This window comes from Massilia hydrophila, assembly GCF_020208145.1.
Lineage (GTDB): Bacteria > Pseudomonadota > Gammaproteobacteria > Burkholderiales > Burkholderiaceae_D > Telluria > Telluria hydrophila.
Window position 1 is genome coordinate 455,470 of the sequence record NZ_JAHYBX010000001.1, and the last position, 226,353, is coordinate 681,822.

The 226,353-nt window shown below is 67.0% G+C and carries 205 protein-coding genes, 1 tRNA gene and 1 pseudogene (2 of these 207 cut by a window edge); 123 read left to right on the forward strand and 84 right to left on the reverse strand.

Annotation, left to right across the window (positions count from 1 at the left end):
• The 3 genes in view from LE190_RS02035 to LE190_RS02045 are tightly spaced (at most 27 nt apart) and all read right to left on the reverse strand, a layout consistent with a single transcriptional unit that may run on beyond the window.
• Positions 1 to 1,216, reverse strand: the 5' portion of a protein-coding gene (locus LE190_RS02035) for an efflux transporter outer membrane subunit (protein ID WP_225237154.1). It extends 215 nt beyond the left edge of the window; the window shows 1,216 of its 1,431 coding nt (coding positions 1–1,216); it begins with the start codon at positions 1,214 to 1,216; its stop codon lies off the left edge, out of view.
• 8 nt (positions 1,217 to 1,224) lie between these two features.
• A complete protein-coding gene (locus LE190_RS02040) occupies positions 1,225 to 4,383 on the reverse strand; it encodes an efflux RND transporter permease subunit (protein ID WP_225237155.1) in 3,159 nt (1,052 codons plus the stop codon).
• Positions 4,384 to 4,410: 27 nt separating this feature from the next.
• Complete coding sequence (locus LE190_RS02045) at positions 4,411 to 5,637, reverse strand: efflux RND transporter periplasmic adaptor subunit (protein ID WP_225237156.1); 1,227 nt, start codon at positions 5,635 to 5,637, stop codon at positions 4,411 to 4,413.
• A 155-nt stretch (positions 5,638 to 5,792) separates the two neighbouring features.
• On the opposite strand from LE190_RS02045, the gene LE190_RS02050 reads away from it, so the two are divergent.
• On the forward strand, positions 5,793 to 6,413 hold the full coding sequence (locus LE190_RS02050) for a TetR family transcriptional regulator (protein WP_225237157.1): 621 nt from the start codon (positions 5,793 to 5,795) through the stop codon (positions 6,411 to 6,413).
• Positions 6,414 to 6,486: 73 nt separating this feature from the next.
• On the opposite strand, the gene tal is transcribed toward LE190_RS02050, so the two are convergent.
• The 6 genes from tal to pgi form a co-directional block, all read right to left on the reverse strand.
• Positions 6,487 to 7,419: a transaldolase gene (tal, locus tag LE190_RS02055; RefSeq protein ID WP_225237158.1), complete on the reverse strand. Its 933-nt coding sequence runs from the start codon at positions 7,417 to 7,419 to the stop codon at positions 6,487 to 6,489.
• A 20-nt stretch (positions 7,420 to 7,439) separates the two neighbouring features.
• Positions 7,440 to 7,940, reverse strand: coding sequence for a free L-methionine (R)-S-oxide reductase MsrC (gene msrC, locus LE190_RS02060; RefSeq protein ID WP_225237159.1), 501 nt, complete (start codon positions 7,938 to 7,940; stop codon positions 7,440 to 7,442).
• A 67-nt stretch (positions 7,941 to 8,007) separates the two neighbouring features.
• A complete protein-coding gene (locus LE190_RS02065) occupies positions 8,008 to 8,862 on the reverse strand; it encodes an SIS domain-containing protein (RefSeq protein ID WP_224943312.1) in 855 nt (284 codons plus the stop codon).
• Between the two features lie 17 nt (positions 8,863 to 8,879).
• A complete protein-coding gene (gene zwf, locus LE190_RS02070; RefSeq protein ID WP_225237160.1) occupies positions 8,880 to 10,349 on the reverse strand; it encodes a glucose-6-phosphate dehydrogenase in 1,470 nt (489 codons plus the stop codon).
• Positions 10,350 to 10,629: 280 nt separating this feature from the next.
• A complete protein-coding gene (locus LE190_RS02075; protein WP_225237161.1) occupies positions 10,630 to 11,529 on the reverse strand; it encodes an SMP-30/gluconolactonase/LRE family protein in 900 nt (299 codons plus the stop codon).
• Positions 11,530 to 11,548: 19 nt separating this feature from the next.
• Positions 11,549 to 13,204: a glucose-6-phosphate isomerase gene (pgi, locus tag LE190_RS02080; protein ID WP_225237162.1), complete on the reverse strand. Its 1,656-nt coding sequence runs from the start codon at positions 13,202 to 13,204 to the stop codon at positions 11,549 to 11,551.
• A gap of 328 nt (positions 13,205 to 13,532) precedes the next feature.
• On the opposite strand from pgi, the gene edd reads away from it, so the two are divergent.
• The 4 genes from edd to LE190_RS02100 all read left to right on the forward strand — a co-directional run bounded on the left by edd (position 13,533) and on the right by LE190_RS02100 (position 17,237).
• Complete coding sequence (gene edd, locus LE190_RS02085; protein ID WP_225237163.1) at positions 13,533 to 15,452, forward strand: phosphogluconate dehydratase; 1,920 nt, start codon at positions 13,533 to 13,535, stop codon at positions 15,450 to 15,452.
• Positions 15,449 to 16,072: a bifunctional 4-hydroxy-2-oxoglutarate aldolase/2-dehydro-3-deoxy-phosphogluconate aldolase gene (gene eda / locus LE190_RS02090; protein ID WP_225237164.1), complete on the forward strand. Its 624-nt coding sequence runs from the start codon at positions 15,449 to 15,451 to the stop codon at positions 16,070 to 16,072. Before edd ends, eda begins: the two co-directional genes overlap by 4 nt.
• 13 nt (positions 16,073 to 16,085) lie before the next feature.
• A complete protein-coding gene (locus LE190_RS02095; RefSeq protein ID WP_225237165.1) occupies positions 16,086 to 16,643 on the forward strand; it encodes a Rhs element Vgr protein in 558 nt (185 codons plus the stop codon).
• A 246-nt stretch (positions 16,644 to 16,889) separates the two neighbouring features.
• The gene (locus LE190_RS02100) at positions 16,890 to 17,237 is read left to right on the forward strand and encodes a DUF4870 domain-containing protein (RefSeq protein ID WP_224943283.1); all 348 of its coding nucleotides are present in this window, start codon (positions 16,890 to 16,892) and stop codon (positions 17,235 to 17,237) included.
• Positions 17,238 to 17,280: 43 nt separating this feature from the next.
• On the opposite strand, the gene LE190_RS02105 is transcribed toward LE190_RS02100, so the two are convergent.
• From LE190_RS02105 to LE190_RS02130, 6 genes are read right to left on the reverse strand one after another with little or no spacing between them, the layout of a single operon-like run.
• Positions 17,281 to 18,060: a hypothetical protein gene (locus tag LE190_RS02105; protein ID WP_225237166.1), complete on the reverse strand. Its 780-nt coding sequence runs from the start codon at positions 18,058 to 18,060 to the stop codon at positions 17,281 to 17,283.
• A gap of 28 nt (positions 18,061 to 18,088) precedes the next feature.
• Positions 18,089 to 18,895 carry a hypothetical protein gene (locus LE190_RS02110; protein ID WP_225237167.1) on the reverse strand — a complete coding sequence of 269 codons (807 nt, stop codon included), beginning with the start codon at positions 18,893 to 18,895 and terminating at the stop codon, positions 18,089 to 18,091.
• Positions 18,892 to 19,371 (reverse strand): GNAT family N-acetyltransferase, encoded by a 480-nt coding sequence (locus tag LE190_RS02115; protein ID WP_225237168.1) that lies wholly within the window; start codon positions 19,369 to 19,371, stop codon positions 18,892 to 18,894. The genes LE190_RS02110 and LE190_RS02115 overlap by 4 nt, the downstream gene beginning before the upstream one ends.
• Positions 19,372 to 19,381: 10 nt before the next feature.
• Positions 19,382 to 20,605, reverse strand: a complete 1,224-nt coding sequence (locus LE190_RS02120; RefSeq protein ID WP_225237169.1) for an ABC transporter permease — start codon at positions 20,603 to 20,605, stop codon at positions 19,382 to 19,384.
• The gene (locus tag LE190_RS02125) at positions 20,602 to 21,351 is read right to left on the reverse strand and encodes an ABC transporter ATP-binding protein (RefSeq protein ID WP_369598413.1); all 750 of its coding nucleotides are present in this window, start codon (positions 21,349 to 21,351) and stop codon (positions 20,602 to 20,604) included. Before LE190_RS02125 ends, LE190_RS02120 begins: the two co-directional genes overlap by 4 nt.
• Positions 21,352 to 21,359: 8 nt before the next feature.
• Positions 21,360 to 22,598: an efflux RND transporter periplasmic adaptor subunit gene (locus tag LE190_RS02130; protein ID WP_225237170.1), complete on the reverse strand. Its 1,239-nt coding sequence runs from the start codon at positions 22,596 to 22,598 to the stop codon at positions 21,360 to 21,362.
• A gap of 167 nt (positions 22,599 to 22,765) precedes the next feature.
• On the opposite strand from LE190_RS02130, the gene rpiA reads away from it, so the two are divergent.
• A complete protein-coding gene (rpiA, locus tag LE190_RS02135; RefSeq protein ID WP_224943267.1) occupies positions 22,766 to 23,443 on the forward strand; it encodes a ribose-5-phosphate isomerase RpiA in 678 nt (225 codons plus the stop codon).
• A gap of 14 nt (positions 23,444 to 23,457) precedes the next feature.
• Positions 23,458 to 23,826 carry a hypothetical protein gene (locus tag LE190_RS02140; protein WP_225237171.1) on the forward strand — a complete coding sequence of 123 codons (369 nt, stop codon included), beginning with the start codon at positions 23,458 to 23,460 and terminating at the stop codon, positions 23,824 to 23,826.
• A 130-nt stretch (positions 23,827 to 23,956) separates the two neighbouring features.
• On the opposite strand, the gene LE190_RS02145 is transcribed toward LE190_RS02140, so the two are convergent.
• Together LE190_RS02145 and argA are read right to left on the reverse strand one after the other, a co-directional pair.
• The gene (locus LE190_RS02145; protein WP_224943249.1) at positions 23,957 to 24,232 is read right to left on the reverse strand and encodes an oxidative damage protection protein; all 276 of its coding nucleotides are present in this window, start codon (positions 24,230 to 24,232) and stop codon (positions 23,957 to 23,959) included.
• A gap of 49 nt (positions 24,233 to 24,281) precedes the next feature.
• Positions 24,282 to 25,595 carry an amino-acid N-acetyltransferase gene (argA, locus tag LE190_RS02150; protein ID WP_224943246.1) on the reverse strand — a complete coding sequence of 438 codons (1,314 nt, stop codon included), beginning with the start codon at positions 25,593 to 25,595 and terminating at the stop codon, positions 24,282 to 24,284.
• Between the two features lie 55 nt (positions 25,596 to 25,650).
• On the opposite strand from argA, the gene hrpA reads away from it, so the two are divergent.
• On the forward strand, positions 25,651 to 29,868 hold the full coding sequence (gene hrpA, locus LE190_RS02155) for an ATP-dependent RNA helicase HrpA (RefSeq protein ID WP_225237172.1): 4,218 nt from the start codon (positions 25,651 to 25,653) through the stop codon (positions 29,866 to 29,868).
• Positions 29,869 to 30,029: 161 nt separating this feature from the next.
• On the opposite strand, the gene LE190_RS02160 is transcribed toward hrpA, so the two are convergent.
• On the reverse strand, positions 30,030 to 30,617 hold the full coding sequence (locus LE190_RS02160; RefSeq protein ID WP_225237173.1) for a PRC-barrel domain-containing protein: 588 nt from the start codon (positions 30,615 to 30,617) through the stop codon (positions 30,030 to 30,032).
• Between the two features lie 216 nt (positions 30,618 to 30,833).
• On the opposite strand from LE190_RS02160, the gene LE190_RS21810 reads away from it, so the two are divergent.
• Both LE190_RS21810 and LE190_RS02165 read left to right on the forward strand, forming a co-directional pair.
• Positions 30,834 to 30,965: a hypothetical protein gene (locus LE190_RS21810; RefSeq protein WP_267875291.1), complete on the forward strand. Its 132-nt coding sequence runs from the start codon at positions 30,834 to 30,836 to the stop codon at positions 30,963 to 30,965.
• Between the two features lie 187 nt (positions 30,966 to 31,152).
• On the forward strand, positions 31,153 to 31,767 hold the full coding sequence (locus LE190_RS02165) for a TetR/AcrR family transcriptional regulator (protein ID WP_225237174.1): 615 nt from the start codon (positions 31,153 to 31,155) through the stop codon (positions 31,765 to 31,767).
• A gap of 290 nt (positions 31,768 to 32,057) precedes the next feature.
• On the opposite strand, the gene LE190_RS02170 is transcribed toward LE190_RS02165, so the two are convergent.
• From LE190_RS02170 to LE190_RS02185, 4 genes are all read right to left on the reverse strand, one after another.
• Complete coding sequence (locus LE190_RS02170; protein ID WP_225237175.1) at positions 32,058 to 34,901, reverse strand: Hsp70 family protein; 2,844 nt, start codon at positions 34,899 to 34,901, stop codon at positions 32,058 to 32,060.
• Positions 34,898 to 36,766, reverse strand: coding sequence for an Hsp70 family protein (locus tag LE190_RS02175; protein WP_225237176.1), 1,869 nt, complete (start codon positions 36,764 to 36,766; stop codon positions 34,898 to 34,900). Before LE190_RS02175 ends, LE190_RS02170 begins: the two co-directional genes overlap by 4 nt.
• Positions 36,763 to 37,347: a DUF2760 domain-containing protein gene (locus tag LE190_RS02180; RefSeq protein ID WP_225237177.1), complete on the reverse strand. Its 585-nt coding sequence runs from the start codon at positions 37,345 to 37,347 to the stop codon at positions 36,763 to 36,765. Before LE190_RS02180 ends, LE190_RS02175 begins: the two co-directional genes overlap by 4 nt.
• Positions 37,348 to 37,491: 144 nt before the next feature.
• On the reverse strand, positions 37,492 to 39,009 hold the full coding sequence (locus tag LE190_RS02185; protein WP_225237178.1) for a BCCT family transporter: 1,518 nt from the start codon (positions 39,007 to 39,009) through the stop codon (positions 37,492 to 37,494).
• A gap of 415 nt (positions 39,010 to 39,424) precedes the next feature.
• Between LE190_RS02185 and LE190_RS02190 the strand changes: the two genes are divergently transcribed.
• Positions 39,425 to 39,589 (forward strand): hypothetical protein, encoded by a 165-nt coding sequence (locus LE190_RS02190; protein ID WP_225237179.1) that lies wholly within the window; start codon positions 39,425 to 39,427, stop codon positions 39,587 to 39,589.
• 142 nt (positions 39,590 to 39,731) lie between these two features.
• On the opposite strand, the gene LE190_RS02195 is transcribed toward LE190_RS02190, so the two are convergent.
• From LE190_RS02195 to LE190_RS02205, 3 genes are all read right to left on the reverse strand, one after another.
• Positions 39,732 to 39,872, reverse strand: coding sequence for a hypothetical protein (locus LE190_RS02195; protein WP_224943215.1), 141 nt, complete (start codon positions 39,870 to 39,872; stop codon positions 39,732 to 39,734).
• Between the two features lie 76 nt (positions 39,873 to 39,948).
• A complete protein-coding gene (locus tag LE190_RS02200; RefSeq protein WP_225237180.1) occupies positions 39,949 to 40,875 on the reverse strand; it encodes a DUF2145 domain-containing protein in 927 nt (308 codons plus the stop codon).
• The gene (locus LE190_RS02205) at positions 40,875 to 41,348 is read right to left on the reverse strand and encodes a hypothetical protein (RefSeq protein ID WP_225237181.1); all 474 of its coding nucleotides are present in this window, start codon (positions 41,346 to 41,348) and stop codon (positions 40,875 to 40,877) included. Before LE190_RS02205 ends, LE190_RS02200 begins: the two co-directional genes overlap by 1 nt.
• A 285-nt stretch (positions 41,349 to 41,633) precedes the next feature.
• Between LE190_RS02205 and LE190_RS02210 the strand changes: the two genes are divergently transcribed.
• Genes LE190_RS02210 through LE190_RS02235 form a run of 6 tightly spaced genes read left to right on the forward strand, consistent with a single transcriptional unit; the run spans position 41,634 to position 46,892 of the window.
• Entirely contained in the window at positions 41,634 to 42,356 is a 723-nt protein-coding gene (locus tag LE190_RS02210) for a c-type cytochrome (protein WP_501039611.1), read from the forward strand.
• Between the two features lie 13 nt (positions 42,357 to 42,369).
• Entirely contained in the window at positions 42,370 to 43,683 is a 1,314-nt protein-coding gene (locus LE190_RS02215) for a c-type cytochrome (protein ID WP_225237182.1), read from the forward strand.
• Positions 43,684 to 43,720: 37 nt separating this feature from the next.
• On the forward strand, positions 43,721 to 43,894 hold the full coding sequence (locus LE190_RS02220; RefSeq protein ID WP_224943194.1) for a hypothetical protein: 174 nt from the start codon (positions 43,721 to 43,723) through the stop codon (positions 43,892 to 43,894).
• 1 nt (position 43,895) lies between these two features.
• Positions 43,896 to 44,483, forward strand: coding sequence for a cupredoxin domain-containing protein (locus tag LE190_RS02225; RefSeq protein WP_225237183.1), 588 nt, complete (start codon positions 43,896 to 43,898; stop codon positions 44,481 to 44,483).
• A 13-nt stretch (positions 44,484 to 44,496) separates the two neighbouring features.
• A complete protein-coding gene (locus LE190_RS02230) occupies positions 44,497 to 46,101 on the forward strand; it encodes a cbb3-type cytochrome c oxidase subunit I (protein ID WP_225238038.1) in 1,605 nt (534 codons plus the stop codon).
• Positions 46,098 to 46,892, forward strand: coding sequence for a c-type cytochrome (locus tag LE190_RS02235; protein ID WP_225237184.1), 795 nt, complete (start codon positions 46,098 to 46,100; stop codon positions 46,890 to 46,892). Before LE190_RS02230 ends, LE190_RS02235 begins: the two co-directional genes overlap by 4 nt.
• Positions 46,893 to 46,922: 30 nt before the next feature.
• Here LE190_RS02235 and LE190_RS02240 read toward each other — a convergent pair whose 3' ends face one another.
• The 3 genes from LE190_RS02240 to LE190_RS02250 form a co-directional block, all read right to left on the reverse strand.
• On the reverse strand, positions 46,923 to 47,084 hold the full coding sequence (locus tag LE190_RS02240) for a hypothetical protein (RefSeq protein WP_225237185.1): 162 nt from the start codon (positions 47,082 to 47,084) through the stop codon (positions 46,923 to 46,925).
• 87 nt (positions 47,085 to 47,171) lie between these two features.
• The gene (hepT, locus tag LE190_RS02245; protein WP_225237186.1) at positions 47,172 to 47,618 is read right to left on the reverse strand and encodes a type VII toxin-antitoxin system HepT family RNase toxin; all 447 of its coding nucleotides are present in this window, start codon (positions 47,616 to 47,618) and stop codon (positions 47,172 to 47,174) included.
• 36 nt (positions 47,619 to 47,654) lie between these two features.
• On the reverse strand, positions 47,655 to 48,893 hold the full coding sequence (locus LE190_RS02250) for a putative Na+/H+ antiporter (RefSeq protein WP_225237187.1): 1,239 nt from the start codon (positions 48,891 to 48,893) through the stop codon (positions 47,655 to 47,657).
• Positions 48,894 to 49,122: 229 nt separating this feature from the next.
• Here LE190_RS02250 and imuA point away from each other — a divergent pair, with 229 nt between their 5' ends.
• Together imuA and LE190_RS02260 are read left to right on the forward strand one after the other, a co-directional pair.
• Positions 49,123 to 49,857, forward strand: a complete 735-nt coding sequence (gene imuA / locus LE190_RS02255) for a translesion DNA synthesis-associated protein ImuA (protein ID WP_225237188.1) — start codon at positions 49,123 to 49,125, stop codon at positions 49,855 to 49,857.
• Positions 49,787 to 51,358 carry a Y-family DNA polymerase gene (locus tag LE190_RS02260; protein WP_225237189.1) on the forward strand — a complete coding sequence of 524 codons (1,572 nt, stop codon included), beginning with the start codon at positions 49,787 to 49,789 and terminating at the stop codon, positions 51,356 to 51,358. Before imuA ends, LE190_RS02260 begins: the two co-directional genes overlap by 71 nt.
• A 30-nt stretch (positions 51,359 to 51,388) precedes the next feature.
• Here LE190_RS02260 and arfB read toward each other — a convergent pair whose 3' ends face one another.
• Positions 51,389 to 51,784, reverse strand: a complete 396-nt coding sequence (arfB, locus tag LE190_RS02265; RefSeq protein ID WP_225237190.1) for an alternative ribosome rescue aminoacyl-tRNA hydrolase ArfB — start codon at positions 51,782 to 51,784, stop codon at positions 51,389 to 51,391.
• A gap of 163 nt (positions 51,785 to 51,947) precedes the next feature.
• Between arfB and LE190_RS02270 the strand changes: the two genes are divergently transcribed.
• Positions 51,948 to 54,332, forward strand: coding sequence for a sensor domain-containing protein (locus tag LE190_RS02270; RefSeq protein ID WP_225237191.1), 2,385 nt, complete (start codon positions 51,948 to 51,950; stop codon positions 54,330 to 54,332).
• Here LE190_RS02270 and LE190_RS02275 read toward each other — a convergent pair.
• Together LE190_RS02275 and LE190_RS02280 are read right to left on the reverse strand one after the other, a co-directional pair.
• A complete protein-coding gene (locus tag LE190_RS02275) occupies positions 54,329 to 55,444 on the reverse strand; it encodes a metallophosphoesterase (protein ID WP_225237192.1) in 1,116 nt (371 codons plus the stop codon). The genes LE190_RS02270 and LE190_RS02275 overlap by 4 nt on opposite strands.
• Positions 55,445 to 55,483: 39 nt before the next feature.
• A complete protein-coding gene (locus LE190_RS02280) occupies positions 55,484 to 56,176 on the reverse strand; it encodes an aspartate/glutamate racemase family protein (protein WP_225237193.1) in 693 nt (230 codons plus the stop codon).
• 219 nt (positions 56,177 to 56,395) lie between these two features.
• Between LE190_RS02280 and LE190_RS02285 the strand changes: the two genes are divergently transcribed.
• The 4 genes from LE190_RS02285 to LE190_RS02300 all read left to right on the forward strand — a co-directional run bounded on the left by LE190_RS02285 (position 56,396) and on the right by LE190_RS02300 (position 60,682).
• Positions 56,396 to 56,863, forward strand: coding sequence for an Hsp20 family protein (locus LE190_RS02285; RefSeq protein ID WP_225237194.1), 468 nt, complete (start codon positions 56,396 to 56,398; stop codon positions 56,861 to 56,863).
• 212 nt (positions 56,864 to 57,075) lie between these two features.
• Positions 57,076 to 58,599: a Do family serine endopeptidase gene (locus LE190_RS02290; protein WP_225237195.1), complete on the forward strand. Its 1,524-nt coding sequence runs from the start codon at positions 57,076 to 57,078 to the stop codon at positions 58,597 to 58,599.
• Positions 58,600 to 58,646: 47 nt separating this feature from the next.
• Positions 58,647 to 59,309 carry a response regulator gene (locus LE190_RS02295; RefSeq protein ID WP_225237196.1) on the forward strand — a complete coding sequence of 221 codons (663 nt, stop codon included), beginning with the start codon at positions 58,647 to 58,649 and terminating at the stop codon, positions 59,307 to 59,309.
• Positions 59,306 to 60,682, forward strand: a complete 1,377-nt coding sequence (locus LE190_RS02300) for an ATP-binding protein (RefSeq protein ID WP_225237197.1) — start codon at positions 59,306 to 59,308, stop codon at positions 60,680 to 60,682. Before LE190_RS02295 ends, LE190_RS02300 begins: the two co-directional genes overlap by 4 nt.
• Here the strand turns inward: LE190_RS02300 and LE190_RS02305 are convergent.
• Positions 60,671 to 63,046, reverse strand: a complete 2,376-nt coding sequence (locus LE190_RS02305; protein ID WP_225237198.1) for a PAS domain-containing protein — start codon at positions 63,044 to 63,046, stop codon at positions 60,671 to 60,673. The genes LE190_RS02300 and LE190_RS02305 overlap by 12 nt on opposite strands.
• 274 nt (positions 63,047 to 63,320) lie before the next feature.
• Between LE190_RS02305 and LE190_RS02310 the strand changes: the two are divergent.
• Positions 63,321 to 64,446, forward strand: a pseudogene (locus LE190_RS02310) (branched-chain amino acid ABC transporter substrate-binding protein).
• Between the two features lie 9 nt (positions 64,447 to 64,455).
• On the forward strand, positions 64,456 to 64,707 hold the full coding sequence (locus tag LE190_RS02315; protein WP_225237199.1) for an antitoxin Xre/MbcA/ParS toxin-binding domain-containing protein: 252 nt from the start codon (positions 64,456 to 64,458) through the stop codon (positions 64,705 to 64,707).
• Between the two features lie 103 nt (positions 64,708 to 64,810).
• On the opposite strand, the gene LE190_RS02320 is transcribed toward LE190_RS02315, so the two are convergent.
• The 7 genes from LE190_RS02320 to LE190_RS02350 form a co-directional block, all read right to left on the reverse strand.
• The gene (locus tag LE190_RS02320) at positions 64,811 to 65,011 is read right to left on the reverse strand and encodes a hypothetical protein (RefSeq protein WP_225237200.1); all 201 of its coding nucleotides are present in this window, start codon (positions 65,009 to 65,011) and stop codon (positions 64,811 to 64,813) included.
• A 120-nt stretch (positions 65,012 to 65,131) separates the two neighbouring features.
• Positions 65,132 to 66,853: a response regulator gene (locus tag LE190_RS02325; RefSeq protein WP_225237201.1), complete on the reverse strand. Its 1,722-nt coding sequence runs from the start codon at positions 66,851 to 66,853 to the stop codon at positions 65,132 to 65,134.
• Entirely contained in the window at positions 66,840 to 68,333 is a 1,494-nt protein-coding gene (locus LE190_RS02330) for an ATPase domain-containing protein (protein WP_225237202.1), read from the reverse strand. Before LE190_RS02330 ends, LE190_RS02325 begins: the two co-directional genes overlap by 14 nt.
• A gap of 188 nt (positions 68,334 to 68,521) precedes the next feature.
• Positions 68,522 to 70,963: a TonB-dependent receptor plug domain-containing protein gene (locus LE190_RS02335; RefSeq protein WP_225237203.1), complete on the reverse strand. Its 2,442-nt coding sequence runs from the start codon at positions 70,961 to 70,963 to the stop codon at positions 68,522 to 68,524.
• Positions 70,964 to 71,170: 207 nt separating this feature from the next.
• Positions 71,171 to 73,012 carry a M61 family metallopeptidase gene (locus tag LE190_RS02340; protein ID WP_225237204.1) on the reverse strand — a complete coding sequence of 614 codons (1,842 nt, stop codon included), beginning with the start codon at positions 73,010 to 73,012 and terminating at the stop codon, positions 71,171 to 71,173.
• A gap of 153 nt (positions 73,013 to 73,165) precedes the next feature.
• Positions 73,166 to 73,654, reverse strand: a complete 489-nt coding sequence (locus LE190_RS02345) for an RcnB family protein (RefSeq protein ID WP_225237205.1) — start codon at positions 73,652 to 73,654, stop codon at positions 73,166 to 73,168.
• A gap of 102 nt (positions 73,655 to 73,756) precedes the next feature.
• Complete coding sequence (locus tag LE190_RS02350; RefSeq protein WP_225237206.1) at positions 73,757 to 74,539, reverse strand: PhzF family phenazine biosynthesis protein; 783 nt, start codon at positions 74,537 to 74,539, stop codon at positions 73,757 to 73,759.
• Between the two features lie 99 nt (positions 74,540 to 74,638).
• Here LE190_RS02350 and LE190_RS02355 point away from each other — a divergent pair, with 99 nt between their 5' ends.
• From LE190_RS02355 to LE190_RS02375, 5 genes are all read left to right on the forward strand, one after another.
• Entirely contained in the window at positions 74,639 to 77,842 is a 3,204-nt protein-coding gene (locus LE190_RS02355) for an error-prone DNA polymerase (protein ID WP_225237207.1), read from the forward strand.
• A 111-nt stretch (positions 77,843 to 77,953) separates the two neighbouring features.
• Positions 77,954 to 78,784: an ABC transporter substrate-binding protein gene (locus LE190_RS02360; RefSeq protein ID WP_225237208.1), complete on the forward strand. Its 831-nt coding sequence runs from the start codon at positions 77,954 to 77,956 to the stop codon at positions 78,782 to 78,784.
• 10 nt (positions 78,785 to 78,794) lie between these two features.
• A complete protein-coding gene (locus LE190_RS02365) occupies positions 78,795 to 79,307 on the forward strand; it encodes a gluconokinase (protein ID WP_225237209.1) in 513 nt (170 codons plus the stop codon).
• 115 nt (positions 79,308 to 79,422) lie between these two features.
• Positions 79,423 to 81,027, forward strand: a complete 1,605-nt coding sequence (locus LE190_RS02370; protein WP_225237210.1) for a mucoidy inhibitor MuiA family protein — start codon at positions 79,423 to 79,425, stop codon at positions 81,025 to 81,027.
• A 123-nt stretch (positions 81,028 to 81,150) separates the two neighbouring features.
• Positions 81,151 to 81,687, forward strand: coding sequence for a cytochrome C (locus LE190_RS02375; protein WP_225237211.1), 537 nt, complete (start codon positions 81,151 to 81,153; stop codon positions 81,685 to 81,687).
• 16 nt (positions 81,688 to 81,703) lie between these two features.
• Here the strand turns inward: LE190_RS02375 and LE190_RS02380 are convergent, their stop codons facing one another.
• The 4 genes from LE190_RS02380 to LE190_RS02395 all read right to left on the reverse strand — a co-directional run bounded on the left by LE190_RS02380 (position 81,704) and on the right by LE190_RS02395 (position 88,134).
• The gene (locus tag LE190_RS02380; protein WP_225237212.1) at positions 81,704 to 84,007 is read right to left on the reverse strand and encodes a penicillin-binding protein 1A; all 2,304 of its coding nucleotides are present in this window, start codon (positions 84,005 to 84,007) and stop codon (positions 81,704 to 81,706) included.
• Between the two features lie 140 nt (positions 84,008 to 84,147).
• The gene (locus tag LE190_RS02385) at positions 84,148 to 85,752 is read right to left on the reverse strand and encodes a methyl-accepting chemotaxis protein (RefSeq protein ID WP_225237213.1); all 1,605 of its coding nucleotides are present in this window, start codon (positions 85,750 to 85,752) and stop codon (positions 84,148 to 84,150) included.
• A 155-nt stretch (positions 85,753 to 85,907) separates the two neighbouring features.
• Complete coding sequence (locus tag LE190_RS02390; protein WP_225237214.1) at positions 85,908 to 86,966, reverse strand: M48 family metallopeptidase; 1,059 nt, start codon at positions 86,964 to 86,966, stop codon at positions 85,908 to 85,910.
• Positions 86,967 to 86,973: 7 nt separating this feature from the next.
• Positions 86,974 to 88,134, reverse strand: a complete 1,161-nt coding sequence (locus LE190_RS02395) for a YjgN family protein (RefSeq protein ID WP_225237215.1) — start codon at positions 88,132 to 88,134, stop codon at positions 86,974 to 86,976.
• A 186-nt stretch (positions 88,135 to 88,320) separates the two neighbouring features.
• On the opposite strand from LE190_RS02395, the gene pyrG reads away from it, so the two are divergent.
• The 4 genes from pyrG (at position 88,321) to ftsB (ending at position 92,699) form a co-directional block, all read left to right on the forward strand.
• A complete protein-coding gene (gene pyrG, locus LE190_RS02400; protein ID WP_225237216.1) occupies positions 88,321 to 90,006 on the forward strand; it encodes a CTP synthase in 1,686 nt (561 codons plus the stop codon).
• Complete coding sequence (kdsA, locus tag LE190_RS02405; RefSeq protein ID WP_225237217.1) at positions 90,003 to 90,857, forward strand: 3-deoxy-8-phosphooctulonate synthase; 855 nt, start codon at positions 90,003 to 90,005, stop codon at positions 90,855 to 90,857. The genes pyrG and kdsA overlap by 4 nt, the downstream gene beginning before the upstream one ends.
• 150 nt (positions 90,858 to 91,007) lie before the next feature.
• Positions 91,008 to 92,294 carry a phosphopyruvate hydratase gene (gene eno / locus LE190_RS02410; RefSeq protein WP_225237218.1) on the forward strand — a complete coding sequence of 429 codons (1,287 nt, stop codon included), beginning with the start codon at positions 91,008 to 91,010 and terminating at the stop codon, positions 92,292 to 92,294.
• Positions 92,295 to 92,357: 63 nt separating this feature from the next.
• Positions 92,358 to 92,699, forward strand: a complete 342-nt coding sequence (gene ftsB, locus LE190_RS02415; RefSeq protein WP_224943093.1) for a cell division protein FtsB — start codon at positions 92,358 to 92,360, stop codon at positions 92,697 to 92,699.
• A 65-nt stretch (positions 92,700 to 92,764) separates the two neighbouring features.
• Here ftsB and LE190_RS02420 read toward each other — a convergent pair whose 3' ends face one another.
• Positions 92,765 to 93,178 (reverse strand): PAAR domain-containing protein, encoded by a 414-nt coding sequence (locus LE190_RS02420; protein ID WP_225237219.1) that lies wholly within the window; start codon positions 93,176 to 93,178, stop codon positions 92,765 to 92,767.
• 231 nt (positions 93,179 to 93,409) lie between these two features.
• Between LE190_RS02420 and LE190_RS02425 the strand changes: the two genes are divergently transcribed.
• The gene (locus tag LE190_RS02425; protein WP_225237220.1) at positions 93,410 to 93,673 is read left to right on the forward strand and encodes a hypothetical protein; all 264 of its coding nucleotides are present in this window, start codon (positions 93,410 to 93,412) and stop codon (positions 93,671 to 93,673) included.
• An 85-nt stretch (positions 93,674 to 93,758) separates the two neighbouring features.
• On the opposite strand, the gene LE190_RS02430 is transcribed toward LE190_RS02425, so the two are convergent.
• Positions 93,759 to 94,265 carry a Dps family protein gene (locus tag LE190_RS02430; RefSeq protein ID WP_224943084.1) on the reverse strand — a complete coding sequence of 169 codons (507 nt, stop codon included), beginning with the start codon at positions 94,263 to 94,265 and terminating at the stop codon, positions 93,759 to 93,761.
• A 194-nt stretch (positions 94,266 to 94,459) separates the two neighbouring features.
• Here LE190_RS02430 and LE190_RS02435 point away from each other — a divergent pair, with 194 nt between their 5' ends.
• The gene (locus LE190_RS02435; protein WP_225237221.1) at positions 94,460 to 95,191 is read left to right on the forward strand and encodes a hypothetical protein; all 732 of its coding nucleotides are present in this window, start codon (positions 94,460 to 94,462) and stop codon (positions 95,189 to 95,191) included.
• 112 nt (positions 95,192 to 95,303) lie between these two features.
• Here LE190_RS02435 and hslO read toward each other — a convergent pair whose 3' ends face one another.
• On the reverse strand, positions 95,304 to 96,269 hold the full coding sequence (hslO, locus tag LE190_RS02440; protein WP_225237222.1) for an Hsp33 family molecular chaperone HslO: 966 nt from the start codon (positions 96,267 to 96,269) through the stop codon (positions 95,304 to 95,306).
• 3 nt (positions 96,270 to 96,272) lie between these two features.
• Complete coding sequence (locus LE190_RS02445) at positions 96,273 to 96,797, reverse strand: gamma carbonic anhydrase family protein (protein ID WP_225237223.1); 525 nt, start codon at positions 96,795 to 96,797, stop codon at positions 96,273 to 96,275.
• 164 nt (positions 96,798 to 96,961) lie between these two features.
• On the opposite strand from LE190_RS02445, the gene LE190_RS02450 reads away from it, so the two are divergent.
• The 8 genes from LE190_RS02450 (at position 96,962) to bamC (ending at position 103,854) form a co-directional block, all read left to right on the forward strand.
• Positions 96,962 to 97,855 (forward strand): alpha/beta fold hydrolase, encoded by an 894-nt coding sequence (locus LE190_RS02450; protein ID WP_225237224.1) that lies wholly within the window; start codon positions 96,962 to 96,964, stop codon positions 97,853 to 97,855.
• Between the two features lie 104 nt (positions 97,856 to 97,959).
• Positions 97,960 to 98,790, forward strand: coding sequence for a 3',5'-nucleoside bisphosphate phosphatase (locus tag LE190_RS02455; protein WP_225237225.1), 831 nt, complete (start codon positions 97,960 to 97,962; stop codon positions 98,788 to 98,790).
• Positions 98,791 to 98,874: 84 nt separating this feature from the next.
• Positions 98,875 to 99,750 (forward strand): protease HtpX, encoded by an 876-nt coding sequence (htpX, locus tag LE190_RS02460; protein ID WP_225237226.1) that lies wholly within the window; start codon positions 98,875 to 98,877, stop codon positions 99,748 to 99,750.
• A 40-nt stretch (positions 99,751 to 99,790) separates the two neighbouring features.
• The gene (locus LE190_RS02465; RefSeq protein WP_225237227.1) at positions 99,791 to 100,414 is read left to right on the forward strand and encodes an L-threonylcarbamoyladenylate synthase; all 624 of its coding nucleotides are present in this window, start codon (positions 99,791 to 99,793) and stop codon (positions 100,412 to 100,414) included.
• A 75-nt stretch (positions 100,415 to 100,489) separates the two neighbouring features.
• Positions 100,490 to 101,146, forward strand: a complete 657-nt coding sequence (locus LE190_RS02470; protein ID WP_225237228.1) for a site-2 protease family protein — start codon at positions 100,490 to 100,492, stop codon at positions 101,144 to 101,146.
• Between the two features lie 3 nt (positions 101,147 to 101,149).
• Positions 101,150 to 101,719, forward strand: a complete 570-nt coding sequence (locus tag LE190_RS02475; RefSeq protein ID WP_225237229.1) for a class I SAM-dependent methyltransferase — start codon at positions 101,150 to 101,152, stop codon at positions 101,717 to 101,719.
• Between the two features lie 64 nt (positions 101,720 to 101,783).
• Positions 101,784 to 102,665: a 4-hydroxy-tetrahydrodipicolinate synthase gene (gene dapA / locus LE190_RS02480; RefSeq protein WP_224943045.1), complete on the forward strand. Its 882-nt coding sequence runs from the start codon at positions 101,784 to 101,786 to the stop codon at positions 102,663 to 102,665.
• A gap of 40 nt (positions 102,666 to 102,705) precedes the next feature.
• The gene (gene bamC, locus LE190_RS02485; protein ID WP_225237230.1) at positions 102,706 to 103,854 is read left to right on the forward strand and encodes an NlpB/DapX family lipoprotein; all 1,149 of its coding nucleotides are present in this window, start codon (positions 102,706 to 102,708) and stop codon (positions 103,852 to 103,854) included.
• A gap of 199 nt (positions 103,855 to 104,053) precedes the next feature.
• On the opposite strand, the gene LE190_RS02490 is transcribed toward bamC, so the two are convergent.
• The 3 genes from LE190_RS02490 to LE190_RS02500 form a co-directional block, all read right to left on the reverse strand.
• The gene (locus tag LE190_RS02490) at positions 104,054 to 104,326 is read right to left on the reverse strand and encodes a hypothetical protein (protein WP_225237231.1); all 273 of its coding nucleotides are present in this window, start codon (positions 104,324 to 104,326) and stop codon (positions 104,054 to 104,056) included.
• Between the two features lie 270 nt (positions 104,327 to 104,596).
• Complete coding sequence (locus LE190_RS02495; protein WP_225237232.1) at positions 104,597 to 105,076, reverse strand: DUF7931 domain-containing protein; 480 nt, start codon at positions 105,074 to 105,076, stop codon at positions 104,597 to 104,599.
• Between the two features lie 30 nt (positions 105,077 to 105,106).
• Entirely contained in the window at positions 105,107 to 106,228 is a 1,122-nt protein-coding gene (locus tag LE190_RS02500; protein ID WP_225237233.1) for a cupin domain-containing protein, read from the reverse strand.
• Positions 106,229 to 106,324: 96 nt separating this feature from the next.
• Between LE190_RS02500 and LE190_RS02505 the strand changes: the two genes are divergently transcribed.
• Complete coding sequence (locus LE190_RS02505; protein WP_224942987.1) at positions 106,325 to 106,861, forward strand: FKBP-type peptidyl-prolyl cis-trans isomerase; 537 nt, start codon at positions 106,325 to 106,327, stop codon at positions 106,859 to 106,861.
• A gap of 56 nt (positions 106,862 to 106,917) precedes the next feature.
• Here LE190_RS02505 and LE190_RS02510 read toward each other — a convergent pair whose 3' ends face one another.
• The 5 genes from LE190_RS02510 to LE190_RS02530 form a co-directional block, all read right to left on the reverse strand.
• Complete coding sequence (locus LE190_RS02510; RefSeq protein WP_225237234.1) at positions 106,918 to 107,919, reverse strand: hypothetical protein; 1,002 nt, start codon at positions 107,917 to 107,919, stop codon at positions 106,918 to 106,920.
• Positions 107,919 to 110,606 carry a DNA mismatch repair protein MutS gene (gene mutS / locus LE190_RS02515; RefSeq protein ID WP_225237235.1) on the reverse strand — a complete coding sequence of 896 codons (2,688 nt, stop codon included), beginning with the start codon at positions 110,604 to 110,606 and terminating at the stop codon, positions 107,919 to 107,921. The genes LE190_RS02510 and mutS overlap by 1 nt, the downstream gene beginning before the upstream one ends.
• Positions 110,607 to 110,767: 161 nt before the next feature.
• Entirely contained in the window at positions 110,768 to 111,595 is an 828-nt protein-coding gene (locus LE190_RS02520) for a MaoC/PaaZ C-terminal domain-containing protein (RefSeq protein ID WP_225237236.1), read from the reverse strand.
• 41 nt (positions 111,596 to 111,636) lie between these two features.
• Complete coding sequence (gene cphA / locus LE190_RS02525) at positions 111,637 to 114,207, reverse strand: cyanophycin synthetase (RefSeq protein ID WP_225237237.1); 2,571 nt, start codon at positions 114,205 to 114,207, stop codon at positions 111,637 to 111,639.
• 13 nt (positions 114,208 to 114,220) lie between these two features.
• The gene (locus tag LE190_RS02530) at positions 114,221 to 116,398 is read right to left on the reverse strand and encodes a cyanophycin synthetase (RefSeq protein ID WP_225237238.1); all 2,178 of its coding nucleotides are present in this window, start codon (positions 116,396 to 116,398) and stop codon (positions 114,221 to 114,223) included.
• 333 nt (positions 116,399 to 116,731) lie between these two features.
• On the opposite strand from LE190_RS02530, the gene LE190_RS02535 reads away from it, so the two are divergent.
• From LE190_RS02535 to LE190_RS02645, 23 genes are all read left to right on the forward strand, one after another.
• Positions 116,732 to 119,008 carry a cyanophycin metabolism-associated ABC transporter gene (locus tag LE190_RS02535; RefSeq protein WP_225237239.1) on the forward strand — a complete coding sequence of 759 codons (2,277 nt, stop codon included), beginning with the start codon at positions 116,732 to 116,734 and terminating at the stop codon, positions 119,006 to 119,008.
• Between the two features lie 14 nt (positions 119,009 to 119,022).
• Positions 119,023 to 119,490 (forward strand): cyanophycin metabolism-associated DUF1854 family protein, encoded by a 468-nt coding sequence (locus tag LE190_RS02540; RefSeq protein WP_225237240.1) that lies wholly within the window; start codon positions 119,023 to 119,025, stop codon positions 119,488 to 119,490.
• A 114-nt stretch (positions 119,491 to 119,604) separates the two neighbouring features.
• Positions 119,605 to 120,012, forward strand: coding sequence for a Rossmann-fold NAD(P)-binding domain-containing protein (locus tag LE190_RS02545; RefSeq protein WP_225237241.1), 408 nt, complete (start codon positions 119,605 to 119,607; stop codon positions 120,010 to 120,012).
• A gap of 99 nt (positions 120,013 to 120,111) precedes the next feature.
• A complete protein-coding gene (locus LE190_RS02550) occupies positions 120,112 to 120,987 on the forward strand; it encodes an alpha/beta hydrolase family protein (protein ID WP_225238039.1) in 876 nt (291 codons plus the stop codon).
• Positions 120,974 to 121,414, forward strand: a complete 441-nt coding sequence (locus tag LE190_RS02555; RefSeq protein WP_225237242.1) for a MarR family winged helix-turn-helix transcriptional regulator — start codon at positions 120,974 to 120,976, stop codon at positions 121,412 to 121,414. Before LE190_RS02550 ends, LE190_RS02555 begins: the two co-directional genes overlap by 14 nt.
• A 179-nt stretch (positions 121,415 to 121,593) precedes the next feature.
• A complete protein-coding gene (locus LE190_RS02560; RefSeq protein ID WP_225237243.1) occupies positions 121,594 to 122,130 on the forward strand; it encodes a pyridoxamine 5'-phosphate oxidase family protein in 537 nt (178 codons plus the stop codon).
• Between the two features lie 10 nt (positions 122,131 to 122,140).
• Positions 122,141 to 123,391: a glycosyltransferase gene (locus tag LE190_RS02565; RefSeq protein WP_225237244.1), complete on the forward strand. Its 1,251-nt coding sequence runs from the start codon at positions 122,141 to 122,143 to the stop codon at positions 123,389 to 123,391.
• A gap of 108 nt (positions 123,392 to 123,499) precedes the next feature.
• On the forward strand, positions 123,500 to 126,049 hold the full coding sequence (uvrA, locus tag LE190_RS02570) for an excinuclease ABC subunit UvrA (RefSeq protein ID WP_225237245.1): 2,550 nt from the start codon (positions 123,500 to 123,502) through the stop codon (positions 126,047 to 126,049).
• A gap of 133 nt (positions 126,050 to 126,182) precedes the next feature.
• Positions 126,183 to 129,677 (forward strand): response regulator, encoded by a 3,495-nt coding sequence (locus LE190_RS02575; protein WP_225237246.1) that lies wholly within the window; start codon positions 126,183 to 126,185, stop codon positions 129,675 to 129,677.
• A gap of 47 nt (positions 129,678 to 129,724) precedes the next feature.
• Positions 129,725 to 130,516: a CheR family methyltransferase gene (locus LE190_RS02580; protein WP_225238040.1), complete on the forward strand. Its 792-nt coding sequence runs from the start codon at positions 129,725 to 129,727 to the stop codon at positions 130,514 to 130,516.
• Positions 130,513 to 131,130 (forward strand): chemotaxis protein CheB, encoded by a 618-nt coding sequence (locus LE190_RS02585; protein WP_225237247.1) that lies wholly within the window; start codon positions 130,513 to 130,515, stop codon positions 131,128 to 131,130. The genes LE190_RS02580 and LE190_RS02585 overlap by 4 nt, the downstream gene beginning before the upstream one ends.
• Positions 131,127 to 132,341 carry a hybrid sensor histidine kinase/response regulator gene (locus tag LE190_RS02590; protein ID WP_225237248.1) on the forward strand — a complete coding sequence of 405 codons (1,215 nt, stop codon included), beginning with the start codon at positions 131,127 to 131,129 and terminating at the stop codon, positions 132,339 to 132,341. Before LE190_RS02585 ends, LE190_RS02590 begins: the two co-directional genes overlap by 4 nt.
• A gap of 230 nt (positions 132,342 to 132,571) precedes the next feature.
• A complete protein-coding gene (gene ahpC / locus LE190_RS02595; protein WP_224942955.1) occupies positions 132,572 to 133,135 on the forward strand; it encodes an alkyl hydroperoxide reductase subunit C in 564 nt (187 codons plus the stop codon).
• 88 nt (positions 133,136 to 133,223) lie between these two features.
• Positions 133,224 to 134,801, forward strand: a complete 1,578-nt coding sequence (ahpF, locus tag LE190_RS02600) for an alkyl hydroperoxide reductase subunit F (RefSeq protein WP_225237249.1) — start codon at positions 133,224 to 133,226, stop codon at positions 134,799 to 134,801.
• Between the two features lie 104 nt (positions 134,802 to 134,905).
• The gene (locus LE190_RS02605; RefSeq protein ID WP_225237250.1) at positions 134,906 to 135,058 is read left to right on the forward strand and encodes a hypothetical protein; all 153 of its coding nucleotides are present in this window, start codon (positions 134,906 to 134,908) and stop codon (positions 135,056 to 135,058) included.
• Positions 135,059 to 135,067: 9 nt separating this feature from the next.
• A complete protein-coding gene (locus tag LE190_RS02610; RefSeq protein ID WP_225237251.1) occupies positions 135,068 to 135,289 on the forward strand; it encodes a hypothetical protein in 222 nt (73 codons plus the stop codon).
• Positions 135,290 to 135,367: 78 nt separating this feature from the next.
• Positions 135,368 to 135,835, forward strand: a complete 468-nt coding sequence (locus LE190_RS02615) for a hypothetical protein (RefSeq protein WP_225237252.1) — start codon at positions 135,368 to 135,370, stop codon at positions 135,833 to 135,835.
• Positions 135,836 to 136,177: 342 nt separating this feature from the next.
• Complete coding sequence (locus LE190_RS02620; RefSeq protein WP_225237253.1) at positions 136,178 to 137,902, forward strand: RecQ family ATP-dependent DNA helicase; 1,725 nt, start codon at positions 136,178 to 136,180, stop codon at positions 137,900 to 137,902.
• A 16-nt stretch (positions 137,903 to 137,918) separates the two neighbouring features.
• Positions 137,919 to 139,010, forward strand: a complete 1,092-nt coding sequence (locus LE190_RS02625) for a ligase-associated DNA damage response exonuclease (protein ID WP_225237254.1) — start codon at positions 137,919 to 137,921, stop codon at positions 139,008 to 139,010.
• Positions 139,003 to 140,664 (forward strand): ATP-dependent DNA ligase, encoded by a 1,662-nt coding sequence (locus LE190_RS02630; RefSeq protein WP_225237255.1) that lies wholly within the window; start codon positions 139,003 to 139,005, stop codon positions 140,662 to 140,664. The genes LE190_RS02625 and LE190_RS02630 overlap by 8 nt, the downstream gene beginning before the upstream one ends.
• Positions 140,661 to 143,123, forward strand: a complete 2,463-nt coding sequence (locus tag LE190_RS02635; RefSeq protein ID WP_225237256.1) for a ligase-associated DNA damage response DEXH box helicase — start codon at positions 140,661 to 140,663, stop codon at positions 143,121 to 143,123. The genes LE190_RS02630 and LE190_RS02635 overlap by 4 nt, the downstream gene beginning before the upstream one ends.
• Entirely contained in the window at positions 143,120 to 143,794 is a 675-nt protein-coding gene (pdeM, locus tag LE190_RS02640; protein ID WP_225237257.1) for a ligase-associated DNA damage response endonuclease PdeM, read from the forward strand. The genes LE190_RS02635 and pdeM overlap by 4 nt, the downstream gene beginning before the upstream one ends.
• Positions 143,795 to 143,889: 95 nt before the next feature.
• A complete protein-coding gene (locus LE190_RS02645; protein WP_225237258.1) occupies positions 143,890 to 144,972 on the forward strand; it encodes a glycine zipper 2TM domain-containing protein in 1,083 nt (360 codons plus the stop codon).
• A gap of 69 nt (positions 144,973 to 145,041) precedes the next feature.
• Here the strand turns inward: LE190_RS02645 and LE190_RS02650 are convergent, their stop codons facing one another.
• The 3 genes from LE190_RS02650 to LE190_RS02660 form a co-directional block, all read right to left on the reverse strand.
• Positions 145,042 to 145,833 carry a Crp/Fnr family transcriptional regulator gene (locus LE190_RS02650; protein WP_224942915.1) on the reverse strand — a complete coding sequence of 264 codons (792 nt, stop codon included), beginning with the start codon at positions 145,831 to 145,833 and terminating at the stop codon, positions 145,042 to 145,044.
• Between the two features lie 416 nt (positions 145,834 to 146,249).
• The gene (locus LE190_RS02655) at positions 146,250 to 146,894 is read right to left on the reverse strand and encodes a response regulator (protein ID WP_225237259.1); all 645 of its coding nucleotides are present in this window, start codon (positions 146,892 to 146,894) and stop codon (positions 146,250 to 146,252) included.
• A gap of 72 nt (positions 146,895 to 146,966) precedes the next feature.
• Complete coding sequence (locus LE190_RS02660) at positions 146,967 to 147,473, reverse strand: universal stress protein (protein WP_225237260.1); 507 nt, start codon at positions 147,471 to 147,473, stop codon at positions 146,967 to 146,969.
• Between the two features lie 384 nt (positions 147,474 to 147,857).
• Here LE190_RS02660 and LE190_RS02665 point away from each other — a divergent pair, with 384 nt between their 5' ends.
• The 20 genes from LE190_RS02665 to LE190_RS02760 all read left to right on the forward strand — a co-directional run bounded on the left by LE190_RS02665 (position 147,858) and on the right by LE190_RS02760 (position 170,278).
• The gene (locus LE190_RS02665; RefSeq protein ID WP_225237261.1) at positions 147,858 to 148,694 is read left to right on the forward strand and encodes a protein phosphatase CheZ; all 837 of its coding nucleotides are present in this window, start codon (positions 147,858 to 147,860) and stop codon (positions 148,692 to 148,694) included.
• A complete protein-coding gene (locus LE190_RS02670) occupies positions 148,694 to 150,592 on the forward strand; it encodes a chemotaxis protein CheA (protein ID WP_225237262.1) in 1,899 nt (632 codons plus the stop codon). Before LE190_RS02665 ends, LE190_RS02670 begins: the two co-directional genes overlap by 1 nt.
• Before the next feature lie 388 nt (positions 150,593 to 150,980).
• Positions 150,981 to 152,381 carry a 3-isopropylmalate dehydratase large subunit gene (leuC, locus tag LE190_RS02675; RefSeq protein WP_225237263.1) on the forward strand — a complete coding sequence of 467 codons (1,401 nt, stop codon included), beginning with the start codon at positions 150,981 to 150,983 and terminating at the stop codon, positions 152,379 to 152,381.
• Positions 152,382 to 152,420: 39 nt separating this feature from the next.
• Positions 152,421 to 152,543 (forward strand): entericidin A/B family lipoprotein, encoded by a 123-nt coding sequence (locus LE190_RS02680; protein ID WP_225237264.1) that lies wholly within the window; start codon positions 152,421 to 152,423, stop codon positions 152,541 to 152,543.
• Between the two features lie 18 nt (positions 152,544 to 152,561).
• The gene (leuD, locus tag LE190_RS02685) at positions 152,562 to 153,221 is read left to right on the forward strand and encodes a 3-isopropylmalate dehydratase small subunit (protein WP_225237265.1); all 660 of its coding nucleotides are present in this window, start codon (positions 152,562 to 152,564) and stop codon (positions 153,219 to 153,221) included.
• Positions 153,218 to 154,288, forward strand: a complete 1,071-nt coding sequence (leuB, locus tag LE190_RS02690; RefSeq protein ID WP_225237266.1) for a 3-isopropylmalate dehydrogenase — start codon at positions 153,218 to 153,220, stop codon at positions 154,286 to 154,288. Before leuD ends, leuB begins: the two co-directional genes overlap by 4 nt.
• Positions 154,289 to 154,334: 46 nt before the next feature.
• Positions 154,335 to 155,465, forward strand: a complete 1,131-nt coding sequence (gene asd / locus LE190_RS02695; protein WP_225238041.1) for an aspartate-semialdehyde dehydrogenase — start codon at positions 154,335 to 154,337, stop codon at positions 155,463 to 155,465.
• A gap of 336 nt (positions 155,466 to 155,801) precedes the next feature.
• Entirely contained in the window at positions 155,802 to 158,750 is a 2,949-nt protein-coding gene (locus LE190_RS02700; protein WP_225237267.1) for a FimV/HubP family polar landmark protein, read from the forward strand.
• Positions 158,747 to 159,547, forward strand: coding sequence for a tRNA pseudouridine(38-40) synthase TruA (gene truA / locus LE190_RS02705; RefSeq protein ID WP_225237268.1), 801 nt, complete (start codon positions 158,747 to 158,749; stop codon positions 159,545 to 159,547). The genes LE190_RS02700 and truA overlap by 4 nt, the downstream gene beginning before the upstream one ends.
• The gene (locus tag LE190_RS02710; RefSeq protein ID WP_267875295.1) at positions 159,538 to 160,254 is read left to right on the forward strand and encodes a phosphoribosylanthranilate isomerase; all 717 of its coding nucleotides are present in this window, start codon (positions 159,538 to 159,540) and stop codon (positions 160,252 to 160,254) included. Before truA ends, LE190_RS02710 begins: the two co-directional genes overlap by 10 nt.
• On the forward strand, positions 160,238 to 161,479 hold the full coding sequence (trpB, locus tag LE190_RS02715) for a tryptophan synthase subunit beta (protein WP_225237270.1): 1,242 nt from the start codon (positions 160,238 to 160,240) through the stop codon (positions 161,477 to 161,479). Before LE190_RS02710 ends, trpB begins: the two co-directional genes overlap by 17 nt.
• 43 nt (positions 161,480 to 161,522) lie before the next feature.
• Positions 161,523 to 162,320 (forward strand): tryptophan synthase subunit alpha, encoded by a 798-nt coding sequence (gene trpA / locus LE190_RS02720; RefSeq protein WP_225237271.1) that lies wholly within the window; start codon positions 161,523 to 161,525, stop codon positions 162,318 to 162,320.
• Between the two features lie 138 nt (positions 162,321 to 162,458).
• A complete protein-coding gene (locus LE190_RS02725) occupies positions 162,459 to 162,725 on the forward strand; it encodes a hypothetical protein (protein WP_224942868.1) in 267 nt (88 codons plus the stop codon).
• Between the two features lie 211 nt (positions 162,726 to 162,936).
• Positions 162,937 to 163,809 carry an acetyl-CoA carboxylase, carboxyltransferase subunit beta gene (gene accD / locus LE190_RS02730; RefSeq protein ID WP_224942865.1) on the forward strand — a complete coding sequence of 291 codons (873 nt, stop codon included), beginning with the start codon at positions 162,937 to 162,939 and terminating at the stop codon, positions 163,807 to 163,809.
• Between the two features lie 81 nt (positions 163,810 to 163,890).
• Positions 163,891 to 165,189, forward strand: coding sequence for a bifunctional tetrahydrofolate synthase/dihydrofolate synthase (gene folC, locus LE190_RS02735; RefSeq protein ID WP_224942862.1), 1,299 nt, complete (start codon positions 163,891 to 163,893; stop codon positions 165,187 to 165,189).
• A 12-nt stretch (positions 165,190 to 165,201) separates the two neighbouring features.
• Positions 165,202 to 166,104, forward strand: a complete 903-nt coding sequence (locus tag LE190_RS02740; RefSeq protein WP_225237272.1) for an SPOR domain-containing protein — start codon at positions 165,202 to 165,204, stop codon at positions 166,102 to 166,104.
• 19 nt (positions 166,105 to 166,123) lie between these two features.
• Complete coding sequence (locus LE190_RS02745) at positions 166,124 to 166,612, forward strand: CvpA family protein (protein ID WP_225237273.1); 489 nt, start codon at positions 166,124 to 166,126, stop codon at positions 166,610 to 166,612.
• Positions 166,613 to 166,662: 50 nt separating this feature from the next.
• Positions 166,663 to 168,186, forward strand: a complete 1,524-nt coding sequence (gene purF / locus LE190_RS02750) for an amidophosphoribosyltransferase (RefSeq protein WP_225237274.1) — start codon at positions 166,663 to 166,665, stop codon at positions 168,184 to 168,186.
• 17 nt (positions 168,187 to 168,203) lie between these two features.
• Positions 168,204 to 169,445: a cystathionine gamma-synthase family protein gene (locus LE190_RS02755; protein WP_225237275.1), complete on the forward strand. Its 1,242-nt coding sequence runs from the start codon at positions 168,204 to 168,206 to the stop codon at positions 169,443 to 169,445.
• Positions 169,446 to 169,555: 110 nt separating this feature from the next.
• Positions 169,556 to 170,278 carry a tetratricopeptide repeat protein gene (locus LE190_RS02760; RefSeq protein WP_225237276.1) on the forward strand — a complete coding sequence of 241 codons (723 nt, stop codon included), beginning with the start codon at positions 169,556 to 169,558 and terminating at the stop codon, positions 170,276 to 170,278.
• A 48-nt stretch (positions 170,279 to 170,326) separates the two neighbouring features.
• Here the strand turns inward: LE190_RS02760 and lexA are convergent, their stop codons facing one another.
• Positions 170,327 to 170,959, reverse strand: coding sequence for a transcriptional repressor LexA (gene lexA / locus LE190_RS02765; RefSeq protein WP_225237277.1), 633 nt, complete (start codon positions 170,957 to 170,959; stop codon positions 170,327 to 170,329).
• Between the two features lie 294 nt (positions 170,960 to 171,253).
• Between lexA and rpsF the strand changes: the two genes are divergently transcribed.
• The 7 genes from rpsF to LE190_RS02800 all read left to right on the forward strand — a co-directional run bounded on the left by rpsF (position 171,254) and on the right by LE190_RS02800 (position 176,056).
• Positions 171,254 to 171,640: a 30S ribosomal protein S6 gene (gene rpsF / locus LE190_RS02770; RefSeq protein WP_020656856.1), complete on the forward strand. Its 387-nt coding sequence runs from the start codon at positions 171,254 to 171,256 to the stop codon at positions 171,638 to 171,640.
• Between the two features lie 48 nt (positions 171,641 to 171,688).
• The gene (priB, locus tag LE190_RS02775) at positions 171,689 to 171,982 is read left to right on the forward strand and encodes a primosomal replication protein N (RefSeq protein ID WP_225237278.1); all 294 of its coding nucleotides are present in this window, start codon (positions 171,689 to 171,691) and stop codon (positions 171,980 to 171,982) included.
• 43 nt (positions 171,983 to 172,025) lie between these two features.
• The gene (gene rpsR / locus LE190_RS02780; protein ID WP_027866749.1) at positions 172,026 to 172,316 is read left to right on the forward strand and encodes a 30S ribosomal protein S18; all 291 of its coding nucleotides are present in this window, start codon (positions 172,026 to 172,028) and stop codon (positions 172,314 to 172,316) included.
• Positions 172,317 to 172,353: 37 nt separating this feature from the next.
• On the forward strand, positions 172,354 to 172,806 hold the full coding sequence (gene rplI, locus LE190_RS02785) for a 50S ribosomal protein L9 (protein WP_224942846.1): 453 nt from the start codon (positions 172,354 to 172,356) through the stop codon (positions 172,804 to 172,806).
• Between the two features lie 105 nt (positions 172,807 to 172,911).
• Entirely contained in the window at positions 172,912 to 174,297 is a 1,386-nt protein-coding gene (locus LE190_RS02790; RefSeq protein WP_224942844.1) for a replicative DNA helicase, read from the forward strand.
• An 86-nt stretch (positions 174,298 to 174,383) separates the two neighbouring features.
• The gene (locus tag LE190_RS02795; protein WP_225237279.1) at positions 174,384 to 175,010 is read left to right on the forward strand and encodes a DUF47 domain-containing protein; all 627 of its coding nucleotides are present in this window, start codon (positions 174,384 to 174,386) and stop codon (positions 175,008 to 175,010) included.
• A 35-nt stretch (positions 175,011 to 175,045) separates the two neighbouring features.
• Positions 175,046 to 176,056, forward strand: a complete 1,011-nt coding sequence (locus LE190_RS02800) for an inorganic phosphate transporter (protein ID WP_225237280.1) — start codon at positions 175,046 to 175,048, stop codon at positions 176,054 to 176,056.
• Between the two features lie 113 nt (positions 176,057 to 176,169).
• On the opposite strand, the gene LE190_RS02805 is transcribed toward LE190_RS02800, so the two are convergent.
• The 3 genes from LE190_RS02805 to LE190_RS02815 all read right to left on the reverse strand — a co-directional run bounded on the left by LE190_RS02805 (position 176,170) and on the right by LE190_RS02815 (position 177,170).
• Entirely contained in the window at positions 176,170 to 176,403 is a 234-nt protein-coding gene (locus tag LE190_RS02805) for a hypothetical protein (protein ID WP_225237281.1), read from the reverse strand.
• A 53-nt stretch (positions 176,404 to 176,456) separates the two neighbouring features.
• Positions 176,457 to 176,702: a hypothetical protein gene (locus LE190_RS02810; RefSeq protein ID WP_225237282.1), complete on the reverse strand. Its 246-nt coding sequence runs from the start codon at positions 176,700 to 176,702 to the stop codon at positions 176,457 to 176,459.
• 219 nt (positions 176,703 to 176,921) lie between these two features.
• A complete protein-coding gene (locus tag LE190_RS02815; protein WP_225237283.1) occupies positions 176,922 to 177,170 on the reverse strand; it encodes a hypothetical protein in 249 nt (82 codons plus the stop codon).
• A gap of 313 nt (positions 177,171 to 177,483) precedes the next feature.
• Here LE190_RS02815 and LE190_RS02820 point away from each other — a divergent pair, with 313 nt between their 5' ends.
• Complete coding sequence (locus LE190_RS02820; RefSeq protein WP_225237284.1) at positions 177,484 to 179,136, forward strand: HD family phosphohydrolase; 1,653 nt, start codon at positions 177,484 to 177,486, stop codon at positions 179,134 to 179,136.
• Here LE190_RS02820 and LE190_RS02825 read toward each other — a convergent pair.
• From LE190_RS02825 to LE190_RS02845, 5 genes are all read right to left on the reverse strand, one after another.
• Entirely contained in the window at positions 179,133 to 179,936 is an 804-nt protein-coding gene (locus LE190_RS02825) for a hypothetical protein (protein ID WP_225237285.1), read from the reverse strand. The two genes, LE190_RS02820 and LE190_RS02825, sit on opposite strands and share 4 nt — an antisense overlap.
• A gap of 89 nt (positions 179,937 to 180,025) precedes the next feature.
• Complete coding sequence (locus tag LE190_RS02830; RefSeq protein WP_225237286.1) at positions 180,026 to 181,885, reverse strand: PhoH family protein; 1,860 nt, start codon at positions 181,883 to 181,885, stop codon at positions 180,026 to 180,028.
• A gap of 242 nt (positions 181,886 to 182,127) precedes the next feature.
• Positions 182,128 to 182,598, reverse strand: a complete 471-nt coding sequence (locus tag LE190_RS02835; protein WP_225237287.1) for a peroxiredoxin — start codon at positions 182,596 to 182,598, stop codon at positions 182,128 to 182,130.
• Positions 182,599 to 182,784: 186 nt separating this feature from the next.
• Positions 182,785 to 183,159: an SMR family transporter gene (locus LE190_RS02840; RefSeq protein WP_225237288.1), complete on the reverse strand. Its 375-nt coding sequence runs from the start codon at positions 183,157 to 183,159 to the stop codon at positions 182,785 to 182,787.
• Between the two features lie 76 nt (positions 183,160 to 183,235).
• Positions 183,236 to 183,616, reverse strand: a complete 381-nt coding sequence (locus LE190_RS02845; RefSeq protein ID WP_225237289.1) for an Mth938-like domain-containing protein — start codon at positions 183,614 to 183,616, stop codon at positions 183,236 to 183,238.
• A 193-nt stretch (positions 183,617 to 183,809) separates the two neighbouring features.
• Between LE190_RS02845 and LE190_RS02850 the strand changes: the two genes are divergently transcribed.
• The 3 genes from LE190_RS02850 to LE190_RS02860 all read left to right on the forward strand — a co-directional run bounded on the left by LE190_RS02850 (position 183,810) and on the right by LE190_RS02860 (position 189,295).
• A complete protein-coding gene (locus tag LE190_RS02850) occupies positions 183,810 to 186,530 on the forward strand; it encodes a DUF4214 domain-containing protein (RefSeq protein WP_225237290.1) in 2,721 nt (906 codons plus the stop codon).
• A 183-nt stretch (positions 186,531 to 186,713) separates the two neighbouring features.
• Entirely contained in the window at positions 186,714 to 187,940 is a 1,227-nt protein-coding gene (locus tag LE190_RS02855; protein ID WP_224942807.1) for a pyridoxal phosphate-dependent aminotransferase, read from the forward strand.
• A 35-nt stretch (positions 187,941 to 187,975) separates the two neighbouring features.
• Positions 187,976 to 189,295, forward strand: a complete 1,320-nt coding sequence (locus LE190_RS02860) for a homoserine dehydrogenase (protein ID WP_225237291.1) — start codon at positions 187,976 to 187,978, stop codon at positions 189,293 to 189,295.
• 63 nt (positions 189,296 to 189,358) lie between these two features.
• Here the strand turns inward: LE190_RS02860 and LE190_RS02865 are convergent, their stop codons facing one another.
• Positions 189,359 to 189,586, reverse strand: a complete 228-nt coding sequence (locus LE190_RS02865) for a hypothetical protein (protein WP_225237292.1) — start codon at positions 189,584 to 189,586, stop codon at positions 189,359 to 189,361.
• Between the two features lie 328 nt (positions 189,587 to 189,914).
• On the opposite strand from LE190_RS02865, the gene LE190_RS02870 reads away from it, so the two are divergent.
• Positions 189,915 to 191,801, forward strand: coding sequence for an MFS transporter (locus tag LE190_RS02870; protein ID WP_225237293.1), 1,887 nt, complete (start codon positions 189,915 to 189,917; stop codon positions 191,799 to 191,801).
• Between the two features lie 160 nt (positions 191,802 to 191,961).
• Here LE190_RS02870 and LE190_RS02875 read toward each other — a convergent pair.
• From LE190_RS02875 to LE190_RS02900, 6 genes are all read right to left on the reverse strand, one after another.
• Positions 191,962 to 192,038 (reverse strand) — tRNA-Pro (locus LE190_RS02875).
• A gap of 93 nt (positions 192,039 to 192,131) precedes the next feature.
• Positions 192,132 to 192,707 (reverse strand): D-glycero-alpha-D-manno-heptose-1,7-bisphosphate 7-phosphatase, encoded by a 576-nt coding sequence (locus LE190_RS02880; RefSeq protein ID WP_225237294.1) that lies wholly within the window; start codon positions 192,705 to 192,707, stop codon positions 192,132 to 192,134.
• Positions 192,704 to 194,026 carry a glycosyltransferase gene (locus LE190_RS02885; RefSeq protein ID WP_225237295.1) on the reverse strand — a complete coding sequence of 441 codons (1,323 nt, stop codon included), beginning with the start codon at positions 194,024 to 194,026 and terminating at the stop codon, positions 192,704 to 192,706. Before LE190_RS02885 ends, LE190_RS02880 begins: the two co-directional genes overlap by 4 nt.
• A gap of 7 nt (positions 194,027 to 194,033) precedes the next feature.
• Positions 194,034 to 195,032, reverse strand: coding sequence for a glycosyltransferase family 2 protein (locus tag LE190_RS02890; RefSeq protein WP_225237296.1), 999 nt, complete (start codon positions 195,030 to 195,032; stop codon positions 194,034 to 194,036).
• A gap of 207 nt (positions 195,033 to 195,239) precedes the next feature.
• The gene (locus tag LE190_RS02895) at positions 195,240 to 195,560 is read right to left on the reverse strand and encodes a hypothetical protein (protein WP_225237297.1); all 321 of its coding nucleotides are present in this window, start codon (positions 195,558 to 195,560) and stop codon (positions 195,240 to 195,242) included.
• A complete protein-coding gene (locus tag LE190_RS02900; RefSeq protein ID WP_225237298.1) occupies positions 195,557 to 196,234 on the reverse strand; it encodes a hypothetical protein in 678 nt (225 codons plus the stop codon). The genes LE190_RS02895 and LE190_RS02900 overlap by 4 nt, the downstream gene beginning before the upstream one ends.
• A 336-nt stretch (positions 196,235 to 196,570) precedes the next feature.
• Between LE190_RS02900 and LE190_RS02905 the strand changes: the two genes are divergently transcribed.
• The 6 genes from LE190_RS02905 (at position 196,571) to LE190_RS02930 (ending at position 201,258) form a co-directional block, all read left to right on the forward strand.
• A complete protein-coding gene (locus tag LE190_RS02905) occupies positions 196,571 to 196,879 on the forward strand; it encodes a KGG domain-containing protein (protein ID WP_225238042.1) in 309 nt (102 codons plus the stop codon).
• Between the two features lie 191 nt (positions 196,880 to 197,070).
• Positions 197,071 to 197,442, forward strand: a complete 372-nt coding sequence (locus tag LE190_RS02910) for a hypothetical protein (RefSeq protein ID WP_224942782.1) — start codon at positions 197,071 to 197,073, stop codon at positions 197,440 to 197,442.
• Between the two features lie 84 nt (positions 197,443 to 197,526).
• Entirely contained in the window at positions 197,527 to 198,648 is a 1,122-nt protein-coding gene (locus LE190_RS02915; protein ID WP_225237299.1) for a M14 family metallopeptidase, read from the forward strand.
• Between the two features lie 9 nt (positions 198,649 to 198,657).
• Positions 198,658 to 199,131 carry a CYTH domain-containing protein gene (locus LE190_RS02920; protein WP_225237300.1) on the forward strand — a complete coding sequence of 158 codons (474 nt, stop codon included), beginning with the start codon at positions 198,658 to 198,660 and terminating at the stop codon, positions 199,129 to 199,131.
• Positions 199,128 to 200,348 carry a serine hydrolase domain-containing protein gene (locus tag LE190_RS02925; protein ID WP_225237301.1) on the forward strand — a complete coding sequence of 407 codons (1,221 nt, stop codon included), beginning with the start codon at positions 199,128 to 199,130 and terminating at the stop codon, positions 200,346 to 200,348. The genes LE190_RS02920 and LE190_RS02925 overlap by 4 nt, the downstream gene beginning before the upstream one ends.
• Positions 200,349 to 200,427: 79 nt before the next feature.
• A complete protein-coding gene (locus LE190_RS02930; RefSeq protein ID WP_225237302.1) occupies positions 200,428 to 201,258 on the forward strand; it encodes a response regulator transcription factor in 831 nt (276 codons plus the stop codon).
• Between the two features lie 30 nt (positions 201,259 to 201,288).
• On the opposite strand, the gene LE190_RS02935 is transcribed toward LE190_RS02930, so the two are convergent.
• Positions 201,289 to 202,542 (reverse strand): DUF2863 family protein, encoded by a 1,254-nt coding sequence (locus LE190_RS02935; protein WP_225237303.1) that lies wholly within the window; start codon positions 202,540 to 202,542, stop codon positions 201,289 to 201,291.
• Between the two features lie 220 nt (positions 202,543 to 202,762).
• Here LE190_RS02935 and LE190_RS02940 point away from each other — a divergent pair, with 220 nt between their 5' ends.
• The 3 genes from LE190_RS02940 (at position 202,763) to LE190_RS02950 (ending at position 206,388) form a co-directional block, all read left to right on the forward strand.
• Positions 202,763 to 205,102 (forward strand): TonB-dependent receptor, encoded by a 2,340-nt coding sequence (locus tag LE190_RS02940; protein WP_225237304.1) that lies wholly within the window; start codon positions 202,763 to 202,765, stop codon positions 205,100 to 205,102.
• An 87-nt stretch (positions 205,103 to 205,189) separates the two neighbouring features.
• Positions 205,190 to 205,873 carry a Fe2+-dependent dioxygenase gene (locus LE190_RS02945; RefSeq protein ID WP_225237305.1) on the forward strand — a complete coding sequence of 228 codons (684 nt, stop codon included), beginning with the start codon at positions 205,190 to 205,192 and terminating at the stop codon, positions 205,871 to 205,873.
• On the forward strand, positions 205,870 to 206,388 hold the full coding sequence (locus LE190_RS02950; RefSeq protein WP_225237306.1) for a GNAT family N-acetyltransferase: 519 nt from the start codon (positions 205,870 to 205,872) through the stop codon (positions 206,386 to 206,388). The genes LE190_RS02945 and LE190_RS02950 overlap by 4 nt, the downstream gene beginning before the upstream one ends.
• Positions 206,389 to 206,403: 15 nt before the next feature.
• On the opposite strand, the gene LE190_RS02955 is transcribed toward LE190_RS02950, so the two are convergent.
• The 4 genes from LE190_RS02955 to budC form a co-directional block, all read right to left on the reverse strand.
• The gene (locus LE190_RS02955; RefSeq protein WP_225237307.1) at positions 206,404 to 207,696 is read right to left on the reverse strand and encodes a PQQ-dependent sugar dehydrogenase; all 1,293 of its coding nucleotides are present in this window, start codon (positions 207,694 to 207,696) and stop codon (positions 206,404 to 206,406) included.
• Positions 207,693 to 208,124, reverse strand: coding sequence for a DUF2231 domain-containing protein (locus LE190_RS02960; RefSeq protein WP_225237308.1), 432 nt, complete (start codon positions 208,122 to 208,124; stop codon positions 207,693 to 207,695). Before LE190_RS02960 ends, LE190_RS02955 begins: the two co-directional genes overlap by 4 nt.
• 136 nt (positions 208,125 to 208,260) lie before the next feature.
• On the reverse strand, positions 208,261 to 208,407 hold the full coding sequence (locus LE190_RS02965; protein ID WP_225237309.1) for a lmo0937 family membrane protein: 147 nt from the start codon (positions 208,405 to 208,407) through the stop codon (positions 208,261 to 208,263).
• Positions 208,408 to 208,538: 131 nt separating this feature from the next.
• Positions 208,539 to 209,303, reverse strand: coding sequence for a meso-2,3-butanediol dehydrogenase (budC, locus tag LE190_RS02970; protein ID WP_225237310.1), 765 nt, complete (start codon positions 209,301 to 209,303; stop codon positions 208,539 to 208,541).
• A gap of 183 nt (positions 209,304 to 209,486) precedes the next feature.
• Here budC and LE190_RS02975 point away from each other — a divergent pair, with 183 nt between their 5' ends.
• Positions 209,487 to 209,774 carry a hypothetical protein gene (locus LE190_RS02975; RefSeq protein ID WP_225237311.1) on the forward strand — a complete coding sequence of 96 codons (288 nt, stop codon included), beginning with the start codon at positions 209,487 to 209,489 and terminating at the stop codon, positions 209,772 to 209,774.
• Between the two features lie 100 nt (positions 209,775 to 209,874).
• Here LE190_RS02975 and acnA read toward each other — a convergent pair whose 3' ends face one another.
• The 4 genes from acnA to LE190_RS02995 form a co-directional block, all read right to left on the reverse strand.
• Positions 209,875 to 212,583 (reverse strand): aconitate hydratase AcnA, encoded by a 2,709-nt coding sequence (gene acnA / locus LE190_RS02980; RefSeq protein WP_225237312.1) that lies wholly within the window; start codon positions 212,581 to 212,583, stop codon positions 209,875 to 209,877.
• 80 nt (positions 212,584 to 212,663) lie between these two features.
• The gene (locus LE190_RS02985) at positions 212,664 to 213,233 is read right to left on the reverse strand and encodes a hypothetical protein (protein ID WP_225237313.1); all 570 of its coding nucleotides are present in this window, start codon (positions 213,231 to 213,233) and stop codon (positions 212,664 to 212,666) included.
• Positions 213,233 to 214,222: an HpcH/HpaI aldolase/citrate lyase family protein gene (locus LE190_RS02990; RefSeq protein ID WP_225237314.1), complete on the reverse strand. Its 990-nt coding sequence runs from the start codon at positions 214,220 to 214,222 to the stop codon at positions 213,233 to 213,235. Before LE190_RS02990 ends, LE190_RS02985 begins: the two co-directional genes overlap by 1 nt.
• Positions 214,223 to 214,329: 107 nt before the next feature.
• Complete coding sequence (locus LE190_RS02995) at positions 214,330 to 215,319, reverse strand: malate dehydrogenase (RefSeq protein ID WP_225237315.1); 990 nt, start codon at positions 215,317 to 215,319, stop codon at positions 214,330 to 214,332.
• Positions 215,320 to 215,593: 274 nt separating this feature from the next.
• Between LE190_RS02995 and LE190_RS03000 the strand changes: the two genes are divergently transcribed.
• The 8 genes from LE190_RS03000 (at position 215,594) to LE190_RS03035 (ending at position 222,353) form a co-directional block, all read left to right on the forward strand.
• Entirely contained in the window at positions 215,594 to 216,358 is a 765-nt protein-coding gene (locus LE190_RS03000; RefSeq protein WP_225237316.1) for a GntR family transcriptional regulator, read from the forward strand.
• Between the two features lie 210 nt (positions 216,359 to 216,568).
• Complete coding sequence (sdhC, locus tag LE190_RS03005) at positions 216,569 to 216,982, forward strand: succinate dehydrogenase, cytochrome b556 subunit (RefSeq protein ID WP_439847467.1); 414 nt, start codon at positions 216,569 to 216,571, stop codon at positions 216,980 to 216,982.
• A 2-nt stretch (positions 216,983 to 216,984) separates the two neighbouring features.
• Entirely contained in the window at positions 216,985 to 217,353 is a 369-nt protein-coding gene (gene sdhD, locus LE190_RS03010; protein WP_225237318.1) for a succinate dehydrogenase, hydrophobic membrane anchor protein, read from the forward strand.
• Between the two features lie 2 nt (positions 217,354 to 217,355).
• Positions 217,356 to 219,134 carry a succinate dehydrogenase flavoprotein subunit gene (sdhA, locus tag LE190_RS03015; protein ID WP_225237319.1) on the forward strand — a complete coding sequence of 593 codons (1,779 nt, stop codon included), beginning with the start codon at positions 217,356 to 217,358 and terminating at the stop codon, positions 219,132 to 219,134.
• 54 nt (positions 219,135 to 219,188) lie between these two features.
• A complete protein-coding gene (locus LE190_RS03020; protein ID WP_224942728.1) occupies positions 219,189 to 219,899 on the forward strand; it encodes a succinate dehydrogenase iron-sulfur subunit in 711 nt (236 codons plus the stop codon).
• Between the two features lie 194 nt (positions 219,900 to 220,093).
• Positions 220,094 to 220,396, forward strand: a complete 303-nt coding sequence (locus LE190_RS03025) for an FAD assembly factor SdhE (protein WP_439847456.1) — start codon at positions 220,094 to 220,096, stop codon at positions 220,394 to 220,396.
• Positions 220,397 to 220,459: 63 nt separating this feature from the next.
• On the forward strand, positions 220,460 to 221,761 hold the full coding sequence (gene gltA, locus LE190_RS03030; protein ID WP_225237321.1) for a citrate synthase: 1,302 nt from the start codon (positions 220,460 to 220,462) through the stop codon (positions 221,759 to 221,761).
• A 61-nt stretch (positions 221,762 to 221,822) separates the two neighbouring features.
• The gene (locus LE190_RS03035; protein ID WP_225237322.1) at positions 221,823 to 222,353 is read left to right on the forward strand and encodes a DinB family protein; all 531 of its coding nucleotides are present in this window, start codon (positions 221,823 to 221,825) and stop codon (positions 222,351 to 222,353) included.
• 32 nt (positions 222,354 to 222,385) lie between these two features.
• Here LE190_RS03035 and LE190_RS03040 read toward each other — a convergent pair whose 3' ends face one another.
• The gene (locus LE190_RS03040) at positions 222,386 to 222,832 is read right to left on the reverse strand and encodes a hypothetical protein (protein WP_225237323.1); all 447 of its coding nucleotides are present in this window, start codon (positions 222,830 to 222,832) and stop codon (positions 222,386 to 222,388) included.
• Positions 222,833 to 222,943: 111 nt separating this feature from the next.
• Between LE190_RS03040 and LE190_RS03045 the strand changes: the two genes are divergently transcribed.
• The 4 genes from LE190_RS03045 to LE190_RS03060 form a co-directional block, all read left to right on the forward strand.
• A complete protein-coding gene (locus LE190_RS03045; RefSeq protein WP_225237324.1) occupies positions 222,944 to 223,270 on the forward strand; it encodes a TfoX/Sxy family protein in 327 nt (108 codons plus the stop codon).
• A gap of 248 nt (positions 223,271 to 223,518) precedes the next feature.
• Positions 223,519 to 224,196 carry an aldehyde dehydrogenase iron-sulfur subunit PaoA gene (gene paoA, locus LE190_RS03050; protein ID WP_225237325.1) on the forward strand — a complete coding sequence of 226 codons (678 nt, stop codon included), beginning with the start codon at positions 223,519 to 223,521 and terminating at the stop codon, positions 224,194 to 224,196.
• A complete protein-coding gene (locus tag LE190_RS03055; RefSeq protein ID WP_225237326.1) occupies positions 224,193 to 225,155 on the forward strand; it encodes an FAD binding domain-containing protein in 963 nt (320 codons plus the stop codon). The genes paoA and LE190_RS03055 overlap by 4 nt, the downstream gene beginning before the upstream one ends.
• A gap of 15 nt (positions 225,156 to 225,170) precedes the next feature.
• Positions 225,171 to 226,353 carry the 5' portion of a xanthine dehydrogenase family protein molybdopterin-binding subunit gene (locus LE190_RS03060; protein ID WP_225237327.1) on the forward strand. The gene runs 1,076 nt beyond the window's last position, so only the first 1,183 of its 2,259 coding nucleotides appear in the window; it begins with the start codon at positions 225,171 to 225,173; the stop codon falls past the right edge of the window.

Here is a 226,353-nt window from a genome sequence, read left to right on the forward strand (position 1 = left end):
CCACCGCGCGCTGGGCGCGCAGCTGCTCGCCGAAGGTCGACTGCCCGGCCAGCGCGTCCGCCACTTCGCGGAACGCGGTCTGGACCGCGCGCTCGTACTGGGCCACGGCGATGTCGCGGCCGGCGCGGGCCGAGCCCAGCACCGCCGTGTTGCGGCCGTAGTCGAAGATCGGCAGGATGGCCTGCGGCGCGAAGCTCCAGCCGTAGGAGCCGCTCTTGAACAGGCCGGACAGCTCGCTGCTGGCGCTGCCCACGCTGCCCGTCAACGAAATGCGCGGGAAGAAGTTGGCGCGCGCGGCCCCGATGTTGGCGTTGGCTGCGATCAGCTGCTGCTCGGCGCCGCGGATGTCCGGACGGTTGACCAGCAGGCTGGATGGCAGGCCGGCTGGCAGGTCGGGCAGCTCGGTCGACGCCAGGGTGGCGCCGGCGGCGACGGTGTCCGGCACCGGGGTGCCGACCAGCAGGGTCAGGAGGTTGATGTCCTGGGCGCGCTGGCGCTGCTGCGCGGCCAGCGTGGCCAGCGCGGTTTCCACCAGCGAGCGCGCCTGCTGCAGCTCGAAGCGCGAAGCGACGCCGTTATCGAAGCGCAGCTGGGTCAGGCGCAGCGATTCCTGGCGCGTGCCCAGGGTGCGACGCGTGATGTCCAGCAGCTCGTCGTCGGCCAGCAGCTGCAGGTAGACCCTGGCCACCGACGAGACCAGGCTGATCTGCGCCGACTTGCGCGCTTCCTCGGTCGCCAGGAACTGCGCCAGCGCGGCTTCCGACAGGTTGCGCACGCGGCCGAACAGGTCCAGCTCGAAGCTTGTGACGGACAGGCCCGACTGGTAGACGCTGGCGATCGGCTGGTCTTCGCCGGTGGTCTGGCGCGAGCCGCTGATGCCCAGGCCCACCGTCGGCAGGCGATCAGCGCGCTGGATGCGGTACTGGGCGCGCGCCTGCTCGATGTTGGCGATCGAGACGCGCAGGTCACGGTTGTTGACGAGCGCCTGTTCGATCAGGCCGCGCAGGCGCGCATCGGGGAAGAAGCGCTGCCATGCGATGCCGGCCGCGGCTTCGCCCGCCACCTGGGCGGAGGGCGCGCTGGCGGCCTTCGGCAGTTCGGGGAAGGCCTGGGCCACTGGCGCCTGCGGCCGCTCGTACTTCGGCGCCAGCGACATGCAGCCCGAAAGCAGCATCGCCAGCGTGACGGCAAAGGCGGGCGGAGTCAGTTTTTTCATTGTCTGGATCATGGTTGTTTTCCTTCGACGACCGCCGCTTCGGCATGGTGCGCGTACTTGTCCTCCTGGCGCTTGCTGCCCTTGAACAGCTTGCGCACCACCACGAAGAACAGCGGCACGAACAGCACGCCCAGCGTGGAAGCCGTTATCATACCGCCCATCACGCCGGTACCGATGGCGCGTTGCGAGGCCGAACCGGCGCCGCCGGCGATCACCAGTGGCAGCACGCCGAGGATGAAGGCCATCGAGGTCATGATGATCGGGCGGAAGCGCAGGTGCGCCGCCTCGATCGCCGCTTCCATCGGCGACTTGCCCTGCGCCTGCAGGTCCTTCGCGAACTCGATGATCAGGACCGCGTTCTTCGCCGCCAGGCCGACGATGGTCACCAGGCCGATCTTGAAGTACACGTCGTTCGGGTAGCCGCGCATCATCGCCGCCAGCACCGCGCCCAGGATACCGAAAGGCACCACCAGCAGCACCGACACCGGGATCGACCAGCTTTCATACAGCGCCGCCAGGGCCAGGAAGATGGCCAGCAGCGAGAAAGCCATCAGGATGCCCATGGTGCCGCTGGAGAGCTGTTCCTCGCGCGACTGGCCGGTCCACTCGAAAGCGAAGCCGGCCGGCAGCTTGCCTGCCAGGCGCTCCATCTCGGCCAGCGCGTCGCCGGTCGAGTAGCCGGGCTTGGCGTCGCCCGAGATGCTCATCGCCGGATAGCCGTTGTAGCGCAGGGTCTGCATCGGACCGGTCACCCAGCGGGTGGTCGCGAACGCGGACAGCGGCACCGGCTGGCCCTGGACGTTGAGCGCGTTGATGCGCAGCAGGTCGTCCGGCTGCATGCGGTCCTTCGCATCGGCCTGCACCACGACACGCTGCAGGCGGCCTGCGTTCGGGAAGTCGTTCACGTAGCTCGAGCCGAGCGAGGTCGAGATCGCGGAGTTGATGGCGTCGAAGCTGACGCCCAGCGCCTGCGCCTTGTCGCGGTCGATGTCCAGGCGAACCTGCGGCGCGTCTTCCAGGCCTTCCGGACGCACGCCGGCCAGGACCGGGCTCTGCGCCGCCATGCCGAGCAGCTGGTTGCGGGCCGCCAGCAGGGCTTCGTGGCCGTTGCCGCCGCGGTCCTGCAGGCGGAAGCTGAAGCCGGTGCCGCGGCCCAGTTCCGGAATCGGCGGCGGCGACAGCGCGAAGATGAAGGCGTCGCGGATGCCTGACAGGCCGCCGATGATGCGGTTGGCCACCGACTGGGCGTCGGAACCCGCGCCCTTGCGCTCGTCCCAATCCTTCAGCGGGATGAAGGCCAGTGCCATGTTCTGGCCGGCGCCCGAGAACGAGAAGCCCAGCACGCTGACCATGTTGGCCACCTCCGGCTGCTTCATGATGAAGTTTTCGGCCACCGTCATCACTTCGTTGGTGCGTTCCAGCGTCGCGCCCGGCGGCAGCTGGATGTTGGCGATGACGTAGCCCTGGTCTTCGTTCGGCAGGAAGGAATTCGGCATGCGGGTGAAGAACAGCGCCACCAGGCCGCAGACCAGTACGAAGGCCACCAGCCCGCGCCCGGCGTTGCGGATCAGCTTGCCGACCCAGCCTTCATAGCCCTTGGCGGTGGCGCCGAACTTGCGGTTGAACCAGCCGAAGAAGCCACGCTTGTCGTGGTGGTGGCCGGCCGCGACCGGTTTCAGGAAGTGCGCGCACAGCGCCGGCGTCAGGGACAGCGCCAGGAAGGCCGAGAAGGCGATCGACGACACCATGACGACGGAGAACTGGCGGTAGATATTGCCGACCGCGCCGCCGAAGAAGGCCAGCGGCACGAACACCGACATCAGGACCACGGTCACGCCGACGATGGCGCCGGAGATCTGGCCCATGGCCTTGCGCGTCGCTTCGAGCGGGGGCAGGCCTTCCTCGGACATGATGCGCTCGACGTTCTCGACCACCACGATGGCGTCGTCGACCACGATACCGATCACGAGCACCATGCCGAACATGGTCAGCACGTTGATCGAGTAGCCCAGCGCCAGCAGCGTGCCGAGTGAACCGAGCAGGGCGACCGGCACCACGATGGTCGGGATGATCGTGTAGCGGAAGTTCTGCAGGAACAGGTACATCACCAGGAACACCAGCACCAGCGCCTCGACCAGGGTATGCAGCACCTGCTCGATCGAGATGTCGATGAACTTCGAACTGTCGAACGGCACGGTGGCTTTCACGCCGGCCGGGAAGAACTTCGACAGTTCATCCATGCGCTCGCGCACCAGGCGCGCCGTCTCCAGCGCATTGCCCGACGGCGCCAGCTGCACGCCGATACCGGTGGACGGCCTGCCGTTCAGGCGTGCCGAGGTGCCATAGCCCTGGGCGCCGATCTCGATGCGCGCCACGTCCTTCAGTCGCACGGCCGAGCCGTCCGGGTTCGCGCGCAGCACGATGTTGCCGAACTGTTCGACGGTGGAGAGCTGGCCGGTGACGACCACGGTCGCGGTGATTTCCTGGCCCTGCGCCAGCGGCAGTTCGCCGATGGTGCCGGAGGCCACCTGGGCGTTCTGGCTGCGGATCGCGTTGTTGACATCGCTAGGGCTCAGGCGGAAGCCCACCAGCTTGGCCGGGTCGATCCAGACCCGCATGGCGCGCTCGGTACCGAACAGCTGCGCGGTGCCGACGCCCTTGATGCGCTGGATTTCAGGCAGCACCGTGCGCGAGGCGTAGTCGCCCAGCGCGATCGGATCCCACTTCGGATCGTCCGACGAGAGGATGGTAAACAGCAGGAAGTTCGCGCGCACCTTGTCGACGCGCACGCCCTGCTGGTTCACCGCCGCCGGCAGGCGCGGGGCCGCGCGCGACAGGCGGTTCTGGACATCCACCTGGGCCAGCTCCGGATCGGTGCCGGTTTCAAAGGTGAGGGTGATCGAGCCGCTGCCGTTGGCGGTGCTGCTCGATTCCATGTAGACGAGGCCTGGCGAACCGTTCATCTCGCGTTCGATGACGGAGATGACCGAGTCTTCCAGGGTTTGTGCCGAGGCGCCCGGATAGGCGGCATTGATCACGATCGATGGCGGCGCCACGTTCGGATACTGGGCGACCGGCAGCTGGGTGATCGAGACCGCGCCGATCACCATGATGAACAGCGCGATCACCCAGGCGAAAATAGGGCGGTCAATGAAGAAACGTGCCATGAATTAGTCCTGTTCTTTCCTGACCGCTCAGTTGCCCGCCGGGGCGGCGGCCGGAGCTGCAGCCGGTGCCGCGCCGGCCTTGCCCGCAGCCTGCCATGGCACGGCCTTGACCGGGGTGCCTGGCGGCAGCATCTGCAGCTTCTGGAAGCCATCGACCATCACGCGTTCGCCTTCCTTCAGGCCTTCGGTGACGATCCAGTTCGAGCCCTGCTGCGAGGCGATCTTGACGGTGCGTGGAGTCGGCTTGTTGTCCGCGCCGACCACCATCAGGGTGTCGCCCTGCGGGCCGCCGCGGGTGACGGCCTGCTGCGGCACCACGATGCCGTTCGGCAGCTGGGCCTGGGCCAGGCGCACGCGCACGTACTGGCCCGGCAGCAGGCTGTTGTCCGCATTCGGGACCGTGGCGCGCAGGGTCACCTGTCCGGTGCCCGGATCGACCGTGATGTCGGAGAACTGCAGGCTGCCCTTGGCGGCCAGCTCGGTACCGTCGTCGAGGATCACGCTGACCGGCGCATCCTTGACGTTGCCGCCGGCCTGCTTGCGCAGGCGCTGCAGTTCGCTGGCTGACTGGGTGATGTTCAGGTACATCGGGTTGGTCTGCTGGATCACTGCCATCTCGGTGGCCTGGGCGCTCGAGACCAGCGCGCCTTCGGTCACCAGCGCGCGGCCGATGCGGCCCGAGATCGGGGCGTACACGTTGGCGTAGCTGGAATTGATCTGGGCGATGCGCACCTGGGCGCGGGCCGCCGCGACGGCCGCTTCGGCCTGCTTCTGGGCGGCCACGGCATTGGTGTATTCCTGCTTGCTGATGGCATTCGCTTCGACCAGCGGCTTGTAGCGCTCGGCCTGGGCGGTGGCCTGGTTCAGGGTCGCCACCGCGCTGCCGACGTCGGCCTGGGCCGCCGCGAGGCGTGCCTGGTAGGGCGCCGGGTCGATCTGGAACAGGGACTGGCCCTGCTTGACCTCGCTGCCTTCGGTAAACAGGCGCTTGAGCACCACGCCATCCACGCGCGCGCGCACCTGTGAGGTGCGGACCGGCTCGGCACGCGCCGGCAGTTCGGTCAGCAGCGCAACCGGTTCATACTTGGTGGTGATGACGCCGACTTCCGGCGCCGGCATGGCGCCGCCGGCGCCAGCGGCCGGGGCGCCGTCTTTCTTGCCGCAGCCCGACAGTAGCGCGAGCGCGACCAGCGTGCCGGCGGCGATCCGGCTGAGTGAAGGGGTCCTGGTCAGGGAGGATGGGTCTGAGCGCATTTACGTATGCTTCCTTCTCGTTGTTGTTTCGACATCCTGCGCAGCTTCCGGAAGCGTACGCGAAATGCCACTGGCTTTTACGAATAGTTTTATATACTATCACGGCTGTATGTTTATTGCTGGAGCACCCCCTCAAATGGGAGGGCAGTCAAAAAATGGCACGTAAAACCAAGGCGGAAGCTGCTGTGACCCGCGACAGCATCCTGGACGCTGCTGAAAGATTGTTCGCCGAACAAGGCGTATCACGCACGACTTTACAGCATATTGCAACTGCGGCGGGCGTGACGCGCGGTGCGATCTACTGGCATTTCCTGGACAAGGGCGCGCTGTTCAACGCCATGTTCGACCGTGCCAAGATGCCGATGGACGAGGCGATGCAGGTGCTGGACAACCAGCGCGACGTCAAGGATCCCCTGTTGTGCCTGCGCGACGACATGATGACGGTGCTGCGCATCGTGGTCGAGGACGAGAAGGCGCGCCGCGTGTTCGAGATCGCCACGCTGAAGACCGAATTCATCGACGAAGTCGATTCGGTGCGCGCGCGACGACGCGAGTCGATCGCCCTGTGGCAGGAGCGAATGGAAGGACACCTGCAACAGGCCCAGGAAAAAGGCATGCTGCGCCCGGGAACCAGCACGCTGGCAGCGGCGCAGGGCGGCTGGATCCTGGTCGATGGCCTGATCCGCAACTGGATCTTCGAGCCCACGCTGTTCGACCTGATGGCGCTGGGCGGGACGGTGATCGATACCTACCTGGCGGGCCTGCGGGCAAGCTGAGGAACGCCTGCCACGGTGGGCGGATTTTTCCGCCCACCCTACAAAAAACGCGCCTTCGAGGCGCGTTTTCTTTTTACTTCAGCATTTCCTCGATCATCTTCTTCAGCTTGATCGAATCCGCCACGAAGGCGCGGATCCCTTCGGCCAGCTTCTCGGTGGCCATCGCATCCTCGTTGAGCATGAAGCGGAAGTTCTTCTCGTCCACCGCGATCTTGGCGATGTCGGCATTCGCATCAGCCACCAGCTTGCGCTCGACCGGCGCGTCGCTGTCGGCCAGCTTCTGCAGCAGGTCAGGCGAGATGGTGAGCAGGTCGCAGCCGCTGAGCTCCAGGATCTGCGAGGTGTTGCGGAAGCTCGCACCCATGACTTCGGTGTCGTAGCCGAACTTGCGGTAGTACTGGTAGATGCGCTTGACCGACTGCACGCCTGGATCGTCGGCGCCGGTATAGTCGGTGCCGGTCGACTTCTTGTACCAGTCGTAGATGCGGCCGACGAATGGCGAGATCAGCTGTACGCCCGCCTCGGCGCAGGCCACGGCCTGGCACAGCGAGAACAGCAGGGTCAGGTTGCAGCGGATGCCTTCCTTCTCCAGGATCTCGGCGGCACGGATGCCTTCCCAGGTCGAGGCGATCTTGATCAGGACGCGCTCGCGCGCCACGCCGTTCTTTTCGTACAGGGCGATCAGCTCGCGGCCCTTGGCGACGGTGGCTTCGGTATCGAACGACAGGGCGGCGTCGATCTCGGTCGAGACGCGGCCCGGCACGTATTTCAGGATCTCGACGCCAAAGGCGATCAGGAGGCTGTCGACGATGGCCTCGGTCGAGGCACCGTTGGCCTCGGCGACGGCTTTTTCCAGCAGCGGACGGTATTCCGGCTTTTGCACGGCCTTCAGGATCAGCGACGGGTTGGTGGTCGCATCCTGCGGCGCGTAGGCCTTGATCGACTGGAAGTCGCCGGTGTCGGCGACGACGGTGGTGTACTGCTTGAGCTGTTCGAGTTGGTTCATTTGGGAGCCAGGTAGGAAAGTCAGGAGAAATCGGTGCCATCCATGAAGGCGGCCAGCATGCGCTCCAGGCCTTCACGGTCTTCATCCGAAAAACGGTCGGGCGAAGGGCTGTCGATGTCGAACACGCCGAGCACTTCGCCATCCTTGACCAGCGGGATCACGATTTCCGAATTCGAGGCCGAATCGCAGGCGATGTGGCCCGGGAAGGCGTGCACGTCGGGCACCACGATGGTCTTGCGCTCGGCAGCGCTGGCGCCGCACACGCCGCGCCCGAAGGGAATGCGGGCGCAGGCCGGCTTGCCCTGGAAGGGGCCGACCAGCAGGTCCTGGCCGTCGCCCTTGCGCGCCGGGACGGTGAAATAGAAGCCGGCCCAGTTCAGGTCGGCCAGGGTGTCGTAGACGAGGGCGGAGAACTGGGCGGCGTTCGCCATCAGGTTGCGTTCGCCTTCGAGGACGCTCTCGACCTGGCGCTCCAGCAGGGCGTAGTCGGGACGGGAGCTGCGTTCAGGATTGATGTGCATTGGCGTGGCCCGTGGTGCGATGGAAACCGGATATTTTACACCTGTGGCGGATTTGCTTCGCGCCGCTTCAGCCGATGAAGGAATCGAACTGCATGTCGAACTCCTGCAGCGCCTTCTGCGCGTTCTGCATCTTCTTGCGGAACTCCGGCCCGCGCCGCAGCGCCAGGCCGACCGCCAGCACGTCGATCACGACCAGGTAGGCCAGGCGCGCCGAGATCGGCGTATACGGGTCGATCGCGAACACCAGGTCGATCGGGATGAACAGCGTGGCCACTTCCGCCAGCGGGGTTCCCGAAGGCGCCAGCACGATCACGTCGGCCCCGCCGCGCCGCGCCAGCTTGGCCGAGCGGGTCAGGGACGGGTTGTTGCCGCGCTGCGAGATCGCCACCACCGCGTCGCCCTCGCGCAGCAGCGCCGCCGCGATCGAGTGGATGGCCGGGTCGGCATAGGCCACGGTCGGCACGCCCGAGCGGAAGAACTTGTGCTGGGCATCGGCGGCAACGAAGCCCGACGAGCCCTGGCCGTAGAACTCGATCTTGTTGGCGCGCGACAGGATGTCGAGCGCCTTCTGGATCAGTTCCGGCTTCAGGTTGTTGCGCAGGTCGAGCAGGGTATTGATCGAGCGGCTGCAGATCTTGTTCACCAGGTCGGCCGCCAGGTCGTCCGGCGCCGGCTGCTCGTTCGCGCCCGGCAGCGCCAGCGCCAGGCCCTGCGCCAGTTTCAGCTTGAACTCGTGCCAGCCGTCGTAGCCGAGGGTGCGGCAGAAGCGCACCACGGTCGGCTCCGACACCTGCGCGCTTTTCGCCAGCGCCGTGATGTTCTGGCTGACCGTGTTGGCGGGTGCGGCCAGCACCGCGAGCGCCACCTTGCGCTCGGATTTCGAGAGCGAGTCGAGCTGGGTGCGGATGGAATCGAGCAGCATGGGCGCTCCGTCAGGAATCAGTCTTCGGGCAGCGCTTCTTCGCGCCACTGCAGGCCATCGCGCCCGATCAGGGCGCTCGCGGCGGCGGGGCCCCAGGTGCCGGAGGTGTAGGGCAGCGGCGCGCTGTCGTTCTGCTCCCAGTATTCGAGGATGGGCTCGACCCATTCCCAGGCCGCTTCCAGTTCGTCGCCGCGCATGAACAGGGTCAGCTGGCCACGTAGCACATCGACCAGCAGGCGCTCGTAGGCTTCCATGCGCGGGCTGGTGAACTGCTCGCGGAAGTCGAGTTCGAGCTCGGCCTGCTTCAGGCGCATCGAGTCGCCCGGGGTCTTGGCCATCAGGTTCATCGACAGGCCTTCGTCGGGCTGCAGGCGGATCACCAGGCTGTTCGGCTGGAAGCTCGAGGTCGGCTGCTTGAAGATCGAATGCGGGATGGGCTTGAAGCGCACCACGATCTCGGCCAGGCGGTCGGCCATGCGCTTGCCGGTGCGCAGGTAGAAGGGCACGCCGGCCCAGCGCCAGGTGTCGATCTCGGCCTTCATGGCGACGAAGGTTTCCGTCCTCGAGCCTTTCGGCGCGTCCGGTTCGTCGCGGTAGCCCGGCACCGCCTGGCCGTCGATGTGGCCGGAGCGGTACTGGCCGCGCACGATGTTCTGCGCCAGCGTGGTGGGTGTGAAACGCTTCAGCGAGCGCAGCACCTGCAGCTTGGCGTCGCGCACCGCGTCCGGCGCGATCGAGGTTGGCGGCTCCATCGCCACGATGCACAGCAGCTGCAGCAGGTGGTTCTGCAGCATGTCGCGCAGGGCGCCCGAGGTGTCGTAGTAGCCGAGGCGGTTGCCGACCCCGATCTTCTCGGCGATGGTGATCTGCACGTCGGAGATCCACTCGCGGCGCCACAGCGGCTCGAACAGGATGTTCCCGAAGCGCAGGGCCAGCAGGTTCTGCACGGTCTCCTTGCCCAGGTAGTGGTCGATCCGGTAGATCTGCGACTCGGCGAAGACCTTGCCGACGTCGAGGTTGATCTGGCGCGCCGAGGCCAGGTCGCGGCCGAGCGGCTTTTCCAGCACCACGCGCGAGTTCGGCGTGGCCAGGCCGGTCCTGGCCAGGTTGTCGCAGATGGTGGCGAACAGGTGCGGCGGCGTGGCCAGGTAGTAGACCCGGGTCAGCGCCGCGTCCTGGCGCAGCGCCTCGGCCAGCGGGCCGAAGCTGGCGGCGTCGGTGGCGTCCAGCGCCACGTAGACGATGCGTTGCAGGAAGCGCGCCCAGGTGGCGTCGGCCGGCGTTTCCTTGATGTGCGGCTTCGAGTTCTTCTCGACGAAGCGCAGGAACTCCTCCTGCGAGAACGCATCGCGGCCGACGCAGACGATGCGGGCGGTGGCGGGCAGGTCGTCGCAGACGTCGCGCGCATACATCGCGGGGAGCAGCTTGCGCATCGCAAGGTCGCCGCTGCCGCCAAAGAAAACGAGGTCGAAATCGGAAAGGGCCATGGAAGTACCGGAACTGGATGAATAGCTGATTGTGTAAATTTACTACACCGATAGCTGCTTAGCAAGAAAATCTACTACGTAACATGGGCGTAGGGTGAGCGGCTCCTCCCGCAACGCCGAGGGACCCGCCGCTTTGCGCCGCCCACGCGGTGATTGCTAACGGCAAGATCATCCGGCACGCGAGCGGAGCCGTCGCGTATCGCCGCGTGGGCGGCATTCGCGCCGCAGCCATGCACGCCATGCGGGTGTAGCCGCCCACCCTACGTGGCGGGCACGCCCTTCAGCGGTGCAGGTACTCCGGCTCTTCCCGCCCCGCCACGTCAACCCTGATCGACAGCAGCTTGCCGCTGAGCGGGTAGCGCGCCAGTTCCTCGGCCGGGCGGCCATGGCTGGCGCTGGTGATATAGAGCGTGCGCAGGTCGGGGCCGCCGAAGGCGACCGAGGTCGGGCAGCGTACCGGCAGCGCGATCTCGCGCAGTACGGCGCCGTCGGGCGCCAGGCGCAGCACCCGGCCGCCTTCGAACATCGCGACCCAGTAGGCGCCTTCGCTGTCGACGGTGGCGCCATCCGGGCGGCCGCCGTAGTCGGGCGCGCTCTTGTCGGCGGCAAAGGTCTTGATCGTGCGCCTGTCGCCATGCGTGCCGGTGGCGGGGTCGTAGTCGTAGCAGTCGATCCGGTGCGAGGTGGTATCCGCATGGAACATGGTGCGCCCGTCGGGGCTCCAGGCCAGGCCGTTCGAGTTGGTCATGCCGCCCTGCCAGGCGCGCCGCAACTGGCCGCGTTCGAGCACGTACATCTCGGCCAGCGCCTGGTCGCGTGGTTCGTACATGGTGCCCACCCAGAAGCGCCCGGCCGGATCGACGCGGCCGTCGTTGAAGCGCACGATGCGGGTGTCGTAGGGCGCGTCGGCGATCGGGGTTTCCTTGCCGCTGGTCGTGTTCAGGCAGATCAGGCCAGTGCGCAGCGAGACCACCAGGTTGTTGTCGCCGTCGACCGCCAGGGCCGAGGGCTCGGAACCCATCTTCCAGCTCGAATACTTGCCGCTGGCCGGGTGCACGCGGTGCACGCTGCGGCCGTTGATGTCCACCCAGTACAGCGCCGACTCGACTTCGTGCCAGGTCGCCGCTTCGCCGACCAGCATCGGCGCCTCATGCACCACTTCGAATTTATCCGTTGCCATGTAATAGAAAAGGTAAGGTTCAGAACGCGGCCCTGGCGCGGGCGATCAGGCCGTTGGTGGAGCTGTCGTGCAGGTCCGGCTGGGGCTCGCCCGCCAGCTCGGCCTCGATTTTCTTCGCCAGCACCTTGCCCAGTTCGACGCCCCACTGGTCGAAGCTGTTGAGGTTCCAGAGTACGCCCTGCACGAAGGTCTTGTGCTCGTACAGCGCGATCAGGGCGCCCAGGGTGGGCGGGGTCAGGCGCTCCATCAGGATCGTGTTGCTCGGGCGGTTGCCGGGGAAGGTCTTGTGCGGCGCCAGGCGTTCCACTTCTTCCGGCGGCAGGCCCTGCGCCTGCAGGTCGGTGCGTACCTCGTCGATCGTCTTGCCCTTCATGAAGGCTTCCGACTGGGCGAAGCAGTTGGCCAGCAGGGCGCTGTGATGCTGTTCCATTTCGTGCGCCGGGCGCAGCGCGGCGATGAAGTCGATCGGGGTCAGGTCGGTGCCCTGGTGCAGCAGCTGGAAATAGGCGTGCTGGCCGTTGGTGCCCGGTTCGCCCCAGATGGCCGGGCAGGTCGGGGTGTCGACCGGATCGCCGTCGCGCGTGACCGACTTGCCGTTGCTCTCCATGTCGAGCTGTTGCAGGTAGGCCGGGAAGCGGTTCAGGTCCTGGTGGTAGGGCGCGATCGTGACCGAATGCGCGTCCAGGAACTCGCGGTTCCAGAAGCCGACCAGGGCCAGGATCATCGGCATGTTCTCCTCGATGGGCGCGTTGCGGAAGTGCTGGTCCATCTCGTGGGCGCCGGCCAGGAAGTCGGAAAAATAGCCGAAGCCCACCGCCAGCGCGACCGGCAGGCCGATCGCCGACCAGACTGAGTAGCGGCCGCCCACCCAGTCCCAGAACGGGAACATGTTGGCCGGGTCGATGCCGAAGGACTTGATCGCTTCCACATTGGTCGATACCGCCACGAAATGCTTCGCCAGCGCGGCATCGGCCGACTCGGCCGGCACCCGCTCGAGGAACCAGCGGCGCGCGGTCTGCGCGTTCATCATGGTCTCGGCGGTGGTGAAGGTCTTCGAGGCCACGATGAACAGCGTGGTTTCCGGATCCACCTGCGACAGGGTGGCATCCATGTCGTGGCCGTCGACGTTGGACACGAAATGCAGCGCCAGGCGCGGATGGGCGTAGTGGCGCAGCGCCAGCACCACCATCTTCGGCCCCAGGTCGGAGCCGCCGATGCCGATGTTGACGACGTCCGTGATCGGCTTGCCGGTATGGCCCAGCCATTCGCCGCCGCGTACCGCGTCGGTGAAGCTGCGGATGCGGTCGAGCACCGCGTGCACCTCGGCGTCGACGTCCTGGCCGTCGAGCACCAGGGTGCTGCCGCGCGGAGCGCGCAGGGCGGTGTGCAGGACGGCGCGGTTTTCGGTGTTGTTGATGCGTTCGCCGGCGAACATGGCGTCGCGCTGGCGCTCCACGCCGCGCTCGCGCGCCAGCGCCGCCAGCAGTTCAAGCGTGCGCCCGTCGAGGCGATTTTTTGAATAGTCTAGGAACAGCCCCGCAGCTTCGCAGGAGAAGCGCTCGAAGCGCTGCGGATCGGCGGCAAACAGCTTGCGCATCTCCCAGTCTTCGGCCTCGAGGGCGTGGTTTTCGAGGGCCTGGAAGCTGGCGGTACTGGTCAGGGAAGGCTGGCGCATAAGAAGGTGTCGATGAGCGATGCCGATGGCACAATGTTGTCAATAGCAGATTAGCGAATAATACAGGAAGACACCGTAAATTCACTACACAAAGATCCGCGCACCGCTTCCTGGATAGGGTAGGGTGGGCAGGTTCCTGCCCACGCGGTCGACCGGCGCGAGCGAATGGTGCAACGCAGCCGCATAGCCAGCGGTAGTTGACCGCGTGGGCGGGAAACCCGCCCACCCTACGGTCGGGCCGACGATTCGATCAAAAGCCGGCGCCTTGACTGCATCCCTGTCCAATCTGTAGTAAAATTTCAGATACAAAATTCAAGAAGGAACGATCATGGCGCTCCACCCCGTAGTCGAACAGGTAACGAACCGGATCATCCAGCGCAGCCGCGCCTCGCGCGCGGCCTATCTCGCGCACCTGGAAGCCGCCCGCGTGCAGGGCGTGCAGCGCGGTTCCCTGTCCTGCACCAACCTGGCCCACGGCTTCGCCGCCTTCCCGGCCAACGACAAGCTCAAGCTGAAGGAATACAAGAAGCCTTCGGTGGCGATCGTCTCGTCGTACAACGACATGCTGTCGGCGCACCAGCCGTTCGAGACCTATCCGCAGCTGATCAAGGACGCCGTGCGCGAAGTCGATGCCGTGGCCCAGTTCGCGGGCGGCGTGCCCGCCATGTGCGACGGCGTCACGCAGGGGCAGCCGGGCATGGAACTGTCGCTGTTCTCGCGCGACACGATCGCGATGGCGACCGCGGTCGCGATGTCGCACAACATGTTCGATGCCGCCCTCTACCTGGGCATCTGCGACAAGATCGTGCCGGGCCTCTTGATCGGCGCGCTGCACTTCGGCCACATCCCGGGCATTTTCGTGCCGGGCGGCCCGATGACCACCGGGATCTCGAACAAGGAAAAGGCGGCCATCCGCCAGCGCTATGCCAAGGGTGAGGCTACCCGCGAGGAACTGCTCGAAGGCGAATCGAAGTCCTACCACGGCGCCGGCACCTGCACCTTCTACGGCACCGCCAACAGCAACCAGATGCTGATGGAGATGATGGGCCTGCACCTGCCGGGCGCCGCCTTCATCACTCCGGGCACGCCGCTGCGCGACGCGCTCACGCGCGCGGCCTCGCGCCAGGCGGTGAAGATCTCGCAGCAGGGTGGCCAATACATGCCGATCGGCCGCATTGTCGACGAAAAGAGCATCGTCAACGCCATCGTGGCGCTGCACGCGACCGGCGGCTCGACCAACCACACCCTGCACCTGGTGGCGATCGCGCGCGCGGCCGGCATCGTGATCGACTGGAACGACTTCGACGCCTTGTCGAAGGTCGTGCCCTCGCTGACCCGGATCTATCCGAACGGGGAAGCGGACGTGAACCATTTCCAGGCCGCCGGCGGCCCCGGCTTCGTCATCCGCGAACTGCTCGACGCCGGCCTGGCGCACGAGGATGTCAACACCATCCTCGGCCACGGCCTGCGCGCCCATTGCCAGGAACCCTTCTTGGGCGCGGACGGCAAGGTCGTGTGGCGCGACGCGCCTACGACATCGGGCGACGAAGCCGTCCTGCGCCCGGCCGCCAATCCTTTCGCCAACAACGGCGGCATGGTGCTGGTGCAGGGCAACCTGGGGCGCGCGGTGATGAAGATCTCGGCGGTGAAGCCGGAATACCACGTGATCGAAGCGCCGGCCATTACCTTCGACTCGCAGGAAGACTTCATGGAGCGCTACAAGGCCGGCGCGCTGGAACGCGACTTCGTAGCCGTGATCCGCTTCCAGGGCCCGCGTGCGAACGGCATGCCGGAACTGCATGCGCTCACCCCGGCGCTGTCGAACCTGCAGGATGCCGGCTACAAGGTGGCGATGGTGACCGACGGCCGCATGTCGGGCGCGTCCGGCAAGGTACCGGCCGCGATCCACGTCTCGCCCGAGATCCTGGCCGGCGGCCCGCTCGGCCTGGTCCGCGACGGCGACATCATCCGCGTCGATGCCAGCAATGGCACGCTGGAGGCACTGGTGACCGACACGGTCTGGGCGGCGCGCCGCATGGCCAGCGCCGACCTGTCGACGAGCCACATCGGCATGGGCCGCGAACTGTTCGCCATGTTCCGCAACCATGCCAGCCCGGCGGAGGAGGGTGCCGCGAGCTTCCCGCTGCCGTCGCCGATCGATACCACGGTGCCGCTGCACGAAGGCGCGCATGTGGAAGAGGGCCAGCCCGGCTCGGACGAAGACTTTCTTTTCAGGACGCAAAAATGACTTTACTTGAGATCATGCGCTCGGCGAGCGTCATCCCCGTCATCGCCATCGACGACCCGGCCCATGCGGTGCCGCTGGCCCGCGCCCTGGTCGCGGGCGGCATCCGGGTGCTGGAGGTGACGCTGCGCACGGAGCACGGCCTGCAGGCGATCCGCGACATGAGCGGCGTCGAAGGCGCCATCGTCGGCGTCGGCACCCTGACCCAGGCCCACGAATTCGCGGCGGCGCGCGATGCGGGCGCCGTGTTCGGCGTCTCGCCCGGCCTGACCCCGGCCATGATCGAGGCCGCGAAAACCAGCGGGCTGCCCTTGCTGCCGGGCGTAATGACCCCGTCCGAGGTGATGGCCGCGCGCGAGCACGGCTTCAGGCAGTTGAAGCTGTTCCCGGCGGTGCCGGCGGGCGGCGTCGGCATGCTCAATGCGATCGCCGGCCCGCTGCCCGACGTCACCTTCTGCCCGACCGGCGGCATCTCGATCGAGAGCGCGCCGAAGTTCCTGGCCTGCAAGAACGTGGCCTGCGTGGGCGGCTCCTGGCTGACGCCGAAGGACCTGATCGCCAACGGCGACTGGGCCGGCATCACCGCGCTGGCCAAGGCCGCCTCCGCGCTGCGCGCCGCCTGAGCGGCACCGTATCATGCTGCGCGCGCGATCCCGTCCTTTGACCGAGGCCGAGATCGCACTGGCGTCGCAGCTGTTCCGTGACGCCATCGACTACCGGCGCGTGCGCGTCCATGGGCGGCGCTACCTGCCGTTCCAGCCGAAGAACTGCTGCATGACGCCCAACGGCAGCATGTACTTCCACCATTCCTGCTTCCTGCCCGACTATACCCGCGGCGACCCCGGCGCGATCCACTGGTTCATGCACGAGCTGGTGCACGTGTGGCAGCACCAGCTCGGCTATCCGGTACGCCTGCGCGGCGCGATCCGCTTCGGCCTTCGGTATGCCTACGCCCTGCACGCGGGCGCCCGGCTTGCCGACTACAACATGGAAGCGCAGGGCGACCTGCTGGCCGATTACTTCGTACTGAAATTCCTGCGCAAGCCGGACGCCATGCGCCAGGAACAGCATCGCGGCAGCCTGGCGCTGTACGAAGCCGTGCTCGCCGGTTTCCTGGCCGACCCTTCCGATCCGCGCAGCCTGCCCAGCGGCCCGGCCGCCTGGCTGGCCCGCCCGCGCAGGATCGCCGCCTGAATCCTGGGCAAGACGCGCCAGCATGGCCGTTGCGCTATCGACGGGGATCAAGGCGGTGACCGCCCATCATGCAACACTCTGCTCGCCCGACACGCAGCGGCGCAGCCAGGAGCCAGCGCGTCCGAAGGGACATCTTTTATTGATAGACATTGCAAAGTATCAATATTATGATGACTTTCAGGAACGCTACCCGGCTGACCATCCCTCACATCCCTACCATCACCTCGCTGAAAACGGAGAACAAGAATGCAGAACACGGAAGCGGTCGGCACCTACGCCGGCGACAAGACACTGGCCATCCTGGTGCACCTGAGCGGTATTTTCTTTGGCTGGGTCGTGCCCCTGGTGCTGTACCTGATCAAGAAGGACGATAGCGACCGCTTCACGGCCGAGAATGCGCGCGAAGCCCTCAACTACCAGATCACGGTGATGTTCCTGTACATCGGCTGCGCCGTGCTGTCCATCGTCCTGATCGGCATCTTCCTGATCTGGGTTGTCATGCTGGCCAACCTGGCACTGTGCATCGTCGCCGCCGTCAAGGCCAGCAATGGCGTGAGCTACCGCTATCCGATGACCCTGCGCCTGGTGAATTGAGTGTCCACGGGCCGGCCCCAGGCGCGTGGGGCTGGCCGCTTTCCTAGATGCCGCTGCCGTTCAGCGTCACGATACTGAGCGGGCCGATGAAGGCGATGCCGGCGGCGCCGTCGCGCGCCACCCGCGCGTCGTACCTCAGCACCTGGCACTTGCCCTCGGCCCGAGTCGCGGCAGCCTGTCCGCCGACCTCGATGCGTCCGCCATCGGCCAGGAAGCAGGCCCTGAGCCCGGTGTAGTCGATGGCGCGCACCTCTTCCAGTCCCCGGTGGTAGAAGGGGATCTTGCGCTGCACCGACCTGACCTGCTCGATCGCCTTGCCGAAATCGGCATACGACAGCCCCTGCGCGGCATCCGTCTTCAGCTTCCATTCGAGCGCGATGCGCCCCTCGCGGGTCGGCGTATTGAACATCAGCGTCGCGTTTTCCTGCGCCGCCTGGCGCAGTTCGGGCAGCACGAAATAGCCGCCGCGCGTGACCGGAATGACCTGGTCCACCGATTCGCCGACGATGGCCACGGCCCAGGTCTTCGGCTGGAACTCGTCATAGGCCGGACCCTTGTCGCTGGCAAAATTGACGCGCAGGCGAAGCTCCACCACGCGCTGGCCAAGCGGCATCAGCGACTGCAGGAAGCTCTGGATCTGGAAAAAGCTCTTGTAGGGCAGGTCGCCCGGGTTGGTCTTGCGGTGGACCTTGACCGCAGGGATTTCCCGCGGGCCCGTTGCCGCTGCCTCCTGGGCCGCTGCTCCGGCGCTCGCCAGGGCCAGCGCGGCCGCCAGGGCCGGTGCGCACAGGCCGCGGCGCGCGACGCATTGTATGCTGCTCATCCTTGCTTTCTCCTTTTTTGAGTCCGCTTTAGCGAACGGTTTCATGCAGGGTCACCGTGTCGAGCGGTCCGACGAAGGCGATCCTCGCCTGGCCGGCCTTCGCGATGGCGGGATCGAAGCGCAGCACGCTGCAGGCGCCGACATTGGTCGTCGGCGCCGGCTGGCCATCGATCTCGATGCGGCCACCTCCTGGATGAAAACAGGCTTTCAGTCCGTCGAAGCGGGCAAGGCGCTCGTCGCGCAGGTTGATCCGGTAAAGCGGGATGTTCTTCTGGACGAACGCGACTTCGTCGAAGGCTTTCGCGAAGTCGGCATAGGCCAGCGTCTGTCCCGGGGCAACCCGGAACTTCCAGGCGACCTGCATGTAGTCCTTGCGGGTCTGCGCATTGAACATGATGGTCGCCCCTTCGTTCGCCGCCTGCGGCAGTTCGGGCAGCAGGAAGTAGCCGCCGCGCTCGACCGCCACCGGATGGTCGAAGGTGTCGCCGACGATGGCCACCGCCCAGGTATCCGGCAGGTAGGCATCGCGCTCGGCTTCGCCCAGCCCGGTGAACGACAGCCGCAGCCGCAGGTCGAGCACGCGCGGCTCGGGTGGCAGGTAGGACTGCAGGTGCCGGATGGATTGCAGGAAGCCGGCGTAGGGCAGGTCCCCCGGATTCCTGACCCGGTTGATCGTGACGGGCGCCAGCTCCGTGAGCGCGTCCTTGCCGGCCGGTCCGGTTCCACCCGCGTCCGCGCCGCCCGGCAGGCAGGCCGCCAGCACGGCCAGCCTGGCCAGCAGGGCGGGGCGGATGCGGGGGCGCGTGGAAGGCGACATGGCGAGCGGCCGGTTCATGCGCGCAAGCCGGCGCGGCGCGATGTGGACGCGCCGGCGGACTGCCCATGCCGGTCGAGCCGGTAGGCGATCTCGCGCCCGTCCCCGGCGATCCTGGCCCATCCCTGGGCCGCGTAGAAGCCGTCGGCCCGGGTTCCGGGCCCGGTGCCCAGCGTGATGTGTTCGTGGCCTAGATCGAACAGCCACGCGACCGCCCGCGCCAGCAAGGCTTTTCCCAGGCCCTGCCCTTCGTAAGACGGGCTGACGAACAGCGCCCAGATCGAGGCCTGGGCGCGGTCGGCATAGCAGAAGGCGGCAAGCACGCCGTCGACCTCGGCCACCCAGCCGCGGCCCGCCCTGTCGAGATAGTCCTCGTACATCTGCGGGGTCACCCGCGCCGGATCGGACAGCACGTTCTCGCGCACCGCCAGCCGGATGGCCGACATCGCCGGGATGTCGGCGCTGCGGGCCCGGCGCAGGCATACGCGTCCGTCCATGGCAGGGGCCTCACTCATAGCGCAGGCAATCCACCGGCAGCAGGCGCGAGGCGCGGCGCGCCGGATAGAAACCGAAGAACACGCCCACCGCGCTGGCGAAGCCGCAGGCCACCAGCACGCCCTGGAAGGTAAGGTAGACCTCGAACTTGCCGGTGGCGGTGATCGCCGCCGCCCCGGCCATCGCGATCGCCACGCCCAGCAGGCCGCCGGCCACGCAGATCACCACCGACTCGGCCAGGAACTGCAGCAGCACCGCGCCCGGCCGCGCGCCGATCGCCATGCGGATCCCGATTTCCCGGGTGCGCTCGGTAACCGACACCAGCATGATGTTCATGATGCCGATGCCGCCCACCAGCAGCGAGATCGCGCCGATCAGGCCGAGCAGCAGGGCGACGCCGGCGCTGATGGTGTTGGCCGTCTCCGCGAACGAGGCCATGTTCTGCACCTTGAAGTCGTCCGGGCTGTCGAGGCGGATGCGGTGGCGCGCGCGCAGGGTTTCCTTGACGTCTTCCTCGGCTTCCTTGAGCGACATGTCGGGCCGCCCCTGGGCCGCGATGTAGTGCACGTTCTGCGGGAAGGGCATCTTGATCAGGTTGGCGCTGGCGGCGGTGATCGGCACCAGCACCAGTTCCGCGATGTCGGAGCCGTCGATCTGCTTGCCTTCGCCGGCGAGCACGCCGATCACCTGGAAGGCGACGTTCTCGATGCGGATGTACTGCCCGAGCGGGTCCGCCTTGTAGAAGAACTGGTCCGCCACCTTCTGGCCGATCACTACCATGCGGCTCGAGGCGCGCACGTCGGCTTCGCTGAACAGGTTGCCCTGGTCGAGCTTCCAGTTGCGGATCTTGAACATGGCCGGGGTCACCCCGTGCACCTGGCTGTTCAGGCTTTCGTTGCCCGCGCTGAGCTTGAAGCCGCCCTGCAGCGCCGGCGCCGCACCGGTCAGGCTGGGCAGCTCGTTGAGGGCGGCCGCATCGTGGATCGACAGCGAGGGCACGGCGCCGGCGCGCGCGCGCTGGGCGCTGGTGCGGTCGCCGCCGGGGAACACGTACAGCATGTTGGTGCCCAGCTGCTGCAGCTCCTTGCCGATGAAGCGCTGCATGCTGTCGCCGATCGCCAGCAGCAGCACCACCGAGGCGATGCCGATCACGATGCCGAGCATGGTGAGCGCCGTGCGCAGGCGGTTGGCCGCCATCGAGCGGAAGGATTCGATCAATACCTGGAGGAAGTTCATGCCGGCACCTCCGTGTGGCTCGCATTCAGCTGGCGCAGTCCTTCCGCCGACGGGCCGTCGTACAGCACCCTGCCATCCTTCAGGCGCACCAGGCGGCGGCTGTAGGCGGCGACGTCGGCTTCGTGGGTGACGAGCACGATGGTGATGCCACGCTCGCGGTTCAGATCACGGAAGCTGTGCATGATGTCGTCGCTGGTCTGGGTATCGAGGTTGCCGGTCGGTTCGTCCGCCAGCAGCAGCGGCGGATCGGTGGCCAGCGCGCGGGCGATCGCCACGCGCTGCTGCTGGCCGCCGGACAGCTGGCTCGGGGTACGCTTGGCCAGCCCGCCCAGCCCCACGCGTTCCAGCTCCAGCAATGCGCGCGCGTGCGCCTTGCCGCGGCTGGCGCCGCCGTAGATCAGCGGCAGCGCGACGTTCTCGGCGACGCTCATGCGCTTGATGAGATTAAAACTCTGGAACACGAAGCCGATCGTGCGGTTGCGGATGTCGGCCAGCTGGGCGCGCGACAGCGACAGCGTATCGACGCCGTCGAGCAGGTAGCTGCCGCCCGTGGCCTGGTCGAGGCAGCCGAGGATGTTCATCAGGGTCGACTTGCCCGAGCCCGACTGGCCCATGATGGAGACGAAGTCGCCGCGCGTCACCTGCAGGTCGATCCCGTGCAGCACGCGGGTCTCGACGCTGCCGCTGACATAGGTCTTGGTAACGCCGCGAATATCGATCAACCCGGCGATCGTGGAAGAAGTCACGGCCGCGCTCACATGTCGTCTTTCGGCTGGGCCAGCGTGCGCGTAACGACCTGGTCGCCCACCTTCAGGCCGCCTGCCACCACTTCGGTATAGCGGAAGTTCGACAGGCCGACGCGGATGTCGACGGGCTGCGGCTGGTTTCTCGCATCGAGGCGATAGACCTTGTACTGGCGCGCGGTTTCGCTGGCGCTGCGAAAGGCCAGGTCGTCATCCTGGGCCGGGGCGGCCGGCTTCTGCGCCACCTGCCGCACTTTTCCATCCTTGTTGCCGTCCTTCGCCGCTTCCTGTTCCTGCTTGCGCAGTTTTTCCTGTTCCTCTTCCGGCAGCTGGAAGCGCAGCGCCGTGGTCGGGATGCGCATCACGTTCGGGCGGTTGGCCACGACCAGGCGCACCTGGGCCGTCATGCCGGGCTTGAGCATCTCGTCGCTGTTGTCGACGTCGAGCACGACGTTGTAGGTGACCACGTTCTGCACCACGTTGGCGGCCAGGCGGAACTGGCGCATGGTGGCGTGGAATTCGCGGTCCGGATAGGCGTCGACCACGAAGCGCGCCGGCAGGCCGTCCTTCAGGGCGCCGACGTCGGCCTCCGAGACGCTGGTGTCGATCTGCATCTTGGTGAGGTCGCGCGCGATCTGGAACAGGTTCGGCGTGTTGAACGAGGCCGCCACGGTCTGGCCCAGGTCGATGGTGCGCTTGATGACCACGCCGTCGATCGGCGAGCGGATCACGCTGTTGTTCAGGTCCGCCCTGGCGCGGTCGAGCTGGGCCTGGGCCAGCTGCACGTTGGCGCGCGCCACGTCCATCTCGCGCCGCGCCTGGTCGACCACGGTGCCGGAGACGAAGCGCTGCGCCATCAGCTGCTGGTTGCGCTGGTAGTTGGCCTCGGCCAGGCGCAGGTTGGCCAGGGCGGAAGCCTTGCTGGCTTCGAACTGGCGGATCTGGGCGTTGAAGATGGTCGGGTCGAGCTTGAGCAGCACCTGGCCCTTGGTCACGCGGTCGTTGAAGTCGGCGTTCAGCTCGACCACCGTGCCGGACACCTGCGAGCCGACGTTCACCAGCGCCACCGGGTTGATGGTGCCGGTGGCGGTGACGGTCTGGTTGATGGCGCCCATGTCGACTTGCGCGGTGCGGTATTTCGACGGCGGTACTTTCGGTTCGCCCCTGGGCATCAACCATGCGGCGGCCGCGCCGCCCACCACCAGTATCGCGGCGGCGACCGCCACCCGCTTCTTCGTCCAGCGTTTCATTGTGCTCTCTATATATGCCTGCGAAAACATGCAGTGTGCTGCACGGATATCTGCTTGGCAATGCATTTTGCATCGACTGGCGCCGGGCTGCGACGAAGCGTCGTTTTTGCGGATTGAACGGTGCGATCCGCTAAAATGGCGGCTTCCTTTCCCTTACTGACAGCATCATGACCCAGGACGAACTCAAGCAAGCCGTGGCACGCGCCGCGATCGATTACGTGGTGGACGGCGAAATCATCGGCGTCGGCACCGGCTCGACGGCCAACTTCTTCATCGACGAACTGGCCAGGATCAAGGACCGCATCAAGGGCACCGTGGCCTCGTCGGAAGCGACGGCGAGCCGCCTGCGCGGCCACGGCATCCCGGTGTTCGACCTGAACGACGTCACCTCGATGGCGGTCTACATCGACGGCGCCGACGAGATCACCGCCAGCGGCGCGATGATCAAGGGCGGCGGCGCGGCCCTGACCCGCGAGAAGATCGTGGCCTCGGTGGCGCAGAAGTTCGTCTGCATCGCGGACGGTTCGAAACTGGTCGAGACCCTGGGCAAGTTCCCGCTGCCGGTCGAAGTGATCCCGATGGCGCGCGCCTCGGTGATGCGCCAGCTGGCGCTGCTTGGCGGCCAGCCGCGCCTGCGCACCAAGCCAGGCTCGGACGACGCCTTCATCACCGACAACGGCGGCGAGATCATCGACGTGGTCGGCCTGTCGATTACCGATCCGGTGGCGCTGGAAGAGCGGATCAACCAGATCGTGGGCGTGATCGCGGTGGGCCTGTTTGCCAGGGCGGGCGCGAATGTGTGCCTGCTGGGCACGTCCGAAGGCGTCAAGACCCTGACGTTCTGAGCGGAGAAACGCACATGAAGCACGCGCTGGCGCCCTTGACCGTCCTTGTCGCTGTCCTTCTCGCCCTGCTGCTGGCCGGCTGTACGCTGTCCAGGAGCGCGCCGGCGCCGGTGCGTGCGCCGGTGGCGGCTGTTCAACCTGCGGCGCCCGGGCTGGTCGATCCGGACGGTGCGCCGATCGAGCGCGTGCCCTTCAGGCTGGGCGTGTCTTCGGCCACGGTCGAGAAGCTGGCGAAGCAGCAGGGCTGCACGAGCGGGCAGGGCGCGGGGCTGGTGACCGCGGCGGGGCCGGTGGAGGTGTACCGGATGCGCTGCGAAGAAGGGGCGATGCGGGGGAAGGTGTTCATGGCGCGCTGTGAATTGCGCCAGTGCGTGAAGATGTAGTTCGCTGTTGCGCTGGGCATAGCGTGGGCAGGGGGATAGCCGACGATGAATGCACCGCGCAGGCTGTTCTTGCCCGGTTGAACGCGTGGGCGGGAAAACCCGCCCACCCTACCAAAGCGTCAGAGCAGACTCAGGCCGCCGGCGGCACGTAACCCTGGGCCTGGTCGGCCGCGCCGTCACCGAAGAAATGACGTTCCATCTGCGCGGCCAGGTACTTGCGCGCGCGGTCGTCCGCCAGGTTCAGGCGGTTTTCGTTGATCAGCATGGTCTGGTGCTTCAGCCACGCCTGCCAGGCCTCCTTCGAGACCGACAGGTACAGCTTCTTGCCCATTTCGCCTGGGACCGGCGGGAAGTCCAGCCCTTCGGCTTCCTTCTTCAGTTTGATGCATTGGACGGTGCGGGCCATGGCGTACTCCTGTATCTGTGTGAATGCGGTGAAAGCGGTGAAACCGGCATTATAAGGTCTTGATGAAAACCTGTGACCGGCGCTGCCAGTTGTACATGTGCTGGCGGTCCTTGGGCAGGTCGTCCACCGTGGCCGGCACGAAGCCGCGCTTCTTGAACCAGTGCGCCGTGCGGGTGGTCAGCACGAACAGCTTGGTGAGACCGGCGGCGCGGGCGCGGTTCTCGATGTGCTTCAGGATGCGTTCGCCGTCGCCCTGGGTCTGGGCGTCCGGGCTCACCGTCAGGCAGGCCATCTCGCCCATCTTCGCTTCCGGGAAGGGGTAGAGCGCGGCGCAGCCGAAGATCACGCCGTCGTGGTCGATCACCGAGAACTGGTCGATCTCGCGCTCGATCAGCTCGCGGCCCCGGTAGACCAGGGTGCCGTCGGCTTCCAGCGGCTCGATCAGCTTGATAATTCCGCCGACGTCCTCAATTGTGGCCTGGCGCAGGCTTTCCAGGTTCTCGTGGCTGATCATGGTGCCGACGCCATCGTGGGTAAACAGCTCGAGCAGGGCCGAGCCGTCCATCTCGAAGGGCACGATGTGGGCGCGGTCCACGCCGCTGTTGCAGGCCTTGATGGCGTGCCGCAGGTAGAACGCGGCGTCCGGCGGCAGGAAGCCGGCCTGCAGCACGGCTTCGGCCTGGTGCGAGGACAGTTCGCGGATCTCGGTGCCGGCCACGTCGCTCATCATGCCGGTCTCGGTGATGAAGATCAGCTTGTCGGCGTGCAGGGCGATCGCGGCCGATGCGGCCACGTCTTCCATGGTGAGGTTGAAGATCTCGCCGGTGGGCGAGAAGCCCAGCGGCGACAGCAGCACCAGGCTGTCCTCGGTCTGCAGGATCGGCTGGATCTTGTCGGCCGCGATCTTGCGGGTCATGCCGGTGAGCTCGAAGTCGACACCGTCGATCACGCCGAGCGGGCGGGCGACGACGAAGTTGCCCGACACGATGCTGATCTGGGCGTGCGACATCGGGGTGTTCGGCAGGCCCTGGCTGAAGGCGGCTTCGATATCGAGACGCAATTCGCCGGCGGCTTCCTTCGCGCACTCCAGGGCGGCGGTATCGGTGATGCGGATCCCGTTGTGGAAGCGGCCCTCGACGTTACGCAGGGCGAGCTGCTCGGCCACCTGGGGGCGCGAACCATGCACCAGCACCAGGCGGATGCCCAGGCCGAGCAGCAGTGACAGGTCCTGGGCCAGCACCGGCAGGGCGCCGGAGGCGACCAGTTCGCCCGGGAAGGCAACGACGAAAGTCTTGCCGCCAAAGGTGTGGATATATGGCGCGACAGAGCGCAGCCACTGGACGAATTGGGTAGGATTTTCCATTTGCCGCATTATAATTCGCTGCGCGACGTGCGCACCAAATACCTTGTAAAAATCAATGTCTGAACAGAGTAACAAGCCTGCGCCGCAGCAGGCGCGCACCGCATCCGACCAGCCTTCCGCCAGGGAGCCACGCAGGCAGCAGCCCGCGGGTGAATTGCGCGCGCCGCAGACACGTATGTCCATGACGCAGACGCGCGATGGCGAACTGCAGACGAAGAAGGAAGGCGGCCCGCGCCGCGCGCCCGCGCCACGTCCTGACAAGGGCCCGCGTGCCGCCGGCGGGCAGGGCGGGCCGCAGTCGCAGTCGCAGCGTGAGCGGGGAGAACGCAAGGAGCGCAGCGAGCGTCCCGCGCGCGACGAGGCGCGCACGCCGCCCGTCAGGAATCCGCTCCCGCCGATCACATTTCCCGAAGACCTGCCGGTGTCCAGCCGCCGTGGCGAGATCGCGCAAGCGATCCAGGAAAACCAGGTGGTCATCGTCTCGGGCGAAACCGGTTCCGGCAAGACCACCCAGTTGCCGAAGATCTGCCTGGAACTCGGCCGCGGCGCGCAGGGCCTGATCGGCCACACCCAGCCGCGCCGGATCGCCGCCTCCAGCACCGCCAAGCGTATCGCCCAGGAACTCGGCTCGCCGCTGGGCGAACACGTCGGCTTCAAGGTGCGCTTCAACGACACGCTGTCGAAAGGCGCCTCGGTCAAGCTGATGACCGACGGTATCCTGCTGGCCGAGACGCAGACCGATCCGTGGCTAGCAGCCTACGACACCATCATCATCGACGAGGCGCACGAGCGCAGCCTGAACATCGACTTCCTGCTCGGCTACCTGAAGGGGCTGCTGCCGCGCCGTCCGGACCTGAAGGTGATCATCACCTCGGCCACCATCGACGCCGAACGCTTCGCGCGCCATTTCGGCACGCCGGAAAAACCCGCGCCCGTCATCGAGGTTTCGGGCCGCCTGTACAAGGTGGAGGTGCGCTACCGTCCGGTGGACCGCGACCCGGTCACGGCCACCAATGCCAAGCCCGGCGAACCCTTGCCGAAAGCGCAGGCAGCGCGTGACAAGCGCGACCTAATGGACGCGGTGGTCGACGCCGTCGATGAGCTGTGCCGCATCGGCTCGGGCGACGTGTTGGTGTTCCTGCCGGGCGAACGCGAGATCCGCGACTGCGCCGAAGCGCTGCGCAAGCACCATCCGCCGCACGTCGAGATCCTGCCCCTGTTTGCGCGCCTGTCGGTGGAAGAACAGGACCGCGTGTTCCGCACCACCAATGCGCGCCGCATCGTGCTGGCCACCAACGTGGCCGAGACCTCGCTGACCGTGCCGGGCATCCGCTACGTGGTCGACACGGGTCTTGCGCGCGTAAAACGCTACAGCTTCCGCAACAAGGTCGAGCAGCTGCAGATCGAACCGGTGGCGCAGTCCTCGGCCAACCAGCGCGCCGGCCGTTGCGGCCGCGTGGCCGACGGCGTCTGCATCCGCCTGTACGAAGAGGACGATTTCAACAAGCGTCCGAAGTTCGCGGACCCGGAGATCCTGCGTTCCTCGCTGGCCTCGGTCATCCTGCGCATGAAATCGCTGCACCTGACCGACGTCGAGACCTTTCCCTTCATCGAGCCGCCGCAGGGCCGCGCGATCGCGGACGGCTACCAGCTGCTGCAGGAAGTCGGCGCGGTCGACGACAGCAACGCGCTGACCGCGCTTGGGAAAAAACTGGCCAAGCTGCCGCTCGACCCGCGCGTGGGCCGCATGATCCTGGCGTCCGTGGACAACGACTGCCTGAGCGAGATGCTGATCGTGGCTTCGGCCCTGTCCACGCAGGACCCGCGCGACCGCCCGATCGAGTACCAGCAGCAGGCCGACGAGAAGCACAAGAAATTCGCCGACGAGAAGTCCGAGTTCCTCAGCTACCTGAAGATCTGGGCCTGGTTCGAGGATGCGGTCCAGCACAAGAAATCGAACCGCCAGCTGCAGGAGAACTGCCGCGCCAACTTCCTGTCGCAGCTGCGCCTGCGCGAGTGGCGCGACGTGCATTCGCAGCTGCTGACAGTGGCGCGCGAGCAGGGCTGGCGCCTGAATGCGGCCGCGGCCACCTACGACCAGCTGCACATGGCCCTGCTCACCGGCCTGCTGGGCAACATCGGCTTCAAGGCCGAGGACGAGCCGGTGTTCCTGGGTGCACGCGGCATCAAGTTCCATATCTGGCCGGGGTCGTATCTCGCCAAGAAACCGGGACGCTGGGTGATGGCGGCCGAGCTGGTCGAGACCACGCGCCTGTATGCCCGCACCATCGCGCAGATCCAGCCGGAGTGGGTGGAGAAGATCGGCGCGCACCTCTTGAAAAAATCCTGGGGCGAGCCGCGCTGGGAAAAGCGCCAGGCGCAAGTGACGGCGCTGGAGCGCGCGACCCTGTACGGCATCGTCGTGTACAGCAACCGCCGCATCAACTACAGCCAGCACAACCCCGTGGAAGCGCGCGAGATCTTCATCCGTGACGCCCTGGTGGCGGGCGACTACGAGACCCGTGCGCCCTTCTATGCGCACAACCACAAGCTGGTGCGCGAGATCGAGAATCTCGAACATAAATCGCGCCGGCTCGACGTGCTGGTGGACGAGCAGCTGATCGCCGCCTTCTACGACAAGGAAATCCCGCATACGGTGGTCAACGGCGCGGGTTTTGAAAAGTGGTACAAGGACGCGGCGCGCGACAACCCGAAGCTCCTGTTCCTGAACCGCGAAGAGCTGATGCGCCACGAGGCGGCCGGCGTCACCACCGAGCTGTTCCCGAAGACGATGAACGTCACCGGCATCGAGATGGGGCTCACCTACCATTTCGAGCCGGGCAGCCCGCGCGACGGCGTAACCCTGGCGGTGCCGCTGTTCGCCCTGAACCAGATTCCCCAGGAGCGTGCGGGCTGGCTGGTGCCGGGCATGCTGAAGGAGAAGGTGCACCTGCTGCTGAAATCGCTGCCGCAGAAGCTGCGCCGCCACTGCGTGCCGCTGCCGGACTACGCCGCCAACTTCTTCGAGCGCCACCAGGACCCGCTGCGTTTCGCCAGGGGCGACCTGATCGACGCCCTGATCGCCGACATCCACATGCATACCAGCGCGCGCGTGCTCACCACCGACTTCAAGCTGGAGACCCTGCCGGCGCACCTGTTCATGAATTTCAAGGTGATCGACGAGCACGGGCGCCAGCTCGACATGGGCCGCAACCTGGCGACCCTGCAGGCCGAGCTCGGCGGGCAGGCGCGTCAGAGCTTCCAGAAAATGGCGGAAACGACGCCGGCTGCGCCGGCGAAGCTGCAGGCCGCAGCCCCGGCCTCGACCTCGCTGGCAACGAAAGGGAAGGGCAATGCGGCGGGCACGAAGCCGGCTGGCCCGGCGGCGGGCGCCGCGCCGGCCGCGGCTGCGCCGGGCGCGATCCAGCACACGGGCCTGACCGGCTGGAGCTTCGGCGAGCTGCCGGAACTGCTGGAGATCACCCAGGGCAAGCTGACCCTGATCGGCTTCCCGGCGCTGGTGGACAAGGGAGCGCACTGCGACCTGGAAGTGTTCGATGACCCGAACGTGGCGGCGCGCACCCACCGCGTCGGCCTGCGCCGCCTGTTCGCGCTGCAGCTGAAGGACCAGCTCAAGTTCGCCGAGAAGAACATCCCCGGCCTGCAGGGGATGGGCATGCAGTTCATGAGCGTGGGCACGCAGGAAGACCTGCGCGACCAGATCATCGCCAAGGCGATCGACATCGCCTGCCTGCAGGATCCGCTGCCGGTCAATGCCGGGGAGTTCAACCAGCGCAAGGACGCGGGCAAGGGCCGCATCGGTCTCCTGATCAACGAGATCGCGCGCCTGGCCGGGTCCATCCTGGCCGAGTTCCACGGCATGCCGAAGCGCATCCAGAGCCTGCCGCCGGCGGTCCAGCAGGACATTCAGGCGCAGCTGCAGGGCCTGATCCACAAGCGCTTCATCGCCGACAACGAGTACAGCCAATTGGCGCACTTCCCGCGCTACCTGAAGGCGATCAACGTGCGCATCGAAAAGCTGCGCGGGAACCCCACGCGCGATGCGCAGCTGATGGCCGAGTGGCAGGGCGCGGCCAGCCAGTTCCAGCGCACGCTGAAGAACGGGGCCGGCAAGAACAACGATCCGCGCATGACGGAGTTCCGCTGGATGCTGGAGGAATTGCGGGTGTCGCTGTTCGCGCAGGAGCTGAGGACGCCCATGCCGGTGTCGGCCAAGCGCCTGCAGAAGGTATGGGAGTCGATGATCCGCTGACGCGGTTTTCGTAGGGTGGGCAAGTTGCTTGCCCACGCGGTCAAACCAAACATGCCTTCACTCGGCGTAATTTATCTTCGAGAAAATCCGCTGATTATTCACGTTGCGTGGTGATGCATGGCACCGTTGACCGCGTGGGCGGGAAACCCGCCCACCCTACGTCAGCCGATATTGCTGCCCCGGATCCTGCTGAGGTCCTTGTCGTCCCCATCGTGCCCCGGGCGCGGATCGGGGCTGGCGCCGACCCCGTACGAATCTCCATGCAGGCTGCCTACGCGCGATCCCGGCTCGCCCATGGCGGCCGTCCCGCCCAGTCCCGGCCCCGGGCCCATGCTCGGCGCCCCGCCGCGCTGCGGATCGGTGCCGTAGAAGCCATGCACGCTGCTGGCCCAGCCCGCGTCGCCCATGTCGGGCCAGGCGTCCTTGTCGAAGCCCGGCGCCTGTTTCAGCCGCTCCTTGTCGATGTTCAGCACCATGCGCTTGTTGACGGTATCGAGGTGCAGCGCCTGCCAGGGCACGGCGAACAGCTTCTCGCCGATGCCGAGGAATCCCCCGAAAGCCAGCACCGCATAGGCCACCTGGCCCGTCTGCATGTCCAGCATGATTTCCTTGATGTCCCCCAGATCCTCTTCCTGGGCGTTGACGACACTGTCGCCGATCAGCGTCTCGGCGCCCATCAGTGCCGGTCCGGGGCCGGTGCCGCGCGTGTTCCTGTACATGCCATACCTGTCACGGTCTGCGTAGCTCATCGTCCACCTCCTTCGTGTTCGTTCGTACCGCTGAGGCCCGTCTGCAAGAAATGCCTACCCGGCGCGGGTAAAACCGTCTTTGCCCTCCCATCATATGGCGTAAAAACGACAGGGCGCGCGCGGCAGACGTCCTGCCTGCACGCAATGCGAGCTAGCGCACAGAGTACTACTTGCAAGGTGGTTATTGTGCCAAGTAATGTTTCGGAGAGATAAGAGATGACTGTCAATTCGCGCTGCAACTACACCGGCCTGTTCAGCAAACGTATCCCGACCCGTTCGGTGTCGGCCGTCCTCGTATCCGGCATCGCTACCGCTTTCGCCCGCCTGAGCTGGTTCGGCCGCCGCTGAACCGGGGCGCAGCGCGCGGGCTGGCCCCGGCCCGCGCGCAGTCTCAGGGCCCGGGCCTGCCCCGGCTCCCTTCATTGCTTCCCCCAGCGCTCCCGGCGCCTCTCGCTGCTCCCCTGGCGCACACCCGGCAAGCGAGGGCGTCATAACAACTGCTTGTAATTTCGCACATGTGTGCTAAAGTACTCCCATGAACAGCACCGCAAAGAGCGAAGCCACCTACGCCACGATCCTCGCGGCCGCCTACGACATGGCGGCTGCCGAGGGCATCGGCAAGGTATCGCTGGGCGAGCTGGCCAAGCGCACCGGCATCAGCAAGAGCGGGATTTTTTCGCGGGTCGGTTCGCTCGAGGCGCTGCAGTCGGCCGTGCTGGACGAATACGACCGCCGCTTCGGGGAAGAAGTGTTCCTGCCTTCGATGGCGGTGCCGAAAGGCTTGCCCCGGCTGGCGCTGCAGGTCGACCTGTGGCTGCGCAAGATCGGCAACGAGACGGCGCGCGGCGGCTGCCTGTACACGGCCGGCGCCTTCGAGTTCGACGACGTGCCCGGCCCGCTGCGCGACCGCATCGAGGCCGGCGTGACCCGCTGGCGCGGCTCGCTGCGCAAGACCGTGCTGCAGGCGATGGAAGCCGGCCACCTGCGGCCCGACACCGAGCCCGAACAGCTGGTGTTCGAGGTCTACAGCCTGGCCATCGGGGTGATGCACGATGCCCGCTTCCTGCACGAGGACGCGGTGCTGCGCCGGGCGCAGCGGGCGTTCAAGCGCCTGATTTCGACGTACAAGAGTTTCAACGATCTGGAGTAGGGCGTTGGCGGAGCGGGGCGGGCGTGCCCGTCCTTTTTTTTCGATAAATTTCGCACGTGTGTGCGAAATAAGATGGGCACAAGGAGTCGATCATGTCTGCGTTCTGGTTGCTGGTGGTACCCGTTGCGGGGTTTGCCTGGGTTGCGGTGCGCGGCGTCCTGTGCGCCTTGCCGCGTTCGAACGAGGATTTCGTGTTTTGCTGAATCGGGCCTGCCCGCAGGGTGGGCGGCGATGGCGGCGGAGGGCGCGCCGCCGCACACCGGGTGCCGCCCACGCGTTCAGCGAGCGCGTCAGCGCAGCAGCTTGAGCCCCGGTGGCAGCGCGTCGCCCAGCATGCGCGTCTCGACCGCCTGGTCGAGCTCGACCACCTCGCGCACCATGGCGGACCAGCTTGGCGGCGCGCCGCTGGCGGACAGGCGCCTCAGCACCTCGTCGCGCACCGGCTGGCCGATGTCGCGCGAGCGGTCGCCGGTCATGCGCGCGATGTGGGCGGCGGCGAAACCGGCCGGCTCGATCTTTTTCCAGTCGAGCTGGAACAGCTGCCCCAGCCACGCCTCGGCCGAGGCGGCGGGCGCCACCTCGTGCGCGGCGCCATGGAAGGACTGGCGCGCGCCCACCCGCCCCAGGGCCCACAGGTAGCGCGCATAGCGTGCGGCGGCGCGCGCGTCGATCCGGGCGCCGGCCGGCATGGCCAGGATCTGCTGCACCAGCCAGTCGCCGATCTCGGCCTTGTAGGCGGAAGGAATGCGTTCCAGCGAAGCGCCCATGCGCAGCATGTCGTCCTCGCTGCCGTCCACCAGCGTGACCGGGCGGCGCCCGCGTTCCGCGGCGTCGGCCTGCAGGTTGAAGGCGAAGTCGTCGAGCAGGCGCAGCTGCGCCTCGGTGGACAGGCCGCCGGCCACGCGCCGCCACAGCGTCCACCATTCCGCGCGCGCCTGGCCGTCCTTGTGGTACTGGACGCCGGTGTCGAACAGCGCCCACAGCTGCTCGATGCGCCATTCGTCGAGCGCATGGCCGAAGCCGGGACGCAGGCAGTAGCCGGCCAGGTTCAGCCACACGCGCTCGTGTTCTGCCGACCTGCGGCGCCCCTTGGCGCGCGCCAGCAGGGCATCGAACAGGCCGCGCAGCAGCGGCGTGGTCCAGCGCTCGCGTGCGCCCAGCAGATGTTCCAGCGTGGCGCGCAGCTGGCGCACCTCGCGCGGCTCGACCTGCTGCGAACGGCTGCCGAAGATGCGCTCGATGCGCGCGATCGCATCAAGCAGTTCGGGCGGCAGCGCGTCTTCTCCGGGTCCGGCTTGCTCTTCCCCGCGCAGCTGGAATTCAAGACGCCAGCGCTGGCCGGCATTGGCGCCGTCGTCCTGCTGCGCAACGCAGAACACGTCCAGCGTGCCCACTTCCGACAGGACGGTTGCCAGCTGCACCGGGATCTCGCTGCTGCCCTTGCCATCCCGGCTGCGCAGGACGGTCGCGATGGCCGGCAGGCGCACGACGTCCGCGGCCGGCAGCGCCAGCAGCTCGCCCGGCTGCGGCAGCCTGCCGCCCGGGTCGGCGGTGGACGAGACCAGGTGAAAGCGCACCGGCCGCCCGATCCGCAGGGCGAAACTGCGCTCGGCCAGGCGGACTTCCTCGCCGGCCGGGGTACCGCGCGGCAGCAGGCAGACCGCGCGCAGCGTCTCGCCCGTGGCCTGCGCATCGAGCAGCAGGTAGTAGTTGCGCGCCGAGCCGCTTTCGATCGCCGGGGCCTGGCCGGCGCGCGCCAGCGAATAGGCGACGCCGCCGCGCGCCACGGCCACGTCCGGGTCCTCGTTGTGCAGCACCCGGACCGGCGCGCCGCGCCAGCTTGACAGCACCCCGGCCAGGCGCTCCGCCAGCGCCGCGCCGCGGAACACGCCGCCGTTGAGCAGCAGGGCATCGGGCACCGGCAGCCTGCCATCGCCATCGTCATCGGCCTCGTCCAGGCCCAGCGCCGCGCGCGCGGCCGCCGCATGCTGGCGCAGAAAGGCGGCCAGGTGGCGCGTGATGGCCGGGTCGCTGGCGTAGGGCAGGCCGAAGCCGACGAGGCCGGCGCGGGAGCGCTGCGGTCCTTCCTGCGCCTGGTTCGGCGGCAGGAAGCCGTCCAGCACGATGCGTTGCACGTCCTCGCGCGTGATGGTGGCCGAACGGCTGGCGCCGACCAGGCGCGCGCCGCTGCCGAGCAGGGTGACGCTCACCTGTTCCGGCGCGTCCGGCGCCAGCAGCTGTTCCTTCGCCGCGCGGCAGCGTTCCGTCAGCTGCGCCAGGCGGCCGGCCGACAGCCGTTCGCCCGCATTTCCCCCCGCCAGGCGCGACTCGGCCAGGTGGGCCAGCGCCAGGTCCATGTTGTCGCCGCCCAGGATCAGGTGGTTGCCGACCCCGATACGGGTGAGCATGGGCTCGCCGTCCGGCGCCAGCGCCACCTTCACCAGGCTGAAGTCGGTGGTGCCGCCGCCGACGTCGGCCACCAGGACCAGGCGCGTATCAAGCAGGTCGGCGGCCAGGCTGGCGCGGTGGCGGTACAGCCAGTCGTACAGGGCCGCCTGCGGTTCTTCCAGCAGGCGCAGCGCTGGCAGGCCGGCCATGCGCGCCGCTTCCAGGGTCAGCGCGCGCGCTCCTTCGTCGAAGGAGGCCGGTACGGTCAGGACGATCTGCTGGCGCTCCAGCGGCGCCGCGGGAAAGCGCCGGTTCCAGGCCGCGCGCAGGTGGGCCAGGTAGCTGGCGCTGGCCGCCACCGGCGAGACTTTCGGGATGCCCGCATCGTCGGCACCCCAGGGCAGGATCGGCGCCATGCGGTCCACGCCCGCATGCGAGAGCCAGCTCTTGGCGCTGGCCACCAGCCGGCCCGGGGTCTGGGCGCCGAGCACGCGCGCCAGGCGTCCGACGGCGACCCGTTCGACGCCGGCCGGGTCGCTTGCCACCCAGGGCAGCTGGAGTTCGCCGGGCGCGAGTTCCTCCGGTGCCGGGTGGTAGCGCATCGAGGGCAGCAGGGCGCTGGCGCCGACTTCGCCCGGCGCCACCAGCTGTTCCACCACCAGCAGATCGACCGGGGCCGCACCCGGCGCGGCATAGGCCAGCACCGTATTGGTGGTGCCCAGGTCGATGCTGACGAAGTAGTTCACTGCTCGCGGACGTCGAACTCGATCTTCCAGCGCTGGCCTGCGCGCGACACCGCCACCAGCTCCAGCGTGCCAGCTTCAGTCGCCAGCGCATGCAGTTTCACCTGCACCACGTCGCCCGCCGCGCGGCCATCGGCCGGCAGCGTGCCCTGGATCGCGTTCATTTCCTGCAGCTCGTCCGGGCCCCAGAAGTCGAGCACCTCGCCGATGCGGTCCTGGCGGCGGGTGGTGGAGCCGAAGAAGCGGAAGGTGACCGGCTCGCCCACCACCAGGCCGAATTCCTGGCCCGGCAGTTCGAGTTCCGTGCCTTCTTCCATGCCGAACGGCGCCACGCACAGCGCTTCGATTGGCGGCTCCATGCCGGGGATGGCCGGCATCGAGGATTCCACGCCCACGTAGTAGGAACGGGCGGTGCCGCCGCGGATGCGCACGCCGCCGCCGCGCCGCGCATAGCTGAAGTAGGCGGCGCCGCGCGCCACGGCCAGGTCGAGGTCGGCCCCTTCCAGCATGCGCGCGGGCTGCGCGCCTTCCATGTAGAGCCAGTCGTTGATGGTGTCCATCACGCGCTGGGCCAGGATGCCGGACTTGAACACGCCGCCGTTGAACAGCACCGCGCTCGGGTGCAGGAAGGTCGGTCCGCCGTCGCGGTGTTCGGCGCTTGCAGGTCCACCTGTGCCGGCGAAGCCTTCGAGTTCGGCGGTCGCCCCCAGCTGGCGCGCCAGGAAGGCGGCCAGGTGTTTGGTGATGGCGGCATCCTGTGCGTACGGCAGGCCGACCTGGGTCAGGCCGGCACGGGTGCGGGTCGCCGGGCGCGCGGAGGCTTCCACGCGCGGGAAGAAGCCGTCGGTAATGAAGGCCGTGACTTCGTCGCGCGTCAGTTCGGTGCGGATCGAGCCGCCGATGAGCTTCGAGCCGCGGCTCGGCACCACGATCGGCCACACGCTCGCCTCGGGATCGGCCAGCAGGTGTTCCTTGGCGCTGCGGCAGCCGTAGGTGAGGGCGCGCATCTGCCAGGAGTCCAATTGGGTACCGTTCGCCTGGAGCTTGCGCGCCACGAAGTGGGCCAGGGCCAGGTCCATGTTGTCGCCGCCCAGCAGGATATGGTCGCCCACGGCCACGCGGTGCGGCTCCAGGGTGCCGTCGCGTTCGAGGATGGCGATCAGCGAGAAGTCGCTGGTGCCGCCGCCCACGTCCACCACCAGCACGATGTCGCCGGCCTTGACCTGCTTGCGCCAGCTGCCCTTGCTTCCCTGGATCCAGCTGTACAGGGCGGCCTGCGGCTCTTCCAGCAAGGTAGGATGGATGCCGGCATTGCGCGCCGCTTCCGCGGTGAGCTCGCGCGCGCCCGGGTCGAACGACGCCGGGATGGTGATCGTGACCTGCTGCTGCTCGAACGGCGCTTCCGGATGGGCCGCGTCCCATGCCTGGCGCAGGTGGGCCAGGTAGCGGGTCGAGGCTTCCAGGGGCGAGACGCGCGTGACTTCTTCCGGCGCGTCGTGCGGCAGGATGGCGGCGCGCCGGTCCACGCTCGGGTGGCTCAGCCAGCTCTTGGCCGAGGACACCAGGCGGATGGGCGTCGTGGCGCCGCGGCTGCGCGCCATCTCACCGGCAATGAAACCTTCTCCCCCAGGGCTCCACGGCAGCGCGGTCTCTCCCGGCGCCAGTTCGTCCGGGTGCGGCAGGTAGAGGAAGGACGGCAGCAGCGGCAACGCCTCGACCGTGCCCGGGCCGCTCAGCTGGGGCACCGGCAGCACGCCGTCGACGGTCTTTTCGCCATCGCTGGCCTGCAGGTCGACATAGGACAGGGCGCTATGGGTGGTGCCGAGGTCGATGCCGATCGCGTAGCGTGGATTCGCTTGCTCGCTCACAGTTCCACCTCCGCCGGCGCAAGCACGCGCGCATCGTGTTGTTCAGCGAGCTGCGGCAGCTGCACCCTGGTGGCGCGCCAGCCGCGGTGCGACAGGGTGCCCTTGAACGGGGCCTGGCCGACCACGTTGCCGGTCAGGCGTACGCTGGCGGCGTCGAAACCTTCCTCCAGCGTGAGGCGTGCTCCTTCCGCTTCGCTGCGCACCGGCTCGATGCTGAAGTGCTCGCGCAGCACGCGCGCGCAGCCTTCGTGCACGACGCGGGCGGCGGCGCCGATATCGGCGTCGGAATAGGCGCCCAGGTTTTCCTGGGTGAAGTCGATCAGGCGTGCTTCGCGCTGGAACAGGCTCAGCAGCTGCAGGGCAGATTCGGTGCTCGGGGCGCGCAGGGGCGCCGCGGCTGGGGCTGGTGTCGGGGCCGGCGCGACGGTGGGGGCGGGTGCGGATGCAGGGGCGGCGACGGGACCGATGCCGTCATCGCGCACGCGCGCGGCGAACTCGGCATCGCCGAGCGATTTGAAGAAGGCGCCGAAGGCGATCGACAGCCGGCTGAAGAAGCCCGGCAATTGGCTTGGAGTGTTCATTCTTGATGTTCTGTAGGGTAAGGGAGGGCGCGCTGTCGGACAGCGCCGGGCCATGCTCCGGAAAACGCGCATGATACCAGTTCGGCCACGGGCGGGGCACGCGCCGGCCCGGTCCGGGCCGGTGGCCGGCCCACCGCTTCCAGGCTAGCGGGCCGCCATTTCGCGCATCTGGCGCCGCAGGGCCCGTTCGCGGCGCTGCTCTTCGCGCCAGTCTTCGCGCAGGGCGCGCCACAGCGCGATCACCATCAGTACGATCACCACGGCGAAGGGCAGGGCGAACAGGATGGTGGCGGTCTGCACGGCGTCGATGCCGCCCGCCAGCAGCAGGCTGATGGCGATGCCGGCGATCAGGGTGCCCCAGATGATCTTGGTGCGGGCGTTCGGGTTCGGGTTGCCGCCCTGGCTCATCATGCCGAGCACCAGCACGGCCGAGTCGCCCGAGGTCACGAAGAACACCACCACCAGCAGCGTGGCCACCACCGACATGAGCTGGCCGAAGGGCATGGCGTTGAACATCGCGAACAGCGCCGTGGCCAGGTCGGCCTTGACCGCCTCGGCCAGCGGCACGTGCTGCCAGATCTCGAGGTAGAGCGCGGTGCCGCCGAAGATCGAGAACCAGATGAAGGCGGCCAGCGAGGGCGCCAGCACGGTGCCGAGGATGAATTCGCGGATCGTGCGTCCGCGCGAGACGCGCGCAATGAACAGGCCGACGAAGGGCGACCACGAGATCCACCAGGCCCAGTAGAAGATGGTCCAGTTGCCGACCCAGCTGCTGTCGCGGAAGGGCGTGGAGCGCAGGCTCATGCGCACGAACTCACTGGCGTAGCTGCCCAGGGTATTCGTGAAGGTGTCGATGATCGCCACCGTCGGGCCGAGCAGGAACACGGCCAGCGCCAGCAGGGCGGCCACGATCATGTTGGTATTCGACAACAGCTTGACGCCCCGTTCGACGCCGCTGACGGCCGAGCCGATGAACATGGCAGCGGTCACGACGATGATGATGACCTGGGTCCCGGGGCTGATCCCGATGCCGAACACGGCGTTCAGGCCGCTGTTGATCTGCAGGGCGCCCACGCCGAGCGAGGCGGCCACGCCGAAGGCGGTGGCCACGATCGCCAGGCCGTTGAACAGGCCGGACATGGCACGCACCGGGCGCCAGGGCAGGGAAGCGGTGACGGTGCTGATCAGGGGACTGCCGGCGCGGCGGTACTGGAAGAAGGCGATCGCCAGCGCCACCACGCTGTACACGGCCCAGGGATGGAAGCCCCAGTGGAAGAACACGTAGCGCATGGCGGCGTTGGCCGCTTCCGGGGTGCCGGCCGTGATGCCGGGCGGCGCCGTCACGTAGTGCGACACCGGTTCGGCCACGCCCCAGAACACCAGGCCGATGCCCATGCCGGCCGCGAACAGCATGGCGAACCAGCTGCCCACGGTGAATTCCGGTTCCTCGTCCTCGCCGCCGAGCTTGAGGTTGCCGTAGCGGCTGAAGGCGACGAAGGCGGCGAACAGCACCAGGCCCAGCACGACCCACAGGTAGAACCAGCCGAAGTTGCGGGTAAGCGCGGCCAGCATGGTGCTGAACACGGAGGCCATGCTGTCGGGGGCGAGGATGCCCCATAGCACAACCAGAAAAATGAGGCCCGCAGAGCAGATCAGTTGCATGAATTCTCCTTGTTGCCGCGTGCGGGAAGCCGGCCGGCAGGGCCGGATCGTCGCCACAGGCGGGGCAGGCCGGCCCCGGATTCGGGCGCGCAACGCCGCCCGGCCCGCAGGACCTGCCTGGTACTTTGGTGGATAGCCTGCGTTACAGGCTTCAGTATGGGGCAGCCGCTGCGCGATCGTCGCACCGGTTTCGTGGCCCCTACTGGCAAGAGGGTAGTCGGCTGGCCGTGGCCAGCGGGCCACAGTGTAACACATCATGCATTTGCACAAATGTATGTGCGGAAAACCATGTCATTCTGGCTGCGCTTTGCTGAATGACGATCATCACGGATGGCAATTTTCTTTCTATCTGCGGCAGGCGCATACTGGTCCTATTCAAGAGCCTCCTTCAAGAACGTCTTCAGGAACCAAGACCATGTCCACGCTTCTCGCATTCATCCGCAGCCTGTTCCTCGTGCCGGCCCCTGTCCATGCCCGCGATAGCGGGACCGACCTGCGCACCCTGTACCAGCTGAGCCGCGGACGCGATTCCGTCTCGCCCGCCGTGCTGCGCAGGCTGGCCGAAGCCGCGCGCAAATAAGCGGCAAGCCCGCCCCGCCGGTCTCATCGAGCCCTGCCGCGAGCAGGGCTTTTTCTTGGGTGTGGAGAAGCTCGCGTGGCTGAAGGACCGGACGCGAATATCCGGGCATTCATGGCCGCCAGGCCTTTGCGCCCTGGCCGGCTCAGGAGACCGGGCCGATCATGCCCGCATAGATGATGCGCGCCACGATGGCAAGCAGGAACAGCCACACGGCCCAGCGCAGGATGCGGTTGCGCCTGGCGAGCAGTTCGCCGAACACGTTCAGGATCAATTCAGCAAGCATCCGGCTACCTTTGCATGGTTGAAAGCGGGGCCATTGTACGCGCAGCGGGCCCGCCGCTGCCGGGGAGGCGGCAGCCTCACTCGAGCGCGATCACCTCGTCGCCCGGCGCGGCTTCGCAGGCCGCGCCCAGCGGCTCCCAGCCGCGGCGCACGACGATGTGTTCGCGCGTATGGCACAGCTCGACGCGGCGCGCCTGCGGCGCCCGGCCGCGCACGAAGGTTTCGATCGCGTCCGGCACGCTCACGTGCAGGGCCAGCGCGCCGGTGTCCGCGTCCGGGTGGTCGTCCAGGTGTACCAGCGGCACGAAGCGTCCGGCGAACATCAGCCAGTGCGAGGGCACCCGGACCGGCCCGGCGACATAGCCCTGCTCGCGCAGCCAGGCCTGGGCCGTTTCGCGCGGCGCATCGCCGCCCTCGAGGCGGCCCCAGGCACTGGCAAGCAGTTCCGCCAGCCACTGGTTGCAGTTCTGGTAGCGGGTGCCATAGGCATAGGCATTCGCGCTGTAGCTCCCGCCCAGCAGCGCCAGCGCCAGTCGCTTGTCGAGCGCGGCCTGTTCCAGCAGGACGCTGTCCTCATCCGCCGGGAACAGCAGCGAGACATGGCCGCGCGCCGGCGTGTCGGCCGCCAGCGCAAAGCCGGCGATGCCCTGGTCGAACAGGCGCGGACGTCCCTCGTCGCAAGCATAGTAGAGCTGGCGCACGGCCCAGGGACCGCCCGGATTGTCGCGCAAGGCGACTCCGGCGTGCGAGTACAGCAGGCCGAAGCGGCTCAGGTCGAGACCGGCGCGGGCGACGAGTGCGACGCGCGCACCGGAGCGCTCCAGCTCGTTCCTGACGGCGCCGGCGAAGCGCAGCACCCGGTCCTGGTCGGCGGCGCCGATCTCGTTCGCGCTTTCGCAAAAGGCCGGCAGGCCGGCCGAGGCACCGGCGCTGGCGCACAGCAGGACCAGGGACAACAGCGGCGCCAGCAGTGGTGCCAGCGGCTGCGCGGGCCGGCGTGGCATCAGATGGTGACTTTGCGCGAGGCCAGGTCGCGGTACCAGTCGTCCTGCAGCGCCAGGAAAAAGGCGCGCCTGGTGTCGGCGTGGGCGAATTCGAAGCCGTAGGCGCGCTCGTTGACGCGCACCAGTTCGCCCTTGCCCAGGCCGCGTTCGGCCAGCGCGCGGTTGGGCACGTCGAGGGTGAACTCGCGCGCGGCACCGGCGGCGTCGGCAGCCACGGCGCGCAGGGTCAGGCGGGTGGTGTCCGCCTTGGCCGGGGCCTGGGCCAGGTCGATCACGCGGTAGTCGCCGGCGGCCACCTTGCGCTCGCCGCCGGAGCTGTTGCTGGAGGCGCCGATCGAATCGGATACGCTGCCGGACGAGGCCGAACCGGCGCTGGAGGCGGACGAGGCGGAACTGGTGGCGTGGACAGGTGCGGCGCAGGCGGCGGCGAAGGCGGCCAGGCAGAGCGCGCGCAACAGAATGCTTGAGGTCATGGATGTCTTTCGGGATCGTCGGAGTGGCGCAATGGCGAATGACGCTATGGTACAAGTCCGCCGAACCGCTGAGAAGGCGCCAGTGGCAGGAATTCTGTAAGTTCTTGTAATGCCGCCCCTGGCCTGCAGTCCGGCCCGCTCGTTCAATATCTTGGTTTCAAGCCTGCTTTTGCTTCCCGGCGAAAACCGGGCGGGACAAAAGTGCGACACCTCATGCGCTGCTCATGCTACGGTTGTACGCACATGTCGTGGCTGCCGTCGCAAATGTCGAGTGGGGAGGGTAACTTGAAGCCTCTGGGAATTGTCTTCGCATTTTTCTTGCTGCTGGGTGGCCTGGCGTCCCTGGCCCGGGCGCAATCCCCGGGTGGAAGCGCCGAGCGCGTGCCGGACACCATGGAAGCGCGCGTGGCCGCCTGCGTCGGCTGCCACGGCCTGGCCGGGCGCGGGGTGGAGAACGTGTATTTCCCGCGCCTGGCCGGCAAGCCTGCGGGCTACCTCTACAACCAGCTGGTCGCCTTCCGCGACGGCCGACGCAAGTACGTGCCGATGAACTACCTGCTGGCCTACCTGCCCGACAGCTACCTCTACAAGATGGCGGAATACTTCGCCGCCCAGAACCCGCCACCGCTGGTGGTGGCCGGCCCGGCGCCGGAGGCGCAACTGGTGCGCGAGGGCCAGCGGATCGTGACGGGCGGCGTGCCGGCGCGCCGCATCCCGGCCTGCGCCACCTGCCACGGCGGCGACCTGGCGGGGCGCGAGCCCGGCATCCCGGGCCTGCTGGGCCTGCGCGCGGACTACGTCAGCGCGCAACTGGGCGCCTGGCGCTATGGCGTACGCACCGCGCTGGCGCCGGACTGCATGCAGGTGATCGCGTCCAGCCTCACCGAGCCCGAAGTGGCGGCCGTCGCCGCCTACCTGAGTTCCCTGCCCGTGACCAATGCCCGGCCCGCGAAAGGCGGTCCGGTGGCGCTGCCCATGCCCTGCGGCAGCCAGGCCCAGCCGAAGTGAGAGGCACGCATCCATGAGCACATCTGCCATCTTCAAGCGGCCGGCACTGTGGGCAGTCGCCGCGATCCTGGTGGGCGCGGTACTGGCCTTCACGCTTGGCCGCGGGTTCCGTCCGCCGGAATTGCTGGGCGCTGGCGCCCGCTCGGACGGCGCCGCGTCGCAGGAAGTGATCGCGCGCGGCAAGTACCTGGCGCAGGCGGGCGACTGCATCGCCTGCCATACGGTTCCCGGCGGGAAGATCTTCTCGGGCAACCGGGGCATGCCGACGCCCTTCGGCACCCTGTATGCGCCGAACATCACGCCGGACCCGGAAACCGGTATCGGCGCCTGGACGGCCGAGGACTTCTTCCGGATGATGCGGACCGGGAAGTCGCGCAATGGCGAGCTCCTGTACCCTGCCATGCCGTTCGCGAGCTACACCAAGGTGACGCGCGCCGACAGCGATGCGATCTACGCCTACCTGCGCTCGGTGCCGCCGGTGCGCCTGAAGTCGCGCGAGCACGATCTGCGCTTCCCCTACAACAACCGCTCGCTGCTGATCGGCTGGCGCACGCTGTACTTCCAGGAGGGCGAATACGTGCCCGACCGCAGCAAGTCCGCCGAATGGAACCGCGGCGCCTACCTGGTGCAAGGCCTGGGCCATTGCGCGATGTGCCATACGCCGATCAATGCGCTCGGCGGCTCGTCCGAGGAGCAGGCGTTCCGCGGCGGTTTGATCCCCATGCAGAACTGGTATGCGCCCTCGCTCACCTCGAACAAGGAGGCTGGCCTGGGCAACTGGGAAATCCAGGACATCGTCGACCTGCTGCAGAAGGGCGTGTCGAACCGCGGCACCGTCTACGGCCCGATGGCCGAGGTGACCTTCAACAGCCTGCAGTTCATGAGTGACGAGGACGTGCGGGCCATGGCCGTCTATTTGAAAAGCCTGCCGGCGGACCAGCCGGTCAATGCCGATCCGGCCCTGGCGCCGGCCCGTGCCGACATGAGCCAGCAGCATTCCCAGGGGCGCCGCATCTACGAGGCCAAGTGCGCGAGCTGCCATGGCGATGCCGGACGCGGCATGCTGCCGCACTATCCGCCGCTGGCCAGCAACCAGTCGATCACCATGACCTCCGCCGTGAACCCGATCCGGATGGTGCTCAACGGCGGCTATCCGCCGGGTACCCGGCGCAATCCGATGCCCTACGGGATGCCGCCGTTCTTCCACGAGATGTCGGACGAAGAGATCGCGGCGGTGGTGACCTATATCCGCACCGCCTGGGGCAACCGCGGCGCACCGGTGACGGCGCGCGAGGTGAGCAACCTGCGTGCGGCGACGGTCGAATGAGCCCTGGTGGCTGAGCAGTGTCGAACAAGGAGATCCGATGATCCTGGAACCGATGGACAGCGATGGCAGCGCCGACCAGCAGCGCGTGGATGCCATCGTGGCGCAGGGACCGCGCGGCGCGTTTGCCGTGGCCGGGCTGGCGGTGGCGATCGTGATGGCGATCTGGCTGGCGTTCTACGTGCTGGTCTACCTGGCGCGCGGAGGGAACTGACATGGCCAATCCCGCGCCGGGCCTGCCTCACGCCGACAACGACGCCGTCGCCCACGCCGCCGAGGCGCGCTGGGCCTGGCTGGTGGGAGCGATCATCGCTTTCCTGGTCGGAATGCTCGTCTACATGAGCGTGCACTGGGCCGCCATGCCGCCGGTGCGCACCGAGACCATCGATCCCGGCACCCTGCACCTGTCGGGCGAATTCGTCGAAGCCAACCTGGGCTCGGCCATGGAGAGCGACGGCAGCGTCACCGTGCGCGTGCTGGCCAACCAGTATTCGTTTACACCCTCCTGCGTGCTGGTGCCGGCCGATACGCCGGTGCGCATCCGTGGCACCGCGGCCGACGTGGTACACGGCTTTTCGATCGCCCAGGGCAACGTGAACGTCATGCTGATCCCGGGCTATATCTCGAACTTCAGCACGCGCTTCGAGAAGCCCGGCGAGCACGTGTTCCCCTGCCACGAATACTGCGGGGTCGGACACGCGGCGATGTGGGCGCGCGTGAAGATCGTCAGTAAGGCCGACTTCGAGGCCGAGTCGATGCGCCAGGCGCGCGGCGGAAGGAGGGCGAGCTGTGTACAGCAATGATTCCAGGCGGCTGGTGCTGGCCCATTTCTGGGTCGCCTTCGCCGCTTTCTTCGTCGCCCTCGTGTTGGGCGAGTGGCAGATGTATATCCGCAGTCCGCTGCGCGACTGGATCGGCAACCCCGAGCTGTACTACCGCGCCGTCACCGCGCACGGTTCGGCGATGGGCTATGTGTTCCCGACCCTGGTGGCGATGGGCTTCGGCTATGCCATTGTCGAGCTCTCGCTGAAGCAGGCGCTGGTCGGGCGGCGCTGGGCCTGGGCCGGTTTCATCCTGGTCGTGGTCGGCACGGTAACGGCAATGGTCCCGGTCTCGATGGGCCTGGCCACCGTGCTGTACACCTTCTATCCGCCGCTGGTGGGCAACGCCTTCTACTACATCGGGGTGGTGCTGGTGGTGGTGGGCTCCTGGATCTGGGTGGCGCTGATGTCGGTCAACCTGCGGACCTGGAAAGCCGCCAACCCGGGTGCCACGGTACCGCTGCCGATGTTCGCCAACCTGGCCGGGGCCTACCTGTGGGCCTGGACTTCGCTCGGGGCCGCGATCGAGATCCTGTTCATGATCCTGCCTGTGGCGCTCGGCTTCAAGTCCACCATCGATGCCGGCCTGGCGCGCGTGTTCTTCTCCTGGACCCTGCACGCGATCGTCTACTTCTGGCTGATGCCGGCCTATATCGCCTTCTACACCCTGGTGCCGCGCGCGATCGGCGGGCGCCTCTACAGCGACAAGATGGCGCGCATCTCCTTCGTGCTGTTCCTGGTGTTCTCGATGCCGATCGGCGTGCATCACCTGTTCCAGGACCCGCAGGTCGGTTCGGGGGTAAAGTTCCTGCATGCCGTCTTTACCGGCATGGTGTCGGTACCGACCCTGCTGACCATTTTCACGATCACTGCTTCGGTCGAGATCGCCGGGCGCTTGCGCGGCGGCACCGGCGCCTTCGGCTGGGTCAGGCGGCTGCCCTGGAAGAACCCGATGATGCTGGCGGTGGCTTTCTCCTTCATCCTGCTTGGCTTCGGCGGCGCGGGCGGCCTGATCAACATGAGCTACCAGCTCGACTTTGCCGTCCACAACACGCAATGGATCACTGGCCACTTCCACCTGATCTTCGGCGGCGCCATCGTGATCATGTATTTTGCCCTTGCCTATGACCTGTGGCCGCACCTGACCGGCAAGGCGCTGGTGGCCGGACGCATGATGCGCGCCCAGTTGTGGCTATGGTTCATCGGCATGATCGTGCTGACCTTCCCCTGGCATATCACCGGCATCCTTGGCATGCCACGCCGGATGGCCTATTTCGACTACAGCCATCCCGAGATCGCGCCCCAGGCGATCACGGTGATCATCACCTTCTTCGGAGGCCTGCTGCTGGTGCTGTCGGGGCTGCTGTTCCTGCTGGTGCTGCTGCGCGGCCATCGCAGCGAAGCCATCGTGCTGCCCGAATTCCGCTTCAGCCAGCCGGTGCAGGCGGGCGGGCGCCTGCCGGCCGCACTGAACGGCTACGCGCTGTGGCTGGCGCTGATGATCGGCCTGTCGGTAGTGAACTATGGCTACCCGATCAGCCAGCTAATAGCGCTGAAGCAGACCTCGGTGCCTGCGGTGCCAGTGGGAGCACAGCCATGAACATGGAAAAGACTTTTTCGTTCCGCAACCGCTGGTTCACCTGGAGCGTGGCGATCCTCGTAGCGATCGCGTTTGCGGCGGCATTGGTGGGCTTCGTCTGGGTGCCGCGGGCCCATGCGCGCGCCGCCATGGAAAGCCTGTGGGAAGCGATCTGCAGCGCCGCCGGGGCGCCGGCGCCTTACCAGGGCGCGGCGCTGCCGGAGGATGCGCGCCAGTATCCCAGCAGGGTCATCGTGACCGCGACCATGATGGGCGGCGCGCAAAGCGCTTCGGTGGGCAAGGGCGCGAGCCTGGCGATGGCCTGCACCATGTGCCATGGCGCGCGTGGTACCAGCCCGGCCGGCACGCCGCACCTGGCGGGGCAGCCCGCCTCGGCCACATACAAGCAGTTGCGCGACTTCGCTTCGGGCCACCGGCCCAGCGCCATCATGCAGCCACTGGTAAGAGACCTGAGCGACCAGGACATGCGCGACCTGGCGGCCTACTATGCCTCGCTCGAGCGCGAGCGCATCGCCGCGGTAGCGCCAGTGGCGGAACAGACACCACGCCTGGTGCGCAATGGCGATCCGATGCGCTCGATCGGGGCCTGCGCATCCTGCCACAGCCCGCATGCACTGCGCCCGGCCACGCCGGTGCTGGAAGGGTTATCGGAAACCTACCTGCACGACCAGCTGAAGGCGTTTCGCGACGGCCGGCGCCGCAATGACATCAATCGCCAGATGCGCAACGCCGCGCATGGCCTGAGCGACGGGGAGATCGTGGAACTCAGCCGCTATTATGCGGCGCGCTGAGGAGGCAGCGGACGCCGGCGCCCCTTGCACTCAGCACAGCAGGAGATACACGGCGCCGTAGGCCAGCACGGCAGTCAGGACGACCAGGCAAATGCCAAGCAGGGGATAGAAGGCGAAACGCGGCTTGCATGGCGGAGCTGGCGTTCGGCGCTTGACGCCATGCCTTGCGGATATTGCTTGGATGGTATTCATGATGCCCACCGTGTCGATCCCAGTTATGGATCACATTACGGTGGGGCCCGGAAGTTTCAAGCGCTGGCATCAAACTGAAACGAATATTTACAAATTCGTGCCTGGGGTGTTGATCCGGTCCCCCGTGACGAGGGCCTGGGCATACAGGGTGAAATCGTCCAGTCCGCGCTTGAGGATGGTCACCAGGGCCGGTAGCGGCGCCTGCTGGTAGTCCCATTCGGCGCGGCAGAATTCGCCGGTACGCTTGAGGTCCTCGGCCAGGACGGGTGCGATCCAGCCGTGCTCGGCGAGCAGGCTGATGACTTCGCGCTCGTCCTGCGGCAGGCCGAGGCGGGCGTTGCCGATCACGTAGTCGCCCATCTCGATCGCCGCTTCCCAGGCGCGGATCACGTTCAGGGTAGCGGCGTCCTGGCGCGTGAGGTCGCTGGAAAACGTGGTCGGATCCTTCTCGTACTCCTCGCGCGCGCGCCGGCAGCAGCGCGCGATGGTGCCACTCTTGTGCACCAGGATGTCATCCGTCATCGCCTCGTCCATCGCATCCTCCATTTGCCCGCACCCGCTGCGGGTGGATCACACCAGGAACAGCGCCGCCGCCACGCAGGTCGGGCCCAGCGCCCCCAGGAACAGCCCGCCCATGCCGATCGAGCCGTCCTCGAAACCTTCGCGCAGCAGGGCGGCGCCGGCCGGATTCGGTGCGTTGGCGATGACGGTCAGCCCGCCGCCGCCGACCGCGCCGGCCACCAGCATGTACTTGGCATGGTCGGACAGCCCTTCGATCAGCGAACCAAGGTAGGTCAAGGCCGCATTATCGGTGATTGCCGTCAGGGCCAGCGCGCCGAAGAACAGCGCGGTCGGCTCCAGGCTCGACACCAGCGGCTGCAGCCACCACTGCTGCATGCCGCCCAGCACCACCAGCCCGGCCAGGAAGAAGCCGACCAGCAGGCCTTCCTTCAGGATCAGCGGCGACTGGTGCTTCGGATAGGCCTGGGTATACCCGAGGAAGAACAGGAACAGGCCGATGAACAGCACCGGATGGTGGGCCGCGAGCACCACCCCGGCCAGTAGCAGCAGGTGGACGGCGGACACGATGCGGGGCATGCGCACGTCCTGCACCACATTGCCGGGCGCGAGGTGGCGGCGCAGCAGCAGGGTGACCACGGTGGCATTGAACAGCACCGCCAGCGCGGCGCGCCAGCCGAAGGTGGAGGCCATGAAGGCGCTGTCCCAGCCCCAGGTGCCGGCCACCATCAGCACCGGCGGCGCGGCATAGGAGGTGAGGGTGCCGCCGATCGAGACGTTGACGAACAGGACGCCGAGCGCGCCGTACTTGAGCCATTCGGGCACGCCGGGCCGGAACACCTGCGGCGCCAGCATCAGGGCGGCCAGGGTCATCGCGGCCGGCTCGGTGATCAGCGAGCCGGAGAGCGGCACCAGGGCCAGGCCGAGCCAGCACAGGGCGACCTCGGTGCGCACCGGCGCCAGCCGCGCGATCAGGGCCAGCAGGTCGCGCACGGCGTCGAGCACCGGCTGCGAGGCCGCGATCACCATCACCACGAACACGAACAAGGGCTCGGTGTACTGGCGCGACTCGGCATAGGCAACGGCCTCGCCGCCGCCGGCCAGCAGGGCCATGGCCAGGATCAGCACGAAGGCCCAGAAGCCGAACACGACTTCGACCTCGCCCAGCAGGTGGAACAGCCCCGCATGGCGCGGATGGCGCCGCGCGAGCGTATGGAACAGCTTGGTGGAGAAAGTATGGACGAGGGCGATCGCGAACAGGATGGCGCCGGTGAGCTGGAGCGTCGTCACAGGCGGACTCCGTGGCGTGCGGGAGACAGGTTGTGCATTGTCTGGATAAAAATTGAAGAGCCAGCATTATTCCACGATTCGCCAGCGCGGCCCGCATGCTTCTGCATTGCAGCAGCTTTAGCTTCTGTCAATACCAGTGCCTGACTGGTATGTCCAGAATGAATACATCTTGCCAAATCGCGGCTCAGCGAGTACTGTATGTTTATACAGTATTTGTTTGCCAACTCCCATGAACCTCTCATCCAACGCGGGGGCCTGTGCTCCTGTTGCGCCGGAGGCCCTGCACCCTTCGCTATGGCGCGCTTCGCAGCTGGCGCGTGCCGGCACGCGCTGCGTCGATACCGGCCATGCGCCGCTCTCGTCCCAGCTGCCGGGCGGGGGCTGGCCGGCCGGCAGCCTGGTCGAGCTCCTGCAGCAGCAGCCCGGCATCGGCGAGATGCGCCTGCTGCGCCCGGCCCTGCAAGCCTGCGCCGCACGCCGCATCGTCCTGCTGCAGCCACCCCATCCGCCCCAGGCCCTGGCGCTGGCCGCGCTGGGGCTGCCGCCTTCGCAGCTGCTGTGGCTGCGCACCGAGCGTGGCGCCGACGCACTGTGGGCGGCCGAGCAGGTGCTGCGCAGTGGCAGCTGCGGCGCGCTGCTGTTCTGGGCCAGCCATGCGCGCGGCGAAAGCCTGCGCCGCCTGCACCTGGCGGCCCAGGGCGGCGAAACCTTGTTCTTCATGCTGCGTCCGCTGGCCGCCGCGCAAGACGCCTCGCCGGCCCCGCTGCGCCTGGCGCTGCGCCCGGCGGCGGGTGGCTTGCACATCGATTTCCTCAAGCGCCGTGGACCGCGGCGCGAGGCGCCCCTGTTCCTGCCGCTTGGCCTGCCCCTTACTTCTTCTCTCTTGCAACGACATGCGTTTGTGGATCGGCCTGCACCTGCCCCAGCTAGCACTCGACGTCTTCAGCCCCAGCTGGCTCAGTGACGCGTCCGGCGGGGAGCGCACCGACCCCGGCAGCGTCGTGCTGGAGCAGGAGCGCGTGCTGGCGATGTCGCCGGCGGCGCGCGCCGCCGGGATCCGTCCCGGCATGCGGCGCGGCGGCGTGCTGATGCTGATGCCCGGGGCGCGCCTGCACGAGCGCAGCCCGGCGCGCGAAGCCGAGGCGCTCGATGCGGTCGCGCTGGCGATGCTGCAATTCACGCCCCAGGTCGCGCAGCAGGAAGAAGCGACGCTACTGCTCGACATTGGCGCCAGCCTGCGCCTGTTCGGCGGCATCCGCGCCCTGTGCGCACGGGTGCGCGCCAGCCTGCGCACGCTCGGCTTCAGCGCCGCCATCAGCTGCGCGCCGACGGCGCGCGGCGCCTGGCTGCTGGCGCGCGCCGGCTCGCCAGGCGGGTCCCATGATGCGGCGGAGGGCGGACGGAGCGGCCGCCCCCGCCGCTCCCTGCGCGCGCTGCGCATGGCCTCGCTCGAGCGCCGCCTGGCGCGCCTGCCGGTGGCGCTGTTGCCGCCGGCCCGGCCGTATCTGGCCTGGTTCGAAGGCATCGGCTGCGAGCGCCTGGGCGAACTGCGGCGCCTGCCGCGTCCGGGCCTGCAGCGGCGTTGCGGGCGCGCGCTGCTCGACATGCTCGACGCCGCCCACGGCCTGCAGCCCGAACTGTTCGACTGGGTGGCCGCGCCCGACAGTTTCCGCGCCCGGCTGGAACTGTTCGACCGCATCGAGCAGGCCGAGCTGCTGCTGGCCGGCGCCCACCACCTGGTACTGCAGCTGACCGGCTGGCTGTGCGCGCGCCAGCTGGCGGTGGAACGCATCACGCTGCTGATGGAGCACGAGCGCGGACGGGTGGCGATGGCGCCGACCGCGCTCGAGATTGCCCTGGCCGAGCCCGGCTGGCGCGACGAGCACCTGGTGCGCCTCCTGAAGGAAAGGCTGGCGCGCCAGGCCTTGCCGGCGCCGGTGATCGGGCTCGGCCTGGAAGCGCGGCAGCTGCGGCCGATGGCGCCGCCGACCGCCTCGCTGTTCCCCGAGCCCGGCGGCAGCGAGGAAGACCGCATGCGCATGCTCGAGCTGCTGGTGGCGCGGCTGGGACCGGAAAACGTGCTGCAGGCCCTGCCGCAGGCCGACTACCGGCCCGAGGTCGCCAACGAATGGGTGCCGGTGCAGGAACTGCGCGCGGCAGGGCAGGGCACGCGCAGCCAGGCCCGCCTGCCGCCGGACCTGGCCAGCCTGCCGCGTCCGAGCTGGCTGCTGGCCAAGCCGATCGCGCTGCTGATGCGCAACCACCGGCCCTTCTATGGTTCGCCGCTGCGGGTGGCTTCCACGCCCGAGCGCATCGAGGCCGGCTGGTGGAGCGAGACCCAGACCCGCGACTACTTCATCGCTGAAGGGCAGGACCACGCGCTGTACTGGATCTACCGCGAACGCATCGTCGGCGCCGGCGAGGATGCCGAGCCGCGCTGGTACCTGCACGGCCTGTTCGGCTGAGCCGGCGCGGCCGTCCTGGTTCGGCCGGCCCTAGTCGAGGACCTTGCCGCGCAGGGCCTTGACCCGTCCGCTGCGCGCCTTGCCGTCGAGCCGGCGCAGCTGCGAACCGCGCGTGGGGCGGGTTGGGCGGCGCGCCAGCGGCACCGTGGCGGCCTGGTCGACCAGCGCCTGCAGGCGCTGCAGGGCATCCAGCCGGTTCTGTTCCAGGCTGCGCGAGCCTTGCGCCTTGAGCACGATGACGCCTTCGCGCGTGATGCGGGCGTCGCGCAGCGCCAGCAGGCGTTCCTTGACCGCCGCCGGCAGCGAGGAAGCGGCCACGTCGAAGCGCGCGTGCACCGCGCACGACACCTTGTTGACGTTCTGCCCGCCCGGACCCTGCGCCCGGATCGCGCTGAACTCGACTTCTTCCGGATCGATGACCACCATTGCCGCTCCCATGCCTGGCCAGGCGGCCAGGACCGCATTGTAAGCCCCTGCGGCGCGAGCCGGCCAGGCAGGCGTGCGTCCCAGTACCGGCCGCTGCGCTATCATGCGGCGTATTTACGAGCTCGTGGCGTTCTGAAAGCGGCCGGGCGTCGCCGGAGAAATCTTGAACCTGTCACCCATGCCTCTTGCCGTGCTGGTCGTCGATGCCGCCGGCATCGTGACGAGCTGGAACAAGGCTTGCGAGAAGCTGGCTGGCTATGGCGCGGCCGAGATCCAGGGCATGCCCCTGCTGCACATCGTCGAGTTCGCCGACCCGCCGGATGCGCAGCCCCAGCTGGCGGCACGCGCCGAGGCCGAGAGCGATGCGGTGCTGAAATGCGCCGACGGCCGGCGCCTGCCGGTGCGCGTGATGGTGGCGCCGCGCGCGCTCGAGCCCGGCCCGGCCAGCAGCTTCAGCGTCATCGTCATTCCCCAGCCCGGCCAGTTTCCGGCGCGCTACGCCCTGATCCAGGACTTGCCGGTGGCCGACATCGTCGAGGCCCTGCCTTGCGTGTTCTACGTGATCGACCCGAGCGGCCACCTGCTGCTGTGGAACCGCCTGCTCGAAGAAGCGCTCGAGATGCCGGCTGACGAACTGCCAACCGCCAAGGTCGAAGGCTTCTTCGACGCGCGCGACCGTGAGGTGGTCGTCGACAACATCCGGCGCGCATTCGAGCACGGCCATTCCACCCACGAGGCGGTCCTGGTCGGCAAGCATGGCAAACGCACCAGCCTGCTGTTCCAGTGCGCCCGCACCACCCTGGGCAATGTGCCGGTCGTGTTCGGCACCGGGCTCGACATCACGGTGCGCAAGCAGGCCGAGCATGGCTTGCAGGTACGCGAACGCGCCATCTATTCGAGCCTGAACGCCATCGTCATCACCCGCTGCGAGGAGCACGAGCACCGCATCGAATACGTCAACCCGGCCTTCGAACGCATCACCGGCTACACGCTGGCCGAGATCAAGGGGCGCGACCCGCGCTTCATGCGGCTTGACGGCTGCGACGAGGACGAGCGCCAGCGCATCCGCATGGCGCTCAAGCGCAATGAAAGCGTGCGCGCCGTGCTGCGCAACCTGCGCAAGAACGGCGAGATCTTCTGGAACGACCTGCGCATCGACCCGGTGGTCAACCTGGACGGCGAGATCAGCCACTTCGTCGGGGTCATCAACGACATCACCGAAGCGCGCCACTACGAGCGCCGGCTACACCACCTGGCCCACCACGATCCGCTCACCGGCCTGGCCAACCGCACCTTGCTGCAGGAGCGGCTGCGCCAGGCGCTCGAAGGCGCGGCGCAGAAGGGGACGACGCTGGCGCTGGCCTTCCTCGACCTCGACAATTTCAAGCACATCAACGACCATTTCGGCCACGACGCCGGCGACGCCGTGTTGCGCGAAGTGGCCCAGCGCCTGCGCGCCGGGATGCGCGAGGACGACCTGGTGGCGCGCATGGGCGGTGACGAGTTCGTGCTGCTGCTCTGCGATCCGACCAGCCGTGCCCAGCTGGCCGACCTGGTCGAGCGCATCCGCCTGGCCATCATGGCGCCACTACGGGTCGATGGCCAGGAAATCCTGCCCGGCACCAGCATCGGTGTCGCCCTGTTTCCCGACGATGGCGACACTCCCGAGCAGATGATGCGCGCGGCCGACGCCGCCATGTACCACGCCAAGACCATGGGCAAGAACAATGTCCAGTTCCATTCCGCCGAGCTGAACCAGATCGTGCACGCGTACCTGATGCTCGAGGCCAATCTCGGGCGCGCGATCCGCGAGCGCGAGCTGGTACTCGACTACCAGCCCAAGGTCGACCTGCGCAGCGGCCGGGTGGTGGGCGCCGAAGCCCTGGTGCGCTGGCGCCATCCGGTCGAGGGCACCATCCCGCCCGACCGCTTCATCCCCGTGGCCGAGGAGACCGGCCTGATCGTGCCGCTGGGAGAATGGGTGATCGAGGAGACCTGCGTGGCGCTCAAGTCGATGGCGGCGCACGGCCTGGACGACTTCGTCATCGCCGTCAACCTGTCCGCCCGCCAGCTACGCCAGCGCCAGTTCCCCGAGCGCCTCGGCCAGACCCTGCGCCGCTACGGGGTCGACCCGCGCCGGCTCGAGCTCGAGGTCACCGAAAGCCAGCTCATGGACCAGCCCGACGAAGCGCGCGACGCGCTGGCCCAGCTCAAGGCCCTGGGCGTGCGCCTGTCGATCGACGATTTCGGCACCGGCTACTCGAGCCTGAGCCACCTGCAGACATTCCCGGTCGACTACATCAAGATCGACCGCTCCTTCCTGGGCGATGTCGGCCACGACGGCCACATGGTGATCACGCGCGCCATCATCGCCCTCGGCCACAACCTCAAGCTGCAGGTCATCGCCGAAGGGGTGGAAACGCGCGAACAGCTGGCCTTCCTGCGCGCCCACGACTGCGACCAGATGCAGGGCTACTACTTCAGCCCCGCGTTGTCGCGCGACGCGTTGCAGGATCTGCTGGCGCGTGATACCCGCCTGCCGGACTAGAGCGCCGGCGCCGCCCGTAGCGTCAGCCTGAGGATCTCGCCCGGCCGCCACAGGCGCATGCGTGGGCCCCAGCTGCCGGCGCCGCGCGTGACGTACAGCTGCATGCCGCCCACCTCGTAGGCCCCGGCATAGCGGGCGAAGCGCTGCTGAACCGCATAGCCGAAAGGCCAGATCTGGCCGCCGTGCGTGTGCCCGGACAGCATCAGGCCGACCCCGCGCTCGCGCGCCGCGTCGATGATCGGGGGAGCGGGTATGTGCGACATCAGGATGGTCGTGCCCGGGCCGGGCCCAGCCAGCGTGCGCGCCAGGCCTTCCGTGTAGTCGCCGCCGCTGCGCATGCGGCTACCGACGTCTTCGATGCCGGCCAGCGCCAGGCCCGGCGCCAGGATTACCTTGCGGTCGCGCAGCCAGCGCACGCCGCCTTCCTCGAATTCGCGCACGGTGGTTTCGGCGTCGCCGTAGAACTCGTGGTTGCCGGTCACCGCCCACACGCCGAGCGGCGCGCGCAGGCCGCGCAGGGTGGAGCCGAGCCAGGGCGCGCCGACCGGCTCGTCCTCGACCTGGTCGCCCAGCAGCAGCACCGCCGCGGGCTCCAGGGCATTGATCTGCGCCACCCGTCCCGCCAGCCAGTCCGCACGGCGCTGGGCGCCCAGGTGGATGTCGCTCACCGCCACGATCACGGTGCCGTCCAATGCCTTCGGCAAGTCCTGCATCACGACTTCCTGGTCGACGATGACCGGCGCGCGCATGCCCTGGAACAGGGCAAAGGCGGCCAGCAGCACGCCGGCAATCGCACCGGCCGCGCGCAGCTTCTGCGTATGCGCGCGCGCCAGGTACCCGAAACCGCTCAGGAGGTCGGCCGCCAGCAGGCACAGGGACATCACGAAGGTGATGCCGAGCCAGGTCAGTGCGAACTGCCTCGGCCACCAGCGCCAGTCGAGGGCTTCGTCGCCGATGCGCACGCCGGCGAAATACAGTAGCCAGACGAGGAGGGCGCCGACCCACCAGGCACGCCGCGAAATGCGCGACCGTACCGCATCGAGCGAGTACAGGCGGGCGGCGACGTACAGGTGCAACAGGGTACCGACGATGTTCAGGACGATCGAAAACATGGACAAGAAGCTGGAGGTGGCGCGGGTGGCAGGAGGCCGTCACCTTAGCGCATATTCGGCGGCCATGCGCGCATGCAGTGCGGTGGTATCGAATACCGGCACCGGGCTGTCCGCCGGGCCGACCAGCAGCGCGATCTCGGTGCAGCCCAGGATGACGGCTTCGGCACCGGCGTCCACCAGTTCGCCGATCACCGCGCGATAGGCCTCGCGCGAGGCGTCCAGTACCTTGCCCTGGCAAAGCTCTTCGTAGATCACGCGGTGCACCAGCGCGCGGCCCGCTTCGTTGGGCACCGCTACCTGCAGGCCGTGCCGCTGTTCGAGGCGGGCGCGATAAAAATCCTGCTCCATCGTGAAGCGGGTACCGAGCAGGCCCACCTTGCGCAGGCCGGCGATACGGATCGCTTGCGCCGTGGGATCGGCGATGTGGAACAGGGGGATGCCAGCGGCCGCCTCGATCGCGGGCGCCACCTTGTGCATGGTCTTCGTGCACAGCACGATGAAATCGGCGCCGGCGCGCTCCAGGCTGCGGGCACAATCGGCCAACAGGCTGCCCGCGGCGTCCCAGTCGCCCGCGCGCTGCAGGCGCTCGACCTCGTCGAAATCCACGCTCACCAGCACGATACGCGCCGAGTGCAGGCCGCCGCGCAGTGCGCGCACGGTCTCGTTGAGGATGCGGTAGTAGGGAATCGTCGATTCCCAGCTCATGCCGCCGATCAGGCCGATGGTTTTCATGCTGCAGGGTCTCCGGAAAGTACGCAAAACCGGGCCAGTCTAGCACGACAGGCAATGTTTCAAAATTAAAACGAAATGCAAATATTATTTGCAATATTCTTTGAAAATCCGTATTTCGTATGCCTTGAAAGTGGCCAGGCATGGCACTAGATTGGACTCACCGGATGCTCACGATGAGGTCCGGCAACATATCGCTTAACTTTTACGAGGATATATACCATGCGTACTTTCGACCTGACCCCCCTGTACCGTTCCGCCATCGGTTTCGATCGCCTGGCCAGCCTGCTCGAGCAGCGCGGCGAGCCGAGCTACCCGCCGTACAACATCGAACTGGTGAGCGAGGATAACTACCGCATCGTGATGGCCCTGGCCGGCTTCACCCGCGACGAAGTGGAAATCGTGACCGAGCGCGACACCCTGCATGTCACCGGCCGCAAGCAGAAGGACGACGCCCAGCGCACCTACCTGCACCGCGGCATCGCCGCCCGCGATTTCGAACAGCGCTTCCAGCTGGCGAACCACGTGAAGGTCACCGGTGCCTCGTTCGACAACGGCATGCTCACCATCGAACTGGTGCGCGAAGTGCCGGAAGCCTTCAAGCCGCGCAAGATCGCGATCGCAGATGCGCACGTCGGCAACGCCGGCACCGGCACCGTCCAGGCGCTGGAACAGCGCGAAGCCGCCTGAGGCATTGAACGCCCGAGGTAGCAGGAAGTAGTGTGAAAGAAGGGCGTCCCACGGGGCGCCCTTTTTGACGATGGGGCTTTTACCCAGGGCCGGATATGGCCGGCGCATGGCCGGCGCATTGCCAGCTTAAGCATGTTCTAAGCCAGCTTTGGGAAACTATGCTCATCGATAGATACCAACATCGGTCAACCATTTTCCATCAGGAGCACATAATGCGTAACGAAGGTGCCGTCACTGCCATCACTGCCAAACGCCTCACGCTGGCCCTGTGTGCCGCGGGCGTCATCGGCGGAGCGGTCGGTGCGCTCGCCGTCAACCACAACAACGTTGCAGCCGAAACGGCGGCAGCCGCTGCACCGGCGCCGGCCGCGGCGCCGGCACCTGCTGTCGCAGCGGCCGCCCCGGCCGCCACCGTGACCCTGCCCGACTTCACCCGCATCGCCTCGCAGAACGGCAAGGCGGTGGTGAACATCCGCGTGATGGGTGGCATGAAGACCGCGAATCGCGGCAACATGCCCCAGATCCCGCCAGGCCATCCCCTGTATGAATTCTTCCGGCAGTTCCAGGACCCGCGCTTCGGCGGCGGCCGGGAAGCGCCGGCTCCCGTTTTCGGCGCCGGATCGGGCTTCATCGTAAGCCCGGACGGCGTCATCCTGACCAATGCCCACGTGGTGCAGGGCGCCGACGAAGTCACCGTCAAGCTGCAGGACCGCCGCGAATTCCGCGCCAAGGTGCTGGGCGCCGACCCGCGCACCGACGTGGCCGTGCTGAAGATCGATGCGAAAAACCTGCCGACCGTGCCGCTTGGCCAGTCGCGTTCCCTGCTGGTGGGCGAGTGGGTGCTGGCCATCGGTTCGCCCTATGGCCTGGAGAGCACCGTCACCGCTGGCGTGGTGAGCGCCACTGGCCGCTCGCTGCAGGACGGCGTGGTGCCCTTCATCCAGACCGACGTCGCGGTCAATCCCGGCAACTCGGGCGGCCCGCTGTTCAACACGCGCGGCGAAGTGGTGGGCATCAACTCGCAGATCTATAGCCAGACCGGCGGCTACCAGGGCCTGTCGTTCGCGATCCCGATCGACGTCGCCGTCAAGATCAAGGACCAGATCGTCGCCACCGGCAAGGCGCAGCACGCCAAGCTGGGCGTGAACGTGCAGGAAGTCGGCCAGGCCTTCGCCGATTCCTTCCGCCTCGATTCGCCCGAAGGCGCCCTGGTCTCGAGCGTCGAGCGGGGCAGCCCGGCCGAGCGCGCCGGCCTGAAGTCCGGCGACGTGATCCGCCGCGTGAACGGCAAGCCGATCGTGTCCTATGGCGACCTGTCGAGCATCATCGCGCTGTCGCGGCCGGGCGAGCGCGCCAGCCTCGACGTCTGGCGCGACGGCAAGCTGGTGCGCATCGACGCGACCCTGGGCGACGCCAACGAGAAAGCCAAACGCGCGCCACAGGAAGAGCTGGCCCAGTCGTCCGACGGCGGCGCCAAGCTCGGACTGGCCCTGCGTCCGCTCGAGCCGATCGAGCGCCGCCAGAGCGGCATCGCCACCGGCCTGGTGATCGAGGATGCGGCCGGCGCGGCAGCCATGGCCGGTGTCGAGCCGGGTGACGTGCTCATCTCGATCAACGGCCGTCCGGTGAACTCGGTCGAGCAGGTGCGCGACGTGATGGGCAAGGCCTCCAAATCGGTGGCCTTGCTGATCCAGCGCGGGGATGCCAAAATCTTCATTCCGGTGCGGATCGGCTGAGGAGGCGAAGCGTCCGCCACCGGCACGGTGTCAACAACGAGGAATGTATGCGCCTATTGCTGGTGGAAGACGATACGATGATCGGCGAAGTGGTGCTCGACCTGCTCAGGGCCGAGCACTACGCCGTCGACTGGGTCAAGGACGGCGAGATGGCCGATACGGCCCTGCTGCAGAACCAGAACTACGACCTGGTCCTGCTCGACCTGGGCCTGCCGCGCAAGGATGGCCTGGAAGTGCTGCGCTCGATGCGCGCGCGCAAGGACCGCACCCCGGTGCTGGTCGCCACCGCGCGCGACTCGGTGGCCCAGCGCATCGCCGGCCTGGATGCCGGCGCCGACGACTACGTCCTCAAGCCCTACGATCTCGATGAACTGCTGGCGCGCATCCGCGCGCTGCTGCGCCGCGCCGCCGGGCGTGCCGAACCGGTCTTCGAGTACAAGAACATCTCGGTCAACCCGGCCACCCGCGAAGTGATGGTGGACGGCGCCAACGTGGCGCTGTCGGCGCGCGAGTGGGCGGTGCTGGAAGCCCTGGTGGCGCGGCCTGGGGCCGTGCTGTCGCGTGCCCAGCTCGAAGAAAAGCTGTACAGCTGGCGCGACGAAGTGTCCAGCAACGCGGTCGAGGTCTACATCCACGGCCTGCGCAAGAAGCTCGGCAGCGACTTGATCCAGAACGTGCGCGGCGTCGGCTACATGGTGCCCAAGGCATGAAACTGCGGCCCCGGATGACCCATTCGCTGCGCGGGCGTCTGTTGTGGTTCCTGCTGGCGGCGATCACCATGGCCGCGCTGGCGCAGGGCGCGATCGCCTACCGCACCGCGCGCGAGGACGCCGACCAGATCTTCGACTACCACATGCAGCAGATGGCGCTGTCGCTGCGCTCGAGCACCCCGCTGTCGAACACCGAGGCGCAGCAGCGGCTGGAGGCCAAGAGCGAGACCGGCGGCAGCGACGACATGGTGGTGCAGATGTGGTCTCCCGACGGCGTGCAGGTGTTCCACAGCGTCTCGCGCGCCAAGCTGCCGCAGCGCGCGGTGCTGGGCTTCTCCAACGTCAAGGCCAACAACACCGTGTACCGGGTGTTCTCGATCCAGGCCGAAAACCAGACCGTGCAGGTAGCCCAGGACCTGGCCGTGCGCCGCAACATGGCCGGCAACCTGGCCCTGCGTACCCTGGGCCCGATCGCGGTGATGATGCCGATCCTGATGCTGGTGGTGTGGTGGATTGTGAGCGGTTCACTGGAACCGGTGGCGCGGGTGCGCTCGCAGGTGGCCTCGCGCCAGGCCGACGACCTGTCGCCGGTGTCGGAAGCCGGCCTGCCCGACGAGGTGCGGCCGCTGGTACAGGAACTGAACCTGCTGTTCGGTCGTGTGAAGACCGCCTTCGACGCCCAGCAGACCTTCGTGGCTGACGCCGCCCACGAACTGCGCACGCCGCTGGCGGCCCTGCGCCTGCAGGCCCAGAGCCTGGAACGCGCCGAGTCGCTCGAGGCGCGCAAGCTGGCCGTGTCGCGCCTGACCGCCGGCATCGACCGCGCCACCCGCCTGGTCGAGCAGCTCCTGGTGCTGGCGCGCCAGGAAGCCGCCGCCACCGGCGCCAGCGCCCGTCCGGTCGACCTGGCCGAACTGGCGCGCCGCACCGTGGCCGAACTGGCCGGCGTGGCGGCTGCGAAAGGCGTGGACGTCGGCATCCACCAAGCCGATGCCGCCACCGTCGAGGGGCAGCCGGACGCGCTGCACATCCTGCTGCGCAACCTGGTCGACAACGCGATCAAGTACACCCCGGCCGGCGGTACCGCCGACATCTCGGTGCGCAGCCAGGCCGGCCAGGGCGGCCCCAAAGACGGCTGCGGCGTCACCGTGACGGTCGAGGACAGTGGCCCCGGCATCCCGCCCGAGGAACGCGAGCGCGTGTTCGACCGCTTCTACCGCGTGGCCGGCAGCGAAGCGGCCGGCAGCGGGCTGGGACTGGCGATCATCAAGGCCATCGCCGAACGCCACGGCGCCACCCTGGCGCTGGGCCGCTCGGAGCGCCTGGGCGGCCTGTCGGCCACCGTCTGCTTCCCGGAACTGTCAGTGCGCTAGCCGGGTGTCGATCAGGGCCCGCACCCTGTAGGTGAGGGCGCTGATCTCGAACGGTTTCGTGATCACCTCCATGCCCGGCGCCAGGCGTCCATTCCCGACCGCCGCCGTGTTGGCGTAGCCGGTCACGAACAGCACCTTCAAACCGGGACGCTGCAGCCGCGCGGCATCGGCCACCTGGCGGCCGTTCAGGCCGCCGGGCAGGCCGACATCCGTCACCAGCAGATCGACCCGCGTATCGGAGTTAAGTATCTGCAGCCCGGTCGGGCCGTCCTGCGCGGTGAGCACGCGATAGCCGGCGTCGCGCAGCACTTCCTCGACGATCTCGCGCAGTGCACGCTCGTCCTCGATCAGCACGACCGTCTCGCCCTGGCCCGCGCTGGCCGGCAGCACGGCGGGCGCCGGTTCCGCCAGCGCGGGGCCGGCATGGCGCGGCATGTACAGGCACATGCGCGTCCCGCGTCCCGGTTCCGAATGCACCCGCACCTGGCCGCCGGACTGGCGCACGAAACCGTACACCATCGACAATCCCAGGCCGGTGCCTTCGCCCAGGGGCTTGGTGGTGAAGAAGGGGTCGAAGATGCGCGCAACGATGTCGGGATTCATGCCGGTGCCGGTGTCGGACACGCACAGGGAGATGTACTGTCCCGGCGGCATGTCGCCTCGCGGATCGCGCTCATCGATCCACGCGTTGGCCGTCGCCAGCGTCAGCTTCCCGCCGCCCGGCATCATCGCGTCGCGCGCGTTGATGCACAGGTTGAGCAGCGCATTCTCGAGCTGGGGCGGATCGACCCTGGTCAGCCACAGGTCGCGCGCACCAAGCACCTCCAGTTCGATCATCGGGCCGATCGAGTGGCGCACCAGTTCCTCCATCCCGGCGATCAGCCGGTTGACGTCGACCGGCTTGGGATCGAGCGTCTGCCGGCGCGAGAAGGCCAGCAGCCGCTGCGTGAGCGAAGCGGCGCGGCGCACCGAGGATTCGCCGATCTCGATATAGCGTTCCAGCCCGGCCAGCTGGCCGCGATGCAGCTTGAGCTTGAGCACCTGCAGGCCGCCGCTGATCGAGGCGAGCAGGTTGTTGAAGTCGTGCGCCAGGCCGCCGGTGAGCTGGCCGACCGCTTCCATCTTCTGCGACTGGCGCAGGGATTGCCGGGCCTGTTCGAGCTCGGCCTCGCGCGCTTTGTTCAGGCTGAGGTCGCGCCCGATGGCGACGAAGTTCTCGCCGTCGAGCTCAGGCGTGACGGTCCACTCGATGTGCTTCCAGCCACCTTCGCAGGTGGCGATGCGGTTCTCGAAGCGGGCCGGCTGGTGCGTCTCGGCCATGCGTCCGATCGCTTCCAGCGTGGGCGGCATGTCGTCCGGATGCATGAAGCTGGCGTAGGGGCGCGACAGCAGTTCGGCTTCGCTCCAGCCTAGGACCCGGGTCCATGCCGGGCTGACGGCCGACATGGTGCCCTCGAAGTTGGCGCGGGCCAGCATGTCCTGGGACAGCTTCCAGAGCTGGTCGCGCTCGGCCGTGCGCTCGGCCACCTGGCTTTCCAGGGTCTCGTTCAGTTCGCGCAGCCTGCTCTCCGCCAGCCTGCGCGCGCTCACGTCCTGGAAAATGATCGCCACCTGCCGCCGGGCGGCGGGTTCGATGCGCGAGCACGCCACCTCGAGGTAGCGGTCGGTTGCTTCGAGCGCGCGCTCGAAGCGCAGCGGCTGGCCCGTTTCCAGTACGTTCCGGAAGATCGCCACCCAGGCGTCCGCCTCGCCTTCCGTCAGCAGCGCACGGCCTGTCTTGCCGACGATGTCGGGAATCCCGGCATGGCGCAGGTAGGCCGGGTTCGCTTCCAGGTGCACGTAATCGGACAGCGGGCCGTGTGGGCCGTCGATGAACTCGACCACGCAGAACCCCTCGTCGATCGAGTCGAACAGGGTGCGGTAGCGCGCCTCGCTTTCGCTCAGTTTGTCTTCGGTCCGGCGCCGCTCGGTGACGTCGATCGACACCCCGGTCATGCGCAGCGGCCGGCCATCGCTGCCGTATTCGGCCTGTCCGCGAATCGCGATCCAGCGCACGGCGCCGGCCGGCGTCACGATCCGGTACTCGATGTCGTAATCGGCGCCGGTCGTGATGCTGTGCTCGACGGCATCGGCCATGCGCGTGCTGTCGTCCGGATGGATGGCGGCGCGCAGTTCGGGGTAGCTGAACGGGGCTTCCGGATCGCGGCCGAAGTTGAGCCGGCAGGTGTCCGAGGTCTGCAGTTCGCCCGTCGCGAGATCCAGGCTCCAGGTGCCGAGCCGCCCGGCCTTGATCGCGAAGCGCAGCTCGCGCTCGCTCGCGGCAAGTCCCGCCTCCGACGCGGACGCCTCGTGTCCAGAACGCATACTTCCCTCTTTCATTGACGTGGATTGCCAGTCGGCGAGCTGCCGCAAGCCCGGCATGATTGTTGTGTGAGCCGACCGGCCTGGATCGGGGACCGAAGGGAAGCGGGAAAACTGATTGACTCGGGTGACAAACTCAAACCATAGCATATTTGACAGATATGAGTGTCATTTGCGCAAGGGAGGCGGCTGGGCGCCCGGCATCGCTCCCGCAGGCGGTAGAATGGCATATTTGCCTACCAGGGCCACAGGCCCTTACCGGATTGTAGAGGAATCGATGAAGAAGCAAGCAGTCTTGCTGGCTGGCCTGGCGGCAGCCGGCCTGGCCCCGGCCCAGGAAGTCGTGCGGATCGGCCACGCGGCCGCCGTGACCGGGCCAGTGGCCTATTTCGGCAAGGACACCGAGAACGGCGCGCGCATGGCCATCGAGGCGCTCAACGCGAAGGGTGCCAGCATCGGCGGCAGGAAGGTCCGTTTCGAGCTGGTCGCGGAGGACGACGCGGGCGAACCGAAACAGGCCACCGCCGTGGCCCAGAAGCTGGTGGATGCGAAGATCAACGGCATGGTCGGCCACGAGACCTCGGGCACCACGATCCCGGCCTCGAAGATCTACCACGCGGCCGGCATCCCGCAGATTTCGCCCTCGTCCACCTCGCCGATGTATACCCGGCAGGGCTTCAACACCACCTTCCGCGTGGTGGCCAACGACGTGCAGCTGGGCCAGGCGCTGGGCAGCTACGCGACGAAAAACATGAAGGCCAGGCGGGTCGCCGTGGTGGACGACCGCACCGCCTACGGCCAGGGCCTGGTCACGGAGTTCGCGCGCAGCCTGCAGCGCCAGGGCGGCACGGTCGTCGCCAGGGAATTCACGAACGACAAGGCGACCGATTTTTCCGCCATCATCACGCGCATCCGCGCCAGCAAGCCGGACCTGGTGTTCTTTGGCGGCATGAGCGCGACCGCCGGTCCAATGCTGCGCCAGATGAAGCAGCTCGGCATGAACGTGCGCATGATGGGCGGCGACGGCATCTGCTCGGACGAGATCCACAAGCTCGGGCGGCACCATGCTTGACGGCCAGGTCGTGTGCGCCGAAGCGGGCGGGGTGCAGGGCGAGGCCCGGGCCGGCATGGAGCGCTTCCGCGCGGACTACAAAAAGCGCTTCGGGATCGACGTGCAGATCAACGCGCCCTATGCCTACGACGCGGTGATGACCATGGCCGAGGCGATGGTGAAGGCCGGGTCGGCGCAGCCCGCGAAGTACCTGCCGGTGCTGGCAAAGATCCAGTACAAGGGCGTGACCGGGCCGATCGCCTTCGATGCGCGCGGCGACATCCGCGACGGCACCATCACGCTGTACACCTTCAAGGGCGGCAAGCGCGCGATGCTGGCCGTCACCAAATAGGAAGCGGCCATGGCGAACGACGAACCACTCAGCCTTGATGCCTTCGCGGCGCTCAAGGCGCGCTTCGGCCAGCAGTCGCGCAAGGCCCAGGCCTACTACACGGTGATGCACGAGGTGCGCGCCATCGTGGGCGGCGACGAGGCGGCCAGCGCCTGGATGGACGAGGCGCGCGCCGCGCTGGGCGGCATGAGCGCCGCCCAGGCGGTCGGCGCGGGACGCGAGGAAGAAGTCCTGGCCTACGTGCGCGCGCTGAAGAAGTAAGGCTTACAGCACGCCGAACAGGAGCAGGACGAGCAGGGTCAGCACCACCGACACCAGGATCGAGCCAAGGCAGCCGAGTTTGTTCGAGAAGAACAGGAACATCTCAGTCGCCCGGGCCTTCGCCCGGCATGGTGTCGGCCATCAGGCGCAGCTCTTCGGGCGTGAGCTCTTCCGGCTTCTTGTTCTCCAGGCCGTCGAAGTTCTGCTTCATCTTGTCCTGCATCGTCTTGTTCTGGCCGGGCTGCTGGCTTTCCTGTTCCTGGCCCGGCTGTTGCTGTTGCTGCGGTGTCGGCTCGGTATGCATGATGTGCTCCTTCGATGGCATGGCCCTTAGGGCGATGCGTCCAGTGTGGCATAGAGTCGTTTTCGGCGGCGTCCAGCTCGATGCGCATGCGCGATCGGCATGGCCAGCTTTCCCGGCAGGCTACAGTGCCGCCTGCGGCCCGCCTCGCCCGAGCGCGCGCTCGACGCTGCGCGCCAGTTCGGCCAGCTGGAAGGGCTTGCGCAGCAGGATGTCCTCGCCCAGCACCTCGTCGATCGCCTGCATGTCGGCGTAGCCGGTGGCGATGATCATCGGTATCCCGGGGAAGACGGCACGGGCGCGCTGCATCAGTTCCGCGCCGGTGATGCCGGGCATCAGGTAGTCGGTGATGATCAGGTCCGGACGCGCGCGGCGCAGTTCCCGCAGCGCGGATTCGCCGTCCGCGGCCTGGGTCACCGCGTGTCCGAAGGCTTCGAGCGACAGCACGATCGATTCGCGCACGAAGTTGTCGTCCTCGACCACCAGGATGCGCGAGCCGGGCCGCATGCCGGCGACCGCATCCGGCGCCGGCACGGGTGCCAAGGCGTCGGCGCCATCCCAGGCGCGCAGCCAGATCTCGACCGTGGTGCCGGCCCCCGGCTGGCTCAGGATACGCGCCGCACCGCCCGACTGCTGGGCCATGCCGTAGACCTGGCTCAGGCCCAGGCCGGTGCCCTTGCCGACCTCCTTGGTGGTGAAGAAGGGCTCGAACACCTTGGCCACCAGTTCGGGCGGCATGCCCGGACCGTCGTCGGACACCGCGATGCGCACATACTCCCCTGCAGGCAACAGCCCGTCCGGCGGGCAGGCATTCGCGGCCTGGAACAGCAGCCGGCCGCCGTCCTCCATGGCGTCGCGCGCATTGATGGCCAGGTTCAGCAGCGCCATCTCCATCTGGTTGGCGTCCGCGAACACGTGCGCGCAGCCTGGCGCGACCTCGAAGCCCAGGGCGATGCGCGAACCGAGCGAGGCGGCGATCAGCTCGCGCACGCCGTCGAACAGTTCCTGCACCGGAGCCGGGCGCAGGTCCAGGTTCTGCTTGCGCGCGAAGGCCAGCAGCTGGCTGGTGAGCTTGCCGCCGCGCTGGCAGGCGCGCAGGGCGATCTCGGCGCGCGCACGCGTCGCCTCGTCTTTTGACAGCAGCAGGATCAGGTCCATGCTGCCCTGGACCACGTTGAGCAGGTTGTTGAAGTCGTGCGCGATGCCGCCGGTCAGGCGTCCGACCGCTTCCATCTTCTGGAACTGGACCATCGCCTGCTGCACCCGCTCGCGCTCGATCATCTCGTTCATCAGGCGGTCCTTGGCATCGGCCAGCGCCCGCGTGCGTTCCTCGATGCGCGATTCCAGGGTCTCGTTCAGGGTGAGCAGGGCCTGCTGGCTCTGCTGCAGGTGCGCCGCCGTGCGCTCGCTCTCGGCCAGCAGGTCGCGCGCCTGGTACTGGCGGTGCCGCGCGCGCAGGGCCGAACTGGCCGCGCTGCGCAGGGTCTGCACATTCAGCGGGCGCTCGAGCAGGATGATGTTGCCCAGTTCTTCGAGCCGGGCGCGGGCGCCGGCCGCGGCCGGGCCGGTGGCCTTGCCGAGCAGGATCACGAAGGGAAAATCCGACCATGGCTCCTGCGCCGCCAGCCAGGCCAGCAGGGGCGCCAGGTCGGCCCCGTGCAGCGCTTCCTCGGCCACGATGGCCATGCCGGCGCCTTCGCCGATGGCAGCGGCCATGGCGGGGAAATCCGGGACCAGCGCGCAGGCGGCGCCATCGCGGGCCAGCACGTCGCACATGACCTCGGCATCGCGCCCGCGCGGCGCGAGCAGCACGATGCGTTCGTCGTGCGGGCTAGCGCTCGCCATGGGCCGGCAGGTCCGACATCATCGGCGTCAGGCCGCGGTAGCTCGGCAGGCCGGTGAGCACGCCGTCGAAGCCCTCCAGCGGCGCGCCGACACGGATGCCCTCGGCGCCCAGCTGCAATTCGTGGATGGTGAGCGCATGCTCGGCGCTGCGGCTCTTGATGACGGTGACGGCGCGCCGCAGGCGGCCGTTCGATTCGAAGAAGCGCATCAGGACCGTGCTGTCGCTCAGGTAGCTCAGGTCGACGTCGGACTTCACCTCGCCGACCATGCCGTGCTGGCCCAGCACCAGCACCGTGGTGACGCCCTGCTGGTTCAGGTAGGACAGCAGCTCGTGCATCTGCAGGATCAGGTACTGCTCGCCCGGCATCGCCTGCAGGTAGGCGTTCAGGCTGTCGATCACGATGAAGCTGACGCCGTTGCGCTCGACCGCGTCGCGCAGCATCTGCGCGAATTCTCCCGGCGACAGCTCGGCCGGATCGATGTGGTGGATGCGCAGCTTGCCCCGGTCGAGGAAGGGCTGCAGCCGCATGCCCATCGCTTCGTTGCGCGCGAAAAAGGTGCCCAGGCCCTCGTCGAACAGGTAGAAGGACGCGGCTTCGCCGCGTTCCAGGGCGCTCAGCAGGCAGCGCGTGGAGAGCGTGGTCTTGCCGATGCCGGACGGGCCGACCATCAGGGTATTGGTGCCCTGCACCAGGCCGCCGCCGAGCAGGGCGTCGATGCCTTCCGAGCCGGTCGAGCGTACCGTGGGCACGAAGCTGCGCAGGTGCTCGGCCGCCACCAGGCGCGGGTACATGGTGATGCCGCCCGTGTCAAGCGTGTAGTCGTGGTAGCCGCCGCGAAAGCGGATGCCGCGCATCTTGACGATGTTCACGCGCCGGCGCTCCTTGCCGAATTCCTTGGCGATCTGCTCCAGGCTGATCACGCCGTGCGCGATGCTGTGCAGGTGCTGGTCGGACTGGCTGGTCTTGTCGTCGAGGAGCAGGACGGTGCAGGCACGCGAGGCGAAGAACTGCTTGAGGGCGAGGATCTGGCGCCGGTAGCGCAGCGGGTTCTGGGCCAGCAGGCGCAGTTCCGACAGGCTGTCGAACACCACCCGCACCGGACGCACGGCGTCGACCTGGTCCATCACGTTGCGGGTGGTCTCGCCCAGTTCCACTTCGGAGGGGTGGAACACCGACTGCTGCGCATCGGGATCGAGGTCGGCGTCGCCTGCCAGTTCATAGACCGAGAGCGGGGCGATGTCCCAGCCATGGCTGGCCGCCACCGCGGCCAGTTCGTCGGCGGTCTCGGACAGCGTGATGTACAGCCCGCTTTCCCGGTTGGCCACCCCGTCGAGCAGGAACTGCAGGCCGAGCGTGGTCTTGCCGGCACCGGGCGAGCCCTCCACCAGGTAGATCCGCTGCGGCGTCAGGCCACCGCCCAGGATGTCGTCGAGGCCGGCGATGCCGGTGGAAATACGGTCTTGTACGGCACTGTTCATCGTGCACCTGCGCTTGCCGCGCGCTCGCGGCATGTGAATGAAGGCCCTGCGTACTGCCAAGGAATGTGCAAGGCATTATATACACAAGCAAATGTGCCAATTCCACACTGTTACATGGCCGGGCAGGCCGTGTCATGAACAGGGCCCCTGGCGGGGCCCTGCACGCTGTGCCACGATGCCGGCGCGGATCAGAACCGGTGCGCCAGGCGCGCGAACCAGGCCGCGCCGTTCAGACCGAACTGCACGCTCTCGTACTTGAAGCCGTTGTCGGTCTCGTTCGGATCCTGTTCGCTCGGCTTGACGTTGAAGATGTTGGTGCCGCCGACCGTAAGCCTGGTCTTGCTGGTGAAGGCCCAGGTGAAGGACAGGTCGGCCGAGGTGCGTGCCTTGTACACCTGGTTCGGCACCGGCGGCCCGGAGAAGGTCCCCAGGGTCTGCGGACCGAAGTGCACGATGCGCAGTGCCGTCTCCAGCTTGTCCAGGCTGTGGTCGAAGCCCAGCGTGGCCTTGCGGCGCGGCGCGCCTTCCTCGATGAACAGGCGTTCGCGCTCGGACAGCAGCACGTCCTCGAAGCCGCGCAGGGCGCTCGGGGCATGCACGCCGGTGACCTCGGTCTGGCTGAAGTTCAGGGCCAGGAAGCTGTTCAGCTTGCCGCGGCCGAGGTTGGCGCGGTGCGACAGCGTCAGGTCCAGGCCCTGGGTCTTGGTATCGACCGAGTTGACGAAGAACTGGGCCTGGCCCACGCCGAGCCGCTGCAGGGTGGCACCCAGGGCCGGGTAATTGTCGGCATCGAAGCGGCCCGACAGCACGATGCGGTCGTCGATGTTGATGCGGTACAGGTCGGCCGTGAGCGAGGTGGCCGCGTTCGGCGACCAGGTCAGGCCCAGCGTATAGCTCTTCGATTGCTCGTCCTTGAGCTGGGGGATGCCGGCGGCATTGGCCACCGGACCGCCGTTCGGCGCCAGCACCACGTCCAGCGGCTGGCCGCTGACGAAGTCGGTGAAGGTGGAGGAGAAGTACACCTGCTGCAGCGAGGGCGCGCGAAAGCCCGTGCTGGCCGAGCCGCGCAGCAGCATGGCCGGGTTGACCCGATATGCGCCGGCCAGCTTGCCGGTGGTGGTGGAGCCGAAGTCCGAGTAGCGTTCGTGGCGCAGTGCGGTCTGCAGCTTGAAGCGCTCGCCGAGGTCGGTCTCGACGTCGAGGTAGGCGGCGCTCGAATGGCGCTTGCTGTCGGTCTGGTCGCCGGGCTGGAAGCCGGGGAAGCCCTGGCTGCCGGCATTGCCGCCCACGCCCACGCCGTCGGCGTCGATATACGAACCCGGTTCGCCGGCGCGGATCTTGTAGTTCTCGCGGCGGTGCTCGAGGCCGAAGGCGAGGTTCATGCCCTGCGCCACGCCGGGATAGAAGCGCGAGACGTCCAGGTTGGTGGTCGCCTGGCGGAACGAGAAGCCGCCGGCATCGAAGGTGCGCGCGCTCACGCCGCGCCCGCCGCGGCTCAGGTCCAGGTTCGCGATCGAGGCATTGAGCGTGTTCGCGATGGTGTAGCGCATGCTGTTGTAGCCGAGGGTCTGCGACAGGTCGGCATTCCATTCGCCCAGCTGCCAGCGGTAGCCGACGCTGCCGAAGCGGTCGTCGATATCGCCGTTGATGAAGGGGACGAAGCCGTTCGGGTACATGGCGGCCGAATTGCGCGAGGGGATGTCTTCGGAGCCGAGGCCTTCGCGCGCCCAGGCGGCCGACGAGGCGTCGCGGTTCTGCAGGCCCGCGGTGAAGTACAGCTTGCCCGCACCTAGCGGGAATTCGCCGTTCAGGTACACCGTGCTGTTCTGCGACTTGGTATCGCCGATGATGCGTGGGTTGCCTTCCTCGGCGCGGTTGGAGCGGCCGCGGTCGTAGTACTCGCCGGTGATGCCCAGTACGCCGCCGCCCAGCGCCACGCCGCAATAGGCCGAAGCCAGGTAGTTGTCGCCGTCGCCCTCGGTGTACTGGCCAAAGCCGGTCACCATCTCGCAGCCCAGGCTCTTCTTCAGCTCGATGTTGATCACGCCGGCGATCGCGTCCGAGCCGTACTGCGCGGCGGCGCCGTCGCGCAGCACCTGCACGTTACGGATGGCCATGACGGGAATCGCGTTCATGTCGGTGCCGGTGTTGCCGCGGTTGCGGGCGCCGAACAGGTTGACCAGCGCGGTGGTGTGGCGGCGCTTGCCGTTTACCAGCACCAGGGTCTGGTCGGAACCGAGTCCGCGCAGGGCGGCGGAGTCGACCAGGTCGGCGCCGTCGGCGCCGGTCTGGCGCGTCGAGTTGAAGGAAGGAGAAACGTTGTTCAAGACCTGGGCCAGGTCGAACTGGCCGCCCTGTTCGGACGCCTTGGTCATCGAGATGGTGTCGACCGGGACCGGTGTATCGATCGCCGAGAAGTTGCCGACGCGGCGCGAGCCGACGATGCTGACGCTCTGGATGCCGCTGTCCTGGCCCGCTGCGGCCGCGGCTGGCGTGCCCGCGGCGACCGGCGTGGTGGAGGGCGCTGGCGCCGTGTCCTGGGCGAAGGCGGTGGGAATCAGGGAGGCGAATGCGGCGCCGCCGTACAGGGCGAGCAGGACCGACTGAGGGAGGCGTTTGAGTGTGAGCACCGGTTTCTCCGTAGGAAAATTGCATACTAATCAATCCGACCGGATCACACCAAGGCGCTGTGGCATTAACGCAACGTTGTAAGTATATAACCTTCGTTTATTGCCCATCCAAGGGCCGGGCGCATGAAAAAACGCGGCGCCGGCGGGAGCCGGGGCCGCGTTTGTCGCTAACGGCGCAGGCGCGCCGCCGGACTGCGGATCAGGTGTTCAGGGCTTCCTGGCCGCCGCCGCATCTTCCTTCGGCCAGGCCACGCCCAGCCAGGCGGCGTTCATCGCCTGCTGCGCGGCGCTGGTCTTGTCGAGGACCTTGACCTTGGCCTTGCCCTTCGGGCGCTGCTGCGGCGCGACCTGCATTTCCACCAGTTCGTCGCGGCGGAACAGGTGCAGCTTGAACGGACCGGTTTTCGAGAGCGACATCTTGTCGCCGATGTCCTTGGCCGACACCCGCAGGCCGTTCACCGCCAGCAGCGTGTCGCCGGCCACCACGCCCGCCTTCCAGGCCGGGCTGTCGCGCTCGACGACGGTCACCACGGCCGGGTCGCTGCCGTCGCGCAGGGTCCAGCCGGCCCACCATTTGGTCTTCTGCTCGGCGTCCTTCGGCACGTCGACCACCTTCTGCAGGCCGGCGCCGGCCAGCAGGCTGTCGAACGGGATCTCGGCGGTGCCGTCCACGTACTGGGCCCACCAGCCGCTCCAGTCCTGGCCGCTCACGCTGCGCAGCGCGCCCAAGACGGCCGGCACGTCATAGCCGCCCTTGGCGGTGGAGTGCTTTTCGAACAGGATGCGGTGCATGTCTTCCAGGCCGCGCTTGCCGCCGGTCTGGCGGCGCAGCTCGAGGTCCATCATCAGCGCCAGCACCTGGCCCTTGGAATAGATATTGACCGAGGAGTTGCGGGCACGCTCGCCCCCCACCGCGATCCATTCGTCGAAGCTGGCGTCGGCCGCGCTTTGCTGGAAGCGGCCCGGCTGGTGCTGGTAGTCGTCGATCAGCTTGGCGTACTCCTCGTAGAACTCGTCGCGCTTGACGAGGCCGGCGCGCAGCACGATCAGTTCCTCGAAATAGGAGGTGTGGCCTTCGGCGATCCACAGCAGGCGGTTGTAGTTCTCGTTCTGGTAGTCGTAGGGCACCATCTCCTTCGGACGGTAGGCCTTGACGTTCCAGGTATGGTAGAACTCGTGCGCGGCCACACGCAGGAAGCCCTGGTAGGCCTTGCGCGGCGCGAAGGTCCAGCGCGGCTTCTGGATCACGGTGGAATTCGCATGCTCGGTGGCGCCGCCGGCGCCATCGGTGGCGTGGACGATGAACAGGTAGCGCTGGAACGGATACTTGCCGTTGTAGAGTTTCGCGGTCTCGGCCACGATCTTCTTCAGGTCGCTCATCATCTGCTGGCCGTCGTGGTTGCCGCGTCCCCAGATCGCCAGTTCGATGGTGCGGCCATCGACCTTGTCGGTGTAGAACTCATGCAGGCCGGTCTCGATCGGCGCGTCGATCAGCACATCGTAGTCGGCCGCGACGAAGCAGTGCTCGCAGCTGCCCGCGTCCATGCCCGAGCGCGACTTCCAGCCCTGCGGCACCTCCAGCTTCACATTCACCTTCTCCTTGCGGAACGGCGCGGCATACACGAACACGCCGCTGGCATCGAGGTAGGCATGGGTGTCGTCGATGTGGCGGGTGCGCTCGCCCAGGGTATTGGCATACAGCTCGTACTGCACGGTGACCGCGTCGCCCGGCTTGGTCCTGACCTGCCAGGTGCCCTTGTCGCTCTTGGCGACCGGCAGCGCCTGGCCCTTGGCGTCGAAGGCCTTGAACAGGCGCACGCCATTGGCGAGGTTGAGCATGTTGTAGCGGCCGGTGCGCCAGTTCGGCATTTGCACATCCAGCGTCGTGCCTTGCGTGGCCGGGAAGGTGGCGCGCACCTCGGCCAGGTGCTGGGCGGCGTCCGTGATCTTCAGCTGGTAGTCGACGTCGGCGCGCGCGCAGGAAGCGGCGCCGAGCAGCAGCACGGAGAGAAGCGAGGGGAGGGCGTAGGAAAGGAGTTGTGGTTTCATGTCCGCGATATGGATGGGCTCCGGTGGAGCGTGCGCGGAAGTGTATACCAGCTCGCGTGCGGCGCACAGCGTGCGTGATGCCGTCAATACGGGCGGCGGCGGGACGAAAAAAAACCGCGCCAGGCGTGGCGCGGTCCGGTCCGAAGGCCTGTCCTAGTTGCCGAGCAGGACCTGGGCGATCAGGCCGGTGGCGATGGCGGCCAGCACGTAGTCGTTGCCGGCGCGGACCCAGTGGTGCCCGCGCGGGGGCGCGCTCAGGTGGCGTGCGCGCCAGTCGCTGACGACGTAGCGGCTATCGCGGTACTCGCGGTCCAGGCGCTGGCCGCGGCGCAGGTTGTGGCGCGGACCGGCCCCGCGCCGGTCGTCGCGGACGTGGTGGCGGGCATCGTAGTAGCGGTCCTGGCCGCGCAAGTCGTGGCCGTTGCCACGGTGGTCGCGATTGTCGCGATAGTCACGATGATCGCGGTCGTTGCCGCGCATGCCGTCACGTCGATCGTTGTCATGGCGGCGCTGGTCCTGTCCATGGGCGTAGCCGTTGCGCTGGTCGCGGTCGTAGCCATGATCGTTGCGCTGGGCGTAGGCGCTCCCGCTGGTGGCCATGGTCAGGGCAATCAGTGCCGATGCAAACAAGGTCGATTTCATGTCGTTCTCCTGGTGAGGCGTTGTGCTTTCGCGATGGGAGCATTACACCGCGAACCGGGCCGGACAGGTGAAGCGAGGCGGTAAGCTTTGCAAGCAAACGTTTCAGGCCTGCCGGACGCCGGCATCGGCTTCGACGCGGCCGCCGACCAGGACGGCGCCAGGCGCCACGCGCGTGGAGATCAGGCAGGAGCGGCCGCTGGCGCGTCCTTGCAGCAGCGTGATGCCGTGTCCGAGCAGGACAGTGAGGGCGCCCGCGGCCACGCCGGTGGCGCTGTCTTCCAGCGCCGGGTCGAGGTGGTTGAAGTTGCGGCCTTCGAAGCGGCCGTCGGGCAGCCGGCACCAGGCGTAGATGCCGTTGATGCCGGCCTGCGCGCCCCAGGCATGGAGGGCGGCGAGCGCCGCGCGGTCCGGGGCCAGGCCGTGCAGGGCCGCCGCATCGGCCACTTCCACCAGCAGCTTCGGGCTGCCGACCGAGGCGGCGCAGGGCGCCGATACGGGCGCGATCCCCATTGCCGCCAGCAGTCCGGGCACGGGCGCCGGCTGGGCCACCGCCTGCGCCTGCAGCCGCACGTAGCAGGCATCGCCGTCGCGCAGCAGTTCCAGGCGCTGGCCGCGCAGCGCGGTGCTGACCGCCAGTACCGGCGCCTCCGGCTGGCGCGCGAACAGCACATGGGTCACGGCCAGCGTCGCGTGCAGGCAGAGCGGGCTGCGCGCATGCGGGTAGTGGAAATCGACGACCCCCGCATCGAGAAAGACGCAGGTGGTGTTGCGGGCCCTGGCAAAAGCGGCGCGCGCGGCCGCGTCGGGCGCGCCGCCCTCGATCACGAGGGCGGGGTTGCCGCTGCCCGGCGCGGCGCCGAAGCAGTGCAGGGCATGGATCTGCATGCGAATTCCTTGTTGGACGGGCTGTCTCGGATATACTGTGTTTTTATACAGTATTGCTGGTTTGACTAGCATTGTAGCCTTTCCGATCCCAGCCTGCCGATGACCGCGCCACTCCCGCATTTTCCGCCACCGCAGCCAGCGCAGCCACAGGCCCTGCCTCCCTATGCGGAGCTGTTCTGCCTGTCGAACTTCTCCTTCCTGGAAGGGGCCTCGCATCCGGAGGAACTGGTGGCGCGCGCGGTGCAGCTGGATTATTTCGCGCTGGCGCTGACCGACGAATGCTCGCTGGCCGGGGTGGTGCGCGCCCATGCGGAAGCGAAGAAGGCCGGCCTGCCGCTGGTGATCGGCGCCCATTTTCACCTGAAACATGCGGACGGCAGCCCGGCGCTGTCGCTGGTCCTGCTGGCCCAGAACCGCAACGGCTACGGCAACCTGGCGGAGTTCATCACCCTGGGCCGCACCCGCAGCGAGAAGGGCAGCTACTTCCTCACCCCGGACGACCTGGCCCGTCCCGCACCAGGCCACGCCCACCTGCGCCACCTGCCGGACTGCCTGGCGATCCTGCTGCCGTCCTATCCCGGCCACGAGGCGGCGGACGTGGACCGCCTGCACGCGCAGGCGGCCTGGATGGCGACCACCTTCCCGGGCCGCGCCTGGCTCGGCCTGTGCCTGCTGCACCGCGCCTTCGACGAGCCGCACCGCGAGACGGTGGAGGAGGTGGGCTGGCAGCACGGCCTGCCGATCACGGCCCTCGGCCACGTGGTGATGCACGTGCGCTCGCGTAAACCCTTGCAGGACACGCTCACCGCCACCCGCCTGAAAAAGCCGGTCGCCGACTGCGGCTACGGCCTGGCCCAGAACGCCGAACAGCACCTGCGCTCGCGCCTGCGCCTGGCCAACATCTACGGCCGCGAGGCGCTGGCCGAAACGCTGCGCATCGCGCGCCTGTGCAGCTTCTCGCTGGACGAGCTGCGCTACGAGTATCCGGACGAAGTGGTGCCGCCCGGGCACGACGCCAGCAGCTACCTGCGCCAGGAAACCTGGATCGGCGCCCACCGGCGCTTCCGCGAAGGCATTCCTGCCAAGGTGCAGGCCCAGATCGAGCACGAGCTGGGGCTGATCGCCGAGATGAAGTACGAGCACTACTTCCTCACCGTATACGACATCGTGCGCTATGCCCGGTCGCAGCAGATCCTGTGCCAGGGACGCGGCTCGGCCGCCAATTCGGCGGTCTGCTACTGCCTCGGCATCACCGAGGTCGACCCGGCCCGCGCCAGCCTGCTGTTCGAGCGCTTCATCTCGAAGGAGCGCAACGAGCCGCCCGACATCGATGTCGACTTCGAACACCAGCGCCGCGAGGAGGTCATCCAGTACATCTATGCGAAATACGGGCGCGAGCGGGCGGCGCTGGCGGCGGTGGTGATCAGCTACCGCCCCAAGAGCGCGCTGCGCGACAGCGGGCGCGCGCTCGGCATCGACCTGGCCATCGTCGAAAAGGTGGCCCGCACCCACCACTGGTTCGACAGCCGCGCCGACCTGCTCGGGCGCCTGGCCGAGGCTGGCCTGGACCCGGCATCGCGCCTGGCGCAGCAGTGGGCCACGCTTGCCGACAAGCTGCTGAACTTCCCGCGCCACCTGTCGCAGCACCCGGGCGGCTTCGTCATCGCGCGCGGCAAGCTGTCGCGCCTGGTGCCGATCGAGAACGCCAGCATGCTTGAGCGCAGCGTGATCCAGTGGGACAAGAACGACCTGGAAGAACTCGGCCTCATGAAAGTGGACGTGCTGGCGCTGGGCATGCTGTCGATGCTGCGGCGCGGGCTGGAACTGGTGGGCCAGCGCCACGACACGGTGTTCGAGATGCAGGACATCCCGGCCGACGATGCCGCCACCTACGACATGATCTGCGCGGCCGACACCGTGGGCGTGTTCCAGATCGAGTCGCGCGCGCAGATGAGCATGCTGCCGCGCATGCGCCCGCGCCGCTTCTACGACCTGGTGATCGAGGTGGCGGTGGTGCGTCCGGGCCCGATCCAGGGCGGCATGGTGCATCCTTATCTGCGGCGCAGGCAGAAGCTGGAGCCGGTGGAGTATCCGAGCCCGGAAATGAAAGTGGCGCTGGAGCGCACGCTGGGCGTGCCGATTTTCCAGGAACAGGTGATGCAGGTGGCGATCCTGGGGGCCGGCTTCACGCCGGGCGAAGCCGACCAGCTGCGCCGCGCGATGGCGGCCTGGAAGCGCAAGGGCGGGCTGGAACAATACTACGACCGCATCGTGCAGGGCATGCTGGCGCGCGGCTACACGCTCGAATTCGCGGAGGCGATCTTCAGCCAGATCCAGGGCTTCGGCGAATACGGCTTTCCCGAGTCGCACGCGGCCAGCTTCGCGCTGCTGGCCTATGCCAGTTCCTGGCTCAAGCGCCACGAGCCGGCGGCTTTCCTGTGCGCGCTGCTCAATAGCCAGCCGATGGGCTTCTACAGCCCCTCGCAGCTGGTGCAGGATGCGCGCCGCCATGGCATCGAGGTGCGTGCTTGTGACGTCGCCATCAGTGGCTGGGATGCGGCGCTGGAAGAAGTCGATCCGGTGGACCGGACGCGCCAGCCGGCGGTGCGCCTGGGCTTCTCGCTGCTGCGCGGGATGAAGCAGGAGCCCGCCCTGCGCATCGAGATGGCGCGCGCCGTGCGGCCCTTCGACAGCGTGGCCGACCTGGCGCGCCGCGCCGACCTTGACCGGACCGACCTGCAGGTGCTGGCCGCCGCCGACGCGCTGCGCTCGCTGGCCGGGCACCGGCGCGAGGCGCTGTGGCAGGCGGTGGGCGCGGTGCCCGAGCGCGACCTGCTGCGCCCGACCACGCCGCGCGAAGAGGCGCCGCGGCTGGATGCGCCTTCCGAGGGCGAGCAGATCGTGGGCGACTACCGGGCCCAGGGGCTCAGCCTGGGCCGTCATCCGCTGGCCCTGCTGCGCGCCGGCTTGCTGGCCAGGCGCTTCATGCCGGCCTCCGCGCTGGCCGATTACGCCGATGGCCAGCTGGCGCGCGCCTGCGGCCTGGTGACGGTGCGCCAGCGCCCCGGCACCGCCAAGGGCGTGCTGTTCATGACGCTGGAAGACGAGACCGGGAACGTCAACGTGATCGTCTGGCCGACCCTGGTGGAGCAGCAGCGGCGCGAAGTGCTGCACGCGCCCCTGCTCGGGGTGTACGGCATCTGGCAGCGCCAGGGCGAAGTGCGCCACCTGGTGGCCAAGCGGCTGGTCGACATGTCGCACCTGCTCGGACGGCTGCGCGCGCCGAGCCGCGATTTCTGCTGAGCGGCCCCCGCCGCGCGCACCGGATACTGTTATCATTTACTACACTCCTTGCCGCCGGTCCGGATCGTCCGGCGCAAGGCTGTTCCTCCCCCGTTCCCTAGGAGAATGCGCATGCAACGCCGTTTCGTCCTGGCCGCCATCGCCGGCCTTGCCTTCACCCTGCCTTTCGCCACGCCTTTTGCGCATGCCCAGCAGCCTGGCGAGCGGGCGCTGCGCCTGTCCACCACCACCAGTACCGAGAACTCGGGCCTGCTGACCTACCTGCTGCCGTCCTTCGAGGCGAAGCATGGCATCAAGGTCAACGTGATCTCGGTCGGCACCGGCAAGGCGCTGGAGCTGGGCAAGAACGGCGACGTCGACGTCACCCTGGTGCACGCGCGCCAGCTCGAGGACAAGTTCGTGGCCGAAGGCTGGGGCGTGGACCGGCGCGACGTGATGTACAACGACTTCATCGTGGTCGGCCCGAGCGCCGATCCGGCCCGCCTCAAGGGCGAGAAGGACGTGATCTCCGCTTTCCGGAAGATCGCCGGCGCCAACGTGAAGTTCATCTCGCGCGGCGACAATTCCGGCACCGACGTGATGGAGAAGGGCTACTGGCAGCAGGCCGGCGCCAAGCCGGCCGGCAGCAACTACGTGTCCGCCGGACTGGGCATGGGCGAGGTGCTGAACATGGCGGCCGAGATGAACGCCTATACCCTGACCGACCGCGCCACCTATGGCGCCTACAAGGCCAGGACCGGGCTGGCGATCGTGGTCGAGGGAGACAAGCGCATGTTCAATCCCTATGGGATCATCGCCGTCAATCCGGACAGGCACAAGGGCGTCAACTACCGCGGCGCGAAACTGCTGATCGACTGGATCACCTCGCCGGAAGCGCAGGCGAAGATCGCGGCCTTCAAGCCGGCCGGCGAACAGCTGTTCTTCCCGTCGGCGCAGCGCTGAGCGTGCCGCCATGAAGCGCACGCCAGCCGCTTGGGTCGTCATGGGCGTGAGCGGCTGTGGCAAGAGCAGCGTCGGGGCGCGCCTGGCCGCGCTGCTGGGTGCGCGCTTCATCGAGGGCGACGCCTTCCATCCGCCGCAGAACCTGGCGAAGATGGCGGCCGGCGTGCCGCTCGGCGATGCCGACCGCCAGGGTTGGCTGCTGGCGCTGCGCGCCGAACTGGTGCGCACGCTGGCGGCGGGCGAGTGCGTGGTGCTGTCCTGCTCCGCCCTGAAGCGGGCCTACCGCGCGCTGCTGCGCGGTGGTGACGAGTATCCGGTGTGCTTCGTCCACCTGCATGGTCCGCGCGCGCTGATCGCCCAGCGCATGGCCGCGCGCCGGGGCCACTTCATGCCATCCTCGCTGCTCGACAGCCAGCTGCGCGACCTCGAGCCCCTGGCGCCGGACGAATGCGGCATCACGCTCGACCTGCGCCAGCCCCTGCCGCAACTGGTCGAGCAGGCCGCCGCGGCCTGGCCGCGCTGAAACGTCTCGTTACACAAACGCCGCCCCGGCGTTGCTTTGTGTGGATTTTGGCAGGGCGGTCCTCTGGTAGGCTGCCGGAAACACACATCCATTACTCGTTAAATAGAGGGATTCCATGGCAACCAAGCAGCAATGGGCAATCGCCCTGGCGCTCGCCGTTCCGGGCGCGCAGGCCGTCGAGGCGCCGATCCAGAGCGTCACCCTGTATCCGGGCAGCGCCACGGTCGAGCGCGTGGTCCAGGTCACGCCGGGCATGACCCAGGTCGAGGTCACCGGCCTGCTGGCCAACTTCAGCACCGATACCCTGCGCCTGCAGGCCGATGCCGGCATCCAGGTCGGGCAGGTCGTCACGCGCGACCAGGGCAGCGCCGACAGCCCCAATCCGCGCGTGGCGCAGCTGGAAGCGAAGATCCAGGCGCTGCAGGACGAGATCGCGCTGATCGACGCCGACTTCAAGGCGGCCCAGCTGGTACAGGGCTACCTCGAGCGGCTTGGCAGCGCCGAAGGCCAGGCCAGGAATGCGCCGGGCGACGCCAGGACCCTGCTCGGAACCCTGGACGCGATCCGCAGGGGCGGCGCCGACGCCCTGGCGCGCATGCACCAGGCCGAAACCAGGAAGCGCGCGCAGGTGCGCCAGCTGGAGGCCTTGAACCGGGACCTGGCCAAGCTGCAGGCCAGCACGCGCGAGAGCCGTACCTTGACGGTGGCGGTCGCGGCGAAACAGGCCGGCCGGCTGCTGCTGTCCTACCAGGTGAACCGCGCCGGCTGGAAGCCGACCTACCGCGCCTCGCTCGATTCGAACGCCTCGTCGGTCGAACTGGAACGGATGGCGTCGATCTCGCAAAAGACGGGCGAGGACTGGAGCCGGGTGAAGCTGCGCCTGTCGACCGGCCAGCCGAACCTGTCGGCCCAGGCGCCCGACCCGGGCCCCTGGCTGATCAGCTACCGGCCGCCGCAGGAAAGGGTGCAGGAGCTACGCTACCGCTATGCGCCGCCGGCCCCGCCGGCCGCGCCCGCGCCGGCGCAGGTCAGCGTCTCGGGTTCGCGCATCGCGCAGGCCGCCGATGACTACGTGGCGCCCGTCATCGAGACCCAGGGCAGCTTCACCACCGAATTCGAGGTGCCGGCGCGGGTCGACCTGGCCGCCGACGGGCGCGAGATCACGGTCGGCCTGGCGACGCAGCAGCTGGCGGTGCAGCAGCGCGTGCGGATCGCGCCGCGCACCCATGGCGAGACGGCGGTACTGACCGCCGAGGCGGCGCGTCCGGAAGGCGTGTGGCTCCCGGGCCAGGTGCAACTGCGCCGCGACGGTTCCTATGTCGGCGCCCTGTACTGGGACCCGCAGGACAGCGAGCGCTTCAGCATGTCCTTCGGCCGCGATCCACTGGTGCGGGTGGCGATCGAGCACCGCGACGAACGCGCCGGCCAGGCCGGCCTGTTCCGCCGCGACAACCAGAAGCGCATTGCCGACCGCTACGTGGTGAGCAACCTGCACCGCCAGCCGATCGACATCCTGGTGCTGGAACCGACCCCGGTCAGCCAGTCGGACCAGGTCCAGGTGAAAGTATCGCTCAGCCCGGAGCCGACGCTCAGGGACTGGCAGCAGCGGCGCGGCCTGGCGGGCTGGGAGCGCACCCTGAAACCGAACGAAACGGCGCGCTTCGATGTCGAATACCAGGTCGACTATCCGAAGGAAGGAACGGTGCAGGGACTGCGCTGATCCCCCCAAACGTGGGGCTGACACTGGCGCCGGATGCGCGCTATCGTGCACGGATAAAAAACGCGGGCCGGCGCCATGCGCCGGCCCGCGGTCCGAACGAAGCTTACCGAAGGGAAAACCGACATGTCCATTCCACTCCAGGGCGCCGTGCGCGCGCTCTCCGTTTCGCTGGCGCTGGCGCTGGCGCCCGGCATGCAGGCCGCCGCCCAGGCCGCACAGAACAATCCGCACGCCCCGTCCGCCAACGCGAGCGCCCAGGGCAAGTACATCGAGCGCGGCCGCTACCTGGTCAAGGTCGGCGGCTGCAACGACTGCCACACGGCCGGCTATGGCATGAGCGCCGGGAAGGTGGCCGAGAAGGACTGGCTCACCGGCGACCAGCTGGGCTGGCGCGGTCCGTGGGGCACGACCTACCCGACCAACCTGCGCCTGTCGATGAACGCGCTGGGAGAAGAGGACTGGATCAGGATGGCGCAGACCATGAAGGCGCGTCCGCCGATGCCCTGGTTCACGCTGAACACCATGGACAAGGAAGACCTGCGCGCGATCTACCGCTTCGTGCGCCACCTCGGCCCGGCCGGCAAGCCGGCGCCCGCCGCGCTGGCGCCGGGCGTCGCGCCCAAGGGCCCGGCGATCCTGTTCCCGGCGCCGCCCCAGTAAGCACCCGCCCCAGGCCTTACTCGACGGCCTGCGCCGCGCCGGCCGCGTTCTGCGTGTCACCTTGCGCCTGCGCCTCCGCGGCCGGCGCCGGCTCCGCGAATTCCGCATAGACCCAGTCCCCGCCCGCACGTACCACGCCCTCGGGCGGCGTGCGCTCGCGCTGCGGCACCCTGGCCAGCGCCACCCGCATGTAATCGACCCAGGCCGGCAGCGCCAGCGTGGCGCCGAACTCGCGCCCACCCAGCGAGCGCGGCTCGTCGTAACCCATCCAGGACACGGCCACCACGTTGCCGCCATAGCCGGCGAACCAGCCATCGACGGCATTGCTGGTGGTGCCGGTCTTGCCCGCCAGGTCGCTGCGTCCCAGCAGGCGCGATGACTGCGCGCCGGTACCCACGCGCGCCACGTCGCGCAGCATCGAATCGACAATGAAGGCATTGCGTCCATCCAGCACGCGTACGCCTTCCTGCGGCGGGCGCGGCTTGCCGCTCTCGAAGACCAGTTTGCCGTCGCGGTCGTACACGCTCAGGGTCAGCTGCGGCTCGACCCGGTAGCCGCCGTTGGCCAGCACCGCATAGGCGCCGGCCAGCTGCAGTGGCGTCACCGCGCCGGTGCCCAGGACCAGGGTCAGGTTGGCCGGTTGACGCGCCCGGTCGAAGCCGAAGCGCGCCAGGTGTTCGCGCGCATCCTCGACGTCGAGCGCGCGCAGCATGCGCACGGCCGGCACGTTGCGCGAATGGGTCAGCGCATGGCGGATCGTCACCGGTCCTTCGAACACGCCGTCGTCGTTGCGCGGCGCCCAGTTGGCATAGGCCTTCTCGTCGCTGAAATCGAGGGGCGCGTCGAGGATCGTGGTGCCGGGGAAGAAGCCGCGCTCCAGCGCCGCCGAATACACGAAAGGCTTGATGCTGGAACCCGGCTGGCGCCAGGCCTGGGTCACGTGGTTCAATTTTTGCAGCTGGTAGTCGAAGCCGCCGACCATGGCGCGCACCGCGCCGCTGCGGGCGTCGAGCGCGACGAAGGCGGCCGCTACCTGCGGCAGCTGGGCGATCGCCCACCGCTCCTTGCCGGCGCGGCTGATGCGCACCACCGCGCCCGGCGCCAGCTTCAGGCCGGCTTTGGCGGCGGGCGACAGGGCGGGCGCCGCGAAGCTCAGGCCGGCGCCGGCAAGCGCGATCGTCTCGCCGTCGCGGGTCAGCACCGTCACCCGCTTGGGCGAGGCCGACAGCACCACGGCCGGCACGAAGCCGTCCACCGCGGGGCGCTTCTGCAAGGCCTCGGCCACGGCTTCCTCGCGCTCCGGTCCCGCCTTCGGCAGCGCGATGCGCGCTTCGGGGCCGCGGTAGCCGTGCCGGCGGTCGTAGGCGATGGCGCTGCGGCGCACCGCCTCGTAGGCCGCGGCCTGCTCGGCGGCGACGATGCTGGTGGTGACCGTGTAGCCCTGTTCGTAGGCGGCCTGGCCGAAGCGCGCATGGACCGCCTGGCGCGCCAGTTCCGCCACGTATTCCGCGCCCGCGCCGGGGCCGGCGCCCTCGCGCCGCACCCGCAGCGGCTCGTCCAGCGCCGCCCGGTACTGCGCCTCGCCGATCTTGCCCAGCTCGAACATGCGCTTGAGGACGGTGCGCTGGCGCTGGCGCGCGCGCTCCGGGTCGGCCACCGGGTTGTGGCGCGAAGGATTCTGCGGCAGCCCGGCCAGCATCGCCATCTCCGCCACGCTGAGCCTGTCGAGCGGCTTGCCGAAATAGGTGCGCGCCGCGCTGGCGAAGCCGTAGGCGCGCTGGCCCAGGTAGATCTGGTTCATGTAGACCTCCAGGATCTGGTCCTTGGTGAGCGCCTGTTCGATCTTGTAGGCCAGCGCGACTTCGGTCAGCTTGCGCGGCAGGGTCTTGTCGCGCGACAGGAAGAAGTTGCGCGCCACCTGCATGGTGATGGTCGAGCCGCCCTGGCGGTAGCCGCCGCCCAGCGCCGCTAGGTTGGCCTTGGCGGCGCCCAGCGCGCGGATCCAGTCGATACCGCCGTGCTCGTAGAAGCGCGCGTCCTCGATCGACAGCACGGCCGCCTTCATCAGGGCCGGGATCTTCCCGATCGGGACGAAGTCGCGCCGCTCGGCGCCGAATTCGCCGATCAGGACCTGGTCGGCGCTGTACACGCGCAGCGGGACCTTGGGACGGTAGTCGGTGACGGCGCTGATGTCCGGCACCTCGTCCAGGATGCCGGCACAGGCAGGGGCGCTGGCGAAGATGGAAACGAGGAGCAGGGCGGCGGCCGGGCGGCGCAGGACTTGCGCGAAGGACGGCGTGGTCGGGCAGGACAGGAGCATGGCGGTAGCGTGGGAGTGGCGGTGAAGATGGGCGGCATCTTACCGCCCGGCCGCCTGGCGCGCAGCGCCGGGCGCCAAGGTGGCGCCGGATGGCGTGCGCGGGCGCAGCTGGCGCTACCGGCGGCGCAGGCGGGCGGCGTTCAGCGGGCCGGCGCGGCCAGGCGCGGCGGCGTCTGCGCCACCTCTACCGCCGGACGGGCATCGAGCCTGAACACATTGACCATCCCGGCCAGGCGCGCGGCCTGTTCCTGCAGCGCGCCTGCGGCCGCCGCCGATTCCTCCACCAGCGCCGCGTTCTGCTGGGTGGCATCGTCCATCAGGACGATCGCCTGGTTGACCTGCTCGATGCCGTGGATCTGTTCCTGGCTGGCCGACGCGATCTCGGCCATGATGTCGGTGACCTGCCGGATCGCGGTGACCACCTGCTCCATGGTGGCGCCGGTCCGGTCCACCAGCCGCGTCCCGGCCTCGACCTTCTCGACCGAGTCGCCGATCAGGGCCTTGATTTCCTTGGCCGCCGCGGCCGAGCGCTGGGCCAGGGTGCGCACTTCCGATGCCACCACCGCGAAGCCGCGTCCCTGCTCGCCGGCGCGCGCCGCTTCCACCGCCGCGTTCAGGGCCAGGATATTGGTCTGGAAGGCGATGCCGTCGATGACGCCGATGATGTCGACGATCTTGCGCGACGAGGCGTCGATCGAGCCCATGGTGGTGACGACGTCGCCCACCACGCTGCCGGCCTGCTGGGCCACGCTGGAAGCGGTGATGGCGAGCTGGTTGGCCTGGCGCGCATTGTCGGCGTTCTGGCGCACGGTGCCGATCAGCTGTTCCATCGAGGCGGCGGTCTCTTCGAGCGAGGCGGCCTGCTGCTCGGTGCGGCTCGACAGGTCGAGGCTGCCGGCGCTGATTTCGCCCGAGGCGGTGCCGATGGTATCGGTGCCGCTGCGCACCTCGCTGACGATCCGGGCCAGGCTGTCGTTCATGTGGGCGAGCGCGCGCAGCAGGGCGCCGGTCTCGTCCTTGCCACCGGTGGCGATACGGGCGCTCAGGTCGCCCGCGGCCACGGTCTCGGCGGCCCGCACCGCCTGCCGGATCGGGCCCGTGATGCCGCGTGTGAGCAGCCAGGAGAACAGGGCGCCGAGCAGCACGGCGCCGCCGGTAAGGCCGATGATCACCAGTTGTCCGCGCTGCGCGTTGTCATCGATGCCGGCGGCGGTGCTGGCGATGTGCTCGCGCTGCAGCGCCACCAGTTCGCGCACCGATTCCTGGTAGGCCCTGGCGGCCGGGGTGAACTGCTCGTCGAGGATCCGGTCCGCCAGTTCCTGGCTGCCGTCGGCCTTGGCCTTGACCGCGCTGTCGCGCGCGGCGCTGTACTGGGCGCGCTGGGCCTGGATGCGCTGGAACAGGCGGGTTTCGCGCTCGCCGGCCACCAGGCCTTCGATCTGCTTGATCAGGTCGCTCGACAGTTTGGAGGTGGCGGCCGCATCTTCCTTGAAGTAGGGGCCAAGGGACGGATCATTGCTCTTGACGATGGCGGCAGTGCGGCGCACGGCGGCGAAGATCTGGGTGTACCACTCGGCGATCAGGCGTTCCTTGGCGAGCGGGGCGGCGAGGGTGTCGTGAGCGGCGCTGGCCACCTGGCCGAGGCGCCACATGCCGGTGGCGGCGATCAGGACCGCCATCACGAGGGTCAGGAGGAAACCGGCGGCAAGGCGCGCGGCAATGCTGAGATTGTTAAAACTGGGCATGGAAGGGGAGCCGGTGGACCGCGGCGGTCGACCGGCAAGGGCGACTGGAAAGCAATAATTATTGCTCATGCATAAGAAATACGCAGCTCTTATCTTGCCTTTCGACCCTCCCTATTGACGTTTTACAACGCTGATCTTCTGGCAAGTCCTTCCGTTTAGCGTGCCGTTCCGGCTTCGGCATCTGCTTCGCGCAGGCGCTGGCCGCGCGCATACGCATCCGGATGGGTCGACGCGTACGACATCGCCTGGCGCAGGAATTTCGGCATTTTCTGTTGCTGTTCGTCGAGGTGGTCGAACAGGTCGGCCAGCGGCGCGGTCGGGATGCCGTGCGCATGCAGGGCACTTGCCGCGTAGTCGTCGGCCGCCAGTTCCATGTCGCGCGAATATTCCATGTTGCCGAGCAGGGCGGGCAGGCCGGCGGCCACCGCGCTGAAGTCGCCGAACAGGGTGGCCGACAGCGCCGCGGTGAGCGAGGAGCGGGTGATCGAGCGCACGCTGTGGCGCTGCTCGACGTGGCCGACCTCGTGCGCCAGCACCCCGGCCAGGGCGGCGGCGGCATCGGCGTCGATGTCGTGGCCATCCTTGCCCAGCACGGTGCGTACCAGTTCGTCGGTGATGACGATGGTCCCGTCCGGGAACGCCAGCGCGTTCGGGCCCAGGCGCGGTGCGGCGGCGCTCAGGAGGCGCAGCGGGATGCGCGGCGCCGCCGGTTCGATGCGCTGCAGGATGCCCTGCAGCGCCGCCTGCTGGTCGGGCGCCAGGCCGGAGGGCTGCAGGATGCCCTGGCGCTGCAGCAGGGCCAGGGCGTTCTGGCCGAGCGCCTGGTCGGCCGAGGGCGGCACCCGGGCCGACAGGCGCTCGGCGGCGGCCGGAATCCCCCAGTGCCAGGCGGAGGCGATCAAGAGCACCAGCAGGACCAGCGCCACGACGGCAGCGAACGTGTGCTCCTGCCAGCGCACCACCCAGGGCTTGCGGTAGCCGAGGGCGGCGGCCAGGACCGGGCGCACGGCCGGATCCTGCACTTCGGCGTGGCTGCCGTCGCCGAAGTACAGGACCGTGGGCGCGTGCGCGAAGGGTTCGGCCAGGCGGGTGGCGGCCATCGGATAGCTGCGCGCCAGGCCGGCGCCGTGCAGGCGGATGGCGCCGTCCGTGGCGCTCAGGTCGACCAGGTGCTGGCGCGCGCTGCGGCCATCGAAATAGTGAGCTGCAGTCATGATGTCCTTACCAGGAAAGGTCGATGCCGAAACCGTCGGCGACGCTGTCGCCGGCCGCGCCGCCACGCGTGGCCACGTGGGCGCAGGCGGCTTCGATGTCGCCGTCGACCTCGATGTGCAGGTGTGCCAGTCGGTAGCGGTAGACCGCCACCACGGCGAACGGGCGGTACAGGCCGAGCGTGAGCAGGGTCAGGAGGGCGTTCCGGGTTTGCAGCTTCATGAAGCCGCGCGCCGGCAGGGTGGAGCGGAAGCGCAGGCCGGGGAAGCTGGTGTTGGACCAGGCCAGGTTCGACACCCGCACCACCATGTAAGGACCGGCCAGCAGGTAGATCAGGTAGAGGGCGACGATGCCGACCGCCATGCCGGCGAACATGGCCGTGCTGCGGTCGCCCGCGGCCATGGCGCCGGCGAAGCCCGCCGCCATGCCGGCCACCAGGCTGGTGACCAGCAGCAGGCTGCCCGAGACCAGGTAGAAGCGGTAGAAACGGCGCGCCTTGACCGTATAGGCCGAATGCTGGTCGCCGAACAGCAGGTTGGCATGCTGGAAGCGCCGGATGCGGGCATGCATCAGCGGCCACAGCAGGTAGAGCGGCAGCGGCAGCGCCGCCAGCCAGGGCTTGCCCGGGTACAGGGCCAGCAGCACACCCGGCATCAGGAAGGTGAAGGCGGCCGGCAGCCAGGCCAGGTAGGCCTCGCCCACCGAGCCGTCGAAGCCCAGGCGCAGGCCGCGGTAGCTGGTGTTCCCGAGGCGGAAGCGCAGGGCCCCGCGCATCAGCCAGGGAAAGGCCAGCAGCAGCACGGTGACCACCACGATTCCGAAGGTGCTCGAGAAACCGAAAGCATAGTGGTAGGCCCCGAGCAGGATCACCGACAGCACCCGTCCCGCCAGCACCGCGCGCGGGTTGCCATGGAAGTCGAAGCTGGCGCCCGCCAGCTGGGTGTTGCGGTCGAAGTACTGGAGCCGGCGCACCTTGGCCCAGGCCGAATAGATCCCCAGCGTGGCCAGGCTCAGCAGCAGGTTGACGACCCAGATGCGGAAGTACTCGCGGCCATCCCCGGTGAAGACCGGCACCAGGATGCGCGGCGCGCCAGGGGTGGCGGGCTCCTGCGGCGTGGCCGCGGGCATGGTTGCGGGAACGTCGGCGGGCGGATCGGAAAGGGTATGCATGGCGGGCCCGGGAAAAAAGCCCAGTATAGGTGGCCACCCGGAGGGCCGGTCAATTGCTGGAGCATATTCTTGAGCAACAATAAGCCGCTGCCATTTGGTGGAGGCGGGCATGCTGCCGATAGGATTCCGCGCGCTTTAAGGTATAATTTCAATTTCCCGCGCGTGCCGTTCGGCACCTTCAGCACAATGACCAAATTCGTATTCGTCACTGGCGGCGTCGTGTCTTCCCTGGGCAAGGGGATCGCGGCCGCTTCCCTCGCCGCGATCCTTGAATCGCGCGGTCTCAAAGTCACCCTGCTCAAGCTCGACCCCTACATCAACGTCGACCCGGGCACCATGAGCCCGACCCAGCACGGCGAAGTCTTCGTCACCGACGACGGCGCCGAGACCGACCTCGACCTGGGCCACTACGAGCGCTTCATCAGCACCCGCATGAAGAAGGTGAACAACTTCACCACCGGCCAGATCTACGAATCCGTGATCCGCAAGGAGCGTCGCGGCGAGTACCTGGGCAAGACCGTGCAGGTGATCCCGCACATCACGAACGAGATCCAGGACTTCATCCGCCGCGGCGCCGAAGGCGTGGACGTGGCGCTGGTGGAGATCGGCGGCACCGTCGGCGACATCGAGTCGCTGCCCTTCCTGGAAGCGGCGCGCCAGCTGTCGCTGCGCTCGGGCCGCAAGGGCGCGGCTTTTGTCCACCTGACCCTGGTGCCGTATATCGCCTCGGCCGGCGAACTGAAAACCAAGCCGACCCAGCATTCGGTGCAGAAGCTGCGCGAGATCGGCATCTCGCCGAACGCGCTGCTGTGCCGCGCCGACCGCCGCATCCCGGACGACGAGCGTGCCAAGATCTCGCTGTTCGCCAACGTCGAAGAGCAGGCCGTGATCTCGGTGTGGGACGTGGACACCATCTACAAGGTGCCGCAGGTCCTGTGCGACCAGGGCCTGGACGACATCATCCTGGAAGCGCTCGGCCTGGAAGCGCCGAAAGCCGACCTGTCCATGTGGACCAGGCTGATCCACGCCCTGGAAAACCCGAAACACGAGATCACCATCGGCATGGTGGGCAAGTACGTCGACCTGATCGAATCGTACAAGTCGCTGACCGAGGCCCTGCGCCACGCCGGCATCCATACCGAGAGCCGCGTCAACATCGAATACCTGGACTCGGAAGAGATCGAGAAGGACGGATGCGCGCATCTGGCCAAGTACGACGCCATCCTGGTGCCGGGCGGCTTCGGCAAGCGCGGCGTGGAAGGCAAGATCCAGGCCGCCCGCTATGCCCGCGAAAACAAGATCCCCTACCTCGGCATCTGCCTGGGCATGCAGGTGGCGCTGATTGAATACGCGCGCCACGTGGCCGGCCTGCCGAACGCGAATTCCACCGAGTTCGATCCGGACACTGACCAGCCGGTGGTGGCATTGATTACCGAATGGCAGAACCACGACGGCAAGGTCGAGCGCCGCGACGTCAACTCCGACCTGGGCGGCACCATGCGCCTGGGCGCCCAGACCTGCGCCGTGAACCCGGGCACGCTGGCCGCCGACATCTACGGCAACGTGGTCACCGAGCGCCACCGCCACCGCTACGAAGGCAACAATTACTACCTGCCGCGCATCGAAGCGGCCGGCCTGGTGGTCTCGGCGCGCACCCCGAACGAAGACCTGCTGGAGATCATGGAACTGCCGCGCAGCGGCGAACACGCCCATCCGTTCTACATCGGCGTGCAGTTCCACCCCGAGTTCAAGTCGACCCCGCGCCACGGCCATCCGCTGTTTACCGCATTCATCCAGGCCGCCCTGAAGCACCAGGCCGCCCACACCGCCGCCGCCAGCACCACGGCGGCACTGCAAGGAGACGCAGCATGAAACTCGCCGGTTTCGACGTCGGCCTCGACCAGCCGATCTTCCTGATCGCCGGTACCTGTGTGATCGAATCGCGCCAGATGGCGCTCGACACCGCCGGTACCCTGAAGGAGATCACGGCCAGCCTGGGTATCCCGTTCATCTATAAATCCTCGTTCGACAAGGCAAACCGCTCGTCGGGCAAGTCGTTCCGCGGTCCGGGCATGGAAAAGGGCCTGGAGATCCTGGCCGACGTGCGCAGGGAGATCGGCGTGCCGGTCCTGACCGATGTCCACACCGAGGAAGAAATCCCGCTGGTGGCGAGCGTGGTCGACGTGCTGCAGACGCCCGCCTTCCTGTGCCGCCAGACCGATTTCATCAACGCCTGCGCGCGTTCGGGCAAGCCGGTCAACATCAAGAAGGGCCAGTTCCTGGCGCCGGGCGACATGAAGAACGTGATCGACAAGGCACGCGCCGCCGCGCGCGAGGCGGGCCTGCCGGAAGATAACTTCATGGCCTGCGAACGCGGCGCTTCCTTCGGCTACAACAACCTGGTGTCCGATATGCGTTCGCTCGCCATCATGCGCGAGTCGAACTGCCCGGTGGTGTTCGACGCGACCCACTCGGTGCAGCTGCCGGGCGGCCAGGGCACTTCGTCCGGCGGCCAGCGCGAGCACATCCCGGTGCTGTCGCGCGCGGCGGTGGCCGCAGGCATCGCCGGCCTGTTCATGGAAACCCATCCCGACCCGGCCAAGGCCCTGTCGGACGGCCCCAACGCGGTGCCGCTGGGCCGCATGAAGGAACTGCTCACGACCCTGGTCGAGATCGACCGGGTGGTCAAGAAGGCCGGTTTCCTGGAAGCCGACTTCAAATAAGACAGCAGGCGGACGCGCGTGTGCGCCCGGCGGCCCAGGCCGGGCAGACAGGACGCGCGTATTTGCTACAATGCCAAGCGTTTTGGGCTGCCTGCCTTGGCCACGAGGCGGCAGCCGCACCAGATTCTTACCTTCCGGAGACTGAAAAACATGAGTGCTATCGTTGATATCATCGGCCGCGAAATCATTGATTCGCGCGGCAATCCGACCGTGGAATGCGACGTCCTGCTGGAGTCGGGCGTGATGGGCCGCGCCGCGGTCCCGTCCGGCGCCTCGACCGGTTCGCGCGAAGCGATCGAACTGCGCGACGGCGACCCGAAGCGTTACTTCGGCAAGGGCGTGCTGCAGGCCTGCGAGAATATCAACACCGAGATCTCCGAAGCCATCATGGGCCTGGACGCCAATGAACAGGCCTTCCTGGACCGCACCCTGATCGACCTGGACGGCACCGAGAACAAGAGCCGCCTGGGCGCCAACGCCATGCTGGCGGTGTCGATGGCGGTGGCCAAGGCCGCGGCCGAGGAAGCCGGCCTGCCGCTGTACCGCTACTTCGGCGGCTCGGGCGCGATGCAGCTGCCGGTGCCGATGATGAACGTCATCAACGGCGGCGCGCACGCCGACAACAACCTGGACATCCAGGAATTCATGATCATCCCGGTCGGCGCACCGTCGTTCAAGGAAGCGATCCGTTGGGGCGCCGAGGTGTTCCACACCCTCAAGAAGATTCTGCACAGCAAGGGCCTGAACACGGCCGTGGGCGACGAAGGCGGTTTCGCCCCGTCGGTGGCCAACCATGAAGAAGCGATCAAGCTGATCATGCAGGCGATCGAACAGGCCGGCTACGTGGCCGGCCAGGACATCGCGCTCGGCCTGGACTGCGCCGCCAGCGAATTCCACAAGGACGGCAAGTACGTGCTCGAAGGCGAGGGCGGCCTGGCCCTCTCGGCGCAGGACTTCACCAACATGCTGGCCACCTGGTGCGACAAGTACCCGATCATCTCGATCGAGGACGCGATGGCCGAAGGCGACTGGGAAGGCTGGGCCACGCTCACCGCCGCGCTGGGCAAGAAGGTGCAGCTGGTGGGCGACGACCTGTTCGTCACCAACACCAAGATCCTCAAGGAAGGCATCCAGAAGGGCATCGCCAACTCGATCCTCATCAAGATCAACCAGATCGGCACCCTGACCGAGACCTTTGCCGCCATCGAGATGGCCAAGCGCGCCGGCTACACCGCCGTGATCTCGCACCGTTCGGGCGAAACCGAGGATTCGACCATCGCCGACATCGCAGTGGGCCTGAACGCCCTGCAGATCAAGACCGGCTCGATGTCGCGCTCGGACCGCATGGCCAAGTACAACCAGCTGCTGCGCATCGAGGAAGACCTGGGCGACGTCGCCAGCTACCCGGGCCGCGACGCCTTCTACAACCTGAAGTAAGCTTGACTGCCGGACGGCTTGCCATGCGTCCGGCTCCGCCATCCCTACCTGCGACCTGCGTCCATGCGACTCATCACCATCGCGCTCGCCATCCTGCTGCTCCTGATCCAGTACCCGCTTTGGCTGGGCAAGGGCGGCTGGCTGGCCGTCGCCGACATGCGCGGCCAGGTCGCGCAGACCCGCCAGCAAACCGAACTGCTGGAAGCGCGCAACGCCAAGCTGGAATCGGAAGTGCGCGACCTGCGCGAGGGCCTGGGCGCGGTCGAGGAACGTGCCCGCTACGAGCTGGGCATGATCAAGCAGAATGAAATCTTCGTGCAGGTGCTGCGCAAGGACGAGCAGCCGGCGGTGTCGATGACGGTGCCACCGCCTCCGCCGGAGCCGAAGGAAAAGCGCGGCCGCTGACAATGGCTACCGCGGTCGCTACTTGAGTAGTCAACGGGCGCACCGGCCCGCGGCGCCGTCCTGGTTCAGGCCTCGGTGGCGCCCTGCGGCGGCAGGTAGCCCGGCTGCAGCAGGCCGGGGATCGGTGCGTCGCCTTCGAACAGGACGATTTCGCCCATGCTTTGCCGGCTCAGGACGATGCGGTCGCCGTTTTCCACATGGCTTCCCACCAGCGCGACCGGGCGGTTGCCGAAGGTGGACGCGTTCCCGGCGCCCGATACGATGATGCTTTCGCTACCGTCCGGATAGCGCACCAGGTCGCCGACGCAGGCGATGCGGAAACCGTCCCCTTGCGGCTCGTCCCCGGCCAGCACGACCTTGCCGCCGTGCAGGGTGTACGATCCAAGCGTTGCGATCGGATAGCGGCCAGTCACCCTCCTGCGTTGCGGGGCAGGGGATGCCAGGACCTGTTCGGTGGACGACATTTCGGCTGAGGACATGGGCTTCATTGACGCTCCTTGGAAGTGACAGGAAAAGAAAGTCCTTGCTTCTCTGCAAGAAATTTCTGAAAGGCTATTGCTCTGTAATAAGAGCATGCCTATTGAATGGCAGTGCCTTCCAGAGATTTTTGATTTTACTCAAGCGAAAGTGTATGTAGGAGTAGGCCTACATATAACTTGCCAGAATGGCTGGTGGGAACCCAGCGTCAAGATCATTTTTTGAAAGCCAGCATGACCCAGAACACTCCCGCACTCGACTCTCTCGACGGCATCGCCGACTGCCTCGCTACCGCCTTCGAAGATGGCGACGGCGCGGCGATTACGGCGGCACTGCAGGCCGTGGCGCAGGCGCCCGGCCTCGGTGCGCTGGCCGCGGCCATCGGCATGCCGCAAGACGCGCTGCGCGCGGCCCTGGAGGCGGAGGAATTCAACCTCGACCTGACGCTCGAGATCATGAAGGTGGTGGACCTGCACCAGTCTGGCGGACGCGGCTGATCCGCTTGCGGCGGCCGCGCGGCCGCGTGCCGCGGCGGGCCGCACCGGGACGGCAGTGCCGCCCGGCCAGTTTCTCGTCCGTCGTTCAGTCCGAGGACGCGTCGCCCTGGGCCGCGCCGGCGCCCTGTTCCAGGAAGGAGCGCAGCATCCAGGCATTCTTTTCGTGTACTTCCATGCGGGTGGTCAGCATGTCGGCGGTCGGGTAATCGTCCAGCTCGTCGGCCACCTTCACGCCCGCGCGCAGGGTGCGCACCAGGGTTTCGTTGCCATCCACCAGCTGGCGGATCATTTCCTTGGCCGACAGCACGTTCGGCTCCTCGGTAATGCTGGACAGCTCGGCATAGCGCTTGTAGGTTGCCGGTGCGAAGTGCCCGAGGGCGCGGATGCGCTCGGCGATATCGTCCAGCGCGTTCCACTGCTCGGTGTATTGCTCCTCGAACATCACGTGCAGGGTCGAGAACATCGGGCCGGTCACGTTCCAGTGGAAGTTGTGGGTCTTCAGGTAGAGCATGTAGGCGTCCGCCAGCACGGTCGAGAGCGATTCGACGATCTTGGCGCGGTCTTCGGTCGTGATTCCAGTATCCATGTGCATCGCGTTTTCTCCTGGTAAATGCGATAGTGTCGTAAGGAAATGACAACACTGTCAAAGATGCATCAGCTTAGCACTACCTGCAAAAATGCGTGTTTTGAGTGTCACGGTTCAAAGGCGGGGCGTGAGAATGTGCAAGTATTCGGCGCCGCGACATCCGTACAATGCGCCCACCGATCAGCCATCACAGGATCCACATGAAGCGATTTTCCACGGCGGCCGCGCTGCTGGCGCTGGCCCTCCCTTCCACTGCCCAGGAAACAGCCGCGCCTGGCCCCGTCGCTGCGGAAACGGTACAGGTCAGCAGCATCAAGGATCCCGCGCTGCAGCCTTATCGCCGCATGCTGCGCGGGCTCGATGCCTGGGACAAGCAGCGGGCGCTGGCGCCGCAGGCCAGCCTGCGCTTCGAGTTGTGGACCGCGGACGGACACCCGGCCCCGGTCGAGGGCCTGCAGCTGCGCATCGCGGGCGAGCGGGTCGACATTGCGCTGCCACTCGATGCCGAGGGCAGTTTCGCGCTGCCGCGCAGCCAGGAAGCCGACGAGGACGACGCCGACCTCATTTCCAACCGCAGGAAGGACCAGCTGCGCTGGCGGCCGCGCGTGCGCACGCCGGGGCTGCCCGGGAATGTGCGGCGGCTGGGCGACCTGCGGATGGAATGCGCGGTGTCGATGGCGATCGGCAAGGAAGAGGTTCCGCTGCTGTTTCGCGCCGCCGCGCTCGCGGCGGGCGGCCTGTGCCGGCTGCCGCAAGTCGCCTACCAGTACCGCACGCCGCGGCCGGTGGCCTCGGCCACACTGGTATCGGGAGAGCGCAGGGAGGCGCTGCGGCTATACCGCAACGGCAGGGAAATCGTGGCGCCGCTGCGCGACAGCAGCTGGGACGACGAAACGCTGATCGTCTACGCGTTCGCGTCGGATCAGCCTTGAAACAGCACCGCCTTTCTTCACGCCACGTGTTGCATGGCTGAAGAAAGGCGGCGATTATTCACAGGACGTTGAAACCCGCCTGCGCGGAGAAGACCCGGTCGACCGGGATGACTCAGTTGATCGAGCCGCTGGCCGGCATCATGCTCTCCACCGGCGCATCGCTGGCGAACAGCTGGGCGCAGTCGACCTTGTCGAAGGCGTAGTGCTTGCCGCAGAAATCGCAGTTGATGCCCAGTTCACCCAGGTCGGCCAGCGCCGAGTCGACTTCCGCCTGGCCCAGCATCTTGAGCATGTTGCCAACCTTTTCGCGAGTGCAGCTGCAGTGGAACTGCGGATGCTGCGGGTCGAACACGCGAATCGTCTCTTCCCAGAACAGGCGCTTGAGCAGGATCTCGATGTTCGTGCTCAGCAGTTCCTCGCGCTTCAGGGTCTGGCCCAGCATCACGGCGCGGTTCCAGGTTTCCAGGTCTTCCGCTTCGGAAGCCTGCTTCTGCTGGTCGTCCTTGCCGCTGTGGCGAGGCAGCTTCTGCAGCAGCAGGCCGCGCGAGACGCTGTCGTCGGCCGCCAGCCATAGGCGGGTATCCATCTGTTCGGAACGCAGCATGTAGTTCTCGATGACGGTCGCCATGTCCTCGCCGGTCAGCGGCACCACGCCCTGGTAGGGCTGCTGGCCCGGCACCTTGTCGGCCGGGTCGAGCGTGATCACGAAGCGGCCCTTGCCGTTGACATTGAACATCTGGGTCAGGCTGGCGTCATCCGGCAGCTCGGCGTCCGGCGCCAGTTTCGCGGTGGCACGGATGCGCAGCTGGGCGTCGCATTCGACCACCAGCAGGCGGACCGGACCGTCACCGAAGATCTGCATCACGATGGCGCCGTTGAACTTCAGGTTGGCCGACAGCAGGGCGCTGGCCGCCACCATCTCGCCGAGCGCGGAACGCACGGCCTTCGGATAGGCGTGCCGGGCCTGGATCTCGCGCCAGGTGTCGGAAATCTCGATCAGCTCGCCGCGTACGGCGGCGTTATCGAAAATAAATTTTTGCAGGGTGTCGCGCGGGGCGCTCATCACTTCATTCGTCATTCTTTATCCGATCTTCTTGAGCTGCGCCTTGAACAGCTGGCCGCGCGCCACATAGCTCGCGGCGCTGGCCTGCAGGCGCAGCAGGTCTTCTTCCGTCAGGGTGCGCACCGCCTTGGCAGGAGAACCGAGGATCAGCGATCCGTCGGGGAATTCCTTGCCTTCGGTGACCAGGGCGCCGGCGCCCACCAGGCAACCCTTGCCGATCCGGGCGCCGTTCAGGATCACGGCCTGGATGCCGATCAGCGAGCCGTCGCCTACCGTGCAGCCATGCAGCATGGCCTGGTGGCCGACGGTCACGTTCTTGCCCAGCACCAGCGGGTAGCCCATGTCCGTGTGCATCACCGTGCCTTCCTGGACATTGCTGTTCTCGCCGATGGTGATGCGTTCGTTGTCGCCGCGCAGCGTCGCGCCGTACCACACCGAGGCATTGGCCTCGAGCGTGACCTTGCCGATCAGGGTTGCCGTATCGGCCACGAAACTGGAAGCGTCGATCTCGGGCGCATGCTCGCCCAGCTGGTAAATCGCCATGGATGTGCTCGCGGAAGCTGAAATGCCGCTATTGTAAACCCCCAGCCCGCCATCGTCCGGTCGACAGGAAATGGGGTCATCCTGCGCAATATCAAGCGTCCCGTTATAATGCGAACGACCGTACTATTTTCGGCCGTATCCGGCCGTACTTTTATTCCGCAGCCATGATCCCGTCCCGTTCCGAATTCCTTCCCATCCGCGGCCTGCGCACCCATGTGCGCCACTGGGGCCGCGTAGGCGCCCCGAAAATCTTCATGCAGCACGGCTGGATGGACGTCTCGGCCTCGTTCCAGTTCGTGGTCGACTGCCTGCGCCAGGACTGGCACGTGATCGCCTTCGACTGGCGCGGCTTCGGCCTGAGCGAACGCTCGTCGGCCGACACCTACTGGTTCCCGGACTACCTGGCCGACCTCGAGGCGGTGCTCGACCACTACGCCCCCGGCGAAGCGGTGAACCTGCTCGGCCACAGCATGGGCGGCAATATCGTCAGCCTGTACGCCGGCATCCGGCCCGCGCGCATCGCGCGCCTGGTCAACCTGGAAGGCTTCGGCCTGCCGGCCACCCGTCCCGAGCAGGCGCCTGGCCGCTACGCGAAATGGCTGGACGAACTGCGCACCAGGCCGGAGATGCGCGGCTATGCCAGCCTGGACGAAGTGGCCGCGCGCCTGCAGAAGACCAATCCGCGCCTGCCGGGTGAGCGCGCGGCCTTCCTGGCCGGCCATTGGTCGGCCCTGGACGCGGACGGCCAGTGGCGCATCCTGGGCGACCCCGCGCACAAGATGACCGGGCCGCTGCTGTACCATGCCGACGAAGTGCTGGCCTGCTGGCGCCGCATCGCGGCCCCGGTGCTGTGGATCGAGGCGGAAGAGACCGAGATGTGGCGCTGGATGGGGCCGAAGGAAGAAGCGCGGGCCGAGATCGACCGCCGCCGCGCCCACTTGGCCGAGGTCACGGCGCGCATGATGCCGGGAGCGGGCCACATGCTGCACCACGACCAGCCGGAACTGCTGGCGCGCATGATCGAAGCCTTCCTGGACGGCGCCGAGGTGCCCGGCTAGGGAAGACGCACGCTGCCATGGCGTCAGCACGGGAGCGTGAATGCCGCGTACAATGTCCGGCACCATTGCCACCATTGCTACCCATTGCTACCCATTGCCGTGCCATGAAAGTCGATCTCCACTGTCATTCCAAGGTCTCCGACGGCGTGCTCGCGCCGGCCGCGGTTGCCGCCTATGCCCATCGCAGCGGCGTCGATGTCTGGGCCCTGACCGACCATGACGAAATCGGCGGCATCAAGGCTGCGCGCCAGGCCGCAACCAGCCTCGGGATGCGCTTCGTGGCCGGGGTCGAGATCTCGGTGACCTGGGCCAACGAGACCGTGCACATCGTCGGCCTGCAGATCGACGAGGACAACCGCGCGCTGGTCGAGGGCCTGGCCGCCACCCGCAACGGCCGCCAGGCGCGCGCGCGCGAGATCGCCGCCCAGCTGGCCGCGGCCGGCATCCCGGACGCCTACGAAGGCGCGCTGCGCTATGTCGGCAACCCCGACCTGATCTCGCGCACGCATTTCGCCCGCTACCTGGTCGAGACCGGCGCCTGCGGCACGACGGCCGAGGTGTTCCGCAAGTTCCTCACCGAGGGCAAGCCGGGCTATGTGCCGCACCGCTGGGCCACGCTGGAACAGGCGGTCGGCTGGATCCGCGGCGCCGGCGGCATCGCCGTGGTCGCGCACCCCGGCCGCTATCCGTTCAGCGACACGGCCGAAGGCGCGCTGTTCGACGCCTTCCGCCAGCTCGGCGGCAGCGCCATCGAAGTGGTCACCGGCAGCCATACGCCGGACCAGTACGGCGTCTATGCCGAACAGGCGCGGCGCTACGGGTTTCTTGCTTCGCGCGGCACCGACTTCCATGCGCCGGGCGAATCGCGCATCGAGTTCGCCGAGCTGCCGCCGCTGCCGGCCGGGCTCACGCCGGTCTGGCACGACTGGTTCTAGCCGTCCTTGTCCAGCTCTTGAAGAATCCCCCCTGCAGCCCAATCTTGGCAGCCTGACATCAACCAGCTCCAGGAGCCGCCATCCATGAAACGTGTCGTACTGTTCCTCGCCACCAACCTCGCCGTTGTGCTGGTGGTGTCACTCGTGCTCAACCTGCTCGGGGTAGGACGGGCGGTATCGGGGCAGGGGATCGACATCGCTTCGCTGGCAGTGTTTTCGCTGGTCGTGGGTTTCACCGGCTCCATCATCTCCCTCCTGATGAGCAAGCCGATGGCCAAGTGGTCGACCGGCGCGCGCGTCATCGTGCAGCCGGCCAACGGCACCGAGCGCTGGCTGGTCGACACCGTGCGCAGGCTGGCCGAGCGCGCAGGCATTGGCATGCCGGAAGTGGCCGTCTACGAGGGCGAACCGAATGCCTTCGCCACCGGCGCTTTCAAGAATTCCGCGCTGGTGGCCGTGTCCACCGGCCTGCTGGCCAGCATGGACCAGGACGAAGTCGAGGCCGTGCTCGGGCACGAAGTCGCCCACATCGCCAACGGCGACATGGTCACCCTGACCCTGATCCAGGGCGTGGTCAACACCTTTGTCGTGTTCCTGGCGCGCGTGGTGGGCTTCTTCGTCGATAAAGTGCTGCTGCGCGGGGACGACCGCGGCCCCGGCATCGGCTACATGGTCACCGTGTTCGTGTGCGAGATCGCCTTCGGCATCCTGGCCTCGATCATCGTGGCCTGGTTCTCGCGCCAGCGCGAATTCCGCGCCGACGCCGGCTCCGCGCGGCTGCTGGGCAGCGCATTGCCGATGCAGCATGCGCTGGCCCGGCTGGGCGGCCTGGCGCCGGGCGCGCTGCCGTCCTCGATGGCCGCTTCCGGCATCTCCGGCAGCGGCGGCGGCTGGGGCGCGCTGTTCTCGACCCACCCGCCGATGGAGCAGCGCATCGCGGCGCTGCAGGCGCTCCGTTAAGCCCACAGCATCAAGCCCAGGACAGGCAGAAAGGCGACCGATGGCCCAGCACTTCCAGATCCATCCCGACAATCCGCAACCGCGGCTGCTGAAGCAGGCGGCCCAGATCATCAGCGCCGGCGGCATCGTGGCCGCGCCCACCGACTCCGCGTATGCGCTCGTGTGCCGGCTCGACGACAAGGCCGCGGTCGAGAAGCTGCGCCGCATCCGCGGCGTGGACGACAAGCACCACCTGACCCTCCTGGTGCGCGACCTGTCCGCGATCGGGCACTTCGCCCGGGTCGACAATAGCCAGTACCGGCTGCTGAAAGCCACCATGCCGGGCCCTTACACGGTGATCCTGGAGGCGACGCGCGAAGTGCCGCGCCGCCTGTCGCATCCCTCGCGCAAGACGATCGGGGTGCGGGTGCCGGAAAACCGCATCATGCTGGCCCTGATCGAGGAGCTGGGCGAGCCCCTGATCGGCACCACGCTGCAGCTGCCCGGCGACGAGCACATGCTGTCCGATCCCGACGAAGTGCTCGAGCGCCTCGGCAAGCAGATCGAGCTGGTGATCGACGGCGGCGCCGGCACGCTCGAGCCGACTACCGTGATCGACCTGACCGGCCCCGCGCCGGAACTGGTGCGCGAGGGCAGGGGCGACCCGGCCGCCTTCGGCCTCTAGGGCGGGCGCGCGGACGGAGCTGCGTCTTCAGGCTTTCCTAACTGCCGGGCGCGGCGGACCTGATAGAATCGCGCAATGGATCCTGAACTCATACGCAACATCGCCGTCTACGCGCTCCCCGTTCTTTTTGCGATCACCCTGCACGAAGCCGCCCATGCCTATGTCGCCCGCTATTTCGGCGACAACACGGCCTATGCCGCCGGGCGCATGACCCTGAATCCGCTGGTGCACATCGACGTCTTCGGCACCATCGTCATTCCGATCGCGCTCTACCTCACCACCGGCTTCGTGTTCGGCTACGCCAAGCCGGTGCCGGTCGACTTCGCCCGCCTGCGCAACCCGAAGCGCGACATGGCCTGGGTGGCCCTGGCCGGTCCGGCCGCCAATTTCATCATGGCCTTCCTGTGGCTGGTGCTGGCGGTGCTGCTGGTCGCCTTCGGCGTCGACGAGGCCTTCCCGCACAAGGTGGCCCAGGCCGGCCTGATCGCCAACCTCTTGATGTTCGCCTTCAACCTGCTGCCGATCCCGCCGCTCGACGGCGGCCGCGTGCTCACCAGCCTGCTGCCGAACACCCTGGCCTACAAGTTCGCGCGCATCGAGCCCTATGGTTTCTTCATCGTGCTGGGGCTGATCTTCTTTAACCTGCTGGCGTTCTGGGTGATGCCGGTGATGGGCCTGGGACGCATGCTGCTGCAGCTGATCGCTTCGCCGCTGACCCTCTTGCTGGGCTGAGCCATGGACACGCGCACGCCGCCGGTTTCGCCCTGGGTTGCGCGCTTCGCGCCCCTGGCCCTTCCCGGCGAGGCGCTCGACCTGGCCTGTGGCAGCGGGCGCCACACGCGCCTGCTGGCCGCGCGCGGCATGCAGGTCACGGCGCTGGACCGCAATCCGGAGCTGCTGGCACCGCTGGCCGGACCCCAGGTCACGACCCTGCAGCACGACCTCGAAGCCGCCGATGCCACCTGGCCCTTCGCGCCGGGACGCTTCGCGCTGGTGGTCGTCACCAATTACCTGCACCGTCCGCTGTTTGCGCAGCTGGCCGCCAGCCTGCGTCCGGACGGATTGCTCATTTACGAAACCTTCGCGCAGGGGAACGAGGCCTTCGGCAAGCCGTCGAATCCGGACTTCCTGCTGGCGCCCGGCGAGCTGCTGGCGCTGGCGGGGGCGGGCGGGCTGCAGGTGCTGGCCTACGAGGACGGCCACGTCGAGCGGCCCCATCCGGCCCAGGTGCAGCGCCTGTGCGCGGCCGGGCCGGCTTTCGCCAAAGCCGAAGCCAGGCTCGACCACGAATCTCGCGCAGAATGAACCATTGCGGCGGGCGATCCGCTACAATCAGACTTTTATTTACTTTCCGGCACCGTCAACGCATATGATTAAGGGCAGCATCGTAGCAATCGTCACCCCGATGTTCGAGGACGGCAGTCTTGACCGCGACTCCCTGCGCAAGCTGATCGACTGGCACATCGCGGAAGGCACCGACGGCATCGTGATCGTCGGCACCACCGGCGAATCGGCCACTGTCTCGCCCGACGAGCACGCCGAACTGATCCGGATCGCGGTCGAACATACCGCCGGCCGCATTCCCGTCATCGCCGGCGCGGGCGGCAATTCCACCGTGGAAGCCATCGCGCTGACCCGGCATGCGAAGGAAGTCGGCGCCGACGCCTCGCTGCAGGTGGTCCCGTACTACAACCGCCCGACCCAGGAAGGCATGTACCGCCACTTCAAGGCGATCGCGGAAGCGGTCGACCTGCCGGTGATCCTGTACAACGTGCCGGGCCGCACCGTCGCCGACATGAGCAACGAGACCGTCGCGCGCCTGGCGCCGATCGACAACATCGTCGGCATCAAGGACGCCACCGGCAACGTCGGCCGCGGCATCGAGCTGCTGCGCATGGTGGACAAGTCCTTCGCCGTGTATTCCGGCGACGACCCGACCGCGATGGCCCTGATGTTCTGCGGCGCCGCCGGCAATATCTCGGTGACCGCCAACGTTGCCCCGCGCGCGATGCACGAACTGTGCGCCGCCGCCATGGCGGGCGACATCGCGCGCGCGGTCGAGATCAACAACCGCGTGCTCGACCTGCATGCCAGGCTGTTCGTCGAGCCGAACCCGGTGCCCGTGAAGTGGGCGCTGGCCGAGATGGGCAAGATCCCGTCCGGCCTGCGCCTGCCGCTGGCGCCGCTGTCTTCCTCGTTCCACGATACCGTACGTGGCGCACTGGCCCAGGCGGGCCTTCTCTCTGCCTGAACCTCCGGGTTCCGGTTCCCAGTACCTGATATCGAAAGCCATGACTAACCGCACCAACAAGACCCCTGCCGCCGCGCGCGTGCTGACGCTGAGCGTGATCGCGCTGAGCCTCTCGGCCTGCACCACCATCTTCGAATCGGACAAGGTCGACTACCGCGGCGCCAAGAAGGCGGCCAACCTGGAAGTCCCGCCGGACCTGACCGCGCTGCAGCGCGACAACCGCTATGCCATCCCGGACGGCAAGGGCGTGGCCACCGCTTCCGGCTTCCAGCAGCAGCTCGGCGGCCAGGCCGGCGTGGCGCCGGTGGCCGGCTCGATGCAGGCGATCGGCCCGCTCTCGACCGAAGCGGTGAGCGTGCAGCGCAATGGCGACCAGCGCTGGCTGGTGGTCAAGCAGACCCCCGAGCAGCTGTGGCCGCAACTGCGCCAGTTCTGGGAGAACCAGGGCTTCGCCATCGAGACCGAATCGGTCACCACCGGCACCATGGAGACCAACTGGGTCGAGAACCGCTCGAAGATCCCGCAGGACTTCATCCGCCGCTCGATCGGCCGGGTGTTCGACAGCGCCTACTCCACCGGCGAGCGCGACAAGTTCCGTACCCGCCTGGAGCGCCTGCCGGATGGCTCGACCGAAGTCTGGATCAGCCACCGTGGCGCCGAGGAAGTGCTGCAGGGCGCGCAGAAAGACACCACGGTCTGGACCGTGCGTCCGAACGACCCGGGCCTGGAATCGCAGTTCCTCGCGCGCCTGGTGGCGCAGCTGACCGGCGTCAAGGAAACCAAGGGCGCCGAGACCATGGTCGCGCAAGCCCCGGTGGCGGCGCCGCAGGCCAAGCTGGTCGGCAATGCCGTGCAGCTGGAAGAGGGCTACGACCGCGCCTGGCGCCGTGTCGGCCTGGCGCTCGACCGCGTCGGCTTCACCGTCGAGGACCGCGACCGCGTGCAGGGCGTGTACTTCGTGCGCTACGTCGATCCGGATGCAGCCAACAAGGATGGTTTCTTCAAGCGCCTGCTGAGCTTTGGCAGTTCCGAGGAAAAGGCCAAGGAAGCGCAGCGCTACCGCGTGATCGTCAAGGCCGAGCAGGGCGCATCGACCAGCCAAGTGAGCGTGCAGACCAACGACGGCAAGACCGACACCGGCGAGACCGGCGCCAAGATCCTCAAGCTGCTGACGGACGAGTTGAAGTAATCCGGCGCTGCCTGCGAAAAAACCGGCCATTGGCCGGTTTTTTATTGGCTGTTGTCTTTCGTAGGATAGGCCGGTCTTCCGCCCACGCCGTCAACTTCCTCGCCGCAGGCAACTCTCCTCCCGCGGTTCACGCGTCACCATCCGGTAGGGACGAAAAAAAACCGGCCCGCAGGCCGGTTCTTTCATCAGACCGTGCTGATTACTTGGTTGCAGCAGCGTCAGCAGCTTGCGAAGCAGCGTCCGAAGCGGCAGCAGCAGCGTCAGCAGCGGTCGAAGCGGCAGCCGAAGCGGCAGCAGCAGCGTCAGCCGGAGCAGCGACGGTTGCGTCGGTAGCGGCCGGGGTAGCAGCAGCGTCGGTGGTAGCAGCCGGTGCTTCGACGGCGGCCGGAGCGGTGGTAGCAGCGTCTTCTTTCTTGCTGCAAGCAGCCAGAGCAACAGCCATCAGGGAAACGATCAGCAGGGATTTTTTCATGATTTTCCTTAATATTTCAAAAGTAAGTACTGCTTGTTTGAATAATAATTACCGGTAATTATTGCTCAGAGGAATTTTCGTGCTTTCAATAAAAGCAATACTGCCAGATAGGCAACGGAACCTTCCTGACCTGATATTATAGCCAAATTTACTGAATCGCAATAGCGAACCCGTGCTGCATTGAAAGTATTTTGCGACTTAACAAACTTTAGTTTGTTACAAGTTGCAACCGCAGGGGGAACCCGTCCTCCAGCAGTGGTTTTTCAGGTCCTATAGCCCGGTAGTGCCCGGCTGTAAGGCGGCCTGCGACTCTGCCCAGATCGCCTCGAAGCGATGGCCCGGCAGATCGACCGCTTCCGGCGCATCGAATGCGGCCTCGCCCCGCATGTAGCCGCTGTGAAAGCGGCGCAGCACGTGCCGGCCATCGACGATACAGAAGGAATCGGTCAGGCCGTGCAGCGTCCTGGGTGTGGCGCGGCAGGCGACGGCATGGCTGTAGTCGCGCAGCAGGCGCAGGAAGCGCGGATAATGGCGCTCGATGTGGGCCGGACTGTGCATGGCCAGGCGCAGGCTGCCGCCGCCTTTCAAGTAGGTCCTGAGCGCCGCATCGACCTCGCTCGCGCCCAGCGGGAACACGGCGAAGTCCGGATCGAACAGATCGATCCGCTCGCGCGCCGCAGCCAGGCAGGCGCGCCACTGCGCCTCGAACCCGGCCCGGCTGTCGAAATGCGTGATGGCTGGCGCCCCCATGGTCTGCTCCTTCGCTGTCAGCCGGAATGTTCAGCCGAGTTCGACCCAGCCGTCCTGGTACCAGGTGTACAGCGCCTCGAGCACGTCGTCGGTGGCGCTTTCCAGCAGCTCTGCGCCGATGCGGCGCTCGTTGGCCAGCACATCGAGCACGGCCTTGTCGGCGCGGCCGACGGCAAAGGATTCGCCATTGATGAAGACGTTCTTGCCGCGGTAGAGCATCAGCGTCTTGCTCGACAGGCGCAGGCCCTTCCTGGCCGCGGTCTCCATGAAGCGTCCCACGGTCAGCGGCTTGGCCGGACCGGTAAAGAACACATTGTGTTTCGGCTCGGACAGGTATTCGCCCAGGAAGATGGCGACGTCCTGTTCGTCCCAGCGCACCTTGTTGAGTTCCTCGGCAATGGTGGACAGCATCTCGCGCGGGATCTCGGCCGGGTTCTTCTGCACCTGGAGCGCCGGGTCGGCATAGCGGCCCGGCAGGTCGATCGAGTCGGCCATGAACTGCAGGAAGGCTTCTCCCAGTTCCTGGTAGGAAGGCGAACGGAAGCCGATCGAATAGGTCATGCATTCGCCTTCGGCCACGCCGTCGTGCGCATAGTGCGGCGGCAGGTAGAGCATGTCGCCCGGCTCCAGCACGAATTCCTGTTCCGCCTCGAAGTTGGCCAGGATCTTGAGCGGCAGGCCCTCGATCAAACTCAAATCCTGCTGGGCGCTGATCTTCCAGCGCCGCCGGCCCTGCGCCTGCAACAGGAACACGTCGTAGGAGTCGAAATGGGGACCGACGCCGCCGCCATCGCCGGCCACGCTGATCATCAGGTCGTCCAGGCGCGCGTCCGGCACGAAGCGGAACTGGCGCAGCAGTTCGTCGGCGCGTTCGTCGTACAGGTTCACGCCCTGCACCAGCATGGTCCATTCGCGCTCGCCGCGCGCCGGCAGTTCGGTGAGCGGGCCGTGCTGCATGTCCCACTGGCCGTCGCGCAGGGTGACCAGGCGCGATTCGACGTAGTTCTGGCGCGCCAGTTCGGCCAGTTTCGCCACGCTGAGCAGGGGCTTGAAGCCGGGGATGGCCTGGCGGATGAGCAGCGGTTTCTTGTGCCAGTAATCGCGCAGGAACTGGGCGGGAGTAATATTCCCGAGAAGCGGTAATTTATTCATGCGCCATTATAACCAGCCCGGCCGGGCCGAACTACCGGGAAGCTGCCAGCCGCCAGCGAAGGGTATAATCCGCAGCTTACATTGAAAGGATCTGCGATGAAGATTGCCAAGAATACGGTCGTGTCGGTCAACTACAAGCTGTCGGACGCCCAGAACAACCTGATCGAGGAGGGCGCCCAGCCGATGGTGTACCTGCATGGCGGCTATGAAAACACCCTGCCGAAGATCGAAGAGGAACTCGACGGCAAGGAAACCGGCTACGCGTCGACGATCCAGGTCGAGCCGGAAGACGCCTTCGGCGACTACGATCCGGAGCTGGTCAAGGTCGAGGACCGCAAGCGCCTGCCGGAGCCGCTCGAAGTCGGCATGCAGTTCGAAGGCGTGGCCGATGGCGCGGACGACGAGCCGACCATCTTCACCGTCACCGACATCGCGGACGACAAGGTGGTCCTGGACGGCAACCATCCACTGGCCGGCATGGCGCTGCGCTTCGAGCTGTCGGTGATCGACGTGCGCGAAGCGACGGCCGAGGAGATCGCCCACGGCCACGTGCACGGCGCGCACGGCCACCATCACGAAGAGATGGACGACAGCGAAGCGGGCGACCACTTCCGCAGCCAGCCGCTGAACTGAAACGCGGCGGATACCGATAAAGGCGTGCACGTGCCGGCCAGGGCGTGCACGCTTTTTTATTGCCGGTCCGCCTGACCCGAGGCACCCGGCTCGCGCAGCGTCGCGCCGAGGCTGAACACGTTGTCGCCCTTGCGGGCCACGCGCAGTTCGATGGCCTCGGTCCCCACCGACAGGTGTCCCAGGTTGCCGTGCCAGCTGATGGCCGGCTGCGCATCGGGCGGCAGCTTGCCGCTGTCGATCACCAGCACCCGCCCCTGGAAGCCGGCGGCGCGCAGCTGTACCTGGCGGCGCGTGTCGGCGAAGCCGTCGTGTCCCGTGGGCGCCCGCTGCAGCAGGGCGCGCAGGCCGTTGGCCGGCTGCAGCAGCGGCTGCATGTTCCCTTCCGCGAACAGGACCACGGCGTCCACCTTGTCCTGCTTGGCGATCGCGAACAGGCGGTTCAGCCAGAAGCGGTTGGCGACGGCGCGGTCTTCGTACTCGCTGTTGCGCCCGGCCGCCGGCAGGTAGTGGTTGTTCGCCGCCGGCAGGTTGATGGTGGCGTACAGCACCTTGCCGACCTGCCAGTGGGCGTTCTCGGCGTAGCTGCGAAAACGCGGGCTGCTCGACAGGCGCGTCAAGGGCAGCTTGCTCCTGCCGAGCGCTTCCGGCTCGCTGTAGAACAGCTCGCGCAGCCGGTTCAGGCGCTCGATGGCATTCGTGCGCCCGGCCGAGTTGCGGCAGCCGGTCCAGTCGTCCCCGCTCAGGGACAGGATCACGGGCCGCCTGGCCTTGTCGAACAGGGCGCGCCGCTTCTGGTACACGCGGTCGCCGCAGGCTTCCTGCGCCCCCTTGATGCCGGTGACGACCAGGAAGGCCAGGTCGTCGTCCCTGGTGTCGTCCAGCACGGCCTTGAGCGCCGCTTCGCCGCCCTCGGCCGCGCGCCGGCCCACCACGGCGAAGCGGTGGGCATCCGGATCGGCTGGCGCCGCTTTCTTTTTCTTGTCGCGCGCGCAGGCCGGCGCCGCCACCATGCACGCGGCGAGCAAGGCGGCAAGCAGGAGCGGACGGCGCGCCCGCATCAGGCGACGAGGCGCTTGAGCTCGTAGAGCCGTTCGAGCGCTTCGCGTGGACTGAGGGCGTCCGGATCGATCGCATCCAGTGCGTGCTTCAATGCGCTTTCCTCATTCCCATCGCCATCGCCAGCGCCGTCGTCGGCAGCGGCAGGTCCGGCCGGCGCGTCCGCATCCTCGGCGCACGGCGCGGCGAACAGGTCGAGCTGGGGCGTGCTGTCCAGCGCCTGCGACTCGAGCCGGGCCAGGTGCTTGCGCGCGGCGCGGATCACCGCGGGCGGCACGCCGGCCAGCTGGGCCACCTGCAGGCCGTAGCTCTGCGATGCCGGGCCATCCTGCACCGCGTGCAGGAACACGATGCTGTCCTTGTGCTCGACCGCCGACAGGTGCACGTTGGCCGCGCTCGGATGGGCTTCCGGCAGCTGGGTCAGCTCGAAATAGTGGGTGGCGAACAGGGTGAAGCTGCGGCTGGACTCGATCAGGTGGCGCGCGATGGCCCAGGCCAGCGCCAGGCCATCAAAAGTAGAGGTGCCGCGGCCTACTTCGTCCATCAGCACCAGCGAGTGCTCGGTGGCACCGTTCAGGATGGCGGCCGACTCGGTCATCTCGACCATGAAGGTCGAGCGGCCGTTGGCCAGGTCGTCGCTGGCGCCGATGCGGGTATAGATGCGGTCGATCGGACCGATGCGCGCTTCGGCAGCCGGCACATAGCTGCCCACGTAGGCCAGCAGGGTGATCAATGCCACCTGGCGCATGAAGGTCGATTTACCGCCCATGTTCGGGCCGGTAATCAGGAGCATGCGGCGCTCGTCGGCGAGGCGGCAGTCGTTGGCGATGAAACGCTCGATCTGGTTTTCCACCACCGGGTGGCGGCCTTCGACGATGTTCAGGCAGGGTTCGTCGACGAGCTGCGGCGCGCACCAGTTGTTGCGTACCGCGTGACTGGTGAGCGCCACCAGCGTATCGAGCTGGGCCAGGCCGCCGGCGATCGACTGCAGGCAGCCGATGAAGGGCGCGAGGTCGCCCAGCAGGGCGTCGTACAGCATCTTCTCGCGCGCGAGGGCGCGGTCCTGGGCCGACAGCGCCTTGTCTTCGAACGCTTTCAGTTCCGGCGTGATGTAGCGCTCGCAGTTCTTCAGGGTCTGGCGGCGGCGGTAGTCGTCGGGCACCTTGTCGGCCTGGCCGTTGGTGACTTCGATGTAGAAGCCGTGCACGCGGTTGTACTCGACGCGCAGGTTGGCGATGCCGGTGCGGGCGCGCTCGCGCGTTTCCAGGTCGACCAGGAACTGGCCGGCGTTCTCGGACAGCGCGCGCAGTTCGTCGAGTTCGGCGTCGAAGCCGCGCGCGAACACGCCGCCGTCGCGCACCATCACGCTCGGCTCTTCCATGAGGGCGCGGCCGAGCAGATCGAGGCAGGCCTCGGGCGGCGACAAGAGCGCATGGATCTCGCCCAGCAGCGAGGTATCGCCGGCGGCGAAGCAGCGCGCCACGCCTTCGCGCAGCGCCGGCAGCTGCGCCAGGCCGTCGCGCAGGCAGGACAGGTCGCGCGGCCGCGCCGACAGCAAGGCGATGCGGGTGGTGATGCGTTCGATGTCGGGCACGTTCGACAGGATCGCCGACAGGGCCTGGGTCGCATCCTGGCGCGCCAGCGCGGCGATGGCCTGGTGGCGCGAACGGGCCAGGGCCTGGTTGCGGCGCGCATGGTGCAGCCAGTGGCGCAGCAGGCGCGAACCCATCGCGGTGCGGCAGCCGTCCAGCAGCGAGAACAGGGTCGGCGCTTCCTGGCCGCGGATGGTCTCGGTCAGTTCAAGGTTGCGGCGGGTCGCCGCGTCCAGGCCGATGTATTCGTTCTCGGTTTCGCAGGCCAGGCTCTTCACGTGCTGCAGGCCGCGCCCCTGGGTCGACTGGGCATAGCGCAGCAGCGCGCCGGCGGCTCCGAATGCGGCGCCCAGGCCGTCCGCGCCGAAGCCGGTGAGGGTGGCCACGCCCAGTTGCTCGAGCAAGGCATGGTGGCCCTTGAGCACGTCGAAATGCCATTCCGGCACGCGGTTGGTATGCGCCACCGGCTCGGATGCGAACAGGTCGGCATCGCAATCGGCGCGCAGGATCTCGGCCGGCGCGATGCGTTCGAGTTCGTGCGCGAGGCGCGCTTCGGCGGCGCGCGCGTCGCCGGAGAACTCCATCAGGCGCAGCACGCCGCTGGCCAGCGACAGCCAGGCCAGGCCCACGGTAACCGTCTTGCGCTGCGACAGCATGCACAGGGCCAGCAGCGGGCGCTCGGCTTTTTCCGGCAGCAGGTCGCTGTCGGTCAGGGTGCCCGGGGTGACCACGCGCACCACCTTGCGCTCGACCGGCCCCTTGGACAGCGCCGGGTCGCCGATCTGCTCGCAGATGGCGCAGGACTCGCCGATCTTCACCAGCTTGGCCAGGTAGCCGTCCAGCGAATGGAAGGGCACGCCGCACATCTTGATCGGCTGGCCGTTCGAGGTGCCGCGCGCCGTCAGGGTGATGCCCAGCAGGCGCGCCGCCTTTTCCGCATCGTCGTGGAACAGCTCGTAGAAATCGCCCATGCGGTAGAACACCAGCATGCTCGGGTAATCGGCCTTGATGCGCAGGTATTGCTGCATCATCGGGGTGACTTTTTCCGCCGGACTGGTCTTGAGGGCGGCGGCGTTGATTTCGTTGGGAGCGTTCATGTCTTCGTGATTCGGTACGGCAGGCGCAGGTGCGGAAACAAGTGCGGGCCAGGGCTTGCCATTCTACCGCGATCGGATCGGGCAGCGCTGCAAAACGGACAATCCACTGTCCCGCTGTTGCAATGCCGCAGGCAGCCCGCCAAGCGGCAGCGGCGTCTTCGTCAAGCCAGGGTGCAGGTCCCGCTGACTGCCGGTTGATCGCCGCCGTGGACGACGAAGGTGGCGCCGTCCGCGCTGGCGTACAGGGCCACGCTGGTTCCCAGCGCGACCGGGGCGCGGAAGCGGCAGGCGATACGCACTGCATGGCGGCCGTACGTGTTTTCCAGGGCGGCGCAGCCCGCTGCCAGCGTGTGCATGCCGTGGATGATCGGCGCGCGCATGCCCAACAGGCGCGCGCTCCAGCCGTAGAGGTGGATCGGATTCCAGTCGCCGGACAGGCGCGCGTAGCGGCGGCCGGCCGCCGGGTCCAGCGTCCACTGCGCCAGCGGGGCGCCGGCCAGCGCAGCCAGGACGGCGGCCTCGGGCTCCCGGGCCCTGCCGCCCTGGCTGCGCTGGCCGCGCCGGATCAGATACGTGCTGCTGCAGGTGAATACCGGCGCGCCATCCGCGCTGCCGATGGTCTCCAGCACGCAGCGCAGGGCGCCGCCGGCCGAGGGCGGCGGCAGGCGCAGCACGGTGCGCAGCAGCAGCGGCTGCCCGGGGGGCACGGCGCCGTGCTCTTCGAGGACGTTTTCCATGTGGACCAGGCCCGCGATACGGAAGGGGAAGCGCCGGTCGAGCATGGTCGCCAGGTGCGCGCGCTGCGCACACAGGTACCACCAGGTCAGCGGAACCGGTCCGTCGGCGAAGCCGAAGGCGCTGCGGTAGCGCGCGATGTCCGCCAGCGGCAGGCGTTCGAGCCGGTACTCGGTCACGAGTTCCGGCACGGAAGAAGGCGGGGCGGGGCGCGCACGCTTGAAGAGCGCCCGCAGCAGCAGGGACAGTCCCATGGCCGGCAGCGCCGGCGCAAGGGGAGGAGACACCGCCGGCATCAGCCCTCGGCCACGCGCTGCTTGATGTGGGCCAGCGCCTCGTCCACCTGGTCGATCAGGATCAGGCACAGGTCGCCGGCATCCAGGCGCGCCAGCGCGCGGTCGATCGCGACGAATTCGCCGTTGATCTCCTCCACGTGGCTGGTGCGGGTGGCGCCCTGCAGGCCACGGCGCAGCAGCGCCACGACTTCACCGTCGGCACGGCCGCGCTGGCACTGGTCCTGGTACAGCAGCACCTCATCGAAGGCCTTGCCGAGGATTTCGGTCTGCTGGGTGATGTCCTGGTCGCGGCGGTCGCCGGCGCCGCTGATCACCACCGAGCGGCGCTTGCCCGGCATGCCCTCGACGGCATTGACCAGCGCGGCGATCGCATCCGGGTTGTGGCCGTAGTCGGCGATCACGGTGGCGCCGCGGTAGTCGAACACATTGAAGCGGCCGGGCGCGTTGTCGCTCTCGCCGACGAAGGTCTTCAGCCCGAGGCGGATCTTGTCCCAGGCGGTGCCCACGGCCCAGGCCGCGGCCACAGAAGCCATCACGTTCTCGACCTGGAAGCCGACCGTGCCGCCGCGCGTGATCGGCACTTCCGACAGCGCCACACGTTCCTCGAAACGGCCCTGGGCGGCGACCAGCGCGCCATCCTCGACGAACACCACGCGCCGGCCCTGGGCGCGGTGCATCGCCATCAGCGGGTGGCCGGCATCGGGCGCGAAGAAGGTGACGTCGCCGCGGGTGACGTCGGCCATCGCCGCCACCGCCGGATCGGCCGCGTTCAGCACGGCCATCCCGCCCTCGGCCACGTTCTGCACGATCACGCGCTTGAGCACGGCCAGGTCTTCCAGCGTGGTGATGTAGTTCAGGCCGAGGTGGTCGCCGGCGCCGATGTTGGTCACCACCGCCACCTGGCAGCGGTCGAAGGCCAGGCCTTCGCGCAGCAGGCCGCCGCGCGCGGTCTCGAACACGGCCGCGTCCACGTCCGGGTGCAGCAGCACGTTGCGCGCGCTGCGCGGGCCCGAGCAGTCGCCGCTGTCGATGCGGCGGCCCTCGATGTAGACGCCGTCGGTATTGGTCATGCCGGTGCGCAGGCCAGAGGCCGTCAACAGGTGCGCGATCAGGCGCACGGTGGTGGTCTTGCCGTTGGTGCCGGTGACGGCCACCACCGGGATGCGGCCGTCGTCGCCGCTGGCGAACAGGGTGTCGACGATGGCTTCGCCGATCGGCCGCGGCTTGCCGAACGAAGGCGCCAGGTGCATGCGCAGGCCGGGCGCGGCGTTGACCTCGACGATGCCGCCGTTCTGGTCCTCGATGGGTTTGAGCACGCTGTCGCACACCAGGTCGACGCCGCAGATGTCCAGGCCCACCATGTGGGCGGCGGCGATGCAGCGCGCCGCCACTTCCGGGTGGACGTCGTCGGTGACGTCGGTGGCGCTGCCGCCGGTGGACAGGTTGGCGTTATTGCGCAGCACCACGCGCTGGCCGTTGGCCGGCACCGAGTCGGCATGCAGGCCATGCTTGGCCAGGGTGGCCAGGGCGATGTCGTCGAAGCGGATCTTGGTGAGCGAGGTGGCATGGCCGTCGCCGCGGCGCGGGTCGCGGTTGACCTGCTCCACCAGTTCGCGCACCGTCAGCACGCCGTCGCCCGTCACCTGCGGCGGGTCGCGCCGCGCGGCGGCCACCAGCCGGTCGCCGATGACCAGCACCCGGTAGTCGTGGCCCGGCAGGTAGCGTTCGACCAGGATGTCGTCGCGGAATTCCGAGGCGGCGTGGAAGCCCGCGCTCAGCTGTTCCTTCGTGGTGACGTTCACCGTCACGCCCTTGCCCTGGTTGCCGTCCTTCGGCTTGATCACCACCGGCAGGCCGATTTCCAGCGCGGCGGCCCAGGCGTCTTCGGGGTCGCTCACGCTGCGTCCCATCGGCACTGGAACGCCGGCGGCGTCCAGCAGCTTCTTGGTCAGTTCCTTGTCCTGGGCGATGGTCTCGGCGATCGCGCCGGTGGCGTCGATCTCGGCGGCCTGGATGCGGCGCTGGCGGCTGCCCCAGCCGAACTGCACCAGGCTGCCTTCGGTCAGCCGGCGGAACGGGATGTTGCGTGCGCTAGCTGCCTGCACGATGGCGCCGGTGGAGGGGCCGAGGCGCACGTCTTCGTCCAGTTCGCGCAGGCGCGCCAGGGCGCCGGCCAGGTCGAAGACGCCGTCCACCCGCGCGGCCTGTACCAGTTCCTGGGCCAGTTCAAGCGCCAGGCGGCCGACGTCTTCCTCGCTGTATTCGACCACCACCTGGTAGATGCCGCGTTCGACGGTGGCGGTGGTGCGGCTGAAGGTGACCGGGCAGCCGGCTTCGGCCTGCAGGGCCAGCGCCACGCGTTCGAGCACCTGGGCCAGCGAGACGGTGTCTTCATGGCCGTAGGGCTGCAGTTCGCCCACTTGCGGGAAGCGCGCGCGCAGGCGCGTCTCGAAGCCGGCCAGCTGCCCGATCGACTCTTCGTCAGGCGTGCAGGCGACGATCGCTTCCACCGAGGTATGGTGGCTCCAGAGGTTGGGGCCGCGCAGGGCCCGTACGCGAGATACTTCCATGAATCTTCAATCCTTAATGAGTCGTCTTCTTCGGGGTGGCATCGAAGGCGCGCAGGCCGCCGCAGATCAGGTCCGCCGGCACGCCCAGCGCCCATGCCGCCGCCACGGCGGCCAGCACGCTGTCCGGATGCTTCACCGTGGCCGGCGGGATCTTCGCCAGTTCCAGCAGCGCTTCCTCGCTATCGAAGCCTTCGGCCAGCACGATGCGCCCGTCGCGCACGAACACCGCGCGCTCGCCCTGGGCGCGGTGATTGGCCAGCACCTCGTTGTTCTCGTCGAGCGCATAGAAGATCACGCGGCCGTCGGACAGTTCGGCCAGCGCCGCCACCGCCTCGTTGGCGGCGTTCAGCACGGCCGTGCCTTCGGGCAGGATCACGTCGACCTGGCTGCGGATTACGTTGCGCATGGCGTCATCGTCGTGGATGTGGAAGCCGGCCAGCTCCGGCAGGCCTTCCATGTCGGTGACGACGCCGACCAGGCAGCGGTCGTAGGGCAGGCCTTCGGCGAGGATCGAGCGCGCGTTCGATTCGAACACGGCGGTCTGCACGGTGCGGTTGATCAGGAGGCGCTGGCCGGCCGCGAAGCCGGTCGCATCGCGGTTGCTGACCTGGCGCGCGTCCAGGTACAGGCCTTCGCCATTGGCTACGCCGACGTGCTTGCCGGTGATGTGCGCCAGGCAGCCCACCAGGCGCGCGATCAGGCTGGTGCCGAGGGTGCCGGTGACGCCCACCACCGGGATGCGCCCGGTCTCGCCATCGGCGAACAGGTGTTCGACGATGGCCTTGCCGACCTTGCGCGGCTGGCCGCTGGCCGGCTTGATATGGGCCAGCAGGCCCGGGCTGGAATTGACCTCGATGATCGCGCCGCGCTGTTCTTCCAGCGGGCGGCCGATGTCCTCGCAGACCAGGTCGATTCCGGCCACGTCCAGGCCGACGATGCGTGCTGCCAGGGCTGCCGCCCGGGCGACCTCCGGGTGTACCAGGTCGGTGACGTCGTCGGCGACGTTGCCGTTCACCTGGATCAGCACCTTCTGCCCGGCCTGGGGGATGGAGTCCGGGCTCATGCCCTGGCGCTGCAGGTCGAGCAGGATCTCGCTGTCGTGCGGATTGACGCGGCCGAGCGGGTGTTCCTCGTTCTCGCCGCGGCGCGGGTCGGTGTTGATCTGGCTGTCGCACAGGGCCTGCACGGTGGACTGTCCGTCGCCCGTGACCCACAGTGATTCGCCGCGGGCGGCGGCCACCACTTCGCGGCCCACTACCAGCAGGCGGTGTTCGTTGCCGGTGACGAAGCGCTCGACCAGCACGGCGCTGCTGTCGCCGGCCTGCGCGGCGATCGCGTAGGCGGCCCGTACGTCCGCCTCGCTCACCAGGTTCAGGGTCACGCCGCGCCCGTGGTTGCCATCGACCGGCTTGAGCACGACCGGCAGGCCGATGTCCTGTGCTTCTTCCCAGGCGGCGTCGGCGCTGCGCACCAGCGCGCCTTCCGGCACCGGCACGCCGCAGGAGGCGAGCAGGGTCTTGGTCAGGTCCTTGTCGCTGGCGATGCCTTCGCCGATGGCGCTGGTGCGGTCGGTCTCGGCGGTCCAGATGCGGCGCTGGGCGGCGCCGTGGCCGAGCTGCACCAGATTGCCCTCGGTGAGGCGGATCGAGGGGATGCGGCGCTCGGTGGCGGCATCGACGATGTGGGCGGTGGACGGGCCCAGGCACCAGCGGTCCACCAGTTCGGCCAGCCCGCGCACGGCGGCGTCCAGGTCGAACGGGGTATCGTTGATGGCGGCCATCATCAGCGCGTGGCCCGCTTCCAGCGCGGCGCGGCCGACCGTCTCGTCGCGGGTGCGGAAGGCCATCTTGTACACCCCGCGCTGGCGCGTGGAGCGGGTCTTGCCGAAGCCGGTCTGCATGCCGGCCAGGTTCTGCAGCTCGAGGACGATGTGTTCCAGGATGTGGCCGGCCCAGGTGCCGTCCTGCAGGCGCTCGATGAAGCCGCCGTGGCGGCCGACGCCGCAGTGGTGCGCCACCAACCCCGGCAGCCAGGCGACCAGGCGCTCGGTGAAGCCGGGCAGGGTATTCGAGGGGTAGTCTTCGAGTTCGCCGATGTCGAGCCAGGCCTCGATCACCGGGCGGTAGGTCCAGATGTTCGGGCCGCGCAGGTGGGTCACGCGGAGGAACTGGATGTCGTTCTTCTTGTTCATGAAATAGTGCCTTTGCTGGCTGCGCGCTGTGCGTGCCGCCGATCTTGCCTGTGGTTGCCTGCCTGTCACGACGGAAGCTTGCCGCCGGTCCGTTGCGCACATCCTGTATACTTGCCGGCCCGCAGCTTACCGGGCCGAAACCTTTTCTGCCAGTTAGGGATATTCCTGTCATCCAAAGGATACGCAGAAACGTTATGCCTGTTTGTGGAGCGTTTCACGCAAACGGACATTCCGGCACTCCCGTGCAACGCTGCCGACGTAGCACTGTCTGGCACGCGTTTGCCGCATGCTGCTCACTCCACCAGAACCCATGCCTGATGTCGGGCGCACTACATGACAACTCAACAACTTGCTATCCCGTCGTCCCTGGCGGTGGCCAGCGCTGTATTGCCTGAACACTGGCAAAATGACGTTGCGAAACAGCTTGCACCTGGGGAAAACGTTTTGACCAGCGTCGAGGTTGACCTCGATGCGAAATTACATTTCAGGAAGGGCCTGGTGGTCGTGACCGAGCGCCGCCTGCTGGCCCGTGGCCCCGGCGAGGATACGTGGCGCGACTGGACCTACCGTCCCGGCCTGGCGCTGCGCCACCACGACCATGCCGGCGTCGGCCACCTGGAGCTGGTCGATACCGAGGGCCTGCTGGCCGCCTGGCGCTTCACCCTGGGCCAGAACCTGAACGCGATCCGGGTGGTGGACCATTTCGGCGAGCAGCTCAAGAGCGCGGTGACGGGCGTGCCCGTGATCCTGCCGGAAGGCCATGCCTGCCCGAGCTGCAAGGCGCCGCTCGAGGCCGACGACGCCGAATGCGCGGTGTGCGCCAAGGTGCTGCACACCCCGCCCTCGACCTGGACGTTGCTGCGCCTGTGGCGCTTCGCCCGGCCCTACAAGGGCCAGCTGCTGCTGGGCTTCCTGTTGATGGTCGGTTCGACCGGGGCGCACATGATCCCGCCGTATCTGACCAAGCCGCTGATGGACAATGTCCTGATCCCGTACCAGAACGGCCAGACCATCGACGGCTCGCTCGTCTATTTATACATGGGCGGCCTGTTCGGCGCGGCGCTGCTGGCCTGGGCGCTGGGCTGGGGCAAGACCTACGTGCTGGCGCTGGCCTCCGAGCGCATCAGCGCCGACCTGCGCTCGACCACCTATGAACACCTGCTGCGCCTGTCGCTGGAATACTTCGGCGGCAAGCGCACCGGTGACCTCATGTCGCGCATCGGCAGCGGTTCCGACCGGATCAGCGTGTTCCTGTCGCTGCACCTGCTCGACTTCCTGTCCGACGTCCTCCTGATCATCATGACGGGCGTGATCCTGTTCAGCATGAATCCCTGGCTGGCGCTGGTGACCCTGGTGCCGCTGCCCTTCATCGCCTGGATGATCCACGTGGTGCGCGACCGGCTGCGCACCGGTTTCGAGAAGATCGACCGCGTGTGGGGCGAGGTGACCAACGTGCTGGCCGATACCATTCCGGGCATCCGGGTGGTGAAGGCCTTTGCCCAGGAAAAGCGCGAAGCGGCGCGCTTTCGCGAAGCGAACAGGCACAACCTTGCCGTCAACGACAAGTTGAACAAGGTCTGGTCGCTGTTCTCGCCGACCGTCTCGCTGCTGACCGAAATGGGTCTGCTGGTGATCTGGATCTTCGGCATCTGGCAGGTCTCGCGCGGCGAGATCACGGTGGGCACGCTGACCGCCTTCATCGCCTACAGCGGCCGCTTCTACGTGAAGCTCGATTCGATGAGCCGCATCGTCTCGGTGACGCAAAAATCGGCCTCGGCGGCCAAGCGCATCTTCGACATCCTCGACCACGTCTCGAGCGTGCCGGACCCGGTCAACCCGGTCAAGGTGGACAAGGTACGCGGCGACATCGCGCTGCGCGAAGTCGGTTTCCGCTACGGCAACCGCGCGGTCAACCGCGGCATCTCGCTCAACATCAAGGCGGGCGAGATGGTGGGCCTGGTCGGCCATTCGGGTTCGGGCAAGAGCACGCTGGTCAACCTGATCTGCCGCTTCTACGACGTGGCCGAAGGCGCGATCCTGCTCGACGGCACCGACATCCGCTCGTTCGCGGTGGCGGACTACCGCCGCCACATCGGCCTGGTGCTGCAGGAACCCTTCCTGTTCTTCGGCACGATTGCCGAGAACATCGCCTACGGTAAGCCGGGCGCCACCCGCGAAGAAATCATCGCGGCGGCGCGCGCGGCCCACGCCCACGAGTTCATCCTGCGCCTGCCGCAGGGCTACGACTCGATGGTGGGAGAGCGCGGCCAGGGCCTGTCGGGCGGCGAGCGCCAGCGCATCTCGATCGCGCGCGCACTGCTGATCGACCCGCCGATCCTGATCCTCGACGAAGCGACGTCCTCGGTGGATTCGGAAACGGAAAAGGAAATCCAGAAGGCGCTCGACAACCTGGTGCAGGGCCGCACCACGATCGCCATCGCGCACCGCCTGTCCACGCTGCACCGGGCCGACCGCCTGGTGGTGCTCGACCGCGGCGTGGTGGTGGAAGAGGGCAGCCACGACGAGCTGATGGCGCGCGAGGGCGCCTACCACCGCCTCTACGAAGCGCAGGCGCGCAACGTGGACCAGGATCCGGACGATAACGAATAAATGCGGGAAGACTGATGGGTACGACTTTTCAACTGCGCCGTGATGCGTTCGGCAAGCTGGTGCTCACCACCGCCGGGGGGGAGGAGCATGTCGGCGTGATTCCGGTGCGCGCCTTTCCGATCCAGGCGCCGACGCGCGGCATCTCGCTGGTGCGCGAGGGCGGCAAGGAAGTGGCCTGGATCGACGACCTGGACGCGGCGCCCGACGCCGTGCGCCGGTTGGTGCAGGAAGAGATCGCGGGCCGTGAGTTCATCCCCGAGATCCTGCGTATCAAGGACGTCTCGAGCTTCGCCACGCCCTGCACCTGGTATGTGCAGACCGACCGCGGCGATACCGAGTTCGTGCTGAAGGTGGATGAGGACATCCGCCGCGTCGGCGAGGCCTCGCTGTTGGTCGCGGACAACCACGGCATCAACTTCCTGGTGCGCGACATGTTCCGCATCGATAAGAATAGCCGCAGGATCCTGGACCGCTTCCTGTAATCGGCCTCTCAAGCGCGCGTGGCCGCCCATTCGTGCTACCGTTTTCGCTCATTCGGAGGAATTTCCCGGCTCCGGGCCCAGTGGAATGGGCTGTCCGACGTCACCGACGCGCGCATGCTGGCCAGGCAACTGGTCTGGGCCGCGAACACGGACGGCGCGCGCAACGAAGCCTTCAACATCGTCAACGGCGACCTGTTCCACTGGAGCTGGCACTGGGGCCGTCTTGCCGACCGGTCCGGCGTCCAGGCGGCGGGCTTCAGCGGCACCGTGCAGCCGCGCGAGGCCGCGATGGCGCAGGACCATGCGCTGTGGCGCGGCATCGCCGCGCGCCACGGACTGGTGGAGCCCGATCTCGATCGCCTGGCCTCGCCCTGGCATACCGATCTCGACCTGGGGCGACCGATCGAAGTCATGACCGACATGGCGCGCAGCCGCAAGCTCGGATTCACCGCCTACCAGGCGAGCGAGGAGTCCTTCTTCGACCTGTTCGCCCAGCTGCGCGCGGCGCGCCTGATTCCCTGAGCCGGGCCATGCGCTTGCGCCGGCGGCTGGTTGCTGCTACATTCGTTAACACGTTAACGAAATGAGGATATCGCTGTGTTGCAGCCCAAGCACATCTGCATCGAGGCCGGCCCGGTCCCGCTCCTGGCCAGCTGCTGGACGGTACCCGGAGCCGCCGCCACTGTCATCCTGCACCCGGCCACCGCCGTCACCCAGGACTATTACGCGTCCTTCGCGGCCTGGCTCGCCGCACGCGGCTTCAACGTCGTCACCTATGACTACCGCGGCACCGGCCGCTCGCGTCCGGCCAGTCTGCGCGGCTTCGACGCCAGCATGACGGACTGGATCGACGGCGACGTGGCGGCGGTCACGCGCTGGGCCGGACACCGCTTTCCCGCGCTGCCGCTGCTGGCGGTCGGCCACAGCGTGGGCGGCCATGCGATCGGTCTTTCAGCCGCGACCACGCGCCTGCGGGCTGGCGTGCTGGTGGCGTCCCATGCGGGCGCCAGCAGCACCGTGCGCGGCCTGGCGGAGCGCCTGCGGGTGCGCTTCCTGCTGCGCGTGCTGGCGCCGCTGCTGTGCGCGCTGTTCGGCTACATGCCAGGCCGGCGCATCGGCCTGGGCGAAGACCTGCCGCGTGGCGTGATGCTGCAATGGGCCGGCTGGACCGCGCTGCCGCGCTACTTCTTCGACGACCCGGCGCTCGATGCCGCACGCCGCATGGCCCGGGTCGGGATCCCGCTGCTGGTATTGGGCTTCGACGACGATCCCTGGGCCAATCCGGTCGCGGTCGACATGCTGGTCTCGCACCTGGTCAATGCGCAGGTGGAGCGCCGCACCATCGATCCGCGCGCGGCCGGCGTGCCGGCGGTGGGCCACATGGGCTTCTTCCGGCGCCGCTGCGAAGCGGCGCTATGGCCGCAGCTGGCCGACTGGCTGCATGTCCAGGCGCGGCAGGCCGGCGGGCAGCAGGAGGTGGCGCATGGCGCCTGCTAAGCCACGCTTCGTCCAGCTCCTGAACCGCGCCCAGCGCGCCCTGCAGCGCTGGATCGAGGCCCGGCCCGAATCGTGGGAAGGCGTCAGCGCCGCCCAGGCCGGCCTGCTGTTCGTGCTGCGCGCGCGCGGCGACGCCGCCATCGGCGAGATCGCCGCCGAGCTGGGCGTGGCGCCGGCCGCGGTGACCAACCTGTCCAAGCGCATGCAGGCCGCCGGGCTGGTCGAGCGCGTGGCCGACGCCAGCGATGCGCGCCTGACGCGCCTGCGCATGACCGGACAGGGCGCCAGCGCAAGCCTGCGCGCTAGCGAAGTGCTGGCGGAATTGAACGGACGCTTGGCCGCGGGTTTTAGCGCGCAGGAGCTGGAGACGGTCGCGCGCTGGCTGCGGCAGGCGGCGGCGCTGGCGCCCGATGCCATGCACGAGTAAGGCCTGGACGTGCGTATGCTCGCCTAGGCCGGCGCCCGCTCGGGCTGGCATGGCGCCATTGCAGGGATTGTGGGAGGAGGCCGCGTACGAGGAAGTGACGCGGAGTGTACGCGTGCTCACATACTGCAAACCTTGCCGCGGGTACACTCGTCCCATCCGACAGGCTACCAGGAGATGCGATGGACTCGATCAACCGCAACCAGGCGGAACAGAACCGGCTCGACCTCAGCGGCCCGCAGGCCGTGCAGCGCCTTCGGGAAATGGCGAAGGATGCCGACAGCTGCTTCTTCGTCACCGATGGTGGCCTTGGCCCGAACCGGGGCGTGCGGCCGATGAGCGTGCGCGAAGTGGACGATGCGGGGCACCTGTGGTTCCTCAGCGCTAACGACAGCCACAAGAACGCGGAGATCGCGGCGCAGTCCGGCGTGAAGCTGTATTTCCAGCAGGGCGCGCACTCCGGCTTCCTCGAGGTCGACGGCCACGCCGAGATCGTCACGGACCGCCGGCGCATCCGTGAACTGTGGAATTTCATGCTCAAGACCTGGTTCACCGAGGGCGAAGACGACCCACGCATTACCGCCATCCGCGTGATTCCGCGTCACGGCTATTACTGGGACAACAAGCACGGCGATGCCGTCGCCGGGGCCAAGGTGGTGGTGGGCGCTGTCCTCGGCAAGACGCTCGACGATTCGATCGAAGGCACGCTCAGCTTCTGACAGGTGGCGCATGAGCGGATCACGCCACTTCATCGTCGTCACCATCGGCTCGGCCGGCGACCTGTTTCCCTTCATGCGCTTGGCGCTGGCCTTGCGGGATGCGGGGCACCGGGTCAGCATGCTCGGCCCCGTGCAGCACGCGCCTTTCGTGGAGCCGACCGGCCTGCGCTTCCACGGCCTGCCGGCCGACGAAGCGGTGCTCGACCATCCCGACCTGTGGCATCCGACCCGCGGCCTGCCGCTGGTCTGGCGCGCCACGCGCCCGGCCATGGCCCAGCTGCCGGCCTTCGCCAGCACGCTGCCGCCGGATGAGCGCGGACTGCTGCTGGTGCATCCGCTGGCCCTGCCCGAGGCCGACCTGTGCCGCGCGCTGCGTCCCGGGCTGCGGGTGGCGGCGGCCTACCTTGCGCCCTCGAACCTGCCGACCGTGCACGATCCGCTGCTGCTCGGACCATGGCCGGTGCCGCGCTGGGTACCGCTGGACGTGCGCGGCTGGCTGTGGCGCTGCCTGGGCCGGCGGCTGGTCAATCCGGTGGCGCTGCCGGACGTGAACGCGGCGCGCGCCGCCCACGGCCTGGCGCCGGTACGCGACCTGCTCGGCCATATCATGGCGGTGCCCGACCTGTCCCTGACCCTGTTCCCCGACTGGTTCGCACCGACCCAGCCGGACTGGCCGCAGCCGCTGCTGCGCGCCGGTTTTCCGCTGTACGACCCTTCGCCCGACGCCGCGCTGGCGCCGCAGCTGGCGGCCTTCCTGGCCGCGGGCGCGCCGCCGCTGGTGTTCACGCCCGGCACCGGCAACCGCCAGGCCGCCCATTACTTCCGCTGCGCGCTCCAGGCCTGCGCCCGGCTCGGCCGGCGCGCGATCCTGCTGACGCCGCACCGCGCGCAGTTGCCGGCCGAGCTGCCGGATTCCGTGCTGTGGCAGGACTACGTGCCGCTGCGCCTGCTGCTGCCGCAGGTGGCGGCGCTGGTGCACCACGGCGGGATCGGCACGCTGGCCGAAGCCCTGCGCGCGGGCACGCCGCAGCTGGTGGTGCCGCTGGCGCACGACCAGTTCGACAATGCCGCGCGGGTGCGGGCGCTGGGCGTGGGCACGAGCCTGCGCGCCACCCGCCTGACCCCGGCGCGGCTGGAGCAGAGCCTGGCGGCACTGCTGGACAACGCCGCGGTGGCGCAGGCCTGCAGCCGGCTGTCCGCACTGGCCGGCCCGGCCGACCTGGAGCCGCTGTGCCGGCGCCTGGAAGCGCTGGCCGCCTGAGCGCAGCCGGCCACTCTGTCCACACTGGCCGCACTGTTGGGAAGCGCACCGACGGTTCCGCGCGCCTGCGTTGAAATGGGACATCGAGCTGACCATGCCGGGGAATCCATGCGCCACAAGACCACTGCGCCGCCCGCCGCGGGCGAGAGCCGGGAAGGCCACGTCCGCGTACGCGGCGCCCGCGAGCACAACCTGAAGAACGTCGACGTCGACATCCCGCGCGGCGCGCTGGTCGTGTTTACCGGGGTGTCCGGCTCCGGCAAGTCTTCGCTTGCCTTCGGCACGCTGTACGCCGAGGCCCAGCGGCGCTACCTGGAATCGGTCTCGCCCTACGCGCGCCGCCTGTTCCACCAGATGGCGGTGCCGGAGGTGGACGCGATCGACGGCCTGCCGCCGGCGGTCGCCCTGCAGCAGCAGCGCGGCTCGCCCACCGCGCGCTCCTCCGTGGGCAGCGTCAGCACCCTGTCGAACTCGCTGCGCATGTTGTATTCGCGCGCCGGCGACTATCCGCCCGGCTTGGCGCTGCTGTACGCCGAATCCTTCTCGCCGAACACCCCGGAAGGCGCCTGTCCAGAGTGCTCCGGCCTGGGCCGGGTGTACGAGGTGACCGAACAGTCGATGGTGCCGGACGATACCCTTACCATTCGCGAGCGCGCGGTGGCGGCCTGGCCGCCGGCCTGGCATGGCCAGAACCTGCGCGACATCCTGGTCACGCTCGGCTACGACGTCGATACCCCCTGGCGCGAGCTGCCGAAAAAGGACCGCGACTGGATCCTGTTTACCGACGAGACGCCGACCGTCCCGGTCTATGCCGGCCTGAGTCCGAAGGAAACCAGGGCGGCGCTCAAGCGCAAGGAAACCCCCAGCTACCAGGGTACCTTCACCGGCGCGCGCCGCTATGTGCTGCAGACGTTCGCAAATACCGAGAGCGCCTCCATGAAGAAGCGGGTGGCGCGCTACATGGTCAGTACCGAATGCCCGCTGTGCCGCGGCAAGCGCCTGCGCCAGGAATCGCTGTCCGTGACCTTTGCCGGCATCGACATCATGGAGCTGTCGCGCATGCCGCTGGCCCGGCTGGCCGAGCTGCTCAAGCCCTATGCGGCGGGCGAGGCGGCCAGGGACAAGACGCGCGCAAAAGAGCACCCGGAACAGATGATCGTCACCCAGCGCATCGCCCAGGACCTGTGCGCGCGCCTTGGCGTGCTGCTCGACCTGGGCCTGGGCTACCTGGCGCTGGACCGCAGCACGCCGACGCTGTCGCCCGGCGAACTGCAGCGCCTGCGCCTGGCAACCCAGGTGCGCTCCAACCTGTTCGGCGTGGTGTATGTGCTGGACGAGCCCTCGGCCGGCCTGCACCCGGCCGATACCGAAGCCCTGCTTGACGCGCTGGCCCAGCTGAAGGCGGCCGGCAACTCGCTGTTCGTGGTCGAACATGCGCTCGACGTGATCCGCCAGGCCGACTGGATCGTGGACGTCGGCCCGCAGGCGGGCGAGAAGGGCGGGCAGATCCTGTACAGCGGGGCGCCGGAAGGACTGAAGACGGTCGAGGCATCGCATACGCGGCGCTACCTGTTCGGCGAGGCACCGCTGGCAGCGCGCAGTCCGCGCCAGCCGGCCGGCTGGCTGCGCCTGGAAGGGGTGCGCCGGAATAACCTGGACGGCATCAGCGCCGCGTTTCCGCTGGGGGTGATGACGGCGGTCACCGGCGTGTCCGGTTCCGGCAAATCGAGTCTCGTCAGCCAGGTGCTGGTGGAACTGGTGGGGGCCGCGCTCGGCCAGGGCGGCGCCGAGACGCAGGCGGAGGGCGAAGACGCCGGCCTGGAACAGGAGGCGGCCCTGCCGCTCGAAGGACGGATCGCGGCCGGCATGGAAGGTATCCGGCGCATGGTGCGGGTCGACCAGAAGCCGATCGGCCGCACTCCGCGCTCCAACCTGGCCACCTACACCGGCCTGTTCGACGGCGTGCGCAAGCTGTTCGCCGCCACGCCGGACGCCAGGAAGCGCCGCTACGACGCCGGGCGCTTTTCCTTCAACGTGGCCAAGGGCCGCTGCGAGCACTGCGCCGGCGAGGGCTTTGTCATGGTCGAGCTGCTGTTCCTGCCCAGCGTGTACGCGCCCTGTCCGACCTGCGAGGGGGCGCGCTACAACGCGCAGACGCTGGAGGTGCGCTACCGCGGCAGGAACATCGCCGAAGTGCTGGGCATGACGGTGGGCGAGGCGATCGACTTCTTCGCGGGCGAGCCGCTGGTAGAGCGCGCGCTGGCGGTGCTGCGCGAGGTGGGGCTGGACTACCTGCGCCTGGGGCAACCGGCCACCGAACTGTCCGGCGGCGAGGCGCAGCGCATCAAGCTGGCGACCGAACTGCAGCGCAGCGGCAAGGGCAATACCCTGTACGTGCTGGACGAGCCCACCACCGGCCTGCATCCCTTCGATGCCGACCGCCTGGTGCTCCAGCTGGACCGCCTGGTCGACGCCGGCAACACCGTGATCCTGGTCGAGCACACCATGCGGGTGGTGGCGGCATGCGACTGGGTGATCGACGTCGGCCCCGGCGCGGGCGACGAAGGCGGCAAGCTGGTCTGTGCAGGGCCGCCGGAGGAGGTGGCGCGTTGCAAGGCCAGCCGCACGGCGCCCTACCTGGCGCGTCAGCTCGGCTAGGCCATCCGTGGGAATACTGTTTCCAACATGCAATTGAGATGCTGGATGTGCATCCAATTGTGTGACGGAAAACAGGGTCATGCGTTACACTTAGGATATTTTTTTCCTAACTTTTCCGCATTTCCCACAGCGAATGACCGGCTCATCCATCGATAATTCACAATTCCGCCGCATCCTGACCCGCAATGTGGCCCTGCCGCTGGGATTGAGCGTCGTTACCGCGATCGTCTTCGTCGCCATCATCGCCTATCTGATCAATGTCCTGAACCGGGTCGAGCATTCCGAGCGGGTAATCGGCACTGCCCAGGAAACCAGCAAGCTGGTGGCCGACATGGAGGCCGGGATGCGCGGCTACCTGCTGGCGGGGGACGAGGCTTTCCTCTCTCCTTATCTGCTGGCATTGCAGCGCGTGCAGAGCGGACTGGGCAGCATGACCGAGCAGGTGGCGGACAACCCGTTCCAGATCCAGCGCATCCAGCGCATCCGTGCCTCGCAGACCCAGTGGAAAGAGTTCGCCGCCGATATGATCGAGCGCCGCCGCCGCAACGATCCGAGCTACCTCGACGCCGTGCGCAGCGGCCGCGGCAAGATCCTGACCGACGAGATCCGCCGCTCCTTCGAGGATTTTCTCGACCTTGAACGGCGCCAGCTCCGCGAACGCAATGACGAAGCGCGCCGCGTCACGACCTGGTCGGTGATCGGATTCCTGGCCCTGAGCCTGCTGGTGGGCATCGGGCTCGCCCTGTTCGGACGGCGCCAGCTGATGATGCTGTCCGATTCCTACCAGGAGACGCTGGAGCACGAGGCCGAGCACAATGCCCAGCTGCGCCACCAGGACTGGCTGCGCTCCGGCCAGACCGAGCTGGCCGCGCTGAGCGCCGGCATCCACTCGCTGGAACCGCTGGCCGAGGCCGTCCTTAACTACCTGGTACGCTACCTGGACGGCGCGGTGGCGGCGATGTACGTGCACGGCGAGGACGGCGTGCTGCGCCGCATCGGCGCCTACGGCTTCGCATTCGACAAGACCGACGACGCCCAGGTCCTGATGCCGGGCGATTCGCTGGCCAGCCGCGCCGCCATCGAGCGCCGCCCGCTGGTGCTGCACGACCTGCCGGACGGCTACATCAAGGTGGCCTCGAGCCTGGGCAATACGGCGCCGCGCGAACTCCTGATCGCCCCGGTCCACAATCATGGCAAGATCAAGGGCGTGATCGAGATCGGCTTCCTGCACAAGGTGGAGGCGCGCGACCGCGAGTTCATGGAACTGGTCGCCCCAAGCGTGGGCGCGTCGATGGCGGCGGTGCTGTACCGCCTGCGCCTGCAGCACGCGCTGGAAGAGACCCAGACCCTGAACGAGGAACTGCAGGTGCAGCAGGAAGAACTGCGCACCGCCAACGAGGAACTCGAAGAGCAGTCGCGCGCGCTGGAAGAATCGCAGACGGCGCTGGAAAACCAGCAGTCCGAGCTGCGCGCCACCAATGACCAGCTGGCCGAACAGGCGCTGGCACTCGACATGAAGAACGCCTCCTTGACCGGCGCCCAGGAACAGCTGCGCCAGCGCGCGCTGGAGCTGGAGCGCGCCAGCCGCTACAAGTCGGAGTTCCTGGCCAATATGTCGCACGAGCTGCGCACGCCGCTGAACAGCTCCCTGATCCTGGCCAAGCTGCTGGCCGATAACCCTGGCGGCAACCTGAACGAGGAGCAGGTGCGCTTCGCCCAGACCATCTATTCCGCCGGCAACGACCTGCTGCACCTGATCAACGACATCCTCGACATCTCGAAGGTCGAGGCGGGCAAGCTCGAACTGCTGCCGGAAGACGTGCCGCTGCGCCGCATGGTCGAGGGCCTGGCGCGCACCTTCGAGCCGCTGGCGCGCCAGAAGTCGCTGTCCTTCAGCGTGACGGTGGCGCCGAACGTGCCGGCCGCGATCACCACCGACCGCCAGCGTGTCGAGCAGATCCTCAAGAACCTGCTGTCGAACGCCATCAAGTTCACCGACAGCGGCCAGGTCGAGATGACGGTATCGGCCACGCCCGAGGGCTGGGTGCAGTTCGGGGTCCGCGATTCCGGCATCGGCATCGCGCCCGAGCAGCAGGACAAGATCTTCGACGCCTTCCACCAGGCCGACGGCACCACCAGCCGCCGCTTCGGCGGCACCGGCCTGGGACTGTCGATCTCGCGCGACCTCACCAACCTGCTGGGCGGCAGCCTGGCGGTGGCCAGCACGCCCGGCGAGGGCAGCCTGTTCACCCTCAGCCTGCCGCGCAGCGGTGCGGTATCGGCGACGCCGCCCGCGGCGCCGGCGCTGCCGCCACCGCAGGCGCTGCCGGCGGCCCCCGCCACCGCAGCCGGATCCGCAGCCGCAGCTGCGGCCGCCCCGGCCACGGCCGACCCGGCGCCGCCGCTCAGCTTCCCGGACGACCGCGACCAGCCGGCGCCGGGCCGGCGCACCGTGCTGGTGATCGAGGACGAGCCGGAATTCGCGCGCATCCTGTTCGACCTGGCGCACGAACTCGACTACCGCTGCCTGGTGGGCCTGAGCGCCGGCGAAGGCCTCGCGCTGGCCGCCAGCCAGAAGCCGGATGCGGTGCTGCTCGACATCCGCCTGCCCGACAGCTCGGGCCTGTCGGTGCTGCAGCAGCTGAAGGACAACCCCGCCACCCGCCACATCCCGGTACACGTGGTCTCCAGCGTCGAGAACGGCGGCGAGGCCCTGCATCTGGGCGCGATCGGCTATGCGCTCAAGCCCGCCAGCCGCGAGCAGCTGGAAGAGGTGTTCCGCAAGCTGCAGGAGAAATCGAGCCAGAAGATCAAGCGGGTGCTGCTGGTCGAGGACGACGAACGCCAGCGCGAGAGCGTGGTGCAGTTGATCGCCGACGCCGACGTCGAGATCCGCGCGGTCGGCACCGGCGGCGAGGCCCTGGCCCTGCTGAAGGAACAGATCTTCGACTGCATGGTCATCGACCTCAAGCTGCCCGACATGCAGGGCGGCGAGCTGCTGGAGCGGATGGCGGGCGAGGAAGTCTGCTCGTTCCCGCCGGTGATCGTCTACACGGGCCGCAACCTGACGCGCGACGAGGAAGCCCAGCTGCTCAAGTATTCGCGCTCGATCATCATCAAGGGCGCGCGCTCGCCCGAGCGCCTGCTGGACGAGGTCACGCTGTTCCTGCACAAGGTGGAGAGCGAGCTTTCGTCCGAGCGCCAGACCATGCTGAAGGCGGTGCGCGGCCGCGACCGCGTGTTCGAAGGGCGCACGATCCTGCTGGTGGACGACGACGTGCGCAACGTGTTCGCCCTGACCAGCGCGCTGGAGTCGCGCGGGGCGAAAGTCGAGGTGGGCCGCAACGGCTTCGAGGCCCTGGCCAAGCTGGACGAGGTGCCGGGCATCGACCTGGTGCTGATGGACGTGATGATGCCGGGCATGGACGGCCTGGAAGCAACGCGCCGCATCCGTGCCGACGGGCGCTTCGACCGCCTGCCGGTGATCGCGATCACGGCCAAGGCCATGAAGGACGACCAGGAGCAGTGCCTGGCCGCGGGCGCCAACGACTACCTGGCCAAGCCGATCGACCTGTCGCGCCTGTACTCGCTGCTGCGGGTCTGGATGCCGGCGCTGGAGCGCATGTGAAGCCGCTCGACCCGCAGGAGCCGGACAACTTCGACATCGAGCTGAAGATGCTGGTGGAGGCCGTCTACCTGAAGTACAACTACGACTTCCGCGACTATACCGGCGCCTCGCAGAAGCGGCGCGTCCTGGTCGCGATGCGCGAGATGGATTGCGATACCGTGTCCGCGCTGCAGGCCCGGGTGATGCACGAGCCGGACGGCTTCGCCCAGCTGCTGCAGTACCTGACGATTCCCGTCACCGAGATGTTCCGCGACCCGGAATACTGGGTCGCGCTGCGCGAGCATATGGTGCCGCTGCTCAGGACCTATCCTTCGCTGAAACTGTGGGTGGCCGGCTGCAGCACCGGGGAGGAGGTCTATTCGCTGGCCATCCTGCTGCAGGAAGAAGGCCTGCTGGAACGCAGCCTGATCTACGCCACCGACATCAACCCGGGGTCGCTGGAGGCCGCGCGGCGCGGCGTGTTCGCGCTCGAGCGCATGCGCCTGTACACCGAGAACTACCAGAAGGCGGGGGGCAAGCGCGCTTTTTCCGATTACTACACGGCGGCCTACGATGGCGCCCTGTTCGACCGCGCGCTGGTCGAGAACGTGACCTTCGCCGACCACAGCCTGGCCACCGACAGCGTGTTCTCGGAAACCCATTTCGTCAGCTGCCGCAACGTGCTGATCTACTTTAACCGCAAGCTGCAGGACCGCGTGCTGGGCCTGTTCCACGAGTCGCTGTGCTACCGTGGCTTCCTGGGCCTGGGCAGCAAGGAGAGTATCGAGTTCTCCAGCTACGCCGGGCGCTTCGACGTGCTGGCCCGGCGCGAGCGCCTCTACCGCAAGAGCGCCGCATGAGCAGCGCGGCCGACCGCATCGGCGATATCGGCGCGGCGCTGCAGGGCCGGCGCATCGAGCTGGTCGTGATCGGCGGCTCGGCCGGCGGCGTCGACGCGCTGATTGGCCTGCTGCCGGAACTGCCGGCCGGCTACGGCCCCACCGTGGTCTGCATCCTGCATGTGCCGGCCGACCGCGACAGCCGCCTGGCCGAGCTGTTCGAACTGCGCGCCGCGCTGCCGGTGCGCGAGGCGCGCGACAAGGAGCCCCTGGTGCCGGGGGTGATCTATTTCGCCGGTTCGGGCTATCATCTGTCGGTCGAGCGCGAGCGCTGCTTCTCGCTCAGCTGCGAGCCGCCGGTGCAGTTCGCGCGGCCGGCAATCGACGTGCTGATGGAGTCGGCCGCCGATGCCTACGGACCGCGCCTGGCCGGCATCCTGCTCACCGGTGCCAACCACGACGGCGCCGACGGCATGCGCCGGATCCGCGAGCGCGGCGGCCTGACCGTGGTGCAGGACCCGGCCGAGGCGTTCTCCAGCGCGATGCCCGAGGAAGCGATCCGCCGCTGCGCGCCGCACCTCGTGCTGCCCCTGTCCGGCATCCGGACCCTGCTTCCCATGCTGAGGACACCATGAATTCCCAAGATCCGAGCAAACTCCTGATCGTCGACGACCTGCCGGAAAACCTGCGCGCGCTGGATGCCCTGATCCGCGGCGAGGACCGCGCCGTGTACCAGGCCGCGTCGGGCGAGGACGCGCTGGCGCTGATGCTCGAGCACGACTTCGCGCTTGCCATCCTCGACGTGCAGATGCCGGGTATGGACGGCTTCGAGCTGGCCGAGGTGATGCGCTCGACCTCGCGCACCCGCAACATCCCGATCGTGTTCGTGTCGGCCGCCGGACGCGAGTTGAACTACGCCTTCAAGGGCTACGAGACGGGCGCCGTCGATTTCCTGTACAAGCCGCTCGACTCCGATGCGGTGCGCAGCAAGGTCAACGTGTTCGTCACGCTCGACCAGCAGCGGCGCCAGATGCAGCGCCAGATGGCGGCCCTGGAACACAGCCGCCAGGAGCAGGAAACCCTTCTGCGCGAGCTGCACCAGACCCAGGAAGAGCTGCAGCGCTCGCTGCGCATGCGCGACGAGTTCATGTCGCTGGTGGCGCACGAGCTGCGCACGCCGCTCAACACCCTGTTCCTGGAAGCGCAGATGCGCAGCCTGCAGCTCAAGCGCGGCACCCTGGCGACCATTGGTCCGGAGCAGTTCGAAGCCATGATCCGGCGCGACGAGCGCCAGATCAAGTCGATGATCCGCTTGATCGACGACATGCTGGACGTCTCGCGCATGCGCAGCGGCCAGCTGTCGATCCGGCCCGGCCAGGTCCAGCTGATGGACCTGCTCGAGCGGGTGGTGAGCGACCTGTCGCTGCAGGCCGCTGCCACGGGCTGCAGGCTGTCGCTGCTGCCGCATCCGCCGGTCCAGGGCTGCTGGGACGAGTTCCGCATCGAGCAGGTGGTGGTCAACCTGCTCACCAATGCGCTGCGCTATGGCGGCGGCCAGCCGGTCGAGGTGAGCGTGCAGTATGCGCAGGACCTGGTCAGCATCCACGTGCGCGACGAGGGCAAGGGCATTTCGCCGAATGACCTGGAACGCATCTTCGAACCCTACGAGCGCGGCGCACGCAACGGCGAACCCAAGGGCCTGGGACTGGGCCTGTACATTTCGCGCCAGCTCGCGCTGTCGCACGGCGGCGAGCTGCGCGTGACCAGCCGGCCGGGCGAGGGCTCGACGTTCACGCTGGTGCTGCCGACCTGCGAGCAGACCGTGCCGACCGCCACCATGAGCTGAGCCGGCGGAGCGACCCAAACGAAGCGCGGGTTGCACGCCGCTGTCATTTCGTCCACACTTCACGGATTGCGCCGGCGTGCCGGCGTGATAGCCCCCGAATTGGAAGAGCAATGCTTGCACGATAGATAAAATCAATCGTGAGTATCGCATCAATCAATTTCACAAAAGCCGTCCAGGTCGGTACACTGGCGTCTATCAAATCTTTCAACCACCCGAAAACAGGAGATTACATGTCCCTCATCAACACCCAGATCAAGCCGTTCAAAGCCACCGCTTACCACAACGGCAAGTTCATCGATCTGACGGAAGAGAACTTCAAGGGCACCTGGTCGATCCTGATGTTCTACCCGGCCGACTTCACCTTCGTCTGCCCGACCGAACTGGAAGACCTGGCTGCTTTCCAGCCTGAATTCGAAAAGATGGGCGTGAACGTCTACGGCGTGTCGACCGACAGCCACTTCGCGCACAAGGCATGGCACGACACCTCGGACGCCATCAAGAAAGTGAACTACCCGCTGATCGGCGACCCGACCGGCACCCTGGCGCGCAATTTCGAAGTCATGATCGAAGAAGAAGGCATGGCGCTGCGCGGCACCTTCGTGATGAACCCGGAAGGCCAGATCAAGGTCATGGAAGTGCACGACAACGGCATCGGCCGCGACGCATCGGAACTGATGCGCAAGGTCAAGGCTGCCCAGTACGTCGCATCGCACCCGGGCGAAGTGTGCCCGGCCAAGTGGACCGAAGGCGCGGAAACCCTGACCCCGTCGCTGGACCTGGTCGGCAAGATCTAAGCAAGTAATGCAGTAGTACGGAGCCGGGCCGCCGCGGCGGCCCGTTTCTTTTCTGGTCTGGTTTAACGAATTTTAAGGAAAACACATCATGCTGGACGCAACCCTCAAGAAGCAGTTGCAAGGCTATCTGGAAAAAGTGGTGCAGCCGATTGAGCTCGTTGCATCGCTGGATGATTCGCCGAAGGCGCGCGACATGGATGAACTGCTCCGCGAAATTGCCGCGTTGAGCGACAAGATCACCGTGCGCAATGACGGCAACAACGCCCGCAAGCCTTCGTTCTCGATCCGCCGCGTGGGCACCGATATCGGCGTGGATTTCGCCGGCATCCCGCTCGGCCACGAATTCAGCTCGCTGGTGCTGGCCCTGCTGCAAGTGGGCGGCCACCCCATCAAGCTGGACCAGGCCGTGATCGACCAGATCAAGAACCTGGAAGGCGACTACGTCTTCGAAACCTTCATCTCGCTGTCCTGCCACAACTGCCCGGAAGTGGTGCAGGCGCTGAATTCGATGTCGGTGATTAACCCGCGCATCAAGGTCGTCGCCATCGATGGCGGCGTGTTCAAGGAAGAAGTCGAAGCGCGCCAGATCATGGCGGTACCGATGATGTTCCTGAACGGCCAGCACTTCGGCCAGGGCCGCACCAGCGTGGAAGAGATCCTGGCCAAGATCGACACCAAGGCCGGCGCCCGCAAGGCCGCTGAACTGAACAAGAAAGACCCGTTCGACGTGCTGATCGTCGGCGGCGGTCCTGCCGGCGCGGCCGCGGCGATCTACGCCGCCCGCAAGGGCATCCGCACCGGCGTGCTGGCCGACCGCTTCGGCGGCCAGGTGCTCGATACGCTCGCCATCGAGAACTTCGTCTCGATGAAGGAAACCGACGGCCCGAAATTCGCCGTCGCCCTGGAGGAGCACGTGAAGCACTACGAAGTCGACATCATGAACACCCAGCGCGCCAACAAGCTGGTCGAGGGCAAGCTGATCGAAGTGCATACCGAGAGCGGCGCCGTGCTCAAGTCGAAATCGGTCATCATCGCCACCGGCGCGCGCTGGCGCGAGATCAACGTGCCGGGCGAGCGCGAGTACCGCAACAAGGGCGTGGCCTATTGCCCGCACTGCGACGGTCCGCTGTTCAAGGGCAAGCGCGTGGCCGTGATCGGCGGCGGCAACTCGGGCGTCGAAGCGGCGATCGACCTGGCCGGCATCGTCAAGGAAGTGACCCTGATCGAGTTCGGCGCCGAGCTGCGTGCCGATGCGGTCCTGCAGCGCAAGCTGTACTCGCTGAAGAACGTTACCGTGATCAAGTCGGCGCAGACCACCGAGATCCACGGCGACGGCAAGATCGTGGACGGCCTGTCCTACAAGGACCGCAACAGCGGAGAGCTCAAGCGCGTTGACCTGGAAGGCGTGTTCGTCCAGATCGGCCTGGTGCCGAACGCCGAATGGCTGAAGGGCACGATGGACCTGTCGGCCCACGGCGAGATCGAAGTCGACGCCAAGGGCCAGACCTCGATCCCGGGCGTGTTCGCGGCGGGCGACGTCACCACGGTGCCGTTCAAGCAGATCGTGATCGCGGTGGGGGAGGGCGCCAAGGCTTCGCTGGCGGCATTCGACTACCTGATGCGCCTGCCGGTGGAAGAAGAAACCGAGCAAGCTAAGGCGGCTTAAGCCAACGGCCTTTTCAGTCGCAACGCCATTCCTTGCACAGGAATGGCGTTTTTATTTGTCCGTACAATCCGGCGCACTGGATAATTCAAATCAGGAAGGATTGGATGGATGCATCGATCACCGTGCCGCGCGTCGATGCGGACAAGGCCGCGGCAGACGGCGAGACACTGGCCGAGCTGCTTGCCGTTTGCGTCGAAGGCGGCGCGTCCGTGAGCTTCATGCTGCCGCTGGCGCGCGATAAGACGCTTGCTGTCTGACGCGGCGTAGTGACAAGCGTCGAGCGTGGCGAACGTGCGCTGCGGGTGACGGAAGACGGCGCGGGCCGCATCGTCGGCACCGCGCAGCTGCTCACGGCGATGCCGGACAACCGTCCGCATCGGGCCGGCGTGGTGCCGGAGTATGCGCTCATGCCGGAACCCACTGTCGCCCATGGGCGCTTCAGTCAGGGGCGCGTGATCATTGGCGAGAATCGCTGCAAGAAATTCTAGTAAGCTAGGCCCACCTATCCGGCGAGCGATCAGACGCTGTGCCTGCCCGCGGCAGCGTCTCGTACAACCATGACAGAAATGCGATCTATCCACTTTTTTCTACTGCTTGGCATGTCGACGCCATATGCCGCCGCCCAGTCCCAGCTTCCGGCGCCGGATCGCATCATCTATAAATGCCAGGGTAAGGGCACTGTCAGTTATTCGGACGAACCATGCGTCGGCGCCGAGCGGCTCGATGTCGTGCCGACCCGGGGCGCTGACCGCCTGTCGGGCTCGAGAAGGATCGGGGCAGACGTTGCGAATGAAATCCGTGCCGAGCAGTTTGCGCATGCCCTCAAGCCGTTGACCGGCATGACGCCATCCCAATTTGCGACAGCCTCCCGCCGTCAATACATGGATGCATCGTCACAGAGCGAGTGTCGGCAACTCGAAGCGGCTATCCTCACAATAGAGCAGCTTGAACGCCGCTCGAGGGCCGCAGTGACAGAATCGGTTCGGCAGGATCTGTTCTTGCTGCGCAAACGCTACAAGAAACTGGCTTGCTAAACCATTTAGTGGAAGGCAACTAGCAAGGCGCCTGTCAGCGCTTCGGTCTCGAGCAGCAGCCAGGTGGCCGCGCTGGCCAGGGCCAGGTGGACTGCGGTCCAGGTCATTGGATGGTGGCGTGCCATGATGAGACTCCTAATCGTTGAATGCGTAGTAGCGATGGTGTCATCTTAGGCATCAACCCAATCGCTTGCCATCGGCAAAAACTCCGTCCAATTGTAGGAATAAACCTTGTGACATTGTCACGACGGTTGGCGGCCGTGTGAAAGATGACTTCCTACGGGTTTGGTAGGTCGCGTCCTATAGTTGTGCGCATGAGGCAGGCATAGAGTAGCTTCCATCATGACCCGACACGAACCCAAACTCCTGCACCGCGGCCTGCTGGCCGTGCGCCGCAACACCATCCGTCGCCTGCTGCGTTCCGTTTTCGGTATCGAGCAGCTGCGCGAAGGCCAGCAACACGTCATCGACAGCGTCCTCGACGGCAAGGACACGCTGGCGATCATGCCGACCGGCGGCGGCAAATCGCTGTGCTACCAGATCCCCGCCAAGATGCTGGAAGGGATCACCGTCGTGGTCTCGCCGCTGATCTCGCTGATGAAGGACCAGCTCGAGAAACTCGAGGAGCTGGGCATCCGCTCGGTCCAGGTCAACAGCAGCCTGAATGCCGAGGAAGAAGCGGCTGCCATCGAGGCGATTGCGAACGAAGACTGCGAGATCGTGTTCTGTACCCCGGAGCGCCTGGTCTCGCCCGAATTCATCGCGGTGCTCAACGGGGTTACGCTCGACATCGTGGTGATCGACGAAGCCCACTGCATCTCGCAGTGGGGACACGACTTCCGCCCGGCCTACATCGGCATCGCCGCCGCCATCGATGCGCTTGGCAAGCCGCCGGTGCTGGCCCTGACCGCGACCGCCACCGAGGACGTGATCGCCGACATCCGCAAGCAGTTGGGCCGTCCCAGGATGAACGTCATTAATACCGGCATCTACCGGCCGAATTTGCACTACGGCGTGGTGCAGGTGACCAATCCGCAGGAAAAGCTGGCGCAGGCCTTGAAGCTGGTGCAGGACACCGAGGGCGTCGGCATCGTCTACGCCGCTACTGTCAAGGTGGCCGAGGAAATGCTGGCCGTGCTGGAAGAGGCGGGCGAATCGGTCACGATCTACCACGGCAAGCTGCCGGTGGCCGAGCGCAAGCTGAACCAGGACATGTTCATGAACGGCGAACGCCGCGTCATGGTGGCCACCAATGCCTTCGGCATGGGGATCGACAAGAGCGATACCCGCTTCGTGATCCACCTGCAGATTCCCGCCAACCTCGAGTCCTATTACCAGGAATCGGGCCGCGCCGGACGCGACGGCCTGGATGCGCACTGCACGCTGCTCTTCCTGCAGGACGACAAGCGCATCCAGCAGTTCTTCCTGGTGAAGCACTACCCGAGCGCCGCCGAGCTGCAGACCGTCCATGGCGCCGTGCGCGAACTGGCGCAGGACGGCGCGGTCATCTACGAACGCCTGGGTGAGACGCTGGAAGAGGCGGGCGAGGCCAAGCTGAAGGTCTGCCTCAAGCTCCTCAAGGACGGCAAGCTGCTGCGCCAGAACCGCAAGCTCGAGTTCTTGCTGACAAATAAGGAGCCTGACCCGGAACTGTTCATGGAACTGGCCGAGGTCTATGTCCAGAAGGCCGAACGGGACCGCGAAGCGCTCGACCAGATGGTAGGCTATGCCGTCAGCGGTTTTTGCCGCTGGAAGCTGTTGCTGGACTATTTTGGCGACACGGTCGAGGGTTTCGAGAAGTGCTGCAAGTGCGACAACTGCCTGAATCCGCCGGCACTCACGCTCACCGAGGACATCGTCATCCGCGACGACGAGTTCGCCCACGAGCCCCAGCCTGCGCCAAGCGGTCCGCAGTTCGAAGTCGGCGGCCGCGCGAAGGCGCCGAAATATGGGGAAGGGACCGTGGTCGCCGTCGCTGGCGACCAGGTAACCCTGGCGTTTGCGGACCAGGAAGAGCCGCGCACCTTCCTGGCCGAGTTTCTCGAGCCGGCCGACGTGCAGCACTGAGCCGGGAAAGGACCGCATGGGAGACATGGTTGTCGTTCGCAAGGAGGGCCTGTACTGCGTGCCTGGCGGGTTCTACATCGACCCCTGGCGCCCGGTCGACCGGGCCGTGATCACGCATGCCCACGGCGACCATGCGCGCTACGGGCACGGCCACTACCTGGCGGCGGCGCCCGGCGTTGGCGTGCTGAAGTCGCGCCTCGGCGACATCCAGGTACAGGGCTTGGAATATGGCGAGACGGTCACCCACAACGGCGTGCGCATTTCGCTGCACCCGGCCGGCCACGTGCTTGGATCAAGCCAGATCCGCATGGAGTGCGGCGGCGAAGTCTGGGTCGCCTCGGGCGACTACAAGGTGGAACCGGATAAAACCTGTGCGCCCTTCGAGCCGGTGCGCTGCGACACCTTCATCACCGAATCGACCTTCGGCCTGCCGATCTACCGCTGGGACCCGGAACAGCAGGTGATCGACGAGATGAACGCCTGGTGGCGCCGCAATGCGGACGAGGGGCGCTGCAGCGTGGTGTTCGCGTATTCCTTCGGCAAGGCCCAGCGCATCCTGTCGCGCCTGGATCCATCGATCGGCCCGATCGTCTGCCACGGCGCGGTGGAGCCGCTCAACCGCGTCTACCGCGCCGGCGGCGTCGCGCTGCCCGAAACCCGCATGGTCAGCGAGATCGACAAGGCCCTGCTGCGCCGGGCCATCGTGATCGCGCCGCCATCGAGCAGCGGCTCGCCCTGGATGAAGCGCTTCGGCGACTACAGCGATTCCTTCGCCAGCGGCTGGATGCTGCTGCGCGGGGCGCGCCGCCGGCGCGGCGTGGACCGCGGTTTCGTGCTGTCCGACCATGCCGACTGGCCGGGGCTGATGAGCGCGATCCAGGCCACCGGCGCCGAGCAGGTGATCGTCACCCACGGTTCGATCCCGACCATGGTGCGCTGGCTGTGCCAGAATGGCCTGGACGCGAAGGGTTTCGACACCGAGTACGGCGACGAGGAAGAGGACGAGGCGCTGCCGCCGGCCGGGGCGGCGGCATCGAAAGATGCGGCAAAGGAAGCGGCGGCAGAACAAGCGGTCGAGGAGGGACCATCGGGAGAGCCCGATGCGTGAATTCGCCCGCCTGTACGCCGAACTCGACGACACCACGTCCACCACCCGCAAGCTCGACGCCCTGCAATCCTATTTCTCGCACGCCGCCCCCGAGAACGCGGCCTGGGCGGTGTACTTCCTGGCCGGCGGCAAGCCGCGCCAGGCCGTGCCCACCAAGCTGCTGCGCCAGTACGCGATCGAATACGCGGGCCTGGACGAGTGGCTGTTCGACGAGTCCTACCACGCCGTGGGCGACATGGCCGAGACCATCGCCCATATCCTGCCGCCGCCGAGCCGGCGCAGCGATGTCGGCCTGGCCGAATGGATGGAAGAGAGGATCGGTCCCTTGCGCGGGGCCGACCCGGGCACCATCCGCGAAGCCCTGTTCGCGGCCTGGGACGAACTCGACTGGCGCGAACGCTTCCTGTTCGTGAAGCTGATCGGCGGCGGATTCCGGGTTGGCGTTTCGCGCCTGCTGGTGACGCGCGCGCTGGCGGCGATCGCCGCGGTGGACAGCAAGCTGGTGGCGCAGCGCCTGATGGGCTGGACCGACAATTCGGTGCGACCGACCGCCGCCAGCTTCCTGCAGCTGATCGCCGCCCAGTCGGATGAAGAACACAAGCTGCGCGGCGGCCAGCCCTATCCCTTCTTCCTGGCCCACCAGTTGCAGGGCGAGCCGGCGGCATTGGGCGAGATCGACGACTGGCAGGTGGAGTGGAAGTACGACGGCATCCGCGCCCAGCTGGTGCGCCGGGGCGGGCAGAACTTCCTGTGGTCGCGCGGCGAAGACCTGATCACCGAACGCTTCCCGGAGCTGGCCAATGTGCGCCTTCCGGAAGGGACGGTGCTCGATGGCGAAGTGCTGATCTGGCAGCCCGGCTGCGAGGCGCCGGCGCCCTTCGCCGACCTGCAGAAGCGCATCGGCCGCAAGACCCTCGGCCCGAAGCTGCTGGCCGAGCTGCCGGCCGTGCTGTGCTGCTACGACCTGCTCGAATTCGGCGGCGTCGACCTGCGTGCGCTGCCCCAGCACGAACGGCGCGCGCTGCTGGAGACCGAACTGGCGGCGATCGCGGCGCCGCAGCTGCGCCTGGCGCCGGTGATCCGGTCCGATAGCTGGGCCGCGCTGGCGGCCTTGCGCGCCGAGTCGCGCGCGCGCGGCGTCGAGGGCATGATGCTCAAGGCGCGCGACGCCCGCTACGGCGTGGGGCGCACCAAGGATGTCGGCACCTGGTGGAAGTGGAAGATCGATCCGTATACGGTGGACGCGGTGCTGATCTACGCCCAGGCCGGCAGCGGTCGGCGCGCCTCGCTGTACACCGACTACACCTTCGCGGTATGGGATGGCGAAGGGGAGGAGCGCCGCCTGGTGCCTTTCGCCAAGGCCTATTCGGGCCTGACCGACGCCGAGATCCGGCAGGTCGACAATGCCGTGCGCAAGACCACCATCGAGAAATTCGGGCCGGTGCGCTCGGTGAAGCCGACCATGGTGTTCGAGATCGGCTTCGAGGGCATCGCCCTGTCGACCCGCCACAAGGCCGGCATCGCGGTGCGCTTCCCGCGCATCCTGCGGCGCCGCGACGACAAGCCGGTCGAGGACGCAGATACCCTCGACATCCTGAAGGGCCTGCTGGCCGCGGCGGCGCCGCTCAATGACGAAGGCACGGACGAAGCATGAGCAAGAACCCCGTCGCCGAGCGCGTCGATGCCTGGTTTTCGGCGCGCGGCTGGAAGCCTTTTCCCTTCCAGCGCGCGGTGTGGAAGGCGGCGCTGCAGGGCGACTCCGGCCTGCTGCATGCGAACACCGGCGCCGGCAAGACCTTCGCCGTCTGGTTCGCGGCCCTGCAGCGTGCCGGCCTGCAGGGCGGCCGCGCCAAGGCGGGTCTGCGGGTGCTGTGGATCACGCCGATGCGGGCCCTGGCGGCCGACACCATGCGCGCGCTGGAAGAAAGCACGGCCCAGCTGCTGCCCGAATGGCAGGTCGGCGCGCGCACCGGCGACACGTCCAGCGCCGAGCGCGCGCGCCAGACGCGCAGGATGCCGGCCGCCCTGGTGACCACGCCCGAGAGCCTGTCGCTGATGCTGAGCCATGCGCAGGCGGCCGAGCAGTTCCGGCAGCTGGACATGATCGTCATCGACGAGTGGCATGAACTGATGGGCAGCAAGCGCGGGGTGCAGGTGCAGCTGGCGCTGGCCAGGCTGCGCCACTGGCGTCCGGAGCTGCTGGTGTGGGGCGTGTCGGCCACCATGGGCGACCTCGACCTGGCGCGCCAGGTGCTGCTGGGCGGTGACGAAGGCGTGCTGGTCGAGGGCGACCTGCGCAAGAAAATCCAGGTGGACTGCCTGATCCCGGAGAACGTGGCGCGCTTTCCCTGGGGCGGCCACATGGGCCTGCAGATGCTGGAGCCGGTGATCCGCGAGATCGAAGGGCACGACGCGACCCTGGTCTTCACCAACACGCGGGCCCAGTCCGAGATCTGGTACCAGAACATCATCGATGCGCGCCCCGACTGGGCCGGCGTGCTCGCATTGCACCACGGTTCGCTCGACCGCGAGGTGCGCGAATGGGTCGAGGCGGGATTGAAGAAGGGCGAGCTGAAGGCCGTGATCTGCACCGCCAGCCTGGACCTGGGCGTGGACTTCCTGCCGGTCGAGCGCGTGCTGCAGGTGGGCAGCGCCAAGGGCATCGCGCGCCTGCTGCAGCGCGCCGGACGCAGCGGCCATGCGCCGGGGCGGGTGTCGCGCGTGACCCTGGTGCCGACCAACAGCCTGGAACTGCTGGAGGCCGCCGGCGCCAAGAAAGCGGTGGCGGCGCGCCGCATCGAAGGCCGCTACGTGCCCAACAAGCCCTTCGACGTGCTGGTGCAGCACCTGGTGACGGTGGCGCTGGGCGGCGGTTTCCGCTCCGGGGAACTGTACCGGGAGGTCAGGCGCGCCTGGTCCTACCGCCACCTGGACGAAGAGGAATGGCAGTGGGCGCTCGACTTCGTCGCGCGCGGCGGCCAGAGCCTGACCGTGTACCCGGAATACCGGCGCGTGCTGCCGGACGAGGAGGGCGTCTACCGCGTGCCCGACGCCGCCATCGGACGCCGCCACCGCATGGGCATCGGCACCATCGTGTCCGATGCCAGCATCTCGGTGAAGTACATGAGCGGGGGGCGCATCGGCAGCGTCGAGGAATCCTTCATCGCGCGCCTGAAGCCGGGCGACCATTTCCTGTTCGGCGGGCGCATCCTGGAATTCGTGCGGGTGCACGAGATGACGGCCTTCGTGAAGCGCGCGAACGCCAGCCGTGGCGCCATCGCGCGCTGGGGCGGGGCCAAGATGCCGATGTCTTCGGAGCTGGCGCATGCGGCGCTGGAAGAGCTGCGCCTGGCCTCGCAGGGCATCTACGACGGCCCGGAAATGCAGGCGCTGCGCCCGCTGATCGAGATCCAGTGCCGCTGGTCGGCGCTGCCGACCGACGAGACCCTCGTCATCGAAAGCATGAAGAGCCGCGAAGGCCACCACCTGTTCGTGTATCCGTTCGGCGGCCGCTCGGTGCATACCGGCCTGGCCGCGCTGCTGGCCTACCGGCTGGGGCGCATGCAGCCCGCGACCTTCTCGATCGCGGTGAACGACTACGGCTTCGAGCTGCTCACCCCGGAGCCGGTGGGCTGGGAGCGCCTGTTCGCCGGCGCCACCGGCGCCGATGTCGCGCTCCTCGGTACCGGCTCCCTGCTCGAGGACGTACTGGGCAGCCTGAACGCCACCCAGCTGTCGCAGCAGCGCTTTCGCGAGGTGGCGCGCATCGCCGGCCTGGTGTTCCAGGGCTATCCGGGCCAGCCGAAATCGAACCGGCAGCTGCAGGCCTCGTCCTCGCTGTTCTTCGAGGTCTTCCGCAAGCACGACAGCGGCAACCTGCTGCTCACCCAGGCCCAGCGCGAGGTGCTGGAGCAGGAGCTGGAACTGACCCGGCTACGCGAGACGCTGGACGAACTGCACCTGCGCCGCATCGTGCTGCGCGAGGTGAAGCGGGCCACGCCCTTTGGTTTCGCGCTGATGGTGGAGCGTTTCCGCGAAAAGGTCAGCACAGAGAAGCTGTCCGACCGCGTGGCGCGCATGGTGCGCGAACTGGAAAAGGCGGCCGCGGCATGACGGCATCACAGGGTGCGCTGGCGGTCGAGGTGGCGGGCGAGCAGGTGCTGCTGCTTCCGGAGAAGGCCCTGTACTGGCCCCGTGAACAGATGCTGGTGATCGCCGACATCCACTTCGGCAAGGCGGCCGCCTTCCGCGCCCTCGGGGTGCCGGTGCCACGCGGGACCACCAGCGAGAACCTGGCCGGGCTGGACGCCCTCGTGGACGCGCACGGCGCGCGCCACGTGGTGTTCCTGGGCGACTTCCTGCATGCGCGCGCGGCGCACGCCAGCGCCACCCAGGCGGCGATGCTGGCCTGGCGCGAGCGGCGCCGCGGCCTGGCGCTGACCCTGGTGCGCGGCAACCACGACCGCCATGCGGGCGACCCGGCTGCGCTGTTGCGCATCGCCCTGGTCGACGAGCCGCACACGCTCGGCCCCTTCGCCTTCTGCCACCATCCGGACCTGGCGCTGGACCGGGAAGCCGCGGGCTATGCGCTGGCCGGCCACATCCACCCGGTGTACGTGCTGGCGACCCGTTTCGACGCCTTGCGCCTGCCCTGTTTCGTGGTCGGACCCGAGCGCATGATCCTGCCTTCCTTCGGCGCGTTTACCGGCGGCCATGCGATCCGCCCTGCGCCGGGCGAGCGCATCTACGTCAGCTCGGGCGAGGCCGTCCATGGCATAGGCTAGCGTTCGTTAGCGTACCGACCCCATACACGGGCGGGCGTACATTCCACCCGGATAGCAAGGTGTTCCCATCACATCGTCGACAGGGAGGAATGACCATGTATTTCCGCAAGCTGCTGCAAGCCGTGTGCGCCGCGCTGCTGGCGCTGGGCCCGGTCGCCATGGGCGCGCACGCCCAGGCACAGTCATACCAGAGCAACCGCGTCTACACGCCCATCATCAATGGATTCAACGTCGAGGAAGTGCGGCGCCTGACGCCCGGCGTCGAGCTGCACTTCGAGCTCTATGGCACCCCGGGCGGCAGCGCCATGCTGCGCATCGATGGCGCCACGCGCAACCTGAACCTGACCGAAGTCGAGCCCGGCCAGTACAGCGGCACCTACATCATCGGCACCCATGACCGCATCCGTCCGGAAAGCGGCGTCACCGCCAACCTGCGCCTGGGCAACCAGGTGGCGACCAGCCTGCTGCGCGAATCGCTGCTGCAGGCGAATGCGCCGCGCAGCCGCAGCGGCCAGCTGGCGTCGATGCCGGCCATCCAGCGCTTCGAAGTGCAGGGCAGCCCGGAACTGGGCCCGGGCAACGAGCTGCGCTTCACCGTGTTCGGCACGCCGGGCGGCCGGGTCGAGGTCGCGATCGCGGGTGCGCGCGGCGTGTTCTTCCTGCCGGAAGTGCGTCCCGGCGAATACGATGCCATCTACACGATCCGCGGCGCCGACCGTATTGCGCCCGACAGCCGCGTCACCGCCACCATCCGCGCCAACGGCCGCTATACCACCTCGGTGCTGGGCCGCCCGCTGCTGGGCGGCGGACGCATGGAGGCACCACGCCAGGCCCGTTACTGCAGCAACTGCGCGGTGGTGGAAACGGTGAATGTGATCGAGGTGTCGGGCAATGGCAGTTACCTGGGCACGGTGGGCGGCGCCGTGGTCGGCGGCCTGCTCGGGAGCCAGGTCGGCAGCGGCAGTGGCCGTACCGCGGCTTCGGTGGCCGGCGCGGTGGCTGGCGGTATCGCCGGCCGGAATATCGAGCGCAACATGAACCGCGAACAGCGCTATGAGGTCGTGGTGCGCTATACCAACAGTGGCGCACTCCAGACCCTGCAGTACGAGAACGATCCGGGCTTCCGCCAGGGCGACCGGGTGCGGGTCAACAAGGGCGTGCTCGTGCGCGACCAGTAAGACGCAGCGCGGCAAGGAAACGGCCGGCGTCCCATCGGGAGGCCGGCCGTTTCTTTCCTGGCTGGTCGTTCAGGCCGTCGCCAGGACCTGGTCGTCACCCGGCAGTTCGCTTTCCGCCTTCTGGCGCGCGCCCTTGGTGCGCGAGCGCGATGGGGGCAGGCGCCGCAGGGTCTTGAGCGCGTCGGCGTCCTTGATGCCGATGGTGCGCTGGTCGACGGTGATGAGCCCGATTTCATTGAAGGCCGACAAGGTGCGGCTCACGGTTTCCAGGGTCAGGCCCAGGTAGCTGCCGATCTCGTGGCGCGTCATGCGCAGGTTGAACAGCTTGCTCGAATAACCCATGGCGGCGAAGCGGTCCGCCAGCGAGACCAGGAAGCGTGCCACGCGCGCTTCGGCCGACAGCGCGCCCAGCATGCCGATCATGGTCTGCTCGCGCACCAGTTCGCGGCTCATGACGCCGTACATCATGTTCTCGAGTTCGGCGTGGACGCGGCCGAGGGCGGTGAGCTTCTTGAACGGCAGCAGGATCAGGTCGCAGTCGGACAGGGCCACCGCTTCCGAGGCGTAGTGGCGGGTATGGATGCCATCCACGCCGAGCATGTCGCCCTTCATGGGGAAGCTCAGCACCTGTTCGTTGCCGAATTCGTCGATGAGCACGGTCTTCAGGAAACCCGAATTCACGATGTACAGGGTGTCGAACGCCTGGCCGATGGTGTGCACGCGTTGTCCGGTCTTGAATTGCACGTGCTGGAACAGGAGTTCCTCGGATGTGACCGAGACGCTGGCGGGAATGCGCAGCAGGTCGCAGACTTCCTTCAGGTTCGACCAGAGGCGCCCCTGGCGCTGGCGGCCGGCTTCCATGGGGGTATGCAGGGTGGGCTGGGTGAGGTTGCGTTGTTCTGACGTTGGCTGGGACTGCATGCTCATCTCCGGTGAAAGACTGGGTTTCAGGCGGCGACCACGGGGTGGAGCCGCAGGCACCGCGGTGGAGGCTAAGGCCCCGCCGCAGGCTGGCTCACTGGGACTTGGATCGCAAGCAAGTCGAAACGCTGAATTCAGTATGCCAACACGAGTCCGGCTCGGATATCAGCAAGTGCTGAATATGTAGGTAGGACGGATGATCGCTCTGTAGGAATACTCTGACGTCGATCGCTAGCCTGTAGAGGAGAAGTGGCATGCAAGCCGGGCGCGCGGCAGCGTTGGCGAGTGGCGAGGAGGCAACGCAAAAAAGAAACCGCCGGCACCAAACCGGCGGTTTTTTGTCTAATTCGATTGACCTAGGCTTTCATGGGTGACAGCAGGCGGTGGGCCACGGCGTATTGCACCATTTCCGAAAGCGAGCTCATGCCCATCTTCTGCATGATGCGCGTCTTGTGGGTGCTGACGGTCTTGACCGACAGGTGCAGGCCGTGCGCGATCTCGGTAATCGACTTGCCGCCGACAAGGTGGGAAAAGACCTCGAATTCCCGGTCCGACAACTGCTTGTGCAGCAGCTGCTCGCTGGGCGCCATGATGTTCAGCGCCAGCTGCTCGGCCACTTCGGTACTGATATAGGGCCGTCCCGAAGCGACCTTGCGGATCGCGCCCACCAGCTGGGTGCCGGCGCTTTCCTTGGTGAGGTAGCCCTGGGCACCGGCGCGGATAGCGCGCACCGCGTACTGTTCTTCCTCGTGCATGGTCAGGATCAGGATCGCCAGCTTGGGCGCTTCGCTGCGCACCTGGCGGATCAGGTCGACGCCGCTGCGGCCCGGCATCGACAGGTCGAGCAGCAGCAGGTCGAAGCCCCCTTGCCGCACCTGCGCCAGGACTTCGAAGCCATTGGTCGCTTCTCCGGCGATGGCGATATCCGCGGCGCCGTCCAGGATCCGCTTGAGGCCCTCGCGCATGATGGTGTGGTCGTCGGCAATTACGATGCGTATCATGGATGCTTCCTTCAGGTGGCAGCGACTGGGCTTGGGCAGGCTAACACAGGATTGCCGGCAATTCGTCCCACTTTAGCCGGGCACGGCACCCGGCGCTGGCGGCGTGTCGTGGCCGTCTGGCGATGGTTCGCTGATCAGGCGGTGCACCAGCACCGGCTTGCTGGTGTGCGACAGGACCTTGTTGGTCACGCTGCCCAGCAGCAGCTGGCCCCAGCCGCTACGGCCGTGCGAACCCATGAAGATCAGGTCGCAGCCTTCCTGCTCGGCGACCTCGACAATCTTCAGCGCGGCGTTGTCGGAATACGCGGTCATGCAGCTGTGCTGCAGGCCGGCACTGGCGCAGGAACGCATGATCCTCCCCATGTATTCCTCGCCCATGCGGCGCATCTGGGCGAGGTATTCCTCTTCGCTGGGGTAGGAGGGCGGGATGATTTCCACATACACCGGATACTGGTAGTCGGGCGCGACGAACAGGGCCAGTACTTCGGCGCCCATCTGCCGTGCAAACTTGACGCCGGCGCAGGCCGTATGCTGCGAGACGGCCGAGCCATCGGTGGTGATCAGGATTTTGCGGTACATGGTCATTCCTCCAAGGGCCACGCCATTCTGGAACGTCGCGGTCGCGGCCGTCATTGCAAAAACTCAAGCTCTTGATCCCGGTCAAACTTTCGAAACCGCGACCGGGTCGCAAGAAACGATGTCAACGGCACTTACGTTACGAAAAACAACACCTAACTTGCGTAAATATTCAGGAACCCAGCTGTTTAATTGTCGCGGAATTAAGTTTCGCTGTCCATTTTGTTGTGTCTCAGTCTCTGAGATTTACCTACGGCAACCACACTGCTACACTCCCATGCAGATTTTCACCATCCTTGACGGCGCCAGGGCGCGGCCGGATGGACGCATCCAATACCGACGCAAGAGCGCATTGCGAACTTATATATTCATGGAGAAGCAGGGATTATGACCGACGCCGCTGACGATTTCGACGCACTATTCGAGGAAGTGGCGGCGCAGCGCGCCAATGCTCCCGCCGCCCCGGCGCCCGAGCCGGTCGCCGTCGTGGCTGACGAAGACGACCTCGAATCCCTGTTCGACCAGGTAGCCGCAGCCAGCGTCGCGGCGCCCGCAGCGGCGGCCGTGGAGGCGGCCGATCCGGGGGCAGCCGCGGCCGCTGGCGGTGATGGCGAGCACGGCATGTACGAGCGCCTCGGCGGCATCGTGCGCCTGCTACACGATTCGCTGCGCGAACTCGGCTACGACAAGGCGCTGACCGAGGCCTCGTCGGCCATCGTCGACGCCCAGGACCGCCTGGAATACGTCGCAACCCTCACCGAGCAGGCCGCCAACAAGGTGCTGAACACCCTGGACGAAGGCATGCCGGCCCAGGACCTGCTGTCGAAGCAGGCCAAGGACATGGAAAGCCGCTGGGCCGACCTGTTCTCGGGCAAGCTCAGCCTGGATGAGTTCAAGGCCCTGGCGGGCGACGCGCGCCAGTTCGCCGCCACCGTCAACGAAGCCACCGAAGCCGAGAAGGCCCGCCTGCTCGAGATCATGATGGCCCAGGATTTCCAGGACATCACCGGCCAGCTGATCAAGAAAGTGGTCAAGATCACCCAGACCGTCGAATCGGAACTGGCCCAGTTGCTGCGCGACAACGCGCCGGCCGACCTGAAGGAAAAGCTGGCGAAGAAGGAAGTCCCGCCAGCGCCCGCGCCGCTGATGCAGGGCCCGTCGGTGCCGGACACGGCACTGAACCAGGACAGCGTTGACGATCTTCTGGCCGATCTGGGGTTCTAATGGACGATATGCTCAAGGACTTCGTCGTCGAGGCGATGGACCTTGCAGTAAATGTTGAAGAACATTTGCTGCGCCTCGAACGCGATCCGGACAACAAGGAAACGCTGAACGCGGTGTTCCGTTCCTTCCACACCATCAAGGGTGGGGCGGGCTTCATGGGCCTGCCCGCACTGGTCGCCGCCTGCCACCTCACCGAGAACCTGTTCGATGCGCTGCGCACCGGCGCCGCGCCGGTGACGCCACTGGCGATCGAGGCCGCACTCGAAGCTTCCGGCTTCGTGGCCGACCAGTTGAACGACCTGAACAACGGCACGCCGCCGGAAGGCCTGGCCTCGATGCCGGAAGCGCTCGAGCGCATCCTGAAGGATGCGATCGAAGGCAAGGGCGCGGGCGCACCGGCGCCGGCGGCCGCGCCTGCCCCGGTCGTGGCCGCCCCTGCCGTCGTGGTTGCGGCTGCGCCGGCCGCGCCGGTGGTGGGTGGGGACGGACTGGACTGGATCGGCATGTACAACGCGGTGGTACCTGCCGCTTCCGCGATCGCGGCAGCTGCGGCTCCCGCCACGTCCGGGAGCGCCGCGCCGGCTGCGGCACCGGTGGCCGCCGCTGCCGCCGAAGCCGCGCCGGCCGCGCCGGCGGCGAAACAGGGCGGCTGGGATGGCATCGATCGCCGCCAGAACGACAAGGTCGCCGATGCGCGCGCCGCCGCCGCGCCAGCCAAGGACGAAAGCATCCGTATCGACGCGGTCAAGCTGGACGCCCTGCTGGAAGTGGCGGGCGAATCGGTGCAGGCCGCCAACCAGGCCGCCGTGCTGCTCGAGCGCCTGCAGCAGTTCAAGTTCGAGGGTCCGGCTGCCGCGCTCATGGCCACGCTCACCGAGACCCTGGAACGCGCCTCGCGCTACTCGGCCGAACTGCAGCGCGCCACGCTGGCGACCCGCATGCAGCCGGTGGGCCGCCTGTTCCAGAAATTCCCGCGCCTGGTGCGCGAGCTGGCCAAGGATCTCGGCAAGGACGTCGAGCTGACCATCGAAGGCGCCGAGACCGAGGTCGACCGCGTCGTGGTGGACAGCCTGTACGACCCGCTTGTGCACATGCTGCGCAACGCGCTCGACCACGGCGTCGAGTCGCCGGAGGACCGTGTCGCCGCCGGCAAGCCGGCCAAGGCCTTCATCCTGCTGAAAGCCTGGCAGGAAGCGAACAGCGTCATGATCGTGCTGCAGGACGACGGCAAGGGCATGGATCCGGTCAAGCTGCGCCGCAAGGCGATCGACAAGGGCCTGATCGGCGAGAACGGCGCCCCCAACGACGACGACGCCTACCAGCTGGTGTTCCTGCCGGGCTTCTCGACCAAGGAAGTGGCGTCCTCGGTGTCGGGTCGCGGCGTGGGCATGGATGTGGTCAAGACCGCGGTCGAGAAGAACCGCGGCGCGATCCGGATCGAATCGACCCTGGGCGCGGGCACCCGCTTCGCGATCCGCCTGCCGATCGAACTGTCCATCGTGCCGACCATGCTGGTCTCGACCTCGGGCGCCTCGCTGGCGCTGCCGATGGCCGTGGTCGAACGCGTGGTCGAGCTGCCGGAAGAGTTCCAGTGCGTGGGCGGCGCTCCGGTCCTGAAGGATCAGGGCCGCCCGCTTCCGGTGCGCTCGCTGGCCCTGGCGCTTGGCTACGAAGCGTGCTCGGAACGGGTCGGCATCGTCGTCAACGCGCCCCAGCCCTACATCCTGGCGGTGGAAGCCGTCGACGGCACGGCGGACCTGGTGATCAAGCCGATGACCGCGCTGTCGGTCGAAGGCATCACCGGTACCGCGCGTTCGGCCGAGGGCGAGCTGGTGCTGGTGGTGGGCCTGTCCTTCCTGATGGACGGGTGCCGCAGCAACGTGCGCCTGGCAGCGTAAGCGCCTTCGCAGGGTGGGCAGGTCCTGCCCGCGCGTTCGAACCCGGGAGGAGCAGCGACGCGGCTGATCTTCAGCCGACTCAGTCGCTTCAGCGCGTGGGCGGCCAACCCGTCCACCCCACGAAAGCGGCCCATACGTGGTTTCCGCAGTGCGCAAGCCAAATCCTTCGCCACAGTGCAGCAAATTCGCATACAAAAGCCTGAGTCACCCCGCTCAGGCTTTTTTTATTTGCATTGCCGGTTATTCATGCAAATTAAATTTGCACGAATACGACTCCCTTGGCAGGAAAATGCGTCGCCCCGGCTTGGTGCGGCACTGCACAATTATGGCATAATCAAAATCCACCCCGTCCCGGCATCGCCGCGGGGCCGCCTTCACCGGACAGACCATGCAAAAAACGCTCTACGACAAACTCTGGGATTCCCATGTCGTGCGTGCCGACGCCGATGGCACCACGGTCCTCTACATCGATCGCCACCTGGTGCACGAAGTCACCAGCCCACAAGCCTTCGAAGGCCTGCGCGAGGCCGGGCGCGGGCTATGGCGCACTTCCGCCAACCTCGCCGTGGCCGACCACAACGTGCCGACCACCGACCGCGCCCACGGCATCCTGGACGCCACCTCGCGCCTACAGGTCGAGACCCTGGACGCCAACGCGAAAAGCTTCGGCCTGACCTACTTCGACATGAACGACAAGCGCCAGGGCATCGTTCACGTGATCGGCCCGGAGCAGGGCGCCACGCTGCCCGGCATGACCGTGGTCTGCGGCGACTCGCACACGTCTACCCACGGCGCCTTCGGCTGCCTGGCGCATGGCATCGGCACCTCGGAAGTCGAACACGTGCTGGCTACGCAGACGCTGCTGGCCAAGAAATCGAAATCCATGCTGGTGCAGGTCGACGGCGAACTCGGGCCGGGCGTCACCGCCAAGGACATCGTGCTGGCCGTGATCGGCAAGATCGGCACTGCCGGCGGCACCGGCTACGCCATCGAGTTCGGCGGCTCGGCGATTCGCGCGCTGTCGATGGAAGGCCGGATGACGGTCTGTAACATGGCGATCGAAGCGGGCGCGCGCGCCGGCATGGTGGCGGTGGACGATACCACCGTCGACTATGTCAAAGGCCGCCCGTTCTCGCCCAAGGGCGAGCAGTGGAGCCAAGCGGTCGCCTACTGGCGCACCCTGCACTCGGACGAAGGCGCCGTGTTCGACACGGTCGTGGAGCTCGACGCAGCGGAGATCCTCCCGCAGGTCACCTGGGGCACCTCGCCCGAAATGGTGATATCGGTGGACGGCCGCGTGCCCGATCCCGGCCAGGAGCCCGACGCCGTGCGCCGCGACGCGATCGAGAAGGCGCTGGCCTACATGGACCTGGCGCCGAACACCCTGGTCGAAGACATCCGGATCGACAAGGTCTTCATCGGTTCCTGCACCAATTCGCGCATCGAGGACCTGCGCGCCGCCGCCGAGGTGGTGCGTGGCCGCCGGCGCGCGGCCAGCGTCAAGCTGGCGATGGTGGTGCCGGGCTCCGGCCTGGTGAAGGAACAAGCCGAACGCGAAGGCCTGGACCGCATCTTCAAGGATGCCGGTTTCGAATGGCGCGAGCCGGGCTGCTCGATGTGCCTGGCGATGAACGCCGACCGCCTCGAACCGGGCGAGCGCTGCGCCTCTACCTCGAACCGCAACTTCGAGGGCCGCCAGGGCCAGGGCGGCCGCACCCACCTGGTCTCGCCCGCGATGGCGGCGGCGGCGGGCATCGCCGGCCGCTTCGTCGACGTGCGCGCCCTCTGAACCGATCCACGCAATCCGTTGTACCGAATTAGGAACATCATGAAAAAAGCATTCGCATTCGTCCTCGCCGCCATCGTCCTGAGCGGCTGCAACACCATTTCCGGCATCGGCCGCGACGTGCAGAAGGTCGGCCAGGTCGTCACCAGCGCCGGCGGCAAGTAAACGGGAGGCGTAGCGACCATGGACAAGTTCACCGTACACGAAGGCGTGGTGGCGCCGCTCGACCGCGCCAATGTCGACACCGATGCCATCATTCCCAAGCAGTTCCTGAAGTCGATCCGCCGCACCGGCTTCGGCCCGAACCTGTTCGACGAGTGGCGCTACCTGGACCACGGCGAGCCGGGCCAGGATTGCAGCACCCGTCCGCTGAACCCGGACTTCGTGCTGAACCAGGCGCGCTACGCGGACGCCTCGATCCTGCTGGCGCGCAAGAACTTCGGCTGTGGCTCCTCGCGCGAGCACGCACCCTGGGCCCTGCAGCAATTCGGCATCAAGGCCATCGTCGCGCCCAGCTTCGCTGACATCTTCTTCAACAACTGCTACAAGAGCGGCCTGCTGCCGATCGTGCTGTCGGAAGTCGAGGTCGACGGCCTGTTCCGGACGGTGGCGGCGAACCCGGGCTTTCGCCTGGTGGTCGACCTGGAGCAGCAGCGTATCGGCACCCGCGACGGCAGCATCTCCTACGGTTTCGAGATCGACGCCTTCCGCAAGTACTGCCTGCTCAAGGGCCTGGACGACATCGGCCTGACCTTGCGCCACGCCGACGAGATCCGCGCTTTCGAAGCGCGCCACCTGGCGGCCCAGCCCTGGCTGGCCAACACGATCGGGGAGCGCGCATGAAGATCGCGATCCTGCCGGGCGACGGCATCGGCCCCGAAATCATGGACGAAGCGGTGAAGGTGCTGCAGGCGCTGGGCGAAGGCATCGAGATGGAGCGCGCCGAGGTGGGCGGGGCCGGCTATGCCGCCCATGGCCATCCGCTGCCGCAGGCCACCCTGCAGCTGGCGCGCCAGGCCGACGCGGTGCTGTTCGGCGCCGTCGGCGACTACCGCTACGACACGCTGGAACGCGCGCTGCGCCCCGAACAGGCGATCCTCGGCCTGCGGCGCGAACTCGGCCTGTTCGCCAACCTGCGCCCGGCCATCCTGTACCCGGAGCTGGCCGGCGCGTCCACCCTCAAGCCCGAGGTCGTGTCCGGGCTGGACATCCTGATCATCCGCGAACTCACCGGCGACATCTATTTCGGCAAGCCGCGCGGCGTGCGTACCTGTCCCGACGGGCCCTTCGCCGGCCAGCGCGAAGGCTTCGACACGATGCGCTACGCCGACGGCGAGATCCGCCGCATCGCCCACGTCGCCTTCCAGGCGGCGAGGAAGCGCGGGCGGCGCGTGACCAGCGTGGACAAGGCGAACGTGCTGGAAACCTTCCAGTTCTGGCGTGACGTCGTCACCGAGGTGCACGCCGACTACCCGGACGTCGAACTTGAACACATGTACGTCGATAACGCCGCCATGCAGCTGGTGCGGGCGCCGAAGAAATTCGATGTCATCGTCACCGGCAACATGTTCGGCGACATCCTGTCCGATGCGGCCGCCATGCTGACCGGCTCGATCGGCATGCTGCCCTCGGCCTCGCTGGATGCGTCCGGCAAGGGCCTGTACGAGCCTTCGCATGGCTCGGCGCCGGACATCGCCGGCCAGGGCGTGGCCAATCCGCTCGCGACCATCCTGTCGGCGGCGATGATGCTGCGCTACAGCTTCGGCCTGGCCGAGCAGGCCACACGCATCGAGGACGCCGTCAAGCGCGTGCTGGCCCAGGGCCTGCGCACGCCCGACATCCACGAGCCGGGCACGCGCCGGGTTGGCACCAGCGACATGGGCGACGCTGTCGTCGCGGCGCTGGGCTGATGCGTTAAGCGGAAATTCAATCCATTTTTATACCTGAAAGACGATGATGAAATTAGTAGGCCTGGTTGGCTGGCGTGGCATGGTGGGCTCGGTCCTGATGCAGCGCATGCAGGAAGAGGGCGATTTCGACCATATCGAGCCGGTGTTCTTCACTACCTCGAACCCGGGCGGCGCCGCGCCGAAGATGGCGAAGAACGAGACCACGCTCAAGAGCGCGCTGGATATCGCCGAGCTGGCCAAGTGCGAGATCATCATCTCGTGCCAGGGCGGCGACTACACCACCGAGGTGTTTCCGCAGCTGCGCGCGGCCGGCTGGAACGGCTACTGGATCGACGCCGCCTCGACCCTGCGCATGAACGACGACGCCGTCATCGTGCTCGATCCGGTCAACCAAGCCGTGATCAAGAACGCCATGGCGCGCGGCGTGAAGAACTACATTGGCGGCAACTGCACCGTGTCCTGCATGCTGATCGGCCTGGGCGGCCTGTTCGAGCAGGGCCTGGTCGAGTGGATGAGCTCCATGACCTACCAGGCGGCATCCGGCGGCGGCGCCCAGCACATGCGCGAACTGCTGACCCAGTTCGGCACCATCAACGGCACCGTCAGGCCGCTGCTGGACAACCCGGCCTCGGCCATCCTCGAGATCGACCGCACGGTGCTGGCCACCCAGCACGGCCTGTCGCCCGAGGAAACGAAGCAGTTCGGCGTGCCGCTGGCCGGCAACCTGATTCCCTGGATCGACAAGGACCTGGGCAACGGCCAGTCGAAGGAAGAGTGGAAGGCCGGCGCCGAGACCAACAAGATCCTCGGCCGCGGCGCCGGCTTCGCGGGCACGCAGCCGATTCCGGTGGACGGCCTGTGCGTGCGCATCGGCGCGATGCGCTGCCATTCGCAGGCGCTGACCATCAAGCTCACCCGCGACGTTCCGCTCGACGAGATCGAGGACATCATCGGCTCCCACAACGCGTGGGTGAAGGTGGTGCCGAATACGCGCGAAGCCTCGATGCGCGAGCTGTCGCCGGCCGCCGTGAGCGGTGCGCTGGGCATCCCGGTCGGCCGCCTGCGCAAGATGGCGATGGGGAATGACTACCTGTCCGCCTTCACCGTTGGCGACCAGCTGCTGTGGGGCGCGGCCGAGCCGCTGCGCCGCATGCTGCGCATCGTACTGGACCGTTAAAGCGCTTTCTCCTGGCCGCGCCCGCGGCCAGGCATCCGCCATTGGCAGGCTTGCCATACCTGCTGCCATATTGCTAAGCGCTGGTAGTCAAACGCTATCATTCGGGGCCGGCGCCGCGCATTCTGGCCACAGATCGCTTGCCGCAGGCGTGGCGATGCATGCGGGATGCTTGCATGCTCCAAGGCATGATGATATGTTGGGACACCCGGGAAATCGCCTTTCCTACAGTCAACTTTCTTTGGCCAACTGTCTTCACTGTCCACTATGCATTTTCCACATCGTCCTCCGTTCATGGCACCAGCGCTGAAAGCGGTCACCGCGGCTGTGGCCAGTGCCGTGCTCCTGTCGTCTGCCGCGCATGCCGCGGGCCTCGGGAAGCTGACGGTGCTGTCGGCGCTCGGCCAGCCGCTGCGCGCCGAGATCGAACTGACGACGACCGCTGGCGAAGACGTGTCCAGCATGGCCGTCAAGCTGGCTTCCCCGGAAGCCTTCCGCACGGCCAACATCGAATTCAACCCGGCGCTGCTGTCGCTGCGCTTCAGCGTCGAACAGCGCGCCGGACGCCCCTATATCCGCGTCAGTTCCGGCCAGCCGCTGAACGAGCCCTTCGTCGACATGCTGATCGAGCTGTCCTGGAACAGCGGCCGCCTGGTGCGCGAATACACCTTCCTGCTCGACCCGGCCGAATTGCGCGCCGCCCAGCCGGCCCAGGCCGCGCTCGACGCGCGTCCGGCCGCGCCGGCGGCGCCAGCGCGACCGGCGCCGCAAGCGCCGGCGGCGCCGGCCGCATCCCAGGAGGCGCGGCGCGACACGGCGGCACCGGCGCCGCGCGCCGCCGCGGCGGCAAGCGCAGCGGCAGCAACAGCGGCGCAGCCGCCCTCCAGCTACCGCGTACGGCGCGGCGACACCCTCGGCAAGATCGCGGCGCGACTGAAGCCCGCCGACATCTCGCTCGACATGATGCTGGTGGCCCTGTACCGCGCCAATCCGGATGCCTTCATCGGTAACAACATGAACCGCCTGAAGTCGGGCCAGATCCTGGCGGTGCCCGCTACCGATGCCATGCGCAGCGGCGGTGGCGAAGCCGAAGCGCGCGGCGTGGTCGTCGCCCACGCCGCCGACTTCAATGCCTACCGCAACAAGCTGGCGGGGCAGGTCGCGAACGCGGCGCCGCAACGCACGCCGCAGGCCGGCCAGAGCGCGTCCGGCAGGATCACCGCCAAGGTCGAGGAAGGCCCGACCGCGGCCAGGGAAGCGCAGGACCAGTTGCGCCTGTCGAAAGCCACCCAGGCGGCCGGCGGTACGGGCGGCGACACCGCCAGCGCCGAGGACGCGATCGCGCGCGAACGCGAGCTGGCACAGGCCCAGGAGCGGGTGAAGGAACTCGAGCGCAACGTCAGCGAGCTGGAACAGATGATGACGGTGAAGAGCCGGGCCGGCAGCGAGGCGCAGGATGCGGCCGCCGCCGGCGCCGACGCCGGCAGCGACGCCGAGGCAGCCGCCCCCGCGCCCGCCAAGCCGGTAAAGCCGGCCAGGCCCGCCGCCAGCGCCAAGCCGAAGGCGCCTGCTCCCGAAGAGAAGGGGCTCGCCGACACCCTGATGGACAACATCAACTACGTCGCCGGCGGCGCCATCGTGCTGCTGCTGGCGGCACTCGGCATCTCGCAGCGCCGCAAGAAGCGCCAGGAGGAGGCGCGCCCGGTGGTGGCCGAGCCCTCGGTGCTGGGCGTGCCGGGCCAGGCCGCGCACTCGCTGTACTCGGAAACGGGCGGCCAGAGCGTCGATACCAGCAACAGCGTGTTCAACTCGAGCTTCGCGCCCTCCGCCTCGCAGCTCGATACCAATGAAGTCGACCCGGTCGCCGAAGCCGACGTGTATATCGCCTATGGCCGCGATGCCCAGGCCGAGGAAATCCTGAAGGAGGCGCTGCGCACCCATCCGGAACGTCATCCGGTGCGCCTCAAGCTGCTCGAGATCTATGCTGCGCGCAAGGACCTGCGCGCCTTCGAGGCCCAGGCCAGCGAGCTGTTTGGCCTGACCCGTGGCCAGGGCGACGAGTGGGCCCAGGCGGCCGCGCTTGGCCTGGGCATCGATCCGTCCAATCCGCTGTACGCCGGCGGCGCCGGGGTGGCCCCGGTGGCGCCCGTCCAGAGCCCGCAGGAGCGCGACCAGCAGTCGCTGCTGTCGAAGCAACTCGAAGACGCCTTCCGCGGCGGCGCGCCGGCGGTCGGCGCGGCCTATGCGATGTCGGCGGCCGACCTGGACGACGCCCAGGACGCGACCGCCGTGCCGGCGCAGGACACGGCGCACGACGACAACGCGCTCGATTTCGACCTGGGCGACCTGAGTTTCGAGCCGGTGGGCGCGGGCGAGCCGGAACAGGCTTCGGATAGCGACGACACCGCCGTGCCGGACCTCGATTTCGTGCTCGACCCCGTCACTCCAGCCGACCTGCAGGAGGCGCCGGCGCCGGCACCGTCCGCCGAGGAGCCCTTCGACCTGGCCTTCGACATGAGTTTCGCCGATCCGGAAGCGCCGGCTGGCGCGCCGCCGGCCGAAACACCGGTGGACGCGGCGGTGGACGCGGCCGCGCCGAACACCGACATCGACCTGGCCGGCCTGGCCGCCGAGTTCGACCTGCCGCCCTTGCCAGCGGTGGAGGAGGACGTGGTGCCCGCGGCGGCCGAGGACGATCCGCTGTTCGACCTCGACATGATGGACTTCGGCCAGCCGGCCACGCCGGCCGCGGCCAGCGCGGTGGCCGAGGCGACGCCTTTCCACGACCAGATGCTGGAGCAGCTCAGCCCTGACAATGCGGCGGCGCCGGCAGTGCCGGCAGCCGCGGATCCGCTGTTCGACCTCGATGCCATGGACTTCGGCGATCCGTCCAGCACGACCGCTGCCCCGGCCGCGCCGGCACCATTGGCGCCTTTCGAGTTCGACGCCGCGCCCGCCGGCAGCGCGCTGGACGATCCGTTCGCGCTGCCCGAGCCATCCGCCCCGGCACCGAAGGACGCGGCCTTCGACCTGGCCGACATCGACCTCGACCTGCCTGCCCTCGACATGCCGGCGGCGCCAGCGTCAGGCGCGGCGTCCGAACCCGCACTGGAAGCGGCGGCGCTGTCGCCGGAACTCATGGAAATGGAAACCAAGCTCGATCTCGCTCTCGCCTACCAGGAAATCGGCGACAAGGAAGGCGCTCGCGAGCTGCTCGATGAAGTCATCAAGGGTGGCAACAGCGAACAGGTGAGCAAGGCCAGCGCAATGCGCTCCCTGCTCGCGTGAGGCGCATCGCACTGGGTGTCCAGTATGTCGGCACCGACTGGAACGGCTACCAGAAGCAGCCGGCGCGCAACACGGTCCAGGACCGGCTCGAGATCGCTCTCGAGCGCTTCGCCTGCACGCCCCTGAGTACCACCTGCGCCGGCCGCACCGACGCCGGCGTGCACGGCATCGAGCAGGTGGTCCACTTCGACACCGAACTGGACCGCGCCATGCAGAGCTGGGTGCGCGGCGTGAATGCCTTCCTCCCCGATTCGATCGTGGTACGTTGGGCCCACGAGGTCGCGCCCGATGCGGACGGCAACGAATTCCACGCACGCTTCTCGGCGCGCGCGCGCACCTATCACTACGTGTTGTACAACCACCCGAACCCGTCGGCGCTGCTGGCCGGCCGGGCCGGCTGGGTGTTCCGCCCGCTGGACGTGGAGCGCATGGTGCAGGCCGGCCAGCACCTGATCGGCGAGCACGATTTCTCGGCCTTCCGCGCTTCCGGCTGCCAGGCCAATTCGCCGGTCAAGCAGATGCACGAGGTGAGCATCCGGCGCTACGGCGACGTGCTCGTGTTCACGGTACGCGCCAGCGCTTTTCTCCATCACATGGTGCGCAACATCGTCGGCTCGCTGATCTACGTGGGCACCGGCCGCAACGAGCCGGACTGGATGAAAGAGGTGCTGGAGAGCCGCTCGCGCGACGTCGCGGCGCCGACCTTCATGCCGGACGGCCTGTATCTCGCCAGGATCGATTACGATCCCAAGTGGGGCCTGCCCCAGGAACCCGCGCACCCCTTGCCCTGGCTGTAAGTTCGAGGATCGTCATGCAACGCACCCGTATCAAGATCTGCGGCATCACCCGCGAGGAAGACCTGCGCGCGGCCGTCAATGCCGGCGCCGATGCGCTCGGTTTCGTCTTCTACCCCAAAAGCCCGCGCTACGTCACGCCGCAGCAGGCGGCCGACCTGTGCCAGGCACTGCCGCCCTATGTGAGCGCGGTCGCGCTGTTCGTCAACGCGACGCTGGACGAGGTGAGGGCGGTCGCTGCGGCGGCGCCGCTGGCGCTGATCCAGTTCCACGGCGATGAAACGGTCGAAGCGTGCGCAACGCTGGCCGCCGCGGTCCAGCGTCCGTTCGTGAAAGCCTTCCGGGTCAGGCCGGACACAAGCCCGGATGAACTGCTAGAATACGAACGTAGATACCGCGCCGCCAGTCCCTGGTTTTCCGGCCTGTTGCTGGACACCTGGGTAGACGCCTACGGCGGCGCAGGAAAGGCATTCGATTGGTCTCTCGTCCCAAAAGAGCTCGCGCCTCGGGTCGTTTTGAGTGGTGGCTTGAACGTACAAAACGCGACTGACGCGGTGCTACGTGTTCGCCCGTTCGCGGTCGACGTCAGCAGTGGCGTCGAAGCGCAGAAGGGCATCAAGGATGCCCGCAGGATTGATGACTTCATCAAGGCCGTGCGGGCCGCCGACGCCATCCATTCGAGTGAGAACCATCATGAAAGATCGTCCTAGCGGAAACGCTCCGCTGTTCAAGAATACCGGCTACCAGCTGCCCGACGGGTCCGGACACTTCGGCCCCTATGGCGGCAGCTTCGTCGCCGAGACCCTGTCGCATGCGCTGGCCGAGCTGAACGAGGCTTACGCGCGCTATTCGCAAGATCCCGCTTTCCTCGAAGAATTTCGCTACGAACTGGCCCACTTCGTCGGCCGTCCGTCGCCGGTGTACCACGCGCGGCGCTGGTCCGAACAGCTCGGCGGCGCCCAGATCTTCTTCAAGCGCGAAGACCTGAACCACACCGGCGCGCACAAGATCAACAACGTGATCGGCCAGGCCCTGCTGGCGCGCCGCATGGGCAAGAAGCGCATCATCGCCGAGACCGGCGCCGGCCAGCACGGCGTGGCCACCGCCACCATCTGCGCCCGCTTCGGCATGGAATGCGTGGTCTACATGGGCAGCGAGGACGTCAAGCGCCAGGCGCAGAACGTCTACCGCATGAAACTGCTGGGCGCGACCGTCGTCCCGGTGGAATCCGGCTCGAAGACACTGAAGGACGCGCTCAACGAAGCGATGCGCGACTGGGTCACCAACATCGAGAACACCTTCTACATCATCGGCACCGTGGCCGGTCCGCATCCGTACCCGATGATGGTGCGCGACTTCCAGTCGGTGATCGGCGAGGAATGCCGGGTCCAGATGCCGGCCATGACCGGCCGCCAGCCGGACTACGTGCTGGCCTGCGTCGGCGGCGGCTCCAACGCCATGGGCATCTTCTATCCCTACATCGACGAACCGGGCGTGAAGCTGGTCGGCGTCGAGCCGGCGGGCGAGGGCATGGAGTCGGGCAAGCACGCGGCTTCGCTCAGCGCCGGCATCCCGGGGGTCCTGCACGGCAACCGCACCTACCTGCTGCAGGACGACAATGGCCAGATCATCGAGACCCACTCGGTCTCGGCCGGCCTGGACTATCCGGGCGTGGGACCGGAACACGCCTGGCTGAAGGATATTCAGCGCGCGCAGTACGTGACCATCACGGACGACGAGGCTCTGGCGGCCTTCCACGACTGCTGCCGCATCGAAGGGATCATCCCGGCGCTGGAATCCTCGCACGCGATCGCCTACGCGACGCAGCTGGCGGCCACGCTGCCGAAGGACCAGCTGATCCTGGTCAACCTGTCGGGCCGCGGCGACAAGGACATGCACACGGTGGCGCAGAGGATGGGGCTGGATTTCAGCTAACCGTCTTCCCGCAGCTTCGTGAACTTTTAAAGGATAGAACAGCATGTCCCGTATTGCATCGACCTTTGCCGCCCTCAAGGCGCAGAACAAGACCGGCCTGGTCACTTTCATCACCGCCGGCGACCCCGGTCCCGACCTGACCGTGCCGCTGATGCACGCCCTGGTGGAGGGCGGCGCCGACGTCCTCGAACTGGGTGTGCCGTTTTCCGATCCGATGGCCGAAGGCCCGGTGATTCAGCGCGCCTGCGAGCGCGCGCTGAAGTTCAACGTCGGCCTGCACGACGTGTTCGGCTTCGTGCGCGCATTCCGCGAGACGAACACGACGACCCCGGTGGTCCTGATGGGCTACGCCAACCCGATCGAACGCATCGGCCCCGACAACTTCATCCGCTGCGCGAAGGAAGCCGGTGCCGACGGCGCGATCGTGGTCGACTATCCGCCCGAAGAGTGCGCAGCCTTTGCCGAGGCCATGCGCGCGAACGGCCTCGACCTGGTCTTCCTGCTGGCCCCCACCTCGACCACCCAGCGCGTGCAGCAGGTGGCGCGCTACGGCAGCGGCTTCAGCTACTACGTCTCGCTCAAGGGCGTGACCGGGGCGAGCAGCATCGATACGGAAGACGTGGCGCGCCGGGTGGGCGCGATCCGCGAGCACGTCAAGCTGCCGATCGGGGTCGGTTTCGGCATCCGCGATGGCGCCACGGCGCGCGCGGTGGCGCAGGTGGCGGATGCGGTGGTGATCGGCAGCCGCATCATCCAGGAGCTGGAATCGGTGCCGCGGGAAGGGGCGGTTGAGGCGGTGCGCGCCTTTACCTCCGGCATCCGCAGCGCGCTCGACGCCTGAGCTCGCTGGAAACGGGGCGCCTGCGCGGCGTCCCGTTTTACGCGCCATGAATGGGATGTCGCCGGGGCATTCCCGAATGCCACGGCCTGGGTTACATTGGTGAGGTAGCAATCCGTCAATCAACCCACCAGGCACGCCATGAAAAAGCAGATCGTCAACGTTTCCATTCTTCAATCCGCCAAGGTCATGGCGGTCATCTACCTGGTGCTGTCGGTGCCGATGGTGTTGCTGATGGCCATCCCGGCCATGGCATCCGGCCAGGGGTTTTCGCTCGGCATGCTGGTCCTGATGCCGGTCCTGTACACCGTCTTCGGCTTCATCTTCACCGCCTTGGGCGCCTGGGTGTACAACCTCGTCGCCAGCAAGATCGGCGGCTTCGAATTCACCACTACCGACGTCCATTAACAATAAGGGTCAGAGTCGAATAGTTGGGAAAGATTGTAAAGTTTCCCAATAATTCGACTCTGACCCTATTTGAAGCGCGGGTAATTGCTCGGCAATTTGACTCTGACCCCAATCTTGGCAGGAAGATAATTGGTGGGGCGACATCATTCGACAAGCGGGGCGCTTGCGGCTACACTACCGCCACTTCGAAGACTTGCCGCAAGGAGAAAAGATGAGTTGGCTAGAAAAACTGCTGCCCCCACGGATCCAGCGCTCCGATGCCGCCAAGAGCAAGACCATGCCCGAAGGGCTGTGGGTCAAGTGCCCGTCGTGCGAATCGGTGCTGTACCGCGCCGACCTGGAAACCAACCAGCACGTTTGCCCCAAGTGCGACCATCACATGCGCATCCGCGCCCGCGAGCGCCTCGATGCGCTGCTCGACGAGGGCGGCCGCTATGACATCGGCCAGGAAGCCCTGCCGGTCGATACCCTGAAGTTCAAGGACAGCAAGAAATACCCGGACCGCCTCAAGCAGGCCATGGACGCCACCGGCGAAACCGATGCCCTCATCGTGCAGGGCGGCTCGATCATGAGCCTGCCGGTCGTCGTCGCCTGCTTCGAATTCGAATTCATGGGTGGCTCGATGGGTTCGGTCGTCGGCGAGCGCTTCGTGCGCGGCGCCCAGGTGGCGCTGGAACAGAAGGTGCCTTTCATCTGCATCACCGCCACCGGCGGTGCCCGCATGCAGGAAGGCCTGCTGTCGCTGATGCAGATGGCCAAGACCACCGCCATGCTGACCAAGCTGTCGGAGAAAAAGCTGCCCTTCATCTCGGTGCTGACCGACCCGACCATGGGCGGCGTCTCGGCCTCGTTCGCCTTCATGGGTGACGTCGTCATCGCCGAGCCGAAAGCCCTGATCGGCTTCGCCGGCCCGCGCGTGATCGAGAACACCGTGCGCGAGAAGCTGCCGGAAGGCTTCCAGCGGGCCGAATTCCTGGTGCAGAAGGGCGCCGTCGACATGATCGTCGACCGCCGCAAGATGCGCGAAGAAATCGCCCGCCTGCTGGCGCTGCTGCAAAACCAGGCCGCCGACGCGCTGGCCTGAGTGACAGCTTAACCTCCCATCCGGTGCGGACGCCTCGGCCTCCGCACCCGTGCTCTCCGCACGCATACCGAAGTTCATCCAATGCCACCTCTCCCGACCACCTTGCCCGACTGGCTGGCGCTGCTCGAGTCGCGCCATGCCGAAACCCACATCGACATGGGCCTGGACCGCGTGCGCGCCGTCAAGGAGCGCCTGCAGCTGGCCTTCGATTGCCCCGTGATCATGGTAGCGGGCACCAATGGCAAGGGCTCGACCTGCGCCATGCTGGAAACCGTGCTGCTGCAGTCCGGCTACCGCGTCGGCCTGTACATCAAGCCGCACTTCCTCGACTTTAACGAGCGTGCCCGCATCAACGGCGAGATGGCGAGCGACGCCGCGCTGGTGCAGGCTTTCGAGGCGGTCGAGCGCGTGCGCGGCGAGGTGCCGCTGACCTATTTTGAATTCACCACCCTGGCGATCATGCACCTGATCGCGCATGCCGGCGTGGACGTGGCCATCCTCGAGGTCGGCCTGGGCGGACGCCTGGACGCCGTCAACGTGATCGACGCCGACGTGGCGATCGTCACCAGCGTCGACATCGACCATACGGCCTACCTGGGCGATACCCGCGAACAGATCGGCTTCGAGAAGGCGGGCATCTTCCGGCCCGGGAAGGCCGCTATCTGCAGCGATCCGGTGCCACCGGCAACGCTCATCAAGCATGCCGAGGACATCGGCGCCGACCTGTGGCTGCTGGGGCGCGACTTCAACTACCAGGGCGACCAGCAGCAGTGGAGCTACGGCGGTCGCACCCAGCGCCGCAACGCGCTGGCCTATCCGGCCCTGCGCGGCGCCAACCAGCTGCTCAACGCCTCGGCCGCGCTGGCCGCGCTCGAAGTGCTGCGCCTGCAGCTGCCCTGCGGCGCCCAGGAAGTGCGCGCCGGCCTCGCCATGGTCGAGCTGCCGGGCCGCTTCCAGGTGCTGCCGGGGCGCCCGACCCAGGTGCTGGACGTGGCCCATAACCCCCACGCCGCCGCCGCGCTGGCCCACAACCTCGGCAACATGGGCTTCCACCGCTACACCTATGCGGTGTTCGGCATCATGGAAGACAAGGACATCGACGCCGTGATCGCCCCGCTGAAGGGCATCGTCGACCACTGGTGCGTGTGCGGGCTGCCTTCGGCGCGCGCGAGCGACCCGCAGCAGCTGGCGCACAGGCTGGCGGCGCTGGCGCCGGCCGGCGCGAAAGAAGGCGAGTTCTCGGTGACCGCCTTCGCCACGCCGGCCGAGGCCTATGCAAACGCCGTGAGCCGGGCAGGGGAGAATGATAGAATTGTGGTCTTTGGCTCGTTCTACACGGTCGCCGGCGTGATGGCGGCCCGCAAATCCTCTCTACACTGACTCTAGAATCGCATGGGCTTGTTCTCGTTCGGTAGCAAAAACAGGCAAGACACGGTCCGGGACAGCGGCCATTTCGTCAAGGACGACGATGCCGCCTATGGCCAGCAGGCCCGCGCCAAGCGCGCCTCGCACGCCGGCGACGGCGCGCGCCGCGGACGTGGCGCCGACCCCATCCTCCCCGAAAAGAAGCGCGCCCGCCGCCGCCTGGTCGGTGCGATCGCGCTGGCGCTGGCGGCCGCGGTCGGCTTGCCGATGCTGCTCGATTCCGGGCCCCAGCCACTCGGCGCCGATATCGCCATCAACATTCCTGCCAAGGACAAGGCCGCGCCGCTGCCGGTGCCGGTCGCCGCCAGCGTCGATAGCGGCGAGGAGATCGTCGAGCCCGAGGCCACCGAGCCGGCGCCGGCCGATCCGCCGCCCCTGCGCACGCTCGAGATTCCTGCTCCCCCGGCGACGAAGCCGGAACCGAAGCTGGCTGCCGAAGCGGTGGAGCCTGTGCCGGTGAAGCCGGAGCCGGTGAAACCCGAAGCGAAGCGCGAACCGAAGGCCGAGGCCCCGACCAGGCTCGCCGAACAGGAAGCGAAGAAGCCGGTAGTAAAGCCGGCTGAGCCGAAGCCGGCGGAAGCACGCCCGCGCCAGGACGATGCCGCGCGCGCCATCGCCATCCTCGAAGGCAAGCCGGCCAGCGCGGCCGGCCCGGTCCAGAAATACGTGGTGCAGGTGGCGGCGCTGGCGACCCAGGAAAAGGTCGAGGAACTGCAGGGCCGCCTGCGCGCGGCCGGCGTGTCCTCGTTCACCGAGAAATCCGGTTCCCTGATCCGGGTGCGCGTGGGCCCGTACACGAAGGAAGAAGGCGAGAAGATCCGTTCGAAGCTCATCGGCATGGGCCTGTCCGGCAGCCTGATGCCGCTCTGAACGGGAAGGTGCGCGGGGCGTGACGATTTTCGATTACCTGGTGCTGTTCGTGCTGGGCGCGTCCGTCATCATTTCCACCTTGCGCGGGCTGGTGAAGGAAATCCTGTCGCTGCTGGGCTGGATCGTGGCCTTCGTGGTGGCCAACGCCTACGGCGCGCAGCTGGCGCCCCTGCTGCCCGGGCTGCTGCCGGGCGAGACGGCGCGCCTGATCGCGGCCTTCATCATCCTGTTCCTGGGTGTTCGGATACTGATGGGCCTGCTATCGCTGGCGATTGGCGCCCTGATCACGGCCACCGGGTTGAGCCTGGCGGACCGTGGCCTGGGCGGCCTGTTCGGCCTGGCGCGCGGCATTGTAATCGTGCTGAGCGCCGTCATATTGTGCGGGATGACTGCCATCCCGCAACAGGATTTCTGGAGGAACGCGCTGCTCTCGCCAATGGCGGAAACCGGGGCGCGTACGGTGAAACCTTTCCTTCCTGCTGCACTGGCGCAGCACATCCATTTTTAGATTCGTTTTGACATTCTTGTAATCACGCAGTCCAGTTCTAGGAGCGCACCATGTGTGGCATCGTCGGCGTCGTCTCGCACAATCCCGTCAACCAGCTTCTCTATGACGCATTGCTGCTGCTGCAGCACCGCGGCCAGGACGCTGCGGGCATTGCAACCAATCACAGCAGCATGTTTTCGATGTACAAGGCCAATGGCCTGGTACGCGACGTGTTCCGTACCCGCAACATGCGCTCGCTGCAGGGCAATACCGGGATCGGCCATTGCCGCTACCCGACCGCCGGCTCGTCCAGCGAAGAGGAAGCGCAGCCCTTCTACGTGAACGCACCGTTCGGCATCACGCTGGCCCACAACGGCAACCTCACCAACCAGGCCGAGCTCAAGGAAGAGCTGTTCCGCAACGACCGCCGCCACATCAACACGGATTCCGATTCGGAAGTGCTGCTCAACGTGCTGGCGCACGAGATCCAGGAAGCGGCCGACGGCTACAAGCTGGACAAGGACGCCGTGTTCAAGGCGGTGGCCGCGGTGCACCGCCGCGTGCGCGGGGCGTACGCGGTGGTGGCGCAGATCGCCGGCCACGGCATGCTGGCCTTCCGCGATCCGTTCGGCATCCGGCCGCTGTGCCTGGGCGTGAACGAGGGCGAAGCCGGCCTTGAGTACCTGGTGGCGAGCGAATCGGTGGCGCTGGAAGGCCTGGGCTTCCGCTTCGTGCGCGACATCGCGCCGGGCGAGGCGGTGTTCATCGACAACGACGGCAACATGTCGCAGCAGCAGTGCGCCGAGAACCCCTCGCTGAACCCGTGCGCCTTCGAATACGTGTACCTGGCGCGTCCCGACTCGGTGATCGACGGCGCCTCGGTCTACGCGACCCGCCTGCGCATGGGCGAATACCTGGCCGACAAGATCCGCCAGGAGATCCCGGTCGAGGAAATCGACGTAGTGATGCCGATCCCCGATTCCTCGCGCCCGGCCGCGATCCAGCTGGCGCTGAAGCTGGGCGTCGAGTACCGCGAAGGCTTCATCAAGAACCGCTACATCGGCCGCACCTTCATCATGCCGGGCCAGGGCATGCGCAAGAAATCGGTGCGCCAGAAGCTCAATGCGATCGCCTCCGAGTTCAAGGACAAGAACGTGCTGCTGGTGGACGATTCGATCGTGCGCGGCACCACCAGCCGCGAGATCGTGCAGATGGCGCGCGACGCCGGCGCGCGCAAGGTGTTCTTCGCCTCGGCCGCGCCGCCGGTGCTGTACCCGAACGTGTACGGCATCGACATGCCGACCCGCGACGAGCTGATCGCCCACGGCCGCACGGTCGAGGAAGTGTGCAGGGAAATCACGGCCGACCGCCTGGTCTACCAGGACATCGATGCGCTCAAAAAAGCGATCTCGGACGTCAACCCGGCCCTGACCAACTTCGAGGCATCCTGCTTCGACGGCGTGTATGTCACCGGCGACGTGACCCCGGAATACCTGGACCGCCAGGAATCCGCGCGCCACAGCCCGAAGGCCGGCCAGGTCGAGGATCCGGTGCGCACGCAGCTCAACCTGAACACCCCGGCGGTGGCCGAGTAGGCGGGACGGCGACTGCCATGAGCGAAACGAACCCCTACGGCTTCACCACCACCATCCTGCACAACGACCGCCGCAGGCCGGTCGAGCAGGGCTCGCTGCACAAGCCGGTGCATACCTCGGTCGCCTTCGGCTACGGCGACGCGCGCCAGCTGGCGGCCGTATTCCAGGGCCGGGAGCCGGGCTTCCGCTACGGGCGCCAGGGCAACCCGACCGTTGCCGCGCTGGAAGATAAGATCAGCAAGATGGAAGACGGCGTCGGCACCCTGTGCTTCGCCACCGGCATGGGCGCCATCGGCGCGCTGTTCCAGGCGCTGCTGAAGTCGGGCGACCATGTGGTTTCGTCCTCCTTCCTGTTCGGGAACACCAACAGCCTGTGGCAGACGGTGGCCGGACAGGGCGTCGCGGTGGACTTCGTCGACGCCACCGACGCCGCCAAGGTCGAGGCGGCGCTGCGGCCGGACACGCGCATCGTCTTCGTCGAGACCATCGCCAACCCGCGCACCCAGGTGGCCGACCTGGCGCGCATCGGCCAGCTGTGCCGCGAGCGCGGCATCCTGTACGTGGTGGACAACACCATGACCACGCCCTGGCTGTTCCGTCCCAAGGCGGTGGGGGCGGGGCTGGTGGTCAATTCGCTGACCAAGTCGATCGGCGGGCATGGCATCGCGCTGGGCGGCGCCCTGACCGACACCGGCCTGTTCGACTGGAGCGCGTATCCGAACATCGCCGCCAACTTCCGCAAGCAGGTGCCAGCGAACCAGGGCCTGGCCCAGCTGCGCGCCAAGGCGCTGCGCGACTTCGGCGCGGCGCTGGGGCCGGAAGCGGCGCACCATATCGCGGTGGGCGCCGAGACGCTGGCGCTGCGCATGGAGCGCACCTGCGCCAATGCGCTGGCGCTGGCGCGCATGCTAGAAGCCGATCCGCGCGTGGCCGCGGTGCACTACCCGGGCCTGGCCTCGCATCCGCAGCACGCCCTGGTGGCGTCGCTGTTCCGCAGCGGCGGTTCGCTGCTGAGCTTCGAGCTGGTTGACGCGATCGATCCTTTCGACTACCTGAACCGCCTGAAACTCGGCATCCCGGCCAGCAACCTGGGCGATACCCGTACCCTGGTGATTCCAGTGGCGCACACGATCTTCTTCGAGATGGGGGCGGAGCGGCGCGCCAGCATGGGCATCGCCGAGTCCCTGATCCGCGTCTCGGTGGGGATCGAGGATACCGAGGACCTGCTGGCGGACTTCCGCCAGGCGCTTGCGTCCTGAGCACCCGAAACATCATCATGGCAGCCCGCGGGCTGCCATTTTTGTTTCAGCGGTTGAGCGGGTACCGGCTTGCCCTTATCATGGGCCTTCTTTTGCCACTCCGAGCTGCCATGAAAACCAAGCTGTTCCTTGCATCCCTGCTGCTGTGCGGCGCCGCCCATGCCGGCGAACTGGACAACGCCAACGCCCTGTTCGAGAAGAAGGATTATGCGGGTGCGCTGAAGATCTATACGAAGCTGGCCGATGCCGGCAACCCGGAGGCGCAGCAGGCGCTGGGCCAGATGTACTGGTACGGCGAAGCGGGGCAGGTGGACGAGGCCAAGGCCGAGGCGCTGTTCAAGAAATCGGCCGCCAAGGGCAACAAGGTCGCCGCCGCGTCGCTGGCGGTGATGGAGCAGCGCGTCAAGCGCCGCAAGGACATCGACTACTGGATCAGCGGCTACGACGGCGAAGACCTGAAATCGGGCGAATTCCGCTGCGCGACACCGCGCATTCCGGCGATGTCGAAGATCAATGCCGACATTGACCGCATCGGCGCCGCCATCACGACCTGGCAGGATTGCTACAACCGCTACGTGACCAACCTGAACGCGGCCACGCCGCTCACCAAGCGCGTCCCCGAAGACATCCGCAAGCTGATGAAGAAGGACGAGCTGGAAAAGTCGACCGCCTACCTGGAGCAGTTGCAGGCCAACCTGCAGGAAGAGGCGAAGGTGAGTTCGAAACTGGTGCTGGCCGACTTCGAGGCCTGGCGCAAGGCGACCGACGCCTATGTCTCCGAGCACAACAAGATGGTCAAGAGCAACAGCTCGACCCTGTTGAAGGGGAAATAAGGGGTAAAAAAAAGGCGGGCATGCAGCCCGCCAGTGTGCGTTCCAGCCTTAGTGCCAGCTGCGCATCAGCCCGACCGCCAGCCCTTCCAGCGCGAACTCGTCTTCCGGCTTTACCTGGATGACCTTGAAGTCCGGATTTTCCGGCAGCAGTTCGACCAGGTTGCCGGTCTTGCGGTAGCGCTTGACGGTGACCTCTTCACCGAGGCGCGCCACCACGATCTGGCCGTTCTTGGCGCTGTCGATCTTCTTGACGGCGAGGAAGTCGCCGTCGCAGATGCCGGCATCGCGCATCGACCAGCCCTTGACCTTCAGCAGGAAGTCGGGACGGGCCGAGAACATCGCGGCATCGACGGAATAGGTGGCTTCCACGTGTTCCTGGGCCAGGATAGGGGAGCCGGCGGCGACGCGGCCGACCAGCGGCAGCGACATCATGAGATTCGGCGGCGGCATCGGAATCTGCTCGACCGAGGCGCCAACCAGGCGGATGCCGCGCGAGGTGCCCGGCGAGATCTCGATGGCGCCCTTGCGCGCCAGGGCTTGCAGGTGTTCTTCGGCGGCATTCGCCGACTTGAAACCCAGCTCGGCCGCGATTTCGGCGCGGGTCGGCGGAAAGCCGGTGTTGTCGATCGCTTCCTTGATCAGGTTCAGGATCTGTTCTTGCCTTGCAGTGAGCTTGAGCATGGGTGGTCTACGGCATTAGTTATAAGAGCAGACTGTATTTTTGTACAGTATTCCCGGATGCGCAAGGGCAAACACGGGAAAACTGCAAAAAAATGCTGCAACGCGGGCCACGCGCGCCCGATTGTGGTCCGATTGTGGCGTGCACCACGCATCTCAAGGCGCGATCGCGACCATGACAGCCTGGCCCTGGTTCCCATTCGCGCGATTTTCCGGCTATAATGGCAGGCTTTCCCTTCCCACACTCGTCTTGACGCCGAGGTGGGCATTTGTTTAAACGTCCTCAAGGAGTGTTGCATGCGTCATTATGAAATCGTTTTTATCGTCCACCCGGACCAGAGCGAGCAAGTTCCGGCGATGATCGAGCGTTACAAGACCACGGTGACCAGCCGCGGCGGTAACATCCATCGCGTGGAAGACTGGGGCCGCCGTCAAATGGCGTACCAGATCCAGAAGCTGCCGAAAGCCCACTACATCTGCATGAACATCGAGTGCGACAACGAGACCCTGGTCGAGCTGGAAACCGCATTCAAGTTCAACGATGCCGTCCTGCGTCACCTGACCGTCAAGATGAAGAAGGCCGAAACCGCACCGTCGCCGATGATGAAGTCGGTCCAGCGCGAAGACGCAGCCAAGAGCCACCGCGCTGAAGCAGCCGCCGCTGCCCCGGCCGCCGCCGCTTAAGCTGTCACCGGGTTTTCCCGGGAATCCGAAACGAAGCAAAGCAGCGCAGTGAACCAGTTCCAGCTCATCGCGACCATCGCGGAGCGAGACGTCCTGCGTTTCACCCCGGCCGGCGTCCCCATCGTGGGCGCGATCCTGATGCACGATTCGCAGCAGGTCGAGGCCGGCGTGGCAAGGCAGGTCGCGTTTGAAATCCCTGCGCTCGGCGCAGGCGAGATTTCAGGCAGGCTGGAAAGTGCCGAACTCGGCGCCGCCTACCGCTTCAACGGATTCCTCGCACGGAAGAACCGCAACAGCAAAGCCTTGGTGTTTCACATCATTGATTTCAGTGCCGCAGAGTAAACAAGCCCGCGGCGCAACCTAGATTAGATACAGGAGCCTCGAAATGGCATTCGGTAAAAAGTTCGACAAAAACAAAGCCAAAGAAAAAATGAAGCGCAAACAGCAGAACCCGCTGTTCAAGCGCAAGAAATTCTGCCGCTTCACCGCCGCCGGCGTGGAACAGGTGGACTACAAAGACGTCGACACCCTGAAGGACTTCGTCCAGGAAAACGGCAAGATCATGCCGGCACGCCTGACCGGCACCAAGGCGCACTACCAGCGCCAGGTCGACACCGCCATCAAGCGCGCACGCTACCTCGCGCTGCTGCCGTACACCGACCTGCACAACGCCTAAAGCGCGGCACGTCAGTCAGAATACCTGGAGAATAAATATGCAAGTTATCCTGCTCGAAAAAGTGGTCAACGTCGGTAACCTGGGCGACGTCGTCAAAGTCAAGGACGGTTACGCACGTAACTTCCTGATCCCGCAAAAGATGGCACGCCGCGCCACCCAGGCCGCCGTGGCCGAGTTCGAAGTCAAGCGCGCCGAACTGGAAAAAGCGGCAGCTGAAAAGCTGTCGGCTGCCCAGGCGCAAGGCGACAAGCTGAGCGGCATGACCGTCACCATCGCCCAGAAGGCGGGCGTGGACGGCCGTCTGTTCGGTTCGGTCACCAACTTCGACATCGCCGAAGCCCTGAGCAAGCAAGGTTTCGCCGTCGAGAAGTCGCAAGTCCGCATGCCGACCGGTCCGCTGAAGACCACCGGCGAGTTCCCGGTCGCCGTCGCGCTGCACACCGACGTCGTCTCGGAAATCACCATCGCGGTGGTGGGCGAAGCTGCCTAAGCAGTTGTTGTATAAATGAAAAAGCCGGGTTCGCCCGGCTTTTTTTATTCCTGGAAACTCGCCAATTATTTCAGCCGGATGACCGGAAACGGTATAATGCCCGCCATGAATTCCCCATCCGATCCGCAAGTCGATTCCCTGCGCATCCCACCGCATTCCATCGAAGCAGAGCAGTCCGTCATCGGCGGCCTCCTGCGCGACAATGCAGCGTGGGACCGCATCGCCGACTTCATGCACGCGGAGGATTTCTACCGCTACGACCACCGCATCATCTTCGAACAGATGGTCCGCCTGATCAACGCCGGCAAGCCCGCCGACGTGATCACGGTCTACGAAGCCTGCAACATGCTGGGCAAGGCCGAGGAAGTGGGTGGCCTGCAATACCTGAACGCGATGGCGCAGAACACGCCCTCGGCAGCGAACATCCGCCGCTACGCCGAGATCGTGCGCGACCGCGGCATCCTGCGCAACCTGATCACGGTGGCCGACGAGATCTCGGGCAACGCCTTCAACCCGCAGGGCAAGGAAGTCAAGCAGATGCTTGACGAAGCCGAGTCGAAGATCTTCGCGATCGCCGAGACCGGCGCCAGGGGCCAGCAGGGCTGGAACCCGATCCAGCCGCTGCTGACCCAGGTGGTCGAGCGCATCGACGAGCTGTATTCGCGCGAGAACCAGGGCGAGATCACCGGCGTGCCGACCGGCTTCATCGACCTCGACCGCATGACCTCGGGCCTGCAGCCGGGCGACCTGGTGATCGTCGCCGGCCGTCCGTCGATGGGCAAGACCGCGTTCTCGGTGAATATCGGCGAGAACGTGGCGATCGAAGCCGGCCTGCCGGTGGCCGTGTTCTCGATGGAGATGGGCGGCGCCCAGCTGGCCATGCGTATGCTCGGCTCGGTCGGCCAGCTCGACCAGCACCGCCTGCGTACCGGCCGCCTGAACGACGAGGACTGGCCGCGCCTGACGCACGCCATCCAGAAGATGAACGATGCCCAGCTCTACATCGACGAGACCCCGGCGCTGAACCCGATCGAGATGCGCGCCCGCGCGCGGCGCCTGGCGCGCCAGTGCGGCAAGCTGGGCCTGATCATCGTCGACTACCTGCAGCTGATGCAGGGCAGCCAGCCGGGCGACAACCGCGCGGCCGAGATTTCCGAGATCTCGCGTTCGCTCAAGGGCCTGGCCAAGGAACTGCATTGCCCGGTCATCGCACTGTCCCAGCTGAACCGTTCGCTGGAACAGCGACCCAATAAACGACCCGTCATGTCCGACCTGCGCGAATCGGGCGCTATCGAACAGGATGCGGACGTTATCATCTTCCTGTATCGCGACGAGGTCTACAACCCCGACTCGCCTGATAAGGGAACCGCCGAGATCATCATCGGTAAGCAGCGTAACGGCCCGATCGGGGCGATTCGCCTTACCTGGATCGGCTCCTACACCAAGTTTGGTAACTACAGCGGCAACCTCGCCATCTACCAGGGCGACTAAGCCGCACATTCGAAGTCAATGTACTTTGCCGCCGCCAGTCGTGGCGGCGGTTGCGAAGTCCCAAGAGATTCATAACGGAGAACAATATGTTTGGACGCCTGATGCCCCAGGAGGGCAAATTTTTCGACCTGTTCAACCAGCACGCCGCGCTGTGCGTGAAAGGTGCGCAGGAAATGCTCGGCCTGATGACCCATTTCGACGACCTGGAAAACCGCACCCACGCGGTGGAGAGCATCGAGAAACAGGCGGACAAGATCACCTACACCACCGTCGACCTGCTGCACAAGACCTTCATCACCCCGATCGACCGCGACGACATCCACAAGCTGATCACCAGCATGGACGACATCCTCGACATGATGGAAGACGCGGCCCAGACCGTGTCGCTGTATGACCTGCATGCGGTGACCCCGGAAGCGGCGCGCCTGGCCGAGCTGTGCCTGTCGGCCTGCAAGAAGGTACAGGAAGCCGTCTCCCTGCTGCACGACATGGGCAACGCCCAGAAGATCGTCGCCATCTGCGAAGAGATCGACCGCTTCGAGTCGGATGCCGACCACGTGATGCGCGCCGCCATGTCCAAGCTGTTCCGCGACGAGCCGGACGTGCGCAACCTGATCAAGATGAAAGCGATCTACGAGATCCTCGAGACCGTCACCGACCGCTGCGAAGACGTGGCGAACATTGTCGAAGGCATCATCGTCGAAAACGCGTAACGGTCAACCGCGCCACGCGCACAACAAGAATAAACATGGAAACTATAACCATCAGCATTTACGTGCTGGGCTTCCTGGTGCTGCTGGCACTGGTGTTCGACTTCATGAACGGCTTCCACGATTCGGCGAACTCGATCGCCACCGTGGTGTCGACCGGCGTCCTCAAGCCGCAGCATGCGGTGGCCATGGCCGCCTTCTTCAATTTCATCGCCATCTTCGTGGTGAACATGAAGGTCGCCCAGACCATCGGCAAGGGCACCATCGACCCGCACGTGGTCGACCATTACGTGATCTTCGGCGCCCTGGTCGGGGCGATCGCCTGGAACATCATCACCTGGTACTACGGCATCCCGTCCTCGTCCTCGCACGCCCTGATCGGCGGCCTGGTCGGCGCGGCCGTGGCCAAGGCCGGCACCGGCTCGCTCGTCTCCGGCGGCCTGATCAAGACCGTGGCCTTCATCGTGGTGGCGCCGCTGCTCGGCTTCGTGCTGGGTTCGATCATCATGCTGATCGTGTCCTGGCTGTTCGTGAAATCGACCCCGCGCAAGGTCGACACCTGGTTCCGCCGCCTGCAGCTGGCCTCGGCCGCCGCCTACTCGCTGGGCCACGGCGGCAATGACGCGCAGAAAACCATGGGCATCATCTGGATGCTGCTGATCGCGGCCGGCTACGTCAGCGCCAACGACACCCATCCACCCGCCTGGGTCATCATTTCCTGCTACGCGGCGATCGCCTTCGGCACGCTGTTCGGCGGCTGGCGCATCGTCAAGACCATGGGCCAGAAGATCACCAAGCTCAAGCCCGTCGGCGGCTTCTGCGCGGAGACCGGCGGTGCCATGACCCTCCTGATGTCGAGCTTCTTCGGCATCCCGGTCTCGACCACCCACACCATCACCGGCGCGATCGTCGGCGTGGGCGCCTCGCAGAAGGCCTCGGCGGTGCGCTGGGGCGTGGCCGGCAACATCGTCTGGGCCTGGATCTTCACCATCCCGGCATCCGCCTTCATGGCCGCGATCGCCTGGTGGATCGGCACCCACATCATGTAAGTGTGAGCGTGCCCGCCGCGGCGGGCCACCAAAGCAAAAGGCCAGGAATCCTGGCCTTTTGTCTTTTGCGGTCGGCGGGCGCGAACCGGGCGCCGCTTTCCGCGTCCTGCCGCTTACTGGCCGGGCGGCAGTTCCGGGCCCGTGCCCGGGTTCAGGCGCGCGCTTTCGAGCTCGACGGCGCTCATGGTGCTGACCACGCTCGTGCCTTCGCCCTTCTTGCGTGGAATATTGCTGCCGGTGGGGACATAGCGTCCTTCCGCGGCCACGTTCTCGCCCGTGGAGGGAGCGTAGTAGGCGCAACCGCCCAGCAGGGTGCTGGCCGCGGCGGCCATCATCAACTTCTTCATCTTGGTACTGCTCCTTTTCTGTCGATTTGTGAGGGGCGCTTGCCGCCCCCGGCTTACCAGTAGCGTGAACCCTGCCCCGAGGACATCATGGCGCGCGCGTTCTCGGTCTCCTGCTTGGGAACGGTGCCGATCAGGGTCGGACCCAGTCCCTCGCCATCCTTGCGCTTGATAAAGGTGCCGGTCGGCGCATAGCCGCTGGTATCGGCAACCTTCGCGCCCTGTTGCGTGGAACCCGGGCTGGCGCAGCCAGCCAGCATGCCACAGGCCAGTACCAGGCCCAAGCCAAGAATGTTCTTCATCACCGCTCATCTCCTTTCAAGGGCAATCCAGGCGCCATGCACGGATCGCCGATTACCGAAAACTGGCAACAGCCATTGTAGTGTTACATCAAGGTAAAAAATCGTTTTCTGGGCCTTCCACCTGCAATTACCCTGCGAGGATGGAGCGCTGGCGCAAAAAAACCAGGAGCGTTGCCGCGCCTGGTTCCGCTACCGGACACGGCGCGCCCGCGCGCCGCTTCAGGGCTGGGCCGGCAGGCCAGCGATGCCGTTCGACTGCATCGCACGCGCGTTCTCGACGGCGGTCTTGCTGACCGCGGTGACCGGCGCGGCCCCCAGACCGGTGCCGTTCTTGCGTGGAATCATGGTGCCGACCGGCGCATAAGCTTCTTCGCGGACGACTTTCTCGCCATTGGCCGGGGTTTCGGTGGCGCAGCCGGCCAGGCCGAAGGCCAGGGCGAGGGCGGCGGAAAGAGGCAGGTATTTCATCGAACTTCTCCTGAAGGGTGGAAAGCAGGTAGCGCAACTACCTGAGGCAAGCCAACCTGACCGTCTTGTTATCGGTGAGGGCGGCAATTCCTTGGCGGGCCGGCAGGATGCGAGGTGACCGCGCAGTGATCGTTATGCTTTTGAACATCAAATCATCATAGCGGGTTTGTCCTGAAAAGCGTCTCAAATTTGTAATTTTCGGGCTATTTACCCAACGCCCATATACAGCGAGACACAAGAAAGCTACACTCCCTAAAATTGCTTTTTGACAAATAAAATTGCTGTATTGGTATGTATCGCAGAACCACCCATCATGGATGAGCTGAACCCCGAACAGATTGCGCAGCGCCTGCACCAGCTGACCGAAGTCAGCCTGGCGCTCGGGTACATGCACGGCGCCGCCGCCCGGCTCGACCCGCTCGATCCGCTGCTCGACCGTATTCTGCGGGTCGCCAAGCACATGACAGGCGCCGATGGCGGTACCCTGTACCGTCCAAGCGAAGACCGCAGCCACCTGTGCTTCCACATTTCGATCTACGACACCCTCGGCATCTGCCAGGGCGGCGTGGGTGGCGCGCCGATCGCGATGGCGCCAGTGCCGCTTTACGACGGCCACGGCAACCAGAACGTGAGCTCGGTGGCAGCCTATGCTGCCAACTTCCACCAGTCCGTGAACATCGAGGATGTTTACCAGGCCGACGTGTTCAATTTTTCCGGCATCCGCCGCTTCGACGCCAGCTTCGGCTACCGCTCGCAATCGATCCTGACAGTGCCGATGGCCGACCACGAAGGCGAGATGGTCGGCGTGCTACAGCTGGTCAACGCCAGGACCCCGGCCGAGGGCGGAGCGGCGGGCCGGATCCGCTCGTTCACCGAGACCGACCAGCGCTTCATCGAGGCGCTGGCGGCGCAGGCCGCGCTGGCGCTGACCAACCAGCTCCTCGTCCAGCAGCTGGAAGACCTGCTCGAAGCCCTGGTCAACCTGATCAATATCGGCATCGACGAAAAATCGCCCTACACGGGCCGCCATTGCCAGTTCGTGCCGGAACTGACCATGATGCTGGCGGAAGCGGTGCACCAGACCCGCAGCGGACCGCTGGCGGACTTCCGCATGACCGATGCCGACCGCAAGGAGCTGTGGCTGGCCGGCCTGCTGCACGACTGCGGCAAGATCACCACGCCGGTGCACGTGGTCGACAAGTCGACCAAGCTGGAAACCATTTTCGACCGCATCGCGCTGATCGACACGCGCTTCGAGGTGCTGTTGCGCGACTGCGAGATCCGCGCCCTGCGCGCGCGCTGCGCGCCGGACGCCAACCCGGCGGCGATCGACGACCGCCTGCGTTCGGAACAGGGGCGCCTGCGCGCCGATCGCGACTTCCTGCGCCGCGCCAATGTCGGCAGCGAAGGCATGTCGCCGGAAGACCAGGCGCGCGTGCGGCGCATCGGCGCCTACCGCTGGACCGGTCCCGACGGGCAGGAGCAGCCCTTCCTCGGCGCGGACGAAGTGGAGAACCTGACCGTGCGCTTCGGCACCCTGACCGAGGCCGAGCGCAAGATCATCAACAACCACATCGATGTCAGCGTGCGCATGCTGGAGTCGCTGCCCTGGCCGAAGCACCTGAAGAACGTGCCGGAGTACGCGGGCGGCCATCATGAGCGCATGGACGGCAAGGGCTACCCGAAAGGCTTGATGGGCGAGCAGATGTCGGTGCAGGCGCGGATCATGGCGATCGCCGACATCTTCGAGGCCCTTACCGCCTGCGACCGGCCCTACAAGAAGGGCAAGACGCTGGCCGAATCGCTGCACATCCTGGGCCGCTTCGCGCTCAACGGCCACATCGACCCGGACCTGTTCGACATCTTCGTGCGCGAGCGGGTCTACTTGCAATTCGCGCACAAGAACATGGATGCGCGCCAGATCGACGCGGTCGACGAGACCCGCATCCCCGGCTACCGGCCCTAGGATGCCTGGTCCGCACGCCCCGGCCGGCGCGCCCGCTGCAGCAGCACGCCCTTGACGCCCAGCTGCACCGCGAGCGCCGTGACGGTGGCCAGCGCGAACGCCTGGCCGAGCGGCTGCGTGCGCAGCAGCAGCGACAGCGCCATGCAGAAGGCCGCGAAAGCAAAATAGCCATTCACCATGCCCCTGAGCAGGGCCACCGCGAAACCGGGACCGCTGGCGCGGTGCGAGAAGCCCACCAATACCGTACTCATCACAGGGAACATCGCGAACAGGCCCGCCAGGCGCGGGCCGATGCCGGCCGCGGCATGGCTCACGCCAAGCGCGAGCACGGCGCCGGCCAGCATGCGCCAGGGCAGGTCTGCGCCCGGCTTGCCGGTGGCGGCGCGGGGCGATGCCGTGGCCGGGGCCGGGGCCGGCCCGAACAGGCGGGGCGCCAGCAGCAGCGCCAGCAGCACCGCGGCGAAGGCGGGCCAGGGCGCCAGCGTGGACGCCTGCAGCAGCGCCACCGCCAGCGCATAGGCGAGCAGGGCGGCCAGCATGGCACGCGCCATCCCGAACCGGGCGCAGCGCGCATAGGCGATGCTGAACGCCAGGATGGCCAGCACCGCCAGCAGGGTGTTGGCGCTGGCCGCCGCCGCGAAGTCCGCGCCCTGTTCGAGCGCGATGACGAGCAGGATCGGACCCGAGACGATGGGGAAGGCGGACAGCCAGCCGGCCGCCGCCGGCCCCCAGCGCCGGCCGGCCAGGGTAACGAGGGCAATCAGGGAAGGGACGAGCAGGAGTTTCAGGAGCAGGATCATGCGGCAGGAATAGAGGGCGGAAATGAAAAACGCCCGCCTTGCGGCGAGCGCTCCGGAACATGCCTGCAAGACTGCAGGCCGCGGCAGGCTTACAGCACTTCGCTGGCGTGGTCGGCCAGGCGCGAGCGTTCGCCGCGTGCCAGGGTGACGTGGCCGCTGTGGCTCCAGCCCTTGAAGCGGTCGACCACGTAGGTCAGGCCGCTCGAGCCCTCGGTCAGGTAAGGCGTGTCGATCTGGGCGATGTTACCGAGGCACAGGATCTTGGTGCCAGGACCGGCGCGCGTGACCAGGGTCTTCATCTGCTTCGGCGTCAGGTTCTGCGCCTCGTCGATGATGAGGAACTTGTTGACAAACGTGCGGCCGCGCATGAAGTTGAGCGACTTGATCTTGATGCGCGAGCGGATCAGGTCTTGCGTGGCCGCGCGGCCCCAGTCGCCGCCGTCGCTGTCGGACTTCATCAAGACTTCCAGGTTGTCATCAAAAGCGCCCATCCACGGCGACATTTTCTCTTCCTCGGTGCCTGGCAGGAAGCCGATGTCCTCGCCCACCGGCACCGTGACGCGGGTGACGATGATCTCGTTGTACTGCTTGGTCTCGAGCACCTGGGCCAGGCCCGCGGCCAGCGCCAGCAGGGTCTTGCCGGTACCGGCCTGGCCGAGCAGGGTGACGAAATCGCACTCCGGGTTCATCAGGAGGTTCAGCGCGAAGTTCTGCTCGCGGTTGCGCGCCGTGATGCCCCACACGTTGTTCTTGTTGTGGCTGTAGTCGCGCAGGGTCTGGAGCACGGCGGTCTTGCCGTTGATTTGTTTTACCTGGCCATAGAAGGGCGCTTCGCCGCCCTGCGGCTCGATGAACACGAACTGGTTCACGAGCAAGGTCGGGATCACCGGGCCGGTCACGCGGTAATAGGTGGCCGAACTGCCGTTCTTGTTTTCCTGCCAGGACTCCATGTCCTTGCCGTGCTTGTTCCAGAAATCGTCCGGCAGCTGGACGATGCCCGAGTACAGCAGGTCGGTGTCTTCCAGCACATGGTCGTTGAAGTAATCCTCGGCCGGCAGGCCCAGCGCACGCGCCTTGATGCGCATGTTGATGTCTTTCGACACCAGCACGATGGCGCGGCCGTCCATCCGGTCTTCGAGTGCGCGGACGACGCCCAGGATCTGGTTGTCGGCCTTGCCCTCGGGCAGGCCTTCCGGCAGGGGCGCGGAATCCAGATTGGTCTGGAAATACAGGCGGCCACGGGCATCCTTGTTGCCCAGCTTGGCCAGCGGAATGCCGGCCTCGATCGCGTCGTCGTCGACATTGGCGATCAGGGCGTCGAGGGTACGTGCCACCTGGCGCGCATTGCGCGCGACCTCCGACATGCCCTTCTTGTGGTTGTCGAGTTCTTCCAGCGTCATCATCGGCAGGTAGACGTCGTGTTCCTCGAAGCGGAACAGCGAGGTCGGATCATGCATCAGGACGTTGGTGTCGAGCACGAAGACCTTGGTGGCGCCGAGCTTGTCGGCCTTGCGGCTGGTGGAGGACTTGACCGTGACTTCGACCGGCTTGTGCTTGGCCGGATGCGGCTGGTCCGCGTCCGTCTCGCGCAGACGGGCAGCCGGCATGCGCTCCCCGGCACCGTCCTTCGACTTGCGTGCCGGCGCTTTGGCCAGCGGGGCCTCGTCCGCGGGCGCAGCCGCGGCAGAAACGGCGACTGCGTCGACCGGAGCGGTGCCGCGCACGCCGGCGGCCGCGTCATTGGCGGCGGCCGGTGCGGCCTTGCCGCGGCCCCTGGTGGCGCGGGCCGGCTTTGGCGTGGCCACGGCCTGGCCGCTGATCAGTTCTTCGAGTTCGGGTTCGCTCTTGGCGGACGCGGGGCGCACGGGCGACTTGCCCGGTTCGGCCTTGGGGTAATCCTTGGCCAGCAGCATGGTCGCCGGCTTGGTTGGCATTTTTGGCAGTGGCATCAGGTTCTCGATTCGAAAATGGACTTAAATGGACGTGCGGGCGCTGCCAGGGGCACTGCCAGGGGCGCGCCGCTGCACGAAAACGATGCTACTTGGGGGATTGCTGAGGCAAGGGCTGCAGCCGGAGGATGCCGGTCCGGCTGGCAGCGGGAGATAGCGTGCTGATGGGTTGCGGTGTGACTCAAAATAGGTGGCAGGTATCCAGCAGGTTGATCAACTGGTGGAAAGGAGAGCCTTCCGTATCAAGGCTGGCTCTTCACATATTCCAGCACTTCGGCCACGTGGTCGTTGACTTTCACGCCACGCCATTCTTTCACCAATCGGCCTTGAGCGTCAATGATAAACGTACTGCGCTCAATGCCGCGCACTTGTTTGCCGTACATGTTTTTCATCTTCATGACACCGAACTGCGTGCACACCGTTTCCTCCGGATCGGAGATCAGTTCGAAGGGCAGGCCGAGCTTGGCCTTGAAGTTCTCGTGCGAACGCAGCGAGTCGCGGCTGATCCCGTAGATCTCGGTATTGGCCGCCTGGAACTCCGGCCAGGCTTCGCGGAAGGCGATGCTTTCCGTGGTGCAGCCAGGGGTATTGTCCTTCGGGTAGAAGTACAGCACGGTGTACTTCGCTGGACGGCCTGCCAGCTGGAAGGTCTGGTCGCCCGTCATCGGGGCGGAAAAGTTCTCGACGGTTGCGGCGGTTGGGCTCTCGGCCACGGGGCTCTCCTGGTGTCATGGCGGCGCTGCCGCCGGGTCCTGCGGAGCAGGGTAGGGATACCGGAATGATAATCGCCGCCGCCGCCCCTTGCTAGTCCTGCGTGGACGGGGTGTTTCCCGGCGATATGGTGCAGGTTTTCATTTCTTCAAGATGCAAAATAGAAATATTTATCGCCGTGGTGGTGATCAGCTGCGTGCCAGCAAAACTACGCCCAGCATGATGACCCCGATCGCCAGCATGCGCTGGGGCGAAATGACTTCGCCCAGGAACATCCAGGCGCCGAAGGCACCGATCACGTAGCCCAGCGAGAGCATCGGATAGGCAACCGTGACGTCGGTGCGCGACAGGCCGAGGATCCAGACCACCAGCGAGACGCCGTAGCACAGCATGCCGACCACGATCGGCCACTGGGTCGCGACCTTCAGGCCGGTGGCAAGCCAGTTGTCGCGGGTCAGGTGGATGGCGCCGCCGAGGGCATTGGTACCCGCCTTGAGCAGCAGCTGGGCGGCGGCGTTCAGGATGACGCCGGTGATGATGAAGGCAAAGGCCGATGGGTTCATGTTGCGATTGTCAGGGGTTGCACAGGCAAGGCCGGGCCCGCCGCACACGGGTGCGGGAGCGTCCAGCCATGCGGGCTCAGGCGCCGGCGTCGATGATCAGGGCCAGGGTGACCTTGCGCCCTTCGCCCATCAGGACGTTGTAGGTGCGGCAGGCGGCCTGACTGTCCATGCAGTCGACCCCGACGTGCATGGCCGACAGGCTGGCCACCAGCTTCGGATGCACGAAGCGCTGGCGCTCGCCGGTGCCGAGCACCACCACATCGGGCTTGTCCTTCGCGATCTCCTCGAAATGGGCGGCGCTCAGGTCTTCGAAGCGCGCCACGTTCCAGGCGCGCGGGGGCGTCTCGGGCATCACGGTCAGGCTGTACTGGTAGCGCTGGGCATTGATCTCGACGCCGCTGGCATCGTAGCCGGTAACGGTCTGGTATTGCTGGGTATTGTCGGAATGAAGCTTCATCGTCGGGTGTGGCCGGATCGAAAGCAGCCATTGTAACCGGAGCGGCCGCCCGCTTCGCATGCCCGGCCCGATATTGCGGTGGGCAGGCTTGTCTGTATGGCCATCCCCCCCATGCCGGGGGGTATTCCGGCCAGGCATCTGTATGGGTTAATGCGCTCTGTTCGTTCCAGCAAACTTAACCGGGAAACATCACATGGCTCTCTACACCACCGCAATCCAGAAACTCTATGTCGCCTACTTCAGCCGTCCCGCCGATGCCGGCGGCCTGGCATGGTGGGAAGGCATCGTCGCCGGCGCCAACGGCGACACCTCGATGATCTCGGCCGAGTTCGCCAAGTCGAACGAATACCAGCTGACCTTCGCCGGCAAGAACAACTACGAGATCGTGCGCACGGTGTACATCAACCTGTTCGGGCGCGAGCCCGAGGCGGCCGGTGTCGACTTCTGGTCGAACGCCCTCGACAAGCGCCTGATGACGATCGACGTGGTGGTCACCGAGATCGCCAAGGGCGCCCAGAACGAGGACCTGAAAGCCTTCAACAACAAGGTGACGGCCGCTACCGCCTTCACCGCTGCGCTTGACACCCACCCGGAACGCGCCGCCTACCTGGGCGACGAAGCGCACGCCGCCACCCGCGCCTTCCTGAAGCCGATCACCACCGACGCCTCGCTGGCCGAGGCGATCACGCCGGAGAAGCTGGCAGCCTCGGTGGCCGCCTTCGTCGCCGCCAGCCGCGCGCCGATCACCTTCGACCTCACCGCCAACGTCGATGCCGGCGTGGCCTTCACCGGCGGTGGCGGCGACGACACCTTCCGCGCCACCGCCGCGACCCTGGGCGCCGGCGACACCCTGAAGGGCGGCGGCGGCAACGACACCCTGGTCCTGGACGATGCCAATGGCAAGGGCCTGGCGGCGCTGCCGGCCGGCGTGAGCACCAGCGGCATCGAGAACTTCGTCGGCCGCTCGGGCGCCGGCTTCGGCAGCGCCGGCGCGGCCTACGACCTGAGCGGCCAGGCCGACATGCGCACCCTCAGCTTCGACGCCAAGGGCGCGGTCAACCTCAAGATCGGCGACGCGGCCAGCGCCAGCATCACGACCACGGCGGGCGCCGTGACCGTGGCCGGCGGCAAGGCGATCGCCGTCAGCGGCCATACCGGCGTGGCCACCCTCACCGGCAATGCGCTGACCAAGGTCACGCTGGCCAACACCAGCCAGGACGCCACCATCGTCAACGCCACCGCCGGGCATACGCTCGACCTGGGCCTGGCACTGGTTACCGGCGGCGCGACCATCAAGGACGCCGAAGCCACCACGGTCAACCTGAGCACCAGCGCCCCCGAAGTGACGATTCCCGAACAGGTGCCGGTGCGTGTCAAGGCCAACCTCGACATGGCCAAGGCGACCGCGCTGAACATCACGACCGTCGGCGGCCTGGAACTGGTGACCACGGCACTGGCGGCGGCCGATGCGCTCAAGACCATCACCCTCAAGGGCAGCGGCAGCATGCAGGCCGACCTGTCCGGCATCCTGCCCTTCAATGCCTTCGATGCCAGCACCTATGGCGGCAATACCCGGCTGACGATCGCCAGCGCCACCAACCTGTCGGTCAAGGGCGGCAGCGGCAACGACCACGTGGTCCTGACGGGCGCGCTGGCCGGCAGCGCCACGATCCAGCTCGGCGCTGGCAACGACGTGTTCGACTTCAGCCGCGCCGCGCAACAGGGCGCCAAGGTAGACGGCGGCGTCGGCGGCGACGACTGGATGATCGTCAACGACGCGGCCCTGCTGGCGACGCCGGGCCAGGTCTTCACCAACTTCGAGACCCTGGACTTCTCGAGCGGGAAGGGCGTCTACGACCTGGACAAGGCGGGCAGCGTGACCACACTGTACGCCAGCAAGCAGCTGCGCGAGGACGTCGAGTTCGTCAACGGGCGGGCGAACTCCAGCATCAAGCTGGTCTCGGAGCCGGTCAACATCGACGTCGACGGCAAGGCCGCCGAGTCGCTGTGGATGCGCGGGAATATCACGTTCGGCCTGAAGGACGCTTCCGGCGCCAACGACGTCCTGTCGATCTCGCTGACGGCGCGCGACGGCATCGCCAACGGCCTGGCGGACGGCCAGGTCGAGGTCAACACCATCGAGGCCAAGGGCATCGAGACCATCAACCTGCATTCGGCTGTCGGCATGGTCGAGCAGGGCAGGATGGCGGCCGACTATGCGAATGCGATTTCCTACCTCAACATCGATGGCGCCAAGACCCTGAAGGTCACCGGTAACGCCAGCCTCGACCTCACCGCCGTGTATGCCAGCACGCTGTCGCTGTTCGACGCCAGCGCATCGGGCGGGGACATCGATTTCGCCGGTGTCGTCAACACGGCCGACGGCGTGGCGAGCCGCCTGACCTACCTGGGCAGCGCGGGCAAGGATGGGGTCGAAGGCACCGACGTCGGCATCGTCTTCCAGGGCAATGGCGGCAAGGACGAGCTGATGCTGTCGCGCGAGGAGGGTGTCGCCGACATCATCCGCTTCGCCAGGGCCAGCGATTCCTATTTCGTCCCGGGCAGCAATCCGGTCGACCAGATCGACACCTATTACTACTTCCAGTCGGGCGTGGACAAGATCGACCTCTCTGGCCTGCACCTGGCGGCCGGCGCCAACCGCGCTGCGATCACCGTGCACGACATGTATTCGAACAACTGGTCGGCGCTCAACGACGTGATCGGCAATGGTGCGGGCTTCTTCAACGATGGCGGCACCAATCGCTCGCTCGCCTTCGGCAGCTTCGGCGACAACGACGGCTACCTGTTCGTCGACATCGATGGCGACGGCAATTTCAATGGCGGCGTGGACATGGTATTCCTCATGTACGGGAACACCGGCGCGCCGAGCGTGGCCGACTTCGTCTGGGGCTGAAGCCGGGGCGGGATGCTGTCTTGCTGCATCGCGGGAGCAGGGCTCAACATGGCCGAGGTTGCTTAAATCGGTCGCTTTCGGCAGAATGGTATTTTTCGCACTGCAACAAAAGTGCGCCGATTGCGACCCATTGCGACCCATTGCGGCATGCCTGCCGCATGGCGCCACCATACCGAGGGCATCTTGCGACCGATCCTGAAATCGAACAAGCTCGACGACGTCTGCTACGAGATCCGCGGCCCCGCCCTGGAACGGGCCCGGACGATGGAGGAAGAGGGGCAGAAGATCATCAAGCTGAACATCGGCAACCTGGCCGTGTTCGGCTTCGATCCGCCTGACGAGATCGTGCACGACATGATCCGCAACATGCACGGCGCGGCCGGCTATACCGACTCGAAGGGCATGTTTGCGCCGCGCAAGGCGGTCATGCACTATACGCAGAGCAAGAACATCGCCGGGGTCGGCATCGATGATATCTACCTGGGCAATGGCGCCTCGGAGCTGATCGTCATGGCCATGCAGGGCCTGCTCAACAGCGGCGACGAAGTGCTGGTGCCGGCGCCGGACTATCCGCTGTGGACGGCCGCCGTCAGCCTGGCCGGCGGCGCGCCCATTCACTATGTGTGCGACGAGGGCGCCGGCTGGCTGCCCGACATCGACGACATGCGCCGCAAGATCACGTCGAATACGCGCGCGATCGTGGTGATCAACCCGAACAACCCGACCGGCGCCCTGTATCCGCGCGAAGTGCTGCTCGAGATCCTCGAACTGGCGCGCCAGCACGGGCTGATCGTGTATGCCGACGAGATCTACGACAAGACCCTGTACGACGGCGCCGAGCACGTGTCGCTGGCCTCGCTCGCGGACGACGTGCTGTGCGTGACCCTGAATGGCCTGTCGAAGAACTACCGTTCCTGCGGCTACCGTGCCGGCTGGATGGTGGTGTCGGGCGAGAAGCGCCACGCCAAGGACTACATCGAGGGCCTGAACATGCTGGCCTCGATGCGCCTGTGCGCGAACGCGCCGGGCCAGTTCGCGATCCAGACCGCGCTCGGCGGCTACCAGAGCATCGCCGACCTGGTCGGTCCCGGCGGGCGCCTGCTGAAACAGCGCGACCTGGCACACAAGCTATTGACCGATATTCCGGGCGTGTCCTGCGTCAAGCCAAAAGCGGCGCTGTACATGTTCCCCCGCCTCGATCCGCAGATGTACCCGATCACGGACGACCAGCAGTTCATCTGCGAATTGCTGTCCGAGGAAAAAGTGCTGCTGGTGCAAGGCACCGGCTTCAACTGGATCGCCCCCGACCATTTCCGGCTGGTGTTCCTGCCCAATTCCGACGACCTGACCGACGCCTGCGGGCGCATCGCGCGCTTCCTGGACGGCTACCGCCGGCGCCACGGACGCTGAGCGCGTCAGCTCGTACCATCACAAGAAGCGAGATCATGAAACCCATCAAAGTAGGCCTCCTGGGCATCGGCACCGTCGGCGCCGGCACCTTCAACGTCCTCCAGCGCAACCAGGAGGACATCCGCCGCCGCGCCGGCCGCGGAATCGAGATCACGATGGTGGCGGCGCGCAAGCTGGACAAGGCGCGCGCGATCGTCGGCACCGGCGTGGAGGTGGTCGCCGATCCGTTCGCGGTGGTGAACAGCCCGGACATCGACATCGTCGTCGAGCTGATCGGCGGCTACGAGCTGCCGCGCGAGCTGGTGCTGCAAGCCATCGCCAACGGCAAGCACGTGGTTACGGCCAACAAGGCGCTGCTGGCGCTGCACGGCAACGAGATTTTCGCCGCGGCCCAGGCCAAGGGCGTGACGGTGGCCTTCGAGGCTGCCGTGGCCGGCGGCGTGCCGATCATCAAGGCGCTGCGCGAAGGCCTCACCGCCAACCGCATCGAATCGGTAGCCGGCATCATCAACGGCACCACCAATTTCATCCTGACCGAAATGCGCGAGAAGGGCCTGGATTTCGCCACCGTGCTGAAGCAGGCCCAGGAACTCGGCTACGCCGAGGCCGACCCGACCTTCGACATCGAGGGCGTGGACGCGGCGCACAAGCTGACCCTGATGTCGGCGATCGCCTTCGGTATCCCGGTGCAGTTCGACAAGGCCTACATCGAGGGCATCAGCCAGCTGCAGGCGCGCGACATCTCGTATGCGGAGCAGCTCGGCTACCGCATCAAGCTGCTGGGCATCACGCGCCGCACGCATACCGAAAAAGGGGAAGGCATCGAACTGCGCGTGCACCCGACCCTGATCCCGGCGGCGCGCCTGATCGCCAACGTCGAAGGCGCGATGAACGCGGTGCTGGTGCAGGCCGACGCCGTCGGCGCCTCGCTGTACTACGGCAAGGGCGCCGGCGCGGAACCAACCGCCTCGAGCGTGATCGCCGACCTGGTCGACGTGACCCGCCTGGCCACCGTCGATCCGTATTGCCGCGTGCCGCACCTGGCCTTCCAGCCGAACCAGATGACCGATGTCGCCATCGTGCCGATGGACGAGATCACCACCAGCTACTACCTGCGCGTGTATGTGAAGGACCAGCTGGGCGTGATGGCCGACCTGACCCGCATCCTGGCCGACGCCGGCATCTCGATCGACGCCGTGCTGCAGAAGGAGCCGGGCAACCAGGTCAATCTCGACATCATCATGCTGACCCACCAGACCCGGGAGAAGAACATCAATGCCGCGATCGGGAAGATCGAGGCGCTGCCTGCCGTCATCGGCAAGGTGACCCGCATCCGGCTGGAAGCGCTGGCCTGAGGCCGGCGCGCTGTGCCGCACTGAACATGATTCGAATTTCGGGGCAACAGCCCTGAAATCGAATCATTTGTTTGGGCCGCCCGGGTCGGAACGTGTGCCAGGACAAGGATGGCAGCGAAACTCGAGAAGGGTCCGCGCGCGCGCGCCGGTGACTGGTGGGGGCGCCGCGCCGTCGTCGAGGAAATCGTCATCCAGCAAGGCCGGCGACTGGTCCAGCATGTCGTCTTCGATGTGCTCGAACAGGGCGGTCGTCACGCTCGCATAGCACAGCAGGAAGTTCGAAGAGGCCATTTGCGGATTCTATCCCGCATCGCCGCCCACAATCCCTGGCCATGCCAGGGCATTGATCCACTTCAACCAAGTTGCTCAATGCGTCTTTCCATGCGAAAACTCGCCTCTGCCGCATGGCAGACTCTCCCTGGTTTTCCATTTCTTGAATGTGCGCGCTCCTTTTGGCGTATCGCCAGGCGAGACCGCAAGGTTTAGCATCAGCGACGCAAAGATGGAAGTGGGCAATAAGCTTTGTATTGCCCGAATTTCCTGTTGTAGATTATGGTTTCCTGATTTTTACTGATTCTGACTGATTGTTCCTGATTCGCACGTCAACCGAGCCCATCGCATGAGCCAACCAAGCCAGTTTTCCCTGCTGACGCAACGCCGTTTCGGTCCGTTTTTCTGGACCCAGTTTTTCGGCGCATTCAACGACAACCTGTTCAAGACCGCGCTGCTGGTTGCGCTGACCTTCGACACCGCGAACTGGACCAGTGCCGATCCGGCCCTGCTGAACAACCTGGTGGCTGGCCTGTTCATCCTGCCTTTCGTGCTGTTCTCGGCGACTGCTGGCCAGATCGCGGACAAGTTCGACAAGGGGCGCATGGCGCGCTTCGTCAAGCTGCTGGAAATCGCCATCATGCTGGTGGCGGGCATTGGCTGGCTCACGCACACGCTGTGGATCCTGGTGGCGGCCGTGGTCGGCATGGGCCTGCACTCGACCCTGTTCGGGCCTGTCAAGTATGCCTACCTGCCACAGCAGCTCAAGCCGGAAGAGCTGGTGGGCGGCAATGGCGTGATCGAGATGGGCACCTTCGTCGGCATCCTGCTGGGCGAGGTGGTAGGGACACTGCTGGTCGGCTACAAGCCCTGGGGCATCGAGCTGGTGGCCGGCGGCACGCTGCTGTGCGCGCTGCTGGGGCTGGCGGCGAGCTGGCGCATCCCGCCGTCGCCGGCACCGGCGCCCGAGCTGAGGATCAGCCGCAACCCGCTGGCCGAATCGATCCGCAACCTGAAGTTCTCGCGCCAGAACCGCACCGTGTTCCTGTCGATGCTGGGCAATTCCTGGTTCTGGTTCTATGGCGCGCTGGTGCTGTCACAATTTCCCCTGTACGCCAAGGACTACCTGCATGGCGACCACAGCGTCATCATGCTGCTGCTGACCGTGTTCTCGCTCGGGATCGGCGCCGGTTCTCTGCTGTGCGAAAAACTGTCCGGCCACAAGGTCGAGATCGGGCTGGTGCCCTTCGGCTCGATCGGCCTGTCCGTGTTCGGGATCGACCTGTATTTCGCCAGCGTGGCCTATACGAATACCGCGACGGTGGACGCCCTCGCGCTGCTGGCCCTGCCGGGCGCGTGGCGCATCATGGCCGACCTGGTGCTGATCGGCGTGTTCGGCGGTCTGTTCATCGTGCCGCTGTTCGCCCTGATCCAGACCCGCTGCGACCAGAAGCACGTCTCGCGCACCATCGCCGGCATGAACATCCTGAATGCGCTGTTCATGGTGGCTGCGGCCGGCGTCGCCATCGTCTTGCTGGGCCAGGGCTTCACGATTCCCGAGCTGTTCCTGGTCACGGCGCTGCTGAACGCCTGCGTGGCCGTGCACATCTTCTCGCTGGTGCCGGAATTCCTGATGCGCTTCCTGGCCTGGATGCTGATCCACACCGGCTACCGGGTGCGCACCATCGACGCCGACCGCATTCCCGAGCAGGGCGCGGCGGTGCTGGTCTGCAACCACGTGAGCTATGTCGACGCGCTGGTGATCGGCGCCGCCAGCCCGCGCCCGATCCGCTTCGTGATGGACCACCGCATCTTCAAGACGCCCTTCTTCGGCTGGATCTTCCGGGCCGCGAAGGCGATCCCGATCGCCCCCGCCAAGGAAGATCCCTTCATGATGGAACGCGCCTTCGTGGACATCGCCCAGGCCCTCCATGAGGGCGAGCTGGTGTGCATCTTCCCGGAAGGGAAGCTGACCCATACGGGAGAAATCAACGAATTCCGTGGCGGTATCGCCAAGATCGTCGAGCGCAGCAAGGTGCCGGTCATCCCGATGGCGCTGCGCGGCCTGTGGGGCAGCGTGTTTACACGCGACCCCTCGAACGTGTTCGAGCGCTCGTTTGCGCGCGGCATCCGCTCGAAGCTGGCCCTGGCGGTGGGGCAGCCGGTGGCGCCGGAAGCGGCTTCGCCCGAATACCTGCAGCAGCAGGTGCTGGCCTTGCGGGGTGACTGGCGGTAGGCGAAGGCGATCCGCCTTGCCAAGCTCACCTTCGATCGCCTGCGTATTGTCCAGCAAGCCGACGAGCGCGACAACGCGTGAGTCCGCTGCTTGCCGGACACCAGCGCCAGCTGAAATGAAAAAGGCCAGCTTCATGGCTGGCCTCACTCATTGATTGTGTTGGTCGGGGCGAGAGGATTCGAACCTCCGACCCCCTGCACCCCATGCAGGTACGCTACCAGGCTGCGCTACGCCCCGACGAACTCCGAAATTATATCAGAGCTCGTCCAAAAACTTGAGTTTTTGTAATAGGCCGCGCACCAGCTTCTTGCGGTGACACAGGCAAGCACGTCAATGCGCCGCGCCGCGGGCCTCGTCGTGGCCTGCGATCAGCACCGCAGCCGCATACAGGTCGGGCGCCATGCGGGTTGGCACCCTGCGTGGACCGAGCCGCCATTCGGTCTCGTTGCCATTGTCGATCAGCAGGGTACGGCACCCGGCGCGGTTGCCTGCTTCCACGTCGTGCAGGATGTCGCCGATCATCCAGGAGGCGCGCAGGTCGATCGCATGCTCGGCGGCCGCCTTGAGCAGCATGCCCGGCGCAGGCTTGCGGCAGGCGCAGGACCGGGCATAGGCCCCGACCGTGCCGAGCGGATGGTGCGGGCAGTAATAGAAGCCTTCGAGCCTCAGCTGTTCACCCAGCAGCAGTTCGGCGAGGCGCTTGGCCATCGGCGCCATGGCCTCTTCGCCGAAGCAGCCATGCGCGATGCCGGACTGGTTGGCGACGACAAAGAAGCGGTAGCCGAGCCGCGCCAGCAGGCGCAGCGCGGCACCGGCACCACTGACCAGGTGGACGTGGCCCGGTTCGAGGTTATAGGGCGGGGCGTCGACCAGGGTACCGTCCTTGTCGAGGAAAACCGCTTTCATGTCAGCACCATGCGCCGCGACCCAGGCCCGGCGCCAGGCCCGGGCTGCCCGGCGGCCAGTACCTCGGTGTATAGCATCGCCAGCTGGCCGGCAAGCTGGCGCCAGGTATGGCGCTCGCAGGCGCGCCGGCGTCCGGCCGCGCCCATCGCCAGCGCCAGTGCGGGGTGGCGCTGCAGGCGCGCCAGGCGCTCGGCGAGCGCCGCCGGATCGCGCGGGGGCAGCAGGAAGCCGCTCACCCCGTCTTCGACCAGGCTGGGCATGCCGCCCACTTCCGAGCCGAGCACCGGGCGCGCGCAAGCCATAGCCTCGAGCGGCGTGATGCCGCAGGGCGCATACCAGGGCAGGCAGGCCACCGCATCGGCGGCACCATAGTAGTCGCGCAGCGCACCACGCGGCACCTGGCCTGTGAAACGCACGTGCGCGCCGATGCCGAGGTCGGCCGCGGCCCCGCGCAGGCGGGCCATTTCCAGGCTGTCGCCCGGCCGCCCGTCGGCCTTGGCGCCAGCGTCGCCCACGACCAGCAGCTGGGCATCGATGCCGTGCCGCTGGCGCAGCAGGGCCAGGCCCAGCAGGACGGTATCGGTGCCCTTGCGCGGCACCAGTTGTCCCAGCTGCAGGACCGTGAAGCGCTCCGCATCGAGGCCGAGGCGGGGACGGGCTTCGGCCATCGGCAGCGGCCACAGTTCCTCGGGCGCGAAACCGCAGGGCACGACGGCAATGCGCGCGAGCGGTACCGCGTACAGGCGCTCCAGGTCATGGCGCTCCTGCTCGCTGCCGGCGATGACGCGGTCGGCTGCACGCATCAGCTCGGCTTCGATGCGCATGCGGGCCGCAGCCAGGCTGTCGGCCGCGCCCGGCCCATGGCGCCGCGGCCGCGCCAGCGCGTGGACGGTGAATACGAAGGGCAGGCCCAGCAGGTCTTTCAGCTGGCGGGCGACCAGGCCGGAAGCGGTCGCGCTGGCATGGACGATATCGTAGGGCCGGTCCTGGCGGCGCCCTGAATGGGCGGCGAAGCGGGCGACGAAGCGGGCGAACGCATCGGCGTGGGGCAGCAGCTGCGCACCGGACAGGTAGCCTGCCGGCCCGGCCGGCACGTGAATCACACGGACCCGGTCGTGCCAGTGCACCAGTGTCTCCTGCCCGGGTGCGACGCGGCGCGTGAACACGTCGACGCCGTGTCCGGCGCGGGCCAGTTCGCGTGCGAGCCCTGCCACGCAGGTTTCGGAGAGCCCATGCGCAGTACCGGCCGCAGCCAGCGGCGAGGCATGCGCGCTGATGAGGGCGATGTGGTAACGCGTGCTGGTGACCGGTCCGCTCATGAAGGCCTCATGCGAATCGCACCCGGTAGCGCAGCGCGCCCGCCAGCCGCCAGAACACCGTCAAGGGCGGCAGCAGGGCTGAAGTGAGTACGATCTCGGCCAGCTGGAGCGGCGTGTGCGCCAGGCCGCGCAGGCGCTGCGCACACAGGCGCGCCGTCAGCGCCAGCCAGGCGGCCCAGCCCAGGCCAGCCAGGACCGGCAGTCCAGCCAGCAGCCCGGCCAGCGCGAGCAGCAGCAGGCCGGTGATCGCGTAGTGGTTCCAGCATGGGCGCGGCTCCACCATCTGCCGGTACAGCGCCGGATGTTTCTTGTAGAGCAGGGCATCGAACACCACATGACGGATCTGCAGCAGGCTCGCGCCCCAGGGCGGCGGGGGCAGCGGATAGTCCACCAGCGCGTCCGGCGCGCGCACGATCCGCACGCCTTGTTCCAGCAGGCGGAAGTACATGTCGGCATCACCCGCGCGCGGCAGGCTGAAGCGCTCGTCGAATCCGTCCAGGCCCTCCAGCACGTGCTTGCGGAAGAAACAGCTGGCGCTGGTAAAGCCGGCTTCCTCGGGACCCGGCGCGCGCAACTGCCGCTCGGCGGCGCGGGCGGGCGCCGATGCCTGGATGCGGCCGCAGACGACATCGGCCCCGTCGCCAAAGGCGGCCAGCCCGGCCGCCAGCCAGCGCGGGCCGGGCACTGCGTCATCGGTGGTGAAGGCAAGGATGGACGCGCGCGCGGTACGCCAGCCGCGGTTGCGGGCCGAGGCGGGGCCGGCCGGTCCCGGATTGGCAACATAGGACAGGTGCGGGCCGCGCTCGACACTGCGGCTGCGCCAGCCGGAGACCAGGTGCAGGGTATTGTGGTTGGGCTCGTCATCGACGACGACGATCTCGTAGTGCCGCGGGTCGAGCGCCTGGCGCACCAGTGCGTCCAGGCAGCGGTCGAGCAGGTCGAGGCGGCCGCAAGCGGGCACGATCACCGATACCGCAATGTTGTCCTCATCCGTACTATCAGGCATGTCCCGTCTCCACATTGGCCCGCACGCGCCCGCCGGATCGCGAGTCACGGGTGCACCCGCGAATGCCAGGGCGTGTCGAGTAGGTTTGGAGTCAGGCGCGGATGCGCGGTTCCCCCCGGCTGGGCTAGCCTGGATGTGGATCAAGGATCCACAAGGATCCATGGGAGAGAACGGGGAGGGGACAGCCTCCCCGCGATGGGGAAAAGACTACTGGCGCGAGAAACCGGTGTCGTCGTCCATCTTGCGGTCGCCCGCAAGCCGGTTGGCACCGGCCGGGCTCTTCGGCAGTCCGCCGGCCACGTCGTTCGATTCGTGGACCGGATCGGTCTCGGCCTGCACGCTCTGGCCCGGCTTCCAGCCCTGGTCCTCGGTGCGCGGACCGCTATTGCCCGGGCTGCGCGGCAGGCCGCCGGCCACGTCGTTCGACTGGTGCACGTCGGCGCTGCCGGCTTCGCGTCCGTCGTGGCCGGTCTGCGAGCCGCTACGGTCGGTGCTGTCCTGCTGCTCCTGCTGATGTGGATTGTTCATTGTTCCCTCCTGGGCTGTTGCTGCGGATGCGGGCCGATCGCCATGCCGGTCCCCTCGCCATGGGCTGCCGCGCTCTGCTGGTTGCCGTAGCCGACCTGGGCGGTCGTGCCCTGGGACTGGTAGGTGCCGGGCGCCATGCCGTGGTGGGCGCCAAGCGAGCCGCCCTGCAGTTCGGGCTGGGCCGGATCCTGCGGGTTCATGGCATGCGCGTCCTGGCTGTGGCCGGCCTGGTTGGCCGGATGGGCGCGCAGGTCGGTGCCGGAATCCCTGGCGCGGTGGCCGACGGGTTGCTCGAGCAGGCCCCAGGCCTGCGAATGCTGCTCCATGGCGCGCTGGTGGCTGTCGGTAATGCCCTGCTGCGGTCCCGAGCCGCCAGTTTGCTGGCTCTGCAGCGAACCGCCCGGCAAGTCTGTCGGAACGGCGCCCGGCAGTGTCGTTTCATGGTCGGCCCGGCCGCCATCCTCGGCGGCGACTTCCTGCTGGCCCATGCGCGACGGGTCCTGCGCAGCCTGCATTTCATTCTCGCCACGGATCACCGCGTCCTGTCCCGGACCCTGCGGATAAGTGTGGTCGAGCGGACCGCTTCCGGTGTTGCCCTTGGCGCCGGGCGTCCATTTTTCGTTGGCGCCGTTATTGGTCTGGTTGTTGAACTCGCTACGTTGGTTCGCGTCCATGTCGACTCCTTTCGAGATGCCGGCGCTGGCCTCGGCCGCGCCTGAATTGCCATGATGCTCCGCCATCCATGGATACAGTATAGGAAGACGTAGGGGTGTCGTGTAGGACGGATACTGAAGGGCTGGCCGCAGGTTTGTTGACTACCGGAAGTGTATTTTCACTGGTGCATTTTCTGTCGCGTGAAGTCCTACAAAGTCATCTGAAAACGTCCTATACCGGCATTCATCCGTCCTACCTAAGATGATTTCGCTGGCTGCTCATCGGGCTTCGGGTGCAGCCGGAGCAAGCCTGCCGCAGGACGCGGCGGTTCATAGCGTACAAGGGAGAACATGATCATGGCCTCAGGTAATCAAGGTAACAAGCAAGGCGGCAACCAGGGCGGTAACAGCCAGAGCAGCGGTACCCGCAACCGTGGTTTCGCATCGATGGATCCGGCGCGCCAGCGGGAAATCGCCAGCCAGGGCGGCAAGGCCGCCCATGCCAAGGGTACGGCCCACGAATTCACCTCGGAAGAAGCCCGCCGCGCCGGCAGCATGAGCCACGGCAACCGCCAGTCGGCCAGCGCCGGTTCGGGCGGTCCATCGCGCGCCGCTTCCTCCAAGGGCGGCCGCAATTCCCAGGGGGGCCGTGGCTCGAAGGAATAGGGCGCGGCGCGGCCTGCCCCGCCACGGGTGACAGGCAGATGATGACGGGGAGCGCAAGCTCCCCGTTTTGTTTTGGCGACCGCGATACCACACAACGGGACGGTGGGATGCGGTAGAATCGCTGCGCCTTTTTCAACCTTTTCCCTAGGAACGTCGTCGTGAAACCAGCGGTAATTCGTCAAGTCAAGAGCATGTCCATGTCCTGCGACCGGGTCGGCAATCTGTTGCTGGTCAAGTTTTCCAGCAAGGGCGCAAGCGACCTCTGCATTTACGTGCCAGCCGTCATCGTGTTCTGGCTGCTCAAGCACCTGCCGGTCAACCAGGATCCGAATTTGCAGGCGCCGCCGGCCCCTCCCGCGATCACCCAGCAGGACTGGGACAATCCCTACACCCCGCGCGCCCAGTACGTGCAGTGCAAGGAACTGCCCGGCGCGATCCGCATGACCTTCGTCCTCGACGCCAAGGAAGACCTGACCGTCGTGCTCGACCGCGGCAACGTCGAGCTGATGCGCCAGATCATGATCATGTACGCGAAGGACCTGATCGACCTCGACGCGCAGTGATCCGGCGCCGGGCGCGCAGGGCCGGCAGCGCCCGCCCGCTCCGGCACGGTGCGCATTTTTCGACCCGCTAAAGAAGGAACCGCCATGCCCATCAAAATCAGCCAATGCTTCGATTCCGGCGCCATCGAGGTCGTGCGCGCCGACGGCCCGAAAGCGATCGACCTGAACCTGCGCAAGGACTCGCACGCCGACATCCACCAGTGGTTCCACTTCCGCCTGCAGGGCGTGCGCGACCAGGCCTGCACGATCCGTTTCCTGAACGCCGGCCAGGCCACCTATCCGAAGGGTTTCGAGGACTACCAGGTGGCGGCCAGCTACGATACCGAGAACTGGTTCCGCGTGCCGACCAGCTTCGACGGGCAGGTGATGACGGTCAACCATACGCCGGAACTCGACAGCATCTATTACGCCTATTTCGAGCCCTACACCTGGGAGCGCCACCTGCGCCTGCTGGGCGAAGTGGCCGAGAACCCGGTGGCACGCGTGCTGGACATCGGCACCACGGTCGACGGCCGCGACATGAACCTGGTCGTGATCGGCAATCCGCAGGCGGAAAAGAAGATCTGGGTGATCGCGCGCCAGCATCCGGGCGAGACCATGGCCGAATGGTTCGTCGAGGGAATGATGGATGCGCTGCTGGACAGCGCCAACCCGGTGGCGCGCAAGCTGCTGCAGCGCGCCGTCTTCTACATCGTGCCGAACATGAACCCGGACGGCTCGGTGCGCGGCAACCTGCGCACCAACGCGGCCGGCGCCAACCTGAACCGCGAATGGATGACGCCTTCGCGCGAGCGCAGCCCGGAAGTGCTGTGCGTCAAGGACAAGATCCATGAGACCGGGGTCGACATGTTCTTCGACATCCACGGCGACGAAGCGCTTCCCTACAATTTCGTGGCCGGCAGCGAAATGCTGGCCGACTTCACCCCGGAGCGCCTCGCGACCCAGACCGCCTTCATCGAACGCTACATGGCGGCCAGCCCCGATTTCCAGAACGTATACGGCTACGCGGCCAGCAAGTACAACGAGGAACTGCTGACCCTGGCCTCGAAGTACATCGGCCATACCTTCAAGTGCCTGTCGCTGACCCTGGAAATGCCGTTCAAGGACAATGCCAACCTGCCCGACCCGCACACCGGCTGGAACGGCGCGCGCAGCGCGGCGCTGGGCGCGGCGATCCTGACGCCGATCCTGCAGACGCTCGACTGAGGGCAGGGCATGGGCATCGAGATCGAGCGCAAATTCCTGCCCAGCGGCGAGGCCTGGCGCCAGCTTGGTGAGCCGGTCCTGCTGCGCCAGGGCTACCTGTGCTCGGACCCGATGCGCACCGTGCGCGTGCGCATCGAGGGCGATGCCGGTGTGCTTACCATCAAGAGCAAGGGCACGGGCGTCAGCCGCGGCGAGTGGGAATATCCGATTCCGCTTTCCGAAGCGCAGGAGTTGCTCGACAACCTGTGCGAGCGTCCGCTGGTCGAAAAATACCGGCGCCGCATCGCGCATGCCGGCTTTACATGGGAGGTCGACGAGTTCCTGGGCGAGAACGCAGGCCTGGTGGTGGCCGAGATCGAACTGCCATCCGAGGATGCCGTTTTCGACAAGCCGGACTGGATCGGCGCGGAAGTCAGCGGCGATCCGCGCTACTACAACGCCAGCCTGATCCGTTTTCCCTATTCGCAGTGGAGCACCCGGTGAACGTCGACCTCACGAACTCTCTGGCGCAAGCGTCGCGCCGCGGCATGTTGATGCTGGGCCTGGCCGCGCTGCTGCCCGCGCTCGCCGGCTGCGCCGCCACGGCAGGCAGCCCCGCGTCCGTTGCCGCCCCCTATTTTCCGCCGCCCGGCGGGTGGGCCCGCAAGGCGCCCGCCGAGCTCGGCATCGACCCGGCGGCCCTGGCTGCCGCCGTGCAGTTCGCGCAAGCGCGCGAGACCACCCGCGCCCTCGATTTCTCCGACCAGGAAGCCACCTTCGGTACCCGCCTGGGCTCGATGCCGACCGAGCGCGCCCGCACCAACGGGCTGGTGATCTACAAGGGGTATGTGGTGGCCGAATTCGGCGACACCGGGTTCGTCGACCCGACCTATTCGGTGGCAAAGAGCATGCTGGCCACCGTCGCCGGCGTGGCCGTGCGCGACGGCCGCATCGCACTGGACGAAGCGGTGGGCAGGCGCGTCCTCGATGGCGGCTATGCCTCGGCGCGCAATGCCCAGGTCACCTGGAAGCAGCACCTGCAGCAGGAAACCGAGTGGGAAGGCAGCCTGTGGGGCAAGAACGCCGACTTCGTCGGCCAGGCAGCCTTTGGCGCGGGCGAGCGCAAGCCGCGCGCCTTGCAGGCGCCGGGCAGCTACTATGAATACAACGACGTGCGGATCAACCGCTTCGCGCTGTCGCTGCTGCACGTGTTTGGCCAGCCGGTGCCGCAGGTGTTCAAGGAGCAGGTGATGGACCCGATCGGCGCGTCGAATCGCTGGAAGTGGGTGCCTTACCACAACAGCTATGTGGAATTGAACGGCAAGCAGCTTCCGTCCGTCAGCGGCGGTACGCGCTGGGGCGGCGGCATGTGGATCGATTCCTGGGACATGGCGCGCTTCGGCTACCTGTGGCTGCGCGGCGGCGCCTGGAACGGCAGGCAGCTGCTGCCAGCCTCCTACGTAAGGGAAGCGCTCAGTCCCAGCGCGCACGGGCCGGATTATGGCTACCTGTGGTGGCTGAATACCCAGGGCAAGAACCTGCCCGGCCTGCCGGCCAGTGCCTATGCCGCGCTAGGTGCGGGCAGCAACAGTATCCTCGTCTCGCCCGAGCACGACCTGGTGATCGTCTGGCGCTGGCATGCGGGCAATGTGGCCGAGTTCGCGACGCGTGTCATTGCCGCCATCCGGGAACCGGCGGCCGGCGTGGTCCGGCAGCCTTGACGCCGGTCGGGCCGCAGCACGCCGGCCCGCTGCCGTTGTTGCCGCGGCCGCCTGAATCGTGAGGCCTTGATATTTACGCTTGTGCCCGTTAAATTGGTGTTCCGTCAACGGACATACCAAGAATGGCAAAAGCACCGTCGCGGCCACCGTCTCGATCTCCTCTCGAGACCGTCCTTCCCTGGTCGCCAGCGCACGCCTGGTCCTGGCCAGCATCGTGCTCGTCGCCTATCTGATCGACGTTCCCGGCAATGTCTACTCGGTCGCCTTGACCCGGGCCGTGATCGCCGCTTATGTCCTGTTCAGCGTGCTGCTGTTCGGCAGCCGCCAGCCCGCCATGGCGGTGGCGGGCGCCGCCAGCGGTGCCGAGGACGCGCTGCAACTGGCGCGCGCGCTCCAGCCCGACGTGATCGTGCTTGACATGGACCTGGGCGCCACCGACGGCGTGCAGCTGATCCCGCAGCTGCATGCCTGCTGCCGCGCCAGGATCCTCGTCCTGACCGGGGTACGCGACGAGGCGCGCACCGACCAGGCCGTCCTGCACGGCGCGCATGGCGTCGTCAGGAAAGAGGCCGATGCCGAGGTCGTGCTGAAGGCAATCGAGAGTGTCCACCGGGGCGAACTGTGGCTGGACCGGATGACCACCGCACGTGTCTTCCAGTACCAGCAGGCGCGCGAGCAGATCAAGTCGGCGCGCCAGAGCCGGCATGCGCTGCTGACCGCCAAGGAAAACGACATCGTGCGCAAGCTGGTCGAACATTCCGGGCTCGGCAACCGCGAGCTGGCGGCCGTGCTGTGCATGAGCGAGCACACCCTGCGCAACCACCTGTCCTCGATCTACCAGAAGCTCGAGGTCGACAACCGGCTCAAGCTGTATGTCTACGCCGTCAAGAACGGCCTGGGCCGGGCATAGGCCTGGATGGCCCCGGCCGCCCCCGGCGGCTCAGTGGAAGTGCTCGGTGCCGGCCGGCGTGTCTTCCGGCATTTCCGCATGCACCAGCTCGCCGGTCGGGTCGGCGAACAGGGGCGCGCCGCAGTCGTCGCAGTATTCGGCGACATAGCGTTCGCCGATGCGCTTGATGTGCGCGATGCCGGCCTCGTTCAGGTGGGCCACGATCTCGTTGATCGGGGTCAGCGGGGCCGGACCGGCCGCGAACGGTCCTTCCATGGGGGTGCCGTTCTCGTCTTCCTGGCCGTACAGCGGCCACACGATGCCGTACATGACTTCGCTGTCCTGGCGCATCGTGAACGCGACCCGGTATTCGTCGATCTGGATATCGGCCGATTCCTCCCCGAAGCCGGCGATCACGGCGCGCAGGTCCGATGCCTCCACGCCCAGCGTATGGGTCAGGTAATGGACGGCGGCGCGGATCGAGATTGGACGGATCAGCTTGTCGGCCTCGCGGCAGGCCACGTAATACGCTTCCGGCAGCAGCAGTTCGACGCCGCAACCCGGCAGCAGGCGCGCAATGTTCGCCGAACCCTGGGCGCGCCACTGTTCCAGCGCGCGGTTGCGTTCTTCTGCGAAGCCGATGTGGTGTTGCGGTTCCTGCCAGCGGAACATGGGTGCGCCTTGCGGGGCGACGATCGCCACCAGCAGGTAGCGGGTGTCGGCCAGGAAGGGCGCGGTATCCTCGCCGCGCGCCGCCGGCTTGACCGTGCCGCCCTTGTGCGCGGCGGCTGCCAGCTTGTGGGTCAGCGCATAGGTTTCGGCATGGGTGCGCGGCAGCTGGTCGATCGAGTACAGGGTAGGGGCCATCGCGACGCGGGTGCCTTCGGCCAGCAGGTGGGCCGAGAAATGCGCCTGCAGCGTGCTCAGCATCTCTGGCGGGATAGTGCCGGAGGCGATGTTGAAGCGGGTCCAGGCGAGCACCGGCGCGGCCACCAGCAGGGCCTGCCAGGTGACGTCGCCGCCCTCCTGCTGCTCGACCATGGTGGCCGATTCACTCACGGCTTCCACCGCATCCATCAGCACGTCATAGGCGCCGAGGTCGTCGCGGAACAGGGCGTTCAGCGCGCTGTCGATGCTGTCCTGGTGATTCGTCTTGAGCAGCTTCTGCAGTTGCGTGTCCAGTTGGCGCTCCCAGGTCCGTTCCTCGACGCGGCTGGCGGCCTGCATGATGGCTTGCGCGATGCTGACGAGACGCTGGCTTTCGGCGGAGAGTTTGGGGGATGAATCTTTGGAAGGACGACGCATGGCGCTAGGGGTCTCTTTTTTCAAGTAATGGTCAAGGTCATGATAAACCCATATCCCCGGTATTGTAGTTGATTCGGCCACAGGCCACGCGTTCATGCTTGCACCGCGCCGGATGGGACGAAGCGCTTGCAAAAAATCTAAATCGAAACCATAATGCGAATCGTTCTCATTTAAATTTAGAATTCGGGCCGCCAGGATCCGTTTTCCCACTCAAGAAAAAATGACCAAGATCACTGCGCAGGCCAGCAAGACCTTCATCAAGAGCAAGAAACACGTCCGTTCGTCCGTTCCCGCCCTGGTAGCCCCGGCCCTGGCGATGCTGGCGTCGCTGGCGATGCCGCTGGCTGCCGCCAGCGGGGTCGAGGACGCCCCCGAGCTGCCGGAGGGCGCCAGCCTGCCGCAGGTGCGCATCAATGCCGGCGCCGACCGTTCGGTGCAGGGCCCGGTGCGCGCCAGCTCCGACAAGTTCACCGCACCCCTGCTCGATACCCCGAAATCGGTCACCGTGGTGACCTCGGAAACCATCTCCCAGACCGGCGCCGTGTCGCTGACCGATGCGCTGCGCACCGTCCCGGGCATCACCATCGGTGCGGCCGAAGGCGGCAACCCGGTGGGCGACAACCTGTTCATTCGCGGCTACAACGCCCAGACCGACACCTATATCGACGGCGTGCGCGATTCCGGCTCGCAGTCGCGCGAGATCTTCGCGATCGAGCAGGTCGAAGTGGTCAAGGGTCCGAACTCGGCGCTGGGCGGCCGCTCCTCGGCCGGCGGCGGCATCAATATCGTGACCAAGACCGCGAAGGAATACGACTTCAACAACGCTACCCTCGGCATCGGCACCGACAAGTACCGCCGCGTCACCGGCGACATCAACCGCGTGCTGGGCAATAACGCCGCCTTCCGCCTGAACCTGATGGCGCACGAGAACGACGTTCCCGGCCGTGACGTTGTGGGCGGCGATCGCTGGGGCATCGCCCCGAGCGTGACCTTCGGCTTGACGGGCCCGACCCGCGCCGTGCTGAGCTACTACCACATGCAGAGCAGCGAGATCCCGGATACCGGCATCCCCTTCGACAACCCGGTCAGCAGCGGTCCCGACATGGCGAAGAACGGCGGCGGCACGCCGTTCACGGTCGACCGCGAAGCCTTCTATGGCCTGGCCAACCGCGACTTCCGCGACACCGAAACCGATGTCGCCACGGTCGACCTGCGCCACGAGCTGAGCGCCAACCTGGCACTGCGCAACGTGACGCGCTGGGGCAAGAGCGGCCAGGACTATGTCTGGACCCAGCCCGACGACTCCAAGGGCAACACCGTCCGCTACGGCACCGTGTGGCGCCGCGCGAACACCCGCGTCGTCGACACCGAGACCCTGGCCAACTCGACCAGCCTGAGCGGCAACTTCGCCACCGGTGGCATCAAGCACAGCTTCAATGCGGGCGTCGAGTTCTCGCGCGAGCAGACCGACCGCGGCAGCTATGTGTTCAGCCCCGGCACCAACAACCCGCTGACCGGTACCTTCACCTGCCCGACGGCAGGCAGCACGACCCTCTACAACTGCACCACCCTGGTCAATCCGAACCCCTACGAGCCCTGGAACACGACCCGCAGTCAGTCGCCGACGCTCACCAGCGTCAAGACCCGCACCCGCGCCGTGTACGGCTTCGACACCATCGAATTCACGCCGCAGTGGCTGCTCAACATCGGCGCGCGCTGGGACGACTTCCAGAGCCGCCTGGATACCCCGGCTACGGCGACCGCCGCCGCCACCCGCGCCGAGGTCAACTCTACCTTCGACACCTACCAGGCTGGCCTGGTCTACAAGCCGAAGGCGAACGGCAGCATCTACGTCTCGTGGGCGACTTCGGCCACCCCGCCGGGCAATGACGGCGGCGATGGCCTGGACGCCTTGACCGTGCAGGTGCAGAACCTGCAGCCGCAGAAGAGCCGCAGCATCGAGCTGGGCACCAAGTGGGAAGTGCTGCCGGGCGGCCGCCTGTCGGCCAGTGCCGCCGTGTTCAGGAGCGACATGGACAATGCCCGCGTCACCGCCCCGGACGGCACCACGCAGAACGTGGGCCGCAAGGAGCTGGAAGGCGTCGAGTTCGGCCTGTCCGGCCGCATCACGAACGCCTGGACCGTGTTCGGCGGCTACACCTACCTGCACGGCGTGATCGCCGACAACGGCTACGTGAACAGCGGCACGGCAGCGGTGCCGAACTGGACGCCGTCGCCGTTCAACGGCAATGCCTTCCCGACCACGCCCAAGCACAGCGCCTCGCTGTGGACCACCTACGCGCTCAACAAGTCGCTGACGATCGGCGGCGGCGCCAACTTCGTCGATCGCCAGTTCGCCAACGTCAACAACACCAAGTATTCGCCGGCCTACACCCGCTTCGATGCGATGGCCACCTATACGCTGAATCCGAACGTGTCGTTCCAGCTCAACATCCAGAACCTGACGAACAAGCTGTACTTCGACCGCGTCTCCTCGCCGCACTACGCCGGCGTGGGCGCGGGCCGGTCGGCCTCGCTGATGGCGAACCTCAAGTTCTGATTCCCGGGTACCACCCCCGCCGGGCAACCGGATTTGCCCTCCTGATATGATCCGGAGGGCTTTTTTCTTTCGAGAAGGACGACGATCATGATGCTGCATATCCCGGGTGTGCTCACGCGCGAGCAGGTCGCCGCTATCCGCGCCCGTATGGCGGGGGCGCCGGAATGGGTCGATGGACGCGAGAGCGTCGGCCCGCAGGGCGCCCAGGTCAAGCGCAACCGCCAGCTGAAGGAAGGGTCGCCCCTGTGCGTCGAGCTGGGCCAGCTGGTCAGCGCGGCCCTGATGGCCAACCCGCAGTTCTTTTCGGCGGTGCTGCCGCTGCGCATCCTGGCGCCTTACTTCAACGCCTACGGCGGCGGCGAGCACTACGGCCTGCACGTGGACGGCGCCGTGCGGCCCCAGCGCGGCGGCCTGCCGCCGGTGCGGGCCGACGTCTCGACCACGGTGTTCCTGAGCGACCCGGACGACTACGAGGGCGGCGAGCTGGTGGTGGTCGATGCCTACGGCACGCACGAGGTGAAGCTGCCGGCCGGCGACGCCATCGTGTATCCGGCCGGCAGCGTGCACCAGGTACTGCCGGTGACGCGCGGCGAGCGCGTCGCATCCTTCCTCTGGACCCAGAGCATGGTGCGCGACGACGGCAGGCGCGCCATGCTGTACGAGCTGGACACCAACATCCAGAAGATCCGCGCCACCCATGGGGAGAACGAGGCCACGGTCGGCATCACCGGGCATTACCACAACCTGCTCAGGATGTGGGCTGAACTATGATCCGCCTGGCCGCGCCGGCGCACGGCGACATCGACGCGCTGCTCGCCTTCGAGCTGGACAACCGCGCCTTCTTCGAGGCCCGCATCAATGCGCGGCCGGCCTCCTACTATTCGCGCGAAGGGGTGGGCCTGGCGGTGGCGCAGGCGATGGCGGATGCCTTCGCCGATACCGGCTACCAGTTCCTGGCGCTGGACGAAACGGGACGGATCATCGGGCGGGTCAACCTGAGCCTGGTGAAGCGGGCGCATTTCCACAGCGCGGTGCTGGGTTACCGGATCGGGCAGGCATCCTGCGGCCAGGGCCATGCCGGCGAGGCCGTGCGCCAGCTGCTGGAGATCGCCTTCGGCCGGCTGCGCCTGCAGCGCATCGAGGCCGACTGCCGCATCGACAACCTGGCCTCGGCGCGGGTGTTGACGCGCAACGGCTTCGTGCAGTTCGGCCATTCGCGCCGCAGCTTCGAGCACGGCGGCCTGTGGTACGACCGCCTGCATTTCGAACGCCACGCGCCTGCCTGACGCCGGCTAGCGGCCTCAAGGGGTACGCGTCACCCGCCACACCGTGTTGGCCAGGTCGTCGGCGACGATCAGGGCGCCGCGCGGATCGACCGTCACGCCCACCGGCCGCCCGCGCGTCTTGCCGTTCGCATCGCGAAAACCGGTGACGAAGTCGATCGGCTCGCCGGCCGGGCGTCCGTCCCGGAAGGGCACGAAGATCACCTTGTAGCCGACCGGGTGGTCGCGGTTCCAGCTGCCGTGCTCGCCCACGAAGGCGCCATTCCCGTAGCGCTCGCCCATGGCCGGGATCGAGAACGAGAGGCCCAGCGCGGCCACGTGCGAGCCCAGGCTGTAGTCCGGCTTGATGGCGGACGCCACTTTCTTCGGATCCTGCGGCTTGACGCGCGGGTCCACGTTCTGGCCCCAGTAGCTGTAGGGCCAGCCGTAGAAGCCGCCTTCGCGCACCGAGGTCAGATAGTCCGGCACCAGGTCCGGACCGAGTTCGTCGCGCTCGTTGACCACCGACCACAACTGCCCGGTCTCCGGATGCATGGCCAGTGCGGTCGGATTGCGCAGGCCGGTCGCATACGGCTTGTGGGCGCCGGTGGCGGCGTCGATCTGCCACACCATGGCGCGGTCGACTTCCGCTTCCATGCCGCGCTCGGTGATGTTGCTGTTGGAGCCGATGCCGACGTACAGGAAGCGCCCGTCGGGACTGACGGTCAGCGCCTTGGTCCAGTGGTGGTTGATCTCGGACGGCAGTTTCGCGACGCTGGCCGGCGCGCCTGCGGCCTTGGTCTGGCCAGGCTGGTAGTCGAAGCTGACCAGCTCTCCCTGGTTGGCGACGTAGATCTTGTTGTTGGCGAAGGCCAGGCCGTAGGGTGCATCGAGCTGGTCCGCGAACACAGTCTTCAGCTCGTACTTGCCATCGCCGTCCGCGTCGCGCAGCAGGGTGAGGCGGTTGCCGCTCTTGACCTTGGTATTGCCCTTGGCCTTGATGTAGCCGGCGATCACGTCCTTGGGCTTGAGCTTGGCAGCTTTGCCGCCGCGGCCTTCGGCCACCAGGATGTCGCCGTTCGGCAGCACCAGGGTCTGGCGCGGGATGCCCAGGTCGGTGGCGATCGCCGTGATGGTGAAGCCCTGCGGCACGCTGGGCTTGCGGTCGCCCCAGGCGGTGGGCTCGGCGATCTTCATGCTGGGCAGCAGGCCGCGCTGCGGTTCCGGCAGCTTCGGATCGGCCCCGTAGGCTTGCGTGTTGTTTGCTTCGTTCGAGCAGGCGCCCAGCAGCAGGGCCGCGCCGAGCAGGGTGAAGGGCATCGGCCGTTTCATGGCGCCACCTCCGTCCGCGTGTTCAGCCCGGCCCAGGCCGCGGCGCAGGCGAGGACGGTGGCGACGATCGTCAGCAGCAGGCCGGCAGGCATCACGGCCCAGGCATCCTTGGCATGCTGGAATGAAGCGATCAGGCCCACCACCCAGGCGGCCAGCAGCAGCAGGACATAGTGCAGGGGACGGCCGCCCTTGCGCGGCGTGCGCACCAGGTTCACCAGCGCGAACAGCAGCGCCAGGCCACCGAACAGTTCGGCGCCCGCCAGTAGCCAGGAGGCGAAATTGCTCCACTGGATCTGGTAGCTCTGGTAGTAGGCAATGTCGCTCAGCAAGGCGCCGAGGAAGAGGGGAACGGTTCCTGCCAGCAGGATCGTATGGAGCGTGCCTGGCGGGCTCCGGTAGGCCGGACGGGCCGTGACGGACGTCGACATGGGAGTGTCCTCGAATGGTGGAATTGACGAAATCCTAACAACTCCTGCCAGGCCGTGTCGCATGCTTGGACGAGAAAGAGCCGGAACCCCCGGTTCCGGCCCTGGCGCTGGCGCTAGCTGGGTGCGCGGCAGGTCGTCAAAGCACCTTCTTGCCGGTGAACAGGCGGATCAGGATGACGACGACGGCGGCGACCAGCAGGATGTGGATCAGTCCACCGGCGACCGAGGTGGCCAGGCCGAGCAGCCACAGGACAAGCAGGATGATGGCGATGGTATACAGCATGTTGACCTCCGTTGGATGAGGGAGCAGACCTGGCGCTGCCTGCGATCCCGATGAGTCCATCATCCGCCTCGCACCCTGGTTGATCCGTGCGCGGCCGTACACAGTGCTTGGTATTCAGACATTTTTACGGGTCACGACATCGGTGGCTGGCCGTTCGACGCGCGCAGGCCGTTGTCCACTGGCAGGTTGACGCCGGTGATGAGCCGCGCCTCCTTGCTTGCCAGGAAGGCCATGGCCGCCGCCACGCCTTCCGGATCCTCGGGGGCGCCAAGCGGCATGCGTTCCCTGAACTTCGCGACCAGGTCCGGGTCGGCCAGCATGTCCTCGGTCATCCGGCTCACGGTGAAGCTGGGATTGACGGCGTTGACGCGCACGCCGTCCCTGGCCGCGTCCATGGCCATCGCGCGCACCATGTTGCTGACCGCGCCTTTCGAGGTGTTATAGGCGAACAGTTCCCAGTCGCCGCCGAGGCCGGAAACGGACGAGGTCATGACGATCGCGCCGCGGCTCTTCACCAGTTCCGGCATCGCCGCCTTGGCCATGTGGAAATAGCCGCCCACGTTGACCGCCATCACGCGCGCGAAGTCTTCTTCGCTGGTGTGCAGGATGTCGCCTTCGGTGGCCATGCCGGCGTTGTTGATCAGGACGTGCAGGCCGCCGAAGCGTTCGACGGCGGCCTTGACGGCCCGGGCCGCTGTGTCCTTGTGCGCGGTGTCGCCGACCAGCACGAGGACGCGGTCCTGCGGGAGGGGTGCGGCCGACGCCTTGAGGCAGGCTTCGTCGATGTCGAGCATGACGACCCGGGCACCTTCATCGAGGAAACGGCGGGCGGCGGCCAGGCCGATGCCGGAAGCGGCGCCGGTGACGAGTACGACGTGATCCTGGAAGCGGTTCATCCTTTCTCCTTCGCTGCGGTGGGTGAGGTGGTCGATCATAGTGCGGGGCCGGGAAGGGTGGCGCACCGGGGCGATGTCCGACGACGCGATGAGCGCTTGTCCTCTATGACAGGCAAGCCGGGTGTGCCAGAATCCCGGCATCGTGTCGACCGTTCGAAGGCCTGTTCATGTAAGGAGAATGCTATGCGAAACGTGATATTGGCAGCAGCGAGCGCACTGTGCTTGATGGCTTGTGCAACGCCGCAGGAGCGGGCGCAGCAACAGCAGCTGGAGATGGAGCGCATGATGGCCGAGTTCGGACCGGCCTGCAGCCAGCTCGGCTACGCGATGCAGTCCGACCCCTGGCGCGACTGCGTGCTGCAGTCGGCCCAGCGCAGCGGCCGCAGTGGCATATCAACATCTATTTTCGGCGGCTTTGGCAGCGGCGGGCGCGGATCGGGCATCGGGATCGGCATCGGCATCGGACGCTAGCCGCCACACGCGATCGACGAACAAAAGGCCGGAACCCTGTCGGGTCCCGGCCTTTCGCGCTTGACCTGGCCCGCTTGCGCGGGCCGTCACGGGGTGTCGCTTACGCAGCCAGCAGCTGGCGCAGCACGAACGGCAGGATGCCGCCATGCTTGTAGTAGTCGACTTCGATCGGGGTGTCGATACGCAGCAGCACTTGGACTTCCTGCGATTCGCCGCCTTCGCGGTGGATCACCAGGGTCGCCAGTTGCTGCGGCTTGATCTCGCCTTCCAGGCCCTTCAGGTCGTAGGTTTCCTTGCCGGTGATGCCCAGGGTCTCGACGCTGTCGTTGCCGATGAACTGCAGCGGCAGCACGCCCATGCCCACCAGGTTCGAGCGGTGGATACGCTCGAACGAACGGCAGATCACGGCCTTCACGCCCAGCAGCTGGGTGCCCTTGGCGGCCCAGTCGCGCGACGAGCCGGTGCCGTACTCTTCGCCGCCGAAGATCATGGTCGGGGTGCCTTCCGCCACGTACTTCATGGCCGCGTCGTAGATCGACAGCTGTTCGCCCGACGGCTGGTGGATGGTGATGCCGCCTTCGACCGCGGAACCGTCGGCCTTGGCCGGGATCATCTTGTTCTTGATGCGCACGTTGGCGAAGGTGCCGCGCATCATGATCTCGTGGTTGCCGCGGCGCGAGCCGTAGGAGTTGAAGTCGGCCTTCAGGACGCCGTGGTCCTTCAGCCATTTGCCTGCCGGACCGTCTTCCTTGATCGAGCCGGCCGGCGAGATGTGGTCGGTGGTGATCGAGTCGCCGAACACGCCCAGCGCGCGCGCGCCCTGGATGCCGGTGGCGGCTGCCTTCGGGGTCATTTCGAAGTCGGCGAAGAACGGCGGCTCGGCGATGTAGGTCGACTCAGGCCAGTTGTACACCTGGCCTTCGGTCGACGACACGCGCTGCCACAGTTCGCCCGGGTTGCCCTTCACGTCGGCGTAGTTCTTCTGGAACACTTCCGAGTTCATCGCGAAGCGCATCAGTTCGCCCACTTCCTGCGACGACGGCCAGATGTCGCCCAGGTAGACGTCGACGCCATTCTGGTCCTTGCCCAGCGGCTCGCTCATCAGGTCGCGGGTCATGTTGCCGGCGATGGCGTAGGCCACCACCAAGGGAGGCGAAGCCAGGAAGTTCGAACGGATGTTCGGGTGGATACGCGCTTCGAAGTTACGGTTGCCCGACAGGACGGCCGAGGCGACGATGTCGTTCTCGACGATCGCGGCGTTCAGTTCCGGGGTCAGGTCGCCGGCGTTGCCGATGCAGGTGGTGCAGCCGTAGGCGGTCACGCCGAAGCCCAGCTTGTCCAGGTAGGGCAGCAGGCCGGCGGCGGTCAGGTATTCGGTGACCACGCGCGAGCCGGGGGCCAGCGAGGACTTGATGTGCGGAGCCACGGTCAGGCCGCGCTCGACGGCCTTCTTGGCCAGCAGGCCGGCAGCCAGCAGCACGCTCGGGTTCGAGGTGTTGGTGCAGGACGTGATCGCGGCGATCAGGACGTCGCCGTTCTTCACGCGCACGCCGTTGGTGGTCTCGTAGACCTTGTGCAGGTCGTCGGGCGACTTGTTGAAGCCGTTCTGGGTGGTCGGCTTGCTGAACAGGTCGGTGAAGGTGTTCTTCACGTGGCCCAGTTCGATACGGTCCTGCGGGCGCTTCGGGCCGGCCAGGGAAGGCGTAACGGTCGACAGGTCCAGCTCCACCACGCGGGTGTAGTCGATCTCGCCGGCTTGCGGGATGCCGAACATGCCCTGGGCCTTGAAGTAGCCTTCGAATGCAGCCAGTTCTTCTTCGGTACGGCCGGTGCCGCGGAAGTAGTCGACGGTCGCTTCGTCCACCGGGAAGAAGCCCATGGTCGCGCCGTATTCCGGGGCCATGTTGGCGATGGTGGCGCGGTCGGTGGTCGACAGCGAACGGGTGCCGGCGCCGAAGAACTCGACAAACTTGCCGACGACCTTTTCTTTACGCAGCAGTTCGGTGATGGTCAAGACCAGGTCGGTCGCGGTGCAGCCTTCGCGCAGCTTGCCGGTCAGGTTGACGCCGATGACGTCCGGGGTCAGGAAGTAGACCGGCTGGCCGAGCATGCCTGCCTCGGCTTCGATACCGCCCACGCCCCAGCCGACCACGCCGACGCCGTTGATCATGGTGGTGTGCGAGTCGGTGCCGACCAGGGTGTCCGGGTAGAACACGTCGCCCTGCTTCATGACGCCGCGCGCCAGGTATTCCAGGTTGACCTGGTGGACGATGCCGAAGCCCGGCGGCACCACGCCGAAGGTGTCGAAGGCCTGCATGCCCCACTTCATGAACTGGTAGCGCTCGTTGTTGCGCTGGAATTCCAGCTTCATGTTCAGGTCCAGCGCGTTCGGCTCGCGGAAGTGGTCGATGGTGACCGAGTGGTCGACCACCAGGTCGACCGGCACCAGCGGCTCGATCTTCTTTGGATCGGCGCCGGTCTTGGCGGCGACGTTGCGCATCGCGGCCAGGTCGGCCAGCAGCGGCACGCCGGTGAAGTCCTGCAGCACGACGCGCGCGACCACGAACGGGATCTCTTCGGTGCGCTCGGCGGTGGCGCCCCAGTTGGCGAGCTGCTTGATGTGCTCTTCGGTGACCTTCTTGCCGTCGCAGTTACGCAGCACGGACTCGAGGACGATACGGATCGACACCGGCAGGCGCGACAGGTTCACACCGAGGGCTTCGCCCAGCGCCGGCAGCGAGTAGTACTGGCCGGTGCGGCCGGCGCCGGCCGGGAATTCCTTCAGTGTGTTCAGGGTGTTGCGAGACATGATCTCTCCTTCTGTGGGGATATGTTGTTATTCCGGTACTTCACTACACAAGCAGGCGATCCGACGGTGTCAGCCGCGGATCAGCCGTTCTTCGGAGCCGGCGCCGCCGCCACGATGGGCGCGGCCTGCTCGGCGTTCTTGCATTCGTTGGCCAGCTGGCGGTTCAGTTTCGAGTCCAGCAGGATGCCCTTGGCCGGGATGCCGATCCAGATCAGTCCCCAGTACGGGTTCTCGAAGCGCAGCGCGCCGGTGGTCGTGCCGACCCGGTTCAGGCGGTGCAGGCGCTTCTTCCAGCGCAGCGCGATATGGCCTTCGTCGTTGGCGTTGGTGTAGATCGTGATCTTGTTGCCCAGCTCGCAGGCGTATTCGGTGACAAGCGTGTCGGTGATGTCCGGCTCGGCTTCGTCCTGGGGGCTGGCGGCGGGCGCCGCCGCTGCGGCCGTGGCCGCCGCCGCGCCCGCTCCTGCCGCCGTGGCGGCGCGCTTCGCCTTCGGACCGGCCTTGGCTTTGGCCTCGGCCTTGGCCTTGGCCTTCAGGACCGCTTCGGCCTTCGGATGGGTGTCGGGTGCAGCCTGGGCCGGTACGCATACGCCGGCTGCCGCCAGCGCGAACGCGCCCGCGGCAAGGAATCGGAAGAGGAGGGTGGCCATCAATGGGAATCCGTTTGGTTGACGATTGCCGCCGCGGCTTCCGGCAGCGCCAGGCCGGCCAGCTTCGCGCGCTGCAAAACGGTCCAATAATATCGGTAGCTTGCGCGGTCGTGCAAGCGGCCATGCTGGGCGATCGGGCCCCAGCCGGCGGCCATCGCTTCCAGCAGGATGTTGGTCGCCTCGTTCACTTCCGACAGGCGCGGCGTGAAGGCTTTCAGGATCGGCTTGATCTGGTCCGGATGAATGCTCCACATGCGGGTGAAGCCGAATTCCGCGCCGGCGCGCTGGGCGTCGTTGGCGACCACCGCGCTGTCCTTGATGTCGGTGGTGACATTATGCGAGGCCACCTTGCCGTGCGCGTGGCAGGCCGCCACCATCTCGAGCTTGGCGCGCACCACCAGCGGGTGGGTGAACTGGCCCGGGGTGCGCATCGCGCTGGCCGGCACCGCGCCGTAGTGGGCGGAGACAAAGTCCATGATGCCGAAGGACAGGCATTCGACCTGGGGCAGGGCGGCGATCCCGTAGGCCGCGTGCAGGGCGCCGTGGGTCTCGATCAGCACGTGTACGGGCAGGTCGTGGCGGCCGGCCCTGGCTGCGTGCTGGTTGATCAGGGCGATCGCCTGCGCGACTTCGTCGGCGCTCTCCACCTTGGGCAGCACCACGTAGGCCAGTCGGTTTGCGTTGGCGCCGACGATGGCGGCGACGTCGCCCGCGAAATGCGGGCTGTTGGTGTCGTGCAGGCGCACGCCGATGCGGTTGAAGCGGTTGTCCTCGCTACCCAGCAACTGCGTGACCAGCAGCGCATGCTCGGCTTCGCTGCCCGCGGCGGCGCCGTCCTCGCAGTCGAAGGTGATGTCGAAGACCGGCCCAAGCTCTTGTTGCAGGGCCATCGATTTGCGCATCAGCTTCTCCGAGCCGCAATAATGGTCGCAGGCGGGGAGGAGGAGCGGCTGGCGTTTGCCCTGGAATAAAACCTCGGAAGGATGCATGGTATGTCTTGAAGCGAATCGGCCATGCCGCGACAGGATCGCTGGCATGGCGCGGTGAGCGCGGCCCGCCTGGCGGACCGCCCCGAAAAAATCCTGCTGGCGCCGGCTTAGCCCAGCAGGTGTGCGACGCCGGCCTTCTCTTCTTCGAGTTCCTTCAGCGTCAGGTTGATGCGTTCCTGCGAGAAGGCGTCGATCTCCAGGCCCTGGACGATGGTGTACTCGCCGTTGTCGCAGGTGACCGGGAAGCCGAACATGGTGCCTTCCGGGATGCCGTACGAACCGTCCGACGGAATGCCCATGGTGGTCCACTTGCCGTTGGTGCCCAGCACCCAGTCGCGCACGTGGTCGATCGCTGCGTTGGCGGCCGAAGCGGCCGACGAGGCGCCGCGCGCGTCGATGATGGCGGCGCCGCGCTTGCCGACGGTCGGCAGGAAGGTGTCGCGGTTCCAGGCGTCGTCGTTGATCATGTCCTTGACCGAAGCGCCGTCGATGGTGGCGAAGCGGTAGTCGGCGTACATGGTCGGCGAGTGGTTGCCCCACACGGCCAGCTTCTCGATGGCGCCGACCGGCTTGCCGGTCTTGGCGGCGACCTGCGACAGCGCGCGGTTGTGGTCCAGGCGCAGCATGGCGGTGAAGTTCTTGGCCGGCAGGTTCGGGGCCGACTTCATGGCGATGTAGGCATTGGTGTTGGCCGGGTTGCCGACCACCAGCACTTTCACGTCACGCGAGGCGACGGCGTCCAGCGCCTTGCCCTGCACGGTGAAGATCTGGGCGTTGGCTTCCAGCAGGTCCTTGCGTTCCATGCCAGGGCCGCGCGGGCGGGCGCCGACCAGCAGGGCCACGTCGGCATCCTTGAAGGCGGTCATCGGGTCGGCGTGGGCGGTCATGCCGGCCAGCAGCGGGAATGCGCAGTCGTCGATCTCCATCATGACGCCCTTGAGCGCCTTCTGTGCCTTTTCGTTGTCGATTTCCAGCAGCTGCAGGATGACCGGCTGGTCCTTGCCCAGCATGTCGCCGTTGGCGATGCGGAACAGCAGGGAATAGCCGATCTGGCCGGCCGCGCCGGTGACGGCGACGCGCATAGGGGTTTTAGCCATGATGAATCTCCAAAGTGGGAAATGAAAACGGTCGAGCCGGGTGCCGGTTTTCCGCGGCGGCGGCCGGGGAAAACTGCAATGATACCAAAAGCGGCAAGCTGTCAATTGGATATCGCGCGCATGCGTCGAGGCAGGCGCGGAGCTCCAGGCCGACCGCGAGTTTATGCCTCCGGTGTTCTATCTGTCAATTCATATCATATGTCTTATATAAGACACATGTGTCGAGCGATACGTACTGGACGGCCATGCTTGTTTTGTGGTGAAATCATGGTCTATGAACCCCCTTTCGCCCAACAGCAGCGATGCGGCCGGCACCGACGCATCGCCGTCGTTCCGTCCGTTGTACCAGCAAATCAAGGCCCTGATCACCCAGAGCCTGCAGTCGGGCGAATGGAAGCCGGGCGAGATGATGCCGAGCGAAGTCGAGCTGGCCGGCCGCTTCAAGGTCAGCCAGGGCACGGTGCGCAAGGCCATCGACGAACTGGCCGCCGAGAACCTGGTGGTGCGCCGCCAGGGCAAGGGCACTTTTGTTGCCACCCATGCCGAAGAGCGTGCGCACTTCCGCTTCCTGCGCCTGATGCCCGACGAGGGCGTCCCCCACCATCCCGACAACCGCTTCATCGCCGTGCTGCGCATCCGCGCCACGGCCGAGGTCGCGCGCCTGCTCGAGCTGAAATCGGGCGACGCCGTCGTGTACATCAAGCGTGTGCAGTCCTTCGACGGGGTGCCGACCATCCTGGAAGAGCTGTGGCTGCCGGGCCAGCTGTTCAAGGGCCTGACGGCGGAGCGCCTGGTCGAGTACAGGGGGCCGATGTATGGCCTGTTCGAGTCGGAATTCGGCACGCGCATGATCCGGGCCACCGAAAAGATCCGCGCGGTGGCGGCGGATCCGGTGGCGGCCGAGCACCTGAAGGTGGCGGAAGGAACGCCGCTGCTGTGCGCGGACCGGGTGTCGTTCAGCTACGGAGACAAGCCGGTGGAACTGCGGCGCGGGATTTATTCGACGGCGCGTCACCATTATCAAAACGAGTTGTCGTAAGAGATGACCGTAGGGCGCTAGCCCCTGCAGGGATCGCACGGAGCGATTAAAATAAGTTGGTTTTGGGTAAGCGACGAACAGTGCCCGGTTCGCCGCAGGGATGTCCCGACTATCTGCATGCAGATGCTTGGTGCCCCGTCACAAAATCGGCGAAAATGAAGGGTTCACTAAAATCTGTTGTCATAAGGGAGGTGTTACATGTCCGAAGCCGTGAGAGAAGCTGCAAAAAAAGGGCGGCCGGAGTTCCGCAACGTTGGCATTGGGGATATTACTGGTAAATATCGCATGCCGCCATCGGCCATCGTGTCGATCCTGCACCGCGTCAGCGGCGCCGGCCTGTTCCTGTTCCTGCCGTTCCTGCTCTACCTGCTGCAGGAAAGCCTGCTGTCGGAAATCTCGTTCGAGCACTTCCGCGGTGTCGTGAGCAACCCGTTCGCGAAAATCATCATTCTGGGCCTGTCCTGGGCTTACCTGCACCACTTCGTGGCCGGCGTGCGCCACCTGTTCATGGACAACCACCTGGCCCTGGACAAGGACGCCGCCCAGAAGACCGCGCGCTGGGTGCTGATCATCAGCCTCGTGCTGACCGCGCTCGTTGCACTGAAACTGTTCGGAGTCTTTTAATCATGGCAAACAAGAATAATATCGGACCGCGCCGCCTCGTCGTCGGTGCCCACTATGGCGTCAAGGACTGGCTGGCGCAGCGCGTCACCGCCATCGTGATGGCCGTGTTCACGGTCGTCCTGCTGGTCTCCTTCCTGACCGGCCAGAATTTCACGTATGAAGGCTGGGCCGGCCTGTTCGCCCGCCAGTGGTTCAAGCTGTTCGCGCTGGTGACCTTCCTGGGCCTGTTCTACCACGCCTGGGTCGGCATCCGCGACATCTGGATGGACTACATCAAATCGGCAGGCCTGCGCCTGATCCTGATGCTGGCGACGATCTTCTGGCTGATCGCCTGCGCCGCCTGGACCGTGCAAATTCTCTGGAGTGTGTAATCGTGGCAGCAATTAAAACCGCAATCCCTTCCCGCCGCTTCGACGCGGTCATCGTTGGCGCCGGTGGTTCCGGCATGCGCGCATCGCTGCAGCTGGCCGAAGCCGGCCTGAACGTGGCCGTGCTGTCGAAAGTGTTCCCGACCCGTTCGCACACCGTGGCTGCCCAGGGCGGCATCGGTGCTTCGCTGGGCAACATGAGCGAAGACGACTGGTACTGGCACATGTTCGACACCGTCAAGGGTGGCGACTACCTGGGCGACCAGGATGCGATCGAATTCATGTGCCGCGAAGCCCCGAAGGTCGTGTACGAACTCGAACACTTCGGCATGCCTTTCGACCGCAACCCGGACGGCACCATCTACCAGCGTCCGTTCGGCGGCCACACCGCGAACTTCGGCGAGAAGCCGGTCCAGCGCGCCTGCGCGGCCGCTGACCGTACCGGCCACGCCCTGCTGCACACCCTGTACCAGCGCAATGTCCGTGCCCGCACCCACTTCTTCGTCGAGTGGATGGCCCTCGACCTGGTGCGCGACGCCGACGGCGACGTGGTCGGCGTGGTGGCCCTGGAAATGGAAACCGGCGACGTGATGATCCTGGAAGCGAAGACCACCATCTTCGCCACCGGCGGCGCAGGCCGCATCTTCGCCGCATCGACCAACGCCTTCATCAACACCGGCGACGGCATGGGCATGGCGGCACGCGCCGGCCTGCCGCTGCAGGACATGGAGTTCTGGCAGTTCCACCCGACCGGCGTGTCCGGCGCGGGCGTCCTCATTACCGAGGGCGTGCGCGGCGAGGGCGGTATCCTGATCAACTCGAACGGCGAACGCTTCATGGAGCGCTACGCGCCGACCCTGAAGGACCTGGCGCCGCGCGACTTCGTCTCGCGTTCGATGGACCAGGAAATCAAGGAAGGCCGCGGCTGCGGACCGAACAAGGACCACGTGCTGCTCGACCTGCGCCACATCGGCAAGGACACCATCGAGAAGCGCCTGCCGTCGATCCTGGAAATCGGCCACAAGTTCGCCAACGTTGACGCCACCAAGGAACCGATCCCGGTCGTGCCGACCATCCACTACCAGATGGGCGGCATCCCGACCAACATCCACGGTCAAGTTGTTGCGCCGGACGGCACTGGAGGTCAAAAGATTGTTAACGGCCTGTACGCGATCGGCGAATGCGCCTGCGTGTCGGTGCACGGCGCGAATCGCCTGGGCACCAACTCGCTGCTCGACCTGGTGGTGTTCGGCCGCGCGGCCGGCAACCACGTGGTGGCCTCGAACCTGAAGCAGAAGGTCAACAAGGCCCTGCCGAAAGATGCGGCCGACTTCGCCATGGACCGCCTGAACCGCCTCGAGACCTCGACCGGCAGCGAAAAGGTGCAGGGCGTGGCCAACGACATCCGCGCCACGATGCAGAAGTACTGCGGCGTGTTCCGTACCGACGAACTGCTGAACCAGGGCGTCAAGGAAATCATGAAGCTCGACGAGCGCCGCAAGCACGTCTCGTTCAAGGACAAGTCGAAGGTGTTCAACATGGCGCGCGTGGAAGCGCTGGAACTGGACAACCTGATCGAGACCGCAAAAGCGACCATCGTCTCGGCCGCGGCGCGCAAGGAATCGCGCGGCGCCCACGCCCACAGCGACTACGAGCAGCGCGACGACGAGAACTGGATGAAGCACACCCTGTGGTTCTCGGAGAACAACCGCCTCGAGTACAAGGCCGTGGTGCAGAAGCCGCTGACCGTCGACACCTTCAAGCCGAAACCACGTACTTTCTAACAAATATTTTTGTGGCCGGGACCCGTGTCCCGGCCGTGACGAGATAGGTAAAACATGGCACGCACCGTCCAACTCAAGATTTACCGCTACGATCCGGACAAGGATTCGAAGCCTTATATGCAAGACATCACCGTCGAGCTGAAAGACACCGACAAGATGCTGCTCGACGCGCTGCAGCGCATCAAGTCCGACGTCGACGACTCGCTGTCGCTGCGCCGCTCCTGCCGCGAAGGCGTGTGCGGTTCCGACGCGATGAACATCAACGGCAAGAACGGCCTGGCCTGCACCACCAACCTGAACGAGCTGACCCAGCCGATCGTGCTGCGTCCTCTGCCGGGCCTGCCGGTGATCCGCGACCTGATCGTGGACATGACCAACTTCTTCAAGCAGTACCACTCGATCAAGCCGTTCCTGATCAACGACTCGATCAAGCCGGAGAAGGAGCGCCTGCAGTCGCCGGAAGAGCGCGAAGAGCTCGACGGCCTGTACGAGTGCATCCTGTGCGCCTGCTGCTCGACCTCCTGCCCGTCGTTCTGGTGGAACCCGGACAAGTTCGTCGGTCCGGCCGGCCTGCTGCAGGCCTACCGCTTCATCGCCGACTCGCGCGACGAAGCCACCAACGAGCGCCTGGACAACCTGGAAGACCCATACCGCCTGTTCCGCTGCCACTCGATCATGAACTGTACGGACGTGTGCCCGAAGGGCCTGAATCCGAACAAGGCGATCGGCAAGATCAAGGAACTGCTGGTTCGTCGCGCCATTTAAGTCGCGTCTTCTCGGACGTGATTTGAACGCGTGGGCGGACAAGCCGCCCACCCTACGGGTATCACGATGTTCGTAGGGTGGGCGGGTCTCCCGCCCACGCGTTCAACAAGCTGCAGCACATGGCAGCAACTTGCGACATCTGCATATAAAGATGCCGCAAATACAGTAAAAGTACCGTACTGCCTAAACACGGCATGCGGAGTATGATGTTGACCCAACAACGGACTCAAGTGAAAACGCATCAATCCGACCCCGCCAACCGCGCCCGCCTGCGCTGGCGCGCCCGCCGCGGCCTGCTCGAGAACGATTTGATCCTCACGCGCTTCCTGGATGCGCATGAAGAAGAATTGAGCGACGAGGACGTCGATGCGCTGACCCGCTTGCTGGACCTAGCGGACAACCCGCTGATGGACCTGCTGCTGGGCCGGACCGAGCCTGAAGGCGAGGTCGACCAGCCGCACGTGCGCGCCTTGCTGGCACGCCTGCGGCAGGCGTAGTTCGAGACCTACAGCCAGAATTCGTATTTGTTTTTAGATCCACTCCCACAAGAAGGAAGTGCCATGAATATCTCTGATACCAAAGCCACCCTGTCGTTCTCCGACGGCAGCCCGTCGATCGACATGCCGATCTACAAGGGCACCATCGGCCCGGACGTCATCGACATCCGCAAGCTGTACGGCCAGACCGGCAAGTTCACCTACGACCCTGGCTTCATGTCGACCGCCTCGTGCAATTCGAAGATCACCTACATCGACGGTGACAAGGGCGAGCTGCTGTACCGCGGCTACCCGATCGAGCAGCTGGCCGTCAACTGCGACTTCCTGGAAACCTGCTACCTGCTGCTGAACGGCGAACTGCCGAACGAAACGCAGAAGGCCGAGTTCGAGAACACCGTGACCCGCCACACGATGATTCACGAGCAGATGAACTTCTTCTTCCGCGGCTTCCGTCGCGACGCGCACCCGATGTCGGTCCTGGTCGGCACCGTCGGCGCGCTGGCCTCGTTCTACCACGACTCGCTCGACATCAACGATCCGAAGCAGCGCGAGATCTCGGCCATCCGCCTGATCGCCAAGCTGCCGACCCTGGTCGCGATGGCCTACAAATACTCGGTCGGCCAGCCGTTCATGTACCCGCGCAACGACCTGTCGTACAGCGCCAACTTCATGTACATGATGTTCGCCAACCCGTGCGAAGAGTACAAGGTCAACGACGTGCTGGTGCGCGCCCTGGACCGTATCCTGATCCTGCACGCCGACCACGAGCAGAACGCATCGACCTCGACCGTCCGCCTGGCCGGTTCGTCGGGCGCCAACCCGTTCGCCTGTATCGCTGCCGGTATCGCTTGCCTGTGGGGCCCGGCACACGGCGGTGCCAACGAAGCCGCACTGACCATGCTGAAGGAAATCGGCTCGGTCGAGAACATCCCGGCCTTCATCGAGAAGGTCAAGGACAAGAACTCGGGCGTGAAGCTGATGGGCTTCGGTCACCGCGTGTACAAGAACTTCGACCCGCGCGCCAAGCTGATGCGCGAAACCTGCCACGAAGTGCTGAACGAACTGGGCCTGCAGGACGACCCGCTGTTCAAGCTGGCCATGGAACTGGAACGCATCGCGCTGGAAGACGAATACTTCGTCTCGCGCAAGCTGTACCCGAACGTCGACTTCTACTCGGGCATCGTGCAGTCGGCCCTGGGCATCCCGGTCTCGCTGTTCACCGGTATCTTCGCGATGGCCCGTACCATCGGCTGGATCGCCCAGTGGAACGAAATGATCGCGGATCCGGAACAGAAGATCGGCCGTCCGCGCCAGCTGTTCGTCGGCTCGCCGGTACGCGACGTGCCGGCGATGGACAAGCGCTGATCCAGCGATCGGCTCGACAAAAAGCGGACTTCGGTCCGCTTTTTTTACGACGGGAACACGCATGCCGAACCGGGAAGCTATCGCCTTGCTCGCGTCCTATAACGCCGACATGAACGGCAGGCTGTATGCCGCCGCCGCACGCCTGCCGCAGGAAGCATTGCGCATCGACCGCGGTGCGTTCTTCGGCTCGCTCATCGGCACCCTGAACCACATCGTGGCGGGCGATACCATCTGGCTGCGCCGCTTCATGGGACATCCTGCGGATTTCGCGGCCTTGAAACCGATGGCCGCTATCGCCATGCCTGGCGCACTGGCCTGGCGCTACAGCGATGACCTGTCGCTCCTGTACACGCACCGCGTCAGGATCGACGGGATCATCACGGCTTTGGCCGCGGAGCTCACTGACGCCGACCTGGCGCAGCCGCTCGCGTACCGCAACGCGCGTGGCGACAACCGGAAGCATTTCGGCCACCTGCTGCTGCATTTCTTCAACCACCAGACCCATCACCGCGGCCAGGCCAGTACCCTGCTGTCGCAAGCAGGCGTCGATATCGGCGTGACCGACCTGCTCGAGTGGATCCCCGATGCGTAGCTGCGGCGCCGAACGCGAGCCTGCCGGCACGCTCAGCGCGTCCAGCTGCATTTCCCCCTGAGCACGGCCGCGCCCCAGAAGGGCAGGGCATAGATGCCGCCCACGCCCACCACGTAGTCCCCGAAGACCGTCTTGACCACCGTGCTGTGCGGCTGGTGGCGCAGCGGGTCGGGGCCCAGGCAATGGGGCTTGGCCGCCTGCGCGAACTTGCGTGCGAATTCGCGGTAGGGGCCGCCGCTCAGGGCCTGGCTCGACGCCGAGAAGGAGGTCGCGGGCAGCTCGTCGAGGGTGGCGCGCACGGCCGCCCGGATCGCTTCCTCGCTCGGCCGGGCGCCGGCAACCGGTTCCGGGGCATTGGCGGGCAGGGCGAACGGGTCCGGCGTGGCGACGCCGGAAGAGGGCGGCGCATCGGCATGAGCCGCGCACGCGCAGCAGGCCGCCACAGCGGCAAGGACGATCGGAAGCCGGGCTTGGGTCATGGTCGGGGCGCGCTGTGGATGAGCTGCTGACTGTAGCCAGATCTCTTGGCAAAATGCTTATGGGAGCATGAAGGCCCACCAGATTATGAGCAGCGGATAAAAGGAGAAACAATGGGGACGGAACAGCGCTTCGTGGACCATGTCGTCGAGGTGGCCGGGCTGGGCGGCCGCCTGACGCACAAGAAGATGTTTGGCGAATATGCCCTGTACCTGGATGGGAAGGTGACCGCCTTTGCCTGCGACAACAGCCTGTACATCAAGCCTTCCAGGGCAGCGGCCGCGCTGGCGCCCGACCTGCCCCAGGACCCGCCCTATCCGGGTGCGAAGGATTACCCGATCGCCGACGAGCTGCTCGACGAGCCGGCCGCGCTGCGCCGCCTGCTCGAGGAGACGGCCGCCCTGATGCCCTCCCCCAAGCCGAAGAAGCCGAAGTCCTAGGCGTTCTCGGCAGCAAACTTCCCGGGGCTGCCTTGCCTGAGCGGTTCGGCCGGCCTCGTTCGGGACCGGCCGCGCGCGCGAACTGCACGCCCCGAAAACCGGAAAAGCGTTATGTTCTTGGCTTCGGTCGTGCACGCATTTTTGTCAATTTGCGTGAATACACGGCCATGCGCATCAATGGCGTCAATTCGGGAGCGCGTTCCCGCTGCGCCAGCGCCCATCCTGCCCCTGCCCAGAAAGGAAGAACGATGCCCGACTTCGATCACAACCGGCGGCAGCTGCTCAAGGCGTCCACGGTCGCCGTCGGCGGTGTCGCCGTGGCCGCGCAGCTTGCCGCGCCGGCCGAGGCTGCGCCCGCGGCAGCGCCCGCCGCCTCCACCACGCCCGCCACCATGAACGTCAGGCTGAAAGTCAACGGCATCGAGCACCAGCTGCAGGTCGATCCGCGCACCACGCTGCTCGACGCCCTGCGCGACCGCCTGCACCTTACCGGCAGCAAGAAAGGCTGCGACCAGGGCCAGTGCGGCGCCTGCACGGTCCTGATCGATGGCCGCCGCAGCACCTCCTGCCTGACCCTGGCCGTGATGCAGGAAGGCCACGAGATCACCACCATCGAAGGCCTCGGCACGCCGACCAACCTGCATCCGCTGCAGCGCGCCTTCATCAAGCATGACGGCTACCAGTGCGGCTTCTGCACCCCGGGCCAGATCTGTTCCGCGGTGGGCATGCTGGACGAGATGCGTGCGGGCGCGCCGAGCCACGTGACGGCCGACCTGAACGCGCCGCCGCAGGCCAGCGACATGGAACTGCGCGAGCGCATGAGCGGCAACATCTGCCGCTGCGGCGCCTACTCGAACATCCAGGAAGCGATCGCCGAGGTGGCCGGCATCGCCAGCCCGGCCACGGCAGGAGGAGCCAGGCGATGAAAGCCTTTACCTACGAACGGGCCAGGACCCCGCAGGAAGCCGCCGACGCCGCGGCGCGCCAGCCGAACGCGCGCTTCGTGGCCGGCGGCACCAACCTGCTCGACCTGATGAAGCTGCAGATCGAGACGCCATCCCACCTCATCGACGTCAACGACCTGGCGCTCGACCGCATCGAGCCGTTGCCTTCCGGCGGCCTGCGCATCGGCGCCCTGGTGAGAAACAGCGACCTGGCGGCCGACCTGCGCGTGCGGCGCGACTACGGCGTGCTGACCCGCGCGCTGGTGGCCGGCGCCTCCGGCCAGCTGCGCAACCAGGCCACCACCGCCGGCAACCTGCTGCAGCGCACCCGCTGTCCCTATTTCTACGACACCAACGTGCCCTGCAACAAGCGCAAGCCCGGTAGCGGCTGCAGCGCCATCGGCGGCTTCACCCGCCTGCACGCCGTCGTCGGCCAGAGCGAGGCCTGCATCGCCACCCATCCGAGCGACATGGCGGTGGCCATGTGCGTGCTCGACGCACAGGTCGAGACCGTGGCGCCGGGCGGGGCCACGCGCGTGATTCCGATCGCCGACTTCCATCGCCTGCCGGGCAACACGCCGCACCTCGACCACAACCTGAAGCCGGGTGAACTGATCACGGCGGTGACATTGCCGCCGCCGGTCGGTGGGGTGCAGGCCTATCGCAAGGTGCGCGACCGGGCGTCCTATGCCTTCGCGATCGTCTCGGCCGCCACCATCGTGCTGTCCGACGGCAGCGGCCGGGTGGCGCTGGGCGGCGTCGCCCACAAGCCGTGGCGGGTGGAGGCGGCCGACGGCGCCTTCGCGCGCGGCGCGCAGGCCGTCGCCGGCGCGCTGCTGGCCGGTGCCCGCACCACCGAGGACAACGCGTTCAAGGTGCCGCTGGTCGGACGGGTCCTGGCCGCGGCCATCGCCGACGCCGGAACGGCCATGCGCGCATAAGGGAAAGGGACAGCCATGAAATTCAACGAACCAGCCAGCACCAATCCGATCGACCAGCTGAAGGTGGTGGGCCAGCCGGTCGATCGCATCGACGGCCCGCTGAAGACCACCGGCACCGCGCCGTATGCGATGGACCGCCACGACGTGGTGCCGAACCAGGCGCACGGCTACGTGATCGGCTCCGCCATTCCCAGCGGGCGCATCGTGGCGATCGACCTGGCGGCGGCGAAGGCGGCGCCGGGCGTGATCGCCATCGTCACCGCCCAGAACGCGGGCAAGCTCGCCAAGGGCAACTTCAATACCGCCCTGCTGCTGGGCGGGCCGCGCGTCCAGCACTACCACCAGGCGGTGGCACTGGTAGTGGCCGAAACCTTCGAGCAGGCGCGCGACGCCGCCGCCCTGGTGCGCATCCGCTACGAGCGCGACAAGGGCGCCTACGACCTGCAGGCGGTGCGCCACAAGGCGGTGGCGCCGAAGAAGGAGGCGGCCGAGACGCGGGTCGGCAACTTCACCGGCGCGTTTGCCTCCAGCCCGGTGCAGCACGACGGCGAATACCATACCGCCCACGAGTCGCACATGATGATGGAGCCGCACGCCAGCGTCGCGGCCTGGGACGGCGACCAGCTCACGGTCTGGACCTCGAACCAGATGATCGCCTGGGCCCGGGGCGACCTGGCGAAGACGCTGGGCATCCCGAAGGACAAGGTGCGCGTGCTGTCGCCCTACATCGGCGGCGGCTTTGGCTCGAAGCTGTTCCTGCGCGCCGACGTGCTGCTGGCGGCGCTGGGAGCAAGGGCGGCGCGGCGGCCGGTGCGGGTGCCGCTGCAGCGCGCACTCATCCCGAACAACACCACGCACCGCTCGGCGACGGTGCAGCGCATCCGCATCGGCGCCACGCGCGAAGGCAAAATCACCGCGATCGCGCACGAGAGCTGGTCCGGCAACCTGAAGGACGGCTCGCCGGAAAACGCCGCCACCCAGACCCGCGCGCTGTATGCCGGCGAACACCGCATGACCGCCAACCGCGTGGCCGAGATGGACCTGCCGGAAGCGAACGCGATGCGCGCCCCCGGCGAGGCGCCCGGCATGGCGGCACTCGAGATCGCGATGGACGAGATGGCGGAAAAGCTGGGCATCGACCCGGTGCAGTTGCGCATCCTGAACGATACCCAGGTAGTGCCGGACAATCCGGAAAAGC

What these genes read in the sequence shown, in the direction of transcription:
- LE190_RS02240 (WP_225237185.1), bottom strand. Translation starts at nt 47,084, where the DNA reads ATGAATACCATCCAAGCAATATCCGCAAGGCATGGCGTCAAGCGCCGA.
- LE190_RS02510 (WP_225237234.1), bottom strand. Translation starts at nt 107,919, where the DNA reads ATGCGGGCGCGCCGTCCGCTCCTGCTTGCCGCCTTGCTCGCCGCGTGC.
- LE190_RS02805 (WP_225237281.1), bottom strand. Translation starts at nt 176,403, where the DNA reads ATGAAGAAGTTGATGATGGCCGCCGCGGCCAGCACCCTGCTGGGCGGT.
- LE190_RS02555 (WP_225237242.1), top strand. Translation starts at nt 120,974, where the DNA reads ATGGCGCCTGCTAAGCCACGCTTCGTCCAGCTCCTGAACCGCGCCCAG.
- lexA (WP_225237277.1), bottom strand. Translation starts at nt 170,959, where the DNA reads ATGCTCAAGCTCACTGCAAGGCAAGAACAGATCCTGAACCTGATCAAG.
- LE190_RS02165 (WP_225237174.1), top strand. Translation starts at nt 31,153, where the DNA reads ATGAACAGCACCGCAAAGAGCGAAGCCACCTACGCCACGATCCTCGCG.
- LE190_RS03055 (WP_225237326.1), top strand. Translation starts at nt 224,193, where the DNA reads ATGAAAGCCTTTACCTACGAACGGGCCAGGACCCCGCAGGAAGCCGCC.
- LE190_RS02840 (WP_225237288.1), bottom strand. Translation starts at nt 183,159, where the DNA reads ATGAACCCATCGGCCTTTGCCTTCATCATCACCGGCGTCATCCTGAAC.
- mutS (WP_225237235.1), bottom strand. Translation starts at nt 110,606, where the DNA reads ATGAACGCTCCCAACGAAATCAACGCCGCCGCCCTCAAGACCAGTCCG.
- hslO (WP_225237222.1), bottom strand. Translation starts at nt 96,269, where the DNA reads ATGACGAATGAAGTGATGAGCGCCCCGCGCGACACCCTGCAAAAATTT.
- LE190_RS02580 (WP_225238040.1), top strand. Translation starts at nt 129,725, where the DNA reads ATGCTGGTGGAGGCCGTCTACCTGAAGTACAACTACGACTTCCGCGAC.
- paoA (WP_225237325.1), top strand. Translation starts at nt 223,519, where the DNA reads ATGCCCGACTTCGATCACAACCGGCGGCAGCTGCTCAAGGCGTCCACG.
- LE190_RS02865 (WP_225237292.1), bottom strand. Translation starts at nt 189,586, where the DNA reads ATGGCCTCTTCGAACTTCCTGCTGTGCTATGCGAGCGTGACGACCGCC.
- purF (WP_225237274.1), top strand. Translation starts at nt 166,663, where the DNA reads ATGTGTGGCATCGTCGGCGTCGTCTCGCACAATCCCGTCAACCAGCTT.
- LE190_RS03020 (WP_224942728.1), top strand. Translation starts at nt 219,189, where the DNA reads ATGGCACGCACCGTCCAACTCAAGATTTACCGCTACGATCCGGACAAG.
- LE190_RS02235 (WP_225237184.1), top strand. Translation starts at nt 46,098, where the DNA reads ATGAACATGGAAAAGACTTTTTCGTTCCGCAACCGCTGGTTCACCTGG.
- LE190_RS02290 (WP_225237195.1), top strand. Translation starts at nt 57,076, where the DNA reads ATGCGTAACGAAGGTGCCGTCACTGCCATCACTGCCAAACGCCTCACG.
- LE190_RS02505 (WP_224942987.1), top strand. Translation starts at nt 106,325, where the DNA reads ATGAAGATTGCCAAGAATACGGTCGTGTCGGTCAACTACAAGCTGTCG.
- LE190_RS02660 (WP_225237260.1), bottom strand. Translation starts at nt 147,473, where the DNA reads ATGTACCGCAAAATCCTGATCACCACCGATGGCTCGGCCGTCTCGCAG.
- LE190_RS02315 (WP_225237199.1), top strand. Translation starts at nt 64,456, where the DNA reads ATGGCGAACGACGAACCACTCAGCCTTGATGCCTTCGCGGCGCTCAAG.
- rpsF (WP_020656856.1), top strand. Translation starts at nt 171,254, where the DNA reads ATGCGTCATTATGAAATCGTTTTTATCGTCCACCCGGACCAGAGCGAG.
- LE190_RS02790 (WP_224942844.1), top strand. Translation starts at nt 172,912, where the DNA reads ATGAATTCCCCATCCGATCCGCAAGTCGATTCCCTGCGCATCCCACCG.
- rpiA (WP_224943267.1), top strand. Translation starts at nt 22,766, where the DNA reads ATGACCCAGGACGAACTCAAGCAAGCCGTGGCACGCGCCGCGATCGAT.
- LE190_RS02985 (WP_225237313.1), bottom strand. Translation starts at nt 213,233, where the DNA reads ATGGCCACCCTCCTCTTCCGATTCCTTGCCGCGGGCGCGTTCGCGCTG.
- folC (WP_224942862.1), top strand. Translation starts at nt 163,891, where the DNA reads ATGCCACCTCTCCCGACCACCTTGCCCGACTGGCTGGCGCTGCTCGAG.
- LE190_RS02145 (WP_224943249.1), bottom strand. Translation starts at nt 24,232, where the DNA reads ATGGCCCGCACCGTCCAATGCATCAAACTGAAGAAGGAAGCCGAAGGG.
- LE190_RS02380 (WP_225237212.1), bottom strand. Translation starts at nt 84,007, where the DNA reads ATGCTCCTGTCCTGCCCGACCACGCCGTCCTTCGCGCAAGTCCTGCGC.
- LE190_RS02295 (WP_225237196.1), top strand. Translation starts at nt 58,647, where the DNA reads ATGCGCCTATTGCTGGTGGAAGACGATACGATGATCGGCGAAGTGGTG.
- uvrA (WP_225237245.1), top strand. Translation starts at nt 123,500, where the DNA reads ATGCGCCACAAGACCACTGCGCCGCCCGCCGCGGGCGAGAGCCGGGAA.
- LE190_RS02425 (WP_225237220.1), top strand. Translation starts at nt 93,410, where the DNA reads ATGACCCAGAACACTCCCGCACTCGACTCTCTCGACGGCATCGCCGAC.
- LE190_RS02435 (WP_225237221.1), top strand. Translation starts at nt 94,460, where the DNA reads ATGAAGCGATTTTCCACGGCGGCCGCGCTGCTGGCGCTGGCCCTCCCT.
- arfB (WP_225237190.1), bottom strand. Translation starts at nt 51,784, where the DNA reads ATGGTGGTCATCGATCCGGAAGAAGTCGAGTTCAGCGCGATCCGGGCG.
- LE190_RS02205 (WP_225237181.1), bottom strand. Translation starts at nt 41,348, where the DNA reads ATGACCTCAAGCATTCTGTTGCGCGCGCTCTGCCTGGCCGCCTTCGCC.
- LE190_RS02810 (WP_225237282.1), bottom strand. Translation starts at nt 176,702, where the DNA reads ATGAAGAACATTCTTGGCTTGGGCCTGGTACTGGCCTGTGGCATGCTG.
- LE190_RS02990 (WP_225237314.1), bottom strand. Translation starts at nt 214,222, where the DNA reads ATGCATCCTTCCGAGGTTTTATTCCAGGGCAAACGCCAGCCGCTCCTC.
- LE190_RS02225 (WP_225237183.1), top strand. Translation starts at nt 43,896, where the DNA reads ATGGCCAATCCCGCGCCGGGCCTGCCTCACGCCGACAACGACGCCGTC.
- pyrG (WP_225237216.1), top strand. Translation starts at nt 88,321, where the DNA reads ATGACCAAATTCGTATTCGTCACTGGCGGCGTCGTGTCTTCCCTGGGC.
- LE190_RS02200 (WP_225237180.1), bottom strand. Translation starts at nt 40,875, where the DNA reads ATGCCACGCCGGCCCGCGCAGCCGCTGGCACCACTGCTGGCGCCGCTG.
- LE190_RS02995 (WP_225237315.1), bottom strand. Translation starts at nt 215,319, where the DNA reads ATGGCTAAAACCCCTATGCGCGTCGCCGTCACCGGCGCGGCCGGCCAG.
- LE190_RS02065 (WP_224943312.1), bottom strand. Translation starts at nt 8,862, where the DNA reads ATGCTGCTCGATTCCATCCGCACCCAGCTCGACTCGCTCTCGAAATCC.
- rplI (WP_224942846.1), top strand. Translation starts at nt 172,354, where the DNA reads ATGCAAGTTATCCTGCTCGAAAAAGTGGTCAACGTCGGTAACCTGGGC.
- LE190_RS02375 (WP_225237211.1), top strand. Translation starts at nt 81,151, where the DNA reads ATGTCCATTCCACTCCAGGGCGCCGTGCGCGCGCTCTCCGTTTCGCTG.
- LE190_RS02845 (WP_225237289.1), bottom strand. Translation starts at nt 183,616, where the DNA reads ATGAAGCTTCATTCCGACAATACCCAGCAATACCAGACCGTTACCGGC.
- LE190_RS02370 (WP_225237210.1), top strand. Translation starts at nt 79,423, where the DNA reads ATGGCAACCAAGCAGCAATGGGCAATCGCCCTGGCGCTCGCCGTTCCG.
- leuB (WP_225237266.1), top strand. Translation starts at nt 153,218, where the DNA reads ATGAAGATCGCGATCCTGCCGGGCGACGGCATCGGCCCCGAAATCATG.
- LE190_RS02130 (WP_225237170.1), bottom strand. Translation starts at nt 22,598, where the DNA reads ATGAAACGCTGGACGAAGAAGCGGGTGGCGGTCGCCGCCGCGATACTG.
- LE190_RS02725 (WP_224942868.1), top strand. Translation starts at nt 162,459, where the DNA reads ATGAAAAAGCAGATCGTCAACGTTTCCATTCTTCAATCCGCCAAGGTC.
- LE190_RS02345 (WP_225237205.1), bottom strand. Translation starts at nt 73,654, where the DNA reads ATGAAATCGACCTTGTTTGCATCGGCACTGATTGCCCTGACCATGGCC.
- LE190_RS02965 (WP_225237309.1), bottom strand. Translation starts at nt 208,407, where the DNA reads ATGCTGTATACCATCGCCATCATCCTGCTTGTCCTGTGGCTGCTCGGC.
- kdsA (WP_225237217.1), top strand. Translation starts at nt 90,003, where the DNA reads ATGAAACTCGCCGGTTTCGACGTCGGCCTCGACCAGCCGATCTTCCTG.
- LE190_RS02300 (WP_225237197.1), top strand. Translation starts at nt 59,306, where the DNA reads ATGAAACTGCGGCCCCGGATGACCCATTCGCTGCGCGGGCGTCTGTTG.
- LE190_RS02140 (WP_225237171.1), top strand. Translation starts at nt 23,458, where the DNA reads ATGAAGCACGCGCTGGCGCCCTTGACCGTCCTTGTCGCTGTCCTTCTC.
- gltA (WP_225237321.1), top strand. Translation starts at nt 220,460, where the DNA reads ATGAATATCTCTGATACCAAAGCCACCCTGTCGTTCTCCGACGGCAGC.
- LE190_RS02495 (WP_225237232.1), bottom strand. Translation starts at nt 105,076, where the DNA reads ATGGGGGCGCCAGCCATCACGCATTTCGACAGCCGGGCCGGGTTCGAG.
- acnA (WP_225237312.1), bottom strand. Translation starts at nt 212,583, where the DNA reads ATGTCTCGCAACACCCTGAACACACTGAAGGAATTCCCGGCCGGCGCC.
- LE190_RS02825 (WP_225237285.1), bottom strand. Translation starts at nt 179,936, where the DNA reads ATGATCCTGCTCCTGAAACTCCTGCTCGTCCCTTCCCTGATTGCCCTC.
- LE190_RS02935 (WP_225237303.1), bottom strand. Translation starts at nt 202,542, where the DNA reads ATGCGTCGTCCTTCCAAAGATTCATCCCCCAAACTCTCCGCCGAAAGC.
- LE190_RS02365 (WP_225237209.1), top strand. Translation starts at nt 78,795, where the DNA reads ATGAAGCGCACGCCAGCCGCTTGGGTCGTCATGGGCGTGAGCGGCTGT.
- LE190_RS02490 (WP_225237231.1), bottom strand. Translation starts at nt 104,326, where the DNA reads ATGAAAAAATCCCTGCTGATCGTTTCCCTGATGGCTGTTGCTCTGGCT.
- LE190_RS02050 (WP_225237157.1), top strand. Translation starts at nt 5,793, where the DNA reads ATGGCACGTAAAACCAAGGCGGAAGCTGCTGTGACCCGCGACAGCATC.
- htpX (WP_225237226.1), top strand. Translation starts at nt 98,875, where the DNA reads ATGAAACGTGTCGTACTGTTCCTCGCCACCAACCTCGCCGTTGTGCTG.
- LE190_RS02360 (WP_225237208.1), top strand. Translation starts at nt 77,954, where the DNA reads ATGCAACGCCGTTTCGTCCTGGCCGCCATCGCCGGCCTTGCCTTCACC.
- LE190_RS02325 (WP_225237201.1), bottom strand. Translation starts at nt 66,853, where the DNA reads ATGGCGAGCGCTAGCCCGCACGACGAACGCATCGTGCTGCTCGCGCCG.
- dapA (WP_224943045.1), top strand. Translation starts at nt 101,784, where the DNA reads ATGATTAAGGGCAGCATCGTAGCAATCGTCACCCCGATGTTCGAGGAC.
- leuC (WP_225237263.1), top strand. Translation starts at nt 150,981, where the DNA reads ATGCAAAAAACGCTCTACGACAAACTCTGGGATTCCCATGTCGTGCGT.
- LE190_RS02385 (WP_225237213.1), bottom strand. Translation starts at nt 85,752, where the DNA reads ATGCCCAGTTTTAACAATCTCAGCATTGCCGCGCGCCTTGCCGCCGGT.
- sdhD (WP_225237318.1), top strand. Translation starts at nt 216,985, where the DNA reads ATGGCAAACAAGAATAATATCGGACCGCGCCGCCTCGTCGTCGGTGCC.
- LE190_RS02450 (WP_225237224.1), top strand. Translation starts at nt 96,962, where the DNA reads ATGATCCCGTCCCGTTCCGAATTCCTTCCCATCCGCGGCCTGCGCACC.
- LE190_RS02045 (WP_225237156.1), bottom strand. Translation starts at nt 5,637, where the DNA reads ATGCGCTCAGACCCATCCTCCCTGACCAGGACCCCTTCACTCAGCCGG.
- LE190_RS03000 (WP_225237316.1), top strand. Translation starts at nt 215,594, where the DNA reads ATGAACCCCCTTTCGCCCAACAGCAGCGATGCGGCCGGCACCGACGCA.
- LE190_RS02465 (WP_225237227.1), top strand. Translation starts at nt 99,791, where the DNA reads ATGGCCCAGCACTTCCAGATCCATCCCGACAATCCGCAACCGCGGCTG.
- LE190_RS02880 (WP_225237294.1), bottom strand. Translation starts at nt 192,707, where the DNA reads ATGAAAGCGGTTTTCCTCGACAAGGACGGTACCCTGGTCGACGCCCCG.
- LE190_RS02260 (WP_225237189.1), top strand. Translation starts at nt 49,787, where the DNA reads ATGCGTTTGTGGATCGGCCTGCACCTGCCCCAGCTAGCACTCGACGTC.
- LE190_RS02355 (WP_225237207.1), top strand. Translation starts at nt 74,639, where the DNA reads ATGACCGCGCCACTCCCGCATTTTCCGCCACCGCAGCCAGCGCAGCCA.
- LE190_RS02945 (WP_225237305.1), top strand. Translation starts at nt 205,190, where the DNA reads ATGATGCTGCATATCCCGGGTGTGCTCACGCGCGAGCAGGTCGCCGCT.
- bamC (WP_225237230.1), top strand. Translation starts at nt 102,706, where the DNA reads ATGACTAACCGCACCAACAAGACCCCTGCCGCCGCGCGCGTGCTGACG.
- LE190_RS02950 (WP_225237306.1), top strand. Translation starts at nt 205,870, where the DNA reads ATGATCCGCCTGGCCGCGCCGGCGCACGGCGACATCGACGCGCTGCTC.
- LE190_RS02280 (WP_225237193.1), bottom strand. Translation starts at nt 56,176, where the DNA reads ATGAAAACCATCGGCCTGATCGGCGGCATGAGCTGGGAATCGACGATT.
- LE190_RS02350 (WP_225237206.1), bottom strand. Translation starts at nt 74,539, where the DNA reads ATGCAGATCCATGCCCTGCACTGCTTCGGCGCCGCGCCGGGCAGCGGC.
- LE190_RS02630 (WP_225237255.1), top strand. Translation starts at nt 139,003, where the DNA reads ATGCGTGAATTCGCCCGCCTGTACGCCGAACTCGACGACACCACGTCC.
- LE190_RS02650 (WP_224942915.1), bottom strand. Translation starts at nt 145,833, where the DNA reads ATGGAAGCCGGCCGCCAGCGCCAGGGGCGCCTCTGGTCGAACCTGAAG.
- LE190_RS03040 (WP_225237323.1), bottom strand. Translation starts at nt 222,832, where the DNA reads ATGACCCAAGCCCGGCTTCCGATCGTCCTTGCCGCTGTGGCGGCCTGC.
- LE190_RS02585 (WP_225237247.1), top strand. Translation starts at nt 130,513, where the DNA reads ATGAGCAGCGCGGCCGACCGCATCGGCGATATCGGCGCGGCGCTGCAG.
- LE190_RS02340 (WP_225237204.1), bottom strand. Translation starts at nt 73,012, where the DNA reads ATGAAACCACAACTCCTTTCCTACGCCCTCCCCTCGCTTCTCTCCGTG.
- LE190_RS02475 (WP_225237229.1), top strand. Translation starts at nt 101,150, where the DNA reads ATGGACACGCGCACGCCGCCGGTTTCGCCCTGGGTTGCGCGCTTCGCG.
- LE190_RS02975 (WP_225237311.1), top strand. Translation starts at nt 209,487, where the DNA reads ATGCGAAACGTGATATTGGCAGCAGCGAGCGCACTGTGCTTGATGGCT.
- LE190_RS02095 (WP_225237165.1), top strand. Translation starts at nt 16,086, where the DNA reads ATGCTGCGCGCGCGATCCCGTCCTTTGACCGAGGCCGAGATCGCACTG.
- LE190_RS02215 (WP_225237182.1), top strand. Translation starts at nt 42,370, where the DNA reads ATGAGCACATCTGCCATCTTCAAGCGGCCGGCACTGTGGGCAGTCGCC.
- LE190_RS02545 (WP_225237241.1), top strand. Translation starts at nt 119,605, where the DNA reads ATGCTGGCCAGGCAACTGGTCTGGGCCGCGAACACGGACGGCGCGCGC.
- budC (WP_225237310.1), bottom strand. Translation starts at nt 209,303, where the DNA reads ATGAACCGCTTCCAGGATCACGTCGTACTCGTCACCGGCGCCGCTTCC.
- LE190_RS02565 (WP_225237244.1), top strand. Translation starts at nt 122,141, where the DNA reads ATGAGCGGATCACGCCACTTCATCGTCGTCACCATCGGCTCGGCCGGC.
- zwf (WP_225237160.1), bottom strand. Translation starts at nt 10,349, where the DNA reads ATGGCCCTTTCCGATTTCGACCTCGTTTTCTTTGGCGGCAGCGGCGAC.
- LE190_RS02100 (WP_224943283.1), top strand. Translation starts at nt 16,890, where the DNA reads ATGCAGAACACGGAAGCGGTCGGCACCTACGCCGGCGACAAGACACTG.
- pdeM (WP_225237257.1), top strand. Translation starts at nt 143,120, where the DNA reads ATGACGGCATCACAGGGTGCGCTGGCGGTCGAGGTGGCGGGCGAGCAG.
- LE190_RS02890 (WP_225237296.1), bottom strand. Translation starts at nt 195,032, where the DNA reads ATGCCTGATAGTACGGATGAGGACAACATTGCGGTATCGGTGATCGTG.
- LE190_RS02815 (WP_225237283.1), bottom strand. Translation starts at nt 177,170, where the DNA reads ATGAAATACCTGCCTCTTTCCGCCGCCCTCGCCCTGGCCTTCGGCCTG.
- eda (WP_225237164.1), top strand. Translation starts at nt 15,449, where the DNA reads ATGACTTTACTTGAGATCATGCGCTCGGCGAGCGTCATCCCCGTCATC.
- LE190_RS02740 (WP_225237272.1), top strand. Translation starts at nt 165,202, where the DNA reads ATGGGCTTGTTCTCGTTCGGTAGCAAAAACAGGCAAGACACGGTCCGG.
- LE190_RS02820 (WP_225237284.1), top strand. Translation starts at nt 177,484, where the DNA reads ATGGATGAGCTGAACCCCGAACAGATTGCGCAGCGCCTGCACCAGCTG.
- LE190_RS03025 (WP_439847456.1), top strand. Translation starts at nt 220,094, where the DNA reads ATGCGGAGTATGATGTTGACCCAACAACGGACTCAAGTGAAAACGCAT.
- LE190_RS02755 (WP_225237275.1), top strand. Translation starts at nt 168,204, where the DNA reads ATGAGCGAAACGAACCCCTACGGCTTCACCACCACCATCCTGCACAAC.
- LE190_RS02590 (WP_225237248.1), top strand. Translation starts at nt 131,127, where the DNA reads ATGAATTCCCAAGATCCGAGCAAACTCCTGATCGTCGACGACCTGCCG.
- ahpF (WP_225237249.1), top strand. Translation starts at nt 133,224, where the DNA reads ATGCTGGACGCAACCCTCAAGAAGCAGTTGCAAGGCTATCTGGAAAAA.
- LE190_RS02910 (WP_224942782.1), top strand. Translation starts at nt 197,071, where the DNA reads ATGTCCATGTCCTGCGACCGGGTCGGCAATCTGTTGCTGGTCAAGTTT.
- LE190_RS02470 (WP_225237228.1), top strand. Translation starts at nt 100,490, where the DNA reads ATGGATCCTGAACTCATACGCAACATCGCCGTCTACGCGCTCCCCGTT.
- LE190_RS02285 (WP_225237194.1), top strand. Translation starts at nt 56,396, where the DNA reads ATGCGTACTTTCGACCTGACCCCCCTGTACCGTTCCGCCATCGGTTTC.
- LE190_RS02455 (WP_225237225.1), top strand. Translation starts at nt 97,960, where the DNA reads ATGAAAGTCGATCTCCACTGTCATTCCAAGGTCTCCGACGGCGTGCTC.
- eno (WP_225237218.1), top strand. Translation starts at nt 91,008, where the DNA reads ATGAGTGCTATCGTTGATATCATCGGCCGCGAAATCATTGATTCGCGC.
- LE190_RS02185 (WP_225237178.1), bottom strand. Translation starts at nt 39,009, where the DNA reads ATGCAACTGATCTGCTCTGCGGGCCTCATTTTTCTGGTTGTGCTATGG.
- LE190_RS02665 (WP_225237261.1), top strand. Translation starts at nt 147,858, where the DNA reads ATGACCGACGCCGCTGACGATTTCGACGCACTATTCGAGGAAGTGGCG.
- LE190_RS02920 (WP_225237300.1), top strand. Translation starts at nt 198,658, where the DNA reads ATGGGCATCGAGATCGAGCGCAAATTCCTGCCCAGCGGCGAGGCCTGG.
- LE190_RS02110 (WP_225237167.1), bottom strand. Translation starts at nt 18,895, where the DNA reads ATGAACCGGCCGCTCGCCATGTCGCCTTCCACGCGCCCCCGCATCCGC.
- LE190_RS02390 (WP_225237214.1), bottom strand. Translation starts at nt 86,966, where the DNA reads ATGACTGCAGCTCACTATTTCGATGGCCGCAGCGCGCGCCAGCACCTG.
- trpB (WP_225237270.1), top strand. Translation starts at nt 160,238, where the DNA reads ATGAAAGATCGTCCTAGCGGAAACGCTCCGCTGTTCAAGAATACCGGC.
- LE190_RS02530 (WP_225237238.1), bottom strand. Translation starts at nt 116,398, where the DNA reads ATGAACAAGAAGAACGACATCCAGTTCCTCCGCGTGACCCACCTGCGC.
- LE190_RS02940 (WP_225237304.1), top strand. Translation starts at nt 202,763, where the DNA reads ATGACCAAGATCACTGCGCAGGCCAGCAAGACCTTCATCAAGAGCAAG.
- accD (WP_224942865.1), top strand. Translation starts at nt 162,937, where the DNA reads ATGAGTTGGCTAGAAAAACTGCTGCCCCCACGGATCCAGCGCTCCGAT.
- LE190_RS02160 (WP_225237173.1), bottom strand. Translation starts at nt 30,617, where the DNA reads ATGAGCTACGCAGACCGTGACAGGTATGGCATGTACAGGAACACGCGC.
- imuA (WP_225237188.1), top strand. Translation starts at nt 49,123, where the DNA reads ATGAACCTCTCATCCAACGCGGGGGCCTGTGCTCCTGTTGCGCCGGAG.
- LE190_RS02275 (WP_225237192.1), bottom strand. Translation starts at nt 55,444, where the DNA reads ATGTTTTCGATCGTCCTGAACATCGTCGGTACCCTGTTGCACCTGTAC.
- LE190_RS02635 (WP_225237256.1), top strand. Translation starts at nt 140,661, where the DNA reads ATGAGCAAGAACCCCGTCGCCGAGCGCGTCGATGCCTGGTTTTCGGCG.
- LE190_RS03045 (WP_225237324.1), top strand. Translation starts at nt 222,944, where the DNA reads ATGGGGACGGAACAGCGCTTCGTGGACCATGTCGTCGAGGTGGCCGGG.
- LE190_RS02180 (WP_225237177.1), bottom strand. Translation starts at nt 37,347, where the DNA reads ATGAACACTCCAAGCCAATTGCCGGGCTTCTTCAGCCGGCTGTCGATC.
- pgi (WP_225237162.1), bottom strand. Translation starts at nt 13,204, where the DNA reads ATGCGCCAGCCTTCCCTGACCAGTACCGCCAGCTTCCAGGCCCTCGAA.
- LE190_RS02540 (WP_225237240.1), top strand. Translation starts at nt 119,023, where the DNA reads ATGGGTACGACTTTTCAACTGCGCCGTGATGCGTTCGGCAAGCTGGTG.
- LE190_RS02575 (WP_225237246.1), top strand. Translation starts at nt 126,183, where the DNA reads ATGACCGGCTCATCCATCGATAATTCACAATTCCGCCGCATCCTGACC.
- msrC (WP_225237159.1), bottom strand. Translation starts at nt 7,940, where the DNA reads ATGCACATCAATCCTGAACGCAGCTCCCGTCCCGACTACGCCCTGCTG.
- LE190_RS02960 (WP_225237308.1), bottom strand. Translation starts at nt 208,124, where the DNA reads ATGTCGACGTCCGTCACGGCCCGTCCGGCCTACCGGAGCCCGCCAGGC.
- LE190_RS02895 (WP_225237297.1), bottom strand. Translation starts at nt 195,560, where the DNA reads ATGAACAATCCACATCAGCAGGAGCAGCAGGACAGCACCGACCGTAGC.
- LE190_RS02795 (WP_225237279.1), top strand. Translation starts at nt 174,384, where the DNA reads ATGTTTGGACGCCTGATGCCCCAGGAGGGCAAATTTTTCGACCTGTTC.
- LE190_RS02040 (WP_225237155.1), bottom strand. Translation starts at nt 4,383, where the DNA reads ATGGCACGTTTCTTCATTGACCGCCCTATTTTCGCCTGGGTGATCGCG.
- LE190_RS02190 (WP_225237179.1), top strand. Translation starts at nt 39,425, where the DNA reads ATGTCCACGCTTCTCGCATTCATCCGCAGCCTGTTCCTCGTGCCGGCC.
- LE190_RS03035 (WP_225237322.1), top strand. Translation starts at nt 221,823, where the DNA reads ATGCCGAACCGGGAAGCTATCGCCTTGCTCGCGTCCTATAACGCCGAC.
- LE190_RS02850 (WP_225237290.1), top strand. Translation starts at nt 183,810, where the DNA reads ATGGCTCTCTACACCACCGCAATCCAGAAACTCTATGTCGCCTACTTC.
- LE190_RS21810 (WP_267875291.1), top strand. Translation starts at nt 30,834, where the DNA reads ATGACTGTCAATTCGCGCTGCAACTACACCGGCCTGTTCAGCAAACGT.
- edd (WP_225237163.1), top strand. Translation starts at nt 13,533, where the DNA reads ATGGCGCTCCACCCCGTAGTCGAACAGGTAACGAACCGGATCATCCAG.
- LE190_RS02430 (WP_224943084.1), bottom strand. Translation starts at nt 94,265, where the DNA reads ATGCACATGGATACTGGAATCACGACCGAAGACCGCGCCAAGATCGTC.
- cphA (WP_225237237.1), bottom strand. Translation starts at nt 114,207, where the DNA reads ATGGAAGTATCTCGCGTACGGGCCCTGCGCGGCCCCAACCTCTGGAGC.
- LE190_RS02305 (WP_225237198.1), bottom strand. Translation starts at nt 63,046, where the DNA reads ATGCGTTCTGGACACGAGGCGTCCGCGTCGGAGGCGGGACTTGCCGCG.
- LE190_RS02605 (WP_225237250.1), top strand. Translation starts at nt 134,906, where the DNA reads ATGGATGCATCGATCACCGTGCCGCGCGTCGATGCGGACAAGGCCGCG.
- LE190_RS02860 (WP_225237291.1), top strand. Translation starts at nt 187,976, where the DNA reads ATGAAACCCATCAAAGTAGGCCTCCTGGGCATCGGCACCGTCGGCGCC.
- LE190_RS02645 (WP_225237258.1), top strand. Translation starts at nt 143,890, where the DNA reads ATGTATTTCCGCAAGCTGCTGCAAGCCGTGTGCGCCGCGCTGCTGGCG.
- LE190_RS02075 (WP_225237161.1), bottom strand. Translation starts at nt 11,529, where the DNA reads ATGGCAACGGATAAATTCGAAGTGGTGCATGAGGCGCCGATGCTGGTC.
- tal (WP_225237158.1), bottom strand. Translation starts at nt 7,419, where the DNA reads ATGAACCAACTCGAACAGCTCAAGCAGTACACCACCGTCGTCGCCGAC.
- LE190_RS02120 (WP_225237169.1), bottom strand. Translation starts at nt 20,605, where the DNA reads ATGAACTTCCTCCAGGTATTGATCGAATCCTTCCGCTCGATGGCGGCC.
- LE190_RS02885 (WP_225237295.1), bottom strand. Translation starts at nt 194,026, where the DNA reads ATGAGCGGACCGGTCACCAGCACGCGTTACCACATCGCCCTCATCAGC.
- LE190_RS02655 (WP_225237259.1), bottom strand. Translation starts at nt 146,894, where the DNA reads ATGATACGCATCGTAATTGCCGACGACCACACCATCATGCGCGAGGGC.
- LE190_RS02220 (WP_224943194.1), top strand. Translation starts at nt 43,721, where the DNA reads ATGATCCTGGAACCGATGGACAGCGATGGCAGCGCCGACCAGCAGCGC.
- LE190_RS02915 (WP_225237299.1), top strand. Translation starts at nt 197,527, where the DNA reads ATGCCCATCAAAATCAGCCAATGCTTCGATTCCGGCGCCATCGAGGTC.
- LE190_RS02535 (WP_225237239.1), top strand. Translation starts at nt 116,732, where the DNA reads ATGACAACTCAACAACTTGCTATCCCGTCGTCCCTGGCGGTGGCCAGC.
- LE190_RS02870 (WP_225237293.1), top strand. Translation starts at nt 189,915, where the DNA reads ATGAGCCAACCAAGCCAGTTTTCCCTGCTGACGCAACGCCGTTTCGGT.
- LE190_RS02625 (WP_225237254.1), top strand. Translation starts at nt 137,919, where the DNA reads ATGGGAGACATGGTTGTCGTTCGCAAGGAGGGCCTGTACTGCGTGCCT.
- LE190_RS02330 (WP_225237202.1), bottom strand. Translation starts at nt 68,333, where the DNA reads ATGAACAGTGCCGTACAAGACCGTATTTCCACCGGCATCGCCGGCCTC.
- LE190_RS02680 (WP_225237264.1), top strand. Translation starts at nt 152,421, where the DNA reads ATGAAAAAAGCATTCGCATTCGTCCTCGCCGCCATCGTCCTGAGCGGC.
- leuD (WP_225237265.1), top strand. Translation starts at nt 152,562, where the DNA reads ATGGACAAGTTCACCGTACACGAAGGCGTGGTGGCGCCGCTCGACCGC.
- LE190_RS02105 (WP_225237166.1), bottom strand. Translation starts at nt 18,060, where the DNA reads ATGAGCAGCATACAATGCGTCGCGCGCCGCGGCCTGTGCGCACCGGCC.
- LE190_RS02520 (WP_225237236.1), bottom strand. Translation starts at nt 111,595, where the DNA reads ATGGGACTGTCCCTGCTGCTGCGGGCGCTCTTCAAGCGTGCGCGCCCC.
- trpA (WP_225237271.1), top strand. Translation starts at nt 161,523, where the DNA reads ATGTCCCGTATTGCATCGACCTTTGCCGCCCTCAAGGCGCAGAACAAG.
- LE190_RS02500 (WP_225237233.1), bottom strand. Translation starts at nt 106,228, where the DNA reads ATGAATAAATTACCGCTTCTCGGGAATATTACTCCCGCCCAGTTCCTG.
- LE190_RS02560 (WP_225237243.1), top strand. Translation starts at nt 121,594, where the DNA reads ATGGACTCGATCAACCGCAACCAGGCGGAACAGAACCGGCTCGACCTC.
- LE190_RS02900 (WP_225237298.1), bottom strand. Translation starts at nt 196,234, where the DNA reads ATGGACGCGAACCAACGTAGCGAGTTCAACAACCAGACCAATAACGGC.
- LE190_RS02955 (WP_225237307.1), bottom strand. Translation starts at nt 207,696, where the DNA reads ATGAAACGGCCGATGCCCTTCACCCTGCTCGGCGCGGCCCTGCTGCTG.
- rpsR (WP_027866749.1), top strand. Translation starts at nt 172,026, where the DNA reads ATGGCATTCGGTAAAAAGTTCGACAAAAACAAAGCCAAAGAAAAAATG.
- LE190_RS02195 (WP_224943215.1), bottom strand. Translation starts at nt 39,872, where the DNA reads ATGCTTGCTGAATTGATCCTGAACGTGTTCGGCGAACTGCTCGCCAGG.
- LE190_RS02620 (WP_225237253.1), top strand. Translation starts at nt 136,178, where the DNA reads ATGACCCGACACGAACCCAAACTCCTGCACCGCGGCCTGCTGGCCGTG.
- LE190_RS02420 (WP_225237219.1), bottom strand. Translation starts at nt 93,178, where the DNA reads ATGTCCTCAGCCGAAATGTCGTCCACCGAACAGGTCCTGGCATCCCCT.
- LE190_RS02115 (WP_225237168.1), bottom strand. Translation starts at nt 19,371, where the DNA reads ATGGACGGACGCGTATGCCTGCGCCGGGCCCGCAGCGCCGACATCCCG.
- LE190_RS02830 (WP_225237286.1), bottom strand. Translation starts at nt 181,885, where the DNA reads ATGCCACTGCCAAAAATGCCAACCAAGCCGGCGACCATGCTGCTGGCC.
- LE190_RS02320 (WP_225237200.1), bottom strand. Translation starts at nt 65,011, where the DNA reads ATGCATACCGAGCCGACACCGCAGCAACAGCAACAGCCGGGCCAGGAA.
- asd (WP_225238041.1), top strand. Translation starts at nt 154,335, where the DNA reads ATGAAATTAGTAGGCCTGGTTGGCTGGCGTGGCATGGTGGGCTCGGTC.
- ftsB (WP_224943093.1), top strand. Translation starts at nt 92,358, where the DNA reads ATGCGACTCATCACCATCGCGCTCGCCATCCTGCTGCTCCTGATCCAG.
- LE190_RS02445 (WP_225237223.1), bottom strand. Translation starts at nt 96,797, where the DNA reads ATGGCGATTTACCAGCTGGGCGAGCATGCGCCCGAGATCGACGCTTCC.
- LE190_RS02905 (WP_225238042.1), top strand. Translation starts at nt 196,571, where the DNA reads ATGGCCTCAGGTAATCAAGGTAACAAGCAAGGCGGCAACCAGGGCGGT.
- LE190_RS02670 (WP_225237262.1), top strand. Translation starts at nt 148,694, where the DNA reads ATGGACGATATGCTCAAGGACTTCGTCGTCGAGGCGATGGACCTTGCA.
- hrpA (WP_225237172.1), top strand. Translation starts at nt 25,651, where the DNA reads ATGTCTGAACAGAGTAACAAGCCTGCGCCGCAGCAGGCGCGCACCGCA.
- LE190_RS02395 (WP_225237215.1), bottom strand. Translation starts at nt 88,134, where the DNA reads ATGCATACCCTTTCCGATCCGCCCGCCGACGTTCCCGCAACCATGCCC.
- LE190_RS02760 (WP_225237276.1), top strand. Translation starts at nt 169,556, where the DNA reads ATGAAAACCAAGCTGTTCCTTGCATCCCTGCTGCTGTGCGGCGCCGCC.
- argA (WP_224943246.1), bottom strand. Translation starts at nt 25,595, where the DNA reads ATGGAAAATCCTACCCAATTCGTCCAGTGGCTGCGCTCTGTCGCGCCA.
- LE190_RS02615 (WP_225237252.1), top strand. Translation starts at nt 135,368, where the DNA reads ATGCGATCTATCCACTTTTTTCTACTGCTTGGCATGTCGACGCCATAT.
- ahpC (WP_224942955.1), top strand. Translation starts at nt 132,572, where the DNA reads ATGTCCCTCATCAACACCCAGATCAAGCCGTTCAAAGCCACCGCTTAC.
- hepT (WP_225237186.1), bottom strand. Translation starts at nt 47,618, where the DNA reads ATGGACGAGGCGATGACGGATGACATCCTGGTGCACAAGAGTGGCACC.
- LE190_RS02800 (WP_225237280.1), top strand. Translation starts at nt 175,046, where the DNA reads ATGGAAACTATAACCATCAGCATTTACGTGCTGGGCTTCCTGGTGCTG.